Raw genomic sequence first — 230686 nt, 5'->3', positions numbered from 1 at the left:
CGGTCGCTGGCGGGGATGTCGTCGCTGCCGCATTCCCACCGCCGCACGCCGCCGCCTTTGCGTTCGGCGCGCAGTTCCGGCACGTAGACCAGATGCTTGCCCGCCAGGCTGGGGATGCCGTCGGTGCTGGGCGTGCCGGCAATCGTGAAGCGCAAGACGCCGTTGACCGGATTCATCTCCACCTTGGAAAAACCGCTGCTTTCCAGCGACTGCGCGCTGATGCCCAGCTCGTCCAGGCTGGACGGAAATTTCTGCGTGCGCCGATAGTGGTTTTCCACCAAGCGGCGCACGGGATCGGAGACCAGGTCCAGACGGTTGATGTCGGCATGCAGCGGGTTGTCGCTGTTGCTATCGCCAGTGGCGTTGATGCCAATGACGATGCCCACCACGACCAGCGCCAGAATGCCGAACACGGCAAACAGGAACTTGCCCGCGCCGGTGACCGAGGGAGCCCGGGCGACGGCGGCCTGCATGGCGCGCGGGTTCGCATTGCGCGTGACCACGTGCGTGCCCGCCAAGGCGTTGTGCATGGCGCGTTCGCCAAAGATCATCTGCTGCAAATGGTGGAACAGGCCGGGCAGCAGCATGTTCACCGTGTACTTCATGGTATGGCGCCATAGCGAGCGAAGCAGGCCCGGAGCCTGGCCCTTGCGATTGACCACCCGCTGCTTCAAGACACGCTTGCCCGGCGAACCGTTACCCCACGCGTCCATGAAAGCGGGCAGGAACCAGCCGATCAAGCCGGCGGCAAAGGCGATCAAAAAGGGCGGCTTGTTGCCCGTCAGGCCTTCGTAGGTCAGTTGGGCGGCCATGATCAAGACGATCATCCCCACCGCCATGACGATGGCGTCGATGGCGCTTGCGCCCAGCCGGGCCCAGATGCTGGGAAACACCTGCGCATTGTTATGCGCGGACTGGGCAGGGGCCTTGGACGCGGGGGCTTTTGATGGTTTGGTTTTTTGTTTGCCGGGCGCAGGCGCGGCGGGGGCGGGCAAGGGCGCCTGGCAACTGAAGCATTGCGTATTGGAGGCGGGGTTTTGCCAATTGCAGCGGGGGCATTGCATGGAAACGGGAATCCTGGTGATGCCGGGGCCGTACAACCACGACCGGAGCGCGGATGATACTCAAGTCTTGCGCTAGGGAAAACCCGGGTCACCGCGCCCACGAACAACGCGGGACACTCTCGGCCATGAAGCCTGCCCAAGCCCCATCAAGCGCATCCAGTCCGCCAAGCGCCTCCGGCCCATCAAGCCACGTCCGCGACATTGATCCCATATCGCTGCGCTTGTTCTTATCCGCCCTGGAAGAAGGCAGCCTGGCGCGGGCCGCCGCGCGCGAGAACATCGTGCCGTCGGCGGTCAGCAAGCGCATGTCGGAAATGGAGGAAGCGTTTGGCGTGCCGCTGCTGGAGCGCGGCGTCAAGGGCGTGCAGGCCACCCCGGCCGGCAACGCGCTGGCCACGCATGTGCGGCGGCTGTTGCAGGACCTGGAACACATGCACCGCGAGATGGCGGGCTTTGCGACGGGCGTGCGGGGGCGCGTGCGCCTGGCGGTCAGCGTGGCGGCGTTGTCCGGCGACTTGCCCGCGCGGATTCAATCGTTTCGCCGGGCGCACCCCGAGATCGACATCCTGCTGCAGGAAGACACAACGCAAGCCGCCTTTCGCGCCGTGCTGGAAGGGCAGGCGGACGTGGCGGCGGGGTCGGACTTCGGGCATGACGGCTTGCAGGTGTTTCCGTACGGGCATTGCGAGCTGGCCGCCGTGGTGCCAGGCCAGCATGTGCTGGCCCAGCGCGAAACGCTGGACTACGCGCAACTGCTGCCTTTCGAGCAGATCGAACTGAACCGTGACAACGGCATCAGCAGCGTGTTCGAGCAAACCGCACAGGCGATAGGCGTGACGCGGCGCATCAGCGCGCGCGTCAGCGGGCACGAAACGATCTGCACGCTGGTTGCGCGCGGCATGGGCGTTGCGGTGGTGCCGCTGTATCTGAAGGCGCGGCAGGCCCACTTGGATATCCGCTTCATCCCGCTGACGGGGCCGTGGTCCAGCACGCCCTTGTGCATCGCCGTGCGGGACCCGGATGCACTGGCGCCCGCCGCGCGAACCTTGCTGGCGCATCTGGGCGTGCTGCCCTTGGGCTGAAGGCGAGCAGGTCCGGGCCTACCTGCTTAGGGGCTTACCCGGACGTTCCCAAACGAGAATGCCCCGGTGATGAAAGACCGCTACCCGTGATGCGCCGACGCCCGCGATCATGCTTGCATCTTCACCGGCCAACAAGGACATCCCGATGAGCGCAGCACCGCCTTCACCCTTCATGGACAACGCTGAACTGCCGTTGCGCGGCATCAAGGTGCTGGAACTGTCACACATGATCATGGGGCCGGCCGCGGGCTTGTCGCTGGCCGACTTGGGCGCCGACGTCATCAAGGTGGAACCGATAGACGGCGACCGCACGCGCCGGCTGAAAGGTTCGGGCAGCGGCTACTTTCCAGTGTTCAACCGCAATAAGCAAAGCCTGGCGATTGATCTGAAATCGACCCAAGGCCAGCAGTTGGTGCGCCAGTTGGCGCTGCAAACCGACATGGTGGTGGAGAACTTCCGCGACGGCAGCCTGGCGCAGTATGGGCTGGACTATGAATCGCTGTCGGCCGAAAACCCCAGGTTGATCTATGTGTCGCTCAAGGGTTTTTTGTCGGGGCCTTACAAGCACCGGACGGCGCTGGATGAAGTGGTGCAGATGATGGGCGGCCTGGCCTATATCAACGGCGGCGCCGATACGCCGCAGCGCGTGGCCGCGTCGGTCAACGACATCCTGGGCGGCACGTTTGGCGTGGTGGGCGCCTTGGCCGCGCTGCACGATCGCCACGCCACGGGGCGCGGCCGCCACGTGCGGTCCGGCCTGTTCGAAAACAACCTGTTGCTGGTCGCGCAGTTCATCGCGCAATTCCAGTTGACCGGCACCGCGCCCAAGCCCATGGGCGCCGAGCGCAAACCGCCATGGGGCGTGTACGACGTATTCGAAACCGCCGATGGCCGCGTGTTCGTGGCGGTGGTGGGCGACGCGCAATGGCGCAACTTCGCGCAAAAATTCCTGCCGCCCGAATGGGCCGCCGACCCGCGCCTGGCCACGGCGGTCGACCGCGAAGCCGCGCGCTCCTGGCTGGTGCCTGGCGTGGCCGAGATATTGAAATCCTGGAACACGGCCGACCTGTGCGCTGCGCTGGAGGCGGCCAACCTGTCTTACGGCCCGATTCGCCAGCCCCACGACTTGCTGGATGACGCCCATTTGAACGCCGGCGGCGCGTTGCTGAAGACGCGGCTGCCCGACGGCGGCGAGATCTCGGCCGCGGCGCTGCCGCTTGAATTCGACGGCCGCAAGGCCGGCAAGCGCATGGACCCGCCCGACCAAGGCGCCCACACGCACGCCATCTTGCAGGGGCTGGGGCTGGATGCCGCGCGCATCGACGCCCTGCGCGCCGCGGGAGTGATTGCATGACCGGGCCATAGCGCCCGGAACCTCTGTCGAGGCGGCGTCAGACCGCCAAGACATCCATCAAAGAAGGAGACAACATGATCCGCAAACTCGCCGCGCTGGCTGTACTGGCTGTCGCCTGCACCGCCCAGGCCCAGGACTATCCCAGCAAGCCAATCCGCATCATCATCCCGTCCACCCCGGGCGGGGGCACCGACTACATCGGCCGCCTGATGAGCACCAAGCTGCACGAACTGAACGGCTGGACGGTCGTGCCCGAAAACAAGCCCGGCGCGGGCACGGCACTAGGCCTGGCCGAGGCGGCGCGCGCGCCCGCACAGGGCTACGACCTGGTGATCGGCCAATCGGACAACGTCACGCTGATTCCGCTGCTGATGAAAGTGGCCTATGACCCTGTCCAGGACCTGACGCCGGTGGCGCTGGTGGCCACCACCCCGATGGTGCTGCTGGTGTCGGACGCGTCGCCCTACAAGACGCTGCCCGAAGTGATCGAAGCCGCCAAGAAAGCGCCGAACCAGATTTCCTACGGCACCTCGGGAACCGGAGGCGGCGTGCACATCGCCATGGAAATGCTGCAGCACGAAGCCGGCTTCAAGATGCAGCACGTACCCTACAAGGGCTCGGCGCCGGCGCTGGCGGATCTGATGGGCGGGCACTTGCAGTTTGCGGGATCGTCGATCTCGTCGGCGGCGGCATTGATCAAATCGGGCAAGGTGCGCGCGCTGGCGGTGACCTCGCTCAAGCGCAATGCCGCGTTGCCCGACGTGCCCACGGTTGCCGAGCTTGGCTACAAGGATTTCAGCGTGGTGACCTACTACGGTGTGCTGGCGCCCTCCAAGACGCCCAAGGACATCGTCCAGCGGCTGAACGCCGACTTCAACAAACTGCTGGCCAAGAAAGACGTGCGTGATGCGCTGGCCGCGCAAGGCCTGGAAGCGGATCCCGTTTCCAGCGCGCAATTCGCCTCGCTGATCCAGGCGGATATTGGCAAGGCCAAGCAGACGATCAAGAGCGCGGGCATTGCGGTCCAGCAATGATCGTGCAGCAGCATCGGCAGCGGCAGCGACAACGGAGCGCCATATGAACCAGAATTTGAACCAGCATATGAACCAGGAAGTCAGGATTTGCGAAGTGGGTCCGCGCGATGGGCTGCAGATGGCGCGGGGCATGATGCCCACCGCCGACAAATTGCGGTGGATCGGCCAACTGGCGGCGGCGGGCCTGCGTGAAATCGAAGTGGGCAGCTTCGTGTCGCCCCGGCTGGTGCCGCAGATGGCCGATACGGGCAGCGTGCTGCCCGAGGCGCTAGGAATCGACGGGCTGACCGTCTGCGCGCTGGCATGCAACCTGAAAGGCGCCATCGCCGCTTATGAAGCCGGCGCGCACGTCGTGGCGTTTCCCATTTCGGTCAGCGACACGCACAGCCGCGCCAACGTGGGCAAGGGCACGGATGCGCAGGTGGAGATGATGGCGTCCATCGTGGATTGGGTGCGCGCGCAGCCGCGTCCCATGCGGATCGACGCGGCGGTGGCCACGGCGTTTGGCTGCTCGCTGGAAGGCCCCGTGCCCGTTCACCGGGTGGCCGACGTGGCCGCCGCCGTGGCGCGCACGGGCGTCGATGAAATCGCGCTGGCCGACACGGTGGGCTACGCGCACCCCGAGCAAGTGCGCCAGGTCGTGCGCGCCACGCAGGACGCGGTGGGCGCTCGGCTGACCAAGCTGCACCTGCACGACACGATGGGGCTGGGGCTGGCCAATGCGCTGGCGGGGCTGGACGAAGGCATCCGCGCGTTCGACTCCTGCCTGGGCGGGCTGGGCGGTTGCCCGTTCGCGCCGGGGGCGTCCGGCAACATCGTCACGGAAGACCTGGTGTTCATGCTGGAAAGCATGGGCTACCGCACGGGCGTCGATTTACCCCGTCTCTTGTCCGCGCGCGCATTGCTGGCCGACGCCCTGCCGCAGGAAGCGCTGCGCAGCGGCGTGGCGGCAGCAGGCATTCCGAAGACATTTCGGGCCGGTCTGCGGGGGTAACGGGGGGGGTATGGAGGGACGCAGCCGCGCCGCCAGGGGCGTGTCGGCTGCCATCGAGGGTCTGGCGGAAGCGGTGAGATTCGAACTCACGAACGGTTGCCCGTTGCCGGTTTTCAAGACCGGTGCAATCGACCACTCTGCCACGCTTCCGGGTGTTGCTGTGCCGCGGGTCAGGCTGCGGCGTTACGGCGGTTGGGCGATTCGGCCGTCAGGCAAACATTCTGCCAAAACCAAAACGCGAGATGCCGTAAAGGGCGCAATAATAATCTATTTGCTGCAAAGGAGGCACGCGATGCATGCTGTAGAAATCTCCCGCCCCGGCGGCCCTGAGGTTCTGGTCCCCGTAGAACGTCCCACGCCCGAGCCCGGCGCGGGTGAAGTCCTGATCAAAGTCAGCGCCGCGGGCATCAACCGCCCCGACGTGTTCCAGCGCAAGGGCAACTACGCACCGCCGCGCGGCGTGTCCGATCTGCCGGGCCTTGAAGTGGCCGGCGAAATCGTCGGCGGTGACGTGGCTGACAGCGGCTTTGCCATCGGCGACAAGGTCTGCGCCCTGGTTGCGGGCGGCGGTTACGCCGAGTACTGCGTTGCTCCCGTCGCGCAATGCCTGCCCATCCCCAAAGGACTGTCCGACATTGAAGCGGCCGGTTTGCCCGAAACCTATTTCACGGTCTGGAGCAACGTGTTCGATCGCGGTCGCCTGTCCGAAGGCGAGATCCTGCTGGTGCACGGCGGCGCAAGCGGCATCGGCACCACGGCGATCCAACTGGCGCGCGCGATGGGCAACAAGGTCTATGCCACGGTCGGCAGCGACGACCGGGCCCGCGCCGTTGAAGCGTTGGGCGCGGAAAAGGGCATCAACTACAAGACCCAGGATTTCGTGAAGGAAGTCATGGAAGCGACCGACGGGCGCGGCGTGGACGTCATCCTGGACATGGTGGCCGGCGACTACATCGCGCGCGACATGCAATGCCTGGCCGATGACGGCCGCATCGTCATCATTGCCCAGTTGGGCGGTTCGCGTGCCGACGTGGACACTTCCCAGGTCATGCGCCGTCGCCTGACCATCACGGGATCCACCTTGCGTCCCCGTCCGGTCGCCTTCAAGGGCGCCATCGCCCGCGCGCTGCGCGAGCAAGCCTGGCCCTTGCTGGAAAAAGGGGCCATCAAGCCGATCGTGCACGCCACCTTCCCGCTGGCCGAGGCCTCCAAGGCCCACGCCATGATGGAAGGCGGTGAAAACATCGGCAAAATCATCCTGACGATGTAAGAATCGCGCGGCGTTCGGCGTATCGCCGCGCAACAGGATACAATCTCGGGTTTCGCCTGGAATTTTTTCCAGGCAGTCCCGTGCGCGGTTGCATCATCCCCCCGGGGCTCACCCACTCTGACACCTTGCCATGACTTCAGTCGAAAACCGCGCCCGCCTTGTGCTGGGCAACTGGAAGATGCACGGCAACCTGGCCGAGAACGCCGCGTTGCTGACCGAGCTGCGGGCCGCGGACGCCGCGAGCCACTGCGAGATCGGCATCTGTGTTCCGTTTCCCTACCTGGCGCAAGCCGGCTCGGCCCTGACCGGAAGCAGCGTGTCCTGGGGCGCGCAAGACGTCAGCGCGCACGAAAAGGGCGCCTACACGGGTGAAGTGTCCGGCGCCATGCTGAAAGAATTTGGTTGCCGCTGGGCATTGGCCGGCCACTCCGAGCGCCGCGTGCTGCACGGTGAAACCGACGAAATCGTTGCCGCCAAGGCGCAAGCCGCGCTGGCCGCCGGCCTGACCCCGGTGGTCTGCGTGGGCGAATCGCTGGCCGACCGCGAAGCCGGCAACACGTTGGCCGTCATCGAACGCCAGTTGAAGCCTGTGTTGGCACTGGGCGCCGATGCCGTGTCGCGCATGGTGCTGGCCTACGAGCCCGTCTGGGCCATCGGCACCGGCCGCACCGCCAGCCCCGAGCAGGCGCAAGAAGTTCATGCCGCCATCCGCGCCGCCTTGCGCGCGCTGGGCGCGGCGCAAGTACAGGTTTTGTACGGCGGCAGCGTAAAAGCTGCCAACGCCGCCAGTTTGTTCGCCATGACTGATATCGACGGGGCCCTGGTCGGCGGCGCGTCGCTAGTGGCTGAAGAATTTTTGCGTATTGCCGCCATCTAAGTTTCCGTTCCGGAGTCTGTAATGCCCTTGATGCTTAAACTTTTGCTGGCCGTCCAAGTTATATCGGCGCTGGCTATCATCGTTCTGGTCCTGCTGCAGCAGGGCAAGGGCGCCGACATGGGGTCCGCTTTCGGTAGCGGCTCGTCCGGCAGCCTGTTCGGTGCCACCGGCGCCGCCAACTTCCTGTCGCGCGCCACCAAGTGGGCCGCCGTGGTCTTCTTCGCGTCCACCGCCGGCCTGGCCTACGTCAGCCACAAGGGCACCAGCGGCCCCGCCGTTGATTCGGGCGTGATGCAGAACTTCCCGGCCGACCGTTCCGTGCCGCAAGTGCCGGGCGCCGCGCCCGCCGCACCGGCAACCGGTGGTGCTTCGGTCCCGGGCGCTGCATCGGTTCCGGCTGCTCCTGCCGCTCCCGCCGCGCCGGCCAAGCCCGACGCCTCGGTGCCGTCCGCACCGGCTCCCGCCACGACGGAAAAGCCGGCGGAAACTCCCGCCAAGTAAGTTCAGGCATGCTCAAAAAGGCCGGCGCGCAAACGCCGGCTTTTTTTCGCGCGGGCCGGATCGCCTTGCCTTGCAGGTGGGCTTCCGGCGTCAGCAAATTCCGTGCTAGAATGCTCGACTTTCTGGCCTTGCCTACGGGAAAGCCTAGAAAACTGGTGAAAGCCGACGTGGTGAAATTGGTAGACACGCTATCTTGAGGGGGTAGTGGCGAAAGCTGTGCGAGTTCGAGTCTCGCCGTCGGCACCAAGAATTCCTCGCAAAATGTTCGCTTAGGACAAGCCCGCTGAAAACGCAAAGTTTCAGCGGGCTTTTTGCTTTTGGCTTTTTGCTTTTGGCTTTTAACCCAGCGTTTGGCTCAATGAAGATTGCCCCCAAACGCCAGCACCCCCACCACAAACGTTATCCCTCCCACCGCCGCTAACCCATACGCGCGCTTCGCCGCCATCGCGTTGCCACGGCTTATGCCGATGACCAGCGTAATCAGCGACCATAGTCCCGTGAAGGATAGAAGCGCCAGCGTGTACACCCAGTCCGAAAGATCGTAGCCGCCGCCACCGATGGACGGGCTTGCGGAATGCTTGGGCCATAGCAAGGCCACGAGCGTGCCCGCAACCACGGCAAACACGGCGAGCCAGGCCAGGAAAGCGCGGTCTTTCAGCATGGTTTCGATCCTGATGTTTGAGTTAGGGGATGTAATGCACGCCTCTAAATGGGGACAAACGGCTGGTATAAAGACCGTTGTAGTTTCAACGTAGGCGAGCAAATGTCGATTCAATCATTGGTCCGTTGCGGGGCGGCGGTGGCGCTTCTTGCAATGGGTTCGGGGTGTTCTTTAGTTGGACTTGGAGATTCCCGCAGTAGCGAGTGTCAGTGGTACCGCAGCAGTTGCATGCACGAAGGGTCTTACGACCCGGGCGAAGAGGACTACGCGGAAGAGGAAGCGAAACGCCTGAACGAGGAATCGTCCGACCGCTTGCGCCGCAGTTCCGGCGATTGATCCGGCGGTTGATCCTGCGATTGATCCGGCGATGGACCCTGCCATCGGCCGCACCCCTCAGCGCTCCAGATAGTGGTCCCGCAAGACGTCCACGTCTATCTTCAACACATCCGTCAGATAGCGGTCCATGCCGCCATATTCCTGCTTGATGGCTTGCACCGAGGCATCCAGGTAGGCGGGCGACACTTCCAGCAGCGGCATCATCACGTCTTCCGTGACGCCGCGCTCGGAGGATTTGGCGAGGATGTCCTGGAAGAACTGGGCGTTGCAGTGATTCGATTCCAGATAGTTCGACACGATGTCGTCGTGCTTCACGCCTAGCGCCGACAACAGCAGCAGCGACGCGAAGCCGGTGCGGTCCTTGCCGGCGGTGCAGTGGAACAGCAGCGTCTTGCCGGTCATGGCCGTTTTCAGGAAGCCGCCGAACGGCGCTTGGTAGCGCGAGGGAAACTCGCGATAAATCTCCACCATCATCGTGGTGCTGAAGGCTTGCGTGGCCTCGCGCAGGCGCGGCAACAACACGGCCATGGCCATATTGCCGTCCAGCACCGGCGATGCAATCCAGTGAAAGCGTTTGCCGAAGTGCGCTTCGTCCTGGGCTTTTTCAGGTTCTGCGCGAAAGTCGATGACCGCTTCCAAGCCCAATGCGCCAAGCCGGTCCAGATCGGCGGCGCTGGCCCGGCCCGGGTTGCCACTGCGAAAGAGCTTGCCCGTGCGCAAGCGCCGCCCATCAATGCCGGTCAGCCCGCCAAGGTCGCGCGCGTTGTGGACCTTTTCAAGGGGCAGGCGGCGCTGGAGCGCTGCCTGGGTGGCGACGAAGCTATCCGTGTGCGGCATGGCGGTGGGCATGGGTACCTTGAAGGGCAAGAATGAGTCGGATGATCGTATCACCGCCATCGGACTCGCATCACCCGAAGCGCTATCCGCCCAACTTACCCAGCAAGCCGATCAATTGCCGCTTTTCCGCCGCGTCCAACTGGTGGCTGATCCGGGCGTCGTGTGCCTCGACGGCCTGTGTGATGTCGGCCAGCACCTTGCTGCCAGCCGCCGTCATCGTCAATGAATACGCACGCTTGTCGTGCTCGACGTCCAGTTTTTCCACGTACCCCAAGCCTTGCAAGTGGTTCACGATCTGCACCGCGCCAGAGCGGGCGATGCCCAGGATGCGCGCCAGGTCGGTGAGCTTCAAGTTGGCATTGGCCGCGATCAGCGTCAGGGCGGAAAAGCGTTGCGGCGTGATGTCCCACGGCGCAAGAGCGGCCAGGAAGTCTTCGTAGATGACGATCTGCGCGCGCCGGATGGCATAGCCGACCAGGCCGTCCAGCGCGCCGTACTGGATGCCGGGAACGTGGGGCTGAAATTGCTCGCCGCGCGCGGCGGGGCGGCGGGGGCGTTGGGATGCGGCTCGGGACATGGCGCGGGGTGGGGGTTGGGGGCCTGGATGCCGGGGGCCTCAACACTAATGCAGTCGGGGCCGCCGCGCCATGGGGTTACGGGAAATCCCCGGGGTGCGAAGAGTATCGGATTTTTGTTATGTTGCATAACAAATAAAACCAGGAGTAGACATGCAAATCGTCATTGCCGGGGCCGGCATCGGCGGTCTGACGCTTGCGCTGATGTTGCATCGGCGCGGCATCGATTGCCGCGTGTATGAAAGCGCGCAGGAACTCAGGCCCTTGGGCGTCGGAATCAACCTGCTGCCGCACGCCGTCAGTGAACTGGAACAGCTAGGGCTGATGCCCGGCCTGGCCGAGCGCGCTATCGAAACGTCACAACTGCACTACTACAACAAGCTTGGCCAGCCGATCTGGCGCGAGCCGCGCGGGCTGCACGCGGGCTATCCCTTGCCGCAGTTTTCCGTGCATCGCGGAGAATTCCAGATGATGCTGGCGCAAGCCGTGCGCGAACGCCTGGGCCAGGGCGCCATCGTCACGGGCATGGTGCTGGAATCCGCCGAGCAGGACGCAAGCGGCGCCACCGCTGTATTCCGGCGGCGAGCGGACGGGACCACGCATCGCGTGCGCGGTGACATCCTGGTGGGGGCGGATGGCATTCATTCCGCGCTGCGCCGCCAATTGCATCCCGTGGGCGACGAACCGCGCTTTTCCGGGCGCATGTTATGGCGCGCGGTGACCGAGGCCCCGCCGTACCTGGACGGCCGCAGCATGTTCATGGCGGGGCACCAAGACCAGAAGTTCGTCTGCTATCCCATTTCGGAACCCTTGCGCCGCCAAGGGCGTTCGCTGATCAACTGGATCGCGGAACTCTCGGTGCCGGACGCCGAACTGCCCGCCACCGACTGGAACCGCCAGGTCGACAAATCCGTCTTCGCGGACCGCTTTTCCGATTGGCGCTGGGACTGGATCGACATTCCCGCAATCATCGACGGCGCAGAAGCCATCTACGAATTTCCGCTGGTGGACCGTGACCCCCTGCCGCGTTGGACGCGGGGCCGCGTTACGCTTCTGGGTGACGCCGCGCACCCCATGTACCCCATCGGTTCGAATGGTTCGGCCCAGGCCATCCTGGACGCGCGTTGCTTGTCGGACTGGTTGGCGCAAGCGGCCGGCGGCAGCGTACGCACGCTTGATATCGCGTTGCTGGAATATGAGGCCGAACGCCTGCCGCGCACGGCCGGCATCGTATTGCGCAACCGCTTGAATGGCCCCGAGCAGGTCATGCAGATGGCCGAAGAGCGCGCGCCGCAAGGCTTTACGGATATTAACGACGTGATCACGCAAGAAGAGCTGGCGGCGGTATCGCTGCGCTACAAACAACTGGCGGGGTTTGACCCCGCCGCCTTGAAGAAGAGCCGGGAGACAACACCATGAGCCATCCCGAGGCATCGGCCGACGCCCTGGCGCCGCGACTGGAACATGTGACGACGGTCATCGTCGAGGTCGGCCCGCCGCAAGAAGTGGGCGACACCCCGCAGGGCCGTCGCCGCGTCATCCCGATCACGGGCGGCACGGTGGATGGCCCGCGCTTGCGCGGCAAAGTGCTGCCGGGCGGGGCAGATTTTCAGATCATCCGTTCGGCCACGTACACCGACATCCATGCGCGCTATGTCATCGAAACCGCCGACGGCGAACGCATCTATGTTGAAAACACCGGCATACGCACGGGCCACGCGGACGACATTGCCCGCTTGGTGCGCGGTGAGCCCGTGGACCCCGCACGCATTTATTTCCGCAGTTACCCGCGCTTTGAAACCGCATCGCCGGCGTTGGGCTGGATGAACGAAAGCCTTTTCATCGGCACAGGCGCGCGCTATCCCGACCGGGTTGAGCTGCGCTTCTACCGCATTTGCTGAACCCTCGGCATCCGCCGTGGCATGAATATAAAAACGACTCGGAGACAACCATGACCTCAATGCTGCGCCGCCTGTTGGGCGGTTTCGTGCTGTGCCTGCCCATCGCCGCGATGGCGCAATTTCCCAATGGCCCCGTGCGCCTGAACGTGGGCTTTCCGCCAGGTACCGGACCCGACATCGTGGCCCGTACGCTGTCGCAACACATGGGCCCCTTGCTGGGCGAAAGCGTGGTGGTGGAAAACAAGGTGGGCGCGGGCGGGCAGATCGCCGCGCAGACCGTGGCGCGCAGCCCCGCCGATGGCCAAACGATCTTGCTGGGCGAGGTGGGCTCCATCAGCATTTCGCCCGCCACCTACCGCAACCTGAACTACGACCCGCCGCGCGATTTCGCGCCCATCTCCGAAGTGGTGCGCGCCGACTTCGTGCTGGTGGTGCCGGCCGACTCTCCGTACAAGGACCTGGCTGCGTTCGTTGCGGGTGGCAAGAAGGCGTCGGACCGAATCAACTTCGCCACCTTCGGCGCGGGCACGCCGGGCCACTTCGGCGCGGAGCTTTTTGCGCGCGAAGCGGGCATGAAGATCGAAGCCATTCATTACCGCTCAACGGGTGATGCCGTGTCGGGCCTGGTGTCGGGCGCGGTGCAGGCGGCGTTCGTCACCACCGCGTTGGCCGTGCCGCAGGTGCAGGGCGGCAAGATGCGCGCGCTTGCCATTACCGGCGCGCAACGTTCGCCCGCCTTGGCCACGGTGCCCACCTTCGCCGAAGGCGGCTTGCCGGACGTCAATTTCGGGGCGTGGTTCGCCTTGTTCGCGCCCGCCGGTACGCCGGACGCGGTGTTGAACCGTTTGCAGAAAGACAGCGCCGCCGCGCTGCGCCAGCCTGCCGCAGTGCGCACCTTGAGCGAAGCCGGCTTCGTCGTCGTCGGTTCCGACCGGAAGACGTTGCAAACCTTGTTGTCCGCCGAATCCAAGCGCTGGTCCGACGTGGTCAAGGCCACGGGCTTTCGGGCGGATTGATCGGGCGGGGGGGGGCCAAGATGGCGGAATAACTTCAGTCGCCCGCGCGTCGCCTTACAAATGACACAGCGCAACTCGTAGGATGGGTGAAGCGCGCGAAGCTCTGGGGCAAGAACACGGCTGCCCAACGCGCGAAACCCATCAAGCAACGCCGAATTTTTGAAAAGCTTAGCCACCATGCAAGCGCTGCCCGATGGGTTGCGCGCGGTCAGCGTAGTGTTCTTAGGAGCAGTCTCCCGCGCTCCACCCATCCTACGAGGTGATACGTCGGCGTGCGGGTCGCGCCCGAGTATGCCTACCACTTGGTGTACCCGGCAGGCAGCGATGCGGATCCACGGGTCTGTGCGTTGCGGGATTGGATGCTGGAAATGGTGCAGGCGGGGCAGACGGATATTGCGCTGTAGGCGGCACCATTCGCGTCATTGGTTCCATCAATAGAACAGTTTGTTCCGTCCAAAATCGGCCGTTTTGATCCCGGCGCTAGTGCAGCCGTCACGGTCCTGCCGTTAGAATTCCTTCCCATATCACCCCCTATCTACCAGTCGAAAGGTCAAAGTCACATGAGCAACGCTTATCTCGACGCACTGAAAAAGCGCCGTACGCAGTATTCGCTGGGCCGCAACGTGTCGGCCTCCAAGGAAGCCCTGACGACCCTGATCCAAGACGCGATCAAGCACACCCCGTCGTCGTTCAATTCGCAAAGCTCGCGCGCTGTCATTCTGTTTGGCGCCGAAAGCGTGAAGCTCTGGGACCTGACCATTGAAGAAGTGCGCAAGGTGGCGCCGGCTGAAGGGTTCGACAAGACCGAAGCCAAGCTCAAGAGCTTTGCCGCCGGCGTCGGCACCGTGCTGTTCTTCGAAGACCAGGACGTCGTGCGCAGCCTGCAAGAGAAGTTTGCCCTGTACGCCGACAACTTCCCGGTGTGGTCGGAACAGGCGGGCGGCATGGCCCAACTGTCGGTCTGGTCGGCCCTGGCCAACGCCGACGTCGGCGCCAGCCTGCAACACTACAACCCGCTGATCGACGGCGTGGTGGCGCGTGAGTGGAACGTGCCCGCGTCGTGGAAGCTGCGCGCGCAAATGCCTTTCGGCTCGAACGAAAACGGCTTTGGCGACAAGCCCTTCATGGACGACGCCGAGCGTTTCCGCGTGGCAGGCTGATCAGCCTGAATCGGGCGGTGCTAGCCGCCTGAGTGCTCCACTAACGAAAACCCGCACTTCCCCAACTTGGGGAGTGCGGGTTTTTGCATGATGCGCCGTCCGGGCGAGTCAGCCTGACCTCGCGTGCATAATGTTTGCTTGACCCGGACGGTCCGTATGCGCCGGGTTCGCCATACTGCGCGGCAGGCGTCGCGCGCTTCGAGGAGACGCAATATGGATCCGATACTTGCCGGACTGTCGAATTCATTGCCTCAAGCCAAGACGGTTGAGCAATTGACCCGCCCGCTGCTGGACATGTTGGGCAGCGTGACGGGGCTGGAATCCACCTACCTGACCGCCATCGACCTGAAAGCCGATCTGCAACACGTGCGCTTTGCCCGCAATGTGGGCAGCATGCAGATACCCGAAGGCTTGTCGGTGCCGTGGTCGGACACGCTGTGCAAGCGGGCGCTGGAAGAAGGGCGCATGTGCACAAGCGACGTCGCCGCCTGCTGGTCGGATTCCGAAGCCGCGCGCCAGTTGGGCATTCAGACCTACGTGAGCGCGCCGGTACGCACGGATGAAGGCACGCTGCTTGGCACGCTGTGCGCGGCCAGCGCGCAACAACATCAGATCCCGTCGCAGGCCGAGGCCGTGTTGAAACTGTTCTCCAACGTCATCGCCAATTTCCTGGAACGCGAAATCCTGATGGAGCAACTGCAGGCCGCGAATGTCCAGTTGCTGTCCTATGCGCTGACTGATCCCTTGACCGGCCTGCCCAATCGCCGCGCTTTGTACGAAGAGCTGGAACGGCTGGAAAAGCGGGCGCTGCGCGAAGGCGGCAGCGTGCTGGTCGGTGTGATCGACCTGGACGGCTTCAAGGGCATCAACGATACCTACGGCCACCAACAGGGCGATGTGTTCCTGCAAGAGATTTCCCGGCGGCTAGCCAGCACCTTGCGCACGTCCGACATGCTGGGCCGCATGGGCGGCGACGAGTTCGTGCTGATCGGCCCCGGCCCCGCCATCGAACGCGGCAATATCGGCCCGGGCGGCGAGGCGCAACGAGGCGAAGCCGAAGACGCCGCCCGCGCGCTGGAAGAACGCGCCACGGCCGCCACCATCGGCCGCTATCAACTGGGCGATGCGGTGGTGCCGTATGAAGGCGCCAGCGTCGGCGTGGTGGCCGTCGACCCGCGCGGCCTGGACGCCGAAGCCGCGGTCCGTTTGGCGGATGCACGCATGTATGAGATCAAGCGGGCGCGCAAAGGGGCGCGGACGATACATTGAGGGGTTCTTCTCGTCCATGCCTGTGCGCGGGACGCCATCCCCTCTAATTCGTAGGATGGGTGAAGCGCGAGAGACCAGCGACAAGAACGCCGCTGCATCAACGCGCGGAACCCATCATGCAGCGCCGCGGTTCTTTTAGCCTTCAGCCACAACGCAACGTCTGATTGATGGGTTGCGCGCGTTGAGGCGTTTGAATTTTTGCCATGAGTCTTTCGCGCTTCACCCATCCTACGCCGTCAAATTGGTGGAACGCCGTGCCCATCACCGATACCCGCGCTCCACCGCCGACCACTTCAACGTCTTGCGCCACTTGCCGCCTTGCTGGCGCAGTTGCAGGTCAAAGTACCCGTCTGTTTTCTCTGGCAGCACCACCAGGATGTTGCTGGCGTCGGACATGTCGTGGTCGCGTGTGCCGTCGGGGTGCCAGTCGCCGGCGATGGATTTGAAGAACGACATGGGCTGCGCGAACACCACGCGCAGCGTGGGGCCGTCGATGTGGAACAGGTACAGGGCCTCGAAGTTGGCGCCGCCGCCGGAGTAGCCTTCGCTCCACCCGGCGCGCACACCGAAGGCCACGGCGCCGGGGGCGATCTTGTACGCGGCCAGGTCGAAGTGCTTCCATTCGGTGGGCATCGATAGCAGCGGGGCGTTGGCGTCTTCCGTTGCCAGGTCCTGGGGCAGGTCGATGTTGGTATTGCGCCAGTCAGTGGGCGTCTTGACGGGGCCGTCAGTGCGGGCCAGCAGCGTGGGGGCCTTGCCCGGCGTCGTGCCGAACACGCCGAACCAGGCGCCGTTCTTGTCATCGTCGCTGGACAGGTCGGCGCATTCGCCGCCGCCGAATTTGATCAGTCGCGCCGCGCGTTCGGGCGTCGACGCCAGGCACACCATCGCGACAAACGTTCCTGGGCGCTGCCCCCACGGCTTGACACCTGCGACCAGCAGCCGTTTGGGGTCTAGCCCAGGGGCCAGTTGCTGCACCAGGAAGTCGCGCGTGAAGCCGTCGGGCAGGGCTACGCCAAGCCTGTCGGGTTGCGGCGCGCCGCTCATCTGGCTGTCGTACATTCTGCGGGCGTCTTCCGTCTGGATGGCGCCGCGGGCCTTGTCCAGCGAGGGCACGGTGGTGTCCGCCCATGCTGAGGGCACGTGCAGCCCGCAGGCCAACAGGGGGGACAACAGTAGCGAGGCGAGTCGGATGCGCATGGGTAGGGAGCGGTCTTGGTATAGAAAGCGGTAGGGGAAGCCGGCGCAGGATAGCCCGGGTACGCGTTTCAGAGCGTTGAACTCTGTTTCTATTTTGTAAGTGGTTTTCATGCAGAATGGCGCGCTGCGCTTGCGTCACTAGCCGCAAAGCCAAACCGGCAGCCCTTGCAAGAGAGAAGAACACAATGACATTGGCACGCTCCGCACGTTCCCCATATTCCGCAGGTTTCGCGGGTTTCGCAGTAAAGGGCCTGTTCCTGGCCGGCGTGTTCGCGCTGTCCGCGCCGGCGATGGCGATCAATTGCGCCAAGGCTGGCACCGCCGTCGAAAAGCTGATCTGCGCCGACAAGGCGACGGTGGCGGCCGATGCCGGACTCAACCGCGCTTACCAGGCGATCTTGAAGCAGGCGCCGGACGACAACATCCGCGAGATGCTGGTCGCCAGCCAAAAGCGCTGGCTTGAAGCGCGTGACCGCGCGCTGGACCGCCTGCTCACGGACCCGGACGCCGTGCCGGATGACAAGACCGCGGGCGAGATTGCGCGCGAGCTGATCGAGAACCGCAGCGCCCAGTTCAAGGAAGCCGGCAAAGGCTCCGCCACCCCCACCATGATTCGCCGGGCGCTTCAGCAGCAGCAGTTCCAGTCCCAATTCACGGGCGGCGCGTTCGCGGGCTATTGGACGTCTTGCGACGTGCTGCCGCATGATTACGTCGACTACGCCTGCTTCGCGATTCGCCACTACCAGAACAACGATCGCGTGTGCTCGGAGGACGAATCCTGGGCGTCGGGGGCGGTCTACACCAAGCGCTACGTCGCCAACGTGGTTGACGGCAAGCCGCGTGTGATCGCGTCCTGCTCGTTCAGTAGTGCCGACGAGGCCTGCGCCACCGTCGGCGATACGAAGGCGAATTGGAACCGGCAGCCCGAGGCGCCGAAGTATGTGTATGCCGACAAACCGCTGCCGAAGCTGGATGGTGAGATTGACGCGTCGGACGATGCCGAATGGGTGCAGGCCTGCCTGACGGACCCGGCGTATCCGCCAGGGCAATAACCCGGCGGCGGGGGGCGTGCAGGCGCATGCCGTCGATATTCACGCCGATACGCAAAACTTTCTATTTCCAGCGGGCGGCGGCGTCATCGCGTCTTAAAATCCGGCATTGCAGATTTTCGCTGCCGGCATAGGCCCGCGCGGAACCGAACCGAGAGATATCGATGGATAAGCGACAAGACCTGGAACCGGCGGTGATCCAGGAGGGCGCGGCGCAGACCGGCGCGGTGCAGGCCGACGTGGTGGTCGCCACGGGGCCGAACACGCTCGACGCCATCACCATCGATATCGAAGCCGATCCCACCCTGGGCTACGCCTCGATTCAGAACGCGGTTCCCATCGTTCGGACGTTGCGCGTGACGAATCGTTCGTCGCACACCTTCGAGAACATTGAAGTCCGCCTCCGCTGCAACCCCGCTTTTGCCCAACCGGTGACGTTGCGCTTTGACGTGCTGGTGCCCGGAGAAATCCGCCGGATTTCCCCGCTGGACCTGACGCCTGACCACAGCTACGTGGCTGACCTGCAAGAAGCCGTGCGCGCCAGCATCGATGTCGTGGTGCAGTCAGACACGCAGGAAATCGGTCGGGCTTCGCAAACGATCACCGTGTTGGCCTATGACCAATGGGCCGGCACGCGCGCCTTGCCGGAATTGCTGGCCGCGTTTTCCATGCCGAATAATCCGGCCGTGGATGGGCTGATTGGCAAGGCGTCCAAGCTGCTGCGCGCGCAGCATGCCGATCTGCAGATGAACGGCTACCAGTCCAAAAGCCGCGACGTGGTGTGGAAGCAAGTGTCCGCCATCTACAGCACGCTGGCCGCCGAGTCGTTGCATTACGCAGAGCCGCCCGCCTCGTTTGGCGTGGATGGTCAGAAAATTCGCACGCCGGATCGCATCATGGACGCTCGGGTCGCAACGTGTCTGGACCTGGCGATGCTGTTCTCGTCCTGCCTGGAGCAAGCCGGCTTGCGCCCGGTCATCCTGATGAAGGACGGGCACGCCTGGGTGGGAGTGTGGCTGCATCAGGCCTGCTTTGCCGACCCGTTGACGGATGACGTGCAGGCCGTAAGAAAGCGCGTGGACAGCGGCGAGTTCCTGGTCTTTGAAACGACCGGCATCGCGCAACATCCCAACTTTCGGCCGTCGTTGCGGCGCGCGTTGGAGCAGGGCGCGGCGCATTTGCGCGAAGAGAACACCTTTCGCTACGCCATCGACGTGCATCGCGCGCGTGAATTGCAGATCAAGCCCTTGCCGTCGCGTGGGGTGTCGGTTGCGCCGACGGATGCCGATGACGCAGAAATCCCCGCCGCCATCGAACCCACGCCCGACCTGCCGCCGCTGGACCCGGAATTCGTGATCAGCCTGGAGCCCGCCGACGACACACCGGAAGGCCGGCTGGCCAAGTGGAAATCGCGCTTGCTCGACCTGACGCTGCGCAATCGTCTACTGAACTTCAAGCTGACCAAGTCCACCTTGCCGCTCGTCGTGCCGGACCTGGCCCGACTGGAAGACGCCATTGTCGATGGCAGCGAATTCCGCATACGCCCGTTGCCCGCCGCGTTGATGGACGGCAGCGATCCGCGCGTGGCCGAAGTGCATGTGGGCCGGGGCGGCCGCGCGCCGCTGGACGACATGGCGCTGGACGCGTTGGGCAACAAGGAACTGATCGCGCGCGTCACGCAGGAAGCGCTGGACGCCAACCTGCTGACCATCTTTGGCGCGGCGCGTACCGGGCAGGAGGAGGGCGGCGCCAACACGCTGTACCTGGCGATGGGCATGCTGCGCTGGACCGAAAGCCCCGGCGCGGAAAGCGCGCATCTGGCGCCGCTGATCCTGGTGCCGGTGTCGTTGCAACGGCAGTCGGTGCGCAGCGGTTTCCGGCTGGTGCGCCACGACGACGAGACCATCATCAACCCCACGTTGCTGCAGATGCTGCGCAACAACTACGAGCTGCGCATTCCGGGTCTGGACGTCCTGCCCGCCGATGACAAGGGCGTGGACGTGGCGCGCGTGCTGCAGGCGTTCCGGCTGGCCGTGCGGGAAATCGCGGGCTGGGAGGTGCTGGAACAGGTGCATCTGGGGATCTTCTCGTTCACCAAGTACCTGATGTGGAAAGACCTGCAAGACCGCACCGAGCAGTTGAAAGCCAACCGCGTCGTCAGGCATTTGATCGATCACCCGGGGCAGGCGTTTGCAAAAGAACCTTTTGATCAGCGCTTTGATCGCCTGGACGAGAGCTACAAGCCCGAAGACCTGCTGACGCCGCTGCTGTCCGATTCGTCGCAGTTGAAGGCGATCTGCGCGGTGGACGCGGGCCGCGATCTGGTGCTGGAGGGGCCGCCGGGTACGGGCAAGAGCCAAACCATCACGAACCTGATCGCGCATCTGCTGGCGCGCGGCAAGACGGTGTTGTTCGTCTCGGAAAAAATGGCCGCGCTGGAAGTGGTGCATCGCCGTTTGGCCAACATCGGCCTGGGCCCGTTCTGCCTGGAATTGCATTCGTCCAAGGCGCGTAAATCCGAGGTGCTGCAACAGCTTGGAAAGGCGCTGGACCACAGCGGCCAGCGCACAAGCGATGACTGGGCGCGTGAGGCCGAGCGCCTGACCGTGCTGCGCCAGGACTTGAACGGCTTGGTCGATGCGCTGCATCACACGCATGCCAACGGCCTGACGGTGTATGACGCCATCGGCACTTGCATCCAGAACGCGGGCAAGGAGCCGTCGCCGATGTTCTGGGCCGACGCGCAGGCGCATCAAGTCAAAGACCTTGCGCAACTGCGCGAGACCGCGCGCCGCATGTCGACCTTGTCCAAGGAACTTGGCGTGTTGCATGGCCATCCGCTGGCGCATATCGGCATGGCGGAATGGAGCCCCAGTTGGCAAGACGCGTTGTTGGCCGAGGCGCAGGCGCTGGAGCAAGCGGTGGCAGGCTTCCAGGCGCAGGCGGTGGCGGCGGGCGAGGGCGTAGGCGTGCCGGCGCAGGGCTTGAGCCTGGATGCCTATGCGCATCTGGATCAGTTGTTCGACATGCTGCTCGCGGCGCCCCACGTGCCTGCGGGCCTGGCCACGCAAGCGCATGACCCCGCCGCCCGCTTTCAAGTTCAGGCGCTGGCTCGTCACGGCCTGGCGCGCAACGCGCATTGGGCGCAGGTGGGCGCGCAATGGAACGGGCAATTGGCCGAGCTTGATGCCAATACGCTGAAGGCCGAATGGCTGTCCGCATGTTCGGCATGGTGGCCGAAGTCCGTCTTCGCCAAGGGCGGCATCCGCAAGCGGCTGGCGAGGTATCGCACGGACGGCCAGCGGCCGGACGAGGCCGCGATTACGGCCATGCTGGCGCCCTTGGCGCTGGTGAACACCGAAGACCGCGCACTGGCGGTCTTGAAGGCGGATGCGCAGCGCCTGCTGCAAGACAGCTATACGGGTCTGTCCACGGATTGGGAGCAAGTCCAGCGCCATGAGCAATGGGCAGCGCGCTTTGCCGACGCGGTCACGCAGGTGGCGGGCGACCCCATTTCCGCTGCCGACTTGCGCACGCGCTTGCAAGCGCTGGTGGGTGAGAACCGCGCCTATCTGCAACCGGGTTCGCCGCTGGGCAAGTCGTTGTTAGCGTACCGGGATGCGTGGCGCGCCGTACAAGACCGGTTGGCGGAAGTCGATGCGTTGGCAAAACCTACCGAAGCGCTGGCGGGCGCATCGGATGCCAACGGCGCGCTGGAACGCATTCAGGGCGTGCTGGCGGGCTGGCGTCATAACAAGCAGTTCTTGATGCCGTGGTGCGTATGGCGTCAGGCGCGTGAGCAGGCCATTGCGTCGCAACTGCAAGGCCTGGTCGCTTCTCTTGAGCAGGGCCGCGTTCCGTTGGAGCAGATCGAAGCGCATTTTGAATTCAGCTACCGCAACTGGTGGGTGAAGAAGGTCATCGACCATACCCCCGTGTTGCGCGCGTTTTCCAGTGCGGACCACGAGCGCAAGATCCGCGAATTCCGCGATGCCGACGACCGCTTCCAGAAGCTGACGTCCGCCTACATTGCCGCCGTGTTGGCCGGCAAGGTGCCCGATGGCAACGGCGTGCTGGTCAGCCCAGATAGCGAGCTTGGCCTGCTGCGCCGCGAACTGCAAAAGAAGGCGCGCCACGTTCCCGTGCGCCAACTGATGCAGCGCTTGCCGTCGCTGCTGCCCAGGCTCAAGCCTTGCCTGCTGATGTCGCCCTTGTCGGTGGCGCAGTATCTGGACGCCGGCCATTCGCAGTTTGATGTCGTGGTGTTCGACGAAGCCTCGCAGATTCCGGTGTGGGATTCGGTGGGCGCCATTGCGCGCGGCCAGCAAGTGGTGGTGGTGGGCGATACCAAGCAGTTGCCGCCCACGAGCTTCTTCAGCAAGTCCACGCCGGAAGACGATGGCGCGGGGGATGATGGCCAGGTGGAAGACCTGGAGAGCATTCTGGATGAATGCCTGGGCGCCGACATGAACCGCCTGCGTTTGCAGTGGCATTACCGCAGCAAGCACGAAAGCCTGATCACGTTCAGCAACGTCACCTATTACGATTCGCAGCTGATCACCTTCCCGTCGCCCGTCACGGACGACGTGGCCGTGCGCCTGGAGAAAGTCGCGGGTATCTACGACCGGGGTGGCAGCCGCACCAACCGCCGCGAAGCCGAAGCCATCGTGCAAGGCATCGAACAGCACTATCTGGACAAGTCCCGCCGCCGCCAGACCTTGGGCGTGGTGACGTTCAACCAGCCGCAGCAATCCCTGATCGAAACCCTGCTGGACGCCCGCCGCCGCGCCAATGCGGAGCTCGACAAGGCGATCTCGGCGCAATCCCGTGAACCGCTGTTCATCAAGAACCTGGAGAACGTGCAGGGCGACGAGCGTGACGTGATCTATTTCTCGATCACGTTCGGGCCGGACGCCGCCGGAAAGATGACGATGAACTTCGGGCCGCTGAACGGCGAAGGCGGACACCGCCGCCTGAACGTGGCGATCTCCCGCGCGCGCGAAGGCGTGGTGATCTACAGCACGTTGATGCCGGAACAGATCGACCTGTCGCGCGTGCGCGCCCGGGGTGTGCGCGACTTGAAGCACTACCTGGAGTTTGCGCTGAAAGGGCCGCGCGCCTTGGTCGAGCAGTCGCTGCCGACCGGCCGCGAGCCGGACAGCCCGTTTGAAACCCAGGTCATCAAGGTGCTGCGCAATCATGGCTGGGTGGTGCACCCGCAAGTGGGCTGCTCCGGCTACCGCATCGACATGGGCGTGGTGGACCCGCGCGCGCCGGGGCGCTATCTGATGGGCATCGAGTGCGACGGCCGCGCGTATCACTCAGGCGCCACCGCGCGCGATCGCGATCGCTTGCGTCAGGTGGTGCTTGAAGGGCTGGGCTGGCGCTTGCATCGCGTTTGGTCCACCGACTGGTGGATCAACCCTGAACGAGAGGTGGAGAAGATCTTGGCCCGCTTGAATGCGGAGCTGGAACGCATGGTAGAGGACGAGCCCGAGGTGGAGGACGCAGAGGCTGAAGGCGAAGCCGAAGTTGAAGCCGAGGTCGAAAGCGAAGTTGACGCCGAAGCTGCTATTCAAGCGGAAGCCGCAATCGGAGCCGGAGCCGATGCCAGAGCCGATGCCAGAGCCGCTACCGAACCCGAAGGCGCCGTGGAGTTTGTGATCACGACCGAAGAGGGCGATATCGCGTGGGCGTCGGCGCACAGCGCGAAAGTCAGCGCATCCACGGGCGGCATCGCGACCTATCAACTGGCCGACCTGAGCGCTGCCGTGGGTGACCCAGACGCCTTCTACAGCCGCGCCAACAACGCGCAATTGGCGGAACAATTACGCCTGGTCATCGACACGGAAGGCCCCATTGCCGAGACCGTGCTGCACCGTAAAGTCGCCCGCGCCTGGGGCCTGGAACGCACAGGCGTCCGGATCGTTGAACGGTTGCGGACCTTGACCCCGATGGAAGTTAGCCAGACGGATGAAGGCGAGGCCACCTTCTATTGGCCTGCCGGCGTAGCGCCCGAAACCTGGACCGGCTTTCGCGGCGCAAGCGACGACGACGCCACGCGCCGCCGCGTGGACGATGTCTGCATCCAGGAACTGGCGAACGGCGTGCTGCACGTGCTGGCCATGACCGGCAACGCGCCAAAATCGGATGTGATCAAGTCAGTGTGCCGGCTGCTGGGCATGTCGCGTACGTTGGCGGATGCGGAAGCACGCATCGGACACGCGATAGCCGGCCTGGCGCAGCGAGGCGTGGTGCGTGAAGAGATGGGGATGTTGCGGCTGGGGTAGGGTGGTCGTGTGAGGGCGTTACGGCGCAGTGACAGGGTCACGCATAAAAATTCCGTAGCGCTCCTCCGATAATCAATGCCAAGACGATCGTAATAAGTCCTCCGTAGGCCAAGAAAAGGGGAATCTTGATGTCTCCGGGGATTTGCCTTGCATCGACAGGGTGGAACATTGCGTTGTTTTTGCTGATCGGCCACCGCTTGGCATGGGGGAACGCCAACCACACCGCCAATGACGTGCAAATGTTCATCTTTTCATGCAAAGACAACTCGGCGCGAGTTCTGCCTTTTGCCCAAGGGTGTCGCGTAAGCGCGATAGCGTGGTCAAGCTTGCGGTAATAGAAGTGCATGCCTGCGACGACGTAAACGACGAACGCCAAGAAAATAATCGTTCCGGTGACGGCGCTGATGTGTTGGCTGGTAAGTTGTGTCATTGCAAGATTGAGTGCCGGCATCATTGTCGGCGCGCTCATGCATATAGGCGTTTAAGGGCGCTTCCTATCAGTAATGCCAAGACCGAAACGGTCATTCCGCCGTAAGCGAGGAATAGCGGAATTTTTATATCGGAAGGTATGGTGCGAACATCGCTTTCAACAAAAATCTGATGAATATTGTTGAGTGGCCAAAAATTCGCTTTATGAAGGGATAGCCATATCAAGAGCGTCGTGGCAATGGCCAGATTTTCATAGAGCGTTAGCTGGGATCTGGTCTTGCCCTTCGCTATAGGGTGCTTCGTCAATCGGATGGCGTCGTCAAGTTTGAAGTAGTAGAAGTACGCCGCAGAAGAAATATAAACGACGAAGGCCAAGACAAAGACCAGTCCTGCAATGGCGCCGATATGTTGTCCGCTTAGTTCTGTCATTCAAATCAACTCGTATCCGTTTGTACTCAAGTCGGCGCCCAGCGACTTACCAAGAGCGGCCCATTTCATTGCTTTGGACTCCCGAAGAGCCGGCCCACCAACCGCGCCCTCCAGCAAGATTTTGAAACCCTCTGCCCCGCGCTTCGCCTGATCCGTCCATACCACGGACGTAGAATGCCGCTTTTGATCAGTGCCATACGGCTCATAGGAACGAACCATGAAAAAAATAATCCTACTTGCGTCCGCATGCGCCGCGCTGCTACAGGCTTGCGCTCCCGTTTCCTCTCCCAGCGAAGGATCGTCCTCCATGCCCACTTCTACCGCGACGTCGCCCTCCAGCCAACTGAGCTTGCCCGCGTATTACTGGCGTCTGGTCTCCGCTACCGATGCATCCGGCAAGTCGATTCCGACCTTGCAAGCGGGCGTTGAGCATCAGCTGCGCCTGGCCTTCACGAAGGATGCCTTGAATATTCGCGGGGGCTGCAATACGCAGTTTGGCGGTTATCGCTATCAGAATGGCGTGCTGCAAGTGGATAACCTGGCGTCCACGATGAAGGCTTGCGAGCAGAGTTTGATGCAACTGGATGCCGAGATCAACGAGCGCCTGAAAGGCGATCTGCGAGCCACGATGTCGGGCGATACGCATGAGCCCGCGCTGGAGCTCGTGGGCAAGGACGGCACCGTGCTGAAGTTCGTGGGTGAGCCCACGCCCGAGACGCTGTATGGCAGCGCGGGCCAGATCATGTTCCTGGAAGTGGCTGCCAAGAAGGCCGAGTGCAGCCATCCGATGATTCCCAACTACCAATGCCTGATGGTGCGCGAGCGCCGCTACAACGAAGCCGGTGTGCAGCAGCCGACGCAGGATAAATGGCAACCGCTGTATCAGTCCATCGAAGGGTTCGAGCACCAGGAAGGCGTGCGCACCGTGCTGCGCGTGAAGCGTTACGACTGGAAGAACCCGCCCGCTGATGCGCCGTCCAAGGTGTATGTGCTGGATATGGTGGTGGAGCAGGACGCGTCGAAAAAGTAAGCGCAAGGACGCCAATGAAAATGCCGGGCCGTTTTAAGCGGCCCGGCATTTTTTCTTGCGCCGCTGGTCAGTTGCCTGACGGCTTGAGTGTCAGCGTATCTGCCCGTTCGCTATCCACCTTGGCGCGGCTGAACGCCATGGGGAAGTACTCGCCCGTGGCCCAGCCCTTGAGCAGGTCCTGGTAATGCGGGCTGCGCGGGTCAGCCGATTGGCCCGGCACGTTCTGCACACGCGAGTTATCCCAGTTCGCCACATCGATCACCTGGCGATACGACGCCCCGCTGATCTGCCGGAAATCGCTTTTGCGGAACGTCGCGCGATGCACCGTGTCGTTGTCGCCGCCCACCGCATAGCGTGGCGTGCCCCAGGCCTTGGCGGTGTCTGGCGGCAGCAGGCTGGCCAGGCTGTGTTCAAACTGGATGTGATGCAGCTTGCCCCACTGCCACTGCGTGGAATCCGGCCCCAGCTTGGCGCGCAGTTTCTGCACCCCGTCATTCAGGGCTTGCAGCAACAGCGCGTCGCGGCCCCGGTCAGGCGGCGTGCCAAAGGCGGTGTCCGGCACGGCCAGCTTCTCCAGCGTCTTGCGGGTGGACAAGTCGCCGAACGCCGCACGGCCGTTCGCGGGCACGTACAGGTCCGACACCCGCTTGACGACCTCGGGCAGCCAGAAGGCGTAGATCGTGGCGGCACGCGAATCCGTTTCCATCCGGTAGTCCCAGTCCTTCAGCACGTTCAGCGCGTCGTTCACCGCCGGGTCGGCGGAGTTAAGCGACTTGGCGTAGCCGCCCAGCGTGCGCGCAGGTATCGACAGGTTGTCGTATTGCAGGTCCTGCGACTGTTGTACCGACAAGCGGCTGCCATCGGCCAGCACCTCGCGGATGCGCTGGACGCGATAGGGTTCTGCCCAGGTGCGCGCGGACATGTCCTTGTAGGCATAGTCGGCCGGCAGGTTGTATTCGTTGGCGGTGGCAACATAGCCTTCGGGCGGGTTGTACGCGCGGGGCAGGGCGTTGCCCGGCAAGACGCCGCGCCATTCGAAATCTCCGTTGCCCGGTACCGGCAACATGCCCGACCAGTCGTTACGCGGGCGTATCGGCGCGATGCTGCCGCCGAACCAGCCGATGTTGCCGTCCACGTCCGCGTACACCATGTTCTCGCTGGGCGTGTAGTGCTTTTCCATGCCCGCGACGAATTCATTCCAGTTCTGCGCCTGGTTCAAACGCAGGCTGGCCAGGTAGGCCGCGGTGCCCGGATATTCCAGATAGGCCGCGCGCAACGCATACGCCTTGCGCCGCACGGGGTCTTCGTGGATGACCGGGCCGTGGCGCGTGAACTTCAATTGACGCACCGCGGCCGCCTCACCCCGCACGGGAATGGTCTCGTCCATCTGCCGCATCTTTTCCCAGCCGCCTTGATAGCGGTATTCGTTGGGGTTTGCGGGGTTGGTGTCGTAGACGTACAGGTCTTCTTCGTCGCCGAACGCAAAGATCGTCAAGCCGAAGGCGATGCGGTCGTTGTGGCCCATCGATACGCCCGGCAGCGCCGGTTCGCCGGCGCCGATCACGTTCCAGCCCGGAGCGTTCAGGTGCACCATGTAGCGCAAGGACGGCATGGCGATCGACCGGTGCGGGTCGCCCGCCAGTATGGGTTTGCCGGTGTCGGTATGCTGGCCACCGATGGTCCAGTTATTGCTTTCATAGCGGGTGGCCAGCGGGTCGAAATTCGGATCCAGCGCCGCCAGCCTGCCTTCGGACAGCGCGCTGGCAAGCGCTTCACGCTTGTCGGCGGCAAGCGGGCTGCGCGGGAAATCCGCCGCGACGAATTTCTGGCCACCGCGCGCCAGGGTGTAGTTGGCCAGCACCGACTTGTCGATCTGGCGCACATCCAGGCCGGCGGGCACCTGCAACGCCAACGGCGGCTCGAACGTGCTCAAGCCCTGCACGGCGTTCAAGCCCAGGCTGGCGACCTGCTCTGCCATCTTCACTTCCGCAGTCAGGTTGCGCGTCAGCCCGTAGATTCGGATCAGCGAGGTCTCGGGGCGCCAATAGCCAGGCAGCGTGCCGGTCAGCTTGAACTCGGGCGGCAACTGGTCCGGGTTGGCCTTTACCCAATCCACATAGGCGTTGATGCCGGCGGCAAATGAGGTCAGGATGGCCTGGCCTTCGGGGTGATAGCTGGCGAATTCGGCCTGCATGTCGCCCCGGAACAGGAACAGGCGCGCGGCGCGGTCTTGTTCGATGAAGCGCGGGCCAAACTGCTCGGCCATCTTGCCTTCACCTTGCCGGCGCCACAGGTCCAACTGCCACAGGCGGTCGCGCGCGGCAGAGAAACCCTGCGCGAAGAACAGGTCATTCTGGTTTTGCGCATAGATATGCGAGACGCCGTGGCGGTCCCGCACAATCTCCACGGGCTGTGACAGCCCGGCCATGTTGATGGTGTCTTTCTTGCCGGGCGACGCACACCCCGCCGTCAAGGCAATCAGCCCACTCGCCAGCAATGCGGCGATCCTGCGATTAAACAAACGCATGGCTCCTCCTCCAGGGTTCTTGCTTTTTTATGCCTGTGGGCCCCGGGGCCTCCTGCCGCCGGGTCAACCGCGCAAGCTCAGCTAGATCTAAACCAGTTAGCGCGGCAAAGCTGTTTTATTTGTTGAGATTTGGGATGGCTTGTAACCGTGGCATGCGCCGGCCCGCCAGCCGAATCTGATGGATACATGTGTGGGCTGCAAAGCACAGTGCTAGCGGCCCCGGGAATGAGTCCGACATCCGGGGCAACAGGCTGGCAGGGGTCCAAACCGCTACCCATAATGGCCGCATCAAAACAGCCAGGCCGATGTGAGCCCGAGGCAAGGAGACCCGATGCAGCCCGATATGCAGTCCAACTCGCAGCCCAACTTGCAGCCCAACTTTCTGCTCTTCATCACGGATCAGCAGCGCGCGGATCACGTGGGTAGTTACGGCAACGCCCTGCTGCAAACCCCGGCGCTGGATGCCTTGGCCGACCAGGGGTGGTCCGCCGACCGCTTCTATGTCGCGTCCCCGATCTGCATGCCCAATCGCGCCACGTTGATGACGGGGCGCATGCCCTCGGCGCATGGGGTGCGCCACAACGGCATTGCGCTATCCCAGCGCGCAACAACGTTTGTTGAGCGGCTGCGTGACGCCGGTTACGCCACCGCGCTGGTCGGCAAATCGCACTTGCAGAACATGACGGGCATTGGCCCCGCCTGGCCGCCGGTAAGCGGCAAGCTTGCGCGGGGCGAAGCGTGGCGGCCCGAGCCTGGCGACTACGACCAAGAATGGGGACCAATGTGGCGCGATCACCCCGGCCATGATGTGAAGACGCCGTTCTACGGCTTCGACACCGTGCGCCTGGCGCTTGATCACGGCGATCAGGTCGGTGGCCATTACGCACGCTGGCTTGCCCGCGAACACCCGGAAGTACGGCGGCTGTGGGGGCCGGAGCACGCTTTCAGCACGCCCGACTTCGTGCTGACTCAACACCGGCAGGCCTGGCGCACGCGCGTTCCCGAGGAATGCTCCACCACCGCCTACATCGGTGACCAAACCATCGCTCAACTGCGCCGGCACGCTACCGGCCAAGCCCCGTTCTTCATCCAGTGTTCATTTCCTGATCCGCACCATCCCTACACGCCGCCTGGCAAGTACTGGGACCAGTATCGGCCTGACGACGTGAAGCTTCCTGAATCGTTTCACGCCAGCCAGGCCGCCCATCATCACCCACCCCCGCACGTGGCGTGGCTGTATAGGCAGCGTGACCTGAACATGGCGGTCAAGCACACGCCGGCCGTGTTCGCCTGCACCGAACGCGAAGCGCGGGAAGCGATTGCGCTGAACTACGGTTCCATCAGCCATATCGACGCCACCATCGGCCGCGTCATGCAGGCGCTGCGGGACACGGGCCTGGACGAGAACACCGTGGTCATTTTCACGAGCGACCACGGCGACTTCTTTGGCGACCACCAGTTGTTGTTCAAAGGCCCCATCCACTACCAAAGCCTGATCCGCACGCCGTTCATCTGGCGTGATCCGCAAGCCCTGCCAGCTGCCGCGCGCAGCCAGGCGCTGTGCTCCACGGCCGATATTGCCGCCACCGTGCTGGCGCGCGCGGGGGTACCTGCCTACAACGGCATGCAAGGCCAATCCTTGCTGCCGTTGATGTCGGGCGCCACTGAGACGGTGCGCGATGCACTGCTGATCGAAGAGGAGGGCCAGCGCACGATGTTCGGCTTTCCCGGGCGTGCTCGGATGCGAACGCTGCAAACAGCGCGCCACCGCTTGAGCGTGTACGCCGACGCGGATTGGGGCGAACTGTACGACCTGCACGAAGACCCCCACGAACTGCGCAACTTATGGCACGACCCCGCTGCCGAGGCTCGGCGCGGTGAACTGCTGATGGCGCTGTCGCAAACGATGATCCGTCACGCGGAAACCAGCCCGAACCCCACGGCAATTGCGTGACACGCCCGCCCACACAGCGATGGCGGACTCTCGCCACACAGGAGACATCCATGATCAAGTTCTCGTTGTTTTGCACGGCATTGCTGATGGCGGGGGCGTCGGTTGCGGCGCAGGCCGAGTATCCGACGCGCCCCATCCGGCTGATTGTCAATTCCGCACCAGCCGGCCCGGTGGATATCTGCGCACGCGCCATCGCGACATACGCCGGCAAGTTGTTGGGTCAGACAGTCATCGTTGAAAATCGTCCCGGTGCATCGGGACGCATCGGCGCCCAGGCAGTCGCCAAGGCGCCACCCGATGGCTATACCCTGCTCATGACCTTGGACACCTTGCTTACCGTCAATCCCCACGTCTTCAAGGGATTGGGTGACGACGTTATCTCGCATCTGGAACCGCTCAGTGTCGCCGGCAGCTTCGGCCTGGCACTGACCGTGCAACCGGACTTGGGCGTGACGACGGTCGAAGAGTTTCTGCGTTACGCCCGTTCAACGCCCCTTGCCTATTCCTCGGCCGGCTACGGCAGCCCAGGAAACCTGGCCTTCGAGAAGTTGAAACTGGCCACCGGCATTGAGGTCGCTCACGTCCCGTTTGGCGGGAGTCCTGGGGCCATCAATGCCTTGTTGGGGGATCAAATCCAGGTCGGCTTTTTGTCGGCCGCGGCGGTGCAACCGCACATCAAGGCCGGAAAAATGCGGGCGCTGGCGATATCGTCGCGAGAGTTGGATCCCGACCTTCCGGGCGTGCCCGTGATGGCGCAACTGGGGGTGGAATCACTGAAGGACTTTGAAGCGGAGTTTGCCTTTCTCGTCATGGCGCCACGTGGCATGCCCCCCGACGTTGCTGCGAAGTGGGACGATACCTTGGCGCAGGTGTACGCCGCGCCGGCGTTTCAGGCCAGCATTGCCAGCCTGGGCATGCGCGCGCCGTTCGGAAGTAGTGTCGAAGCCAAGAGCTGGGTAAATGCCCAGATTGGAAGTTGGGAAGAGGTCATTGAAAAAGCGGGGATAACGAGCCAGTAATTTCCATGGAACCATCGCTTTGTGCGTACCTTGGCCCATGGGGCCAGATGCCTGGCGTGATCAAGGTCAAAAGAACGTTTGCGACAGCCCGCTTGGAACGCCCGGTTGATGATGGCGGCAGACCGGAAAACTCCACTACCGGCCTTGACCGCCATGCTATCCGTCACGCTCACCATTTACCTTGATTCTGCGATGGCGTCTGCATCGTGGACGTGGCATTGCCGGGACGCACCGTGTCCACATACTTTCTATAGCTGGCGACATATGCCCCACTGTAGATGTCGGGCGTCTCGTCACCTTCCCATTTTTGCTCGACGCCGGCCTCCCGCCAGGCGGTCAGGTCGCGCATGACGTCGTCGTGGGTTTTCGGGACATCGGGCGTTTGCACGGCGGTCGTGGGGGCGACGGCCTGTTGCGCAAAAGTGGGGCCGGAGAGCAGGCCGGCGGCGGCCAGCACCACCGGGACGAACATACGGAACGAAAGGACAGTCTTCATGAACGACTCCTTGATCACGATAGCAATCCCTCTCCCTCATGGCTTCGGACTCATCGTAGGGCCGCATGGGTGCCCATCGCATACCCAAAATTGATTACGCCTGGCGTGGTCGCCCGGGACGGCTACCGGGGCGCATCCCGCGTTTGCGCTATAGCAGGGACGCCAGTCGCACCAATTCTGCCTGGCGGCTGCATTCCATCTTGCTCAGTAACGAGGCAACTTGCTTGCGCACCGTCAGCACGGACGACTGGCGTAGCGTGGCCACTTCTTCCACGCTGTGGCCCGCCGCCAGGCCCGCCAGCACGGCGGCTTCGGCATGGGTGATATCGAACACGGATTCCAGCTTGTCGATGTCGGGCTTGGCGAATGCGCTTTTGCGGCGCAGGCGCACCAGCAGCAAGCGGCCACCCAGCAGGCTTAGCGCATCGGGTGCGGCACTGAGGTCCATCCAGTCAAATTCACCCCAACCCGCGGCCGTGGCCAGCGATCGCGTCTGGCCATCGTGGAAGGTGGCGGCGCAATAAATGTCGAAAAGGCGCTGGCTTTTGGCGTCGACGTGGCGCAGCCTGCCGCCACGCACGAGCCAGCCGCGCGCCTCTTCCACATAGTGTCGAGCCAGTGTCGACATCTTGTTGACCATGGACTCCTGGTTGATCAGCAGCACCGCTTCGTTGACTTCCGAAAAGGCGCTTTCCACTGATTTCCAGCCTATGGTCAAGGCCTTCTGGCGCTGTGCAAGCTGGCTTTGCAACAGGCGGAAGTACCGGGCGAAGTCGCCTGTCTGCAGGCGCGCGCTGGCTTTGGCGTCGATGGTGGAGCGCTGGAAGCCGATGGTCGCATGCAGCACGGAGTTGGATTCGACGATCAGCGAAATGATCTGCGCCATGCGGTGCTTGACCATGAAGTCGGCGTAGAACTCCGTGCGATGCAGTTGGGCGCTGCTGTACATACGGGCGGTGTCCAGCCAGGTGCCGGCGGGCGCCGTGCGCGAGTCATGTTCCAGCACGTCGTGGCGGTAGTAGTGGCCTTGGTAGTCCGCGAAGCAGGCATCGGAAAAGCCGATGGCGGACAGGTTTGATAGCTTGTTGCGCGCGTCGAAGACGATAAGCGTGCCGCTGTCGGCGCCGACCAGATCACGCGCCGTGCGCAGGATGTCTTGCCAGGGCGGGTCGGGGTCGGTCAGATGGTGCACGGCCTCCATTGCGCGGGAGAAGACAATCTGATGCTTGAGCATGGTGTGTCCCCAACGTGGCCGTCGGCCCGAGCGGAAATTATGCCCGCGAATTTGCGATCATTGCGCAACATACATGCGTAATCCTGGCTGCGGAGCAGGATTAATGAACCGCTTGATGCGTGTGCACCGGGACGTTTCCATCAGGACGAGGCGGCTCGCCCGTTGGCAGGATCGCGGCCCGCCATAAATCCAGGAAATGCCGCTTCTTCAGCGCATCCAGATACACCAACAATCCCACGCCCAGCGCCATGGGGCGGATACCCGCGGCCGGAACGACCGAGGCATTGACGGGCCGCATGCCGGATTGCTTGGCCAGCATTTCCTGCCCTCGGGGCGAGAGCAGGTAGTCGAGCAATAGCGCGCCCAGATCGCCGCGTGACGCCTGCTTTGGAATGATGGCGGAGCGCGACAGCATCAGGGTGTAGTCCTGCGGATAGATGATGGCCAGCGGGGCGCCCTGGTCGATGCGGTGCCGGGTGTAGGACTCCAGCAGGTTGTACGCCAGCGTGATCTCACCGCGTTCCAGCTTGTCCAGCGCGTCTTCCGTGGACTCGTGAGTGGTGACGCCATTGCGGCCGAACGCGGCCAGCAAGGCGCCCGCCATGCTGTCCAGGCGCGTGTCCTGCGTAGCGGCCAGATAGCCGATGCCGCTGCCTTGCACGTCGTAGGTCGAAATGCTGTTGGCCAGCGGCCGGTCGGGCGCTTGCAGCAAGGAAAGCAGCGCGCGGCGCGTATGCGGCACGCGCGCGGCGGCGAGCTTTTTCGTGTTGTAGACCATGACGATGGGATCGGTGCCGATGCTGAACACCTCGTCGCGCCAATTCGCCCAGGCGGGCAGAGCGCGCGTTTCCGGCGATACGTGGCGTTGCGCATAGCCGTCGTTGACGAGCTTGGTCTGTAGATCCATGGCGCTGCTGATGATCAGGTCGGGGCCGCGCTTGGCCGTGGCGTCGTCCTGCGCGCGTGCGACCGTGTCCTGGTAGAGCTGCTGCGTGGACAGTTCGGTGTATTCCAGCCGCACGCCGGGGTTCAGCCGGCCGAAGTCTTCCAGCACACCCTTGAACACCTGCACGCTGTTGGACGCATGCAGGATCAGCACGTTCTTGCTGTCCGCGGGCCCAAGCGTCAGGCCGTCGCGGCTGACTTCGGCGGCTGTCGCGTTGCTCACGGTCGCCATGGCCGCCACGGTCGCGACCGACAGAAAGGCGGTGGCGCCAAGCAGCCTGCCCACCCATGCCAGCGCGCTATGCATCACGACGGCTCGCCGGTAAGGTGATGACCGCGTCCAGCCCGCCGCCCACGCGGTTGCTCAAGCTGAGTTTGCCTTGATGGATTTCGACAACGCGCTTGACGATGGACAGACCCAGCCCCGCGCCTGAGGTGCGCGGGTTGGGGCCGCGCGTGAAGCGTTCGAACGCGGCATTGGCCAGCGCGGGCGGGATGCCCGGCCCGGGGTCGGAGACGGTGATGCGCCAGCCGTTATCGTGGGCGTCGAGGGTGATGTCGATGTGGTCGTCGATGTGCCCGTCGTTGGGGCTGGAGATGGGGTTGGAAATTTGGGCGCCGTGTCGCAAGGCGTTGTCGATCAGGTTCTTGAAGGCTTCGCGCAGCATCAGGCTGTCGCCCAGAATGGTTGGCGTTTGGCGGCCAGATTCCTGGCCGGATGCGGCATCGGGCAGGTGCAGCCGCACGTCGGGCTGGGGGGCGGCTTGCGGCACGGTGTCATAGGCGGCTTGGCGCAGCAGTTCGGCCAGGTCGACCGCTTGAAACTGCTTGACGTTGCTGCGGTGGGTGACGCTGGCGTCGCTAAGCAGTTGGTTGACCAGCCGCGATAGTTTCTCGGCATTGCGCAAGACGGCCAGCAGGCTGCGGCGCTGTTCGGCGGGGTCGTCTTCATCCAGCGCCACTTCCATCTGCGCATGCAGCGCGGCCAGCGGCGTGCGCAACTGGTGGGCGGCTTCGGCGATGAACAGGCGCAAGGTGTCGAGGTTGTCGGATAGCCGGGCCATGAAGCCGTCCAGCGAATGCACCAGCGTATCCAGTTCCTGGGGCACGGGCGCGGCGATCGGATGCAGGTCGGACGCGCTGCGCGTGGCCAACTCGTGTTCGATGCGCTGGATAGGCGACAGGGAACGTTGCAGGCCCCAGTAGGCCAGCGCCAGCGCCGCGCCGGTGAAACCGATCAGCGCCAAAGTGCCTTGCCAGAGGATGCTGTCGGCCAGCGCATTGCGGGCTTCACGGGTTTGCGCAACCTGGATCACGGCAGCCTCGGCACTACGCGGCCCGGCAATCTTGCGTTCCATCCAGGCAACCCGCACGGGCTCGCCCTGATACCGGGTGGTGTACAGCTCAGGCGTATCGTCGGCGTCTTGGCGGTCCGGCGCCGCGGGCAGGTCGGCGTAACCGGAAATCAGCGATCCCGCCGTGGTCGCAACGCGATAGAACACGCGATCGCGCGGCGCCTGTTCCAGCAAGGCCAGCGCGGCGTAGGGCATGTCCATCTGCCATTCGCCTTGCACCAGTTGCAGGCTGTCGGCCATGGACAGGACCGACGCGCGCAGCAACTGATCGTAGGTAGTGTCCGCGGTTTGCTGGGCATAGCCGCGCACCAGCAGGTAGAGCGCAGCCAAGCCCACGGCGAACAGCGTCAGCAGCATCGCCAACAGGCGGCGTCGGATGGAAATGCGGCCAAGCTTCACGGGCTAGTCCTGCGGCGTGCCGGACGCGGGATTGTCCGGCGGGGCGGTGGACGTCAGCAGGTAACCGGTGCCGCGCTGCGTTTCGATGCGTAGCGGCGAGCCTTCCAGCTTGCGACGCAGCCGGGCGATGTAGACCTCGATGGCGTTGGGCGCGGCGTCGTCATCGAAGGCGAAGAGCTTGTTGGCAATCTCGGTCTTGCTGACGGCGCGGTTCATGCCGGCCAGCAGAATCTCAAGCAGGCTGTATTCGCGCTTGGGCAGGTCGATGCGCTGTCCGCCCAGCGACACGTGGCGCGCGGCGCTGTCGATGATCAGGTCGCCAAAGCGCAGGACGCCGGCGGCTTGCGCGCTGGGCCGGCGCAGCAAGGCGCGGCAGCGGGCTTCCAGTTCGCGGAAATCAAAGGGCTTGGCCAGATAATCGTCGGCGCCGGTATCCAGCGCGTGGACGCGGTCTTCGATGTCGATGCGGGCCGTCAGCGCCAGTACCGGCGTCTTGCTGCCCCGGTCGCGCAGGCGGTGCAGGATGTCAAAGCCCGACATGCGGGGCAGGCCGATATCCAGGATGACCAGGTCGAAGGTTTCGTATTGCAGCACGCCGTCGGCGCTCAGGCCGTCGTTTTGAAGGTCCACGGCATGGCCGAGACGGCGCAGCCGGCGGACGAGGGCGTCGGCCAGATCCTCGTCGTCTTCGATCACCAGGATGCGCATCGGCTGATTGTAGCTGCGTCCAATCCGGCCATTTTTCCCCGGGGCGGCCGCCTGCGGAAAGGTGCAAAGCGCCGCTTGAGGTTTGAAAAAACGACAGGTTCCAGACAGCTTTTCTTCCTAGTCTTCTGCACCTGCCTCCCTTGCTGGAGGCGGCGCCACACATAACAACGACTAGTCGGAGATACCCCTCATGCTGTTGACCCTGCTTGGCTTTGGCATGGTGATCACGTTCATGACGTTGATCATGACCAAGCGCCTGTCGCCCTTGGTCGCCCTGATCCTTGTCCCCATTATTTTTGCGTTGCTGGGCGGCTTTGGCGCCGGCATCGACAAGATGATGCTGGACGGCATCCGCAAGATTGCGCCCACCGGCGTGATGCTGATGTTCGCCATCCTGTATTTCGGGGTGATGATCGACGCCGGACTGTTCGATCCCATCGTCGGCCGCATCCTGCGCGCCGTGAAGGGTGACCCGCTGAAAATCGTGGTGGGCACGACGGTGCTGGCGCTGGTGATCTCCTTGGATGGCGACGGCTCGACCACCTACATGATCGTGGTGGCCTCGATGCTGCCGCTGTACCGCCGCCTGAAGATGAACGCGCTGTCCATGACCTGCCTGGCGATGCTGGCCAGCGGCGTCATGAACCTGACGCCATGGGGCGGGCCGACCGCGCGTGCCGCCAGCGCCCTGCATGTGGACGCGGGAGACATCTTCATTCCGCTGGTGCCGGTGATGGGCGTGGCTATCGTGGCGCTGCTGATCCTGGCGTTCATGCTGGGCCTGAAAGAGCGCCGCCGCCTGGGCGTGCTGTCGCTGCCGGAGGGCGCGTCGCTGCATGCCGGCTACGACGAGGACGGCCCCAAGAACCTGCCTGAAATCGAAGTCGACCATGACCTGCGCCGCCCCAAGCTGCTGTGGGTGAACGCCGGCCTGACGCTGGCGCTGATGGTCAGCCTGGTGATGGGTGTCCTGCCGCTGCCGGTGCTGTTCATGATCGCGTTCGCGATCGCCCTGATCATCAACTATCCGAACCTGGCCGAACAACGCCGCCGCGTTGCGCAGCACGCGGGTAATGTGCTGTCGGTGGTGTCGCTGATTTTCGCGGCGGGCATCTTCACGGGCATTTTGTCCGGCACGGGCATGGTGGAAGCCATGTCGCGCAGCCTGCTTGCCGTGATTCCGGATGCGATGGGCCCGTACCTGGCGGTCATTACCGCGCTGGTCAGCCTGCCGTTCACGTTCTTCATGTCGAACGACGCTTTCTACTTCGGGGTGTTGCCCATTCTGAGCGAAGCGGCGCAGGGCTATGGCATTTCGGCCGTTGAAATGGCGCGCGCGTCGCTCATCGGGCAACCGGTGCACTTGCTGAGCCCGTTGGTGCCGTCCACCTACCTGCTGGTGGGCCTGGCCGGCGTGGAATTCGGCGACCACCAACGCTATTCGCTGAAGTGGGCCACGCTGGTCTGCATGGTGATGCTGGTAGCCGCCCTGGCGTTTGGCCTGTTCCCGCTTGTGGGCGCGGTCGCTTGATTCGCGGCGCTTGCCGCACATTGATTAAGGAGTGGTCATGGCTTTGCGTATCGCTTATGTCACCAGCGGAATGGGCCACACGGGCACCGCGATCTGCCAGGCGCTGCATCAGGCGGGGCACCGTGTGGTGGCCGGCTGCGGCCCGCGTTCGTCGCGCCGGGATAGCTGGTTGAAGGAACAGAAGTTCCTGGGCTACGACTTCGTCGCGTCGGAGGGCGACGCCACCGACTGGGCATCAACCGAGGCGGCGTTCGCGAAAGTACGCCGCGAGGTCGGCGAGATCGACGTGCTGGTCAACAACGCCGGGTCGATGCTGGACATGCGCTTTCGCCAAATGGGCTATGCCGACTGGGCCGCGGTGCTGCGCAGCAATCTGGACACGCTGTTCAACAGCACCAAGCAGGTGGTCGACAGCATGGCCGACCGGGGCTGGGGGCGCATCATCAACATTGGTTCGGTGGCGGCGGAAAAAGGCCAGATCGGCCAGATCAATTACGCCACGGCCAAGGGCGCGGTGATCGGCTTCACGCGGTCGCTGGCGCAGGAAGTGGCCGCGCGCGGCGTCACGGTGAACCTGGTGTCGCCAGGCTTCATCGCCGACGACACCGTGAAGGCGTTTCCGCCAGCGCTGCTGGATCGCATCATCGAAAGCGTGCCGGTCGGACGCCTGGGCACCGCCCACGACTTGGCCGGGCTGTGCGCCTGGCTAGCCTCCGACGAGGCCGCCTTCGTGACGGGCGCCAACTACGCGATCAACGGCGGCGTGTATATGAGCTGAAGGCGGGGGGCGGGTGTGGGCCTCTCTGCTAGTCGCTGAATCTAGTGCGTCAATGCCAGATGAGCGATGTAGCCAGATCGGCTTTCTCCCGCCGCACGCGCTTTGGCGTCGATCCTTGCAAGGATTCGGCGGGGCAGCGTGATGTTGATGCGTTCGATGGTGTCGTCCATGACGGCCGGATCGATTTCAACGATGGCCCAAACCCAGCCCGCGAATTCCGGATTCGCTTGGTGACCCGCAATGCTGGTGGCAACGGGTACGGGGGTGCCGCTATCCAACGCGGTTTCAATCCACAGCTCGATCGCTTCTTTTGCGTTCTCGATAGCTTCGTCTATGCCTGAGTCGGCGGCGGAAAAGCAGCCCGGCAGATCCGGCACGACGACGCCCCACGCTTGCGTCTCGCTGCCGGGTTCAATGGCGATTGGATATTTCATGAGTTTCCTTGGCAAGCCATGTGCGGACCGATGGTCCAGCGATACCGGGCTACTTCAGGCCGGCTTGCGTCAGCAGTTTCGTAACCAGTCCGATCCCCAAGTCCTTCTTGGGGTGAGGCACGCTGATATGCCCAGCTTTTTGCGGGTGGACGAAAATGTGATGCGAGCCTTTCGCATGTCGGAATACCCAGCCCGCTTGGCGAAGCTGTCTGATGATCTCGCGGCTGTTCATGATGTGTACCATACACACCAAACAATTGGGAAGGGGCCAAATGGGTCGTTTATCGGACCCAGTTACGCGAACCGGCGCTCACGTGGAGCGATCCTGGCCCGGATTGATTCGCGAGCAAGGTCCCTATGCAAAAATGCACCGTTTTGAATTTCAACAGGGAGCGGTTCGATGCAAGCTAAGTGGTTGGCGGTGGCAGGCGCGGCGGCTGTGTTGGCGCTGGCGGGATGCGGCAAGAAAAATGAATACCCCGAGAGTGTTCGCCGCGTGACCTATAGCGCCTGCGTGGAAGGCTTCAAGAAAAGCGCGGGCGCGTTGCCCGATGTCGATGCGCGCTCAGAGGCCTATTGCAATTGCGTGCTGGACGGTTTGCAAAAGTCCGTGCCGCTCAAGGACTACACCGCCTATGACCGCATGTTGATCACCAACGAAAAAGGCGCGGAACGCGATCGGGTCGAAGCCCTGGTCAATGGCGTCGTGAATATGTGCGTGGCAGAGCAGACGCAAAAGTAGTGCTGCTTGCCGGCCGCGTCTAGCGGCCCAGCTTCATCGACACATCCGTATGCGTGCCACGGTCCAGATCCGCGCCCAGGGGCTGATCCCACTCGGGTAGGTTCAGCAGTTCCTTGCTGACTTCGCCCGCTTCGATGCGGCGTGCGATGTCGTCCAGCAACTGCGTACGGGTAGCAAAGCCCTTGCCTTGCAGATCGCGGGCAAAGAGCCGGTACGTCAGGTTGGGTTCTTCGCCCTTCATGACGCCCAGGTCCAGGATGCGGCCTTGCTCATTGCGCATCAGCAAGTGCCCGGGCCGCGCATAGATACGGTAAATGCGCCATGGCGAAGCGATGGCGGCGTGGTCGCGCTGTGGCTCGCGCCTGGGCTCGCCACCCGGGGCAGGGCGCGGCGCTGAGGGCAGCAACTTGACGCAGGCGTTGGCGAATTTGGCGATTGACCTTCGGATCGCGCTCACGCTGGAACCGAGATCCGCGCGTGTGCGAGGAAAGACCGTTGTGTGCTGGGGCGGGCGCGCGCGTAGCGCTTGCGGTGGTGGTGCATGGCCATACTCCTGTATGGCGATACGGCGAGGTGACGCGCGTTCAAGCACCATTGCGCCAGCATACGCGCTTTATCGTTCGGGTATACGCTTATCCAGGCTTCGTTACTCAATAGGGCAACGCCAAGGGATCTTCCCAGACCCTTATTACGCAATGATTTCATTAATAAGCGTTTATTTTTCGCGTAACTGATGCTTGCGTGGTAATTGGAAACGCCAATTGACATTACCCACCCCTGCACCCATAGTGGATATGAAGCTTTTCGAGCATCGTGATTTTCGTCCGGTCTTGCTCCCCTTGGGGCGCTTCATTGTTCGCTGTCCTTTCCTTGATAGGCTCATCTTCGCGGGCAACGCCTGCATTTAAAAAGGAATGAGATTATGGAAACCGGAATCGTAAAGTGGTTTAACGATGCGAAAGGGTTTGGCTTCATCATGCCCGAAGACGGCGGCAAGGATTTATTCGCGCATTTCTCGGAAATTGTTAGCGAAGGACACAAAGTGCTGATGGAAAACCAACGCGTCAGCTACGTCACCGCACAGGGCGCCAAGGGGCCCCACGCCACGCAAATTCGCGCTTTGTAAATAAAGGCCCATTGGGCCTTTAACGTTTGGCCTTTAAATACTGAAGGGGCTTTTATGTTTCACAACAATATGGTTTACAAGGGCTATCGGCTTACCGCCAATGTTTCCCGGATAGCAGTCGGGGGCAGCGGCCGGCCCGCGTTTACCGCAACGGTAGCGGTTGAACTGGCGGCCGACCAAGACAAACTCAACGAGCATCATGCCGTGCCGCTGTTCGAATCAGGCGGATTTGTATCCAGCCCGGGCATGGCAGTGGATGCCGCGATCAATCATGGCCGGCTTGTGGTTGATTCACATGCCAGGCCGTCTTGATATGCCGCGGCATCGCGCTGCGTACCGGCCAGTCAGGGCCGCCCATTTGGGCGGCCTTTTTGTTGGCGCGCGTGGCCGCCTGTAAACTCTGAGCACCTTCATGGGCTCGGGAGATGCTTGATGGCCGGCAGCAGTTTCTTTGCATTGTTCGATGACATCGCGACCATTCTGGATGACGTTTCCGTCATGACCAAAGTCGCGGCCAAGAAGACGGCCGGCGTGCTGGGCGATGACCTGGCGCTGAACGCGCAGCAGGTCAGCGGGGTGCCGGTCAACCGGGAACTGCCCGTGGTGTGGGCGGTGGCCAAGGGGTCGTTCATCAACAAGCTGATCCTGGTGCCGTCGGCGCTACTGATCAGCGCGTTCGCGCCCTGGGCGGTGACGCCGTTGCTGATGCTGGGCGGCGCGTTCCTCTGCTACGAAGGCGTAGAGAAACTGGCGCACAAATTCCTGCCGCATGGCGACTCTGACGAGGGCAACCACGAGGCGCGCGCGCAAGCCCTGCAGGACACAGCGGTGGACATGGTTGCGTTTGAACGCAACAAGATCAAGGGCGCCATTCGGACCGACTTCATCCTGTCGGCCGAAATCATCGTCATCAGCCTCGGGGCGGTGGCGGGCGCGGATTTCACGCGCCAGGTGGCGGTGCTGTCCATCATTGCCATTGCGATGACGGTCGGCGTGTACGGCCTGGTGGCCGGTATCGTCAAGCTGGACGATCTGGGCTTGCACCTGAGCCAGAAGCGCACGCAGGCGGTGGCGTGGCTGGGCCGGGGCATCGTGGGCGCCGCGCCCTATCTGATGAAGACCTTGTCGGTGGTTGGCACCGCCGCGATGTTCATGGTGGGGGGCGCCATTCTTACGCACGGCATTGCGCCGGTGCACGCGGCCGTTGAACACGCCGCGGCCGCGGTGGGCGGCGGGGGCGTGGTGCAGGCGTTGACGTCCACCGTTCTCAACGCCCTGTTCGGCATCGTGGCCGGTGCGGTGGTGCTGGGCGTGGTCAGCGTCGTCAAGCGGCTGTTCAAGAAAAGCTGAAGCTAAGTTCAGTTCTAACAGGACAAGCAACCAAGGCCCCGCGCCTCAAGCGTTGGGGCCTGTGCGGTCAAGCCGCGCTGAAGACAGAAGCGCGCGTCGTCAGGGCGCTTGCGCCGCCACTTCCGGTGCACGTGCCGGAGAACCCATGGCCTGGAACAGCGCGGCCGTTTCCGTCAGCCGGGCATTTGCGTATTCCAATTCACGCAGCCGCGCCGCCACATAGTGTTCTTCCGCCGCGAACTCGGTATAAGGCGCCAGCGCGCCCAGGCGTACGCGGCTGGCCGTGTTGCGGTAGGACTGCTCGGCCGCGCGGCGCGAGGCCTCGGCCGAGGCCAGCGCTTGCCCGTCGGCGTCCAGCCGCGCCAAGGTATCGGCCACGTCCTGGAATGCGGTCAGCACGGTTTGCTTGTATTGCAGCACCGACGCCTCGTAGCGTTCCTTGGCCGCGCGACGCTCGGCCAACAAGGCACCGCCATGGAAAATGGGCTGAGTGAGCGATGCCCCGATGGCCCAGATGGAACCCGCGCCCGATAGGGCCGCCGGCCAACTGAAGCCGCCTTTGCCCATGGAGGCGGACAGCGACAGGCTGGGGAACAACTGCGCGGTGGCCACACCCACATCGGCGGCGGCGGCCTGTACCACCGCGTCGGCCACCAGAATGTCCGGGCGCGAGGCCAACAATTCCGAGGGCACGACCACCGGCACCTTGGCCGGCACCGCCAGCATGCTGAAGGCCAGGTCGTCCGGCGCCTGGTCGGGGCTGCGGCCCAGCAGCACCGCCAGCGCATGGCGCGTGGCCTGCCATTGCGCGCGCAGGCCGGGCAGCGAGGCCTCCAGCGTGGCGGCATCCTGGTCGGCATCCAAGGCGTCGTTCTGCGAGGCCGACCCCAGTTCGTAGCGTCGCTGCGTATCGCGCGCCACCTGGCGCAACAACACCACCTGCTTTTCGGTCAGCGCGACCCGTTCGGCCAGGGAGGCCGACCTGATGGCGCCGGTGACGATATTGCCGGCCAGTGAGCGCCGCGCGGATTCCAGCTGGAAGGCCTGTTGCTCGACTTGCGCCGCTAGCGAGGCATTGGCAAAGCGCGCCGCGCCAAACAGGTCCAGGTCATAGCTGGCCTGGACCTGGCCGGTGAAGACGTTATAGAGCGCCGTGGGCTGGGGCAGGTTGGGCATGGTCAGCGCGCGGTTGCGCGTGGCGCTGGCGCCGGCGTCCACCGACGGCAGCAGCGACGAATTCACCTGCGCGCGCAACTGTTCGCGCGCGCCAGCCAGGTTGCGTTCGGCTGCCGCCAAGTTGGGGCTGTTGGCCAAGCCTTCCTGCACCAGGGCGTTCAACGCATCGGAACCATAGCGCTTCCACCATTCGGGCACGGGCCGCGCACCCTGTTCAAAGCGCTGCGCCACGCCTTGCGCGGCGGCGCCCTGGGCGGGCGTGGGTTCCACACCGTACTGGGCAGGCGAGGCCACGGCGGGCGGCTTGCTGTCCGGCGCGAAGGCGCAAGCGCTCAATGCCAGCAGCAAGGGTAAAGCCAGGGGTAAAGCCAAGGGCCGGGCCAGCGGCCGCGCGCCAGGGAGGGCGGAAGGGATCGTCGGGGTCGGACGAGCGGGGTGGATCGGATGGTTCATCATCAGGCTCCTCGTTCCAGCGTGTCGGCGGCGTTGGCGCCGGGTGGCACGCCTTCGGGTTCGTCGCGTTCGTCGTGACGCACGCGGAACCAGGCCGCATACAGCGCGGGCAGGAAGAACAGCGTCAGCACTGTGGCGCTGGTGATGCCGCCCATCAACGCCGTGGCCATGGGGCCGAAGAAGTTGCTGCGCAAGAGCGGAATCAGCGCCAGCACGGCGGCGGCGGCCGTCAACACAATCGGACGGAAGCGCCGCGCGGTGGCGCCGACAATCGCGTCCACGCGTTTGTGGCCGTTCAGGATGTCCTGCTCGATCTGATCAACCAGAATCACTGAGTTGCGCATGATGATGCCGAACATGGCGATGACGCCCAGCATGGCCACGAAGCCGAAGGGTTTGCCGAACAGCAGCAGCGCCGCCACCACGCCGATCAAGCCCAGTGGCGCGGTCAGCACCACCATCAGCACGCGGGCGAAGCTTTGCAGTTGCACCATCAGCAGCGTCAGCACGGCCACCGCCATCAGCGGCATCTGCGCGTTGATGGACGACTGGCCCTTGGCGCTTTCCTCGACCGGCCCACCGACCTCGATCCGGTAGCCCACCGGCAGGTCGGCGCGGATGGCATCCAGCTTCTTGTTGATGGCACGGGTGACGTCGATGCCTTCCGCGCCGCTCACCACATCCGCCTGCACGGTGATGGTGGGCTGGCGGTCGCGTTCCCAGATCACGCCGTATTCCAGGTCGTAATGCACCTGGCCCAGGCTGCCCAGCGGCACGGGGCCATTGGGCGTGGGCATGGCCAGCGTGGCCAGGCGGGCGGGGTCGACCCGTTCTTCGCGCGGCGCGCGCAGGCTGACGTTGATCAGCTTGTCGCGTTCGCGGTACTGCGTCACGGTATAGCCCGACAGCGTCATGGCCAGGAAGTCCGAGATGTCGCTGGAACTGATGCCCAGTTCGCGCGCCTTCTGCTGGTCAATCTCGAAACGCACGGACCGTTCCGAGGGCTCGTCCCAGTCGAACTGTGTGTTGACCGAGCGGTTGTCGGCGCGGACTTCCGCGGCTACTTTTTCCGCCACCGCGCGCACTTCCGGAACCTTGTCGCCACTGACGCGGAACTGCACTTGGTACCCGACGGGTGGCCCGTTTTCAAGCCGCGACAGCCGGGTGCGGATGGCAGGGAAATGCTCGCGCAACATCGGCGCCAGCCAACTGGCCAGCTTTTCGCGGTCTTCCACGGAATGCGCGGTAATGACCAATTGGCCGAAGTTCGGCGTGGCCAGTTGCTGGTCCAGCGGCAGGTAGAAGCGCGGTGCGCCGGTGCCCACGAAGCTGACCGTGTGGTCGATCTCGGGTCGACCCTCCAGCGCCTTTTCCACGCGCTCGACCTGGCGCAGCGTGGCCGCGAACGACGCGCCTTCTTGCAGGCGCACGTCCACCAGCAGTTCGGTGCGGTCCGAGCTGGGAAAGAACTGTTGCGGCACGAACTTGAAGCCCGCCATCGCGATGACGAAGATCACCACGGTGCCCGCCAGCACCCAGAAGCGGCGGTCCACGCACCACGCGACCCAGCCGCGCAGGCGCTGGTAGAAGCGGGTGTTGTAGATGTCGTGTTCGTGGTCGTGCGGCAGATGCGCTTCGCGCTTGCGTTCAGGCAGCAGCCGGTAACCCAGCAGCGGAATCAGCACCACGGCGGCAAACCACGACGTGATCAGCGCAATGGCCGACACCTGGAAGATTGAACGGGTGTATTCGCCGGTGCTGGACTTGGCCAGCGCAATCGGCAGAAAGCCCGCCACGGTGACCAGCGTGCCGGTCAACATGGGAAACGCGGTGCTGGTGTAGGCAAAGGCGGCGGCGCGCGCGCGGCTCCAGCCTTGCTCCAGCTTTACCGCCATCATTTCCACGGCGATGATGGCATCGTCCACCAGCAGGCCTAGCGCCAGCACCAAGGTACCCAGCGACACCTTGTGCAGGCCGATGCCGAACATGTCCATGAACAGCGCGGTGATGGCCAGCACCACCGGTATCGAAATCACCACCACCATGCCGGTGCGCAAGCCCAAGGACACCAGGCTGACGATCAGCACGATGGCCACGGCCTCGGCCACCGAGCGCAGGAATTCATCCACCGAATCCGACACGGCGTCCGGCATGCTGGACACTTCGGTCAGCGTCAGGCCGGCAGGCAGTTGCGCTTTCAGCTTTTCAAAAGTCGTGTCCAGGGATTCGCCCAGTCGCACCACATCCTGGCCCGGCTGCATGGTGATGCCGATGCCCAACACGGGGGCGCCGCCGAATCGCATTTGTTCGATGGGCGGGTCGTCGTAGCCACGGTGGATGGTTGCGATGTCGCCCAGCCGGATCGACTTGCCGTTCACGCGGATCAGCGTATCCGCCAGCGCGCGGCTGTTGTCGAATTGGCCGGTGGGCCGCACGAAGATGCGGTCGTCGGCGGTGGTCAGGGTGCCGGCGCCGGCCACCGCGTTCTGCGTGTTGATGGCTTGCGCAATCTGTTGGGGTGACACGCCCAAGCGCGTCAGTTGCGTGTTGGAGATTTCGATGTAGACGTGTTCGGCCGGGTCGGCAAAGTAGTCAACCTTGGCCACGCCGGGCACGCGCAGCAGCACGGTGCGCAGGCGGTCGGCGTAGTCATGCAGCTGCGCGGGTGTAAAGCCGTCGCCGTGCAGCGTGTAGATGTTGGTGTAGACGTCGCCGAATTCGTCGTTGAAGAACGGGCCTTGCACGCCTTGCGGCAGCGTGGCCTGGATGTCGCCCACCTTCTTGCGGATCTGGTACCACTGGTCGGCCACCGTGTTGGCGGGCGCCGAGTCTTTCATGGTGTAGAAGATCAGCGATTCGCCGGGCCGCGAATAGCTGCGCAAGAAGTCCGTATTGGCGGTTTCCTGCAGCTTTTTGCCGATGCGGTCGGTTACCTGTTCCTGCACCTGCTGCGCGGTGGCGCCGGGCCACAGGGTCTTGATGACCATCACGCGGAACGTGAAGGGCGGGTCTTCGGACTGGGCCAGCTTGGAATACGACAGCACGCCAAAGAGCGTGACCAGGGTAATCAGGAAAATCACCAGCGGCTGGTGGCGCAATGCCCAGGCCGACAGGTTGAATTTGCCTTCCTTGTGCTCGTGGCCGGGGTCATTGCCAGGTTGGTTGCCAGGTTCGTGGCCAGCTTCCTTGCCAGGTTCTTGGGGGCCGGCGCTCATGATGCGAAGTCCTCGGGGTGCAAGGGCGCCACGGGGCGGACTTTTTCACCGGCGGTCACCGTATGTACCCCTTGCCAAACCACGCGCTCGCCAGCTTGCACGCCGTTGGACAGCGTGACCGTGCGTGCGTCATAGCGCAGCACCTTTACGCGGCGCAGTTCCAGCGTGTCTTCTTGCGGCTTCACGACCCACACGGCGGGTTCCTTGCCGTCATGGAACAGCGCCGTGGCGGGCACGGTGTAGGTAGCTTGGCTTGCGGCGCCGGGGTTGTCGAAGCTGATGTTGGCGGTCATGCCCAGCCGCACATCTGGCGAGGGCGATTCCAGCGTTAGCTTGACGCGGTAGGTGCGGCTTTGCGGGTCGGCGGCGGGCGCGATCTCGCGCAGGACGGCGGTAAAAGTCTGGCCGGGCAGGGGTCCCAAGGTGACGCTGGCGCGCTGCCCCACGGTCAGCCCCGCCAGCACGCTTTCCGGTACGTCGCAGATGGCGTCGATATCGCCGGCCCAGGCCAGTTGGTAGACGGGTGTGCCTGCGGCCACGTTCTGGCCCGTGTCGGCCTGTTCGGCGGTGATCACACCGGCCTGATCGGCTTTTAGCGTGGTGTATTCAAGCTGGTCGGCCGATAACGCGGCTTGCTGCGCGGCCTGGTCGCGTTGCGCCAATGCCGAGGCATAGGCGTTGCGGGTCTGTTCCAACTGGTTCGTCGCGATCAGGTTTTCGCGCGCCTGGGCGCGGTCGCGCTCCAACTGTTGGCGCGCGTACGTCAGTTGATGCTGCGCGGCCGACAATTGGGCCTTGGCGGCCGCGGCGTTCTTGGCGGCGTCGGCGGGGTCCAGCTTGGCCACGACCTGCCCCGGCACCACGCTGTCGCCCAGCCTGACCTTGCGTTCGATGATCTTGCCACCCACGCGGAAAGACAACGGTGTGCTGTAGCGCGCCTGGACTTCGCCCGGCAAGGTCCAGGCGGGCAGGCGCTCGTCGGCCTGGGTGGGCATGGCGACCACGGGGCGTGGGGCGGGCGCGGGCGCTTCCTTGCGGCCGCAGGCGGCTACGGCCAGGGTCAAGGCCAGCACGGCCGGCAGCGCCAGGCGGCGCGTCCAGATTCGGCGATGCGAAAAGGCAGGCGAAGACGCCGTGTCGTCGGCAGGGGCGCGCACCGGCGAATGTGGGCGGGAATCAGGGAAATTCACGAAACACCTCGCGGCGCGAAGATGGAAAAAGAAGAATCAAACTCAATACGGCCTGAATTCTAATGCGGTAATGTATTCAGATACAAGGGTGTATTTGAGATTGCGGCCAGTGCTAAACTCGCGCCATGTCAAAAGTCCGCCTTACCCGTGAGCAAAGCCGAGACCAGACCCGTCAGCGTCTGCTGGACGCTGCGCAATCGGTTTTTCTCAGCAAGGGTTTTGTGGCCGCCAGCGTTGAAGACATCGCCGAACTGGCGGGTTATACGCGCGGGGCCTTCTATTCCAATTTCGGCAGCAAGTCCGAACTTTTCCTGCACTTGCTCAGGCGCGATCACGACAAGGTAATGGCCGACATGCGCGCCATCTTCGAAGCAGGCGAATCGCGCCAGCAAATGGAGGCACGCGTGCTGGAGTACTACAGCACGCACCACCGCGAAAACGATTGCTTCCTGCTCTGGATGGAAGGCAAGCTGCAAGCGGCGCGCGACCCGGATTTTCGCGTGGGCTTCACCGACTGCCTGCGTGAATTGCGCGCGGCCACCACCGAATACGTGCGCCAGTTTTCCGCCCAGGTCGGCACGCCGCTGCCGCTGCCCGCCGAACAGTTGGCGGTGGGCTTGCTGGCCTTGTCGGACGGCATGCAGTTCAGCTATGCGTTCGACCCGCAAGGGGTCAGCCTGGAAATGACCGAAGCCGTGCTGGCGGGATTTTTCCGCCGCGTGGTGTTTGGCGATCCTACACCGGAGAAGGCGGCGGACGGTCCGTTGGACGGCAAGTAAGGCATTGTCATCCACACGCTGGCCGTGATAGTAATACCTGCGGCGCGCTGTCGGACTGAGGGGGGCCGCGCATCGGAAATCTCCACCCTCGGGCGAAAGGAGCTGCTGCATGACTTCAGAAACCCGACCATCCACCATCAATCGACCTGTATTTTTTCCAGCGGCCATCTTCACGCTGCTGCTGGTCGGGTTCGCGATTCTGGCGCCCAAGCAGGCGCAGACCGTGTTCGACGCGGTGCAAGGCTGGATCCTGGGCAACGCCAGTTGGTTCTACATCCTGGTCGTTGCGATCATCTTGCTGGCCGTGGTGTTTCTTGCGGTCAGCCGGTATGGCGACATCAAGCTGGGGCCTGACCACAGCGAACCTGACTACCGTAATTTCACCTGGTTCGCAATGCTGTTTTCCGCGGGCATGGGTATCGGCCTGATGTTCTTCGGCGTGGCCGAACCGGTGATGCACTTCATGTCGCCGCCCGTGGGTGAAGGCGGTACCGCCATCGCGGCGCGCGAGGCCATGAAGATCACCTTCTTCCACTGGGGCCTGCACGCCTGGGCGATCTATGCGGTGGTGGCGCTGGTGCTGGCCTTCTTCAGCTATCGGCATGGCTTGCCGCTGACGTTGCGTTCGGCCTTGTATCCGCTGATCGGCAACCGCATCCACGGGCCGATCGGGCACGCCGTCGACATCTTCGCCATTCTGGGCACGGTGTTGGGCGTGGCGACCTCGCTGGGGCTGGGCGTGGCGCAGATCAACAGCGGGCTGAATCACTTGTTCGGCATACCGGTAGGGGTGACGACGCAGATCATCCTGATCATCATCACCTGCGGATTGGCGACGATATCGGTGGCCAGCGGGCTGGACAAGGGCATTCGCATCCTGTCCGAAACCAACCTGGTGCTGGCCGCGGTGCTGTTGCTGTTCGTGCTGATCGTGGGCCCCACCGTGTTCCTGTTCCAGACCTTTGTTCAGAACACGGGCGCGTACCTGTCCGACATCGTCAACAAGACCTTCAACCTGTACGCCTACGAGCCCACCGACTGGATCGGCGGCTGGACGCTGTTCTATTGGGGCTGGTGGATTGCGTGGTCGCCCTTCGTGGGCATGTTCATCGCGCGCATCTCGCGCGGGCGCACGATCCGCGAGTTCGTCACCGGGGTGCTGCTGGTGCCGGCGGGTTTCACGCTGTTCTGGATGACCGTATTCGGCGACACCGCCATCCACATGATCCTGGTGGACAAGGTGCAGGGCTTGGCGGAAGTCGTGGACGCCGATTCGTCACTGGCCTTGTTCGCCTTTCTTGAGCAATTGCCCTGGAGCGGGGTGCTGTCGGTCATTGCCATCGCGATGGTGGCGGTGTTCTTCGTGACCTCGGCCGACTCGGGGGCGCTGGTGGTTGACTTGCTGGCATCGGGCGGATCAGACCGCACGCCGGTATGGCAACGCATCTTCTGGTCGCTGCTGATGGGCGCGGTGGCCATCGCCCTGTTGCTGGCTGATGGCCTGAAGGCGCTTCAGACCGCCACCATCGCCAGCGCGCTGCCGTTCTCCATCATCTTGCTGCTGTCCCTGTGGGGCTTGTTCAAGGCGCTGAAGCTGGACGCCACCAAGCGCGGCATCCGCTACCAGTCACTGACCTTGTCGCGCCCCGCGCGCGGCGGGCAGTCCTGGGAGCGCCGGCTGCGCAACATGGTGATGATGCCGCGCCGTTCGCACGTGCAACGCTTTATCAGCGACGTGGTGCGGCCTGCCTTGGAAGACGTGGCTGATGAACTGCGCAAGCAGGGCTACGCCGTTGAAGTGCGCGAAAACGAAAGCGACGGCAGCGCCGTGCTTGAGGTGTCCCACGGCGAGCATCTGGACTTTTCGTACGCCGTGCAGCCCGAGGCCTTTGTGCGCCCCAGCCTGACGCCGGAGGAGGCTGCCGACGAAGAAGAACGCAAGTATTTCCGGGCCGAAGTGCACTTGCGCGAAGGCGGGCAGGACTACGACATCATGGGCTGGAGCCGCGATGCCGTCATCGGCGACATCCTGGACCAGTACGAACGCCATCGCCATTACCTGCACATGGTTCGAACCTGAACCCCGGCCTTGCCGGAACCTTGCGCCTGACCCAAAACCGCCAGCATCGCCTGGCGGTTTTTTTTCGCCCGATAGCCGGACGCTATTTCCCACATTGCATCTGCCACTTTGACGAAGCACGCCGAATCATGGATTATCCAAGCTTATCCTTGGATAAATAAAAGAGAGAATCATGAAGGCGAAATCTGGGGCATGGGCGGCAAGCGCCGCCGTGCTGGCGTTGGTGGTGGCAGGTGGGCTGGCCTGGAAGTACAGCCAGGCGTCGCAGCAGGGTGAATGGGCAATGGCGCCTGCCAAGGTGGCCGTGGCGCCCGCGGTGCAGGCGGCTTTTCCAATGGCGTTGAGCGGGATCGGATCCTTGGAGGCAACGCGCCAGGTGCAGCTGCCGGCGGAAGTGGACGGCCGTGTCACGCAGATTCTTTTCACGGCGGGCCAGCAGGTCAAGGCCGGCCAATTGCTGGTGCAGATGAACGATGCGCCCGAGCAGGGCGAACTGGCGCGCCTGCAAGCGCAGGCCCGTAATGCGCGCGCCTTGCTGGAACGCACGCGGCGCCTGTTGCCGCAACAGGCGGCCACGCGTGAACAGTTGGAGCAGGCGCAGGCAGACCATGACCAGGCCGCCGCCGACATCAAGCGGGTGCAGGCGCTGATCGAGCAAAAGCGCGTCAAGGCCCCGTTTGACGGCGTGCTGGGTGTGCGCCGCGTCAACCTGGGCCAGTTCACCCGGGCGGGCGATGCGCTGGTGTCGCTGACGGACGCCTCCACCGTGTACGCCAATATCACCTTGCCCGAACAGGCGCTGGGCGCGGTGCGCGCCGGGCAGCCGGTGACGGTGACGGTGGACGCCCATGCCGGCCGCGAGTTCGCCGGCCAGGTGACAACGGTGGAACCACAGGTGGATGCCGGTTCGCGCACGGTGCGCGTGCAAGCCACCTTGGCGAACGCCGATGGGGCGCTTGCGGCCGGCATGTTCGCGCACGGCCGTATCGGCCTGCCCGACCGCCCCAACGTGATCACCGTGCCCGAAACCGCCGTCAGCTACAGCGCCTATGGCGATTCGGTGTTCGTGCTGGCGCGCGCCAAGTCCGGCCAGGACGGCGCCGCCGCCACGGTGCGGCAAGCCTATGTCAAGACCGCCGAGCGCCTGCGCGGCCGGGTGGTCGTGACCGAGGGCCTGCAAGCGGGCGACCAGGTGGTGACGTCGGGCCAGCTGCGCCTGCATAACGGCGCGGCGGTGGAAGTCATTCCGTCCGACACCGTTGCGCTGGGCGGGTCTGGGCAAGCCCCGGCGCAAACCGTGGCGCAAGCCCCGGCGCAAGCCGATTGACGCGGCGGAGACAAGCATGACTTTCACCGATCTCTTCGTGCGCCGGCCGGTGCTGGCCCTGGTGGTCAGCACGCTGATCCTGCTGCTGGGCATCAAGGCGCTAAGCGGCCTGCCGGTGCGGCAGTATCCGCTGACCGAAAGCACCACCATCACCATCACCACGCAATACCCCGGTGCATCGCCCGAGCTGATGCAGGGCTTTGTCACGCAACCCATCGCGCAATCCGTGGCCACGGTCGAGGGCATTGACTACCTGTCGTCGTCTTCCACCCAGGGCCGCAGCGTCATCACGGTACGGATGAAGCTGAACGCCGATTCCAACAAGGCCATGACCGAGGTCATGGCCAAGGTCAACGAGGTCAAGTACCGGCTGCCGCAAGATGTCTACGACCCGGTGCTGGTCAAGTCCGCGGGCGAGGCGACGGCCGTGGCCTATGTGGGTTTTTCCAGCAGCACGCTGTCATTGGCGGCGTTGACCGATTACCTGTCGCGCGTGGTGCAGCCGCAGTTGTCGTCGATAGACGGCGTGGCCAGCGTGGAACTCTACGGCGGGCAAAAGCTGGCGATGCGTGTATGGCTGGATCCCAACCGCATGGCGGCGCGCGGCATTTCGGCGGGCGAACTGGCCCAGGCGCTGCGCGACAACAACGTGCAGGCGGCGCCCGGCCAGGCCAAGGGCCTGTATGTGGTGTCCAACATCCAGGTCAACACCGACCTGGTGAATGTGGCGGAATTCCGCGATCTGGTCGTCAAGCGCGATGGCGACGCGCTGGTGCGGCTGGGCGATGTGGCCACGGTGGAACTGGGGGCGGCGTCCACCGATTCCAGTGGCCTGATGGACGGCGAACCGGCCGTCTACTTCGGTCTGAACGCCACGCCGGTGGGCAACCCGCTGGTCATCGTCAAGCGCCTGCAAGAACTGGTGCCCAACATCAAGCAGAACCTGCCGCCCGGCACCAGTGTGCAAGTGCCTTTCGAGCTGGCGCGCTTCATCAGCGCGTCCATCGACGGCGTGATGCAAACCTTGCTGGAAGCCATTGCCATCGTGGTGGTGGTGATCTTCCTGTGCCTGGGTTCGTTGCGCGCGGTGCTGATTCCGGTCGTCACCATTCCGCTGTCCATGCTGGGCGGGGCGGCCATCATGGCGCTGTTCGGTTTCAGCGTGAACCTGTTGACGTTGCTGGCGATGGTGCTGGCCATCGGCCTGGTGGTGGACGACGCCATCGTGGTGGTGGAAAACGTGCACCGGCATATCGAAGAGGGCAAGTCGCCCGTGCGGGCGGCGTTGATCGGCGCGCGTGAGGTCGCGGGGCCGGTGATCGCCATGACCATCACGCTGGCCGCGGTGTATGCGCCCATCGGCCTGATGGGCGGGCTGACCGGGTCGCTCTTCAAGGAATTCGCCTTTACGCTGGCGGGCGCGGTGGTGGTGTCGGGCGTCATTGCGCTGACCCTGTCGCCCGTGATGAGTTCGTTTCTGTTGAACAGCCGCGTGTCCGATGGTTGGATGGCGCGCCGCGCCGAGCACTTCTTTGGCCGACTGGGCAACGCCTATGGCAGCGTGCTGGACGTGTCGCTGCGGCATCGCTGGGTGACCGGGTTGATTGCGGTGGCGGTGCTGATCAGCCTGCCGTTCCTGTACAACGCCGCACAGCGCGAGCTGGCGCCGGTGGAAGACCAGTCCACCGTGCTGACCGCGATCAAGTCGCCGCAGCAGGCCAACATTGATTACGTGGAAAAGTTCGGCAAGAAGTGGGACGACGTCATGAAGACCGTGCCCGAGCAGAAGGGGCGCTGGCTGATCAACGGATCGGATGGCGTGTCCAACAGCATCGGCGGGGTCGACTTCGTGGACTGGCAAGACCGCAAGCGCAGCGCCGACGAGATCCAGGCCGACATGCAGTCGCTGGCCAATCAGGTGGAAGGCAGCAACATCTTTGCGTTCCAGTTGCCGTCGTTGCCGGGTTCCACCGGCGGCCTGCCGGTGCAGATGGTGCTGATGAGCGCGGCGGATTATCCGGTGGTCTACGAGGCCATGGAAGGCTTGAAGAAGGCCGCGCGCGAAAGCGGTTTGTTCATGGTGGTGGATAGCGACCTGGACTACAACAACCCGGTGGTGCAGTTGAAGGTGGACCGCGCCAAGGCCAACAGCCTGGGCGTCACCATGAAAGCCATCGGCGACACCTTGGCGGTGCTGGTGGGCGAAAACTACGTCAACCGCTTCGGCATGGACGGGCGTTCGTATGACGTCATTCCGCAGAGCCAGCGCGAACAACGTGTGTCGCCAGAAGCCTTGGCGCAATTCCACGTCAAGAGCGCCAGCGGCGCGCAGGTGCCGCTGGCCAACCTGGTAACGGTGTCCATGGGCGTGGAACCCAATTCGCTGACCCAGTTCAACCAGCTGAACGCCGCCACCTTCCAGGCCATCCCGATGCCCGGCGTCACCATGGGCGACGCGGTGAAGTTCCTGTCGGCACAGGCGCAGCGCTTGCCCGCCGGCTTCAGCTATGACTGGCAATCGGACGCGCGCCAGTTCAGCCAGGAAGGCTCGGCGCTGATGATCACTTTCCTCTTCGCCATCATCGTCATCTATCTGGTGCTGGCCGCGCAGTACGAGAGCTTGCGCGACCCGTTCATCATTCTGGTCAGCGTGCCCATGTCGATTTGCGGTGCCTTGATTCCGCTGGCGCTGGGCATGGCCACCATCAATATCTATACGCAGATCGGCCTGGTGACGTTGATCGGCCTGATCAGCAAGCACGGCATCCTGATGGTGGAGTTCGCCAACGAGATGCAGCTTAGCCACGGGCTGGATCGGCGCGCGGCGATGGAGCAGGCCGCCCGCATCCGGCTGCGTCCCATCTTGATGACGACGGCCGCGATGGTGATGGGGCTGATTCCCCTGCTGTTTGCCACGGGGGCGGGTGCGCACAGCCGCTACAGCCTGGGCCTGGTGATTGTGGTGGGGCTGTTGGTGGGCACGCTGTTCACGCTGTTTGTGCTGCCGACCGTGTACACCGTGTTCGCCCGAGACCATCGGGCCGCCCACGACACGCCGCGAGCGCGTGAACTGTTGGCGGCGCAGGCAGAAGACGCCCGCCCGGCGACCACGCATTAAGGATGCAACCATGACCCATATTCTTCGACCTTATCGCCTGCGCCGCGCGGCGGCCGTATCGCTGGCCGCGCTGGCGCTGGCGGGCTGCGCCGTCGGCCCGGACTACCAAACGCCGCAGGCCGCGCCCGTGGTGCTGGCCAGCCCAGAGCAAGCGCTGTTTTCCGCCGACCAGGTGCAACGGACCTGGTGGAAGCAATTGCAAGACCCCCAGTTGGACCGACTTGTGGACCTGGCGTTAAGCCGCAACCACGATATCCGCATCGCCCAGGCCCGCTTGGCGGAATCCCGCGCGGTGCTGGATGAAAAGGAACTGGACCGCTTGCCCGTGGTGACGCTGGACGGGCGCTACGAGCGCAGCCTGTCGCAAGCCAACGCCGGCGTGGCCGGCCAGCGCAATTTGGCCCAGAGTTACCGGGCGGGCTTTGACGCCACCTGGGAACTCGACCTGTTTGGCCGGCTGCGCTACGCGGCGCAGGGCGCGGCGGCGCGCAGCGAAGCGCAAGCGGCGGACCTGGCCCAGACGCGCATCGTGGTGGCGGCGGAGGTCGCCCGCAATTACTTCGAACTGCGTGGCGCCGAGCAGCGTCTGGCCGTGGCGCAGGCGAATCTGGACAGCCAGCGCGACAGCCTTCGCGTGACGCAGGCCCTGGTCGCGGCGGGCCGGGGTGACGAAGGCGACCTGGCCAGTGCGCGCGCCGAACTGGAAACCGTGCAAGCCAGCGTGCCGGTGCAGGTGACGGCCAAGCGCCTGGCGCGCTACCGGCTGGCGGTGCTGGCGGGGCTGCGGCCGGTGGAGCTGGCTGAGCTGGACGCGGGCACGCCGCTGGCGCCCTTGGCTGCGCGCCTGCCGATTGGCGACGTGGCGGCCTTGCTGTCGCGCCGGCCAGACGTGGCGGCGGCCGAGCGCAACATGGCGGCCGCCAACGCGGACGTGGGCGTAGCCACCGCCGAGCTCTACCCCCGTATCGACCTGGGCGGCTTCCTGGGCTTTGTCGCGTTGCGCGGGGCTGACTTCGGGTCGGCTTCCAGCCGGGCGTTCAGTGTGGCGTCCGGCGTCAACTGGCCTGCCTTGCATCTGCCGACGGCGCTGGCCCGCAAGCGCGCGGCGGTTGCGCGGTCGGAAGGCGTGGTGGCGCGCTACGAGCAGACGGTGTTGCAGGCAGTGGAAGAACTGGAATCGGCGCTGACTGAATTCGGCCAGACGCAGCAACGCCTGGGCAACCTGGCGCAGGCGGCTGCCTATAGCGGCCGCGCGGCCGAGCTTGCGCAACTGCGCTATCGCGAGGGCAGCGCGCCGTATTTGACGGTGCTGGACGCGCAGCGTACGCTTTTGCGCGCCCAGGACGCTGTGGCGGTGGCCGAAACCGAGTCCTATACGCGCCTGGTTGCCCTGTACAAAGCCGTGGGCGGAGGCTGGCAGGCGCCAGGCCAAGCGGAATCGGCAAAGATCATGGCACCATAGGAACCATCTCCCGGAGTATCGATCCCCTCATGTCCGACAGCCTGTCCCACCCCGTCACCTGGATGCCGCATCAGCCGGCGGACCGCGTGCTCATGACCTTGAAGACGCGCGGCCCGCAGTCCACCGCGGTCATCGCGAAGGCCATGGACGTGACGGCCGAGGCCGTGCGCCAGCAGATGACGCGCTTGCATGCGGACGGGCTGGTAGATTCCGAAAGCCACAGCGCGGGGCGTGGCCGGCCTACCCAGATCTGGTTCCTGACCGAGGCCGGCCATGGCCGCTTTCCCGACACGCACGCCGAAATGACGGTGCAGATGATCGGCGCGGTGAGGCAGGTGTTCGGCGACGAGGGGGTGGAAAAGCTGATCCAGGCGCGCGAGGCCGCGATGTTGGACGGCTACCAGAAGGCGATGGCGGGGGCGCAGGATTTGCAGGCCCGGTTGGAGCGCCTGGTGCAGGTGAGGTCAGCCGAAGGGTATATGGCTGAACTGCGTGCTGACGGTGACGGGTTTTTGTTTATCGAGAACCACTGCCCGATTTGCTCGGCGGCCAAGGCCTGTATGGGGTTTTGCCGCAGTGAATTGGAGCTGTTCCGCAAGGTGCTGGGGGCGGGGGTTCGGGTGGAGCGGGAAGAGCATATTCTTAGCGGGGCGCGGCGGTGTGCGTATCGGGTGGGGGTGGGTGGCGGCGCGGATTGATGGGTTGCGCGCGTTGGGGATCGGGGCTGTTGCGTCGAGGGTTGCGCGCTTCACCCATCCTACCGAGGTTGCGGCTAGGCAGGCGTTACCTATGTCTCCGAACAGGCGTTACCTATGTCTCCGAACAGGCGTTACCCATGTCCCTGAACAGGTGTTACCCGTATCCCCGATCATGTGTTGCCTAGGTCCCCGGTTCATGCTGGTCCGTACATCCCATTCGACGTTCGCGTATGACTCTCAAGCAACTTGAAGCGTTTTATTGGGCGGCGACCTGCGCCAGTTTTGCCGTGGCCGCTGAACGCCTGCACCTGTCGGTGTCGTCGCTATCGAAGCGCATCACCGAACTTGAGGACGCGCTGGGCCAGCCGCTGTTTGATCGCAGTGGGCACAAGGCCGCGCTGACCGACGCCGGGCAACGGCTGGTGCCGCAGGCGCGTGAGTTGCTGGCGGCGGCCGACCAGGTGCGCGCGTCCATGGCGGAAACCCCCGGCCTGCGCGGCCGCTGTCGCTTCGGCGTGGGCGAACTGACCGCCTTGACCTGGCTGCCGCGCCTGATCGGCGTGGTGCGCGCGGCGTATCCCGACCTGGTGCTGGAACCGTATGTGGACATCGGCCAGGTGCTGGAGCAGCGGGTGGCTGACGGCGAACTGGACTTCGCGGTCATCGCGGGCAGATCCTCGCGCGCGAACATCGCATCGACCCCGATCGGCGAGGCCCGTTTCGCCTGGGCGGCTGCGCCCGCCGTGTTGGGCGACGAAACCCGCATGACCCCGGCTTTGCTGGCCCGCCTGCCGCTGGTGATGCTGCCGGCCGGTGCTGGCACGACCCGGATCATTGACGATTGGCTGGCGGGGCGCGAGGCGGCGGGCGAACGCCTGTGCTGCAACAACTGGGGCGCCATCGTGGGCCTCTTGATCGAAGGCACGGGGGTCGGGTTGATACCGGAGCACTGGGCGCGCGCGCTGCAAGCCGAGGGCAGCCTGCGCATGCTGCAAGGCGACCCTGAACCCGCCGCCTTGCCCTATGCGTTCCAGCAGCGTCGCGACGACGCCCGCCCGCTGGTAGCCCGCCTGCGCGAGTCGGTAGCGGCGGCCGTGGATTTTTCGGCGCCTTGCCGCTTGCCCTGACCTATGCCTGGCTGACCGCTGCCGCTTGCCCTGATCCCCGCTTGTCCTGCCCCCCTGTTGTCTGGCCGTGGCTGCGGGCGTCCGCAAGGCGGCCGATCCTTGCCCGAGTGCTGGGGCCTACCCCGCGCCCCTCTATACAATCGCCGCGCGCCTGGCGCAGAATCCAACAAGATGCATCGACGGAGATCTTTCATGCGTAAACTTTGCCTCGCCATGGCCATGGCGGGAATGCTGGCTAGCGGCCTGGCGCAAGCCCAGTCCACCCTTCGTATCGGCTTGCAGGACGATCCGGACGTGCTGGACCCGGCGCGCGCGCGCACGTTCGTGGGCCGTATCGTGTTCGCTTCGCTATGCGACAAGCTGGTGGATATCTCGCCCGATCTGAAGTTCGTGCCGCAGTTGGCGCAGTCCTGGGCGGTCGGCCCCGACAATAAAACCCTGACGTTCAAGCTGCGCACCGACGCGGTCTTCCATGACGGCACGCCGGTCAACGCCGCCGCGGTCAAGGCCAACCTGGATCGCGCCCGCACGCTGCCCGACAGCAACCGCAAGAGCGAGCTTGCCACCGTGGCCAGCGTCGACGCGCCCGACGAGCACACCGTTGTGCTGAACCTGTCGCAACCCGACGCCTCGCTGCTGTCGCAGTTGTCGGACCGCGCCGGCATGATGATGTCGCCCGCCAGCTTCGACAAGGATCCGGGCGGCAAGCCGGTGTGTTCGGGCCCGTACCAATTCAAGGAGCGCGTGCAGAACGACCGCATCGTGCTCGAGAAATTTCCCAAGTATTGGGATGCCGCCAACTACCATTTCGACCGTCTGGTCTTCACGCCGATTCCCGACACCACCGTGCGCCTGAACAACTTGCGCGCGGGCGATCTGGACATCATCGAGCGTGTGGCGCCCAGCGACGCCAAGGCCGTGAAGGACGACGGCAACCTGCGCCTGGCGCCCGTGACCGGCCTGGGCTTCCAGTCCATCTCGATCAACCTGGGCAACGGCGCGCGCGCCGACAACCCGCTGGCCAAGGACAAACGCGTGCGTCAGGCGCTGGACCTGGCCATTGACCGCGATGTGCTGAACCAGGTGATCGGCGAAGGCATGTTCCAGCCTGCTTACCAGCCGTTCCCGCCCGCCAGCTTTGCCTACAACACCGCCTTCGAACACAAGGGCCGCGACCCGAAGAAGGCGCAGGCGCTGCTGAAAGAGGCCGGTTTTGACCGCGTGAAGTTCGAGATCACCTTCGGCAACAACACCACCATGCAGCAGGTGTTCGAGCTAGTGCAGGCGATGGGCTCCGAGGCCGGCTTTGACATCACCCTGCGTCCGGTGGAATTTGCGTCGCTGCAATCCTCGCTTGCGCGCGGCGATTTCCAAGTCGGCCAAAGCGGTTGGTCGGGCCGGGTTGATCCCAGCGGCAATATTCACCAGTACCTGAGCTGCAAGGGCAATCTGAATGACGGCAAGTTCTGCGATGCCGGCGTGGACAAGCTGCTGAACGACGCGCGCGCTGAAGCCGACACGGCCAAGCGCCGCGCCCTGTACGACCAGGTGCTGGCCAGCATGCAGGACCAGCGCCCCATCGTCTACCTGTTCTACCTGCCGTGGACGTTCGGCGTGCAGAAGAAGGTAGAGGGCTTCGTGCCGTACCCTGATGGCCTGATCCGCCTGAAGGGCGTAACCGTCGCCAAGAAGTAAGCTGGGCGGCCAACGACGGGATCCGGTTTCGGATCCCGTTTTTTATCGTTGTGGGCGGCGCGCGCCGCCACTACAGGATGCATCATGTTCACGACTCGCCCGGAAATCCTAGGCACCTTCGGTGTGGTGACCTCTACCCATTGGCTGGCCAGCGCGGCCGGCATGTCGCTGCTGGAACGCGGCGGCAATGCGTTCGACGCCTGCGCGGCGTCCGCCTTTGTGCTGCAAGTGGTGGAGCCCCATCTGGTCGGCCCGGCCGGCGAAGTGCCTGCGGTTTTTTATTCAGCTCGCACCGGCAAGCTGGAAGTGCTGTGCGGCCAAGGCACCACGCCCGCCGGCGCTACGCTGGAACGCTACCGCGCCGAAGGGCTGAAGCTGATTCCCGGCAACGGCCTGCTGGCCACGGTGATTCCCGGCGCCTTTGACGCCTGGATGCTGCTGTTGCGCGACCACGGCACGATGCGCGTGCGCGATGTGCTGGAACCCGCCATCTATTACGCCGAGCATGGCCATGCGCTGATGCCGCGCATCTCGAACACCATCGCGGGGCTGAAGGATTTCTTTGAAACCCATTGGCCCAGTACGGCCCAGGTCTATGTGCCGGGCGGCAAGGTCCCCGAAGCCCGCAAGCTGTTCCGCAACCCGGCGCTGGCGCGCACGTGGACGCGGGTGCTGAAAGAAGCCGAAAGCGTGGGCGCGGACCGCGAACGCCAGATCGAGGCCGCCCGCGACGCCTTCTACCGTGGCTTCATCGCTGAAGAGATCGACCGGTTCGCGCGCAACACGGACGTGATGGACGAAAGCGGCACGACGCACCGTGGCGTCATCACGGCCGATGACCTGGCCGGTTGGTCGGCCAGCTACGACACCCCGCTGACCTACGACTACCACGGCTACACCGTGGCCAAGGTGGGCGCCTGGAGCCAGGGCCCGGTGTTCCTGCAAACGCTGGCGCTGTTGAAAGACATGGACCTGGCGGGCGTGGGGCCGAACAGCGTTGAATTCATCCACCGCGTCACCGAGGCCATGAAGCTGGCGTTCGCCGATCGCGAAGCCTATTACGGCGACCCGGCCTTCATCGACGTGCCGTTGGCGCACCTGCTGTCGGACGCCTATAACGCCGAGCGCCGCGCGCTGATCGGCGAGACCGCGTCGCACGACCTGCTGCCTGGCACGGTGCCTGGCTTCGAGGCGCAGGTGGCGCGCGTGATGGACACGCTGCAACGCCTGTCCCCGGTGTCCGCGCCCGGCAGCGCCACCAATGAGCCGACGCTGGCGGATATGCGGGCTTCCGATATGCGGGCTTCCGACGCGCGCGCTTCCGACATGAGCGCTTCCGCCAAGCGCGGCGACACCACGCATGTGGATGTGATTGACCGCTGGGGCAACATGATTTCGGCCACGCCCTCGGGCGGCTGGTTCCAATCGTCGCCCGTCATTCCCGAACTGGGCTTTGGCCTGAATACCCGCGCCCAGATGTTCTGGCTGGAAGAGGGCTTGCCCGGCACGCTGGCGCCGGGCAAGCGTCCGCGCACCACGCTGACGCCGTCCTTGGCGCTGCGCGATGGCAAGCCGTATCTGGCCTTCGGCACGCCGGGTGGTGATCAGCAGGAACAATGGCAGTTGCTGTTCTTCCTGCGCCACGTGCACCATGGGCTCAACCTGCAGGAAGCGATTGACCTGCCGATGTCGCACACCATGCATTTCCCCACATCGTTCTACCCGCGCGACCGCAAGCCGGGCCACCTGGCGGTGGAAGCCAGCTTTGGCGCCGACGTAATCAACGGCCTGCGCCAGCGCGGGCACCAGATCGAAGAGGTGCCGGAATGGTCGGTCGGCCGCCTGACGGCTGCCTCGCGGGATGAAGACGGCCTCTTGCACGCGGCGGCCACGCCGCGCCTGATGCAGGCCTACGCCATCGGCCGCTGACGGTCGCCAAGCCGGGCGCCATGTGCGTGGCGCCCGGGGTTTTCGGCCCTCTCCGGGCTGTTCGGCCGGTAGTGCGCTAGCGCCTTGCGGCGTTTTGCCGGCATGGGCTATCTTTCTCCCATGACCTTATCCGATCAGCGCCCAGGCACCGGAGCGCGCTCCCTGACGGGACAAGAGCCGCTATTCATCGTCCTCAACACAGGATCGGGGCGCGGCGACGCGCAGGTCCTGCAAGACACCATCCGCGGCATCCTCGACGAGGCCGGCCGACGCTATACGCTGATGGCGGTGGACGACCCCAAACACTTGACCGAAACGGCGCAGGACGCCGTCAAGCGCGCCCAGGACGAGCAGGGCGTCGTCATCGCGGCGGGCGGAGACGGCACGCTTAACGCGGTCGCCGCCACCGTGCTGGGCAAGGGCGTGCCATTCGGCATCCTGCCGCAGGGCACGTTCAATTATTTCGGGCGCACCTACGGCATTTCGCAAGACACGGATGTCGCGCTGCGTGGCTTTCTTCAGGGGCACATTGAACCCGTGCGCGTCGGCCAGTTGAACGGCCGGCTATTCCTGGTCAATGCCAGCCTGGGGCTTTACCCCACCTTGCTGGAAGACCGCGAGGCCTACAAGCAGCGCTTCGGCCGCAGCCGGATGGTGGCGCTGTGGTCGGGGCTGGTCACCTTGCTGCGCGCGCCGCGCCAACTGCGGCTGCAACTGGAAGAAGAGGGCGGCGTCCGCGACTTGCGCACGCCGACGCTGGTGGTGGGCAACAACAAGCTGCAACTCGAACACGTCGGCATCGAGTCGGAAGATCTGGAACGCAACCGCCTCGTTGCCATGACGGTCAAGCCGGTCGGCACGCTTGCGCTGTATGGGCTGCTGGTGCGCGGCCTGTTCAGCCGCCTGGGCGAAGCCGAACATGTCATCAGCTTCGGCTTTGAGCGCATGCGGGTGCGGATACGCGGGCGCAACCGCGTGAAGGTGGCGATGGACGGCGAGATTTCCTGGATGAGTACGCCGCTTGAATTCAAGGTGGCCGACGAAAAGCTGCCGCTGGTGGTGCCTGCTGACTCGCAATACCTGGACCGCTCATGACGCGGATCCTGCAATTGTCCGACACCCATTTCGGTACCGAACGCAAACCCGTGGTGGAGGCGGCGCTGGATCTGGCGCGCTCGCTAAAGCCCGATCTGGTGGTGCTTAGCGGTGACATCACGCAGCGCGCACGGCGGGCGCAGTTCGCCGCGGCACGTCGGTTCATCGAGCGCCTGTCGCTGCCCGTGCTGGCCGTGCCGGGCAACCATGACATCCCGCTGTACAACGTATTCGCCCGCGCGCTGAACCCATACGGCAACTACCGGCGCGCGCTGGGCGCGGTGCTGGAGCCCGTGTTCGAAAACCCAGGGCTGCTGGCGGTAGGCGTGAACACCACGCGGCCGCGCCGCCATAAAGACGGCGAGATCTCGGACGCGCAGATCGCCCGGGTCGCGCAACGCCTGCGCCAGGCCCGGCCGGGCCAATTGCGCATCGTGGTCGCGCATCACCCCGTTCGCGCCAAGGTGGAGTCCGACTTGTCCAACTTGCTGAATGGGCGCGAACGCGCGCTGGCGGCGTGGGCGCAGGCGGGCATCGACCTAGTCTTGGGCGGGCACATTCATCTGCCCTATGTGCTGCCGCTGTCGTCGGCGAATGGTCCGGCGGGCTGGATCGTGCAGGCGGGCACGGCGTGCTCGCGCCGGGTTCGCGGCAGCGTGCCCAATTCGGTGAACGTGATCACGCACGAAGGCGAGGGCGGGCAGCAGCTTTGCCATGTCGAACGCTGGGATTACGCGGAAGCCACGCACGTGTTTGCACCCGTCGACAAGACATTGGTGACCCTTACATGACCGAGGTGTATGCGGCGTGGGTTGCGTCCCACGCCATGGAATTGTTTATTGCACTGCCGGTATTGACCGGGGCGGCGGCGCTGTTGGCCGTCCGTGCGTTTGCCGGCGGGTCCGCCGTGACGCGCCGCGTGATGTTCGGGGCAGGGGTGTCCGCCGCGCTGCTGACCTTTCTGGTGCTGGCCGCCGCGGTGCATACCCAAGGGCGGGTGGTGGCTTTCGACGGCGCTCTGGCCGACGCGCTGAGCATGTCGATGGACTCGTCGTTGCTGTGGCTGCTGTCCTGGTTCACGTATCTGGGTGACCGCAACTTTCTGACGGTGCTGGCCGTGGCGATGACGCTCTATCTGCTCTGGACGGGTTGGTGGCGGCTTGCGGCGTTCTGCGCCATCACCACGGGCCTGGGTGGGGCGCTTAACTGGCTGCTCAAGCACACGTTCGAGCGCGTCCGCCCCGAACATGATCACGGATTTGTCGCCGCCACGGGGTGGAGCTTTCCCAGCGGTCACGCCTCGGCGGCAATGGCCGTGTACGGCACGGCCTGCTATCTGGTCTGGCGTTTGGCGCCTGCGTCGTGGCGCCTGCCGTGTGTAGCGGTCGCGGCGGCGCTGATCATGGCGATCGGCCTTAGCCGCATCCTGCTGCAGGTGCATTTCGCCAGCGACGTGACGGCGGGGTTTGCCGTCACCCTGGCATGGCTGGCGGTCTGCGCGGCCGTGGCCGAACGCTATTGCGGTTCACGCCGGGCAGAGCAACAGCTTTAACAGCCGCTGCGGCATGCCGCTAGCCGCAACGGCGGCGGTCTGGCCCGGAAGGCTCGTGTAGCGTCCGCCCGCGCTGGCAATCGCACGATCCAGCCGCTGGGCGCGTTCCGCTGGCGGCGGGGCCAGGTCCACGATCAGCTTGCCCTGGATCGGCGCCGTTACCTCGCCGTCGCTGAACCGCTCCAGCGTGCGATCAATCTCGCGTTCCCGTGGCAAGGCAAGCACGATGGTGTCCGATTCCATCAGCGCTTCTCGCGCCGACGTCGCCAGCGTGGCCGAGCCGCGAAATTGTTCGCAGCGTTCCGGGTCGATGTCATACAGGGTCAACGCGATGTCCGGTTCGGCCTCCAGCAAGCGCCGGGCGGCCAAGGTGCCGGTGTCGCCCATGCCCACGATGCTGATGCGCGGGCTCATGGCTTGGGCACGGACCACGTGCTCACGATATGGGCAAGCGGCTCGTCCGAGCCGTCGCCGGTCAAGATGACTTCGCCTGCCGACAGCCTGCCCACCTTCAGCAGCCGAGCATCCGCATAGATGGCTCCAGCAGGGCTTTTGCGCAGGAAATTGATGGTCAGGCTGGCCGTGACGGCGTGGCTTTGGCCCGTGGCGCCGACCACGGCGGCATACATGGCCAAGTCCGCCAGGCCCATCAGCATCGGGCCGGCGACGATGCCGCCCAGGCGCTGGTGCGCGTCGCGGGCGGGCAGCACCGCGCGGGCGGTGCCTCGGCCGATGTGCAGCACGTCGATGCCCAGCAGGAGAGAGAAGGGGTGCTGGTCGGCCAGCAAAATGTGGAAATCGGCCAGGCTGATCAGGGGCGCGTCGGTGTCGGCGGCCAGTGCGGTTGCGGTCATCGTTGCTCCAGGGCGAGGCAATAATGGTCCAGCAGGGCGTCGGCCTGCTGACCCAGGGATTTCAGACGATGGGTATGCAGCAGCAGCAATAAGCCCATCAGATAGGTGAACAGGTTCATCTGCTCGACCGCCACGGTGTCCGCGTCCCAACCCTTGCTGCGCGCCAGCGCGCCGCCCAGCAGGTCCACGCATTGCCGCAGGCGAGCGTTCAGCTTTTCGTCCATGTCCCGCCCCAGGCCCCTGGGGCCCAGCCCCTGGAACAAATACATGCCCAAGGAAAAATCGGTGCGGCGCTGAGCGTAATAGCCGAAGAAGGCGTGGATGGCCTTGCGGGCGGCGCCGGATGCGGGCCCGGTGCTTGCCGCCTCGTCCAGGTGCGCATGCAGGCGCCCGAGCGATTCGTCCAGCAGTGCGCCGTACAGGGTTTCCTTGCCTGCGAACCAGGGGTAAATGGCGCCGGTGGTGCAGCCGGCTTCCTTGGCAATTGCCCGTATCGTCGTTTTCTCTAGCCCGTCGCGCTCAAACACGCGTTGCGCGGCGCCCAGAATCAACTGGCGCCGTAGCGCATTCAGCCGTTCATTTCTTTCGGTGCGTGCGGTGGGGGCGGCGGACATTTGGGCGGCTGGAAGTCGACGGAATGAGTGCTGATCATATCGACGATTTTTCCAAATAACAATGTTATTAACCGCCGCCGAATCGCCTCAGGAATGACGAGGCGTGCACAGACATTCAGACGGATTCCGGGGGGCAAACCGGCCAGTGCCAAGCGTGAAAGCGGGTTGAAAGAACGCCTCGGGAATGGCCTGAATAATTAGGGGCAGGGCTGAAAGTCGCGTGGATACGTGCTTGCCTGTTTTTGCTCGGGTAAGCCCTAACACCGTTGGCGCGCCGCCCGCGCGATGTTGCAAGATCCCAACAGGGGTGTCGCAAACGTGCACTTTTCTGATGCCGACCATAGCCAGTCCCCCCGATTTTTGATGCAATAGCGTCAACTTCCCTTCGCGGAGTTAGGGGGGCGGCAGGCTGGTTTGCTGGATTGCTGCTCTTGTCACTCAAATCAACGGAGATTTCTTAAATGAAAAAGACTCTGCTCGCTGCCGCCCTGCTCGCCGGTTTTGCCGGTGTCGCCCAGGCAGAAACGTCTGTCACCCTGTACGGTATCATCGACACGGGCCTCGGCTACAACAAGATCAGCGGTGGCACCGATGCCCAAAACGGCAGCCGTTTCGGCATGATCAACGGCGTCCAGAACGGTTCGCGCTGGGGTCTGCGTGGTTCGGAAGACCTGGGTGACGGCCTGCGCGCTGTTTTCCAACTGGAATCGGGCTTTGATTCGGGTAACGGCAAGTCGGCTCAAGGTGGCCGCCTGTTCGGTCGTCAAGCCACCGTCGGTCTGGCCAGCGACAGCTGGGGCCAACTGGACTTCGGTCGCCAAACCAACATCGCGTCGAAGTACTTCGGCTCGATCGACCCGTTCGGCGCTGGCTTCGGTCAAGCTAACATCGGCGTTTCGATGAGCGCTGCCAACACGCAACGCTACGACAACATGGTCATGTATCAGACCCCGTCGTACAGCGGCTTCCAGTTCGGCGTTGGCTACTCGTTCAATGCTGACGACAACAACGGCGACCAAACCGGCTGGCGCACTGCCGACAACACCCGCGCGATCACCACCGGTCTGCGCTACGTCAACGGCCCCCTGAACGTGGCCCTGACGTATGACCAGCTGAACGGCGCCAACAAGATGGTGCTGGGTGATTCCGAAGCTACCCCGCGTATGTACGCCATCGGCGCTTCGTACGACTTCGAAGTTGTGAAGCTGGCTTTGGCCTACGGCCGCACGACCGACGGCTGGTTCGCTGGTCAAGGCGTGAACACGGGCTCCGGCTCGCTGAGCCTCGGCAGCAACATCTTCGCTGACGGCTTCAAGGCCAACTCGTACATGGTCGGCCTGTCCGCCCCGATCGGCGGCGCAAGCAAGCTGTTCGGTTCGTGGCAAATGGTTGACCCCAGCAACGACCGTATCAACGGTGCTGAGACGATGAACGTCTTCTCGCTGGGCTACACCTACGACCTGTCCAAGCGCACCAACCTGTACGCTTACGGTTCGTACGCCAAGAACTACGCCTTCATCGAAGACGTCAAGTCGACCGCTGTCGGCGTCGGTGTCCGTCACCGCTTCTAATCCACTGCAGGGCGCAAGCCCTGTTTGGATTTGACACGCAAGCGAACGAACGGGCTGCGGCTCGTTCGTATGAAGCCACCCTTCGGGGTGGCTTTTTTTCGTGCTTTGGTCTGATTTTTGATGACGCGCAGGAGCTTGTCAGTTGAGTCCTGTATGCTTGCGGCTCTGTTCCAAAAACTGCGATTGTTCCATTTGAGGAATGCAGTCTTTCACCCGTTGTTCAAGCTACAGAGTTCAGCCGGAAGTAACCACGCGAATGCTACAATCCTAAGGTTTGCGCATTTGACGGACGCCTGAATGAACCTGCAACAGTATTTTCCCGTCCTGCTGTTTATCGTAGTGGCCACCCTTATCGGGTTCGCGCTTCTAACGGCCGGCTCCCTCCTTGGCCCGCGGCGTCCCTACGCTGAGAAGCTGTCGCCCTATGAGTGCGGCTTCGAAGCGTTCGAAGACGCCCGCATGAAGTTTGACGTGCGCTACTACCTGGTGGCGATTTTGTTCATTCTTTTCGACCTGGAAATCGCGTTCCTGTTCCCGTGGGCCATCGCCCAAGGCACAGTCGGACTCGTCGGTTTCTGGACGGTCATGGTTTTCCTAGCCGTGTTGACCGTCGGCTTCATCTACGAATGGAAAAAGGGCGCGCTGGACTGGGAATAAACCCCCTCGGGTGGTTCTTTTCACAGCACGCTATCAGAGACGAATATGGCTATAGACGGCATTCTCAAGCAAGGGTTCATCACAACCAGCGCCGACAAGTTCCTTAATTGGGCGAAGACCGGCTCCATGTGGCCCATGACCTTCGGTCTGGCCTGTTGCGCGGTTGAGATGATGCACGCGGGCGCGGCCCGCTATGACCTGGACCAGTTCGGCATCATCTTCCGACCCAGCCCGCGTCAGTCCGATCTGATGATCGTTGCTGGCACGCTGTGCAACAAGATGGCGCCGGCGCTGCGCAAGGTTTACGACCAGATGCCCGAGCCGCGTTGGGTCGTTTCCATGGGCTCCTGTGCCAATGGCGGTGGCTACTACCACTACTCGTATTCGGTGGTTCGTGGCTGCGACCGCATCGTACCGGTAGACGTCTATGTGCCGGGCTGCCCGCCCACGGCCGAGGCGCTGGTCTACGGCTTGCTGCAAATGCAGAACAAGATCCGTCTGACCAACACGATTGCGCGCTGATCTTTCGCCCCGTCCGCGGCAGCCCTTGCCGCCGGCGTTCTCGAAACCAGCGTATCGGTTCACCTAAGCGTACAAGATGATGACCAGGCTCGAAACCCTGAAAAACAATTTGCAGACCACCCTCGGCGCGGACATCGCGCTGACCGAGGCGTTGGGCGAGCTGACGCTCGAAGTGCCCGCGCAGCAGTGGTTCTCCGTCTGCAACAAGCTGCGCACCGAAGCCGGTCTGCGCTTTGAAACCTGTATCGACCTCTGTGGCGTCGACTACCTGACCTGGGGCAACGGCACGCGCCAACTGCCCGAGGAACCCACCGCCAAGGTGCATCGCGCGCGCTTCGCCGTGGTGATTCACCTGCTGTCCATCGAGAACAACTGGCGCCTGCGTGTCCGCACCTGGGCCGCCGACGACGAATTCCCGATCGTGGCGTCGCTGATGGAATGCTGGCCGGCCGTGGGTTGGTTCGAGCGCGAAGCGTTCGACCTGTACGGCATCGTCTTCGAAGGTCACCCCGACCTGCGCCGCATCCTGACCGACTACGGCTTCATCGGTCATCCGTTCCGCAAGGACTTCCCGCTGTCGGGCACCGTCGAAATGCGTTACGACCCCGAACAACGGCGCGTCATTTACCAGCCGGTCACGATCGATCCGCGCGAGATCACCCCGCGCGTGGTCCGCGAAGACTCCTACGGCTTGGGGCGTTAAATCATGGCAGAAATCAAGAACTACACGCTTAACTTCGGTCCTCAGCATCCGGCCGCGCACGGTGTGTTGCGCCTGGTGCTGGAACTGGACGGCGAAGTCATCCAGCGCGCCGACCCGCACATCGGCCTGCTGCATCGCGCCACCGAAAAGCTGGCCGAGCACAAGACCTACATCCAGGCGCTGCCCTACATGGACCGCCTGGACTACGTGTCCATGATGTGCAACGAGCACGCCTACGTCATGGCCATCGAAAAGCTGCTGGGCGTTGAAGCCCCGCTGCGCGCGCAGTACATCCGCGTGATGTTCGACGAAATCACGCGCTTGCTGAACCACCTGATGTCGCTGGGTTCGCACGCACTCGACGTGGGCGCCATGGCCGTGTTCCTGTACGCCTTCCGTGAACGCGAAGACCTGATGGACTGCTACGAAGCGGTCTCGGGCGCGCGCATGCACGCGGCTTACTACCGCCCGGGTGGCGTCTACCGTGATTTGCCGGACACGATGCCGCAGTACGGCGACACCAGCAAATACCGCGGCGACAAAGAAATGCGCATCATGAATGACGCGCGTTCGGGCTCGCTGCTGGACTTCATCGAAGACTTCACCAACCGCTTCCCGGCCTGCGTCGACGAGTACGAAACGCTGCTGACCGACAACCGCATCTGGAAGCAGCGTCTGGTGGGCATCGGCGTGGTCGACCCCGATCGCGCCAAGGCGCTGGGCTTCACCGGCCCGATGCTGCGCGGCTCCGGCGTCGCCTGGGACTTGCGCAAGACGCAACCCTACGAAGTCTATGACCTGCTTGATTTCGACATCCCCGTGGGTGTCAACGGCGACTGCTACGACCGCTACCTGGTCCGCATCGCTGAAATGCGTGAAAGTAACCGCATCATCCGCCAGTGCGTGGAATGGCTGCGCAACAACCCGGGTCCGGTCATGATCGAGAATCACAAGATCGCCCCGCCCAAGCGCACCGCCATGAAGACCAACATGGAAGAGCTGATCCATCACTTCAAGCTCTTCACCGAAGGTTTCCACGTGCCCCCGGGCGAGGCTTATGCCTCGGTGGAGCACCCCAAGGGCGAGTTCGGCATCTATCTGGTGTCGGACGGCGCCAACAAGCCTTACCGCCTGAAGATTCGGGCCCCCGGCTTTGTCCACCTGCAATCGCTGGATGAGATGTCGCGCGGTCACATGATCGCCGACGCCGTCACCATCATTGGTACGCAGGACATCGTTTTCGGCGAGATCGATCGCTGATCCGCCCAGACAGTCACGAGCACGCCCGCATAACCCGGATTCAAACTATGCTGCTTTCCGAACAGGCCTACCAGAAAATCGACCGAGAACTCGCGAAGTTCCCGGCCGACCAGCGGCAGTCCGCCATCATGGCCTCGCTTGCCATCGCGCAAGAAGAGAAGGGCTGGTTGGCTACCGAAACCATTGAAGATGTGGCCAATTACATTGGCGTCCCGCCCATTGCGGTGCAGGAAGTCGCCACGTTCTACAACATGTTCGACGTCAAGCCCGTCGGCAAGAACAAGATCGCCGTCTGCACGAACCTGCCCTGTGCCTTGCGCGATGGCGACCGTGCCGGCGAATACCTCAAGCGCAAGCTGGGTGTCGACTACCGCCAAACCACCGCCGACGGCCAGTTCACGCTGGTTGAAGGCGAATGCATGGGCGCTTGCGGCGATTCCCCCGTGCTGATCGTGAACAACAAGCATATGTGCGTGCGCATGACCGACGAGAAGCTGGACGCGCTGGTCGCGGCCCTCAAGGTGCAAGGAGAGTCGGCATGAACGCGCCCGACCTGTACAAGCAGTTCGCGCAGGGGCTCGACCCCAACCCGCTGAACGACGTGTCCAATTCGATGTGCCTGCACGGCCGCCACATCCAGCCGCAGATCATGGCTGATGTCGACGGCGCCAACTGGCGCCTCGAAGACTACGTCAAGCGCGGCGGCTACGAAGCCCTGAAGAAGATCCTGACCACCGGCATGAAGCCGGAAGACGTGATCGCCGAAGTCAAGGCGTCGGGTCTGCGCGGCCGTGGCGGCGCGGGCTTCCCGACCGGCCTGAAGTGGAGCTTCATGCCGCGCGCGTTCCCCGGCCAGAAGTACCTCGTCTGCAACTCGGACGAAGGCGAGCCCGGCACATTCAAGGACCGCGATATCCTGCGCTTCAATCCGCACATCGTGATTGAAGGCATGGCGATCGCGGCCTACGCCATGGGCATCAGCGTCGGCTACAACTACATCCACGGCGAAATCTTCGAAGTGTATGAACGCTTCGAGGAAGCGCTGGAAGAGGCGCGCGCCGCCGGCTTCCTGGGCGACAAGATCCTGGGGTCGGACTACAGCTTCCAGCTGCACGCGTTCCACGGCTACGGCGCCTACATCTGCGGCGAAGAAACCGCGTTGCTGGAATCGCTGGAAGGCAAGAAGGGCCAACCGCGCTTCAAGCCGCCGTTCCCGGCCAGCTTCGGCCTGTACGGCAAGCCCACCACGATCAACAACACGGAAACGTTCGCGGCCGTGCCGTGGATCATCCGCAACAGCGGCCAGGCTTACCTGGAAGTCGGCAAGCCGAACAACGGCGGCACCAAGCTGTTCTCGATCACCGGCGACGTTGAATGCCCCGGCAACTACGAGATTCCGCTGGGCACCCCGTTCTCGACCCTGCTGGAACTGGCGGGCGGCATGCGCGGCGGCAAGAAACTGAAGGCGGTGATCCCTGGCGGATCCAGCGCCCCGGTGCTGCCGGCCGACATCATCATGGAATGCACGATGGACTATGACTCCATCGCCAAGGCCGGCTCGATGCTCGGTTCTGGCGCGGTGATCGTCATGGACGAAACGCGCTGCATGGTGAAGTCGCTGCTGCGTCTGTCGTACTTCTATTTCGAGGAAAGCTGCGGCCAGTGCACGCCGTGCCGCGAAGGCACCGGCTGGCTCTACCGCATGGTGCATCGCATCGAAAACGGTCACGGCCGTCCGGAAGATCTGGACTTGCTGGACAACGTGGCAGGCAACATCATGGGCCGCACCATCTGCGCCCTGGGTGACGCCGCCGCCATGCCCGTCCGTGGCTTCCTCAAGCATTTTCGCGACGAATTCGCGCACCACATCGAGCATAAGTCTTGTGTGGTCCCGCAATATCTGTAGGTCTCAGGAACAGCAATGGTTGAACTAACCGTCGACGGCAATCAGGTCGAAGTGCCCGAAGGCAGCATGGTCATGCATGCCGCTCAGAAAGTCGGGCTTTACGTGCCGCATTTCTGCTACCACAAGAAACTGTCCATCGCGGCCAACTGCCGGATGTGCCTGGTTGAAGTGGAAAAAGCGCCCAAGGCGCTGCCCGCCTGCGCCACGCCCGTGACCAACGGCATGGTCGTCCACACCTGCTCTGAAAAGGCTCGCGCCGCTCAGAAGTCGGTGATGGAATTCTTGCTCATCAATCACCCCCTCGACTGCCCGATCTGCGATCAGGGCGGCGAATGCCAGTTGCAGGATCTGGCCGTGGGTTACGGTGGCTCTTCCTCGCGTTACCAAGAGGAAAAGCGCGTCGTCTTCCACAAGGATCTGGGCCCGCTGGTTTCCGCCGAGGAAATGAGCCGCTGCATCCACTGCACCCGCTGCGTGCGCTTCGGCCAGGAAATCGCCGGCGTCATGGAATTGGGCATGCTGGGCCGTGGCGAACACTCCGAGATCACGACGTTTGTCGGCCGCTCGATCGAGTCCGAACTGTCGGGCAACATGATCGACATCTGTCCGGTGGGCGCGCTGACCTCCAAGCCCTTCCGCTACAGCGCCCGCACCTGGGAACTGGCTCGCCGCCGCTCGGTCAGCCCGCACGACAGCCTGGGCGCCAACCTGGTGGTCCAGGTCAAGGGCGACCGCGTCATGCGCGTGGTGCCGTTCGAAGACGAAGCCGTCAACGAATGCTGGATCAGCGACCGCGACCGCTTCTCGTACGAAGGCCTGAACAGCGACGACCGCCTGACCGCCCCGATGATCAAGGGCACCGACGGCAAGTGGCAGGAAGCCTCGTGGGCTGACGCACTGCAAGCCGTGGCTCAAGGCCTGTCGCGCGTTCGCGACAGCTTCGGCGCCGGCCAGATCGGCGCGCTGGCGTCGGAATACGCCACCACCGAAGAATATGCGCTGCTGGGCCGCCTGGTCCGCGCGCTGGGTTCCGAGAACATCGACTTCCGCCTGCGCCAGACCGACCCGGCCTTCGACGCCGCGTTGACCGGTGCACCGTGGCTGGGCATGCCCATCGCTGAACTCGACAACCTGGACCGCGTCCTGGTCGTCGGCTCGTTCCTGCGCAAGGATCACCCGCTGATGGCGCAACGCCTGCGTCAAGCCGCCAAGCGCGGCACGCAGATCCTGATGGTCGACAGCGCCGCTGACGATCCTCTGATGCCCATCGCCGCCCGCATCACCGTGGCCCCGTCCGAGCTGCCGCGCGCGCTGGCTGAAGTGGCCGTCGCCCTGGCGCAAGCCAAGGAACAGGCCGTGCCGGCCGAATTCGCCTCGGTCACCCCGGGCGAAAACGCCAAGATCATCGCCGCCAGCCTGGCTTCCGGCGCCAACACCGCCGTGCTGCTGGGCAACCTGGCCGTGGCCAGCGCCCAAGCCTCGACGCTGGCCGCCAACGGCCGCGCCGTGGCGAACCTGGCCGGTGGCAAGTTCGGCTTCCTGACTTCCGGCGGCAACACCGTCGGCGGTTACCTGGCCGGCGCCGTTCCGGGCAAGGGCGGCAAGACCGCCGCCGCCATGCTGGCCGAGCCGCTCAAGGCCTACATCGTGCTGCACGCCGAGCCGCTGCTGGATGCCGACAATGGCCAGCAAGCCATCGCCGCGCTGCGTGGCGCGCAATTCGCCGTGGCCCTGACGCCTTACCGCTCGGCCGCCGCCGAATGGGCCGACGTCATGCTGCCGGTGTCGCCGTTCACCGAAACCTCGGGCACCTTCGTCAACGCGCAAGGCCTGGCCCAGAGCTTCAAGGGCACGGTCACGCCGTTGGGCCAGACCCGTCCGGGCTGGAAGGTCCTGCGTGTATTGGGCAACGTGCTGCATTTGGCCGGCTTTGACGATGAAACGTCGGAATCGGTGCGCGACGCCGCGCTGGCCGGTGGCATCGAAGGCCGCCTGTCCAACGACGTCAAGGCGCCGCTGGGCCTGGGGCAGGCACTGACCGGCCTGGAGCGCGTGGCCGATGTGCCGATCTACCGCACCGACGCCATGGTTCGCCGTTCGGAGCCGCTGCAAGCGTCCCCGGCCTCGAAGAAGCCGGCTGCCGCCATGAACGGCCGCACGCTCACCAGCCTGGGCCTGACGGCCGGGGTCAAGGTGCGCGTGGCGGGTGCGCAAGGCGCCGTCGAACTCGAAACCGTGCAGGATGATGCCGTGGCCGACCGCGCCGTGCGCATTTCCGCAGCCTTTGATAACACCGCAGCCCTGGGTGGCGCATTCGGTCAACTCAGCGTGGAGCGTGCCTGATGGAATGGCTTAATGTTCTTGAGAGCCACGGGCAGGAGCTGCTGGGCCCGACGGTCTGGATGGTCCTCTGGACCCTCATCAAGATTGTGATCATCGCCGTGCCGATCATTCTGTGCGTTGCGTACCTGACGTACTGGGAACGCAAGATGATCGGCGCCATGCACGTGCGCATGGGTCCGAACCGCGTCGGTTTCAAGGGGCTGTTGCAGCCGTTTGCCGACGTGTTCAAGCTGCTGACCAAGGAAGTCGTGGTTCCCAGCCAGGCCAACAAGGTGCTGTTCATCGTGGCCCCCGTGGTCACGCTGATGCCCGCGCTGGCTGCCTGGGCGGTGATTCCCTTCGGTCCTGATGTCGTGCTGGCCAACGTCAACGCTGGTCTGCTTTACATCATGGCCATCACGTCCATCGGCGTGTACGGCGTGATCGTGGCGGGCTGGGCGTCGAACTCCAAGTACGCGTTCCTGGGCGCGCTGCGCGCTTCGGCACAGATGCTGTCCTACGAACTGGCTATCGGCTTCGTGCTCGTCACGGTGCTGCTGGTGTCGGGCAGCCTGAACATGTCCGAGATCGTCAACGTTCAGAACCGCGGCTGGTTTGCCGACAAGGGCCTGACGTTCATGTCCTGGAACTGGCTGCCGCTGTTGCCGCTGTTCGTGATCTACGTCGTGGCTATCGTGGCCGAAACCAACCGCCACCCGTTCGACGTTGTCGAAGGCGAATCGGAAATCGTGGCCGGCCACATGGTCGAGTACTCGGGTATGGCTTTCGCCCTGTTCTTCCTGGGTGAATACGCCAACATGATCCTGCTGTCCTGCATGGCATCGATCATGTTCCTGGGCGGCTGGGCTTCCCCGATCGACATCGCGCCGCTGACCTGGATTCCTGGCTGGATCTGGCTGGGTCTGAAGACGTTCGTTGTGGTCTCGTTGTTTGTGTGGTTCCGCGCTTCGTTCCCGCGCTACCGCTATGACCAGATCATGCGTTTGGGTTGGAAAATCTTCATCCCGCTGACCGGCGTTTGGCTGGTCGTGGTGGCGATCTGGATGCAGACGCCCTGGAACATTTGGCGCTAAGCCGCCAGGCAGAGGCAGGATATGGAAGCGATCAAAGATTTCTTCGGCAGCCTGATGCTGACCGAGTTGCTCAAGGGCATGCGCCTGACGGGCAAGTACTTTTTCAAGCGCAAGGTCACCTTGCGTTATCCGCAGGAAAAGACGCCCACGTCGGCGCGATTCCGCGGCCTGCACGCGTTGCGCCGCTACCCCAACGGGGAAGAGCGTTGCATCGCGTGCAAGCTGTGTGAAGCCGTGTGCCCGGCCTTGGCGATCACCATCGAATCGGACCAACGCGAGGACGGCACCCGCCGCACCACGCGCTACGACATCGATCTGACCAAGTGCATTTTCTGCGGCTTCTGTGAGGAAAGCTGCCCCGTGGACTCGATCGTGGAAACCCATATCCACGAATACCACGGTGAAAAGCGCGGCGACCTGTATTTCACCAAAGACATGCTGCTCGCCGTGGGCGACCGCTACGAAGCCGACATCGCCCGCCGCCGGGCCGACGACGCTCCTTACCGTTGAAGCCCAGGGTCTGATCCATGACTTTTACCACTGTCCTTTTCTACATACTGGCCGCCGTGCTGGTGATCGCGGCGTTCCGCGTGATCACCGCGCGCAGTCCGGTCACCGCGGTATTGCACCTGATCCTGGCATTCTCCAACGCAGCCATGCTGTGGATGCTGCTGGGCGCTGAATTCCTGGCCTTGCTGCTGGTGCTGGTGTACGTGGGCGCCGTGATGGTGCTCTTCCTCTTCGTCGTGATGATGCTGGACATCCGCATGGACACCATGCGCCAGGGCATGAAGACCTACCTGCCGCTTGGCCTGGTGATCGGTCTGGTGCTGGTGCTGGAAATGTCCTTCGTGCTGGGTTCCACCTGGTACGGCTCGGGCCCGCAAGCCCCGGTCGCCGGCGACTACAACAATGCTCGCGCGCTGGGCGAAGTGATGTACACGCAGTACGTCTACGCCATTGAAGTCGGCGCCGCGCTGCTGCTGGTGGGCATGGTCGCCGCAATTGCGCTGACGCTGCGCCGCCGCCGCGACGTGAAGTACAACGACCCGGTTGCCGCCGTGCGCGTCCGCTCGAAGGACCGCTTCCGCATGGTCAACATGCCCGCCCAGAGCGAGCGTGCCCAAGCCAAGCGTGATGCCTCGTCCGGCGCCGCCGCCGCGCCCCAAGGAGAAAAACAATGACGCTGACGCTGGCCCACTATCTGATCCTTGGGGCGATCCTGTTCGCCATCGGGATCTTCGGCATCTTCCTGAACCGCCGCAACCTGATCATTCTCTTGATGTCCATCGAGCTCGTGCTCCTGGCCGTCAACATGAACTTCGTGGCGTTCTCCAGCTGGTTCGGCGACACCGCCGGCCAGGTGTTCGTGTTCTTCATCCTGACCGTGGCCGCCGCTGAAGCGGCAATCGGCCTGGCCATTTTGGTGCTGCTGTTCCGCAACCTGAACACGATCAACGTTGACGAACTCGATCGCCTGAAGGGCTGACGGGGTATTGGAAGAAAATGTCTAGCTCACCCAATCTCTACTTGCTCATCGCGCTGGCACCGCTGGCCGGAGCAATTCTCGCGGGCCTTTTCGGCACCGGCTTCCTGGGCCGTCCCATCGGCCGCCGCGCGTCCCACGTCATCACCATTCTTGGCGTGCTCATCTCGGCCATCGGTTCGGTGGTGGTGTTGGGCGACGTGCTGAACGGCCTGCGCTTTGACGGCGCGGTCTACACCTGGAGCCTGATCGGCCAGACCAAGCTGGAAATCGGCTTCCTGATCGATCCCCTGTCGGCCATGATGATGGTCGTGGTGACGTCCGTGTCGCTGATGGTGCACATCTACACCATCGGCTACATGGCTGACGACCCCGGCTACCAGCGCTTCTTCTCGTACATCTCGCTGTTCACGTTCTCCATGCTGATGCTGGTGATGTCGAACAACATGGTGCAGCTGTTCTTCGGCTGGGAAGCAGTGGGCCTGGTGTCGTACCTGCTGATCGGTTTCTGGTACACCCGCCCGACGGCCATCTTCGCCAACATGAAGGCATTCCTGATCAACCGCGTCGGGGACTTCGGCTTCGTGCTGGGTATCGGCCTGTTGTTCGCGTACGCCGGCACGATGCACTACGGCGAAGTCTTCGCCCAAGCCGACAAGCTGGCCGCGATGACCCTGCCGGGTTCTGACTGGATGCTGCTGACGGTGGCGTGTATCTGCCTGTTCATCGGCGCCATGGGCAAATCGGCCCAGGTTCCGCTGCACGCTTGGCTGCCTGACTCGATGGAAGGCCCGACCCCGATCTCCGCGCTGATCCACGCCGCCACCATGGTGACGGCCGGTATCTTCATGGTTGCGCGCTTCTCGCCGCTGTTCGAACTGTCGGACGTGGCGCTGTCGTTCATCATCGTGATCGGCGCCATCGGCGCGCTGTTCCTGGGCATCCTGGGCATCATCCAGACCGACATCAAGCGCGTTGTTGCGTACTCCACGCTGTCGCAGCTGGGTTACATGACCGTCGCGCTGGGCGCCTCGGCCTACTCGGTGGCCATTTTCCACCTGATGACCCACGCCTTCTTCAAGGCGCTGCTGTTCCTGGGCGCGGGTTCGGTCATCATTGGCATGCACCACGACCAGGACATCCGCAACATGGGCGGCCTGCGCAAGTACATGCCCATCACCTGGATCACTTTCTTGCTGGGCACGCTGGCACTGGTTGGCACGCCGTTCTTCTCGGGTTTCTACTCGAAGGAAAACATCATCGAAGCGGCCGGCCACGCCAACGTCTGGGGCGCAAGCTTCGCGTACTACGCCGTGCTGATCGGTGTGTTCGTGACCTCGCTGTACTCGTTCCGCGTTTACTTCCTGGTCTTCCACGGCAAGGAACGCTTTGACACCAGCGACCACGGTCACGGCCATGGCCACGACGCGCATGGGCATGACGACCACGGTCACGGTCACGATGACCACGGCCACGGCCACGGCCATCATGGCGGCAAGCCGCATGAGTCGCCCTGGGTGGTGACGCTGCCGCTGATCCTGCTGGCGATTCCGTCGGTGCTGGTTGGCGCCTGGGCGGTTGACCCGATGCTGTTCGGCAAGTTCTTCAACGGCGTGATCACGGTGCTGCCGCAGCATCCGGCCATGCACGAACTGCAAGAAGAATGGCACGGCTGGGTTGCCTACGGCCTGCATGCCTTCCAGACCCTGCCGTTCTGGCTGGTCGTGGCTGGTTTCGTCATTGCCTGGTACTGCTACCTGATCAATCCCAAGGTTCCGGCCGCCATCAAGGCCAACCTGTCCGGCGTGAACAAGGTGCTTGAAAACAAGTACTACGTGGACTGGGTCAACGAGCAGATCATCGCTCGCGGCATGCGCGCCCTGGGCCGTGGTCTGTGGCAGACCGGCGACCGCGGCATCATCGATGGCCTGTTGGTCAACGGTAGCGCCCGCGTCGTGGGTTGGGTGGCAGCGGTCAGCCGCCACCTGCAGTCCGGCTTCATCTATCACTACGCGTTCGCGATGATCATCGGCATCATGGCGCTGGTGACTTTCTTTGTGCTGATTCCCCAATGATGGCAAGCGAGATGGCATCCAACACTTTCCCCTGGCTCACGCTTGCGATCTTTGTCCCGATCGTATTCGGCCTGCTGGTGCTGGCGGTGGGTCGTGACGACCGTCCCGGTCTGGCGCGCGGCTTGTCGCTGGCTGGCGCCGTTGCCGGTTTCCTCGTCACGATTCCGCTGTACACCGGTTTTGACAACACCACGGCCGCCATGCAGTTCGTGGAAAAGGCCTCGTGGATCGAAGCCTTCAACGTCAATTACCACCTGGGCATCGACGGCATTTCGCTGTGGTTCGTCCTCCTGACCGCGTTCATCACCGTCATCGTGGTGCTGGCCGGCTGGGAAGTCATCACCAGCCGCGTGGCGCAGTACATGGCCGCCTTCCTGATCCTGTCGGGTCTGATGGTGGGCGTGTTCGCCGCGCTGGACGGCATGCTGTTCTACGTGTTCTTCGAAGCCACGCTGATCCCGATGTACATCATCATCGGGGCGTGGGGCGGCGATAACCGTATCTACGCGGCATTCAAGTTCTTCCTGTACACGCTGATGGGTTCTCTGTTGACCCTGATCGCCTTCATCTACCTGTGGCACGCATCGGGTGGTTCGTTCGACATCCTGACCTGGCACCAGGTCAAGCTGGGCCAGACCGAACAGATCCTGATCTTCGTGGCGCTGTTGGCGGCGTTCGCGGTGAAGGTGCCGATGTGGCCGGTTCACACGTGGTTGCCGGACGTGCACGTGGAAGCGCCCACGGGCGGCTCCATCGTGCTGGCCGCGATCATGCTGAAGCTGGGCGCCTATGGCTTCCTGCGCTTCTCGCTGCCGATCACGCCCGACGCCTCGCACAGCCTGGCCGGCCTGATGATCACGCTGTCGCTGATCGCGGTGATCTACATCGGCCTGGTGGCGATCATCCAGGAAGACATGAAGAAGCTGGTGGCTTACTCGTCGGTTGCCCACATGGGTTTCGTGACGCTGGGCTTTTTCATCTTCAACACGGCCGGCGTCGAAGGCGCCATTGTGCAGATGATTTCCCACGGCTTCGTGTCGGGCGCCATGTTCATGTGTATCGGCGTGCTGTACGACCGCATGCACTCGCGCCAGATCGCCGATTACGGTGGTGTGGTCAACGTGATGCCGCGCTTCGCCACGTTCTTCATCCTGTTCTCGATGGCCAATAGCGGCCTGCCGGCCACCAGCGGTTTCGTCGGCGAGTTCATGGTGATCATGGGCGCGGTCGAGCACAACTTCTGGATCGGCCTGTTGGCGGCTACCGCCCTGATCATGGGGGCTGCGTATTCGCTGTGGATGGTCAAGCGTGTGGTCCTGGGCGACATCGCCAATGACCACGTCCGCGAGCTGACCGATATCAACCGCCGCGAATTTGTGATTCTTGGCGTGATGGCGATCGCCGTGTTGTACATGGGGATCTATCCCAAGCCCTTTACCGACGTCATGCACGTCTCGGTCGAGGCCCTGCTGCAACACGTTGCCGTCTCGAAACTGTAAGACAAGACAATGATGCAATCCCAAATCGATTTCGCCCTGGCGGCGCCGGAAATCCTTCTGCTGGTTTCCGGCCTGGCTATCCTGCTCGTCGACGCGGTCAGCAATCACCCCGAGCGCAAGCCGACGTTTCTGCTGACCCTGCTGGTATTGGGCGCGCTGACCGTCGTGTCGGCCGTGCAATGGATGAACGGCGTTAAGGGCGCGACCTTCCATGGTCTGTACGTCACCGACGAACTGTCGCACCTGCTGAAAATCGCGTCCTACATCGCCGTGGGCGCCACGCTGGTCTACGGCCGTGTCTACGCGCAAGTGCGTGACATGCTCAAGGGCGGCGAGCTCTACGTCCTGACGCTGTTCGCGCTGCTGGGCCAGATGGTCATGATTTCCTCCGGGAACCTGATCTCCATCTACCTGGGCCTGGAACTGATGTCGTTGGCGCTGTACGCGCTGATCGCGCTGCGCCGCGATGACGTCGTCGCCACCGAAGCCGCCATGAAGTACTTCGTGCTGGGCGCGTTGGCCTCGGGCTTCCTGCTGTACGGCATGTCGATGGTCTACGGCGCCACGGGTCACCTTGACCTGGCCGAAGTGTCCAAGGTCATCGCCGCCGGCAAGGCCGAGAAGATGGCGCTGGTGTTCGGCATCGTGTTCCTGGTGTCGGGCCTGGCGTTCAAGCTGGGCGCCGTGCCGTTCCACATGTGGGTGCCGGACGTCTATCAAGGTTCGCCGACCGCCGTCACGCTGATCCTGGGCGGCGCGCCCAAGCTGGCCGCCTTCGCCATCACGCTGCGCCTGCTGGTGGACGGCCTGCATGGCCTGGCCGCCGACTGGCAGCCGATGCTGATGATCCTGGCCGTGCTGTCGCTGGCGATCGGTAACCTGACCGCCATCGCGCAGACCAACTTCAAGCGCATGCTGGCTTACTCGACCATCTCGCACATGGGCTTCGTGCTCCTGGGCCTGATGTCGGGCGCGGTCGAGGGCAAGCCGGAACTGTCGTCGGCCGCCTATGGCGCGTCGCTGTTCTACATGCTGACCTACGTGCTGACCACGCTGGCCAGCTTCGGCATCGTGCTGCTGCTGTCGCGCCAGGGTTTCGAGTGCGAGCACATCGACGACCTGAAGGGCCTGAACCGCCGCAGCCCGTGGCATGCCCTCATCGTGCTGCTGCTGATGTTCTCGCTGGCCGGCATTCCGCCGCTGGTGGGCTTCTACGCCAAGCTGGCCGTGCTGCAAGCGCTGATCAGCGCGGGCCACGTGACGCTGGCCGTGATCGCGGTGCTGTTCTCGCTGATCGGTGCGTTCTATTACCTGCGTGTCGTCAAGGTTGTTTACTTCGACGAGCCGGTGGCCGATGCCGCCCCGATCGTCGCCACCTGCGGCCAACGCGGCCTGCTGTCGATCAACGGCGCCATGATGCTGGTGCTGGGCCTGTTGCCCGGTGGCCTGATGGCGCTGTGCGTACAGGCGATTCGTTCGTCGCTGAGCCTGTAAGCGGAACACAGCCATGAACCAGACGCTGGCGGTATGGCTGTTGATCGCGCTGGCGCTGGTCAGCGCCAACCTGCCGTTCCTGACCGAACGTGTATTCGCCGTCTTGCCCTGGAAGCAGGGTGGGGCGGTGGCGGTCAAGCCGTTCTGGATGCGCCTGGTTGAAGTGCTGGTGTTTTACGCCCTGGTTGGCGCGTTGGGTTTTGCATTCGAATCCACCCTGGGCAACCGCTTTGCCCAGACGTGGGAGTTCTACGCCATTACCCTCAGCCTGTATCTGGTGCTGGCCTATCCCGGCTTCGTCTACCGCTATCTGTTCAAGCGGCACCCGCGGTTGCGGGTCTGACCGCCCGCCAAAGCCACTAACGCCCCGTCTGGGGCGTTTTTCTTTTGGGGATGTGAATTGCGCCACGCTTGTGGCCGCGCCTCATGGCGGCCGTTGTGGTGGCTGGGGGACGTGTCCCTGTTAGCAACTGGCAACTGTTGTTTTTTCATCTTTTAGCGACGGGCACGGCCAGCGTTCAGGCAGCTTTCAGCGTTCAGGATCAAAATCGCAACCGGTAAAAAAATAAGAATCGTTGCTATTCACATTCTGGAGAAGCTGGTTTGAAGCCCCAAGATTCGTATTCGCTGAATACGCTCGCTACCTCGCTTGCCGCGGCCATAGCGGCGCCCGCCCTGTTCATCAGCCCCTATGCCGCCGCGCAGTCCGCGGATTCGGGTGTCACGCAGCTTGCGCCGGTGCGGGTGGAGGGGGAGGGCTCTTCCTACCAGACCACAACGGTGCCGTCGCCCAAGATGACCGCGCCGTTGCTGGACACGCCGCGCACGGTGCAGGTGGTGCCGAAACAGGTGATCCAGGATCAGGCCGCGTCGACCTTGCAGGACGTGCTGCGCAACTCGCCGGGTATTACGTTCGGCGCCGGTGAAGGCGGCCGCCCGGGCGGCGATCTGCCGATCATCCGTGGGCAGAACTCCGCAAGCAGCCTGTTCCTGGACGGTATCCGCGATTCCAGCACGCAGGTGCGCGACACCTTCAACCTGGAGCAGGTGGAAGTGATCAAGGGCCCGGACTCGGTGTATTCCGGCCGGGGCGGCGCGGGCGGCAGTATCAACATGGTCAGTAAGGCGCCCAAGACGACCGACTTCACCGAAGCCACCGCGCAGATCGGCACCGACAACAATTACCGTGGCACCATCGACAGCAACTGGCGCCTGGCCGACAAGGCCGCCTTCCGCCTGAACGTGATGGGCGACAAGGGCGATGTGGCCGGCCGCGACAACGCCGTGGACTTCGAGCGCTGGGGCGTGGCGCCGTCGCTGATGCTGGGCGTGGGCACGCCGACGCGCATCACGCTCAGCTATTACCACTATCAAGACGACAGCATGCCGGACTACTCCATTCCGTATGACCCGAAGACGGGTCAGCCGGTCACGGAGACGATGGGCGTCAGCCGCAAGTCGTTCTACGGCCTGACCGATCGCGATTTCATGAAGACCCGTGACGATGTCGCCACGGTGGACTTCCAGCACGATTTCTCGGACAAGCTGCAACTGCGCAACGTGACCCGCTACGGCCGTGGCACCACGGACTTTGCCGCGACGAACCCGGACGACAGCAAGGGCAACGTGGCCAACGGCCTGGTGTACCGCGCGCTGAAGTCGGGCTACTACGTCACCAAGACCTTCGCCAACCAGACCGACCTGACCGGCGAATTCGACACGGGCAGCTTGAAGCACACCTTCGACCTGGGCTTTGAATACAGCAACATCAAGCAGGACAAGGACGGCTACAAGGAATCGGGCGTTCCCTCGGGCGGCAGCAACTGCGTGACCGCGACGAGCGCCGCGGGCGTCAACACCTACGCCAACCCGGCACTGTGCGCGTCCTTGTGGAACCCGGACCCCGGCACCGACTACCCGGGCACGCTCACCCGCAACAACAACCCCGCGCGCTACAACACGGACACCTTGGCGGTCTACGGGTTTGACACCATCAAGTTCAACGAGCAGTGGCAGGCCAGCCTGGGCGCGCGCTGGGACAACTACCGCACCAGCGGCAGCAACATCGCCGCCGGCCGCAACGACCCAGCAGGCACGCCGTCGTTCTACAGCACCAGCCGCGACGACAACCTGTTCAACTACCAGGTCGGCCTGGCGTACAAGCCCTTGCCCAACGGCACCATCTACGCCACCTACGGCACCTCGTCCACGCCCTCGGCTATTGCGGCCAGTGCCACCAGCGACGCCACGTCGCTGAGCACGTCGTCGCTGGCGCCCGAGAAAAGCCGCACGGTGGAAGTAGGCACCAAATGGCAGGTGTTCGACGATCGCCTGACGCTGTCGGCGGCGGCATTCCACGATATCCGCAAGAACACCAGCGTGGCCGTTTCCGCCACCGAAGTGGCGCAGGTGGGCGAGGCCAAGGTGCGCGGCATTGAACTGGGCTTCTCGGGCAACATCACGCCCAAGTGGAACGTGTTCGGCGGCTACACCTTCATGGACAGCGAAATGACCAAGGGCGCCTACAACAGCGGCGCCGTCGGCCAGGACCTGCCCAACACCCCGCGCAACGCCTTCAGCCTGTGGACCACCTACAAGGTGCTGCCCAAGCTGACGGTGGGCGGCGGCGCGTATTACGTGGACAAGGTCTACGGCAATTCAGACGCCACCCGCAATGCCAACGGCACGCCCAAGGCACGCTGGGTGCCGTCGTACTGGCGTTTCGACGCTATGGCGGCCTACGAATTCAACGAACACTACTCGGCGCAGTTGAACGTGCTGAACCTGTTCGACGAAACGTATTACACCAAGGCCTACGCGGCGCACTATGCGGCGCTGGGTACCGGGCGCGCGGCGTTGTTGACGCTGAAGATGCGCTACTGAGCGGGCGCGGGGAATGAAAATAGCCACCTTGATCGGTGGCTATTTTTTTGCGTGTTGAAACCCCAAGCGAAATCAGCTTTCAAACCAGTTCAGCACGCCGTCCAGCCCGGTGACGTTCAAGGCGAAGCGCGTTTGCTCGCGCACCACGGGCTTGGCGTGATAAGCCACCGGGAAGCCCGCGGCGCCCAACATCAGCAAGTCGTTGGCGCCGTCGCCCATGGCGATGATCTGGTCTCTGGTGGCGCCGTGGGTGCGCGCGAACTCCCGCAGGTAGACGGCCTTGGCCTGCGCGTCCAGGATGTCGCCCAGCACGTGACCGGTCAGCACGCCGTTGTCGATTTCCAGCGTGTTGGCGTGGGCGCTGTCCAGCTTCAGGCGTTCGCGCAGGCGGTCGGTAAAGAAGGTGAAGCCGCCCGATACCAGCAGCACTTTGATGCCGGCTGCCTGCGCCGTGGAGATGAGCCGTTCGGCGCCGGGGTTCAGGCGCAGCTTTTCCACATAGACCTGTTCCAGTGCCTCGGCCGGCACGCCCTTGAGCAGCGCGACGCGGCGGCGCAGGCTTTCAGCGAAGTCCTTGATTTCGCCGCGCATTGCGGCTTCGGTGATTTCGGACACCTTGTCCTTCACACCCACCACGCCCGCGATCTCGTCGATGCACTCGATGTTGATCAGCGTGGAATCCATGTCCATCGCAAGCACTTTGCAGCCAGACAGCTTCAGCCCGGCCGGCACGAACGCCACATCGACACCGTGCTGTTCGGCCCAGGCCACCACTTCGGCGCGGGTCAGGGCGTCGTGCTGAACGTCCAGCAAGCGGGCGGCGGTGTTGCTGATGCGCGCCACGCCCTGGGCCTGGGCCATGGCGGCCAGTTGCTCGGCCTGTTCGATGCGAAGGCCGGGGGATTGGACGACAAGGTGATGGGTGGTCATAAGAAAGTGAGAAGGTCGTGGATTTACTTCAAGGCACGCAGCACGGCGCGAATGGCGTCTGAGCGGGCGGGGATCTGCGCGGCCTTGATCTCAACGCGCAATTTATCCTGTCCGGCCAGTTTGATGTTGCGTTGGCGTTGCACCAGTTCAATGATGCGGGCCGGGTCGACGCTGGTCTTGGGCCCGAACTGGATCAGCGCCTGGGCTTCGCTGGCGTCGATCTTGACGATGCCCAACGGCTGCGCGGCCAGGCGCAGGCGATGCGAGGTCAAGAGCGTTTGCGCGGCTTCGGGCAGCTTGCCGAAGCGGTCGATCAGTTCTTCCTGGATGCGGATCAGGTCGTCTTCGTCGGCGGCGTGCGCCAGGCGCTTGTAGATGCCCAGGCGCGCATGCACGTCGGCGCAGTAGTCGGACGGCAGCAGGGCCGGCGCATGCAGATTGACTTCGCAGGCCAGGTTGAAGGGCGCGTCCAGGTCGGGCTCTTCGCCCGCGCGCAGCGCGCGCACGGCTTCGTTGAGCATCTCGTTGTACATCGAGAAGCCCACTTCCTGGATGTTGCCCGACTGCGAGTCGCCCAGCACTTCGCCGGTGCCGCGGATTTCCAGGTCGTGCATGGCCAGGTAGAAGCCGGACCCCAGTTCCTCCATGGCCTGGATCGCTTCCAGGCGCTTTTTGGCATTGGTGGTGATGGCGTCTTCGCCCGGCGTCAGCAGGTAGGCGTAGGCCTGGTGGTGTGAACGGCCCACGCGGCCGCGCAACTGGTGCAACTGCGCCAGCCCGAAGCGGTCGGCGCGGTGGATCACGATGGTGTTGGCGGTGGGCACGTCGATGCCGGTCTCGATGATGGTGGTACACAGCAGCACGTTGTAGCGCTGCTGGTAGAAGCCCTTCATTACCTGTTCCAGCTCGCGCTCGGGCATCTGCCCGTGCGCGACCGCAATGCGCGCTTCCGGCACCAGTTCTTCCAGGCGGGCGCGGCGGTTGTGGATGGTTTCCACCTCGTTGTGCAGAAAGTAGCACTGGCCGCCGCGCTTGAGTTCGCGCAAGAGCGCTTCGCGCAGCGTGCTGCCGTCTTCGCGGCGTACGAAGGTCTTGATGGCCAGGCGCTTTTGCGGCGCGGTGGCGATGACGGAGAAATCCCGGATGCCTTCCAGCGACATGCCCAGCGTGCGCGGAATGGGGGTGGCCGTCAGCGTCAGCACGTCGACCTCGGCGCGCAGCGCTTTCAGCGCTTCTTTCTGGCGCACGCCAAAGCGGTGTTCCTCGTCGATGATGACCAGTCCCAGGCGTTTGAATTTCACGTCTTTGGACAGGATCTTGTGCGTGCCGATCACGATGTCGACCCGGCCGTCGTTGATGCCCTCGACGGCGGCGGCCACTTCCTTGGCGGAGCGGAAACGCGACAGTTCCACCACGCGCACCGGCCAGTCGGCAAAGCGGTCAGAAAACGTTTGCGCGTGCTGTTCGGCCAGCAGCGTGGTCGGGCAGAGCAGGGCCACCTGCTTGCCGTTGGCCACGGCCAGGAAGGCGGCGCGCAAGGCCACTTCGGTCTTGCCGAAGCCCACGTCGCCGCAGACCAAGCGGTCCATCGGACGGCCGGACGTCATATCGGCGATCACGGCTTCGATGGCGGCGCGCTGGTCGACGGTTTCCTCGAAGCCGAAGCCCTCGGCGAACGCCTGGTAATCGTTCAGCGGCAGGTTGAAAGCGAAGCCTTCGCGCGCCGCGCGCTGCGCATACAGCGCCAGCAGTTCGGCGGCGGTGTCGCGCACTTGCTTGGCGGCCTTGCGGCGGGCCTTGTCCCACTGGCCGGAACCCAGTTGGTGCAGCGGCGCCGCGTCGGGGTCGGCGCCGCTGTAGCGTGCGATCACGTGCAGTTGCGACACCGGCACGTAGAGCGTGCTGCCGTTGGCGTATTCAAGATGGAGGAATTCCATCTCGCCTTCGCCCATGTCCATGTTGACCAGGCCGTGGTAGCGGCCGATGCCGTGCTGCGCGTGGACGACGGGGTCGCCGGCGCGCAGTTCGGACAGGTCGCGCACCATGGCTTCGACGTTGCTGGCGCGTTCCTGGTCGCGCTTGCCACGCCGGCCCGTATTGGCATGGCCGGGGTAGAGGTCGTTTTCGGTCAGGAAGGCCAGGTTGGCCTGGGGCAGGCCGAAGCCCGTGGCCAGCGGCGCGGCTACGATGCCGAAGTTGGCGTCCGACGCCAGGAAGGCTTCGATCGTGTCGGGCTGCGCGTCCGGCGTGACGCCGAATTCGTTCAGCATCTGCACCAGGGTCTCGCGCCGGCCTGCGGAGTCGGCGCATAGCAGTACCCGGGTCTCGCGCGTTTGGACCAAGGCGCGCAGCTTGGCGATGGGGTCGTCGGAACGGCGCGCCACGCTGACGTCGGGCACGGCGCGGAAATCGGGATGCGGGTCGCCGGCGGTCAAGGACAGGCGGCGAAATTCCTTTAACCGCGTGTACAGCGTTTCGTTATCCAGGAACAACGCCGAGGGCGGCAGCACGGGGCGCTCGCGGTCGCTCTTGAGGAAGTTGTAGCGGCTGGAGGTGTCCTGATTGAAGCGCAGGATGGCGTCGTCGATATCGCCGACGGTGACGGTGACCGTGCCCGTGGTCAGGTAATCGAATAGCGTGGCGGTTTCTTCGAAGAACAGCGGCAGGTAGTACTCGACGCCGGCGAACGGAATGCCGTTGCCGATATCTTTATAGGGCAGGGCGCGGGACGGATCGCCTTCGAATATTTCGCGAAAGCGCGCGCGGAAACGGGTGCGCGAGTCTTCGTCCATGGGGAACTCGCGGCCGGGCAGCAACTGGACTTCGCGTACGGGGTACAGGCTGCGCTGGGTGTCTACGTCGAAGCTGCGGATGGTTTCGATTTCGTCGTCGAACAGGTCCAGCCGGTAAGGCACGACCGAACCCATGGGAAACAGGTCGATCAGGCCGCCCCGCAGGCAGAATTCGCCCGGCGCGGTGACCTGGGTCACGTGGTTGTAGTTGGCCAGCGTCAATTGCGCGCGCAGGGCCGCTTCGTTCAGCTTGTCTTTCTGCTTGAACGAAAACGTGTAGGCGGCCAGGAATGACGGCGGCGCCAGGCGGTACAACGCGGTGGTGATGGGCACCGTCAGCACGTCCACCGTCTTCATCATCAGCGAATGCAGCGTGTGCAGGCGCTGGGAAATCAGATCCTGGTGCGGGGAAAAGGCGTCGTAGGGCAGCGTTTCCCAGTCCGGCAACTGGCTGACGCGCAGGTCAGGCGCGAATAGCTGGATCTCTTCGGCCAGCCGCTGGGCCTCCACCGGCTCGGCGGTCAGGATGACCACGGGCGCGGAGGCCTGACGGGCCAAGTCCGCCAGCAGCCAGGCGTCTCCCGAACCGGGCGGCCGGGGCTGCGCATAGCGCGCGCCGGGTTTCAGCGCGGACAAAGTTGAGGCGGTCGCGGGGACGGGCGGCGCGGCGGTGGCGGGGGAAGTGGGGGTGGGCATCAGGCTGGAAGCAGGCATCAAGCGGAAGATTATAAAATCACCGCACCATGTCTGACTCAATCATTGCAATCGTTCCCGCCGCGGGCGTCGGCGTCCGTGCCAGCCAGCCCGGCGCCGAGCCCGTGCCCAAGCAATATCGTCCATTGGCCGGACAGCCCATGCTGCGCCATGCGGTGCGCGCGCTGCTGGCCGATGAGCGCGTGTCGCAGGTGCGGGTGGCGGTGACGCCGGGCGATGGCTGGGTGGACGCGGCGCTGGCGGGCTTGCCGCGCACCGTTTGGCGCGCGTGCGGCGGCGCGACGCGGGCCGATACTGTGGCCGGCGCGCTGGCCGATAGCGGCGTGGCCGACGATACCTGGGTGCTGGTGCACGATGCCGCCCGCCCCGGATTGCCAGAAGGCGCGTTGCGCCGCTTGATCGACGCCTGCCTGGCTGACCCGGTGGGCGGCCTGCTGGCGTTGCCGGTGGCCGATACCGTCAAGGGCGGGCGCGATCGCGTCGAACGCACGTTGGATCGCAATGGGCTGTGGCTGGCGCAGACGCCGCAAATGTTTCGGGCCGGCGTGCTGCGCGATGCGCTGACGGCGGCCTCCGTGAATGGCGTGACCGTTACTGACGAAGCCTCCGCGCTAGAGGCGGCGGGCTACGCGCCATTGCTGGTCCCCGGCGCCTTGCGCAATTTCAAGGTGACGTGGCCGGATGATTTCGAACTGATGGAAAAATGGCTATGAGCATTCCTTTTCGCGTTGGGCAGGGCTTTGACGTGCATGCCTTGGTCGAAGGCCGGCCGCTGATCATCGGCGGTGTCACGATCCCGCACACGCATGGTTTGCTGGGCCATTCCGATGCCGACGTGCTGCTGCACGCCGTTACCGATGCGCTGCTGGGCGCGGCAGGGCTGGGCGACATCGGGCGGCATTTTCCGGATACCGATCCCGCATTCAAGGGTGCGGACAGCCGTGTGCTGTTGCGCGAAGCCATGGCGCGGGTGCGCGCCGCGGGCTGGACGCCGGTCAACATCGACGCGACGCTGCATGCGCAAGCTCCCAAGATTGGCCCGCACGCGCCCGCCATGGTGAAGAACATCGCCGCCGATACCGGGCTGGCCGAGGCCGACGTGAACATCAAGGCCAAGACCAACGAGGGCCTGGGTTACCTGGGTCGGAAAGAGGGGATTGCGGCCACGGTCGTCACGCTGCTGGCCCGGGGGAACGCGTGATCAGGCCTGCCATTTACGTTGGCATACATCTTTAACAAATGCATAAGCGGGTCCATATGATTCGGAATATTCTGCGCGCTATCTAAATCTGATCACATGAGATATTCGGATGCATTTACGTGGCGCAGCCCTGCTTTTCGTCCTTGGTGCAGTGTGCGCTCCGGCGCACGCCGAATTTGAACAACAGCTTGGGCCCCTGGCGGGCACGGTCAGACAGCAGTTGTTGCAGGGTTGGACGGCAGGGGTGCAGGATGGCTGGTTCTCCTTGCAGAACAAGGGCACGCCCGGCAGCGAGCAAACGCTGTACGTGAATGTCGGCCCCGCGCCGGATGCCGGCCGCATCACTGACGTCAATGTCGTCGTCAGTTCACAAAACCCCAAGGCTTCCATCGGCGTTGTGCTGAACAACCGCCCGCGCAAAAGCCTGTGCCTGCTTGAAATTTCGGCGGACAAGAATACGCAGCTCTTCTGTCTGGAAGGCCAGAACCGCCGCGATTTCGGCTCGGTGCCCAATGTGGCCAAGCTGGACGGGTCGGACCGCATCAAAGTGGTTGAAGTGCCGGGCGCCGCGCGCTTCATCGTGAATGGCCAGAAGATCGGCGACGTTGCCGATGTGCCGGCGCTGGGCGGCGACATCGGCATCATGGCGTATGACGTTGGCACGTTCGGCATTGCGGACTTCGCCATCACCACCAATAAGGGCACCCCGCAAGCCGCGACAAATCCGCCGCCTGCCGGACTGCCGCCTCGGGCCGGGCTGCCTCCTCGTGGTGGCGGCGCGGGCGCCAGTCCGCAGAACACGGCACCGCCCGCTGCGCCGCCGCAGTCGGCACCGGCGCAAGGCAGCAATAATTCCGGCTTGCAAGGCGCGGGTCCGTACCCCCGTTTTGGCGGCGACACCGAGCGTATCGTCGCGGTCTACATCGGCCTGATGAAGAGCATTTTCATGCACGAATTCGGCCATGCCCTGATCGGCGAACTGGAATTGCCGTCGACCGGCGCGGAAGAAGACGCCGTGGATATCTACGCGGCGCTGCAGATCGTGGAACCCACGATGTACCCGTCGGGCAACAAGGACGTGGACCGCATGGCCCGCGAAGCCGCCACCTACGCCTCCTTGCAGTGGTACTACAGCGGCAAGCTTTCCGAGGGCAAGGGCCAGGCCCCCTCGGCATGGCAGGACGAGCACACCGGCGACCTGAAGCGCTTTCGCAACATGCTGTGCATCATGTACGGCGGCAACCCCGAAGTGTTTGAATCCGTCGTGCGCCAGACCGGCTTTGAAGACCGCACCAAGGCGCGTTGCACCGACGAATTCAACAAGCAGAATCGCGCCTGGCGCAAGATCCTGGCGCCTCATACCCGCGTGGGAACCTGGACGCCGGATGGCTTGCAGCCCGCCAACGCGCCTGGGGCGCCGGTGAATGTGGTGTTTGAACCGTCCACGCGCAAGATCGGCAACTTGTTCGCCAAGCATCTGTCGGACGCCATCAGCGAGAACATCAAGCTCTTGGGCAAGACGTATGTGCTGCCGCGCCCCGTGAACGTGGTCTTCAAGGACTGCGGCAAGCTGAACGCCTGGTACAGCCCGCGCGAAGGCTCGATCACTATGTGCTATGAGCTGATCGAGAACATCGCCGTGATGATTTCGGACATTGAAATGGGCACGGTGGGCGGCGAAGTGGTCGCCAAGGATGGTTCGGCGCCACCGCCCCGCCAGCAAGCGCCCGCGGGACAAGGTCAAGGTCAAGGCCAAGGGCTGGGACAGGGACAGGGACAAGGGCAGGGTGCCGCCGCGCCGACGGGCGCCTTTGATGAACTGAAGGACAGCGGCGTACCGGCCACCACCTTGCTGTTCACGGCGCCTTATAAAGGCCCGACGCCGATTCAGCATTACCGCGCCAAGGTCATCACGACCAAGGACCTGGTGCCGCTGATCACGAACAACAAGAATATCGTCATCGTCGACACCAGCGGGCTGCGCGATACGCTGCCCATCGCCTATCCGCTGGCCGACGCGGGTTCGGACGGCAGCGTCAAGGACCACCTGCAAGGGGCGCTGGATGACTGGCTGTTGAAAAAGGCGGGCGGCAATCGCGGCGTGCCCATTGTGCTGATGGGCGCCAGCATGAATGATCGATCGTCGTATAACGCGGCCTTGCGCGTCGGCACGCTGGGTTGGGACGCGTACTGGTACCGGGGCGGCATGGAAGCCTGGGTGGCCAATGGGCTGCCGACGGCACCGGTGAAGCCGGCGCAGAATTAAACGTCGTGCCTGGCAAATAAGGCCAAGCGACAAAAAGCCCGCCTGTTTTTACACAGGCGGGCTTTGTCGTTTTCAGCCCGGGCTTTCACACCGGGCTTTCAGAGCGATCCTTCGGACTGGCTTACTTGCCTTGGGCGGCCAGCGCCAGGGCGGCGGCGTTGACGACCGCGGCAATCCGGCCGGCGTCGCGCAGTTGTTCCGTCGACAGGCCGTCGTTCTTCAGGTTTTCATAGTGCGATGCCACGCAGAAATGGCACTTGCCAATGATCGAAGCAACCAGCGCGAACAGTTCGAAGCGCTTTTTCTCGACGCCGCCATGGGTGGCGTAGGCGTTCATGCGCAACTGGGCGGGCAGGCTCTTCAGGTTGGCGTCACCGGTCATTTCCACATAGGGATACCAGGTGTTGTTCATGCCCATCAGCGCGGACGCGGTCAGCGCGGCGTTGGCGTCGCCTTCCGACAGCCCGCTTTTGAAGGCTTCGACCAGCACCGGGCTGCGGGCGGCATACGCGGCCGATAGGGCGGCGCCCACGGCGTCTTCCGGCGCCAGGGTCGAACGGGCAATCACGGCGTCCAGATTCAGGCGGATATCCTTGGCCCAATCCGGGAGCTGTTCCTTAATGGTGGTAAGAAATTCCATAGTTTTTACCTATAATCTAGCGCAATGAAAGCCCAGCGAGGAGCCTGCAAGCAGACTCCGGGCCGGGCTGGAAATTACAGCGTGGCGCCGCCAACCGTACGGTTGCACGGGCACAGTTCGTCGGTTTGCAGACCGTCGAGCAGACGCAGAACTTCTTCCGGGTTACGGCCGACGTTCAGGTTGTTCACCGAAACGTGCTGGATCGTGTTGTCCGGATCAACGATGAACGTGGCGCGCAGGGCAACGCCAGCACCCTTTTCGCGGACGCCCAGTTGGTCGATCAGGGCACCGGTGGTGTCGCCGAATTGGTAGTGGCCCAGCTTGTTCAGGTCCGGATGCTCACGGCGCCATGCCAGCTTGACGAATTCGTTGTCGGTGGAGCCGCCCAGCAGGACGGCGTCGCGGTCTTCGAAATCCTTGGCCAGCTTGTTGAAGCCGACGATTTCGGTCGGGCACACAAACGTGAAGTCTTTCGGGTAGAAGTAGATCACCTTCCACTTGCCGGGGAACGAGCTTTCGGTGATGTCTTCAAACGCCGACACGCCATTTTCTTCGTGCTGGTTGAAGCCGGGCTTGACGCCGGTGACCTTGAAGGGCTCGAGTTTGTCGCCAACAGTTTTCATGTTTACTCCCAGTAGTTGTTGGTGGAGATAAGGCAGTGCCTCAAACCATAAATTCTACGCTATGGATTATCGTTGTCTAATTGATAATTCCTAAACTTGGCTTTGGGCAACTCTATCCGCGCGGTCAGTCCGCCACCCTCGCGCGGCAGCATCCGCAGCGAGCCGCCAACGTGCTTGAGCAGGCGTTCGACAATGGCCAGACCCAGCCCCGCGCCGCTTACGCCGGTGCGAGCCGCCTCGCCGCGCGAGAAGGGCCGCAGCAGGCGGTCGACATCTTCGGGCGCGATGCCCGGGCCACGGTCGCAGACTTCGATCACGATCATGCCGCCTTCGGCTTGCAGCGTCATGACAAGATGGGCCATGCCGTCGCTGGACCGACCATAGCGGCGGGCGTTTTCGATCAAGTTGCTGACCACGCGCTTCAAATCCAGCGCCGTGATCCGGGCGCGCAGCCCGGGTTCCAGCGACGCCTCGAGGTCGCCGCCTAGCGACGCGGTGTGGCTGCGCTCGCGTTCGTACAGTTCAGCCAGCACGGCCGAAATGTCCGTTGCCAATTGCGGCAGCGAGCCCGCCGGCCGCGCGTATTCCATCAGTTGCCCGATGCTGTGGTCGATCTGGCCCAGGTCTTCGTCAATGGCCTGGCGCGCGTCTTCCGACACGCCGCTAAGTTCGATTTCCAGCCGCATGCGCGCAAGCGGGGTCCGCAGGTCGTGTGAGATCCCCGCCAGCATCAGCTCGCGATCGGCCTCGGCTTGCCGCAAGTCCTTGGCCATCCGGTTGAACGAGGCGTTCAAGTCGCGGATTTCCAGCGGACCTTGCTCCGGCAAGGCGGCGGGCGTTTCCCCGCGCGACAGCACCTGGGCCGCGCGCGCGAGCCGCGACAGGGGCCGGTTCACGAACCCCACGCTGACCGCCGCGCCGACAAGGGAAAGCAGCAACGCCGTGGCGCCCCATCCCAGCCATTCGATCCCGCCGGTCAGCCCGATCTGCTCTCGCTCGAACACCAACCAGTACAGGTCTTTTTCAATCTGGAAACTGACCCAGAAACCGGGTACCTGGTTCACCCCCCAGGCGATCTGGGTTTCCGGGCCGAAGCGCGTGCGGATGTGCTGGGCCACCCGTTGCCAGTAGTCGTCGTCGGGAAGGGCTTCGGCAAAGTCGGTGACTTCGCGCGGATAGACCTGAATGCCTTCGTTGGTGGCCAGGTCAAGCAGGAGCTTGCTGCGTTCGCCGTTCTGAGAATAGATCAGCGCCGTGCGCGTGATATTGACGGCCGTGATCACCCGCTGCGCCATTTGATTGGCGCGCGGTCCCAGCTCCATGCTGAAAAATACTTGTAGCCACGCGCCCAGGCTGACCAGCATCAGCGCGGCAAGCAGCAGGAACGTGCGGCCGAACAAGCCGAGCCGCAAACGTGAAGTCAGGTTCCTGAAGGTTCTGCGCAAGCGGGGCACGAGGCTGCGCTCCTGCCCAGGGCGGGCGACTCGGTCAGCTACCACCGTCCGGCACAAACACGTATCCGAGACCCCAAACGGTCTGGATGAACACGGGCTTGGACGGATTGGGTTCGATCAGCTTGCGCAGGCGCGAGATCTGAACGTCAAGGCTGCGATCGAAAGCTTCGTATTCGCGGCCGCGCGCCAGTTCCATGAGCTTGTCGCGGGACAGGGGAATCTTCGGATGGCGCGCAAACACCTTGAGCACCGAGAATTCACCCGTGGTGATGGGCACTTGTTCTCCGTTGCGCGTGAGCGTGCGGGTGGACAAGTTCAGCACGTAGGGGCCGAAGGCGATGGATTCGTTCTCCTGGCTGGGGGCGCCAGGATGCTCCTCGGTGCCGCGGCGGCGCAGGATCGCGTTGATCCGTGCCAGCAGTTCCCGGGGGTTGAACGGTTTGGACAGGTAGTCGTCCGCGCCCATTTCCAGGCCCACGATGCGGTCGATTTCTTCCGCCTTGGCCGTGAGCATGATGATGGGCGTATTGTCGTGGCCACCGCGCAGCCGGCGACAGATGGACAAGCCATCTTCGCCGGGCAGCATCAGATCCAGCACAAGCAAATCAAAGTGCTCGCGTTGCCAGAGTTTGCCCATCTCTTTGGCGTCTTCGGCAACGAAAACGTTGAATCCCTGCTCGGACAAATACCGGCGCAGCAAATCGCGCAAGCGCGGATCATCGTCGACGACGAGGATTTTTCGGGTGGGGGTGGTGTTTTGCGTATTCATGGCCGGAAATGTAACAGTGACAAGAACCAGCGGCTAGTGGGCGTTCACAAGATATTACACATTGCGAACCATGGTTGAAATCCCCCTTACAACCGGGGGCGAAGCCGCCGTATTTCGTACAATCTGCATCTATGGAACTAAACCTGCTGGCTTTGGAAACGTCTTCGTCCCGTTGTGGGGTGGCCCTTTTGCGCGCGGTCGATGGCCGCCTGGAGGTCACGACGCGCGAGCACGAAGGGTCTCAAGAGCACGCGGAACGGCTCTTGCCGATGGCGGGCGAGCTGCTGGCCGAGTCGGGTTTGGCCCCCGGCGCGCTGCACGCCGTGGCGTTTGGGCAGGGTCCGGGCGGCTTTACCGGCTTGCGCGTGGCTTGCGGGGTGGCGCAAGGAATGGGGTTGGGGCTGGGTATTCCCGTGGTGCCCGTGGTGTCCCATCAGGCCGTCGCCGCCCAGGTGTCCCAGGCGACGCCGGCAGACGCCATCATTGTCGCGCTGGATGCCCGCATGAACGAGGTTTATCTTGCCGTCTACCGCCGCCAGGAGGCCGCAGCGCCTGAAGACGCCGGCTGGGACGTGCTGCAAGCCCCCTTGCTGATCGCGGCGGCCGAGGTCGTTGCCTGGACGGCGCACTATCTGAGCCAGTGGTCGGCCCAGGTGGGCCAGCCGCTGCAGCCGCTGCTGGCGGGCGATGCCTGGGATGCCTACGCCGCCGACATGAATCCGCCCGCCGCGTGGCGCCGTGCCCCGGATGCGTTGCGCCCGGAGGCTGCCAGCGTGGCCCGTTTGGCGCGCCAGGGCTGGCTGCGCGGCGAAGCGCTGCCGCCCGAAGCCGCCGCGCCGCTGTATGTACGCGACAAGGTTGCGTTTACCACCGCCGAGCGCATGCGCGGCGAGGGCGGCAACCCCAAGGCTCAGCCCACGCTGGCGCCCCAGGCCCCCCTGGCTCCCGAAACCCCGCAGCCGCTGACGCAAGCCGATCTGGACGAGGTCGTGGCCCTGGAAGCGCAGGTACAGGCGTTTCCCTGGACGCGTGGCAATTTCGCGGACGCGCTGGCCTCGGGCTACGGCGCCTGGGTGCTGCGGCGCGAGGGCAAGGTAGCGGCTTTCTGCATTTTGATGTTCGCGCCCGACGTGGCGCATCTGCTGGTGATCGCCGTGTCCAGGCATCTGCATCGCCAAGGTTTGGGCGGCATCTTGCTGGACTGGTGCGAACAGCAAGCGCGTGAGCGCGGGCTGGAAGGCGTGTTGCTGGAGGTGCGCCCGTCCAATACGTCGGCGGTCAGTTTCTACCAGCACCATGGCTATCTGCAGATTGGCGTGCGTCGGGGTTATTACCCGGCCGAGCAGGGCGCGCGTGAAGATGCGCTGGTGATGCAGAAGCGCTTCGCCGCGGTGACTGAGGTAGCGGCATGAGCCTGCACACCCCCGCAACGGCGCCGCGCGTCAATCCGCTGCAACGGATCTGGCTGCGCGAAATCGGCATGGAGCGCCTGTGGTTAAGGCCGGCGCCTGTCGTCACGGCTCCGCCTGCCGCGATTCCGGTTGCCTCTGCTTCGGCTGATATTGCTTCCGCCGCCACGCCGCAAGCCCCTGTTTCAGCAGCAGTTTTGCCTGCTCAACCGTCTGCGCCGGTGGTTGTGGCGAAAGCGACCGCGCCTGCGGGCGCCGCGGCGGCCGCTGCCGCGCCGGCCGCTGCCGCGCCGGCCGCTGCCGCAGCCGGGGTTGAGCCAACTGCGCAGGTCATCGTTCCCACGGGGCGGGCCACCGGGCGTCCGACCATCCCGGCATCCATCCTGAACCGCAGCGGGCCGCCACCGCGCCCGGTTCCCAAGACGGTAGAAGACGAAGCCGTCGAAGCACCGCGTGTTCCGGTGGCCGAGGCCGTCAAGAACGCCACCCTGGACGAATTGCGCGAGCAGGTCGTCGCATGCACGGCGTGTGGCCTGTGCCAGGGGCGCCGCCACGCGGTCTTTGGTCAGGGGGCAACGCCTACCCGCTGGCTGGTCGTGGGCGAAGCGCCAGGCGAGCAAGAGGACCGTCAGGGCCACCCCTTTGTGGGTCGCTCCGGGCAGTTGCTGGACGCCATGCTGGCCGCCGTGGGCATGAGCCGCGACACCGATGTCTTCATCACCAACGTGATCAAGTGTCGTCCGCCGGGCAACCGCAATCCCAAGCCCGAGGAAATTGCGTCGTGCAGCCCCTATCTGATGCGGCAAATTGCCTTGCTCAAACCCGAACGCATCCTGGTGCTGGGCCGTTTCGCGGCGCAGACGCTACTGGGCACGGATGCCACGATCGGCAGCCTGCGCGGCCGCGTGCATCAGTTGAAGACGGACGACGGCGAGATCCCGCTTATCGTCAGCTATCACCCGGCCTACCTGTTGCGCAGCCCCTCTGAAAAGGCGCGTGCCTGGCAAGACCTGAAGCTGGCGTCCCAAATGGTCTGATACCGGGTCGGTGTCAGGACGAAAAAAAACCGGGGGTTGGTTAACATCCCCCGGTTTTTTCTTTCAGATCAACCGCTTAGTGCGTGGAGTCCAGCGCGCGCCCGTGGCCTTCCTGACCAATCTGATCATGCAGCTCGGGGTCGGCCTGCAAGTTGCGCTTGCTCCAGCGCATGAACACCACCATCAGGACCGCGACGACGGTGCCGAAGATGACGATGATGATGTTGATGGGCAATTGCAGCCACAGCAGCAGCGTGTACATCGCCACCATCAACAGGATGTTGAGCTGTTCGTTGAAATTCTGCACGGCGATGGAATGGCCCGCCGACAGCAGCACGTGGCCGCGATGCTGCAGCAGGGCGTTCATCGGCACCACGAAGAAGCCGGCCAGCCCCCCGGTGAGGAGCAGCAGCAGGTAGACGCTCCAGGGCGAATAGACCAGCGGCATCAGCAGCACGACCAGCCCCATGGCGGCGCCCACCGGCAATACGCTCAGCGCGCGGCGCAACGGGATTCGACCGGCCAGGATGGAACCCACCACCGTGCCCAGCGCGGCCACGCCCATCAGCATCGACGCCTTGTCCAACTGATAGCCCAGGTGGCTGCGGCCCCATTCGATGACGATGAGCTGCAGCGTTGCGCCCGCGCCCCAGAACAGCGTGGTGACAGCCAGCGAGATCTGCCCAAGCTTGTCTTTCCAGAGCACGCGGACGTAGCCCCAGAAGGTGCGCATCAGCCGAACGGGGTTTTTTTGCTGCGGCGGATAGCGCACATGCGTGCGCGGAATCAACAGATTGCAAAGCGCTGCCAGCAGATACACAAAGGCGATCACCAGGATGGCGGCTTCGGCCGGCGTGTGTACCAGGCTGCCGATGAACGAATGGCTGAGCAGTGCGGTGGATACCGAGGACGAGATGAGCAAGCCACCCAGCACCGTGCCCAGGATGATGGAGAAGACGGTCAGGCCCTCGATCCAGCTATTGCCCTTGACCAGCATGTGCGGGGGCAGCATTTCGGTGACGATGCCGTACTTGGCGGGGGAATACGCGGCGGCCCCGATACCCACGACCGCGTAGGCGGCGCACACCAGATAGGTTTGGTATTCGGGGGCGACGCCGATGCTGGCGTACGAGAACATCAGCAGGCAGCCGGCCACTTTCAGGGCGTTCGTGGAGAACATGACGCGGCCCTTGGGGAAGGAGTCCGCCAGGGCGCCGACAAAGGCCGCCAGGACCACGTAGGCCAGCGCGAACGACCATTTCATCATGGGCGCCAACCAGTCGGGGCCGTGCAGCTCCTGTATCAAGGCGATGGCTGCGATGAACAGCGCATTGTCCGCCAATGACGAGAAGGCCTGCGCGGCCATGACCAGATAGAAACCACGTTTCAAGAATGTCCCCGTTCTTTGGCCAGCGCCCGGCCAGTCCGCGTGAAAATTATGTGTCGTGCCAAAAAGTGTCAGGGAGTATAGCCGGTGCCATGCCGCCAGCCATTGAGCGTTTGCCCGCGAGTTGACCGTTGCTGACGTTTGGCCGGGACTGCCTGCGGTATCATACGACCCATATGTGAGCCGGCCCTTCTTGGGCCGGTTTGCAATCTGTGCGGCAGGTCCGTTAACGCCTTTCGTCAACCCACCCCGTCGTCATCGTACTGTGCGTCTTACTCAGCTAAAACTCGCCGGCTTCAAGTCCTTCGTCGATCCCACCGTGATTCCCGTGCCCAGCCAATTGGTAGGCGTGGTGGGTCCGAACGGCTGCGGAAAGTCGAACATCATCGACGCCGTCCGCTGGGTGCTGGGCGAGGCCAAGGCCTCGGAACTGCGCGGCGAGTCCATGCAGGACGTCATTTTCAACGGCTCGGGCAATCGCAAGCCCGCCGCCCGGGCCTCGGTGGAAATGGTGTTCGACAATAGCGAAGGGCGTGCCGCCGGCCAGTGGAGCACCTACGCCGAAATCGCCGTGCGCCGGGTCTTGACCCGGGACGGCACCAGCAGCTATTTCGTCAATAACCAGCAGGTTCGGCGCCGCGACATCCACGACATTTTCCTGGGCACCGGCCTGGGCGCGCGCGGCTACGCCATCATCGGGCAGGGCATGATCAACCGCCTGATCGAGGCGCGCCCTGAAGAACTGCGGGTGTTCCTGGAAGAAGCGGCCGGCGTGTCGCGCTACAAGGAACGCCGCCGCGAGACCGAAAACCGCCTGTCCGACACGCGCGAAAACCTGACCCGTGTCGAAGACATCCTGCGTGAACTCAACAGCCAGCTTGAAAAGCTGGAGGCCCAGGCCGAAGTCGCCACGCGTTACCGCGAGCTTCAGGCCGACGGCGAAAAGAAGCAGCATTCCCTGTGGTTCCTGAAGGAAACCGGGGCGCGCGAAGAGCGCGCCAAGAAGGCCCAGGAAATGGCCCAGGCCCAGAACGAGCTCGAAGCCGCCATTGCCGGCTTGCGGGCGGGCGAAGCCGCGCTGGAATCCCGCCGCCAGGCCCACTATGCGGCCAGCGACGCGGTGCATACCGCGCAGGGCGCGCTGTACGAAGCGAACGCCCAGGTCAGCCGCCTGGAAGCCGAAATCCGCCATGTGGTGGATTCCCGCAACCGCTTGCAGTCACGCCGCGACCAGCTTCAACAGCAGATCGCGGAATGGACCAGCCAGCGCGAGCACTGCACTGAACAAATCGCCCAGGCCGAAGACGACCTGGCCGCCGCCGCCGCCCGCACCGAAGAGGCGCGCGCCGCCGCTGAAGACGCCCAGGCGGGCTTGCCCTCGGTTGAGCAGCGCGTGCGCGAAGCCGCGTCCGGCCGCGACGAGATGCGCGCCGCCCTGGCCCGCGTGGAACAGAACCTGGCGCTGGTCGCCCAGACCCAGCGCGACGCCGATCGCCAGATGCAGGTGCTGGAGCAGCGCCGCGAACGCTTGCAGCAGGAACTGCGTGAGCTGCACGCCCCGGATCCCATCCGCCTGGAACAACTGGCGGGCGACCGCCTGGCGGGCGAGGACCAACTGCAAGAGGCCCAGGAAGAACTGGCCATGCTGGAAGGCCGCGTGCCGGAAGCGGATGCCGAGCGCAGCCGCGCCCAGGCCGCCGCGCAGACCGACGCGCAGAATCTGGCTCGCCTTGAGGCCCGCCTGTCGGCCTTGGTGAAGTTGCAGGAAGATGTACAGAAGCAGGGTGCCCTGGAGCCCTGGCTGGCCAAGCACGAGCTTGCCGGGCTGTCGCGCCTGTGGCAGAAGCTGCATGTGGAGCCGGGTTGGGAAACCGCCCTGGAATCCGCGCTGCGCGAGCGCATGGCCTCGATGGAGGTGCGCAACCTGGATTGGGCGCGCGCCTTCGCCGAAGACGCGCCGCCCGCCCGGCTGGCCTTTTACCAATTGCCTGTCGCGGCGCCCGTGCCGCCCGCGCCCGCCGGTCTTACCTCGTTGGCCAGCCTGCTGCGCATCACGGACCCCGACCTGCGCACGCTGCTCAACGAGTGGCTGGCCGGCGTCTACACCGCTACCGACGTCACGCAAGCCTTGGCCATGCGGGCGACCTTGCCCGCCGGCAGCGCCTGCGTGGTCAAGGCCGGCCATCTGATCGACGCGCACAGCGTCCGCTTTTACGCGCCCGATTCCGAACAGGCCGGCCTGTTGGCCCGCCAGCAGGAAATCGAAAACCTGCAACGCGAGATCAAGGCCCAGCAGTTGATCGCGGACCAAGCGCGCGCGGCAGTCGCCCGCGCCGAAGCGGGCTGGCAGCAGGTCTCGCAAGCCATCGCCCCGGCGCGCACGCGCGTGGCCGAGGTCACGCGCCGCGTACACGACATCCAGTTGGAACATTCGCGGTTGCAGCAGCAGGCGGAGCAATCCGGCGAACGCGCGTCGCGTCTGCGCCAGGACCTGGAAGAAATCAAGGTCCAGGAAGAAGATTTGCGCGCCACCCGCGAAGAAGCCGAAGCCCGCTTCGAGACGCTGGACGAAGAGCTCGCCGAGCACCAGTCGCGTTTTGCCGATGCCGAAATCGATGGCGAAACTCTTGCCGCCCAGGCGGAAGCCGCCCGCACGCGCCTGCGCGAGCTGGAGCGGGCTGCCCAGGAAGCCGAATTCGCCGAGCGCGGCATCCAGGTCCGCATCACCGACCTGCAACGCAATCAGCAGTTGGCCGCCGATCAAAGCCAGCGTGGCGCGGTGGAGCTGGAACAACTGATGGGCGATCTGGTCGAGCTGGACGCCTCTGCCTCGCAGGCCGGTTTGCAGGACGCCCTGGAAGCCCGCGCCGAACGCGAGGAAGCGCTGTCGCGCGCGCGCCAGGAAATGGAAAACCTGGCCGCCTTGCTGCGCGGCGCCGACGAAGACCGCCAGCAGCAGGAACAGACGCTGGAACCGCGCCGCGCGCGCATCATGGAACTGCAGTTGCAGGAACAGGCTGCCCGCTTGGCCGAAGAACAGTTCACCGAACAATTGAACGCGCGCGAAGTCGACCGCGAGGCGCTGGCGCAAGACCTGGCCAATCAGCCCGACGAATGGCGTCGCGCCAGTTGGCTGCAACAGGAAGTGGGGCGGATCTCGCGTCAGATCGAATCGTTGGGTTCCGTCAACCTGGCGGCCTTGGACGAACTGAATACCTCGCGCGAACGCAAGGGCTTCCTGGATTCTCAACACCAGGACTTGATGACCGCCATCGAGACCCTGGAAGACGCCATCCGCAAGATCGACCGCGAAACGCGCGAGTTGCTGCAAGAGACGTTCAACATCGTGAACGGCCACTTCGGCGAACTCTTCCCCAAGCTCTTCGGCGGGGGCGAGGCCAAGCTCAGCATGACCGGCGAAGAAATTCTTGACGCGGGCGTGCAGGTGATGGCCCAGCCGCCCGGCAAGCGCAACAGCACGATCCACCTGCTTTCCGGCGGCGAAAAAGCGCTGACCGCGACCGCGCTGGTGTTCGCGCTGTTCAAGCTGAACCCGGCGCCGTTCTGCCTGCTGGACGAGGTGGACGCGCCGTTGGACGACGCCAATACCGAACGCTATGCGAACCTGGTCGCCAACATGAGCGAACAAACCCAATTCCTTTTCATTTCGCACAACAAGATCGCCATGCAGATGGCCAAGCAACTGATCGGCGTAACCATGCAAGAGCAAGGGGTTTCGCGTATCGTTGCGGTAGACATAGATTCGGCCGTGCAAATGATGGCCTCCGAAGCGGCATAAACCCTCTATTTAGAATGGCGCCGCATCGTGGCGCGGGATGTACACATGAGTGATTTGCAGATCGGGCTGATAGCCCTTGGCGTCTTGCTGATACTGCTGGTGTTGGGATTCAACTGGTGGCAGGACCGGCGCGTCCGGCGCAAGATGCAAAGCCATTTCCCCACGTCTGAACAGGATCCGCTGCTGGGCGCGGGCGCCGCTGCCGGCGCCTCCTCGGCCACGGCGGCTGGCGTCAGCCGCCGCGAACCCGGCATGGGCGGGGACGCCCCGCGCGCGCAACCGGGCCAACCCGCTCCGGTGGACCCGGGCAGCGACGCCGACGACGCCGAAGAACCCGATCCCGCCTGCGAAGTGGTCATTGAAATCAACTTCGCCGAGCCTGTGCGCGGCGCCGACCTGCTTCCCTATATGCAAAGCCTGCGTCACGTGGGCCGCAAGCCGATGCGCGTGTTTGCCGAAACCGACCAGCGGCGCCACCGTGCTCGCGTGCATGCGGGTGAGTCCTACGCATCGATGCAATTAGCCGTATTGCTGGCCAACCGCAGCGGCCCGCTGACCGCCATCGAATGGTCGCAGGCTTGGGCGCGTGCGCAGGACATGGCCGAACGATTCGACGCCACCATCGAAGGGCCGGACCAGCAAGCCGTGCTGGAGCAGGGGGCGCGCCTTGACGACACCTGCGCCGCGCTGGACACCCAAGTGGGTTTGACCTTGTTGCTGGGCACGGCCCAGCCGGCGGCGGAAGTGCTTGCCGTTGCCCGCGACACCGGTTTCCTGGCCGACGGCAACCGTCTTGCCTGGCCCGCTGAAAACGGTGTCACCCGCTTCACCTTGTCGCGCGCCGACGGCGCCGCCTTCGATGCGGGCATGGGGGGCGTGGAACGCCTCTACCTGTTGCTGGACGTGCCCTGCGCACCGGCCGACGCGCGCGCCTTTGGCCGCATGGTGGACGTGGGCCGCGACCTGGCCGCCCGCTTGCGCGCGGAACTGGTGGATGACCAGGGCAAGCCGTTGGCCGAGGGGTCGGAAACCGTTATCGACGAACGCCTGCAAGTGCTGTTCGAACAGCTTGAACAAGCGGGCCTGCCCGCCGGAAGCGAGCGTGCTCAACGGGTGTTTGCGTAAATGAGCGGCGTGTCTGGTGAGGTCAACCCCGCGGAAACCGCGGCACGGCTGCGCGCCGAGCTTGAACAGCACAACGTCCGCTATTACGTCTATGACGAGCCCTCGATTTCGGATGCCGAATACGACGGGCTGATGCGGCAGCTTGAAGCCCTTGAGGCTCAGCACCCTGAACTTGTCACGCCGGAATCGCCCACGCAGCGCGTGGGTGCCGCGCCCGTCTCTGCCTTTGGCAGCGTGCGCCATGCCGTGCCGATGTTGTCGCTGAATAACGCATTCGACGAAGAAGAAGTCGTGGCGTTCGACCGCCGCGTGACGGATACCTTGCGCGGGGCGGGCCTGCTGGGCCCGGCGCAGCAGGCCGATTATTTCTGTGAACTGAAGCTGGACGGGCTGGCGATCAGCCTGCGCTACGAAGACGGCCGGCTGGTTCAGGCGGCCACGCGCGGCGACGGCCAGACCGGTGAAGACGTCACCTCCAACATCCGCACGATCAAGGCGATTCCGTTGCAGCTACAGGGCGCGGCCCCGAAGGTGCTGGAAGTGCGCGGCGAAGTGCTGATGAATCGCGCCGACTTCGAAAAATTGAACGTGGCCCAGGCCAAGCGTGACGAAAAAGTCTTCGTCAATCCGCGCAATGCCGCGGCCGGCAGCCTGCGCCAGCTGGACCCTCGCATCACCGCCAAGCGCCCGCTGCGCTTTTTCGCCTATGGATGGGGCGAGGTGCAGGGCCTGCCCGGCAAGCAAAGCGGCTTGTTCGACGAGGCAACAGCGGGCGTCGGCCAGGCGTCGCAACTGCCTGAAGATTCGCATGGCGCCATGCTGGCCTGGCTGCACTCCTTGGGCCTGCCCGTCAACCTGAAGCACAACCACCGTGCCACGGGCGCCGAAGGCTTGATGGCGTTCTACGCACAGGTGGGTGCTATGCGCGCCAGCTTGCCTTACGACATCGACGGCGTGGTCTACAAGGTGGATTCGCTGCCGGCGCAGAAGGTGCTGGGTTTTGTGGCGCGCGCGCCGCGCTTCGCCCTGGCCCATAAGTTCGCCGCCGAGGAAGCCACCACGACGCTGCTGGATATCGAAGTCCAGGTAGGCCGCACCGGTGCCATCACCCCGGTGGCGCGCTTGAAGCCCGTCTTCGTGGGCGGCGTGACCGTCACCAACGCCACGCTGCATAACGAAGACGAAATTCGCCGCAAAGACGTGCGCAAGGGCGACACGGTCATCGTGCGTCGCGCTGGTGACGTCATTCCGGAAGTGCTGGGCCCCGTGCTTGAAAAGCGCCCCGACGACGCGCAGGAATTCGTTATGCCCACGGCCTGCCCGGTGTGTGGCTCGGCCATTGAGCGGCTTGAAGACGAAACCATTGCGCGCTGCACGGGCGGCCTGTTCTGCGGCGCCCAGCGCAAGCAGACCTTGTGGCACGCGGCCAGCCGCAAGGCGCTGGACATCGAAGGCCTGGGCGAGAAACTGGTGGACCAATTGGTGGACAGCGGCCGGGTCAAAACCTTGGCCGACTTGTACAGCCTGCGCCCGCTGGAGCTCGTAGGCCTGGACCGCATGGGCCAGAAGTCCGCCGACAACCTGGTGGCTGCCATCGACAAGGCGCGCGAACCCGGCCTGAACCGCCTGCTGTTCGCGCTGGGCATCCGTCACGTTGGAGAAACCACCGCGCGTGACGTCGCCCGGCATTTCGGCAGCATCGACGCCATCATGGACGCCGATGAAGACGCGCTGTCGTCCGTGCCGGACGTGGGCCCGGTGGTGGCGGCATCCATCCGCCGCTTCTTCGCCGAGCAGCACAACCGTGACGTGATCGAGCAATTGAAGGCGCAGGGGGTCAACCCCGTGGCCGAAGCCGTGCCGCAAAGCACGACGCTGGCGGGCAAAACCTTTGTGCTGACCGGCACCTTGCCCAACTGGACGCGCGAAGAAGCGTCGATGCACATTCAGGCCGCGGGCGGCAAGGTCAGCGGCTCGGTGTCCAAGAAGACGGCCTATCTGGTGGCGGGTGTTGAGGCGGGCAGCAAGCTCACCAAGGCGCAGGAACTGGGCGTTACCGTGCTGGACGAAGATGCGCTGAAAGAGTTGCTGGGCATGTCGTAGCAAGGCGTGATCAAAAGACGGTAGATCAACGGTAGTAGACCAACGCGCAAATCAAAAAGCTGCACGCCCCAAGGCGTGCAGCTTTTTTTTAGGCTCTAACGCACGATCCGCACGGGCGAAAAAAAACTGCCCGCATCGGCGGGCAGTTTCGGGTCTGACCCAGGCTTACTGGATCTTGGCCTTGTCGCGCAGTTGCTTCTGGTAGTCGGCCAGGGTTTGCTGGCGCAGCATTTCTTCCAGTTGCGGACGCACTTGGTCCAGCGGCGGGAATTCCACCGGGCGGGTGTCGTCAACCTTGATGATGTGCCAGCCGAATTGGGTCTGAATCGGCTTGTCGACCATTTCGCCCTTCTTCAGTTGGGTCACGGCTTGCGCGAACGGCTGGACGTAGTTGGTCGGGGGAGCCCAACCCAGATCGCCACCCTTTTCGGCGCTGCCGGGGTCCTTCGAGTTCTTCTTGGCCAGGTCGTCGAACTTGTTCTTGTTGCTCTTGATCTGGGCCAGCAGGTCATTGGCCGTCTTCTCGTCTTCAACGAGGATGTGGCGGACCTTGTATTCCATCTTGCCGGCTTGTTCCTGCTTGATCTTGTCGTATTCAGCAGTGACCTTGGCGTCCGACACCGGGTGCTTGGCCAGGTAGTCGGCCATCAGGGCGCGAACCAGGATGCCTTGGCGGGCCAGTTCGATTTCGGTTTGAACGTCGGCTTGCTTGGCGATGCCGCTGGATTCGGCGGCTTGCACGAAGATCTGGCGGTTGATCATTTCTTGCTTGACCTGTTCGCGCAGTTGCGGCGAATCGGTCGCGCCCTGGCTGACCAGCAGCTTGACGAATTGATCCAAATTCTTCTGCGGAATGGCCTTGCCGTTAACGGTGGCCACGTTCTGCGCGAAAGCAGGCACGGCGATGACGCAGGCCGCAGCCAGCATGACGATGCGTTTCATGAATATCCTTTTACTTTCTATTTGGGAGCCTGGGCATCTAGCGCAAGCGCATGAATCGGATAGGGGATCAAATCTTGCAAATGATGATACACCAGCCTATGTCGCGCTACGGCGGAGAGCCCCGTGAAGCAAGGCGCTACGATGTGCACGCGATAGTGCCCGGCGCCGTTTTTACTGCCTTCGTGGCCGGCATGCAAATGCGAGTCGTCCAGGATGTCCAGTGTGACGGGGTCCAGGGCGGCCAGGCGCTCCCGGATCAGGGTGATGCGGTCGGTGGTTTCTGACATGGCGGCAATATGAAAGTTCCGGCGCGCGCGCTTGGCGTGCGCGCCGATTATTGGACCGGCTGATACCGTCTGTTGCGGATCAGGGCTTGCTCGGCGGGGTGTCCGAGCTGGCGTTTTCGTCGGTCTGGATGTGCTTGCCCAGCCAGACCGATTGCCCGATCACGAAGACGATCATCAGGCCCATCAGGCCGAAGGCCTTGAAGCTGACCCATTGCGACTCGGTGAAATGACCCGAGAACGCCACGTACAGGTTCAGCGCGCCAGCCACCAGGAAGAATGCTGCCCAGACCAGGTTGAGCTTGTCCCATGCCGCATCGGGCAGTTGAATCTGCTTTTCCATCAGGCGGCGGATCAGGTTGCGGCCGAAAAACAGGCGGGAAATCACCAGCGCGCCGCCGAACAGCCAGTACAGCACCGTGGGCTTCCACTTGATGAACACATCGCTGTGCAGCCAGATGGTGGCGCCGCCGAAGACCAGGATGACGGTCAGGTTCACCCAGTGCATGGCCTCGGTGGGGCGGCCCGTCACCTTCAACCAGACAATCTGCAACACGGCGGCCGCCATGGCGACGGCCGTGGCGGTGAAGATGTCCGTGTACCGATAGGCAATGAAGAACAGGAACAGCGGGAACAGGTCGAACAGAAACTTCTTCATTCAGTCTTCTATGGGTTCAAACGTCATCGACAGGGAATTGATGCAATAGCGCAGCCCGGTGGGCGGCGGGCCGTCGGGGAAGACGTGGCCCAGATGCGAATCGCAGACGTTGCACAGCACTTCGGTGCGGACCATGCCGTGGGTGGTGTCGCGCTCTTCGCGCACCAGTTCGGGATCCAGCGCCTGGAAGTAGCTGGGCCAGCCACAGCCGGCGTCGAATTTGGTGTCGGATGCGAACAGGGCCGTGCCACAGCCCACGCAGCGGTAGATGCCCGGCGTGGTCGTATCCCAGTAACGCCCGGTGAATGCGCGTTCGGTACCTTTTTGACGGGTGACCACGTATTCTTCGGGGGAAAGTTGTGCGCGCCATTCGGCGTCGGATTTGCGTACTTTTTCCATATCAGCTCTTGGAGTCCCGATGCCCGAAATGGTTCGGGCATAATCCCGCCCCATGTTAATCGAGTTTGACCAGGCGGTAGTGACGACGCCCCAGGCGGAAGTGTTGCGCGGGGTGAGCGTAACCCTGGCCGAACGTCGCATCGGTATCGTCGGGCCCAACGGCGCGGGCAAGAGCACGCTGGCGCGCCTGGTCAATGGCCTGGTGGTGCCTTCGGCGGGCAGCGTGCGGGTGGACGGCCTGGATACCCGGCACGACTTGAAAGACGTGCGCCGCCGAGTGGGCTTTGTATTCCAGAACCCGGAAAACCAGATCGTGTTTCCGATCGTGCGCGAAGATCTGGCGTTTGGCCTGAAGCGCCTGGAACCGGACAAGGCGCGGCGCGAATCACGCATCGACAGCCAATTGAACGCGCTGGGCGTGGGCCATCTGGCCGACCGCAGCAGCCACACGCTGTCGGGCGGCGAACGTCAACTGGTGGCGCTGGCGGCGGTGCTGGTCATGGAGCCGGCGCTAATTGTCTTTGACGAACCGACCACGCAATTGGACCTGCGCAACCGCAACCGGGTCCGCCATGCCATAGCCGAGCTGCCTCACGACGCGATTGTCGTCAGCCACGATCTGGAATTACTGGAAGATTTTGACCGCGTGCTGGTGGTGCGCGACGGCACGATCGCTGCCGACGACACCCCCGCCGCGGCACTGCGCTGGTACCGGGAGCACTGCGCATGATCGAACCGCTTTACGTTGCCGGCCGCTCGGCGCTGCACCGCCTGCCCGCCTGGCTGAAGCTTGCCGCGTTGGTGGCGGCGGGGGCGGGGCTGTTCGTGCTGCGCGACCCCCGCTGGCTGGGCGTGGCGTTCGCGGCGGCGGCCCTGCTGGTGTGGTCGACCGGTGTCTCGGCGGCTGCCGTCTGGCGCCAGGTGCGCGGGCTGTTGTGGGTGTTGCTGGCGGTGGGCGTGTTCACGGGCCTGTTCCAAGGCTGGATGGAAGCCTTGGCGGTGGTGCTGCGTGTGGGCGCGATGGTGGGCTTGGCGCTGGCGGTAACGTTGGCGACCCGCACATCGGACCTGATTGCTGTCTGCGAACGCGCCTTGATGCCGCTGGAGCGCATCGGACTGGTTGACGCCGGCAAGGTGGCGCTGGCCCTGGCGCTGGCCTTGCGTTTCGTCCCGGAAATCTGGCGCAACTTTCACGAGATCCGCGAAGCCCAGGCCGCGCGCGGCCTGGGCGCCCACCCGGTGGCATTGATTGTGCCGCTGATCGTGCTGACCTTGAAGCGCGCCCAGGAAGTGGCGGAGGCCATCGATGCGCGTAGTCTCTGAGCTGCCCGCACGCCGTAGCGATTCCACGCCGTATTGATTCCATAAAGGTGAGCCCATGAAATCCCACAACACCGTGCTGATCGCGCTGTTCGCGGCGCTGATCGTCGTCCTGAGCCTGATTCCGCCCATACCCTTGCCGGGCATTCCGGTGCCGATCACCTTGCAGACGCTGGGCGCCATGCTGGCCGGCGCCATGCTGGGCCCGGTGCGTGGGGCGCTGGCTTGCCTGCTCTATCTGGGTTTGGCGGCAATCGGGCTGCCTGTGCTGCCCGGCGGGCGCGGTGGACTGGGCGCGTTCCTTGGGCCGACGGGCGGTTTCCTGGTGGGCATGGTGGTGGGCGCATTGGTGATCGGCTGGCTGGCGCGCATGTTGGCGGCGCGCGCAACCCAGGATTGGGCGAAGCTGGGCGGCTACGTGGTCGCTTGCGTGGTGGGCGGCATCTTGGTCGTGTATGCCGTCGGGGTGCCGTGGCTGGCGTCCGTCACCAAGATGGGTTTGTCCAAGGCGGCGGTGGCGGTGGCGGTGTTCGTGCCGGGTGATCTCATCAAAGCCGTCATTGCAGCGTGGGTGGCGTCACGGGTGGAGCGCGTCTGGCCGATGTTGGGTCGCTAGTCGTCAGCCGTTGGCGGTTAGCGGTTAGGCGTTGGTTCTTGGCCGCCGCTCGGGGGTGACAGCACCGTAACCCGGCGCCCGCGCGCTTTGGGGCATGCTGCGATTTCCAAGGGAATCCCCCAACTGACGCGCCGAAAGTTTTTCTAGTACAAGTTCGCCATTAACGAATGCGTTTGCTGAATCGATGTTTCCGCAGCACATCAGGGATTTACCGTAGTTGCGTGGCGTCATCTGATACTGTTTTAACCCTATAATATTTTTTTCTGTATAACTTTAACTAGGCTCGCTTCGCCTCAATCGAGGCACATAAGAGCCACCACAGGAGACAAAAATATGCGCAAGCACTTCGGCTTGTCCGCGGCGGCTGCCGCTTTCGCCTTGGCCGTGCCGCTCCTGGCGAGCGCGCAGATCAAGGTAGGCGTAACGGTGTCCAGCACCGGTCCGGCCGCCTCGCTGGGTATCCCCGAACGCAACACGGTGGCGCTGCTGCCCAAGGAAGTGGCAGGCCAGAAGATCGAATGGATCGTCCTGGACGACGCTACCGATACCACCCAAGCCGTCAAGAACTCGCGCAAGCTGGCCACCGACGACAAGGTCGATGTGCTGATCGGCACGTCCGTGACGCCGGGCTCGCTGGCCATGGTTGACGTGGCCGCCGAAGCCAAGGTGCCGATGATCAGTGTGGCCGCCAGCGCCAAGATCGTCGAACCCGTGGACGACAAGCGCCGCTGGGTCTTCAAGACCCCGCAGAACGACGCGCTGATGGCCGGCGCCCTGGCCGACGCCATGGCCAAGTCCAAGGTCAAGACGCTGGGCTTCATCGGTTTTGCCGACGCCTACGGCGACGGCTGGCTGGACGTGATGCAAAAGGCCGCCAAGGCCAAGGGCATTGAAATCGTCGCCATCGAAAAATACAGCCGTACCGACACCAGCGTGACGGGCCAGGTGCTCAAGCTGGTCGGCGCAAAGCCGGACGCCATCCTGATCGCCGGCGCCGGCACCCCGTCGGCGCTGCCGCAAAAGGAATTGAAGGCCCGCAACTACGGCGGCACCATCTACCAAACGCACGGCGCCGCCAACAACGACGTGCTGCGCGTCTGCGGCAAGGACTGCAACGGCATGTACCTGCCGGCCGGTCCGCTGCTGGTTGCTGCCCAATTGCCCGATTCGAACCCGGTCAAGAAGTCGGCCCTGGCTTACGTCGAGACCTACGAAAAGGCCAACGGCGCCAACTCCACCAACACGTTCGGCGGCCACATGTGGGATGCCGGCCAATTGGTCGTGGCCGCGGTGCCGGTCGCGCTGAAGACGGGCGCCAAGCCCGGCACGCCGGAATTCCGCGCCGCCATGCGCGACGCGCTGGAAGGCGTGAAGAACCTGGCTGCGTCGCAGGGCGTGTTCAATATGTCGCCCACCGACCACGCCGGCTTCGACGAGCGTTCACGCGTTATCGTCAAGGTCGAAAACGGCAAGTGGGTCTATCAGCCCGACCTGTAATTTCCCCAGGATTGCCCGATCCACGGATGTGCAACGCGAAGGGGGCGCCAGTGGCTGGCGCTTACCTTGCGGCGCCTGAGCAATGCTTCGCACCGGCCTTTCCGGCCGGTGTGTCGTATCAGTGTTCCGGGCGGGGCCGGAACACCAAGAATCAATAAGGTTGTTAGATGGATTCCTCAATTGCGCTGATCCTGCTGCAAGACGGTGTCGTCAACGGCGCTATCTATGCCCTCCTGGGCATGGCTCTAGTGCTGGTTTTCGCCGTCACGCGCGTCATTTTCATTCCCCAGGGTGAGTTCGTGGCGTTCGGCGCCCTGACCCTGGCCATGCTGGTCGACGGCAAAATGCCGGGCACCGCCTACCTGCTGCCGCTGCTGGGCGCCTTGTGCCTGGCGATGGAGCTGGTGCGCGCGCTGCGTACCCGCAACTTCGCCGGCCTGCCCAAGACCTTCCTCATCAGCCTCGTCCTGCCCTTGGCCCTGTTCTGGCTGACCAAGACCTACACCGCGCCCGACAACTCGTTGTGGCTGAACATGCTGCTGACGCTGTTGCTGGTGATCCCGATGGGGCCGATGGTCTATCGCATCGTCTATCAACCCCTGGCCGAAGCCACGGTGCTGGTGCTGCTGATCGTCTCGGTCGCGGTGCACTTCGCGCTGACCGGCCTGGCGCTGGTGTTCTTCGGCGCGGAAGGCTGGCGCACGCCGCCGTTCGTCAGCGGGCAAGTGGACCTGGGCTTCATGACCTGGTCCGCGCAAAGCCTGTTCGTGGTGGCCACTTGCGGGCTGCTCATCACCGCGCTGTGGCTGTTCTTCGGCAAGACGCTGTATGGCCGCGCGCTGCGCGCCACCGCCGTCAACCGTCGCGGTGCACGCCTGGTGGGCATCAGCACCACCATGTCCGGCAGCCTGACGTTCACGTTGGCGACCGCCATCGGCGCCATGTCCGGCATGTTGATCGCGCCCATCACGACCGTGTATTACGACACCGGTTTCCTGATCGGCCTGAAGGGCTTCGTGGGCGCCATCATCGGCGGCCTGGCCAGCTACCCCGTGGCCGCCGCCGGCTCGCTGTTGGTGGGCGTGCTGGAATCGTTCTCGTCCTTCTGGGCCAGCGCCTATAAGGAAGTGATCGTCTTTACCTTGATTATCCCGGTTCTGGTCTGGCGTTCGTTCAGCACCCATCACGTGGACGAAGAGGAATAAACGCCATGAATCGCATTCTGCTTGCTGTATTCATCGTCGTCCTGGCGGGCCTGCCGTTGCTGCCGGTCACGCCCGAATTCTGGGTGACGCAACTCAATTACATCGGCTTGGCCAGCCTGATCGTGCTGGGCCTGGTGCTGCTGACCGGCGTGGGCGGCTTGACGTCGTTCGGCCAGGCCGCGTTCGTGGGCCTGGGCGCCTACACCACGGCTTTCCTGACCACGCAGTACGACGTGTCGCCCTGGCTGGCCCTGCCGGTCGGTCTGGTGCTGACCGCCGCCGTCGCCTACCTGCTGGGCGCGATTACCCTGCGCCTGTCCGGCCACTACCTGCCGTTGGGCACCATTGCATGGGGCCTGTCGCTGTACTTCCTGTTCGGCAATATCGACTGGTTGGGCAAGCACGACGGGATTGCCGGCATTGAACCCATCAGCATCTTCGGCCTGTCCCTGGCCAGCGGCCGCAATATTTATTACCTGATCTGGGTCTTCGTGTTGTTGGCGCTGTGGGCCACGCGCAACCTGCTCAATTCGCGTCCGGGCCGGGCCATCCGCGCCTTGAAGAGCGGTGCGGGCATGGCTGAATCCATGGGCGTGAACACCGCTGCCTACAAGGTTGTGATCTTCGTCTGGGCGGCCTTGCTGGCCTGCATTTCGGGCTGGCTCTACGCGCACATGCAGCGCGCCGTCAGCCCCAGCCCGTTCGGCATCAACTACGGCATCGAATACCTGTTCATGGCGGTGGTGGGCGGCGCGGGCTACGTCTGGGGCGCCTTGCTGGGTTCCGGCGTCATCCTGGTGCTGAAAGACCAGTTGCAGAATTGGCTGCCCAAGCTGCTGGACACCAACGCCAACTTCGAGATGATCGTCTTCGGCGTGCTGCTGATCCTGATGCTGCAATACGCACGCAATGGCCTGTGGCCCATTCTGGCAGGGTGGTGGGGCAGCATTACCGGCGCTGACGGTTCGCGCCGCAACCTTGCGCCGCCTGCTGCCGCGCCGGCTTTGCCGACGCGTGCGCGGCCCCAAGCCGGGCAGGTGGTGTTGGAAGTGGACGCCATCCGCAAGGAATTCGGCGGGCTGGTCGCCGTCAACGACATCACGTTCAAAGTCAGCTCGGGCGAAATCATGGGCCTGATCGGCCCCAATGGAGCCGGCAAGAGCACGACGTTCAACCTGATCAGCGGCGTGTTGCCGGTGACGCGTGGCAAGGTCACGTTCATGGGGCAGCGCATCGACAACCGCTCGGCGCGTGAGATCGCCAAGCTGGGTGTTGGCCGTACGTTCCAACACGTGCAGTTGCTGCCGGGCATGACCGTGCTGGAAAACGTGGCGTTGGGCGCGCACTTGCGTTCCGACGTGGGCGTGCTGGCGGGTGCCTTGCATTCGGATCGCGCCCGTGAAGCGCAACTGCTGCATGAGGCCGCCGAGCAGATCAAGCGCGTGGGCCTGGGCGAATACCTGTACGAACAGGCGGGCAACCTGGCGCTGGGCCAGCAACGCATCCTGGAAATCGCGCGCGCCCTGGCGTCTGATCCGGTGCTGCTGTTGCTGGACGAGCCGGCCGCCGGCCTGCGCTACAAAGAAAAGCAAGACCTGGCTCGCGTGCTGGAGCAACTGCGCGCGGAAGGCATGAGCATCTTGCTGGTCGAACACGATATGGATTTTGTCATGCGCCTGACCAACCACCTGGTGGTGATGGACTTCGGCACCAAGCTGGCCGAAGGCGTGCCCGCCGACGTGCAAAAGAACCCGGCGGTGCTGGAAGCCTATTTGGGCGGCATCGACGACGACCTGCCCGAAGCGGATCAGGCCAAGCCCGTGTCCGCAGGAGGTGTGCAATGAGCGCAACGCAATCGCCCGTGCTGGAAGTCAGCAACCTGTCGGCGCGTTACGGCAAGGTTGGCGCGCTGGTCGGCGCGTCGTTGACCGTGCCGGCCGGCAGCATCGTTACCGTGATCGGCGCCAACGGCGCCGGCAAATCCACCATGCTGAACGCAATGATGGGTTCCTTGCCGCAAACCGGCCATGCAGCCGGCAGCGTGCAATACGCGGGCACCGACGTGTCCGGCTGGCAGGTCGAGCGCCGCGTGGCGGCCGGCATGTCGCTGGTGCCCGAGCGCCGCGAATTGTTCGGCACCATGTCCGTCGAAGACAACCTGCTGCTGGGCGGATTTCGCCGCTACCGCGCCCGCGAGGCCGGCTGGCGCGACACGCTCAATGAAGTGTTCGATCTGTTTCCGCGCCTGCGCGAGCGTCGTGGGCAACAGGCCGGCACCTTGTCGGGTGGCGAACGCCAGATGCTGGCCGTGGGCCGCGCGCTGATGGCCAAGCCCACCTTGCTGATGCTGGACGAACCCAGTCTTGGCCTGGCGCCGCGCATCGTGCGCGAGATCTTCCACATCATTGCGCGCCTGCGCGAAACCGGCGTGGCCATCTTGCTGGTCGAGCAAAACGCCCGCGCTGCGCTGCAAGTGGCGGACTACGGCTATGTGCTGGAAACCGGTGAAGTCATCCTGCATGGCCCGGCGCGCGAACTGGCCGGCGACCCGAAGGTGATCGAAAGCTATCTGGGCTTGGGCAAGGGCGCCGACAAGGACTGAACCAAACCCTGAGCCAACTTTCTGGCTAGTTCGATGGCCAACAAAAATGCCGCGACCCGGATTCGGATCGCGGCATTTTTTCACCCCGCGAGTGTTGCGGGCGAGGCCTATGCTTGCTTGCGGCCGGTGCTTTCCGCGTAGTCCATATACAGCTTGTGCGCGCGGCGTGCGATGGGGCCGTACTCCAGCGCGCGGTCTTCCACGCGGTTCACGTGGACCACCTTGCCGTAGTTGCCGGACGAGAACACTTCGTCCGCGGCTTCGATGTCGGCGCGGGTCAGGCTGCGTTCCTGAACCTCGACGCCATCGGCTTGCAGCAGGGCCAGCACGCGGCGGCGCGTGATGCCGTTCAGGAACGTGCCGTTGTCCACGGGCGTGGAAACCACGCCGTCCTTGGCGATCCACAGGTTGCTGGTGGCGAACTCGGCAATATTGCCCGCGCCGTCCAGCATGATGGCGTTGTCGAAACCCTTCTCGGCGGCTTCGCGGATGGCGCGTTGGCCGTTGGGATACAGGCACGAGGCCTTGGCGTCGGTAGGCGCCATGTTCGGCCACGAACGGGCATAGCTGGAAAAGCAGGCCGAAAAGCCAAGCTCGCCCGGCATCGGCACCTTGAACACGTGCAGCACGAATTGCGTCTTGTCGGCATCCGGCAGCAGGAAGCCGTCGGCGCAATAGAACATCGGCTTGATGTAGAGCTCGGTGCCGGCCGGGAATTTGGCTACGGCTTCCAGGCACAGCTTCTGGATGTCTTCCCAGCCGATCTGCGGCTTCATCAGCATTTTTTCGGCCGAACGCACGACACGCTGGCAGTGCAGGTCCAGGTCGGGCGTAAGGCCACGGAAGGCTCGCGCACCGTCAAAAACCATGCTGGCCATCCAGAAGGCGTGGTCGGCCGGGCCGAGCAATTTGGGGTTTTCAGTGGTCCAGTGACCGTCGTGCCAAAACAGGGCGTCCATGTTGGAATCTTCCTTCGCTTGAATCGGGGGGCGCCGCCTTGGCGCCGAAACGTCAGGATACAGGAGGCGGCCGGTGCTGGCGGCCGGCCGCCTCTGGAAAATCTACTCCTTTTGCAGTGCCGCCTGCACGCGGTCCGCGACGTCCGCGGGCATCCATTGCCGCCAGACAGGGCCGTACTGCTTCAGGAAATAGCGCGCGGCGTCCTCGGGTTCCTTGCCCTCGTTTTCCAGCCAGCCCAGCGTGGCGTCGATGGCGTCATCGGGCACCGTCAGCTTGGTCAGGAATTCGGTGATCTTCGGCGCTTGCTTGGCAAACGCCGCATTGACACCGGTGACCACGGGGTTGGGCTTGAATTCCGTGGCGACGGGGTTGGCGCACTTGGGGTCGGTCATGCAGGTGTAGGCAGCCTGGTCGAAGGCGGGCAGTTCCAGCTTCACCAGGTCCAGCGCGCCGACCAGCGAGGTGGGCGTCCAGTAGTAGAAGACGATGTCGCGCTTGCGCTTGTAGGCTGACACGATGGCGGCCTTCTGCGCGGCGCCGGAGCCCGGTGCGAATAGCGAATAGTCCTTGTCGAGCTTCAGCGCGCGCAGCAGGTTGTCGTTCAGCGTGCCGCAGGCCCAGCCGGCAGGGCAGCCGTAAATGCGGCCACGCCCCGGGTCTTCGGGGTCGATGAACACCTCTTTGAAGCGAGTCAGGTCGGATGCCGACTTCAAGTCGGGATGGCGCTCGGCCGTGTAGCGCGGGATATACCAGCCTTCGCCTGCGTCGTACACATGGCCCACGCCCAGCACTTTGCCGCTGGCCAGCGCCTTCTTCCAGGCGCCCTCGATCTGGCCCGGCCAGACTTCCGGCGTCACGTCCACGTCGCCGCGTTGCAACGCCGCCAGCATCGGCAGCGTTTCGCCGATTTCAACGCTGGTCTTGCAGCCGTAGCCGTGTTCCAGCACATAGCGCTCAATGCCGGCCAGCACCAGGTTGGACTCCCAGTTCAGGCCGCTGAAGCGGACTGGGCGGTCGACTTCGCAAGTGGGGGCGGGGGATGGGGCGGCGGCTGCGTTGGGGGCGATGAACGCCAAGGCCAGCGCGAATGCGCCAAGAACGGGGGCGAGCGGATGCGGGTTGCGCATGGTCAGGCACCTGTGGAGTTGGGTGCGTTTTATTGTACGGGCGGAAGCCGGCGTCCAATGCAAACGGGGCCGCGTGATGCGGCCCCGTCGGGATAGCGCGTCGCGCCTCAGGCGCGGGCGGCGCGGCGCCTGTCGATGAACGCGCCAACTTCGCCCACGATGCCGCGCCGGAACGCCAGCACGCAGATCACGAAGATCAGGCCGATCACGATGGTGACGGATTCACCCAGCCGCAGGAACCATTCCACGCCGGTCAGGCTGGCCATCATCTGGCCGAAGTCGCCCACCTTGTTTTCCAGCAGCACCACGATGAAGGCGCCCAGGATGGGGCCCGTCAAGGTGCCCAGCCCGCCGATCAGCGTCATCAGGATGACCAGCCCGGACATCTGCCAGGTGGCGTCCGACAGGGTGGCCGACACGAACACCAGCGTCTTGGTGGCGCCCGCCAGCCCGGCCAGCGCGGCCGACAGCACGAAGGCCAGCAGCTTGAAGCGATCGACGTCATAGCCCAGCGACACGGCACGCGGCTCGTTCTCGCGCAGCGCTTGCAGCACTTGTCCAAAAGGCGAATGCACCGTGCGCCAGATGATGAAATAGCTGATGACGAAGATGGCCATCACCAGGTAGTACAGGTTGATGTCCTTGGACAGGTCGATCAGCCCGAACAGGGTGCCGCGGGGCACGCTTTGCAGACCGTCTTCGCCGCCCGTGAACTTGGCCTGCAGGAAGAAGAAGAACACCATTTGCGCCAGCGCCAGCGTGATCATGGCGAAGTAGATGCCGCTGCGCCGGATGGCGATCGCGCCCATCGCCAGCCCCAGCAGCGCCGCCACGCCCACGCCGAACAGCAGGCCGATTTCGGTGGGAAAGCCCCAGACCTTCATCGCATGCCCGGCCGCGTAGGCCGCGCTGCCCAGGAAGGCCGCATGCCCGAACGACAGCAGGCCGGTAAACCCCAGCAGCAAGTTGAATGCGCACGCGAACAGCGCGTAGCACATGATCTTCATGACGAAGATCGGGTACACCCCCAGAAAGGGAAGAGCGGCCACCACGACGGCCAGTACCGCATAGCCCAGGAATTGACGATTCATTTTTCTTTTCCGAACAGCCCGGCCGGGCGGATCAACAGAACGATGGCCATGATGATGAACACGACGGTGCTGGAGGCTTCGGGCCAGAACACCTTCGTCAGTCCTTCAATCACGCCCAGGCCCAGACCGGTGACGATGGCGCCCATGATGGACCCCATGCCGCCAATCACGACCACGGCGAACACGACGATGATGAGGTTGGACCCCATCAGCGGGGAAATCTGTAGAACAGGCGCCGCCAGCACGCCGGCAAAGCCCGCCAGCGCCACGCCGAAGCCATAGGTCAGCGTGATCATGCGGGGCACGTTCACGCCGAAGGCCTCGACCAGGCGTGGGTTTTCAGTACCGGCGCGCAACAGGGCGCCCAGGCGGGTGCGTTCGATCACGTACCAGGTCGCCATGCAGACCACCACCGACGCCACCACGACCCAGCCACGGTAGTTCGGCAGGATCATGAAGCCCAGGTTGGTCGCGCCGCGCAGCGCGTCGGGCGTGGGGTAGGGTTGGCCCGACACGCCGTAGAAGCTGCGGAACAGCCCCTCGATCAGCAAGGTCAGCCCGAAGGTCATCAGCAGCCCGTAAAGATGGTCCAGCTTGTACAGGTGCTTGAGCAATAGTTTTTCAATGAGTATGCCGAACAGCCCGACGACCAGCGGGGCCAGAACCAGCATCACCCAGTAGTTCAACCCCAGGTACGACAGCCCCATCCAGGCGACGAACGCACCCAGCATGTAGAGCGCGCCGTGCGCGAAGTTGATGACGTTCAGCAGCCCGAAGATCACGGCAAGCCCGAGCGACAGCATGGCATAGAAGGAACCGTTGACCAGGCCCAGTAATAGCTGGCCAAGCAAGGCCTGTATAGGGATGCCAAAAAGGTCAGTCATCTTTTGAAAATCCTGCGCGTACGGATGGAAGCGAGCAAATTCAAGGTGCGGCCACGGCCAGGGCCAAGCCGCACCTTGGGGTCACATGAGCCGAAAATTACTTCTTGACCAGCTTGCAAGTGGATTCGGACAACTTGGTATAGACCTCGTCGCCGGGCAGCGTCGCCACGACCTTGTAGTAGTCCCACGGCGCCTTGGATTCAGCCGGCGTCTTGACCTGCATCAGGTACATGTCGTGGATCATGCGGCCGTCTTCGCGCACATAGCCGCCTTGTGCGAAGAAGTCGTTGACCTTGTTCGACTTCATCCATTTCATGATGGTGTCGCCGTCGTCCGAGCCCGAGGCCTTGACGCCGTTCAGGTAGAACATGGCCGCGGAGTAGTCACCGGCCTGCAGCATCGACGGCTTGCGGCCGACCTTGCTTTCAAACTTCTTGCTCCAGGCGCGCGAAGCGTCGTTCAGGTCCCAGTACCAGCCCGTGGTCAGGTACATGTTCTGGGTGGTCTTCAGGCCCAGCGCGTGGATGTCGTTGATGAACACGAGCAAGCCGGCCATTTTCATGGTCTGCGTGACGCCGAATTCGTTCGCGGCCTTGACGGAATTGCTGAAGTCGCCGCCCGCGTTGGCCAAGCCAAGGATCTGTGCCTTGGAGGCCTGGGCCTGCAGCAGGAACGAGGAGAAGTCGGCAGTGCCCAGCGGCGCGCGCACTTGGCCCTTGATGTCGCCGCCGGCGTCTTTGACGACCTTCATGGTGTCGCGCTCAAGCGCGTGGCCGAAGGCGTAGTCGGCGGTCAGGAAGAACCAGCTCTTGCCGCCGTCTTTCACCACGGCGGAACCCGTGCCCCGCGCCAGCGCCACGGTGTCGTAGGCATAGTGCACGGTGTAGGGCGAACATTGGGCGTTGGTCAGGTCGGAAGCGCCGGCGCCGATGGCGATGAACGGCTTTTTCTTCTCGGCGGCCACGGCCGCCATGGCCAGGCTGGTGGCCGAGTTCGTGCCGGCGATGATGACATCGACCTTCTGCTGGTCGAACCATTCGCGAGCGCGCGAGGACGCGATGTCCGCCTTGTTCTGGTGGTCGGCGGAGACGACTTCGATCTTCTTGCCGTTGATGGACCCGCCCATCTCGTCGATCGCCATGCGGATCGCGTCCAGACCGGCCTTGCCGTCGATGTCGGAATAGACACCAGACATGTCGGTGATGAAGCCGATGCGGATGACATCGTCGGAGATACCTTGCGCGTGGGCGGTTGCCCCTGCAAATCCCAGGCCCGCCATGGCCAGTGCAGCAGTGATGGTGTGCAGCTTCATGGGATGACTCCTCTTCCCTACGGTGTAGTGTTGCCGGGGTTCCGGCGGATGACAGGTTGTTTTAGACGCCCAGCAATTCGTTGAGCGTGTCCTGTTTTTCTGAAAGTTCGGCGGCTTCGAAATGTTCGACGATCTGCCCGTGCTCCATGACATAGAAGCGATCGGCCAGCGGCGCCGCGAAGCGGAAATTCTGCTCAACCATGACGATGGTGTAGCCACGCTGCTTGAGGGTCGTGATCATGCGGGCCAGCGCCTGCACGATGACGGGCGCGAGGCCTTCCGAGATTTCGTCCAGCAGCAGCAGGTTGGCGCCGGTGCGCAAGATGCGCGCCACCGCCAGCATTTGTTGTTCGCCGCCTGACAAGCGCGTGCCCGGAGAATTCCGGCGCTCTTGCAGGTTGGGGAACATGTCATATATTTCGGCCAGCGACATGCCGCCGCCCAGCGAACCGACCACAGGCGGCAGCAGCAGGTTTTCTTCGCAAGACAGGCTGGCGAAGATGCCGCGTTCTTCGGGGCAATAACCCACGCCCAGGTGTGCAATCTTGTAGGTCGGCAGGTCGATGGCTTCGGTGCCATGGATGCGCACCGAACCCTTGCGGGACCCGGTCAGCCCCAGGATGGCTCGCAGCGTCGTGGTGCGGCCGGCGCCATTGCGCCCCAGCAGCGTGACGACTTCGCCTTGCCCCACGCGCATATCCACGCCGTGCAGGATATGGGATTCCCCGTACCAGGCTTGCAAGCCCGAAATTTCGAGTGCCGGGGTGCTCATGCGTGCGCTCCTTGAAGTTCGCCGTCGGTGGTGCCCATGTAGGCCTGCATCACGGCGGGATGGCGCGAGACTTCTGCGTACGAACCTTCGGCCAGCACCGAGCCGCGCGCCAGCACGGTGATGGTGTTGGCGATGGAGGACACAACGCTCATGTTGTGCTCCACCATCAGGATCGTGCGCCCGGCGCTGACGCGCTTGATCAGTTGCGTGACGCGGTGCACGTCTTCGTGCCCCATGCCCTGCGTGGGCTCGTCAAGCAGCATCAGTTCCGGTTCCATCGCCAGCGTCGTGGCGATTTCCAGCGCGCGCTTGCGGCCGTAAGGCAGGTTCACCGTGGTCTCGTCCGCGAAGGCGCCCAGGTCCACCTGCTCAAGCAGCGCTCGGGCCGGCTCGTTCAAGCTGGCCAGGCGCTTGTCGCTTTGCCAGAAATGGAACGACAGCCCCGTCTTGCGCTGCAGGCCGATGCGCACGTTCTCAAGCACGGTCAGGTGAGGGAACACCGCCGAGATCTGAAACGAACGGATAATGCCGCGCCGCGCGATCTGCGCGGGACGTTCGCCGGTAATGTCGACGCCGTTGAACTTGATGGTTCCCGACGTAGGCGATAAAAACTTGGTAAGCAGGTTGAAGCATGTCGTCTTGCCCGCGCCGTTCGGCCCGATCAAGGCATGAATCTCGCCCCGCTTGATACGCAAATCGACCCCATTGACCGCGACGAATCCGCGGAATTCCTTGGTGAGGCCTTTTGTCTCCAGGATTGTGTCATCCATGTCCGCTGCACCAGCGTTGTATTTATATGGTCTCTGCCTGCCGTCATTGCGACAAGCCCCCGAAGGGCGGAAATCCTAATAATCTCTAGTAGTTTTCCGATGAGTTGCCGGCGAGTATGCGGACGTCCTTATCAAAATTCCATGAGGGTTTTACATAGGTTTTGCAGTGCGGAAAGGGCAATTGTCGGCAGGCCGACAATACGTGCGCCGCAAGGCGGGGAAAACCCTTTTTGACAAGCAATGCGTTGCAGCAAAAGCGCCGTGAGCGCGATCAATGCGCCGTGCACGTAGGATGGGTGAAGCGCGCAGAGCCCTATGCAAGAACCCTGATATATAGCGCGCGAAACCCATCAAGCAGCGGTGGAATATCAATAAAATTCAGCCACGGCACAACGGCCAAGTGATGGGTTTCGCGCGAACGGCGTCACTGTTCTTGGTGCAGGTCGTGGCGCGCTACACCCATCCTACGATTCACCACGGACCCATCACGAGCCCGCCACGATACGAGCACGATTCACCACGGACCCATCACGAATCCGCCACGATTCACCAAAAACCCAACCCACCCCCAGATCAAGCCGCCGTCTTCTGCTTGAATTCGCACAAATCAGAAATCCCGCATTGTGGGCACTTGGGCGTACGTGCCACGCAGATGTAGCGGCCGTGCAAAATCAGCCAGTGATGCGCGTCCTGGATGTATTCGCGGGGTACGAACTTGACGAGCTTGTCTTCAACTTCCAGCACGTTCTTTCCCGGTGCAATACCGGTACGGTTCGACACGCGGAAAATGTGCGTGTCCACCGCCATTGTGGGTTGGCCGAAGGCGGTGTTGAGCACGACGTTGGCTGTCTTGCGGCCCACGCCGGGCAGCGATTCCAGCGCCTCGCGGGTTTGCGGGACTTCGCCGCCATGATGCTCAAGCAAGATCCGACAGGTGGCGATCGTGTTCTTGGCCTTGGTGCGGTACAGCCCGATGGTCTTGATGAAATCGGACAGGCCTTCTTCGCCTAGCGTTAGCAAGGCTTCAGGCGTGCCGTATTGCGGGAAGAACTTGCGCGTGGCGATGTTGACCGATTTGTCGGTGGCTTGCGCCGACAGCAGCACCGCGATCAGCAACTGGAACGGCGTGTCGTATTCCAGTTCAGTGGTGGGGTGCGGATTGGCCGCTTGCAGGCGGGCGAAAATTTCACGGCGTTTGGCTGCGTTCATGACTGCGTGGGATTGCGGCGAGCCCGGGCGCGGGCCAGAGCGGATTCAATGGCGGAGCGCTTGCGGTCTTCGCTTTGCGCGTCGTCGGAAATGGGCGCGCTGGGGGCGGCGGGCGCTTCTGGCGCCATCAAGCGCGCATTGTCGGCCGCCAGGCGTTCAACGCGGGCCAGATGGTTGCGATGGCGCTGGCGGCTGATGGTGGCGTCCTGCGCGGTCCACGCGCGTCCGGCGGGCACCATTTGAATACAGTCCACGGGACAGGGCGCCACGCACAGGTCGCAGCCGGTGCACCAATCGGCAAGCACGGTGTGCATGTGTTTGTTGGCGCCCACGATGGCATCGACGGGACAGGCCTGGATGCACAGCGTACAGCCGATGCAATGCGATTCATCGATGCGGGCGACCAGCAGCGGACCCGGTTCGCCGCGCTCAAGATCCAGCGGCAGGGCAGGGGTTTGCAACAGCGCGGACAGCGCGGCAATGCCCTCATCCCCGCCGGGCGGGCAGCGGTTGATGGGCGCCGAGCCTTCCGCGATGGCCTCGGCATAAGGCCGACAACCGTCATAGCCGCACTTGGTACATTGCGTCTGAGGCAGCAAAGCGTCAACACGGTCCGCAAGCAAACGAGAATTCATTAATCTGCAATAAAAAAACGTACGATGGCTGCAACGCGGCACCGTATAGGTGAAGCGCGGCACCGGTGGGATAGGTGAAGCGTGGCACCCGTGGGATAGGTGAAGCGTGGCACCCGTGGGATAGGTGAAGCGCGGCACCCGTAGGATGGGTGGAGCGCGGCACCACCAAGGCAAGAACCCAATCCCCCAACGCGCGCAACCCATCAAGCAGCGCCGGCACCAAGGCAACACTAGCCCCAGCACCAACACACCCAACAAATAGCCCAACGCGCGCAACCCATCAAACCGCGCAGGCACCGTGGCGACTTCCGCCACAGCACCCACCCCTCTGATGAATTACGCGCGCTTGAGGCCCAAGATCAGGATCAGGGACAGGCTTCGAGCTTGGCTAAGCCTACGCCGACTGCCGGATGAATTCGGCAATTTTAGGACAGATCATTTCGCGCCAGCGGCGGCCCGAGAAAATCCCGTAATGGCCGCAGTTCGGCGCGGTGTAGTGCGACTTGCGCTCGGCCGGAATGTTCTTGCACAGCTTGATGGCCGCGCGCGTCTGGCCCTGGCCCGAAATATCGTCCAGCTCGCCTTCAATGGTGAAGAGAGCCACCTGCTTGATATCCGCCGGTCGCACGGTCTGGCCATCGACTTCCCACGTGCCGCTGGGCAGCGCGAAGTCCTGGAACACCATGCGGATCGTGTCCAGATAGAACTCGGCCGGCATGTCCAGCACGGCGTTGTATTCGTCGTAGAAGCGGCGGTGCGCTTCGGCGTCGCTGTCGTCGCCACGCAGCAGGTCCAGGTAGAACTCGTAATGCGACTTCATGTGGCGGTCCGGGTTCATGGCCATGAACCCGGCGTGCTGCAGAAAGCCCGGATACACCTTGCGGCCGGCGCCCGGATAGCGCGGCGGCACGGGGTGGATCACCTGGCTTTCAAACCACGAATACGGCTTGGTCGTGGCCAGGCGATTCACCTGCGTGGGTGACTGGCGCGGATCGATGGGGCCACCCATCATCACCATGCTGCGCGGCTGGCAGGGGTCGTTGGCGGTCGCCATCAGCGACACGGCGGCCAGCACCGGCACGGTGGGCTGGCAAACCGAAATTACGTGAACGTCAGGACCCAGGTGACGAATGAAATCCTGCACGTAGCGGACGTAGTCGTTCAGGTGGAATGGTCCGGCGGACAGGGGCACCATGCGGGCGTCGACCCAATCCGTTACGTAGACGTCATGAGCGGGCAGCAGGGCGCGCACGGTGTCGCGCAGCAAGGTGGCGTGGTGGCCGGAAAGCGGCGCAACCAGCAGTACCTTCGGGTCATCCTTGTTGGCGCCGCGCACGTCGCGGTGGAAGTGCACCAGGCGGCAGAAGGGTTTGTCCAGCGCAACGGCTTCGGTCACGCGGACCGATTTGCCATTGATGTCGGTGGCGGGCAGATTCCAGGCGGGCTTCTGGTATTCCTTGCCGATACGGGTCATCAACTCATACCCGGCGGCCATTTGGCGGGAAATCGGGGTGTAAGCGAGGGGGCTGTAGGGGCTGGAGAACAGCTGAGAACCGGCATCCGTGAATGCAGCGAACGGAGTCAGGAAGGCGCGCTGCATTTCGTGCAATTGGTACAGCATTTGGGAAATGTCCTTCTGGGTCGTGCGTGTGACCCGATTATTGCGCCGCGGATTAAAGATATATCCAATCAGCCTAAAGAAACTGCCACAACAACCGGGAATATGTTGCTAAAAAGAGACCCGTCATCCCATTACGCACCAGTTTAGGGCGTTTTCAGACCCTGCATAGAGACTAAACGGAGGATTTATGCACTACGCCGGGCGGTGTGGGATCACCAGTAATTTTCCACCGCCAAGTTGCCGGGAATGCCCCGGCGGCCGGGCTTGAAACCGCGTTCGCCGAGCAGCTTGCGGGCGTCTGCCAGCATATCGGGGTTGCCGCACAGCATGACCTTCGCCTGCTCGGGATCCAGCGGCAGCCCGGCCAATTGCTCGAGCCGGCCATCGGCGATCAGGGTAGTCAGGCGTTCTTGCGGTATGCCCGGCAGCGCTTCGCGGGTGGCGATGGGCAGGTACACCAGCTTGTGCGGATCAGCCGCGAACAGCGGTGCCAGGTCCGGCTGCTTGCCCCAGGATTCGATTTCTTCGCGGTAGGCCAATTCCGCCTTGGTGCGCACGCCATGCACCAGGATGATGCGGCGATAGGCGCGCCAGGTTGCGGGGTCGCGCAGGATGGAAAGATAGGCCGACAGCCCCGTGCCGGAGGCCAGCAGCCACAGGTCGCCGCCCGGCGCGAAGCGCTCAAGGGTCAGGAAACCGTAGGGGGCTTTCTCGACGTATAGCGCATCGCCAGGTTGCAACTGCGCCATGCGCGGGCTGAACAGGCCGTCGGGGACGACGATGGAATAGAACTCCAGCCCGGACTCGTGCGGGGCGGAAACCATCGAATACGCGCGCCAGAGCGTGGGCGGGCCGTCGGGATCATCGGCACTTGGCAAACCGACCCGGGCAAACTGGCCCGGCAGGAACGTATACCCGTCGTCGCGCGTCACGCGCAAAGAGAACAGCTTGTCGGGCACCCAGGTATGTACGTGGGTTACGGTCTGGCGCGTGTATTTGGAGTCGTCGGTCATCGGGGCATCGCGCGAGGCCGGCCGCCAAATGGATGCCGGCGCTCGTGGATTATTTTTCCAGGTATTGCAGCTTGTCCTGCTTGCCGTTCCATTCGTCGGCGTCCGGCAGGGGCTTCTTGGCGCGGCTGATGCTGGCGAACTCGGGCGAGAGCTCAGCGTTCAGGGCGATGAAATTCATCTGGTCCTGCGGCACATCTTCTTCGGCGTAGATGGCATTGGCCGGGCATTCCGGGATGCAGACCGCGCAGTCGATGCACTCGTCAGGGTCGATCACGAGGAAATTCGGACCCTCACGAAAACAGTCCACCGGGCACACATCAACGCAATCGGTGTACTTGCACTTAATACAGTTTTCGGTGACAACGTGGGTCATTCAGGAACTCCGGGATCGGCGGCTTTTGTGTCTTGTTGGGCGGATTTTACCCAATGCGCGGCCGATGTGCCGGTAATACCCGTATTGACATCGTGGCCCATGGCCCTGAACCCCGCGCGCTCTATGCTATGGTGTCGCGAAACGATACGCGCAACCATGATAATCACCTCGCTGCTCGACACCGATCTGTATAAATTCAGCATGATGCAGGTGGTACTGCATCAGTTTCCCGCTGCACAGGTCGAGTACCGTTACAAGTGCCGCACCGCTGGGGCCGACCTGCGCCCCTATCTGGATGAAATCCGCGAAGAGGTGCACCAGCTTTGCCAGTTGCGCTTCACCCAGGACGAACTTGATTACCTGGGCGGCTTGCGCTTCATCAAAAGCGACTTCGTCGACTTCCTCGGCTTGTTCCACCTGCCCGAGCGCTGCATCCACATCAGCGAAGGCGATGCGCCCGGTGAGATCTCGATTGAAGTGAAAGGCCCGTGGCTGCACACGATTCTGTTCGAGATCCCGGTGTTGGCCATCGTCAACGAGGTCTACTTCCGCAACACCCGCAAGAACCCCGATTGGGAAGAAGGCCGCCAACGCCTGCAGTCCAAGATGCACCTGGTGCTGGACGACCCCGCGCTGGCCGATTTCCGCGTGGCCGAATACGGCACGCGCCGCCGCTTCTCGAAGGTCTGGCACCAGGAAGTGGTGTCTACCATGAAGGCCCAGATGGGCGAGCACTTCGCCGGCACCAGCAACGTACTGCTGGCCAAGCAGCACGAAGTGCTGCCGTTGGGCACGATGGGCCACGAATACCTGCAAGCCTGCCAGGCGCTGGGCCCGCGCCTGCGCGATTCGCAGGTGTTCGCGTTGGAAGTCTGGGCCAAGGAGTACCGTGGCGACCTGGGCATTGCCCTGTCGGACGTGTATGGCATGGACGCCTTCCTGCGCGACTTCGACATGTATTTCTGCAAGCTGTTCGACGGCGCGCGCCATGATTCCGGCGACCCCTTCGTCTGGGGCGAACGCCTGCTTGAGCACTACCGCAAGAACCGCGTGGATCCGCGCGCCAAGACGCTGGTGTTCTCGGATTCGTTGACGTTCCCGCGCGCCATCGAGCTGGCGCGCCAGTTCGCCGGACGCTGCAAGGTGTCGTTCGGCATCGGCACCAACCTGACCAACGACCTGGGCCACGAGCCGCTGCAGATCGTCATGAAGATGGTCCGCTGCAATGGTCAGCCGGTGGCCAAGGTGTCCGACGCGCCGGAAAAGACGATGTGCGACGATCCCGCCTACCTGGCGTACTTGCGCCAGGTGTTCCAGCTACCCCCCGCCTGAGGGCGGCTCGGGGTACATTGCTGGCTTCCTTGTTTTGATCCAACCCACCACTTGACTCTAGGGGAATATTCATGAGCAGCATCAAGCGCTTCCACGTCGCCAAGCGCCTGTCGGACATGGCCGTGTACAACGGTGTCGCGTATCTGGCAGGCCAAGTGCCGGACGATGCCAAGCTGGACATCACCGGCCAGACCGAGCAAGTGCTCGCCACGATCGACCGCCTGCTGGCCGAAGCCGGCACCGACAAGACCAAGATCCTGATGGCCCAGATCTACGTGGCCAACATCAAGGAATTTGACGGCATGAACAAGGCCTGGGACGCCTGGGTCGCTGACGGCAATTCGCCCCCGCGCGCCACCGTCGAAGCCCGTTTGGCCAATCCCGACTTCAAGGTCGAGATCATCGTGACGGCCGCGATCTAAGCGATCCTCGCTTGCTTGCGAAAAGCCCTTCGGCATGCCGAAGGGCTTTTTCTTGCGCGCTCATCAACGGTGACCCTGGTCTGGCGCGTCGTCAGTTCGCCGTGTCAGCCTCCCGGTGTCAGCCCCCCATCAACACCGTCGCCGCCAACAGCCCGCCCAGTTCCTCGCATCGATCCAGGTCCGCCTGGGGCACCACCTTCTCGGCCCAGATCTGCTCGCCCGTCTGCGCGCCCAGGTTGACGATCAAGGCGGGCGCTACCGCCTTCAGTCGCCAGCCGGTGCAGATCCGCTCAAGCTGCCGCGCCGCGCCCGTGCCGTCGCTGCCGGCGCTGATGGCGCAGGCGTAAGGCAGCCCCTGGATGCGATCCAGCACGGCGTAGTAATTACGGTCGAAAAACTCTTTCATCTCCCCGCTCAGGCTGGCCAGGTTTTCTGGTGCGCAGAACAGATAGCCCTGGCTGGCCAGCAGGGCGTCGGCCTCGACGTCGGCCGCGCGGTGCAGCACGACGCGCAATTCGTCGGCCTGTTCCAGTTGCGCCGCGGCCGCTGACGCGCCCCGGGCGGCGGCTTCGGCCATCTGCCGCGCGGCGCCCGTACGCGAATGCCAGACGATCAGCAGTTGCTTCATGCGTAGCGTTCCAGGGTGTCTTGCCGGTAGTACGCCCGCAGCAGTGCGTGCCATTCGGGCAAGGCTTGTTGCATGGGGGCCGGGTCCACAAAAAAGTGCTCGGAGCTGACGGCGAAGAATTCCGCTTCGTCCGTGGCGGCATACGGGTCCAGCGGCAGTTGGCCGTACCAGGCGTCCGCGTCTTCGCTTTCGGGGTCCACGTCGTGCGGGATGGCGGCTTCGACGGCATCCAGGGCGGCAATGAAGCGGTCCAGGCTGTCGTCCAATACGCGGCGCCACACCTGCGGCTTCAGGTCGGGGTGGGCCGCCAGCGACGGCATGCCGTCCGCCATGCCCGAACGCAGGTCCAGCTTGTGGGCGAATTCATGGATGATCACGTTGAAGCCGCCTTCGGACAACTGCGTGTCTTCCCAGGACAGCACCAGAGGGCCACCTTCCCAGGCTTCACCCGCCGCGTCCTCGATGAATTCGTGGACCACGCCGTCGTCGTCCTGGCGTGTGCGCGGAATGCGAAAGCTGGCGGGGTACACGATGATCTCGTCCCAGCCTTCGTACAGCTCGGGAGACAGGTTCAGGATGGGCAGGCTGGCCTGGGCCGCGATCGACAAACGCATGAAGTCCGAGACCTCAAGGCCCTGCGCGCCGTTGATGGTTTTGCTGGCCAGCAGCCAGGCCGACCGCGCCAGCAATTGCGCGGTTTCGTCGGCGTTCAGCGCCGCCAGGAAAGGATGGGCATCCAGCACCTGCCGCCAGAGTTGCGGCGAGATGCGGGCTTGCATCTCGGCCACTGCCGACGGGCGGGCGCCCCGGCCCTTGAGCCAGCGCAACATAAGCTTTGGTTCCTTCTATATGCCGGATTTGGCGGGGGATTCAGCGTAACCAAACGCTAGTGTAGAGTGTCGGGATATCAACCTACCCACGCACGCCGCCTGTGATGTCCGTCCCGCCTGTTATCGACGCGCCTTCGCCTTTCGACGCTTCCTGGCGGCAGGAGGTTGGCGCGGGTCTGGACGCTGCCGGCGTTGCCTTGATCGACCAGGCCGTTACCTGGGCCATCCCGCGTTTTGAAGGGCAGCACGCCCTGACCGGCGAGCCCTTGGCAAGCCACGGCGCCGGCGTCGTCCGCATCTTGGCGGCCTTGCATACCGACGCCGCTACACGCGCCGCTGCGTTGCTGGCGGCCTTGCCCACTGACCTGATGGCGCCCGCGCCGGCCTTGCGCAACGATCCGATCGCGGCGGCGTTCGGCGCTGAAGTCGCGCGGCTGGTGCAGGGCACCCGCGCCTTGCTGCGCTTGGGCGTGGTCGCCCGGCAGGCCAGCGACGCCGAAGCCGAAACCGGTTCGCAAAAGGAAATGCAGCGCAAGATGCTGCTTGCCATGGCGGCCGACCTGCGCATCGTGCTGATGCGGTTGGCGTCCCGCCTGCGCACCTTGCGCTGGCACGCGGAAAGCAAGGCGCCGTGCTCGACTGACTTCGCCCGCGAAACGCTGGACCTGTATGCGCCGCTGGCCAACCGCCTGGGTATCTGGCAAATCAAATGGGAAATGGAAGACCTGTCTTTCCGCTTCCTGGAGCCCGACCGCTACAAGCAGATCGCCCGTTTGCTGGAAGAAAAGCGGGTCGAGCGCGAGGCGTTTATCGCCGGCGCCATCGACCGCCTGCAAACGGCGCTGACCAAGGCCGGCATCGATGCCGAAGTCAGCGGCCGGCCCAAGCACATCTACAGCATCTGGAACAAAATGCGCGTCAAGCGCCTGGACTTTTCCCAGATGTATGACCTGCGCGCCCTGCGCATCATCGTCGACGATGTGCGCGCCTGCTACACGGCGCTGGGGCTGGTGCACGAAATGTGGACGCCGCTGTCCGACGAGTTCGACGATTACATTTCCCGGCCCAAGCCTAACGGCTACCGTTCGCTGCATACGGTGGTGACGGACGATGACGGCCGCCCGTTCGAAGTGCAGATCCGCACGCGCGAGATGCACCAGTTCGCCGAGTACGGCATGGCGGCGCATTGGCGCTACAAGGAAGCGGGCGCCAAGGGCGGCCAGGTTGCGGCGTCCAGCGAATACGACCGCCAGTTGGCGTGGATGCGGCAGTTGCTGGCCTGGAACAGCGATGTCGAAGGCGGCGGCGAGCCAGGGCAAGATGCCGGCAAACTCGACGCTGGTAAATCCGAATCCGGCAAATCCGACTCCGGCAAGACTGCTTCCGGCAAGCCGCCGTCCAGCAAGAACCGCAACGCGGTCAAGCCGCCGCCGCACACGGATGAACGCATCTATGTGCTGACGCCGCAGGCGCGCGTGATCGAGCTTCCCGCCGGCGCCACGCCGGTGGACTTCGCTTACCACCTGCATACCGACCTGGGGCACCGCTGCCGGGGCGCCCGTGTCGATGGGCAGATGGTGCCGCTGCAAACGCATCTGTCCACGGGGCAGACCGTGGAAATCATCTCGGCCAAGTCGGGCGGGCCGTCGCGTGATTGGCTGAATCCCCAACTGGGGTTCCTGGCCAGCCCGCGCGCGCGCGCCAAGGTGCGGATGTGGTTCAACGCCATTGAATTGCAGCAACGCATCACGCAAGGCCAGGCGCTGGTGGAAAAAGAACTGCAACGCCTGGGCAAGACCGCGATCAACCTTGAGCAGTTGGCGCAGAACCTGGGCTTTGCGCGCGCCGATGACTTATACGTGGCGGCGGCCAAGGAAGAATTCAGCCTGCGCCAGATCGACAGCGTGTTTCAGCAGCCGGCGCCGGCCACTGAACCGCAACCCGCGGCGCTGCGCCATGCCAGCGCCGGCAGCGCCGAGAAAAGCGGCAAGAGCGGTGTGCTGGTGGTGGGCGTGGGGTCTTTGCTGACGCAGTTGGCGCGTTGCTGCCGCCCCGCGCCGCCCGATGCCATCGCCGGCTTTGTCACCCGTGGCCGTGGCGTGTCCATCCACCGTAGCGACTGCCACAGCTATCTGGCGCTGGCCGCGCGCGAGCCCGAACGGGTCATCGACGTGGCGTGGGGGGAAACCTCAGACACCTTCTATCCAGTGGACATCAGCGTGCGCGCGCACGACCGTCCCGGCCTGTTGCGCGACCTGTCCGAAGTGTTTGCGCGTTTGCGCCTGAACGTGGTGGGCGTGAACACGCAAAGCAAGCAGTCGCTGGCCCATATGGTGTTCACGGTGGAAGTGCGCGGGGGCGAATCGCTGACCCGGGCGCTGGATGCCCTGGCCGAAGTGGCGGGCGTGTCCTCGGCATCGCGCCGATAGGGCTTGCTGATTAAACCTTCCCCCTGGGCCGGGCGGCCGCAGGGGGCAAGGTTTGGTGCTCTGGTTTTAGTGGTCCAGATTGTCGTGCGCGCGATCGCGCATGAAGAACGACGCAATCAGGCCCAGCGTCACACCGAACATCACGTAGTAGGCGGGCGCCATCGGCGAGCCGGTGGTCTTGATCAGCCACGTCACGATGAACTGCGCGAAGCCGCCGAAGATCATCACGGCCACGTTATAGGCCAGGGACAGGCCGACGGACCGCACGCGCGCCGGGAACAATTCCGCCATCACCGTGCTGAACACGCCGAAGAAGGCCGACACGAAGAAGCAGACCACGATCTGCACCGTCAGCAGGCGGCCGATCGACGGCGCGTCCGACAGCCAGTAGTACAGCGGGTACAGCACGATCAGATAGCCGATCAGCGAACTGATCACCAATGGACGGCGGCCGATACGGTCGGACCACGCGCCCATGAACGGCGTCATCAGCACCATCAGCGCCGCGCCCGCCATCTGCACCATGAAGGTTTCCTTCATCGGCAGCTTCAAGATCTGCGTGGAATACGTCACCAGGTACGTGAACGTGATGTAGATGGACACCGTGGCGGTCACGACCAGGCCCACGCCAATCATCGTTTCGCGGGTGTGGGTCTTGATCATCTGAACGAGGCTCAGGCGCTTCACTTCACCGCGCGCGGCTGCCTGGCGGTCTTCTTCCTGCATCTGCTTGAAGACTTCGGTTTCGTCGATGTTCCGGCGGATATAGATCGCGATGGGAACAATCACCAGGCCCAGGGCGAACGGCAGGCGCCAGGCCCAGTCGGCAATCTGTTGCTGCGTGAAGAACTCGGTGATCAGCGTGCCGCAGGCCGCGCCGATCAGCAGGGCCAGCATCTGGCCGGCCATCTGCCACGACCCGTAGAAGCCGCGCTTGCCGTTGGGCGCCATTTCAATCAACAGCGCCGTGGACGTGCCGAATTCCCCGCCCGCCGAAAAGCCCTGCAACAGGCGCGCGATCAAGATGAAGATGGGGGCCAGGATGCCGGCTGCGTGGTAGGTGGGGGCCACCGTGATCAGCGCAATGGACACGGCCATCAGCGACGTCACCATCACCATGGCGGCTTTACGGCCCTTCTTGTCGCCGTACAGGCCCAGGATGATGCCGCCCACCGGGCGCATGAAAAAGCCGACGCCGAAGATGGCCGTCGTCATCAGGATGGCATTGAGCTCGCTGCCGGGCAGGTTGGGGTCGGTGGGGAAAAAGAGCTTCGCGATGATCGGCGTCATGAACGCGAACACCAGGAAGTCATACCATTCGAGGGCGTTGCCTATGACTGCGGCCACGATGTTGCGTGTGGGGACTGCTTTGTGCTGCACGGTTTCTCCTTGGGGGGCTGACTTCAATCCGGGCGACATTCTAGGCGCTTAACCCGTGAACGGTGTCAGGCGCCGTCCGAGACATGGGCGCTTCCGGGCTTTACACTTCTGTTTTTCCCAAAAAGAGAAGTGACATGAACGCGCGCACCTGGCTGGAAACGCTGGTCGGTTTCGATACCACCAGCCGCAATTCCAATCTTGCCCTGATCGAAACCGTTCGCGATTGGCTCAAGGGCCAGGGCGTCGATGCATGGCTGTCGCATAACCCCGAGCGCACCAAGGCCAACCTGTTTGCCACGCTACCGGGGCAAGACGGCGGCCAACAGGGCGGCATCGTCCTGTCGGGCCATACCGACGTGGTGCCGGTGGATGGCCAGGACTGGAGCACGGACCCGTTCAAGCTCGTTGAAAAAGACGGGCTTCTCTATGGGCGCGGCGCCTGCGACATGAAGGGCTTCATCGCCGGTTCGCTGGCGCTGGTGCCGGAATTCCTGGCCATGCCGCGCAAGAAGCCGATCCACCTGGCCTTCTCGTACGACGAAGAAGTGGGCTGCGCCGGGGCGCCGTACATGCTGGCCGACCTGCTGGAACGCGGCATCCGCCCCGACGGCTGCGTGGTGGGTGAACCCACCGGCATGCAGGTGGTGGTGGCGCACAAGGGCATCAACCTGTTCCGCTGCAAGGTGCATGGCAAGGCGGCGCACTCGTCGCTGACCCCGCGCGGCTGCAACGCCATTGAATACGCCGCCCGCCTGATCTGCCGCATTCGCGACTTGGCCGACAGCTTCAAGGCCAATGGCCCGTACGACCAGTTCTACGACGTGCCGTTCTCCACGATGACCACCAACCAGATCCGTGGCGGCATTGCGGTCAATACCATCCCCGAGCTCTGCGAATTCACCTATGAATTCCGTAACCTGCCGGGCATGCAACCCGACCAGATCCAGGCAGAAGTCGAAAAATACGTGCGTGATGAGCTGTTGCCGCGCATGAAGGCCGAATTCGACGGCGCCACCATCGAAATCGAAACGGGCGCCGCGGCCCCGGCGTTGGAAGCCTCGGAAGAAGCCGCCATTACCCAGTTGGTGCGCGCGCTGACCGAAGACCGCAGCACCCGCAAGGTGGCTTACGGCACGGAAGCCGGTTTGTTCCAGGGCATCGGCATTCCCACTGTGGTCTGCGGCCCCGGCCATATCGAGCAGGCCCACAAGCCCGATGAATTTGTGGCGATGGATCAAATGGCGTCGTGCGAGACCTTCCTGCGCCGCCTGGGCCAGTCGCTCTAAGTGTTTGTCGAGCCAGGCCGGGGACGGGTTCTCCGGCCCCGGCTTGGCTCGGGTCAGGTAAAATGACGGGTTGCAAACCGGATTTGCGGCCGGCAGTGGCTTGCCGTGATACCGGGGGAGATGCTTGGTGAAACCTTACGACTTTCCGGATGCCAAGGGCCACTTCGGTCCCTATGGCGGTGTTTTCGTGGCGGAAACGCTGATGCACGCGCTCGACGAGCTGCGGGCTGCCTATGACCATTACCGTGTCGATCCCGCCTTCCTGGAAGAGTTCAACTACGAACTCAAGCACTTTGTTGGCCGGCCCAGCCCGGTCTACCACGCCCGCCGCTGGTCGGAAATGCTGGGCGGCGCACAGATCTGGTTCAAGCGCGAAGACCTGAACCACACCGGCGCGCACAAGGTCAACAACTGCATCGGCCAGGCGCTGCTGGCCAAGCGCATGGGCAAGCCCCGCGTCATCGCCGAAACCGGCGCCGGTCAGCACGGCGTGGCCACGGCCACGGTGGCGGCCCGCTACGGCATGGAATGCGTCGTCTACATGGGCAGCGAAGACATCCGCCGCCAGGCGTCCAACGTCTATCGCATGAAGCTGCTGGGCGCCACGGTCGTACCCGTCACGTCCGGTTCGCGCACCCTGAAAGACGCGCTGAACGAAGCCATGCGCGACTGGGTCACCAACATCGAAAACACGTTCTACATCATCGGCACGGTAGCGGGTCCTGACCCCTATCCCCGCATGGTGCGCGACTTCCAAACCGTCATCGGCAACGAATGCCTGACGCAAATGCCCGAAGTCATCGGCCGCCAGCCCGACTATGTCGTGGCGGCGGTGGGCGGCGGTTCCAACGCCATGGGCATCTTCCATCCCTATATTCCCTACGAAAACGTGCGCCTGATCGGCGTCGAAGCCGCGGGCGAGGGCATGGAAAGCGGCAAGCACGCCGCATCGCTGGCGGCTGGCCAAGTGGGCGTGCTGCACGGCAATCGCACCTATGTCATGCAGAACGCCGACGGCCAGGTGCAAGAAACCCATTCCGTCTCGGCAGGCCTGGACTATCCCGGCGTCGGCCCCGAACACGCCTGGCTGAAGGATTCCGGCCGCGCGGAATACGCGGGGATCACCGACGATGAAGCCCTGAAGGCCTTCCACGACTGCTGCCGCATCGAAGGCATCATGCCCGCGCTGGAGTCGTCGCACGCCATCGCTCAAGCCGTGAAGATGGCCACCACGCTGCCGCGTGACGCCGTCATCCTGGTCAATTTGTCGGGCCGCGGCGACAAAGACATGCATACCGTCGCCGAACGTGCCGGTATCGAGCTCTAACAACATGACAACTCGCATTGATCGTATCGCTGCGGCCTTCGCTCGCACCGCCGAATCCGGCCGTGCCGCGGCGCTGATTCCCTACATCGCGGCTGGCGACCCTTCGCCCGCGGCCACGGTGGCCCTGATGCACGCGCTGGTCGAGGCCGGTGCCGACGTCCTCGAACTGGGGGTGCCGTTCTCTGACCCCATGGCCGATGGCCCCGTGATTCAACGCGCGGCCGATCGCGCCATTGCCCAAGGTGTGGGCCTGGCCCGCGTGTTGGAATTGGTGGCCGAATTCCGTCAGCGCGATACCCAAACGCCGGTGGTGTTGATGGGCTATGCCAATCCCATCGAACGCATGGGCCAGTCCGAATTCGCCGCAAACGCCGAACGCGCGGGCGTGGATGGCGTGCTGGTCGTGGACTATCCGCCGGAAGAAGTCATTGAATTCGCGTCGACGCTGGGCGCGCACGGCATTGCCCCCATTTTTCTCTTGGCCCCCACCTCGACCGAGGCGCGCATCAAGGCCGTGGCGCAAGTGGCGCGCGGCTATGTGTATTACGTGTCGCTCAAGGGCGTCACGGGCGCGGGCTCCTTGAATACCGATGACGTCGCTGAGCGCGTGGCGGTCATTCGCCGCCACATGGGCAGCATTCCGGTGGGCGTGGGCTTCGGCATCCGCGACGCCGAAAGCGCCCAGCGCGTGGCGCGCGTGGCCGACGCGGTGGTCATCGGCAGCAAACTGATTGAAACGATGGAGCAGGCGGTGGCGGACGCCCCGGCTGCCCAGCAAACCAACGCCGCAGTCACCGCCGCCAGCGGCTGGCTGCGCACCATCCGGCAAGCGCTGGATCAAGTAAAACGAGACGGCGCGTCGGCCTGAGCGGCCGTGCGCGACCTCTAACGGGATGAAAAATCAATGAGCTGGATCGAAAAACTCCTGCCTCCTCGCATCAATAAAAACAGCGACAGCGGCGCCCGCCGCGTCCCGGAAGGCCTGTGGGTGAAATGCCCGTCGTGCGAATCGGTGCTGTACAGCGAAGACCTGGCCGCCAACCTGCACGTGTGCCCCAAGTGCGATCACCACATGCGTATTGGCGCCCGCGCCCGCATCGATTCGCTGCTGGATATGGAAGGCCGGGTTGAAATTGGCCAGAACACGCGGTCCGTGGATTCGCTGAAGTTCAAGGACACCCGCAAGTATCCCGAGCGCCTGCAAGAGGCCGTCAAGCAAACCGGTGAGTCCGACGCGCTGGTGGTCATGAGCGGTTCCATTCGCGGCGTGCCGGCCACCCTGGCCTGCTTCGAATTCGAGTTCATGGGCGGGTCGATGGGTTCGGTCGTGGGCGAACGTTTCGCGCGTGGCGCCCAGGCTGCCCTGGACAACAAAACGTCGTTCATCTGCGTGGCCGCTTCGGGTGGCGCGCGCATGCAGGAGAGCCTGCTGTCGCTGATGCAGATGGCCAAGACGAATGCCATGCTGACCCGCCTGTCGGCGGCCGGCTTGCCGTTCATCAGCGTGCTGACCGACCCCACCATGGGCGGCGTATCGGCCAGCTTCGCCTTCATGGGCGATGTCGTGATTGCCGAGCCCAAGGCGCTGATCGGCTTTGCCGGCCCGCGCGTGATCGAGCAGACGGTGCGCGAGAAACTGCCCGAAGGCTTCCAGCGTTCGGAGTTCCTGCTGCAAAAGGGCGCGATCGATATGGTGATTGATCGCCGCCAACTGCGCGAGGAAATCGCGCGCTTGCTGGCCTTGCTGACCAATCAGCCGGCGGACGTCGTGACAGCCTGACCCACCGCGCACGGGCCGTTGGCAAGCTTGCCAGCCCCAAGCGCAATAGAAAAAATGCCGTCGTCAGCGTAGCTTGCGACGGCATTTTCATTCAGGGGAGTGTGGGGTTTGTGACGCTGCTTACCGGATCTCGTTTCGATTGTGACTGCGCTTTTCGGAACAGTGTTTTCCAGCACGATTGTGTTGCCTTATTGCGACAAGGCGCAAGCCATCCGGCCCGTATTTTGCTATGTTGCCGGTTAGTCCCAGATATACACGGAGTTAGCTTCATGCTGTCGACCAAAAAGAAACTGCTCACACGCCTTGTCGGTTTGGCATTGGCTGGCGCGGCCACGATGGCCAGCGCCCAATCCTCGGAAGGCACCCAGGGTGGCGTGAGCCTGCATTACGGCATCGGTGACCATTACAAGCGCCTGACGTTGAACTACGAGACCCCGTCGGTCTGGACGTACCATTTTGGCGGCAATTGGGGGCGCCTGGATCTCACGCCCGAGATCGGCGCGTCGTACTGGCAGGCGGATGGCTCGCGTTCGCCGGGCCACGTCTGGCAACTGAACGCGATCCCCATGTTCCGTTGGTGGACGGGCGAGCGTTTCTACCTTGAAGCCGGTATCGGCGCCACCTTGTTCTCCAGCACGCGCTTTGCCGACGAGAACATCAGCACTGCCTTCCAGTTTGGCGACCACGTCGGCTTGGGCTTTTTGGTGACCCCGAACAACCGGATCGGCCTTCGTTACTCGCACTTCTCCAACGCCAGCATCAAGCGGCCCAACCCCGGCCTGGACGTGGTGCAGTTGACCTACACGTATCAGTTCTGACAGTTCTGCTTCCCCGCTGGGCAGAATGTGAAAAACCCTCGTCGCCGAGGGTTTTTTTTCGTCCTGCGTTTGCCGACAGGCTTCGGTCGGCTACGACCGGCAAAAAAAAAGACCGCCCGGTGTTAACGGGCGGTCTCTTGTCGCTTAGCGCCTAGCGCTTCGTGGCTTAGTGGCGCAAGGCGTGGTGGCGCACGGCTTAGTGGCGCGTTTCGACTTGAACCAGGGGTTCGTTCGACACGGCAGCAACCGGCTTGCGCTCACGGCCCAGACGGGTCGGCGTGTGCGCCGCGGCGATGCGCAGCTGGGTTTGGGCGTGGCGGTCCGGATCGGTTTCCACCCACTTCAAACCAGCGGCGTTGACCACTTCGTGCAGGGCTTGCGCCTTGGCCGACGGAGTCGTTGCCGGCATCACGATGGCTTGAGCATCGGACGCTGCGGGGGCAACCGGAGCTGCCGCCGTCACAACGGGTTCTACTGCTGCGGCGGCTTGCACAGGCTGTTCAGCGGGCGCTTGGACCGGCGCGGCAGGTTCCACGGCGACCGGCTGGGTCACTTGAGGAGCTGCTTGCACAGGCTGGGCCACCGGTTCGACGGCGGTTTGCACCGGCTCGGCCTTGGCGGCTTCGGCGGGCGTTTCAGCCGGGCTGGTAACTACCGCAGCCGAGGTTTCGGCCTGGGTTTGTGCGGGGGCTTCAACCTGGGCTTGAGTCGGGACCTGAATCGGGGCCTGGGCCGGCGCTTCAACCTTCACGGTTTCAACCGGTTTGGACTCGACGACTTGGGCTTCCGTCACCTTGGTTTCGACGACCTGCGTCGGTGCTGCCGGGGCAGCGGGGGCGGTTTCCACGCCAGCGACCGGGGCGGATTCCACCGGGGCTGCCGACGCTGCGGGAACCGCGGCGTTGTCGGCTTGGTCGGCGGATTCATCATCCGAACCATCATCCAGTTGCTCGTCGCTACCGGCCAGGCCGGCTTCGTCCTGACTGCGGCGGCCACGACGGCTGCGGCGGCGGCGGCGCTTGCGTTCCGGATCGGCAGCGCCTTCGGCGCCTTCACCCATGGGCATGCCGTCGGCGGTTTGCTCGGCGGGGTCAGCGACTTCGGCCGAGGCGTCGGCGGCGGGCTTGGTGTCGGGCAGGGCGGTCGCTACGGACTGCGCCAGCGCGGCCACCATGCTTTCCTGTTCGCTCATCGGCGCGTCGGACTGGCCTTCTTCGCGGCGGTTGCGGCCACGGCCACGGCGGCGGTTGCGGCCGGCGCCGGCGTCGTCGCCATTGGCTTGGTCAGCCTGATCGGGGCGGTTCGACGCCAGGGCGGCTTGCGCTACCTGGCCGTCACGGTCGCCACGGGCCTCATTGCGGTTGCCGCGGTCGCCACGCTCACCTTCGCCGCGACGGTTGCCGCGAGCGTGATGACGGCCGCCTTCGCTGCCTTCGGCGCCTTCGCCGCGCGATTCGCCACGGCGGTTGTTGCGGTTGCGGTCCGAACCATGGCGTTCGCCACGGCGTTCCTGGCCGTCATGGCCAGTGCGACCCTTGCCACGGCCGGAGGCGTTGCGCTTGGCGCTGTCTTCGGTGGTGGTGGCGGGGGCCGGTTTGGCGGCTTCGGAGCCACCGGTCAGCCATCCAACCAGGCGCTTGAACAAGCCACCCAGGCCACCGGCGGCGGCCGGAGCAGCAGGGGCGGCGACGGGAGCGGCGGGCGTCGAAACCGGGGCGGGCTGCGAGGGCGTAATGCCCTTGACCAGTGCTTCCGGGCGAGCCTTGATTTCGCTTTCGCGCGGCTGCCAGGGAGCATCCGTGGCGGGCGCTTCAACCAGTTCGAAGCTGGTCTTCAGCTCTTCCAGGCGCGGATCGTCGTGGCGCAGGCGCTCAATGTGGTGATGCGGCGTTTCCAGATGCTTGTTCGGGATCAGCATCAGGTTGACCTTCAGGCGGGCTTCCATCTTGGTGATGTCGGCGCGCTTTTCGTTCAGAAGGTAGGTGGCGACATCCACCGGCACCTGGGCATGAACTGCCGCGGTGTTTTCCTTCATGGCCTCTTCTTGCAGCAGGCGCAACACGTGCAGGGCGCTGGATTCGGCATCGCGGATCACGCCGGTGCCGTTGCAACGCGGGCAGGTGATGTGCGAGCCTTCGTTCAGGGCCGGGCGCAGGCGCTGACGCGACAGTTCCATCAGGCCAAAGCGCGAAATCTTGCCCATTTGTACGCGGGCACGGTCGAAATGGAGGGCGTCACGCAGGCGCTGTTCAACGGCGCGCTGGTTCTTGCTGTCTTCCATGTCGATGAAGTCGATGACGATCAGGCCGCCCAAGTCGCGCAAGCGCAACTGGCGGGCCACTTCGTCGGCCGCTTCGGAGTTGGTGCGCAGCGCGGTTTCCTCGATGTCTGCGCCGCGCGTGGAGCGGGCGGAGTTCACGTCGACGGAAACCAGGGCTTCGGTGTGGTCGATCACGATGGCGCCGCCCGAGGGCAGTTGCACCGTGCGCGAATACGCCGTTTCAATCTGGTGTTCGATCTGGAAACGCGAGAACAGCGGGATGTCGTCACGATAGCGTTTGACGCGCTGGACGTTGTCCGGCATCACCACGCTCATGAAGGCGGTGGCCTGGTCGGCGATCTCGTCGGTATCGATCAGGATCTCGCCGATTTCGGGCGAGAAATAATCGCGGATGGCCCGGATGACCAGGCTGGATTCGAGATAGATGAGGATCGGCGCGGAGTTGTCGCGGGCAGCGCCGTCGATGGCGGTCCACAGCTGCATCAGGTAGGACAAGTCCCACTGGAGCTCTTCGACGTTGCGGCCGATGCCGGCGGTGCGAGCAATGATGCTCATACCTTGGGGCAGATCAAGCTGCTCCATGGTGTCGCGCAGTTCCTGGCGGTCTTCACCCTCGACGCGGCGCGAAACACCGCCGCCACGGGGGTTGTTGGGCATCAGGACCAGATAGCGGCCAGCCAGCGAGATGAACGTGGTCAGGGCTGCACCCTTGTTGCCGCGTTCTTCCTTTTCGACCTGAACGATCAGTTCCTGGCCTTCGCGCAGCGCATCCTGGATGCGGGCGCTACGGACATCGACGCCTTCCTTGAAGAAGCTGCGAGCAACTTCCTTGAAGGGCAGAAAGCCGTGACGGTCTTCACCGTAGTTGACGAAGCAAGCTTCCAGGCCGGGTTCGATCCGGGTAATGACACCTTTGTAGATGTTGCCTTTGCGTTGTTCGCGGCCGGCGGTCTCGATGTCGAGGTCGATGAGTTTTTGCCCATCAACGATAGCGACGCGTAATTCTTCCTGATGCGTCGCATTGAACAGCATGCGCTTCATGAGAGGGTTTCTCCGTTGTCATGACGCGCCGATATCGGCGCGTGACCTCGGGTCACTCGGGCTGCGGCTGAAGCGGGCAAGAAATGCGGACCGTACCTGGGCGGCGCCCAGGCGTATCCGCCGCGGGTCAGGCGGGCACGTCGTGCCGTGGGGCACGGGGTTCTGTCAGCAGGAGGGTCAGCTTCACTGAATGTGGTTTGACGGAAAAATTGCTGTGAACGGCAGTTGCGGTCGGATTGGTTGCCTACACGCAGCTGGTGCTTTAAATATGCGACGATTCTTGCAGTGCTTCAGAGCCGCTTGCGGCATGCAACGGACCTGCTGGGACAGCGGGCAAAGTGAATGCCACACCACTATCCGGCAGGGCGCGGTTGCGCCGGCGACCAAGAGACCCAGGGGTTGAATCAGCAGGCAGTACAATGGCGGCCCGCGCGCTCGACGGAGTTGCGTACTTGTTTGCATCTCTACGCCAGGCGGCTAGTTCAGCCCCTTAAGGCTGTCCCGATTATATGTCGCTTTCCGCAATGCGCAAAGAAACTTCCTCCCCCATATCCCCCTCTAAAGCCGCCCCCGCCGTCCGTATGGTGGAGGTCGATGGCGAACACGCCGGCCAGCGTCTGGACAACTTCCTGATGCGCTTGTGCAAGGGCGTTCCAAAAACGCATATCTACAAAGCCATCCGTGGCGGCGAAGTGCGCGTAAACAAGGGACGCATCTCGGTCGACTATCGCATCGTTGAAGGCGACATCGTCCGCATTCCGCCCTTGCGTTTGCCTGATCCGGGCAAGCCCCGCCCCGTGCCCGGCGCGGAATTTCCGATCGTGTTCGAAGACGATGCGCTGCTGGTCGTGGACAAGCCGGCCGGGGTCGCGGTGCACGGCGGCAGCGGCGTGTCGTTCGGGGTGATCGAGCAACTGCGCGCGGCGCGGCCGGACGCCAAGTTTCTTGAACTGGTGCATCGCCTGGACCGGGAAACGTCCGGGCTGCTCATGGTGGCCAAGAAGCGCAGCGCCTTGCTGGCCCTGCACGCCATGCTGCGCGAAGGCAAGGGCGACAAGCATTACCTGGCCCTGGTTGAAGGCGACTGGGTGAACGACCGCCAGCACATCAAGCTGGGCTTGTCCAAATGGACCACCCAGTCCGGTGAGCGCCGCGTCAAGGTGGACCCCGATGGTCAGACCGCGCACACCATCATCACGCTCAAGCAGCGTTACGGCAGTTACAGTCTGGTCGACGCGGAACTGCGCACGGGTCGGACCCATCAAATCCGGGTGCACTTGGCGGCCAGCGGCTTTCCCATCGTGGGCGACGATAAATACGGCCACGATGATGTGCGCGCCGAATTCTCGCGCATGGGCTTTGGCAGGATGTTCCTGCACGCCCACCAACTGACCTTGGCCCATCCGGTAACCGGCGAGCCCATGACGCTTACCGCCGAGCTGCCCCCTGCCTGCCAAAAACTACTGAAACAACTGGAGTCGGTCTGATTATGTCGTCGTATTCGCTGGTCGTTTTTGACTGGGATGGCACCCTGATGGACTCCACGCACAGCATCGTGGCCGCCATTCAGGGCGCGTGCCGCGACCTGGAACTGGCGGTGCCCTCAACGTCCGAGGCAAGCTGGGTGATTGGTCTGTCCCTGGAAAGCGCATTGCGTCGCGCCGTGCCGGAACTGACGCAGGCCATGATGCCGCGCTTCCTGGAACGCTATCGCACGCACTATCTGCTGCGCGATCCCGAGCTGCGCCTGTTTGACGGCATCCCTGAGTTGCTGACCGAACTGGCCGGCCAGAACGTGCGCTTGGCCGTGGCTACCGGCAAAAGCCGGGTGGGCTTGACCCGCGCGCTGGCCGCGACCGGTCTGGGGCCCTTGTTTGACGCCACCCGCACGGCCGATGAAACCTTCAGCAAGCCGCATCCCGCCATGCTGCATGAGCTGATGCAGGAATTGGACGTGGAACCTGACCGCGTGGTGATGGTGGGCGACACCTCGCACGACCTGCAGATGGCGGTCAACGCGGGCGTGCATGGCTTGGGGGTGACGTATGGCGCCCATACCGTGAAGGAACTTGAGGGTTGCGCGCCCCAGGCCGTATTGGATAGCGTGCCGCTCGTGCGCGATTGGCTGTTGCCCCGCGTGTCGGCAAGCGCCTGATTGGTAAATGGTCGCGTTTGGCCAGATACATGGCCAGCCCCGGCCGGGAACGTCTGGCGTCGCGACCAGTCAATCTGAACATGCCCACCCGCTGGCGTGCCGCCGCGGAATATCATGGGGCGGCGCAACGTCTATGCGTTGCGCAGGGTGCTGCCATGGCTGGCCTGCGCCGAACCGGAGACCACGATGTTGATACGCAAGCCCGACGATATTCTTCCGTCCGAAATCACCGACGAGGCGGTCTGGCGCTCGCGCCGCGAATTGATGCTGCGTGCCGGGGTGACGGCAGCAGCCGTGGGCCTGTCCGGCTGGGCCTCCCGCAGCGCCTTCGCGCAGGACGCCGGGGCCTTGCCTGGCAAGTCCAACGCCGCGCTGAGCGTGATGGACAAGCAAACCTCGCTGGCCGACATCACGTCCTACAACAACTACTACGAATTCGGGCTCGACAAGGGCGATCCCGCCGCCCGCGCAGGCAAGTTGCAGACCCGCCCCTGGAGCGTCAGCGTCGAGGGCGAAGTCGGCAAGCCGCGCACATTCACCATTGAAGAACTGCTCAAGCTGGCGCCGATGGAAGATCGCGTCTATCGCCTGCGCTGTGTCGAGGGCTGGTCCATGGTGATCCCGTGGGTGGGGTATTCGGTGTCGGAACTGCTCAAGCAGGTCGAACCCGCGGGCAATGCCAAGTACGTGGAGTTCGTGACCGCGGTGCAGCGCGAGAACATGCCCGGCGTGCGCGCCGGCGTCCTGGACTGGCCGTACGTGGAAGCGTTGCGCATCGATGAGGCCATGAATCCGCTGGCCATGCTGGTATTCGGCCTGTACGGCAAGGTCTTGCCCAACCAGAACGGCGCGCCCCTGCGGCTGGCCGTGCCATGGAAGTATGGCTTCAAGTCGGCCAAGTCCCTGGTGAAGATCCGCTTGGTGGAAAAAATGCCGACATCGTCCTGGGTCAAGGCGGCGCCCCAGGAATACGGCTTTTACGCCAACGTGAACCCCAACGTGCCCCATCCCCGCTGGAGCCAGGCCACCGAGCGCCGCATTGGCGAAGACGGGCTCTTCACGCCCAAGCGCAAAACCCTGATGTTCAACGGCTACGGCGAGCAGGTGGCCTCGCTCTACCAGGGCATGGACCTGAAAGCGAATTACTGACATCGACATGTCCGAGGCCTCTACCCAGCCTGCGGGCGCGCCGCCGCGCAAGGCGCAGCTTTCCGCCAAGACCGTGGGCCGCTTCAAGCCCTTATTGTTCCTGCTGGGCCTGGCGCCGTTCGCGCGCTGGATCTGGCTGGGTCTGGACAATGGCTTGACGGCGAACCCGGTTGAGTTCCTGACCCGCTCGTCCGGCACGTGGACCCTTGTATGCCTGCTGGTCACCCTGGCGATCACGCCCTTGCGCCGCTTGACGGGGCAGCCCGCGCTGGTGCGCGTGCGGCGCATGTGCGGCCTGTTCGCCTTCTTCTACGGCGCCATGCATTTCATGGCATGGGTGTGGTGGGACCGGGGCCTGGATCCCCAAGCCATGTTGCAGGATATAGCCGAACGTCCTTTCATTACGGTGGGGTTCGCCGCCTTCGTGCTGATGACGGCGCTGGCCGCCACGTCCACCCAATGGGCCATGCGCCGGCTCGGCAAGCGCTGGCAGCAGTTGCATCGAGCCATCTATGCCATCGGCCTGCTTGCGGTGCTGCACTTCTGGTGGCACAAGGCCGGCAAGAACGACTTCACCGAGCCTGTCTTGTATGCGGCCGTGCTGGCCTTGCTGCTGGGCTGGCGCATCGTGGCGTGGTGGCGCCGCAAGGGCTAGCGTAGCCAGCGCCATCGGTGGTTCCGGCTACCTGTTACCGCTACAGCATGGCCAGCATGATGGCGGCGGTTTCCGCATCCGGCTGGCCGTCGTGCAGGGCAGGCCGGTAGTGCATCTGAAACGCCGCCAGCGTGTTGATGGTGGCCCGATCCAGCACGCCGTCCTGCGGGCAGGCATACCCTAGGCGCTGCAATTGCTTCTGAAACCAGGCCACATCGGGCATGCCTTGCATTTGCAGGCGTGCCAGGTGCTCGGCTGCTCCGGTCTCGTCGTACCAGCGCCCGATGCCCGCAGTGGCCAGTGCCTTCCAGGGAAACAGCGGCCCAGGATCCACCTTGCGCTGCGGCGCGATGTCGCTATGGCCCACCACGTTTTCGCGGGCGATGCCGTGGCGTTGAATAAGATCGCGCAGCAGAATGGTCAGCGCGCGCACCTGGCGGTCGTTGTAGGCATGCCAGGCGGGCTTGCCGTCAGCCCCTTCGGTCCAGCCCGGGTTGACGATTTCGATGCCGATCGACGTGCTGTTCATGGCGATGTTGCCGTACCAGGAACTGGCGCCGGCATGCCATGCGGCACGATTTTCATCCACCAGGCGGTAGGCGCGGCCAGAGTCTGCAATCAGGTAGTGCGAGCTGACCTTGCCGCGCGACAGCAGCTTGATCGATGTCGGGTCGTCGACGCTGGTGTAGTGCAGGACGATGCTGCGCACGCGGCTCGCCTGGCTGACGGCTGTGATTGAGGTGTCCAGATCCAGCCCGGCCGGTCCGCGCGTGGCGCAGCCGGCCAGCACTGCCGTGGCCAGCAGGGTAGTGATAAGGCGTAGCATCGATCAGCGGGCCAAGTAGAGGAACAGCGTGGGCAGCTTGTCCAGTTGGGGTGCGGGCAGTTTTTTCCAGTCGGCGATGGTATGCGTGACCACCCATTCGTCCGCGGTGGTGACCGAGCGCGCCACGCACAGCTTGGTGTCGCCTTTCAGGCTGGCCAGCAGCGTGGCGAACATGGCGGCGTTGCGATAGGGAGTTTCGATCAGCAACTGGGTCTGATTGTGCTTGGCGGAATGCTGCTCCCAGGCCTTCAGTTGCTTGGCGCGCTCGGCGGCATCCACCGGCGCGTAGCCATGGAAGGCGAAGCGCTGCCCGTCCAGCCCACTGGCCATGAGGCCCAGCAAGATGGACGAGGGGCCGACCCAAGGCCGGACCGGTATTCCCAGGCGATGGGCGGCGTCGACGACCTTGGCGCCCGGGTCAGCGACGGCCGGGCAACCGGCCTCGGAAACCAGGCCGATCTCGGCCCCTTGCTTCACCGGAGCCAGCCAGGCATTGATCTGGCCGGCGTCGATCTTGTCGGTCAGGGTGTGTATGGTGATTTCTTGCAGCGGGCGCGTAGTGCCGATCAGCTTGAGAAAAGCGCGCGCGGTCTTGGCGTTTTCGGCGATGTAGGTGTCCAGTCGACCGGCCAATGCGCGCACGTCGGCCGGCAGCCAGCGCTCGGGCGGGGCGTCGCCCAGGCCGACGGGAATCAGGTGCAGGGCGCCGTTCATGCTGGTGCGCCCGGGGCGTCCAGCGGGTCTAGCCCAAACTGCGCCAGCATGCGCGTCAGCGCGATCAACGGCAGCCCGATAATGGCGGTCGGGTCATCGCTCTGGATGCTTTCCATCAGGGCGATGCCCAGGCTTTCCGCCTTGGCGCTGCCTGCGGTATCGTAAGGTTCTTCGGCGCGCAGGTAGGCGTCGATGGCGGAGTCCGACAACTGGCGGAAGCGGCAGAGCGTAACGATGTCGGCTTTTTCCACCCGTTGGCCGTCCGTGACCGCCAGAGCGCTGTGAAATGCCACGGTTTGCCCTGACAACGTGCGTAATTGCGCTTGGGCGCCGGGAAAATCTCCCGGTTTGCCGATAGGCTGGCCATCAATGGTGGCCACCTGATCCGACCCGATCACGATGCTGCCCGGGTGCTTGGCCGCCACGGCCATGGCCTTGGCAACCGATAACCGCAGGGCCAGCGCTTCAGGCGTTTCCCCGGGGTGTGGCGTTTCGTCTACATCGGGGGAAATAGCGGTAAAGGGCAGGCGCAGGCGTGACAGCAATTCCTTGCGGTAACGCGAGCTGGACGCGAGGATCAGGCTAGGCTTTGAAGGCATTCGGTATTTGACGTGTAAGCGTAAGTCGCAGTATTATCTAACGTTTTGCGGGATTTTTGCAGCCGGAAGTAGAAGGTAAGACGGAAGGCAAAGCAAACGGCTAAGGCAAAAAGCTAAAGCAAAAAGCTAAAGCAAAGTCCCGCGAATGCAAAGGATTGATCATCAAGCGCATCGATGCATTCGCATTTGCCCATAGTGGCAGGGAAGCGCAAGGCACCATACCTCTTGTGCGGTTTACGCGCGCGGTTGAAGGGTTACCTGAACAACCGCTGGGCGATGCCGGGCTTGTGACATGGTCCGTGCGCGGCGAGATTGGTAAGTCGGGGCTGTTGCTTGGCCGGCCGCTTCTGCATGTTCATGTGCAAGCGAATCCGGTGCTGGTGTGCCAGCGGTGCAATGTACCGTTTGTCTATCCGGTCGATAGCGAAGTCCTCTTGCAGCTGGTTAAGTCTGAATCCGATCTTGATGATGGTTTTACCAACGGTGATGTCACCGACGGTTCTGCCGGCAGCGACGACGAAGACGAAGAAGGAAATGGTTTTGTGTCCAACCAACCTGAAAAGGTGGTGGGTTCGCATCACTTTGATCTGCTGGCCCAGATCGAAGATGAGCTCATTCTGAGCGTTCCGTATGTGCCCAAGCATGATGTATGCCCGGGCGCGCAGGCCAACGTCAGCGAAGTTCCTGAAGAACCCGCTGTCAAGCGTCCGTCGCCGTTTGCGGTGCTGGAACAACTGAAGCACAAAGATTGAGATCAACATCGGGCCGCATCGCGTACAATGCGCCCCGTTTCTAGGAGTCATCATGGCCGTTCAACAAAACAAGAAGTCCCCCTCCAAGCGCGGTATGCACCGTTCGCACGATTTTCTGGTTGCTCCGTCGACCGCCATCGAGCCGAACACCGGTGAAACCCACCTGCGTCACCACATCAGCCCCAATGGCTTCTACCGTGGCCGCAAGGTCCTGAAGACCAAGGCCGACGAATAAGGCCCCCGGGCCGAACTCGTACTCGGACCAATTCGGCTGAGCGCTGATACCTGGCACCCGTGATACGCATCGCCATAGACTGTATGGGCGGAGACTTCGGTCTGCCCGTCACGATTCCGGCTGCGATCGAGTTCGCCCGGCAATTTCCGGATACCCGGCTATTGCTGGTCGGGCTTCCCGACGCGATCGAAGCGGCGCTCTCCGAGCACCGCGACGTTGCGCGCGATCGTATGGAAATCGTGGCGGCTTCTGAAGTCGTCACCATGGACGACCCTGTCGAGGTCGCCCTGCGCCGCAAAAAAGACTCCTCCATGCGCCTGGCCGCCCAGTCCGTCAAGGATGGGCGCGCCGACGCCTGCGTTTCCGCGGGCAATACCGGCGCGTGGATGGCCATTTCACGCTACGTGCTCAAGACGCTGGACGGCATTGACCGCCCCGCGATCGCCACGTCCATTCCGAACCAGACGGGCCGCGCCACCACGGTGCTGGACCTGGGCGCGAATGTGGACTGCACAGCCGAGCACCTTCTGCAATTCGCCATCATGGGCGCCGCGCTGTCGCAGGCGGTGGACCATCGTGAGAACCCCACCGTGGGCTTGCTCAACATCGGCGAAGAAGTCATCAAGGGCAACGAAGTCGTCAAGGAGGCCGCCGAGCTTCTGCGCGGCAGCCCCTTGAATTTCTACGGCAACGTGGAAGGCAACGACATCTTCAAGGGCACGGTCGACGTCGTCGTTTGCGACGGCTTTGTCGGCAACGTCGTGCTCAAGTCCGTTGAAGGGCTGGCGAAGATGCTGTCCAGCATCATCCACGAAGAGTTCAAACGCAATATTTTCACGTTGCTGGCCGGGGCTATCGCCAAGCCCGTGCTGAACCGCCTGCGCAACCGCGTCGATAATCGCCGCTACAACGGCGCGGCGTTGTTGGGCCTGCGCGGCGTGGTCATCAAGAGCCACGGTTCCGCGGATGTCTACGCCTACGGTTTTGCATTGCAGCGCGCCCGTGAAGCCGTAGTGAGTAAACTGCTGGAGCGCACCGCTCAGACGGTCGCTCAGATTACCAAGCGCGTTCAGTCGGAAGAGGGCGCCGCAACGCCTCCCGCGAACGTGGCTGGGGACACCGCTTGATGGATACCGCAATGAAATATTCCGCAATCGCGGGCACCGGCAGTTTCTTGCCGGAACGCGTGGTTTCGAATGACGAACTGGCTGCGGAACTGGCGACGCGCGATATCGCCACGTCCGATGAATGGATCGTCGAGCGCACGGGCATCCGTCAGCGCCACCTTGCCGAGCGTGGCGTCACGACCAGCCAGCTTGCCACCGAGGCGTCGCGTCGTGCGCTGGCCGACGCGGGCGTTGAAGCGTCCGACGTGGACCTGATCATCGTCGCGACCTCCACCCCCGATTTCGTATTCCCCAGCACCGCCTGCCTGGTGCAGGCCAATCTGGGCGCCAAGGGTTCTGCCGCGTTCGACGTGCAGGCCGTGTGCAGCGGCTTCGTCTATGCGCTCACCACCGCCGACAGCTTCATTCGCGCGGGCCGCGCCCGTTGCGCGCTGGTGATCGGCGCTGAAGTGTTTTCCCGCATCCTGGACTGGAACGACCGCAGCACTTGCGTGCTGTTCGGCGACGGCGCGGGCGCTGTCGTGCTGAAGGCTTCCGACGAGCCGGGCATCATGGCCGCGCAGTTGCATGCCGACGGCAGCCAGATGAAGATCCTGAGCGCCGCGGGCAACGTGGCCTATGGCGACGTTACTGGCGACCCCTTCCTGCGCATGGATGGTCAGGCCGTCTTCAAGCAGGCCGTCACGGTGCTGGACCGTTCGGCGCGCGACACGTGTGCGGAAGCCGGAATTGAACTCGCGGATGTCGACTGGCTGATTCCGCACCAGGCCAATGTGCGTATCCTGAATTTCCTGGCGCGCAAACTGGCCGTGCCGGTCGAGAAAGTCGTCATCACTGTTGATAGTCACGCCAACACGTCGGCCGCCAGCGTTCCGCTGGCGCTGGATGCCGCGCGCCGCGATGGCCGCGTCAAGCCCGGCCAGCTCATTCTGATGCAAGGCGTGGGTGGCGGATTCACCTGGGGCTCGGTACTGGCCCGCATGTAAGCGCGCGCCCAGGCGGGTGGCGCGACATGCGCCGCCGCCGAACGCGCGCCCGACATTCCAAACAGACACTGAATCAATTCAACCGGTTAATCATGAAAATTGCTTTTGTCTTTCCCGGCCAAGGGTCGCAGGCTGTCGGTATGCTGGATGCCTGGTCGGGCGTCGCTGCCGTCACGGACACCGTGGCGCGCGCCTCCGAGGCCTTGGGCCAGGACCTGGGCGCCCTAATCGCGCAAGGTCCGGCGGACCAGCTCAATCTGACCACGAACACGCAACCCGCCATGTTGACGGCCGGTGTGGCGTTCTATGCTGCCTGGACGGCCGCTGGCGGCCGCAAGCCCGACGTCGTCGCGGGCCACAGCCTGGGTGAATACGCGGCGTTGACCGCGGCAGGTTCGCTGACGCTGGAAGACGCTGTGCGCCTGGTGCGCGTGCGCGCTGACGCCATGCAGGCCGCCGTGCCTGTGGGTACGGGCGCCATGGCTGCCATCCTGGGCCTGGACGACGATGCCGTGCGCGCCGCGTGTGCCGCCGCCGCCCAAGGTGAAGTCGTCGAAGCCGTCAACTTCAATGCGCCTGCGCAGGTTGTGATCGCCGGCCACAAGGCCGCTGTCGAACGCGCCTGCGAACTGGCCAAGGCCGCGGGCGCCAAGCGCGCACTGTTGCTGCCCGTGTCCGCACCGTTCCACTCCAGCCTGCTCAAGCCCGCCGCCGACGTGCTCGCTGGCGCGCTGGCGAACGCGACCGTGTCCGCGCCGCAAATCCAGGTCATCAACAACGTCGACGTGGCCTCGCCCACGGAACCCGGTGCAATCCGGGATGCGCTGGTGCGTCAGGCATGGCATCCTGTGCGCTGGGTTGAAACCCTGCGCGCCATGAAGGCGCAAGGCGTCACGCACGTTATCGAATGCGGTCCCGGCAAAGTGCTGGCCGGCTTGACCAAGCGCATTGATCCCGAACTTACTGGCCTGGCCATTACCGATCCCGCTTCGCTTGAAGCCGCGTTGGCCGTCGTTAACGGAAATTAAAGACATGGACAACTCGATCGAACTGCAAGGCAAGATCGCGCTGGTGACCGGCGCCACGCGCGGCATCGGCCGTGCCATTGCCCAGGAACTGGCTGCGCGCGGCGCGACCGTGGTCGGCACCGCCACCACGGAATCCGGCGCGGCCGCCATCACCGAAGCCCTGGCGCCGTTTGGCGGCCGTGGCGTGGTGCTGAACGTGACGGACGCTGAAGCCTGCGACGCGCTGATCGACGCGCTGGCCAAAGACGGCGGCGGCCCCCACATCCTGGTCAATAATGCGGGCATCACGCGCGATACGCTCGCGATGCGCATGAAAGACGACGATTGGTCCGCCGTGCTGGATACCAACCTGACGTCCGTGTTTCGCCTGTCGCGCGCGGTGATGCGCAGCATGATGAAGGCCCGTTGGGGCCGCATCATCAATGTGACCTCGGTGGTCGGCTCCAGCGGCAACGCGGGCCAGGCCAACTACGCCGCCGCGAAGGCGGGCGTGTCGGGCATGTCACGTGCGCTGGCCCGTGAGTTGGGTAGCCGCAACATCACCGTGAACTGCGTCGCGCCCGGCTTCATCGACACCGACATGACGCGCGCGCTGGCTGAAAGCCAGACCACGGCGCTGCTGCAACAGATTCCGCTGGGCCGTTTGGGCTCGCCTGAAGACATCGCCCATGCGGTGGCCTTTTTGTCCGGGCCGCAAGCGGGTTACATTACCGGCACCACCCTGCACGTAAACGGCGGGATGTACATGCAATAAATCACGAATTGCGCGCCAGGCGGCTCAGGTCGCCGCGCCTTGCCGGGCAACCGGTCTGGGCGCCGCGCAGTTCAACCGGAAACGCCGCATACTGGTATTCCTGTGCCCTCAACGGGCGACAGAACAAGTGCGCGGTGTTATTTTTGTCACGGCCAGGCGTTGCTTTCCTCTACGCTTGGCTATAATTCGCGGGATTTTTCCCAATTGGAGATCTGCATGGAAAGCATCGAACAGCGCGTCAAGAAGATCGTCGCTGAACAACTTGGCGTCAACGAAGCCGAGATCAAGAACGAATCCTCCTTCCTTGACGACCTCGGTGCCGATTCGCTCGACATGGTCGAACTGGTCATGGCGCTCGAAGACGAATTCGAGACCGAGATCCCCGACGAAGAGGCCGAAAAGATCACGACCGTGCAACAAGCGATTGACTACATCAATTCGCACGGTAAGCAGTAAGCTCGATTTATATCCTTCCGGTTGCCCGACTTTCGGGGCCAACCGGGAAACGGGGCGGTTTCAGGAATTTGCCGTGTGGTCCGCGTGCGGGAAGGGCGTTGTAAAGCCCGACCCGCTTTCGCGTGGGCCACACGTGCAGCGCATCCCGAAAACCGCCTTTCTTTTGTCTGTTTGAGGAGTCATCCGTGAAGCGACGTGTCGTCATCACCGGCCTGGGTATCGTTTCTCCCGTTGGAAACGACCTGACCACCGCTTGGGACAATATCGTCAACGGACGTTCTGGCATCAGCCGCATCACCCGTTTCGATCCCTCGGCCATCACCACGCACATTGCTGGCGAAGTCAAAGACTTCGACATCAGCACCTATATCTCGAGCAAAGAAGCCCGCCAGATGGATACCTTCATCCATTACGGCCTGGCCGCCGGGATGCAGGCATGGCGTGACTGCGGCCTGGAAGTCACCGAAGCCAATGCCGAGCGCATTGGCGTGATCGTGGGCTCCGGCATCGGCGGTTTGCCGCGCATCGAAGAAACCCAGGTCGAATACATGGCCAAGGGTCCGCGACGTATTTCGCCGTTCTTCGTGCCGGGTTCGCTGATCAACCTGATCTCCGGTCATTTGTCGATTGCCTATGGCATGAAGGGCCCCAGCTACGCCGTTGTCTCGGCTTGCACGACTGGCCTGCATTGCATCGGCGACGCCGCGCGCCTGATCGAATACGGCGACGCAGACGTCATGGTGGCGGGCGGTGCTGAATCGACCGTGTCGCCGCTGGGCATCGGCGGTTTTGCCGCCATGCGCGCCTTGTCGACCCGCAACGATGATCCTCAGACGGCTTCGCGCCCCTGGGATCGTGACCGCGACGGTTTCGTCCTGGGCGAAGGCGCTGGCGTCCTGGTGCTGGAAGAGTACGAGCACGCCAAGAAGCGCGGCGCGCGCATCTATGGCGAACTGGCCGGTTACGGCATGAGCTCGGACGCGCACCACATCACGGCTCCGGACAAGGACGGCCCGCGCCGAGGCGTCATCAACGCGCTGCGCAATGGCGGCCTGAACGTGGACGACATCCAGTATGTCAACGCGCACGGCACGTCCACCCCCCTGGGCGACAAGAACGAAACCGAGGCGCTGAAGCTGGCGTTCGGCGATCACGCCAAGAAGCTGGTGGTCAATTCGACCAAGTCCATGACCGGGCACTTGCTCGGCGCGGCCGGCGGCATCGAGGCAGTGTTCACGACCTTGGCCGTGTACAACCAGGTTTCGCCGCCTACCATCAACATCTTCAATCAAGATCCTGAATGCGATCTCGACTACTGCGCGAACGAAGCGCGGCAGATGAAGATTGAAGTCGGCCTGTCCAACTCGTTCGGCTTCGGCGGCACCAACGGCTCGATGGCCGTGCGCCGGGTTTGATTTGGAAGGCTCCGACGCAGGGCGCTGGTCGCTGCATATGCCCATCGGGCGGCCGGCCGGCGTCCATGCGCTCTACGGTCTGGCCGTCGTAGTCGCGGCCGGCAGCGCCTTGATGGCGCTGTCCTGGCACGGCATGGCGGCAGAGGCCGCGGTAGTGGCGATTGCGCTGCTGCTGGTGCCGGCCTGGCTGTTACACTCGGCACGGAGCGGACCGTCCCCAGTATCGGCTTTGCGCACGGCGGCCGGGGCGGGGCGCTGGCAGGTTCGCCAGCCGCAAGGCTGGCAAGACGCGCGCTTGTTGGATCACCAGCGCGGCCCTCGCTGGCTTACGCTCATTTTGCAGCCCTTGCCCACCGGGAGTACCGTCTTTACAAATAGCACAATCACCCTCACCGTCTGGCAGCGGACGTTGCACCCCCAGTCTTGGCGGCGCCTTTGCCTGCTGACGGGTACAACGCAGCAGGCTCGCCCGGCGGCACGTAGGCGGGAGACGTCATGAGCGAGCGCGAAGTCGACGCGGAGTTGGTCGCGCGCGTTCAACGGGGCGACAAGAAGGCCTTTGATCTGCTGGTGCTCAAGTACCAGCGCAAGATCCTGCGCCTGCTGGCCCGGATGATCCGCGACCCCTCGGAAATCGAGGATGTAGCCCAGGAAGCGTTCATCAAGGCTTATCGGGCCTTGCCCCAATTCCGGGGCGACAGCGCTTTTTACACCTGGTTGTATCGTATCGCCATCAATACGGCGCGCAATTGGCTGGCCTCGCAAGGCCGGCGTCCCAGCGCGCCCAATGCGATAGAAACGGAAGACGGTGAAACTTTTAACGAAACCGACAACCTAACCGACATAAGCACGCCGGAATCCATGGTTGCCAGCCGCGAAATCGCCGAGACGGTGAACGCGGCCATCGAGGAATTGCCCGAAGAGTTGCGCACCGCAATTGTCCTGCGTGAAATCGAAGGTATGAGTTACGAAGACATCGCCCAAAGCATGGATTGCCCCATTGGTACGGTGCGCTCCCGCATTTTTCGTGCGCGTGAGGCCATCGCGACCAAATTGCGTCCATTGCTTGGCACCGATGCCGAGCGTCGCTGGTAAGGAGTGGCAGTCATGCAAACAGCAGCCAAGTCCGTTGAAATCGCCGAGGCCTCCTGGGAGGAATCGGTTTCCGCCTGGATGGACGGAGAAGATTCCGACGATATTCTTTCCAGTCTGTTGTCCAAGGAAGGACGTCAGACCTGGGACACCTATCATTTGATCGGTGATTCTCTACGCAATGCTGATCTGGCATTGACGCCCAGCGCCGCGTTCCAGTCGCGGCTGGCGCGTGCGCTTGACGCGGAACTGCCTATCGTGGCCGCGCCGCGGCGACGTTCGCCGTTGCGGGTCGGCCTGTCCGGCCTGGCCGTGGCGGCTGCGGTGGCTACGGTCGCCTGGGTGGCGCAGCCTTACCTGACCGGCACGCCGGCCACGGAAGTGCGCGTGCTGGCCGATGCCAGCGGCACGCCCACAGCGGTCTCCGCCGCTGATGACGCCGGCCTGCGCGACTACCTCGAGGCCCATCGCCAGATGGCCGGCCCCAGCGCGGTCCGACAAGTCTCGTTCGACGCCGGAGCCGGACGTTGATGGCGCTGGCGTTACCGACACGTTGGCCGCGCGCAGCCTCCTGGAACGCACATCGCGCCGGATGGTTTGCCGCTACGCTTCTGACCGCTTTTCTGTCTGCCCATGAGCCGGCGCGCGCCGCCGATGCGGCCCCGGCCACGGATGACGTCGTCCAACTGCTGACGCGCATCCAGCAAGCCGCGCGCAAGCAGGACTATGCGGGCGTCTTCATGTATCAGCAGGGCGAAATGATCCAGTCCTCGCGCTTGGTGCACATGTTGGACGGCACCGGCGAGCGCGAGCGCCTCGAGATCCTGGACGGCCAGCCGCGTGAATACCTGCGTCACAACGACGACGTACAGTGCCTGATTCCCGAGCGCAAGACCGTGCTGATCGAACGCCGGCGCGGCGACCGCTTTCCCGGCTTGTTGCTGGGTGATCCGGCCAATCTTGCCGAGCACTACAAAATCCGCACCGAGGCCAAGCTGCACCGGGTGGCGGGCCGCGAATGCCGCCTGATCACGATCGAACCGCTGGACAAGCTGCGCTACGGCTATCGCCTTTGCGCCGACGTTGAAACCAATCTGTTGCTCAAGGCGCAAACGCTGAATGCGGCCCGAGGCGTGGTTGAGCAAGTGTCGTTCACGTCGCTGCGCCTGGGCTCGGAAGTCGATCCGCAACAACTGAGTTCGCGCTGGAGCACGCGCGACTGGAAGGTGCTGGAATCGACCATGACGCCGGTCGACCTGACGGCCCAGGGCTGGCGCATTCCTGCCCCCAAGGGCTTCAAGGTGGTCATGCAGGTGTCGCGGTCGATGGGGCGCGGCGCGGCGGTCAGCCAGATGGTGTTGTCCGACGGCTTGGCGGCCATCTCGGTTTTCATCGAGCCCTATGACAGCGAGCGCGGACATCATCCGCCGCCCGGGGCCGCGCAGCGCGGGGCCATCACGGTGTATGGCACGCGCATTGCTGATTACTGGTTGACGGCCGTGGGCGAGGTGCCCGTGGCAACGCTGGAACAACTTGCGCAAGCGACAGAATACGTGCCGGCCGCTGGGTCCAAGTGATTCAGGCCCGGGCCACAGGCAGCAAGCAGCAACTTCGGAGTAACTTATGAAAGCAATGACGGTGTCGAACGCTTTTTTCCGGCGCTTTCTGGTGGCCGTGGCAGCAGGGGTTTTCATGTCTGCCGCCTATGTGCCCGCTTCTGTCGCGCAAACGCCCTTGGTGGCGTTGCCCGACTTCACGGGGATTGTCGAAAAAGCTGACCCGGCAGTGGTCAACATCCGTACGACGGCCACCGTGCCGGTCCGTGGGCCTGGCCCCGGCGGCGGTAGCGACCCCTACGAACTCTTTCGCTGGTTCTTCGGCCCCGACATTCAACCCCCTGGCGGCGGCGGGCAAGTGCCTGCGCCGCGCCAGCGGCCCCAGCCTGAAGAACGTACCGTGCCGCGCGGCGTGGGATCGGGCTTTTTTGTGTCTGACGACGGCTACATCCTGACCAACAACCACGTGGTGGTTGACGCAACGGATATCTACGTCACCTTGACCGACGGACGTGAGTTCAAAGCCAAGGTCATCGGCACCGACGAACGTACCGACGTGGCGCTGATCAAGATCGAAGCCAAGGACATGGTTCCGCTGGTGATTGGCGACCCCAAGAAGCTGAAGAAGGGCCAATGGGTGCTGGCGATCGGTTCGCCGTTTGGCCTGGATTCCACCGTGACCTCGGGCATTGTCAGCGCGATCGGTCGTGACACCGGTGAATACCTGCCTTTCATCCAGACGGACGTTGCCGTCAACCCGGGTAATTCGGGCGGGCCCTTGATCAACCTGGATGGCGAGGTTGTGGGTATCAACTCCCAGATCATTTCGCGCAGCGGCGGCTTCATGGGTATTTCTCTGGCCATCCCCATCGACGAAGCAATGCGCGTCGTGGACCAATTGCGCACCACCGGCAAGGTGACTCGCGGCCGGGTTGGCGTGCAGATCGGTGAAGTGGGCAAGGACGTGGCCGAAGCCATCGGGCTGCCCAGGGCGGAAGGCGCGCTGGTCAGCAGCGTTGAAGTCGATGGCCCCGCCGAACAAGCGGGCGTGCAGCCGGGCGACGTGATCTTGAAGTTCAACAACGAACCGATCAAGCGCTGGTCCGACCTGCCGCGCATCGTGGGTGAAACCAAGCCTGGCACGCGCGCCGACATGCAAGTGTGGCGCAAGGGCAAGAGCCTGACGTTGGCGGTCAAGGTGGGTGAGATCCCGACCGAAAAGGCGGCTGCGGCCGAAAAGAAAGCGGCGCCCGTGCCGGAGGTGACCAATGCGCTGGGCCTGGGCGTGGTGGATGTGCCGGCCGACGTGCAGAAGAAGCTGCGCATCAAGGGCGGCGTCCAGGTGAAGGCCGCCGAGGGCGCGGCCGGCAAGGCCGGCCTGCAGGAAGGCGACATCGTGTTGGCTTTGAACGACACCGACGTGACGGGTGCCAAGCAATTCGGCGAACTCGTGGCCAAGCTCGACAAGAGCCGCACTGTGGGTCTGCTGGTGCGCCGTGGGGACCAGACCCAATGGGTCGCGGTGCCTGCATCGAAGTAGGGCAGGTTTGCCCCGGTGGGGCGCCTTTTTGCCAGGCTGCGGGCAGCCGGCAGAAAAAATTGCCCAAGACCGGCTAAAATGGCTGGTTGCCGCAAGAGGGGGCGCTTGGCGCCCCCTCGTTTTGCCCGGGTTTTGCCCCGTCAGCGCCCCTCTCGTCAGCCGTGTGTTCTCCGGCGGCGGCGTCTTCCGGCCTGGTGCCGAGTGTTCCGTCCCTTATAATTTCAAGCATGCAGCATATTCGCAACTTCTCCATCATTGCCCACATCGATCATGGCAAATCGACCTTGGCCGATCGCTTGATCCAGCGCTGCGGCGGATTGGCGGATCGCGAAATGTCGGCGCAGGTGCTCGATTCCATGGAAATCGAGCGCGAACGCGGCATCACCATCAAGGCCCAGACCGCTTCCCTGCAATACAAGGCGAATGACGGCAAGGTCTACAACCTGAACCTGATCGACACCCCGGGGCACGTGGACTTCTCGTACGAAGTCAGCCGCTCGCTGTCGGCCTGCGAAGGCGCGCTGCTGGTGGTGGACGCGTCGCAGGGCGTGGAAGCACAGACGGTCGCCAACTGCTACACCGCCATCGAGCTGGGCGTGGAAGTGGTGCCGGTGCTGAACAAGATGGACCTGCCGCAGGCGGATCCCGAAGGCGCGCGCCAGGAAGTGGAAGACGTCATCGGCATCGATGCCTCCGAAGCGGTGCTGGCCAGCGCCAAGACGGGCATGGGCATCGACGAAATCCTGGAAACCATCGTGGCGCGCGTGCCCGCGCCCAAGGGCGACCCCGAGGCGCCGCTGCAAGCCCTGATCATCGACTCGTGGTTCGACAACTACGTGGGCGTGGTCATGCTGGTGCGCATCATCAACGGCGTGCTCAAGCCCAAGGACAAGATCCTGCTGATGGCCTCCGGCGCCACCCACCTGTGCGAGCAGACCGGTGTGTTCACGCCGAAGTCGCAACAGCGTCCGCACCTGTCGGCGGGCGAAGTGGGCTTCATCATCGCCGGCATCAAGCAGTTGGAAGACGCCAAGGTGGGCGATACGGTCACGCTGGCCAACAAGCCCGCGCCGTCCGCGCTGCCCGGCTTCAAGGAAGTGAAGCCGCAGGTGTTCGCCGGCCTGTATCCGGTGGAAAGCTCTGAATACGACCAACTGCGCGATTCGCTCGACAAGCTCAAGCTGAACGACGCCGCGCTGATGTTCGAACCGGAAGTGTCGCAAGCGCTGGGTTTTGGCTTCCGCTGCGGCTTCCTGGGCTTGTTGCATATGGAAATCGTGCAAGAACGCCTGGAGCGCGAATTCGACATGGACATCATCACCACCGCGCCGTCGGTGGTGTATGAAGTCGAGCAGCGCGATGGCTCCGTGATTACCGTGGAAAGCCCGTCGCGCATGCCCGAAGTGGGCAAGATCCAGGACATTCGCGAACCCATCGTGAAAGTCACGCTGTTCATGCCGCAGGACTACGTCGGCCCGGTCATGACCCTGTGCAACAACAAGCGGGGTTCGCAGATCAACATGAGCTATCACGGCCGCCAGGTGCACCTGGTGTACGAGATTCCGCTGGCCGAAATCGTGCTCGACTTCTTCGACAAGCTGAAGTCGGTATCGCGCGGCTACGCCTCGATGGACTACGAATTCCTGGAATACCGCTCGGCCGACGTGGTGCGTGTTGACCTCCTTATCAACAACGACCGTGTCGACGCGCTGGCCGTGATCGTTCACCGCAGCAACGCACGCCATCGCGCCCGTGACGTTGTCACGCGCATGCGTGGGCTGATTCCCCGCCAGATGTTCGACGTGGTCATCCAGGCCGCCATCGGCGCCGAAATCATCGCGCGTGAAAACGTGAAGGCCCTGCGCAAGAACGTGCTGGCCAAGTGCTACGGCGGCGATATCTCGCGCAAGAAGAAGCTGCTTGAAAAGCAGAAGGCCGGCAAGAAGCGCATGAAGCAGGTGGGTAGCGTTGAGATTCCGCAGGAGGCGTTCTTGGCCATCCTGCAAGTGGAAGACAAGTAGAACCAAAAGAAGGCGGTTAGCTGATGAGTTGGAACTTTGCCCTGATCCTGTTTGTTCTGCTGGTCTTGACCGGCATTATCTGGGTGCTTGATCTGGCGGTGCTGCGGCGTGGCCGCGAAGCGCGGGCGCAAGCGGCAATGGCGCAGTACGATGCGGCCCTGGTCGGAGACGCCCAGGAAGCCGAACGCCTGCGCCGCGAAGCCGGCGACATCGCGCGGCGCGTGCCCTGGTGGATCGAATATGCCGTCAGCTTCTTTCCCGTCATTCTGTTCGTGTTCATGCTGCGCTCGTTCGTGGTGGAGCCGTTCCGGATTCCGTCGGGTTCCATGTTGCCGACGCTGCAGTCGGGTGACTTGATCCTGGTGAACAAGTTCAGCTATGGCTTGCGCTTGCCCGTGATCGACAAGAAGGTGATCGACATTGGTGAACCCAAGCGCGGCGATGTGTTCGTGTTCCGCTATCCCGTTGATCCGGACGTGGACTACATCAAGCGTGTGGTGGGCCTGCCCGGCGATGAAATCGCCTACCTGGACAAAAAACTGTACGTCAACGGTGAACTCGTGCCCCATGTGCGCGACGGCGACTACTTCGAACCGGACCGAGTTTCGTATATTGCGCAATATAAAGAGAAGTTGGGCGACGTTGAGCACAAAATACTGCTAGATGAGAACAAGCCGCAGGATTATTCTCCGATGTGGCAATTTCCTCACCGCCAGAACTGCCAATACAGCCGCAATGGGGTACGCTGCAAAGTACCTGAAGGCAGTTATTTCGCCATGGGTGATAATCGGGACAACAGCGCGGACAGCCGGTACTGGGGCTTCGTACCTGAAGCCAATATCGTCGGACGCGCGTTCTTCATCTGGATGAATTTCAGCGATCTCAGCCGCATCGGCCGGTTCAACTGATTATGTCGCTAGCCACGCTAGAAAACCGCCTGGATCACCACTTCGGTGATCCGGCTTTGCTTGAACAGGCACTGACGCATCGCAGTCATGGTGCGCGCCACAACGAGCGCTTGGAATTCCTTGGGGATTCCGTGCTGAACTTCGTCGTGGCGGCCATGCTGTTCGAGCGCTACTCGAAAATTGACGAAGGCGATCTGTCGCGGCTGCGGGCCAATCTGGTCAAGCAGGCCTCGCTGGCGGATATCGCCCAGCGCCTGGAGCTCTCGCAGTATCTGCGCCTGGGCGAAGGCGAATTGAAAAGCGGCGGGTTCCGCCGGCCATCGATTCTTGCCGACACGGTCGAGGCGCTGTTTGGAGCCGTCTTTCTGGACGCGGGCTTTGAGGCCGCGCGCCGCGTGATCGTGCGCCAGTACCTGCCGGTGCTGGCCTCGGTTGACCCCAAAACGCTGGGCAAGGACGCCAAGACCTTGCTGCAGGAATTCCTGCAAGGCCGCAAGTTGGCGCTGCCGCTGTATACGGTGGTGGCCACGCATGGCGCGGCCCACAGCCAGCAGTTCGAAGTCGAGTGCGCCATCCCGGCGCTCGAGATCAAGGTTACGGCGCCCGGCGCCAGCCGCCGCGCCGCCGAGCAATCGGCGGCCAAGCTGGCTTTGGAGGCGGCGCTGGCTATCAGCCCGGCTACCAAGGCTGCCCGCAAGTCGGGCAAGGCGCGCAAAACCGCGCAATTGTCGCTGCCCGTGGCAGTGGCTCAAGAGACTAAATGAGCGATACCCCTTTTCGTACCGGCTTTGTTGCCATTGTTGGCCGCCCCAATGTGGGCAAGTCCACGCTGACCAACGCCCTGATCGGTTCCAAGATCTCCATCGTGTCGCGCAAGGCGCAGACCACGCGCCATCGCATCCATGGCGTGTTGACGCGCGAACACGAGCAGTTCGTCTTCGTTGATACCCCCGGTTTCCAGACGCGCCATGGCGGCGCCATGAACCGCATGATGAACCGCGTCGTAACGCAGGCCCTGGCCGACGTTGACGTGGTGGTGCATGTGGTCGAGGCCGGCAAGTGGTCGGAAGGCGACGCCAAGTTGCTGCCGCTGTTGCCCAACCCGGAACGCACGATTCTGGTCGTCTCGAAGATCGACCAAATGAAGAATCGTGATGATCTCTTCGCCTTCGTTTCCAAGATCGTGGCGCTGCATCCGTTCGGCGCCGTGGTGCCGATTAGCGCCACGAAGAACCAGCAACTGGATCAGTTGCTGGAAGAAATTGCCACGCGCCTGCCCGAAGGCGAGGCGATGTTCGAAGAAGACACCCTGACTGACCGCCCCATGCGCTTCATTGCCGCCGAACTGGTGCGCGAGAAGATCTTCCGCCTGGTCGGCGACGAGCTGCCCTACGGCTGTACCGTCGTCATCGAGCAATGGGAAGAGACCCCCAAGGGCGCCAGCATCAACGCCTGCGTGGTGGTCGAGCGCGACAGCCACAAGCCCATTCTCTTGGGCACGGGCGGCATGCACATGAAGCGTATCGCCACGGAGGCGCGGCAGGACATCGCCAAGCTGCTGGACAAGCCCGTGCACCTTGAGGTCTACATCAAGGTGCGCAAGGGGTGGTCCGACCGCGAGGGTGCGCTCCGCGATCTGGGCTATGAGTAGACGGGCGCCTCGCGTCCAGGATCGCCCGGGCTTTATGCTGCACGCCACCGCGTGGCGTGAGACCTCCCTTATTGTTCAGACTTTTTCCCGCGATCATGGCTGTGTGGCCATGGTCGCCAAGGGCGCCAAGCGCCCTTACTCGGTGCTGCGGCCCGTGTTGTCGGCCTTTCAGCCCTTGTTGCTGTCCTGGACCGGCAATGGCGAAGTCAAGACGCTGACGCGCGCCGAAATCGCGGGCATCCGCCCGTTGACCGGCACCGCACTGATGTCCGCCTGGTACATGAACGAGCTTTTGCTGCGTCTGCTGCCACGTGAGGACGCCCACCCCTTGTTATTCGATGCCTACGACATGGCGTTGCAGCAGTTGTCCAATGGCACGCGCGCCGCGGGCGCGTTGCGCCGCTTTGAATGGACCTTGCTGCGCGAGACCGGCTATGGCGTGGACGAAGCCGCGCCCGATTTCGAAGACACCGCCATCGAACCCGCGCTGCGCCGCGACTTGCGCGAGCGCCTGGCCGAAATTCTTGCCGGCCGCCCCTTGTCCACCCGCCGCGTCCTGATGGACTTGCAGCGCGTCTGAGCGTGCCGCAAGCAGCCTATGACCTTCACGCTGAAACAGGTCGAGACGTTCCGCACCGTGTACGAAACGGAAAGCGTGACGGCCGCGGCCCGGCGGCTGGATGTGTCGCCCGCGACAGTCAGCGCGACCTTGGCCGCGCTGGAAGCCAGCATTGAGTTGCGCTTGTTCGAGCGCGTGCGCCAGCGGATGCAGCGCACGCCCGAGGCCACCTTGCTGTACGAGGAAATTCGCCGCTTGAACGTGGGGCTGGAAAGCCTGGGGCGCAAGATCCGCGCGATACGTGGCGCCGCGCAGCCGCGCCTGCGCATTGGTTGTATCCATGCGTACGGCGGCACCATCGTCAGCGATGCGATCTCGCGGTTTCGCACGCGCTATCCCGACACGCCCCTGTATTTGCAGATTCGGGACTCCAACACCTTGCGTGACATGGTGGTGTCGGGTGAGCTCGACCTGGCGGTGGTGGCCGACGAATCTGAACTGGAAGGGCTGCTCGGCCACCGGCTGGCCAGCTTGCGTGCCGTGGCGGTGTTTCCCGCCGGCCATGCGCTGGCGCGCGTGGAACGCGTGGAATTCGCCCATCTTGCAGACGCCGAGATCATCGCCCTGAATGCGGAGGACGGCTCGCGCAAGCGCCTGGATTCGCTATTGCTGCAGGCGGGGCTAAGCCTGAACGTGGCCATCGAAACCCCGTATTCCAGCACCGTGTGTCAACTGGCGCTGGCGGGGCATGGGGTAGGCATCGCCAACCCGGCCACCGCGGTGGGGATGGAGGCCGCGGGCCTGTGCTACCGCCCGCTGAATGCGCCGGTGCATTTTGAATGCCACATGATCCTGCACGGCAGCCGGCCCCTGTCCGAGGCCGGCAAATTCTGGGCCACCTGCCTGCGCGGCGCGCTGGCCCCGCTGGTGGAGCGCTTCGGCGTCTAGGGCAGCAAGGCTCGTTCAGCCGCGGCGTCCGTCCGAGGTCAGCATCAGCACCACCGACGATTCGGCATCCAATACGCCTGAGCGCCGCAGCCGAGCCACTGCCGCCAGCGCGGCCGCCGAAGACAGCTCGGTGCTGATCCCCCTGCGTTCCAGCCGTTGCTGCGCCTGGGCGGCCGCCGAATCGGATACTTCCACCGGCATGCCACTTGAGCGCGACAAGGCCTCCAGGGACTGTAGCGTGCAGGTGCCGCCGGCAATGGAGTACTGGTCCGTTGCCGCGTCCCACAAGCCGCGCGCGTCCCCGGTGGCTTGAGCTTGCGACAGGCGCGCATAGGGCTCGACGGCGTGCAGGCGGGGCAGGTGTTGGATACGGCCGCTATGCAACAGGTGCTGCCAGCCCAGGAAGATTCCCCAAAGCAGATCGCCGCGCGCGGTGGGCACGATGATGTCGGTGGGCAGGCCGCAGCGGTCCAGGATTTCGGCGGCGATGGGCTTGTAGCCCTCGACGCCGTAAGGGTGTGTGCCGACGGGCGGATTCAAATAATTGGTGCCCGCGAATGCGCCGTGGTTGCGGCATAGGTCTTCCACGTACGGCCAACGGGCCAGGCTGTCTTCGAAGGCGCTGAGCTTGGCGCCGAAGCGTTCCATGGCTTCGCGCTGCAGGGGAGGGCAGTTGCGGGTGATGGCGATATCGGCCTGCAAGCCGGCGGCGGCGCAATAGGCGGCGATCGAGACGCCGGCATTGCCGCTGGAAGCCGCCGCTACGCGGGTGGCGCCGGCCAGCCTTGCCCGCGATACCAATTGGGCCGCCATGCGGTCCTTGTGGCTACCGGTGGGGTTGGCGCCTTCACATTTAAGCCAAAGCTGGCCGATGCCTTCGGCCTGGGCCAGGTCCAGCGCTTCCAGGCAGGGCGTGTCGCCTTCACCCAGCGTGATGGGGGCCAGGATCGGCAAGGGCATGGCGGGGTTGTCGCTGGGCGAGTGGTAGCAGCATTCCAGCGTGGCGGGGTGGCCGACCGCCAGGCAATGGGGGCAGCCTTCGGGATAGTCGCCGGGCGGCCACAGGCTTGCACAGCGAATACAACGCAGGCCGGACAATCTTGGGTTCATCTGCATGGGTCAGTATTTCGACACGAGAGTTTCAAGGGGAAGGGCGGGCGCCACTTGCAGCAGGCAGTCGCCGTCGTCGCTGCGGGCAATGGCGCGCAGGCACACGACCGTGCCTGCTTGGGGGCTGTGCACAGGGCGCATGGGAGTGTCGGGGCGGGCGGGCTCGATCAAGCGGCCAATCTGCTGGCCCGCCGTGACTGACTGCCCCAGTTCAACGCCGGGCACGAACACGCCGGGTTCGCTTGCCCGCAGTGTGGCGGCGGGGGCGTCCAGGTCGTAAAGCTGGATGTTCGGGTTGCTGGGGCTTGGGTGGCCGGGCAGCAGGCCCAGTTCGCCCAGACAACCGAGCAGCCCATCACGGCAGCGCTCGATCAGGGCAGCGTGGGTTTCTCTGCCGCCGCCGATCTCGGCGCTCAGGCGCAATACGCCGTGGCGGCTGGCCGAGGCCGGCATGGAGCCCGCTTCATTGCCGCGAAAGAACACGCAATGCGGCAGGCCGAACGCGCGCGCCAGGGCGGGCAGGCGCTCGTCGTAGGCGTCGTTGCCGTAGCGCGTGATCACGGATGACGGCAGATAGCGCAGGGACGCGCCACCGCTGTGCACGTCGACCATGGCCTGCACGCGCGGCAGCAGACGCGCTTCCAACGCGGCCGCGACGCTTTCGGTGTAGCCGCGCGCCGGGGCGCCCAGGAAGGCGCGGTTCAGGTTGCCGCCATCGGCGGGAGACAACCTTGTACCGGCCAGCGAGGCCTCCGCGTTGACGGCGGGCAGCAGATAGACCGTGCCGCGTTGCAGAACGTGGGGCAGGTGATGCCACAGATCCAGGATGGCCGCCTGGCCTTCCCATTCGTCGCCATGCACGCCGGCAATCAGGGCAACGGCGGGGCCGGGGCCGGCGTCGATCCGCAACACGGGGATGGTGATGCGCCGATAGGCCGATTCGTTGGTCGCGGCGGCGACGGAGAAGTCTTCCCGGCTTAGCTGAACCATGTGGCGCCTCCCGCCGAGGTGTCTGCGGAAGGGCCGCCTGCCGCAGGTTCGCCTGCCGCAGGATTCCCCATGGGCCTTAATCCAGCGTGGCGGCCTTGATGATGTTTTCCCATTTGGGCAGTTCCTTGCGAATTTGGGTTTGTACGTCTTGCGGAGTGCCGCCCAGCGGCGCCTGGGAACGGCTGCGCAGTTCCTTTGCGACATTTTCCGATCGCAGCGCTTGGTTCATCGCGGCATTCAGGCGGTCGATGACGGCAGGCGGCGTACCGGCCGGGGCGATCAGTGCACTCCAGGCGGACTGCTCATAGTTGGGGTAGCCCTGTTCGGCCACCGTCGGCACATCGGGGTTGGACGCGGCGCGGGACGTCGTCGTGACGGCCAGCGCGCGCAGGCGGCCGTCCTTCAAATTTCCGATCAGCGGTGGCAGGTTTTCCATCATGGCGTCCACGTGGCCGCCAAGCAGGTCGGAAAGCTGCGCGGCCGTTGCCTTGTAGGGAATCTGGCGCACGGCCGCGCCGGTCTGGGCGATGAAGAGCTTCACCCCCACCTCGCTGGTCGTGCCCGGGTCCGCCGACGTCATCGTCAGGCGGTCGGGCTGGGCGCGGCTGGCCTCGATGAAACTCTTCAGGTCGCGATAGGGCGAGGCCGCGTTCACCACGATGACGTTCGGGGTTTCGGCCACCAGACCGATCGGCGTCAGGTCACGGTCCAGATCGTAGAGTTGTTGTTTGAACAGAAACCGGTGCAGCACCAGCGTGCCAACGTGGGCATAGCCGATGGTGTAGCCATCGGCCGGGGCACGAACCACTGCCTGGGTGCCGATGCGGCCACCGGCCCCCACGCGGTTTTCCACCACGACGGGTTGACCCAGCTGACGGCTCATCTCCTGGCCGATCAGGCGCGCGGTGATGTCCGCGTTGCCGCCCGCGGCGGCAGGCACGATCAAGGTGATGGCCCTTTCGGGATAAGCGGCGTGCGCGGACGTGGCGCTAAGGCAAAGCAGTAGGGCAGCAAGGCAGGCAGAGCGTTTCATGACGATTCCCCAGGCGTTGAGAGCTGCGCCATTGTGCGGCGGCCGCCCGCGAGATCCGTTTGGTTTACTAAGATGCTTGTTTGGAAAAAGCTAATGGTTGTCGGGCTTTCTGGCGTCGGCCTGCCTTCCCAATGCGTAGCCCACGGCGGCGGCGCCCAGCGCCACGGCCGCGCCCAACAGCGCGATCAGCGCCACGCCATGGCCCAGCATGTCCACCCCCGCCTTGACCCAGCCGCTGGCCGCGTCTCCGCCACGGTAGACCACGGTGTCGATGACGCTCTTGGTTTTGTACTTGTCTTCGGGCGGAACCGCAGTGAACAGCATTTCACGACCCGGCCTGATCAGGGCGTATTCGCCGGCGCGGCGCAGGATCATCGCGGCCGCCAACACGCCAAAGACCGGAAACGCGGCCAGGGCCAGGAACGATACTCCTACGGCCAGCGGCACCGCGGTCAACAGGAAGCGCAGCCCCAGGCGCGCGGCCACGCGGCCCGTAATGAACACTTGCGACAACAGCGCCAGCGTCTGCACGGTGAAGTCCAGCGCGCTGAAGACGCGAATGCGCTGCGCCGTGTCGGGGAACGTATCGGCGACGAGTCGCGCCTGTTCCATGTACAGAAAGGTGTTGAGCGTGGCCAGCAGTACCACCAGCAGCGAAATGCCCAGCAGGTAGCGTGATCGGAAAATTCGCGAAATGCCGGCCAGGACGCTGCCTTCAATGGGGTGCTTGATGTCTTCCAGACTGACGTCCGTGCGCGTGGCCGCGCGCCATCGCAACAGCCATTGTTTGAGCGGCAAGGTTGCCGTGAGCAGCAGCGCGGACAATAGCAACAGGCCCGCCGGGCCAAGCGCGCCGGCCAGCAACGCGCCCAACAGCGGACCGCACAGCCCGCCCGCGCTGGCGCCGGCGGCAATCAAGGCGAACAGGCGCTTGGCTGATTCCATGCGGAACACGTCGGCCATCAGGCTCCAGGCGATGGAAACCACGAACAAATTGAAGACCGACAGCCACACATAGAACGCGCGCGCGGCCCAGATGCTGCCCGGTTGCAGGTACAGCAGGACAGCGAAGCCCGCCATGGTCAGCGCAAATAGACCGTAGACCCAGGTCAGCAGCGTTGAACGCGGCACGCGCGAGGACAAGACGCCAAACAGGGGCACCACGGCCAAGGTGGCGACGAAGGTGGCGGTGAACAGCCATTGCAGTTGGTTCACGCCCGCCTGGATGCCCATGGTTTCGCGGATGGGGCGCAGCATGAAATAGCCGCAGAACAGGAAGAAAAAAAACGCGAAGCCGCAGGCGGCAGGCGCTATTTCTTCTTCGTGTATGCCCAATGCCCGCGCCGCGCGGCCACGCAGGGAGCCAAGGCCGACTGAGGCCATGGCTTATGCCAGCAGGGCGGCGATGCGGTCGCGCAGTGCCGCGTCGGGTTGCGGTCCGAACCCGGCCAATGCGTTGTCCGCCATGTTCGCGGGTTTGGAGGTGGCGGGAATGACGGCGGTGACGGCCGGGTGTCCAATGATGAATTTCAGGAAAATCTGCGCCCAGGAGGTGCAGCCGATGTCGGCAGCCAGACCGGGCAGGGCGCGGCCCTTGACCTGGCGGAACAGCGCGCCGTCCTGGAAGGGGCGGTTGATCAGCACCGCGACGCCGTTGGCCTGGCAAGCCGGCAGCAGGCGCTTTTCGGCGTTGCGCGCGCCCACTGACAGATTGATCTGAAGAAAATCGGGCTTTTCGCGTTCGACCAGTTCAGTCAGTTCGTCGTGGGCATGGTCCAGGTAATGCGTGATGCCGACGTAGCGGATCACGCCTTGCTGCTTCAGGTCGCGCAACAAGCTCAGCTGATTGCGGGTGTCGATCAGGTTGTGGATCTGGATCAGGTCCAGTTTGTCGCGGCCCAGGTACTTCTGTGATTCGCGGATTTGCTCCATGGCGGCGTCGTGGCCGCGCGCGCCGATTTTGGTCGCCAGGAAGTACGGATTGCCCTTGCCGCTTTGGCGCGCCAGCAGCGCTCCCACGACAGCCTCGGCCTGGCCGTAGCTGGGGGCGGTGTCGATCAGGGTACCGCCGGCTTTGGTGAAGGCGTCCAGCACCTGCGCCAAGGGCTGCATGGCTGCTGCGTCATCGGGCGAGGCGTTGAAGGTGTCGGCGGTACCCAGGCCGATGACGGGTATCTGTTCCTTGGTGGACGGAATGGCGCGCTTCAGCATGGCTTGCTTGGCGCTCAGGGCCTGGGCGGCGCCAGCGGGTCCCAGCAGGGCGGCGCAGGCGGCGGTCTGGAGGAAGCGGCGGCGATCGTGCATGGGAACGCTCCAAAGAAAAAGGCCTACATGCGAATGTAGGCCTTCAGTACTGAACTTACGGCGTGCGATTACTCGCGGTTGCCGCCGAAGATGCCCAGCAGCATCAGCAGGTTCGAGAAGACGTTGTAGACGTCCAGGTAGATGGCCAGGGTGGCGGACACGTAGTTGGTTTCACCACCATTGACCACGCGCTGCAGGTCAACCAGCATGAACGCCGAGAACACCAGGATGGCCATGACCGAGATGGTCAGCATCAGTGCGGGCATTTGCAGGAAGATGTTGGCCAGCGCCGCAACCAGGATCACGACCGCGCCGATGAACAGGAATTTCTGCATCCCGGACAAGTCGCGCTTGATGGTGGTGGCCAGCGTGGCCATCGTGCCGAACACGATCGCCGTGCCGCCGAACGCCGTCATGACAAGCTGCGAACCGTTGCTGAAGCCCATCACGAAGCCCAGCAGGCGCGACAACATGATGCCCATGAAGAACGTGAAGGCAAGCAGCAGCACCACGCCCATCGAGTTGTTCTTGTTTTTCTCGATGGCGAACATCATGCCGAACGCGCCCACCAGGAACACGATGGCCGACAGGCCGGGGCTTGCGCCCATGACACGGTTGATGCCGGTGTAGAGGCCGACCGCCGCGCCCAGCACCGTGGGAATCAGCGAGAGGGCCAAGAGCCAGTACGTGTTGCGCAGCACCTGATTGCGCGCGACCTCGCCCGGCGCGCCAGCGACCGAGCCGGAACGGTTAAAAGGGGACGGACGATATTCGTTCATGGAGAACTCCTGTATGCGCCAAAAATAATTGCCTAGAAGGCTTAGAGGGGAAGGATACCTTACAGTTCCCTGAAGAATCCAGTTTTTGGAAGATTTAGACCCGCTGCCGGACGCCCTGTTTACCCAGGGCGGACCTCGTTCAATACCCGGGAAACGATACTCGGTAATTCGGCGTCCATGCGCGTCTGAATCTGCTCGATTGCGTCCGCCAGCGCCCGCCGCATCAATTGTTCGACCTCGGCTTGCAGTCGGGCGGTCAACACCGACGCGTCGGGCAGCGCGGCGGCGGCGTGCGTGGCGTTGGCGTGAACCGCCGGGGCTTCGTCCACATCCCAGTCCTGGCCGCGTCCATCGGCAATGTCGGTCAGCAAGGGGAACGCATCGTCGGCATCGGTGACAGGGGCGTCATCGGCCCGATCGGTCAGTACGGGGGGGCCGGAATCTTCAGGCTCTGCTGGCGCGCGCGGCGCGTAGAGCGTCGGTTCGGCCCGCTGGGTCAGGGTGGGGATGCCGGTATCGTTGGAGCGAGAGGGCATGGGGGCTCCCAAATATCAAAAGATCGCGGCGGGCACGGTGCCCGCCGGGATGGATGGGGCAGGTCAGCCCCCGGGGGGCTGGCGGCTGAGGTCGTGGCTTACCGGGGTGTGGCCCGCATTCTGGTAGATGCGCCAGCGCTGGCGAGCGGCTTGCTTGTCGTCCGGGTCATCCGACACGATTTCAAGCAGGCGCTCGAAGGTGTCGAAGCCGGGCGGGCAATCGTTGTCCAGATTCAGCAGCCACAGCGGGGCGGCATCCGCGCCCGCTTCGGGTTGAGCGGCCTGGGCCGCTTGCTGGGGGTCTCCCGCTGTCAGGACCACCGGCGTTTCGGGCGCCAGCGGGTCGTTGGCCAGCACGTGCGGCACGAACGAGGTGTCGTCAAAGGCCCAGAGCATGCGGTCAAACGCGGCCAGCCGCGAACCGTCTTTACAGTACACCACCAGCCGCTGCCCTGCCAGAACGCGCTTGCGCACGACCTGGCAGGCCATGCGCAAGCGGTCGGGCGCGCCGAAGGCGAAGTCGATCCGCGTCATGCCCGGTTCCGTTGCAGTGGCTTCAAGCCTGGTCCAGCAGATATTGCATCAGCAGGGGCACGGGGCGGCCGGTGGCGCCCTTGTCCTTGCCGCCGCGCCAGGCGGTGCCGGCGATGTCCAGGTGAGCCCACGGGTAGGCCTTGGCGAAGCGCGACAGGAAGCACGCCGCGGTCACCGCGCCGGCCGGGGGGCCGCCGATGTTGGCCAGGTCGGCGAAGTTGGACTTCAGTTGTTCCTGGTAGGCGTCGTCCATCGGCATGCGCCACGCGGTGTCCAGCGACTTGCGGCCAGCCGTGGCCAAGGCCTCGGCCAGCGCGTCGTCTTTCGAGAACAAGCCGCTGTTGACGTGGCCCAGGGCCACGACGCAAGCACCGGTCAGCGTGGCGATGTCGATCACGGCCGACGGCTTGAAGCGTTCGGCGTAGGTCAGGGCATCGCACAGGACCAGGCGGCCCTCGGCGTCGGTGTTCAGGATTTCGATGGTCAGGCCGGCCATGCTGGTGACGACGTCGCCGGGCTTGTTGGCGGTGCCGCTCGGCAGGTTCTCGCACGCGGGGATCAGGCCGACCACGTCCAGCGGCAGCTCAAGTTCGGCCAGGGCGCGGAACGAGCCCAGCACGCTGGCGGCGCCGCACATGTCGTACTTCATTTCGTCCATGGTGGCGGCGGGCTTGAGCGAGATGCCGCCGGCGTCGAAGGTGATGCCCTTGCCGACCAGCACGATCGGGCCCTGGGCGCTCTTCGCGCCTTTCTTGGCGGCCTTGGCGCCGGCGTGGCGCAGCACGATGAAGCGCAGCGCTTCGGCGGAACCGCGCGCGACCGACAGGAAGGAACCCATGCCCAGCGCCTCGACCTGCTTGCGGTCCAGCACTTCAACCTTCAGCGATTTGAATTCGCGGGCCAGGCGCTTGGCGGTGTCGCCCAGGTAGGTGGGCGTGCAGATATTGCCGGGCAGATTGCCCAGCGTGCGCGTCAGTTCCATGCCGTTGGCAATGGCGGCGCCTTCGCGCAGGCCTTTCTGGGCCTGGGCCGCGTCGGCGCGCTCGACCACCTGGACGATCTTCTTGAGCTTGGGGCGGGCGTCGCGGTCGGGTTTGCCGAAGCTGGCGTCGTAGTGATAGGTGGCGGCGCCGGCCGCAATGGCGGCGCTGCGCGCGCGGGCAATGATGGCGATGTCGGCGATGGGGTTGGCGGCCAGCGTGGACACGCCTTCCGTCAGTTGGGCAGCCACGCAGACCGAGGCGAAGGCTTGTTCGGCCGAGGCGTGGACGCGGGCCGAATATTCTTCCTGCTTGCCCAGACCCACCAGCACCACGCGCTGGGCGGTGACGCCGGGCAGCGTGCGCAGCGTCAACGTGGAGCCGGCGCGGCCGCGGAACTCGGTCTTGACCACGGCGCGCACGGCGCCGTTGGAAGCGCGGTCGATGATGTCCGCGGCGGGGCTCAACACGCCATCCGCGTACACCCCGACAGCCAGGGCGGCGGTTTTAACCTGGTGCAGGGAAGCAGTGGTCTGTGTGCTAAATTCCATGAGGGTTTCCCGTGTACGTCTGTGTATGATGCGGTCGATTATCCCGCATATTCTCCCATGTCTCTATTTAAACGCTCTGTCGTCAGCGAGATCACCAGTCACGCTGGCGTTGTCTTTTCCACGTTGCTCGTCGTGTGGCTCAGCGTGCTTCTCGTGCGCCTGCTCGGTGAAGCCGCGGGGGGCAACATCGGAGCCGACGTCGTCGTGGTGCTGGCTGCGCTGTCCACCATCACTGCCTTGCCGACCATTCTGGCCGTGTCCATCTTCATCGCGGTGCTGACGACCGTCACGCGCAATTACCGCGAATCCGAAATGGTGGTGTGGTTTGCCAGCGGCCTGTCGCTGGCCGACTGGCTAAGGCCCGTGCTGCGGGTGGCCATTCCGGTGGCCCTGGCAGTGGCCGGCTTGACGCTGGTGGCCGCGCCTTGGGCCTACCGGCAGATCGGCGAATATCACGAACGGTTCGAGCAGCGTTCCGACCTGTCCAAAGTGACGGCCGGGCAGTTCGCGGAATCGTCTGGCGGCAGCCGCGTGTTCTTCTCGGAAGACCCGGTCAAGCCCACCGACGAATTGGGCAACGTGTTCGCGCGCGAAACCGGGCCTGAATGGTTGAGCGTGCTGACGGCAAGCAGCGCGCACAGCGAAACCCTGCCCAATGGCGACCGTTTTCTGGTGCTGGGCGAAGGCCATCGCTACGACCTCAAGCCGGGTACGCCCGAGATCCGCCTGGTGCACTTCGACAAATACGGGTTGCGCCTGGAAAGCAAGGCGGGCGAAGACCCCATTGGCGAAGCCCGCGCCGCGGCCGAGCGTTCGTCGAAGGCGCGCGCCACCATGCAACTGATTGCCGACAACACTGACAGCAGTTGGTCGCAGGTCATGTGGCGCATTTCCTTGCCGCTGGCCGCGCTCAACCTGGCGCTGCTGGCCATTCCCTTGGGGGCGGTGAACCCGCGCCTGGGGCGTTCGGGCGATTTGCTGATTGCAGGCCTGGTGGGCTTGCTCTACATGAACATGATCAACTTGTCGCGCGCCTGGATATCCAACGGCAAGCTCAGCTTCGGCGTGGGGGTGTGGGCGATTCATGGCGCGGTTGCCTTGTTGACCATGTTCCTGCTGATGCGCCGTCTGCGGGTCAAAGCCCCCAAGAGCGCGACTCCGGCTTAAAGCCGGGCAAGACGCGTACCAGGCAAGACGCAAAGAGGGGCCGGTTTCCGGCCCCTTTGCTTTACGGCAGGTACTCCATCACCGCAGGTATTCCATCACGGCAGGTACTTCATCGTGCCGCGCTTGCCCGCCAGCAGGTCGGCGTTCTTCAGCACCGACTTGCGGATGAATTCCCACAGCACCGTCACGCGCTTGAGCTTGCGCAGGTCTTCATGGCAGTACATCCAGAACGAGCGCGTGATCTCCACTTCCTTTTCCAGCACCGGCTTCAAGCGCGGGTCCTGCGCGGCGATGAAGCAGGGCAGGATCGCCAACGACTGACCTTGCAGCGCCGCATGGTATTGCGCCACCACGCTGGTACTGCGCAAGACCACATTGCTGGCGGGCAGCAGGTCTTCCAGGTAGCGCAGCCGTTCGCTGAACAGCAGTTCATCCACATAGCCGATGAAGGTGTGCTGGGCCAGGTCCGCGCGCGTGGCAATCGGCGGGTGGCGCGCCAGATATCCCGGCGTTCCGTATAGCCGCAAGGTGTAGTCGCACAGCTTGCTGCACACATAGGGGCCGCGCTGCGGGCGTTCGATGGTGATGGCCAGGTCGGCCTCGCGCTTTGACAGGCTGACAAAGCGCGGCACGGGCAGGATGTCTAGCGTGATGTGCGGGTAGCGGCGCTGGAAGTCGGCGGCCAGCGGCGTCAGCACATAGCTGCCGAACCCCTCGGTGGCGCCGATGCGCACGTGCCCCGACAAGGCCTGGCCGATACCCGACAGGTTTTCGCGGGCGGTGTGCACCGTGCTTTCCATCTGCTCGGCGTGTACGAACAGGCGCTGGCCATCGTCCGTCAGCATGAATCCCGCGCTGCGGGACTTTTCAAACAGCAGGGTGTCCAGCTCGGTTTCCAGCGCACGAATGCGGCGCGACACTGTGGTGTGTTCCACCCCCAGCTTGCGTGCGGCGGCGCTGACCCGCTGGGTACGGGCGACTTCCAGGAAGTACCGCAGGCTATCCCAATCCAACACGATTTCGCTCTCCGCAGGCCTTGCGCCGCGAGGGGCGCGGGGCAGTTTTTTGATTGTGCATGAATGCACAAGGAATGTGCATTTCTAGTGTTGCTTGTTGATTTTCACACATCTACACTGGGTCGGCAGGCCTTGGGGAATGCCCCCGGGAGCCGCAGGCCGCAAAGACGGCATATCGCTACGACTCAGCGCATAACACTCAGGAGACAAATCCATGAAATTGCACGCACGCGGGCTGGCCGCAGGCTTGTGTCTGGGCGCTTTATTGGTAAGCCAGGCGCAGGCGGCCGACAAGCCGCCAGTGAAGATCGGCATTCTGACGGATATGTCCGGCACCTATGCCGGGATGGGCGGGCCGGGTTCGGTGGCGGCGGCGCAATTGGCCATCGACGACTGCCTGGCCGCGGAATGCAAGGGCATGAAGATCGAGCTGGTGTCCGCCGACAACCAGAACAAGGCGGATGTGGGCGCCGCGAAAGCGCGCGAATGGTTTGACCGCGATGGCGTGACGGCCATTGCCGACCTGACCAACTCGGCGGTGGCGCTGGCGGTGCAAGGTATCGCGCGCGAGAAAAACAAGGTGGTGATGTTCTCCGGCCCGGCTACCACCGCGCTGACGAACAAGGAATGCTCGCCCGTCGGGTTCCATTGGATGTTCGACACGTATTCGCAGTCCGCGGGCGGCGCCAAGGCGACCGTGCGGGCGGGCGGCAAGTCCTGGTACTTCATCACCGTGGACTATGCGTTTGGGCATTCGCTGGAAGCAGACACGGCCAAGGCAGTGAAGGCGCTGGGCGGCACGGTTGCCGGCAACGTGCGCCATCCCTTGAACGCCCCGGATTTTGCGTCTTACCTGCTGCAGGCGCAAAGCTCAAAGGCGCAGGTCGTGGCGCTGGCCAATGGCGGCCAGGACACCGTCAACGCGGTCAAGCAGGCGCGTGAATTCGGCATCGTGGACGGTGGGCAGCGTTTGGTGTCGCTGTTGATCTTCCTGTCGGATCTGCGTGCGCTGGGCCTGGAAAATGCCCAAGGCCTGTCATACGTGGACGGCTTTTATTGGGACTACGACGATGCATCCCGGCAATGGGCCGCGCGCTTTGAAAAGGCCTTCCGTGGCCTGAAGCCCACGATGACGCAGGCGGGCGTGTATTCCAGCGTGCTGCATTACCTGCGCGCGACCGCCGCCGCCGGCAGTACCGACGGCAAGGTTGTGGCCGACAAGATGCGTGAATTGCCCATCAAGGACCCGATCATGCGCAATGCATCGATCCGCCCCGATGGCCGCGTGATCCACGATATGTACCTGTACGAAGTGAAGAAGCCCGCGGAATCCAAGGGCGGCTGGGACTATTCCAAGCTGGTGGCCACCATTCCGGCGGCCGAAGCCTTCCAGCCCCTGGCCGATTCAAGTTGCCCGCTGGTGAAGAAATAAGCCTGGCGCGCCGGCTTGGGCCCCCGTCCTGCCGGCGCGCTGCAAGATCCAAGAACGCGGATTCCATCCGCATCGACTACGCAGTGTGAGGAGCATGAAATGAGTGAAGTCCCCCGCGTTCCGCTATTGATCGGCGGCAAGCTCGTGCAGTCCAAATCCACCGAATGGCGCGACGTGATCAACCCCGCCACCCAGGAGGTCGTTGCCAAGGTGCCCTTCGCCACGCGCGAAGAGCTGGACCTGGCCGTCTCCAACGCCAAGGAGGCCTTCAAGACCTGGCGCAACAGCGGGCAGGGCACGCGGATGCGCGTCATGCTGAAGTTCCAGGAACTGCTGCGCGCCAACACCGGCAAGCTGGCCGAGATGATTACGCGCGAACATGGCAAGACGCTGCCCGACGCCGAAGGCGAAATCGGGCGCGGCCTGGAAGTGGTTGAGCACGCCTGCTCGATCGCCAATCTGCAACTGGGCGAGTACGCCGAAAACGCCGCGTCCGGCATCGACGTCTACACCCTGATCCAGCCGCTGGGTGTTTGCGCGGGTATCACCGCGTTCAACTTCCCGGTCATGCTGCCTTGCTTCATGTTCCCGATCGCCGTGGCCTGCGGCAACAGCTTCGTGCTCAAGCCGTCTGAACAGGATCCGACCGCGTCGCTGTTCCTGGCCCAATTGGCGCTGGAAGCCGGCCTGCCCCCGGGCGTGCTGAACGTGGTGCATGGCGGCCCCGACACGGCCAACGGCCTGTGCGAACACCCCGACATCAAGGCGGTGTCGTTCATTGGTTCGACCCGCGTGGGCACCGAGATCTACAACCGCGCATCGGCCGCGGGCAAGCGTTGCCAGTCGATGATGGGCGCCAAGAACCATTGCGTGATCCTGCCGGACGCAGATCCCGAAGTGGCGCTGAACCAACTGGTGGGCGCGGCTTTCGGCGCCGCCGGCCAGCGCTGCATGGCCTCGTCGGTGGCCGTGCTGGTGGGCGATGCCCGCAACTGGCTGCCCGATTTCGTCGAGCGCTCCAAGAAGCTCAAGGTCAATTCCGGCACCGACCGCGAAGCCGACCTGGGCCCGCTGGTGTCGCCCAATGCCAAGAAGCGCGTGGAAAGCCTGATCCAGAAGGGCGTGGACGAAGGCGCCAAGCTGCTGCTGGATGGCCGCAACCTGAAGGTATCCGGCTTTGAGCAAGGCAACTTCGTGGGCCCGACGATTTTTGACGGCGTCAACGAAGACATGACCATCTACACCGAAGAAATTTTCGGACCGGTCCTGTGCTGCGTCGGTGTGGAAACGCTGGAAGACGCGGTAGCCTTCATCAACCGCAATCCCAACGGCAACGGTGTTGCGCTGTTCACGCAGGATGGCGGCGCGGCGCGCTACTTCCAGAACAACATCGATGTGGGCCAAGTTGGCATCAACGTGCCGATTCCCGTGCCGGTGGCGTGGTTCAGCTTCACGGGTTCGCGCGGCTCCAAGCTGGGCGACCTGGGTCCCAATGGCAAGCAGGCCGTGCAATTCTGGACGCAGACCAAGACGGTAACCGCCCGCTGGTCGGCTCACGCCAAGACGGTGAATACCACCATCTCGATGCGCTGAAAGGAGGGACGCCTTGCTCCTAAGCTTATATAAATAAGTTATATAGCGAGGCGTCCTTATTACTTATAATTGGCCGATCTATCAGGGGCCAATTCAATGAACCTCCAGCAATTTCGTTTTGTGCGTGAAACCATCCGGCGCGACTTCAACCTGACCGAAGCCGCCCGGATGCTCTATACCTCGCAGCCTGGAGTCTCCAAGGCCATCATCGAATTCGAAGACGAGCTGGGCATCAAGATCTTCGAACGCCATGGCAAGCGCATCAAAGGTCTGACCAAGCCCGGCTTGGCCGTATCGCAAGTGATCGACCGCATCATGCGCGAGGTCGACAACCTGAAAAAAGTCAGCGATGAATTCGCCCGGCGTGACGAGGGTGGCCTGGTCATCGCCTGCACCCACACTCAAGCACGCTACCTGTTGCCCCGCGTGATCCCCGCGTTCCGCAAGCAATTTCCCAAAGTGCATTTGTCGCTGGCCGAAGGCAGCCCGGCGCAATTGGCGGAAATGGTCCTGCATGAGCAGGCCGATCTGGCGCTGGCAACCGAGTCCCTGGCGCTGACGCCGGGCCTTGCCACCTTGCCCGTTTACGCGTGGGAGCACACCGTGGTGGTGCGCCCGGACCATCCGCTGGCTGAATTGACGTCCAGCGCCGCCAAGCGCTTGTCGCTGGCGCAACTGGCGGAACACCCCATCGTGACCTACGACCGCGCGTTCACGGGCCGCAGCACGATCGACGAGGTATTCGCCAACCAGGGCATCCACCCCGACATCGTGCTGGAAGCCATTGACGCCGACGTGATCAAGACCTACGTGGACGTGGGGCTGGGTATCGGCATCATCGCCGGCGTGGCCTATGACCCGCGCCGCGACTCGAACCTGGTGGGCCTGCCGGTGGGGCATCTCTTCGGCACGCACACGACGCGCGTGGGTGTGAAATCGGGTGTGTTCCTGCGCGACTACGTCTACACGTTCCTGGAAATGCTGGCGCCCTCGCTGACGCGGGCGGTCGTGTCCGCGGCAGTGCAGGGCACGCCGAAATAGGCGGAAGTCCTTTTCGCTATCAAACCAGCGCGGCGTCCTCGGACGGCGCGCTTTTTTTTGGGCAACCGCAGCGTGCCGGTAGTGGCGCGACCGGCCGGACAGCCGCGAGTTCCCTGGCTGATAGCAAATCTCGCTATCCCTTTTCACTAGCTCATATAAATAATTAAATAAGAACCGATCTCATTTAAGTTGACTAAAAAATAGGAATCATTATCATTACATCCAGGCTCAACGACCAGTGAGGTTCATCATGACGGCAGGACTCAGTGCAGTAGTGGTTGGGGCAGATCGACTGGGTAATATTCCGGATCTGCTCAAAGGACACAACATTTCGATCACGCATCACATCAGCGGCCGTGATCCCTCGCATCAGAAGAAGACGCTACAACTGCCTTCGGGCACCCAACTGGTTATTTTGCTGACCGACTTCCTCGGCCACAACGTCATGAAGACCTTCCGCAACGCGGCGCAGCGTGGCGGCATCCGGGTCGTGGCTTGTCGCCGTTCGGTATGCAGCATGCAGCAAGCCCTGCAGCAATGCGGCCTGTGCTCGCGTGCAGGCACCGTGCACTGAATTCACTGCTTGTCGCTGGACCATAAAAACTGGGGAGGCCGAAACGGCCTGCGGCCCCCGGGCCGCGAAGAGCAATGAAAAACGCCGTCAGACCAAAGTCTGACGGCGTTTTGCTTTTGGGGTATGGCGTTTCGGCAAGCGCTTGTGCGAGCATGCCGGAAGCAGGGAATCAGTTGGCGGCGCGGGCCGAAGCCATCAAGCTGTTGTCCAGCCGGCGGGCGCCGTTGTAGCGCTTGGTCCAGTAGGCCATGGTCATGCTTTCCACGCGCACGACGCCACCGGCGCTGGGCGAATGCACGAAGCGGTCGTCGCCCAGGTAGATGCCCACGTGTGAATAGCGGCGTCCCATGGTATTGAAGAAGACCAGGTCGCCGGCTTTCAATTCGTTTTTGGCGACCGAGACACCTTGCTGGGCCATTTCGGCGGCATTGCGCGGCAGTTTCAGGCCCAAGGAGCGTTCAGCGGAGTACGAGACCAAGCCGCTGCAATCAAAACCGGTTTCGGGGGTGCTTCCGCCGAAGCGGTAGCGGATGCCCAGGTAGTTCAGGGCTTCGCTGACCATGGCGTTGTCGCCGCCATTCGCCCCGGCGTTGCCGGCATTGCGGCCCTGGCGATCGCGCTTGAACTTTTGCGTTACCAGCATGCCGATAGGGTCATCGGCGGTGGCGACCCATTCCATTTCGTACGGGTCAATCTCGGACGTATGGGCGGTTGACTTTTGCCCGGTGCCTGCACAACCTGCCAGACTCGCAACACATGCCATCAGCGCGAGCGTACGCAGACCGCGCTTTGCCTGGCCAGTGGATGAATAGAATCGCGCGAGTATGGAGTGTCGATGCATTCGCCTGGGATGACCTGCTTTTTCACAGCAAAAACCACGGAATTAGCCGTGGATTGGGCCGAAATGTCAGCAGAATCAACAATTATCTACAACTTCGCGGGCATTCTACCAAACTTTTATTACTAATCAGTGCCAGATCAGTAACGGTTCCGTGCCGCGTGGACGTTTGGAAGAATATTTTTGACTTGTGGCAAGCCTCGTGCAAGGTTTGCCTACCAAAATGACCGAAAGATTCGCAAGAAATCAATCCGCCTTAAGGCGTACGAACAATACCAGGAGACACAAATGCAAAAAACTCGGGATTTCCATTACAGATCATTGCATGACCGGGATGGCTTCTGGCGCGAGGAGGCGGGACGCATCCACTGGGATACGCCTTTTCAGTCTGTCCTGGATTTCTCTCGGCCGCCATTCGCCAAGTGGTTCGTGGGCGGAACGACCAATCTTTGCTACAACGCGGTCGACCGATGGTTGCCGACTCAGGCTGACCACCCCGCGCTGATCTGGGTGTCCACCGAGGTGGAGCAAGAGCGAACGTACACCCGGCAAGACGTGTACGAAGAGGTCAACGCGGCCGCCGCCATGCTCAAGGAGCTGGGCGTGGGGCGGGGCGATCGCGTGTTGCTGTACATGCCGATGGTGCCCGAAGCCGTGTTCACCATGCTGGCCTGCGCTCGGATCGGCGCGGTGCATTCGGTGGTGTTCGGCGGGTTTGCTTCCGTCAACCTGGCCCAGCGCATCGACGACGCCGCGCCCAAGGTCGTGGTGTGCACCGATGGCGGGTCGCGCGGCGGCAAGGTGGTGCCGTACAAGCCCTTGTTGGACAAGGCCTTGGGCCTGGCGAAGTCGCCGCCCGCGTCGGTAGTGGTGTTTGACCGGGGCCTGGCGCCCTTCGAACCCGTGGCCGGACGCGACCTGGATTACGCGACCTTGCGCGCGCGCCACCGTGGCGCCCGGGTGCCGGTGCAATGGTTGGAATCGTCCGAGCCCAGCTACATCCTTTACACGTCCGGCACCACCGGCAAGCCCAAGGGCGTGCAGCGCGACACGGGCGGCTATGCGGTAGCGCTGGCGTCGTCCATGGAATACCTGTTCAACGGCCGCGCGGGCGATACGTTTTTCTGCACCAGCGACATCGGCTGGGTGGTCGGCCATTCCTATATTGTCTACGGCCCCTTGATCGGCGGGCAGGCCACGGTGCTGTATGAAGGCACGCCGGTGCGCCCCGATGGCGCCATCCTGTGGAAACTGGTGGAGCAGTTCGGCGTGAACACCTTGTTTTCCGCGCCCACCGCGGTGCGGGTGCTCAAGCGGCAGGACCCCGCGCTGCTCAAGCGCCATGACCTGTCCAGCCTGCGCGCGGCGTATCTGGCGGGCGAGCCGCTGGACGAGCCGACCGCCACCTGGATTTCGCAAGGGCTGGGCAAACCCATCATCGACAACTACTGGCAGACCGAGTCCGGCTGGCCGATCCTGTCCGCGCAGCCTGGTGTTGAAAACGTGCCGACCCGCTTCGGCAGCCCATCATTTCCTGTCTACGGCTTTGATGCGCGCATCGTCAGCGAGGCCACGGGCGAAGACCTGGGGCCGGACGAAAAAGGCGTGGTGGCAATCGTGCCGCCGCTGCCGCCCGGCGCCATGTCCACGATCTGGGGCGACGACGCGCGTTTCGTGCAGACGTATTTCACGTCGATTCCCGGGCGGCAGGTGTATTCCACGTTTGATTGGGGGCGGGTGGACGCGGACGGTTACTGGTTCATCCTGGGCCGTACCGACGACGTGATCAACGTGGCAGGTCACCGTCTTGGTACGCGAGAAATCGAGGAATCCGTCAACAGCCACAGCGGAATTGCCGAATGCGCGGTGGTGGGCGTGGCGGATGCGTTGAAGGGCCAGGTCGCGATGGCGTTCGCCGTGTTGAAGAATCCCGCCGGGGCCGAGACGCCCGACGGGGCAAAGCAGCTGGAAGGCGATATCATGCGGCTGGTGGAAGATCAGCTGGGAGCGGTGGCAAGACCCGCCAGGATCCGGTTCGTGGGCGCATTGCCCAAGACCCGTTCGGGCAAGGTGTTGCGCCGTGCGATCGTCGCAGTATGCGAAGGCCGCGATCCCGGAGACCTGACGACCATTGAAGACCCATCCGCCCTGGAACAGATCAAGGAGTCGTTGCAATGAATACCAAACCCGTGCTGAGCGCCGAAGACGTCAAGAAGATCCTCGCCGCGGCCGAAGCACACGCCGTGCAGAACAAGTGGGCCGTGACCATCTCGGTGGTCGATGATGGTGGCCACCTGCTTGGCATGCTGCGTCTGGATGACGCGGCCCCCATCTCGGCGCACATTGCGCCCGCCAAGGCCAAGACCGCCGCGCTGGGCCGCCGCGAATCGCGCATCTACGAAGAGATGATCAACAACGGCCGCGTGTCGTTCCTGTCGGCTCCGCTGATCGAAGGCATGCTGGAAGGCGGCGTGCCGGTCACCGTCAACGGCCATGTGGTGGGCGCCGTCGGCGTGTCGGGCGTGAAGTCGACCGAAGACGTGCTGATCGCGCAAGCAGGCATTGCCGCGCTGGGCCTGTGAGCCAGACGCAATTGCCGGAACCGCCCACGGGCGGTTCCACGCCTGAAGTCGGGGCAGGGGGCGCCAGCGCCTTGAACCCCGGCGTGGCTAAACGCGAAGTCTGGGCCTGGGCCATGTACGACTTCGCGAATTCCGGCTACACCACCGTCATCCTCACGGCGGTGTTCAGCACCTATTTTGTTGGCGTGGTCGGCGGGCGAGCCCCATGGGCCACGCTGGCCTGGACGGCGGCGCTGTCGCTGTCCTACCTGCTCATCATGTTGACGATGCCCACGCTGGGCGCGCGCGCCGACGCCAGCGGCAGCAAGCGTCGTCTGCTGTATTCCAGCACCATCGGCTGCGTGGCCGCCACGCTGGTCCTGACGCAAGCCGGCCCCGGCGACGTATGGCTGGCGCTGGCCGCCATCGTGGTGTCCAACTATTGCTACTGCGTGGGAGAGTCCGTGGTGGCGGCGTTCCTGCCCGAACTTGCCCGCCCGGCCGCGCTGGGCCGCGTATCGGGCTGGGGCTGGAGCTTCGGTTATTGCGGCGGCATGCTGACGCTGGGCTTGTCGCTGGTGGTGGTGACATCGGCCGAAGCCCGTGGCATGACAGCGGAACATTTCGTGCCCTGGGTCATCGTGGTGACGTGCTCGGTATTCGCGTTGGCGGCGCTGCCGTCATTCTTTTTGCTGAAAGAGCGTGCGCGGCCGCAGGCGGTCAAGCCGCAAGCGCTGCACATGCTGAAGCGCCTGGCCTATGCCTGGCGCGAAACCGGCCAGCACTTTCCCGAGTTCCGTCGCCTGCTGATGTGCATTGCCTGCTATCAGGCGGGGATCTCGGTCGTCATCACGCTGGCCGCCGTTTACGCATCCGAAGTCATGGGGTTCACCACGCCGCAGATCATGCTGCTGGTGTTCACCGTGAATATCGGCGCTGCCGTAGGGGCGTTCTCGTTCGGTTATGTGCAAGACCGCATCGGCCACAAGCCGGCGCTGGCCATCACCTTGTGCGGCTGGATCGTGATGGTGCTGGTGGCATATTCGGCTGTGACGGCGCCGGTGTTCTGGGTCGCCGCCACGTTGGCGGGGCTATGCATGGGCACGACCCAAAGCGCCGGCCGCGCCATGACCGGCGCGCTGGCGCCTGCCGGCCGCCTGGCCGAGTTCTATTCGCTGTGGACCTTTGCCGTGCAGTTGGCCGCGGTGATTGGGCCGTTGACCTACGGCATCGTCACCTGGGCTACGGATGGCAACCATCGCCTGGCCATCCTGGTGACCGGTGTGTTCTTCGTGGGCGGCCTCATCCTGTTGTCGCGCGTCGATATGAAACGCGGCCTGGCGCGGCGTCCCGCCGTCTGAATCAACGCCTGCGGCAGCCTGCCGTGGTGTTGATCAGGCTGCTATCCTTATGCACTGCCTTCAAGGCATCACGTGTGTTGCGTGATGCCTTGCGTTGATTGCTCGGGCTCCGGCCCGGTTTTTGCGTAAGGTGCCCGTAAGAGCGTGGCGATACGGTGGTGGGTGGATAAGAAATGTCCCTGCGCCGCACGCCCTCACGAAGCTTGCGGTTCGGCGGCCAAGGCAAAACAGCGGCATCAACAACAAAATCACCGTTTGGAGACAAGATCATGTCGAATGCAATTGAGTCCGTCTTGGTAGAAACCCGCGTCTTTCCGCCGCCCGAGCGCGCGGCCCAGGGCGCGGCGATTCCCAGCATGGACGCCTACAACGCGCTGTGTGCCCAAGTGGAAAACGACTTCGACGGCTTCTGGGCCGGCCAGGCCCGCGACAATCTGCAATGGACCAAGCCCTTCACGCAAGTGCTGGATGAATCCGACGCGCCGTTCTACCGCTGGTTCGGCGATGGTGAACTGAACGTGTCGGCCAACTGCCTGGACGTGCACCTGACCAACGGCAACGCCGACAAGACCGCCATCATCTTTGAAGGCGACGACGGCACGGTGAACAAGGTCAGCTACCGCGAACTGCTGGCGCGCGTGTGCCGCTTCGCCAATGGCCTGAAGGACCTGGGCTACAAGAAGGGCGACCGCGCCATCATCTACATGCCCATGTCGATCGAAGCCGTGGTGGCCATGCAGGCTTGCGCGCGCCTGGGCGTGACGCACTCGGTGGTGTTCGGCGGCTTTTCGGCCAAGAGCCTGCAAGAGCGCATCGTGGACGTGGGCGCATCGCTGGTCATCACCGCCGACGAACAAGTGCGCGGCGGCAAGACCATTCCGCTCAAGCCCGCCGTGGAAGACGCCATCGCCATGGGCGGCTGCGAAGCCGTCGGCAAAGTGATCGTGTACCGCCGCACCGGCGGCAAGGTGCAGTGGAACGAAGGCCGCGACCTCTGGATGCACGAGGTCGAAGCCGGCCAGCCCGACACCTGCGAACCCGTGCCGGTCAACGCCGAACACCCGCTCTTCATTCTTTACACGTCCGGTTCCACCGGCAAGCCCAAGGGCGTGCAGCACTCGTCGGCGGGCTACCTGCTGTGGGCGCTGCTGACCGTGAAGTGGACCTTCGACGCCCGCAAGGACGACGTCTACTGGTGCACGGCCGATGTGGGCTGGGTCACTGGCCACACCTACATCACCTACGGCCCGCTGGCCGCCGGATTGACGCAGGTGGTGTTCGAGGGCGTGCCCACGTACCCCAATGCCGGCCGCTTCTGGGACATGATCGCGCGCCACAAGGTCACCACGTTCTACACGGCGCCCACGGCCATCCGTTCGCTGATCAAGGCGTCGGAAACGACGCCGGACGCGCACCCGAAAAATTACGATCTGGACAGCCTGCGCATCATCGGCACGGTGGGCGAGCCCATCAACCCCGAAGCCTGGATGTGGTATCACAAGCATGTCGGCCGCGAACGCTGCCCCATCGTCGACACCTGGTGGCAGACCGAAACCGGCGGCCACATGATTACCCCCTTGCCGGGCGCCACGCCGACCAAGCCGGGCTCGTGCACGCTGCCGCTGCCGGGTATCGCCGCCGCCATCGTTGATGAAACCGGCGGCGACGTCGAAAAAGGCAATGGCGGGTTCCTGGTCATCAAGCGCCCGTGGCCCGCGATGATCCGCAACATCTGGGGCGACCCGGAGCGCTTCAAGAAAAGCTACTTCCCGTCGGAGCTGCGCGGCTATTACCTGGCCGGCGACGGCGCGCAGCGCGATGCGGACGGCTACTTCTGGATCATGGGCCGCATCGACGACGTGCTGAACGTGTCGGGCCACCGCCTGGGCACGATGGAAGTCGAGTCGGCCTTGGTGGCGCACGAACTGGTGGCGGAAGCCGCCGTGGTCGGCCGTCCGGACGACACCACCGGCGAAGCCGTGGTGGCTTTCGTGGTGCTCAAGCAGGCGCGTCCCGAAGGCGAAGCCGCACAAGCCATCGCCAAGCAGTTGCGCGACTGGGTCGCCAAGGAAATCGGCCCCATCGCGAAGCCCAAGGACATCCGCTTTGGCGACAACCTGCCGAAGACCCGTTCGGGCAAGATCATGCGCCGTCTGCTGCGCGTGGTAGCCAAGGGCGAGGAAGTCACGCAGGACGTGTCCACGCTTGAAAATCCCGCCATTCTTGAGCAATTGGCCAAGCCGCTGTAAGTGCGATCGGCCATAAACGGCCGATCGACCACCTGGCGACAGGAGCATAATGTCAGACGCCCGCACCGGTAATCGCCGGTCCGGGCGTCTTTTCATTTTGTGCCCTTGCATTTCTCACCCACACAAGACGGAGCCAACCACGTGAGCCGCAGCAGTTTCGATCGCGCAGGACTTGCCCTGATGTTCAGCACCATCGTGGTCTGGGCGGGTAGCTGGATCGCGATGAAACTGATCGTGCCTTATATCGGCCCCTTCGACTTCGTGGCGCTGCGCTATGTGGTGGGCAGCCTGGTGCTGTTCGCGCTGGCCATCGCGACCCGTCGGCCGCTGGGCATGCCCCCGTGGAAACTGACTCTGTTGATCGGCCTGACCCAGACGGCGGGATTCCAGGGCTTCGTGCAGACGGCGCTGGTGTCGGGCGGCGTGGGCAAGGTCTCGCTGATGGCCTACACCATGCCGTTCTGGGTGGTGCTGTTTGCGTGGTGGCTGCTGGGCGAGCGCCCGTCGGCCAAGCATGGCGTGGGCATCGGCCTGGCGGCAATCGGCCTGGTCTGTTTCGTGGAACCTTGGAACGGCCTGGGCGATATGCGCCCCGTGTTGCTGGGCCTGGGCAGCGGCCTGTGCTGGGGCGTGGGCACGGTGCTGTCCAAGCGCATGTTTGAACGCCACGCGCCCGACGTCATGACGTTTACCGCGTGGCAGATGCTGTTCGGCGGCCTGGTCATGGTGCCGGTGGCGTACCTGGTGCCGCAGATGACGGCGCAATGGGACTGGCCGCTATGGACGGGCATGACCTACATCATCTTGATTGCCACGGCGGCGGGCTGGCTGCTGTGGTTGCAGGTGGTGCGCCGCGTGCCCGCATCGATTGCCGGCCTGTCCAGCCTGGGTGTGCCGGTGGTGGCCATGCTGCTGGCCTGGGCGATTCTGTCCGAGCGCCCCTCGCTGGTCGAACTGGGCGGCATGGCGCTGATCCTGGCTGGCATTTTTGTGGTGAGCCGGGCCGCGCCCGCCGCCCCGGCCTCCCGCAGCACCTGACTCCGCATTTACCTTCCCGATCCTCCTACTCCCCCATCAAGGATTCCCCAATGATCGATCTGCGTAGCGACACCGTCACACGGCCCACGCCCGCCATGTTGCAGGCCATGGTTTCCGCCCCCTTGGGTGACGACGTGATGGGCGACGACCCCACCGTGATTCAGCTTCAAGCGGCCGTGGCCGAGCGCGCCGGCAAGGCGGCGGGGCTGTTCTTTCCGTCGGGCACGCAAAGCAACCTGGCCGCGTTGATGGCCCATTGCGATCGCGGCGATGAATACCTGGTGGGGCAACTGGCGCACACCTACAAGTACGAAGGCGGTGGCGCGGCCGTGCTGGGCAGCATCCAGCCCCAGCCCATCGAACACGCCGAAGACGGCTCGCTGCCGCTGGAGAAGCTGGCGGCGGCGGTCAAGCCCCAGGGTGATCCCCACTTTGCCCGCACCCGTTTGCTGGCCTTGGAAAACACCTTTCACGGCAAGCTGATTCCGGCCGGCTACATCCAGGCCGCCACGGATTGGGCGCGCAAGGAAGGCTTGGCGACCCACCTGGATGGCGCGCGCGTGTTCAACGCGGCGGTGGCCAGTGGCAAGCCGCTGGTCGACATGTGCCAGCCCTTCGATTCGGTATCCATCTGCTTTTCAAAGGGCTTGGGCGCGCCGGTGGGATCGGTGCTGGTAGGCAGCAAGGAACTGATCGCCCGCGCGTACCGCTGGCGCAAGGTGCTGGGCGGCGGATTGCGTCAGTCCGGCGTGCTGGCCGCTGCCTGCCTGTATGCGCTGGAACATCACGTGGCGCGCCTGGCCGACGATCATGAAAACGCCCGAGCGCTGGCCGAAGGCCTGCGGGCGATTCCGGGCGTGAAGGTACTTAGCCAGGATACGAACATGTTGTTCGTGGAGTTCGAGCCGGCGCGATGCGAGTCGTTGACCGAAGCGCTGGGCAAGGAAGGCATCCAGATGCGCGCCGTGTACGGCGGCCCCACGCGCCTGGTTACGCACCTGGACGTGTCGGCCGACGACGTCCAGCGCGTGGTTCAGGCGGTGGCGCGCCACCTGGCCTGAACGGCGCAGGCGGCGTCAGCCATGCCGCGTGCGGCTGTCGGTGGGCGCTTCGTCGCGCTCGTCCATGCCGTAGTCGCGCAGCACCTGCGCCACGCGCAGGCGATAGTTCTGGAACACGCCGCCGCGTCCCGCTTCTTGGGCGCGGCGGTGCGACTCCAGTGAACGCCAGCGCTTGACGGCGTCTTCATCGCGCCAGAAGGACAGCGACAGCAACTTGCCCGGCGTGCTCAGGCTTTGAAAGCGTTCGACGGATATGAAGCCGTCGATGGTCTTGAGTTCGTCGATCAGGCTGGCGGCAATGTCGAGATAGCGGGCGGGGTCGCCGTTGGCGGGTTCAACTTCGAATATCACGGCGATCATGGCGGTGGCTCCTTGGCGGTTTCACGTTGCGCGGCGCGTGTGGAATGCGGCGGCCGGCAGGGTCTGCCGCCAGTATCGGCGGTGGTGGCCGACGATGATTCGATGTGAGGCGAACTATGCCTGCATTGCGCAGTACACCGCGCGGCGCGTCACGCGACACATCACGCCGAGAGGGTCACACGACACATCACGCCGAGCGTCTCGCTGCGCATCAGCTTGCAGCCAACCCTGCGTCTGCCAGCAGCGCCGCGTAGCCCTGGCGCGAATCCGGCCATTGCAACGTAAATCCGCTGGCGCGCAGGCGTGCGTTGCTGAGTTTTTTGCTGCCGACATTCGCAGGCGCGGGCGCCTCGCGCGGCGCGGGGGCGCCGATCATCGCGGCCAGCTCGGTGTACAGCACGTGCAGCGGCAACGGCGTGTCGTCGCAGCCGATGTAGACCGGAGCCACGTCCGGCAACAGCGCCAGATGGAACACCGCCCCGGCGGCGTCGTCGATGTGGATGCGATTGGCCCAGTGCTCGGGCTCGCGCGGCGCGCCCGCCGCGCCGCTACGCAAGCGTTCAATCAATTGCAGCCGGCCCGGCCCGTACAGCCCGGCGAAACGAATCGACGTGGATGAAAATCCACGCGCCGCCAGCGCCGCTTCGGCCTCAAGCAGCACCTGGCCATTGAAGCCCTGCGGCGCGGGCGGCGTGTCTTCGTCAACCCAGCCGCCATGATGTTCGCCATACACCGCGCTGGACGACACGAACACCACGCGCTTGAGTTGCGAGGTGTCCAGCGCATCCAGCACATGCCGCAGCCCGTCAACGAATACGCCCTGGTAGACGGCGGCATCGCGCGCGCCGGGGGCGGGCACGTGGATCAGCCGCGTAACGCCTTCGGGCAGCGCGGGCAGGGTGTCCGCGCGTGTGATGTCGCCTTGCAGCCATTGGATGCCGCTGTCGTCGGCGGGCGGGTGGCGGCGCAGCGCGGTCACCTGGTCGCCACGCGCCAGGAAGCGCCGGGCCACGCGTTGGCCGAGGTCGCCACAGCCGATGAGAAGTACCCGTTCAGTCATGATGCCGCCTTGGTTCGTGAAAAAGGCGCCTCGGAAGGCGCCTTGAGGCAGGGTATCCAACAACCCTGGCCGGGGTTTACATGCCGCTGTAGACGGGCCCTTCGCCGCCTTGCGGGGCCACCCAGACGATGTTCTGGGTAGGGTCTTTAATGTCGCAGGTCTTGCAGTGCACGCAGTTTTGCGCGTTGATCTGCAAGCGGTCTTCGCCGTGATCGTCCTTGATGAACTCGTACACGCCGGCCGGGCAGTAACGCGATTCCGGGCCGCCGTACTTGGCCAGGTTCACCTGCACCGGCACCGACGGGTCCTTCAAGGTCAGGTGGACGGGCTCGTTCTCTTCGTGGTTGGTGTTTGAAATGAACACCGAGCTGAGCTTGTCGAAGGTGAGCTTGCCATCGGGCTTCGGGTAGTCGATGCGCGCGCATTCCGACGCCGGTTGCAGACAGGCGTGGTCGGGCTTGTTGTGGCGCAGGGTCCAGGGCATCTTGCCCTTCAGCAGCAGTTGCTCCACGCCCGTCATCAACGTGGCGATGGTGCGGCCCTTCTTGAACCACTGCTTGAAGTTGCGCGCCTTGTTCAATTCCGCGTGCAGCCACGAACTTTCGAAAGCCTTCGGATACGCGGCCAGTTCGTCCTGGCGGCGGTCGGCCAGCAGGGCGTCAAACGCGGCTTCGGCGGCCATCTTGCCCGACTTGATGGCGGCATGGCTGCCCTTGATGCGGGACGCATTCAGGAAGCCGGCCTCGCAGCCGACCAGCACGCCGCCCGGGAACGTCAGCTTGGGCAAGGACATCAAACCGCCCGCCGTGATGGCGCGCGCGCCGTAGGCAATGCGCTTGCCGCCTTCGAACGTGCCGCGGATGGCGGGGTGCGTCTTGTAGCGTTGGAATTCGTCGAACGGCGACAGCCAGGGGTTGGCGTAATCCAGGCCGACGATCATGCCCACGGCCACCAGGTTGTTGTCCAGGTGGTACAGGAACGAACCGCCGTAGGTGTCGGAATCCAGCGGCCAGCCGGCCGTGTGGATGACGAGACCGGGCTTGGATTGCGCCGGGTCGACTTCCCACATTTCCTTGATGCCGATGCCGTAGGACTGCGGGTTGCGGCCGTCGTCCAGCTTGAAGCGTTCGATCAGTTGACGGCCCAGTTGGCCGCGCGAGCCTTCGCCGAACACGGTGTAACGGGCATGCAGTTCCATGCCGGGCTGGTAGTGGTCGGTGTGGGAACCGTCGCGGGCCACGCCCATGTCGCCGGTGGCCACGCCGCGCACGGCGCCGTTTTCGTCGTACAGCACTTCAACCGCGGCAAAGCCGGGGAAGATGTCCACGCCCAGCGCCTCGGCCTGCTCGCCCATCCATTTGACGACGTCGCCCAGGCGAACGATGTAGTTGCCCTCGTTGTGGAAACAGGGCGGCAGCATCCAATTTGGCGTGGTGCGCGCGCCGGTCTGGGACAGGAACATGAACTTGTCCTGCGTGACCGGCACGGTAAGCGGTGCGCCTTTTTCTTTCCAATCGGGGATAAGTTCGGTCAGCGCCAGCGGGTCCATGACGGCGCCGGACAGGATGTGTGCACCCAGTTCCGCGCCTTTCTCCAGGACGCATACGCCGATTTCCTGATTCTTTTCAGCGGCCAGCTGCTTTAGACGGATTGCGGTGGCCAAGCCGGCGGGTCCACCGCCAACCACGACCACGTCATATTCCATCGACTCGCGTTCAGACATTTGCAAAGCTCCCCGTATGTATTCCATATTTGGCTGGAAGTATTATCGGCGATTGTATTGCAGGCGGAGGCCGTGTACGCCTTCGTATTTCTTTTAGCCTTCAGGAGTAATTGGTGAACCCGGACAATCTGTCTGCGCGGATTCTGGCGGTGGGCGATACCCATCAGGTGGAATTGCCTTTGCGTTGGGGCGACTCAGACGCCTTGAATCATCTGAACAACACGCTGTATTTCCGCCTCATGGAAGAGGCTCGCATGCAGATCCTGTATGACGCGGGCTTCGAGCTGCCCGCTGACAACGGCGCCATCCTGGCCCACGCCTCGTGCGATTTCCTGCGCCCGTTGACGTACCCGGCCACGGTCCGGGTCATCCACAAGGTCACGCGCATCGGCCGTTCCAGCGCCGAATTTGAGCTCTTGCTGGAGAAGGTCGGCGACGACGCCGGCCCCTATGCGCGCGGACGCAACGTGCTAGTCTGGATGGACTACGTGGCCAATACGTCCGCACCGTGGCCGCCCGAAGTGCTGGCGCAGATGGCCACGCAATTTCAGGCGGCCGCTTGAGATTAGGGGCGCGGAATCGCCCGTCATGCCGTTAAAATCAAGCGCAAAATCACAATAGAAATAAAGGGGCGCGCCACCCTCGGCGCCGCGACCCAGAGACATCGGGCAGTGTAGCGATGCCGTCTGGGGCCGACGCCGGCAGCCGCGCTCCAAGGAAAAACAGGGCTCACCCCGATTTTCTTGTTCCCCCATGGGACACACCGCGCAAGCGGCGGGGCGGGCTCTCTTCGGTTAGACCTTAACTAGGAGTTGGAGCGATGGACAAGGTTTTTGCAAGCGCCCAGGAGGCGCTGGCAGGCATCGTCAAGGACGGTCAGATGATCGCCGTGGGCGGTTTCGGCCTTTGCGGTATTCCCGAAGCCCTGATCGCCGCGCTGCGCGATTCAGGCGTGAAGGACCTGACCTGCGTCAGCAACAATGCGGGCGTTGACGGCTTTGGCTTGGGCCAACTGCTGAACACGCGCCAGGTGCGCAAGATGATCGCGTCCTACGTGGGCGAAAACAAGGAATTCGAACGCCAGTACCTGTCGGGCGAACTCGAGCTTGAGTTCACCCCGCAGGGCACGCTGGCCGAGAAGCTGCGTGCCGGCGGCGCGGGCATTCCCGCCTTTTTCACCCGCACCGGCGTGGGCACCATCGTGGCCGACGGCAAGGAAATCCGCGAGTTCGACGGCCAGCAATACGTGATGGAACGTTCGCTGACGCCGGACGTGTCGCTGGTCAAGGCGCACATCGCCGACCGCAGCGGCAACCTAGTGTTCCGCAAGACGGCCCGCAACTTCAACCCGAACGTCGCCATGGCCGGCAAGTTCACGGTGGTTGAAGTCGAAGAAATCGTTGACACCGGCAGCCTGGATCCCGATCAGATCCACCTGCCCGGCATCTATGTGCAACGGATCGTGCTGAACACGACGCCGGAAAAGCGCATCGAACAACGCACCACTCGCCCGGCCTAAGGAGAAGACGACATGGCATGGTCCCGCGATGAAATGGCGGCGCGCGCCGCGCGCGAGCTGCAAGACGGTTTTTATGTGAACCTGGGTATCGGCCTGCCGACCCTGGTGGCCAACCACGTGCCCAAGGGTGTTGAGGTGTGGCTGCAATCCGAGAACGGCCTGCTGGGCATCGGCCCGTTTCCCACCGACGCCGAAGTCGACGCTGACCTGATCAACGCCGGCAAGCAGACGGTGACAACGCTGCCGGGCTCGTCGATCTTCTCGTCCGCCGATTCGTTTGCAATGATCCGCGGCGGCAAAATCAACCTGGCCATCCTGGGCGCGATGCAGGTGTCCGAAAAGGGCGACCTGGCCAACTGGATGATCCCCGGCAAAATGGTCAAGGGCATGGGCGGCGCAATGGACCTGGTGGCCGGCGTTGGCCGCGTCGTGGTCCTGATGGAACACGTGGCCAAGAAGAAGGACGGCACCGAAGACATCAAGCTGCTGCCCGAATGCAACCTGCCGCTGACCGGCGTGGGGGTGGTCGACCTGATCATCACCGACCTGGGTGTGATGGAAGTCACCGAAAATGGCCTGAAACTGCTGGAAACGGCACCGGGCGTGACAGTGGACGAAATCCAGTCCAAAACCCTGGCCAAGCTAGACGTCTCGGCCCTGTAACGACAACGCCCCGCAAGGGGCGTTTTTTTTCATGCGTGCGTGTGCGCTCCTGGCCTACCCCAGCCGCATCCCCACGTGCGGAATCCCGTCCTCGATATATTCCTCGGTCACTTCCACAAACCCGTGCCCGCCGTAGTAAGCCCGCAGCCGGGCCTGCGCCCCCAGATACATCGCACGCCCCGGCCAGCGCCGGCGCACCTCCGCCATTGCATGGCGGATCAACTCATGTCCCAGCCCCTGGCCGCGCGTCCAGGGCGCGCTGATGACCCGGCCGATCTCGATATCGCCGTTCTTGTTCAGCGACGGATCCAGAATGCGGCAATACGCGGCCAACTGATCTCCCTGCCAAGCCATCAAGTGCGAGGTCTGCCCGACCAGATCCTTCCCGTCGAGGTCCTGAAAGACGCAATTCTGCTCAACGACAAACACTTCCGTGCGTAGCTGGAGAATCGCGTAGATCTCGGCAACGGTCAGTTCCTGGTGGGGCTTGCAGATCCAATCGGGCATTGCGGCATTCCAAGGGAAGAAAAAGAGGCGCCGATAGCGTACCTCAAACCGGCCCCGTTTCTTTTCGTCCACCGTTACATAAATTCACGGGTATACCCTGAGTATGAAAAGGAATTTTCTTATTTAAAATTTGTGTGTAAACAGATTTACACAAACACCCGCTAAGACGCACCCCAAAAAGATGAACAAGGCCGTACTGTCGATCGCTGATCGGATCGCCCGGGCTCAGCCCGCGCTGAGCCGGACTCAGCACAAGATGGCCGAGTACGTGCTGGCACATCAGTTCCGCGTGGCCACCATGACCATCGACGAATTCGCCGTGGCGGTCGGGGTGTCGGTGGCAACGGCGAACCGCTTTGCGCGCGCCCTGGACTTGCCGGGCTACCCGCAGTTTCGCGCCGAGCTGGCGCGCGGCTTCGAAGCCGCGCTGGAACCCGTGGAAAAGCTGCGCACCGAATTGGCGCATTCCGCCAGCGCCGTGCAGATCTTTGCCGCCACGCTTGAAGAAGACATCCGCAACGCCCAGCGCAATTTGCAGGCGCTGGACTCGGGCGCCTGTGAACAGGCGGTGCAATCCATCCTGGCGGCCGACCGCGTCTTCATCATCGGCTTCGGCGCCAGCGGTTTCCTGGCCGGCCTGCTGCAGCGCGGCCTGTGCATGCACCTGCGTTCCGTTGAATCGCTGGCCGGGCCGGGCGGCGTGTCGCACGCGGCGCGGCAGATGTCGCGCATGACCGCCAAGGACCTGGTCATTGCCATTGGTTTCCCCCGCTATCTGGCCGACACCGTGACGCTGGCCGCCGCCGCCAAGCAGGCCGGCGTGCCGGTGCTGGTGCTGACCGACAAGCCCACCTCGCCCCTGGCGCCCACGGCCTCTGTCGTGCTGTATGCGTACTCGGCGCGCCAGTTGATCCCCAATTCCGAAACCGCCGCGCTGGGCTTGATCGAAGCCCTGTCCGCCGCGGTGGCCTATCGGGCCGAGAATTCCGTTGCGGCAGCCGCTGGGGTGACCCAGTCCGTGATGCCGTGGCTTATCCATGGAGTAGGTAAACGATGATTCAACCCGTGATTGCCATTCACGGTGGCGCCGGCGCGATGTCCCGCGCGGCCATGTCGCCCGAGAAAGAACAGGAATACCTGGCCGCCCTGGAGTCCATCCTGACGGCCGGCCAGGCCGTGCTGGCCCGTGGCGGCAGCGCCCTGGACGCCGTGACCGAAGCCGTGCGCCTGCTGGAAGACTGCCCCTTGTTCAACGCCGGCCACGGCGCCGTGTTCACCAGCGCGGCCACGCACGAATTGGACGCGTCCATCATGGACGGCGCCACGCTGCGTTCGGGCGCCATCGCCAACGTGAACTGCGTGCGCAACCCGGTGTTCCTGGCGCGCCGTGTCATGGAAAACAGCAAGCACGTGTTCTTCGTGGGCGAGGGCGCCGAAGCCTTCGCCAAGGCGGAAGGCCTGGAAATCGTTGACCCGTCGTACTTCTCGACCGAGGCTCGCCGCGAACAATTGCTGCGTGTGCAGCGCGAAACGCCGGACGCCGCCGTGCTGGACCACGATGGTCAAGCCATGGTTGCGCGCGGCCAGCCCGCGCCGGCCGACCCGCTGGACGCCGACAAGAAGTTCGGCACGGTGGGCGCGGTGGCCGTGGATGCAGAGGGCAATCTGGCCGCTGCCACGTCAACCGGCGGCATCACCAACAAGCAGGTCGGCCGCGTCGGCGATGCGCCCATGATCGGTGCGGGCACTTACGCCAGCAACAAGACTTGCGCCGTATCCACCACGGGTACCGGCGAGATGTTCATCCGCATGGTTGCCGCTTATGACGTCGCGGCCCAGATGGAGTATTGCGGGGCGTCGCTGCAAGAAGCCGCGGACCGCGTCGTAATGGAAAAACTGCCCACCATCGGCGGCAAGGGCGGCCTGGTGGCCGTTGACGCCCAGGGCAATGTGGCCTTGCCGTTCAACACGGAAGGCATGTATCGGGGTTACGCCCGCGTTGGCGAAAAGCCGGTCACTGCTATCTACCGATAAGCGTGGCGGGTTCTGTTTTGATTTTGGGGATTAATAAAGATGGTTGATCGCGCAAACAGCCTGGCGCTGCCGGAAAACCGCGTGGTCCAGGTCGACGACCTGACGGTGCGCTTCGTGGGTTCGGAGCGCACGGTCGAAGCCGTGCGCAACTTGTCGTTCCATGTGGACCGGGGTGAAACCCTGGCCATCGTGGGCGAATCGGGTTCGGGCAAGTCGGTAACGTCCCTGGCTCTCATGCGTCTGGTGGAACATGGCGGTGGCCGCATCGCCCAGGGCCGCATGGCGCTGCGTCGGCGTAACGGCTCGGTGGTCGATCTGGCCGGATCCAGCCAGCGCGTCATGCGCAATGTGCGCGGCGCCGACATGGCCATGATCTTCCAGGAGCCGATGACGTCCTTGAACCCGGTGTTCACCGCCGGTGACCAGATTGCCGAATCGATCCGCCAGCACCAGGGCAAGGACGCCGCCGCCGCGCGCGCCGAAGCGCTGCGCATGCTGGAGCAGGTGCGCATCCCGGAAGCCAAGTCGGTGCTTGACCGCTACCCGCATCAACTGTCGGGCGGCATGCGCCAGCGCGTGATGATCGCCATGGCGCTGGCCTGCAAGCCCGCGCTGCTGATTGCCGACGAACCCACCACCGCGCTGGACGTCACTATTCAGGCGCAGATCCTGCAACTGATCCGTCAGTTGCAGGAAGAAATGCACATGGGCGTGGTGTTCATCACCCACGACATGGGCGTGGTGGCCGAAGTGGCCGACCGTGTGCTGGTGATGTATCGCGGCGACAAGGTCGAGGAAGGCCCGTCGGAACAGGTGTTCGCCGAGCCGCGCCACAGCTACACCAAGGCGCTGCTGTCCGCCGTGCCGAAGCTGGGCGCGATGGAAGGCACCGACTTGCCCGCGCGTTTCCCCTTGCTGCAAGTGGAAGGCCAGGTCCAGCCCGTGGCGGAACCCGGCATCACCAGCACGCAGGAAGTGCCGGCCGCAAAGCGCGAGCCGATTCTTTCCGTGCGCAACCTGGTGACCCGCTTCGACTTGCGCGGCGGTATCCTGAGCCGCGTGCAACGCCGCGTGCATGCGGTGGAGAAGGTCAGCTTCGATCTGTACCCCGGCGAAACGCTGTCGCTGGTGGGGGAATCGGGCTGCGGTAAATCCACTACCGGCCGCTCGCTGCTGCGCCTGGTGGAAAGCCAGGGCGGCGAGATCAAGTTCGGCGGCCGCGACATCGTCAGCCTGAAGAACAACGAATTGCAATCCCTGCGCCGCGACATCCAGTTCGTGTTCCAGGACCCGTTTGCCTCGCTGGACCCGCGTGTGACCGTCGGCTTTTCCATCATGGAACCGCTGCTGGTGCACGGCGTGGCCAAGGGCAAGGAAGCCGAGCGCCGCGTGGCTGAGCTGCTTGAGCGAGTGGGCATGCCGCCTGAAATGGCGCAGCGCTACCCGCACGAATTCTCGGGCGGCCAGCGTCAGCGCATCTGCATCGCGCGCGCGCTGGCCCTGAATCCCAAGGTGGTGATCGCGGACGAATCCGTGTCGGCGCTGGACGTCTCCATCCAGGCGCAGATCGTGAACCTGCTGATCGATCTGCAGCGCGACATGGGCATTTCGTTCCTGTTCATTTCGCACGACATGGCCGTGGTCGAACGCGTCAGCCACCGCGTGGCGGTGATGTACCTGGGCCAGATCGTTGAAATCGGCCCGCGCCGCGCCATTTTCGAGAACCCGCAGCACCCGTACACCAAGAAGCTGATGTCGGCCGTGCCGATCGCCGATCCGGCGCGCCGTCACCTGAAGCGCACCTTGTTGTCCGATGAAATTCCCAGCCCGATCCGCAAGCTCGGCGACGAGCCCGTGGTGCAGCCGCTGGTGCAGGTTGGAACCGATCACTTCGTTGCCCGCCATGCGGTCGGCGGCGCGTATTGATTCCGTTGTCGTACTCGTTTTTCTTCCACCAAACCCCCTAATTCCAATTTGGAACCAGGAGTTGCAATGATGAAAGTTTTGCGCCCCACCAAGCTGATGGCCGCCGCCGCGGTGGCCTTCGGCGTGCTCACTTCGCCGTTGGCGCATGCGTCCAAGGACGTGACGTTTGCCGTCTCCATCGCACTGGAAACGCTTGATCCGTACAACACCAACAGCACCCTGAACCAGGCGGCCGGCAAGGCCTACTACGAAGGCCTGTTCGAATTCGACAAAGACCTGAAGATCCAGAAGGTGCTGGCCACCGACTACAGCGTCAGCGAAGACGGCCTGGTCTACACGTTCAAGCTGCGTCCCGGCGTGAAGTTCCACGACGGCACCGACTTCAACGCCGAAGCGGTCAAGATCAACTTCGATCGTCCGGCCAACCCGGACAACCGCCTGTCGCGCTACATCCAGTTCAGCGTCATCGACAAGACCGAAGTGGTTGACCCGATGACCATCAAGATCACGTTGAAGAAGCCGTTCTCGGCCTTCATCAACGCGCTGGCCCACCCGGCCGCCATGATGATCTCGCCGGCTGCCCTGGCCAAGTACGGCAAGGAAATCGGTTTCCACCCGGTGGGCACCGGCCCGTTCGAATTCGTCGAATGGAAGCCGGCTGAATACCTGAAGGTCAAGAAGTTCGACGGCTACTGGAAGAAGGGCTACCCCAAGGTCGACACGCTGACCTTCCGTACCGTGACCGACAACAACACCCGCGCCGCCGTGGTGCAGACGGGCGAAGCGCAGTTCGCTTTCCCGGTGCCGTTCGAACAAGCCGCCGTGCTGAAGAAGAACGACAAGCTGGATGTGGTCGATCACCAGAACTCGATCATGGCCCGCTACCTGTCGATGAACACGCAGCAAAAGCCGTTCGACAACGTCAAGGTGCGCGAAGCCATCAACTACGCCATCAACAAGGAAGCCCTGGCCAAGGTCGCTTTCTCGGGCTATGCCACCGTCGTCGACGGCGTGGTGCCCAAGGGCGTGGACTTTGCCCACAAGACCGGCCCGTGGCCGTATGACCTGAAGAAGGCCAAGGCCCTGCTGGCCGAAGCCGGCTACCCCAATGGCTTCGAAAGCACGCTGTGGTCCGCCTATAACGACGGCACCTCGGTGAAGGTGGTTCAGTTCCTGCAACAGCAACTGGCGCAAGTCGGCATCAAGGTGCAGGTTGAAGTGCTGGAATCGGGTCAGCGCGTGCAGCGTGTGCAGCAAGTGCAAAAGCCGGAAGACGCCAAGGTTCGCATGTACTACGCCGGCTGGTCGTCCTCGACCGGTGAAGCCGACTGGGGCCTGCGTCCGTTGCTGACCACCGCCGCTTTCCCGCCGGTGCTGAACAACGTGTCGTACTACTCGAACAAGACGGTTGACGCCGGCGTTCAAGAAGCCCTGGCCACGACCGATCGCGCGAAGAAGACGGAAATCTACAAGAACGTTCAGGAAACCATCTGGAAGGACGCCCCGTGGGCCTTCCTGGTGACCCAGAACAACCTGTATGTGAAGTCGAAGAACCTGTCGGGCGTGTACGTGGAACCGGACACCTCGTTCTGGTTCGGCGACATCGACCTGAAGCAGTAAACCTAGCAGTCACTCTCGGGGCCTTCGGGCCCTTGTAAGGCCACATTCGGCGGGGGCGCGGTGTCCCCGCCGATGTTGCAGGAATTTCAATGCTGACCTACATCGTCAAACGTCTTCTGGGCATGATCCCCACGCTGCTGCTGGTAGCCGTGGTCGTGTTCCTGTTTGTGCACATGCTTCCGGGCGACCCGGCGCGACTGGCCGCGGGCCAGGAGGCCGACCAGCAAACCGTTGAGCTGGTGCGCAAGGAACTTGGGCTGGATCTGCCTCTGCCGCAGCAGTTCGTGCGCTACTTCAGCAACATGCTGCAAGGCGACCTGGGTACCTCGCTGCGTACCAAGCGCCCCGTCTCGACCGAAATTTCCGACCGCTTCATGCCCACGCTGTGGCTGACGCTCGCCAGCATGGCGTGGTCAGTGACCTTCGGCATGATCATCGGCATTGTCTCGGCGGTCTGGCGCAATCGCTGGCCCGACCGTCTTGGCATGACACTGGCGGTGTCAGGCATTTCTTTCCCCGCGTTCGCGCTGGGCATGATGCTGATGCAGGTGTTTTCCGTGAATCTGGGTTGGCTGCCGACCGTGGGCGCCTCGACCTGGCAACACTACATCTTGCCGTCCATCACGCTGGGCGCGGCGGTAGCCGCCGTCATGGCGCGCTTTACCCGGGCGTCGTTCGTGGAAGTCATCCAGGAAGACTTCGTGCGCACCGCCCGTGCCAAGGGGCTGACCGAGCGCCGCGTCATCATCAAGCATGCGCTGCGCAACGCGCTGATTCCGGTCGTCACCATGATGGGCCTGCAATTCGGCTTCTTGCTGGGCGGCTCGATCGTGGTGGAAACCGTCTTCAACTGGCCCGGCCTTGGCCGCCTGCTGGTTGACGCCGTGACCCAACGCGACTATCCGGTGATTCAGGGCCTGGTGCTGCTGTTCTCGCTGGAATTCATTTTGATCAACCTGATTGTCGACGTGCTCTATGGCGTCATCAATCCCAGCATCCGTTACAAGTGAGGCGGCCATGAGCAATACGACACCCGCCACGACCATTGCCGCCGTTCCGAAGAACGACGTGCGCACGCCCGCCACCGAGTTCTGGCGCAAATTCAAGAAGCAGAAGCTGGGCGTGGGCGCCGGCATCTTCGTGCTGTTGTTGGTCGTGGTTGCGGCCTTCGCGCCGTGGATCGTGCCCTTCGACGCCGAGAACTTCTTCGACTACGACGCGCTGAACGCCGGCCCGTCGCTGACCCACTGGCTGGGCGTGGATTCGCTGGGCCGCGACATCTTCAGCCGCATCGTCATGGGCGCGCGGATCTCGCTGGCAGCGGGCTTCCTGTCGGTGGCCATGGGTGCCATCGTGGGCACCTTCATGGGCTTGATGGCCGGCTACTACGAAGGCTGGTGGGAACGCATCACAATGCGTATCTCGGACGTGCTGCTGGCATTCCCGGGCATGCTGCTGGCCATCGGCGTGGTGGCCGTGCTGGGTTCCAGCATGATCAACGTGATCGTGGCCGTGGCCGTGTTCAGCGTGCCGGCGTTTGCCCGCCTGGTGCGCGGCAACACGCTGTCGATCAAGCAGATGACCTATGTCGAAGCGGTCAAGAGCGTGGGCGCATCCGACTGGACGATCATCATGCGCCACATCCTGCCCGGCACGATCTCGCCGATCGTGGTGTACGGCACGATGCGTATCGGCACGTCGATCATCACCGCCGCCAGCTTGTCGTTCCTGGGCATGGGCGCATCGCCTCCCACGCCGGAGTGGGGCGCCATGCTGAACGAAGCGCGCGCCGACATGGTCATTGCCCCGCACGTGGCCATCTTCCCCGCGCTGGCGATCTTCCTGACGGTGCTGGCCTTCAACCTGCTGGGCGACGGCTTGCGCGACGCGCTCGATCCGAAGATCGATCGCAAGTGATAAGCACAAGTAAATAGGAAAAGGCCCCGCCGCCGGGCAGCCCCCTCGGGGGGCAGCTAGCCCCGAAGCGGCGCGGCGTGGGGGCTCTACATCTCGCCGTCGCTCCTGAACGAAGGGCGGCGGCGTTTTGCATTAAGGACCTTGGCGAACACCATGGACAAACAAGCGCTGGACCTTCCCCGCATCGGCGTGCTGCCGTCGGGACCGTTGGATTCGATTTGCGACGTCGGTGACGTCACCGTCGGGCACTGCACGTTGGCAGACGGTGCGCAACAGACCGGCGTCACCGTCGTGCGCCCGCATGGCGGCGACTCCTACCTGGATAAGGTGCCCGCCGCCGCGACGGTGCTGAACGGCTTCGGCAAAAGTACCGGCCTGATCCAGGTGCAAGAGCTGGGTGTGCTGGAAACGCCCATCGCGCTGACCAACACCTTTGGCGTGGGCACCGTCGCCAATGCGCAGATCCGACAAGCCATCGCGGCCAACCCCGAGATCGGGCGCGGCATGGCCACCGTGAACCCGCTGGTCTTCGAGTGCAATGACGGTTACTTGAACGACATCCAGGCGCTGGCCGTGCAGGAAGCGCATTACGCCGACGCCTATGCCAGCGCCGCCAAATCGTTTGCGCAAGGGGCAGTAGGCGCGGGGCGCGGCATGTCGTGCTTTTCGTTCAAGGGCGGCATCGGTTCAGCATCCCGCGTGGCGTCCATCCAGCCCGGCTTGCGTTACACCGTCGGCGCGCTGGTGCTGGCCAACTTCGGCCGCCTGCCCAATCTGACCGTGGCGGGCCGCCCGTTCGGCCGTCGGCTGGCGGATCAGTTGGACCGTGGGCTGGCGCAGCAAGGCGAGAATGCCGCGATCGTGCCGGAGAAGGGTTCGATCATCCTGTTGCTGGCCACCGACGCGCCGCTGGATGCGCGTCAACTACGCCGTTTGTCGCTGCGCACGGGCGCGGGCCTGGCGCGCACGGGCTCGGTGTTCGGCCATGGCAGCGGCGACATCGCGCTGGCTTTTTCCACCGCCTACACCGTGCCGCAACTAGCCGAGCAGCCCATGCCGGCCGTGGCGATGCTGCATGAAACCCGTATCGACCCGCTGTTCGAAGCGGCGGCCGAGGCCTGCGAGCAAGCCATCATTGCCGCGCTGTGGCATGCCGATGCCGTTACCGGGCGCGACGGCCATCACCGCGCGGCCATCCGTGAGGCCGTGCCGCAATGGCGTCAATGGCTGTCCGACACCGCATTCTGAATTCCTTGAAGGCTGATTCCATGAAGATCCTGATTTCCACCGATATCGAAGGCGTCGCCGGCGTCTTCCACCCCGAACAGGTCCGCGCCGGCAATGGCGAGTACGAGCGCGCCCGCGCCTGGATGACCGCCGAGGCCAACGCCGCCGTGCAAGGTGCTTTCGCGGGCGGCGCCGACGAGATCCTGGTCAATGACTCGCATGGCGGCTTTCGCAACCTGCTGCCCGACGGTCTGGACGAACGTGCCCGCCTGGTGCTGGGCAAGCCGCGCTACCTGGGCATGATGGGCGGGCTGGAAGAGGGCTGCGACGCCGTCTTCATGATCGGCTACCACTCGCGCTCGCAAGGCCGAGGCATCCTGGCGCACACCATCAACAGCTTCGCGTTCGCGCGTGTGTTCATCAACGGCATGGAGCTGGGTGAAGCGGGCCTGTATGGCGCGCTGGCCGGCGAAATGGGCGTGCCGGTGATTTTGGCGACGGGCGACGACGTGTTCATCTCGGAAACGCGCGACACCTTCCCCGGCGCCGAATGGGTGCAGACCAAAGTGGCCCATGGCCAGGGCAGTGGGGTGACCCTGTCGCCGACGGCATCGCGCCGCGCCATTGCCGCCGCCGCCGAAACCGCCGTGCGCAAGCTGAAGCAAGGCGCCCCCGCTTCCGGCGAGGTGAAATCCGTTCCTTTCCGTATTGCCGCCCCTATAGAATGCCGGTTGCAGACGCAGAGCGCGGCATTGGCCGACCTGTTCTGCATGTGGCCCACGCTGGAACGCGTGGACGGCGTCACCTTGCGATTCACCGTGGATAGCATGCAGTCGGCCGTCCGCACGCTGAACAGTCTGGCCGCCATGTCTTTCATGTTGCGCTAAGGATTCCATCCCCCATGTCTAGCACCGACGCCCGTATCGCCCAATTGCGGCAGGCCATGAGCCGCCGCGGCCTGTCCGCCTATATCGTTCCGTCTTCGGACCCGCACCTGTCCGAGTACCTGCCGGCGCGCTGGCAGGGGCGGCGCTGGCTGTCGGGCTTCACGGGGTCGGTCGGCACGCTGGTCGTCACGGCTGACTTCGCGGGCTTGTGGGTGGACAGCCGCTATTGGGTGCAGGCCGAGGCGCAACTGGCCGGCACCGGCGTGCAACTGATGAAGATCGCGCTGGCGTCCACGCCGGGCCATGTCGACTGGCTGGCCGCCAATACCCGCGCGGGCGACGTCATCGGCGTCGATGGTCAGGTGCTGGGCCTGGGGGCGTTCCGCGCCTTGTCGGCCGCTGCCGCCACGTCCGGCGCCACGCTGGAAATCCGCGCGGACCTGCTGGACGACATCTGGACCGACCGCGCCGGCCTGCCCGACGCGAAGATCTATGAACACGTCGCGCCCGAGGCCTGCGTGGCCCGCGCCGACAAGCTGGCGCAAGTGCGAGACGCCATGCGCGCGCACGGTGCCGACGTGCATTTCATTTGCACGGTGGACGACATTGCGTGGCTGCTGAACCTGCGCGGCGCGGACGTGGATTACAACCCGGTGTTCGTTGGCCATGCGCTGATCGGCCTGGACCACGCCACGCTGTTCGTGGCGGACGGCAAGATCGACGACGCACTGCGCGCCACGCTGGCCGCCGATGGCGTCGAAGTGGCCGCGTATGCGCAGGCCGCGGACGCCCTGGCTTCGCTGGAACTGGACCAAAAGCTGCTGATTGATCCGGCGCGCGTGACCTGCGGTGTGTTTCACGCCATGGACCCGGCGGTGCCGCGCATTGAAGCGATCAACCCGTCCACCTTGCTGAAGTCGCGCAAGACCGATGCCGAATTGGCCCATGTGCGGCAGGCAATGGCGCAGGACGGCGCGGCGCTCTGTGAATTCTTCTCGTGGTTCGAAGGCGCGCAGGGCAAGGAAACGATTACCGAACTGACGATAGATGAGCAGATCACCGCCGCCCGCGCACGCCGCCCGGCCTACGTCTGCCCCAGCTTCGCCACCATCGCCGGTTTCAATGCCAATGGCGCCATGCCGCATTACCGCGCCACGCCGGAATCGCACGCCACTATCGAAGGCGATGGCCTGCTGCTGATCGATTCGGGCGGCCAGTACCTGGGCGGCACCACGGACATCACGCGCGTGGTTGCGGTGGGCACGCCCAGCGCCGACCAGAAAGTGGATTTCACGCTGGTGCTCAAGGGCATGATCGCGCTGTCGCGCGCGTCCTTCCCGCGCGGCACGCCGTCGCCCATGCTGGATGCGATTGCGCGTGCCCCCATCTGGGAAGGCGGTGCGGAATACGGCCATGGCACCGGCCACGGCGTGGGCTACTTCCTGAACGTGCACGAAGGCCCGCAGGTGATTTCCTACCGCGCCATGCCGGGCCCGCACACCGCGATGGAGCCGGGCATGATCACGTCGAACGAACCAGGCATCTACCGCCCGGGCCGCTGGGGCGTGCGCATCGAAAACCTGGTCGCCAACCGCAGTTGGCTGACGTCCGAGCTGGGCGAATTCCTGTGCTTTGAAACCTTGACGTTGTGCCCGATCGACACGCGCTGCATCGAAGTATCGCTGCTGCGCACCGACGAAATCGCATGGCTGAACGACTATCACAAGACGGTCTTCGACCGCCTGTCACCTTTGGTGGAAGGCGAAGCCCTGGCCTGGCTGGAACGCAGCACGGCGCTGTTAAACGCATAGCCACGACCCACGTAGGATGGGTGAAGCGCGGCAGGAACGCCAGAAACAAACAGGCGTGAACCGCGCGCAACCCATCAAGCAACGGGTCGCGCGTCAACGGCCCATTGCAAGAACGTCGCACCGCCCGATGGGTTGCGCGCGGCATGCGGCAATTCACTGGTCCCCAGCCGCGCGCGCTTCACCCATCCTACGAGCCTACGTGGCGTGGGCGCGGCGGTACAGCGCCAGCTTGCCGAGGATGCATCCCAATGCCAGCAGCGCGGCATAGATCGCCAGGGCCGCCACGGCGGCGCCAATGGATTCAGCCGCGCGTATCAGTTGGCTCCAGCTCATCGACTTGATGGCCAGGTAGGCGATGCCGATGCCTGCCGCCTGCGCCAGCCAGAACACAATCGTGCCGTGGACCACAGCCCGCCCCGGCCCCACTGCGCCCAGCTGGCGCGGCAGGATGTTCAGGCAAACCAGCGTGCACAGCACCAGCAGCAGCGCGGGCAGGATCAGGTATCCCAACACAAAAGACGGCCAGTCGGCATTCAGAAACATCATTTGCAGGTAGCCGCCCAAGGCGATCGATACGGTCAATTGCCAGGCCAGCACAGTAAAGCCGGTGTTCCAGGCCGCGTGACGCCGATCGTAGGCGGGCGCGCCCGCAGGCCCCATGCGTTGCACTGTCCAGGCGGCGATGCGCACCGCCAGGAACATGCCAAGGATTTCCAACACGATGGCCACGATGCGGAAGAGCACGCCCATGGCCAGGAACTGCCCGGTCAGGTCGATGCCGAACCGCTCGGTCAGCATGTCGCGTTGCGCCATGATGAACTGCATGCCGACGTTGTGCAGGTAGGCGGTGGCGGCCGAGACCATCAAGGTGTAGATCAACTGCAACGCGATGAAGGTGCCGAACAGCTTGCGCGGTTCGTCCACCGCGGTGGTGTCGTGGCGGCGCAGCCAGCCGTGCATCGTGCCCCACACCGTCAGCCCGACCATGACGGCGGACGCCACGATGTTGGTCAGCAGGGGCATCAGATACTGCGGCTGGCTATACATTTCGCGCATCTGCTCGGACTGGGGCAGGCCCAGCATCGTGGTGCCTTGCAGCAGCGCGGCGTAGACCAGGCGCACGATGACGGCGACAAGCGCCAGGCGCCAGGCAAGCGAGGTGGGGGATCGGGCGGAAGGGATCATCGGCGAGGGGCGAGTGTTGAGAAAAAACAGCAGCTGAAAATTAGGGATCGAACATATCACGGCGCTGTCAGCCCACGTGCAAGCGCCGCGCCGCGGGGACTGTTTGAGTGCTGCCAAATGTTACTCGTCATCGCTAGGGGAAAACCCAAATAACTTCCGCCTCCCGGCTATAATCCAAATTTCCCGCACGCGCCCGCTCGTCCCGGGTGCTCATTACGATGACCAAATACGTATTTGTCACCGGCGGAGTGGTGTCTTCCCTGGGCAAGGGCATCGCCGCTGCGTCGCTCGCCGCCATCCTCGAGTCGCGTGGTTTGCAGGTCACCATGCTGAAGCTCGACCCGTACATCAACGTCGATCCGGGCACGATGAGCCCCTTCCAGCACGGTGAAGTGTTCGTCACCGAAGACGGCGCCGAAACCGATCTGGACCTGGGCCACTACGAGCGCTTCATTTCCGCTCGCATGCACAAGGTGAACAACTTCACCACCGGCCAGATCTACGAATCGGTGCTGCGCAAGGAACGGCGTGGCGACTACCTGGGCAAGACTGTCCAGGTCATTCCGCACATCACCAACGAAATCCAGGACTTCATCGCTCGTGGCGCTGAAGCGGGCTGGAACGGCAACACGGACGTCGCCATCGTCGAAATCGGCGGCACCGTGGGCGACATCGAGTCCCTGCCTTTCCTGGAAGCCGCGCGTCAGATGAGCCTGCGCATGGGCCGCAACAACGCGGCCTTCGTGCATCTGACCCTGGTGCCGTTCATCGCCTCCGCCGGCGAACTGAAAACCAAGCCCACGCAGCATTCGGTCCAGAAGCTGCGCGAAATCGGTATCTATCCGAACGCGCTCTTGTGCCGCGCCGACCGTCCCATTCCGGACGACGAGCGCGCCAAGATCTCGATGTTCTCGAACGTGCCGCTGGACGCCGTCATTTCCGTGTGGGATGCCGACTCCATCTACAAGATTCCCGCCATGCTGCACAAGCAAGGCGTGGACAACATCGTCTGCGAAGCGCTGGGCCTGACCCCGCCGCCGGCCGATCTGTCCATGTGGGACAACCTGGTCGAAGCCCTGGAGCACCCGCAGCACCAGTTGACGATCGGCATGGTCGGCAAGTACGTCGACCTGACCGAATCGTACAAGTCGCTGACGGAAGCCCTGGTCCACGCCGGCATCCACACGCGCTCGAAGATCAACATCGAGTACATCGATTCGGAAGACATCGAAACCCGCGGTACCGACCAACTGAAGCATCTGGACGCCATTCTGGTTCCGGGCGGCTTCGGCAAGCGCGGCACCGAGGGCAAGATCGCCGCCATTCGCTTTGCCCGTGAAAACGGCGTGCCCTACCTGGGCATCTGCCTGGGCATGCAGTTGGCCGTCATCGAGTTCGCGCGCCATGTCGCCGGCCTGGGCGGCGCCAACAGCACGGAATTCGATCCGTCGGCGCCCCACCCGGTGGTGGCATTGATCACCGAATGGATGGACCGCGAAGGCAAGGTCGAAAAGCGCGACAACTCGTCCGACCTGGGCGGCACCATGCGCAAGGGCGCGCAGCGCGTGCCGATCAAGCCGGGCACCCGTGCGCAGACCATCTATGGCGATGAAGTGAACGAGCGTCACCGTCACCGCTACGAGGTCAACAACGTCTACGTGCCGCGCCTGGAAGAGGCCGGCATGGTGATCAGCGCCCGCACGCCGACCGAGAACTTGCCGGAAATGATGGAATTGCCCGATCACCCGTGGTTCGTGGGTGTGCAGTTCCACCCGGAGTTCACGTCCACGCCGCGTGATGGCCACCCGTTGTTCTCCAGCTATATCCGCGCCGCCATCGAGCAGAAGTCTCGTCGCGGTCAGGGGGCGTAATGCGGGTTCGCGGTCTCGAGTTCCGTAAGCGGATCCTCGGGGCCGCGGCCCTGTCCCCCAGCGCCGCACTATGCGGCGGCGCTGCTTTCGGATACAACCAATTAGCATCGGATATGCGTCGCCAGACCGCCTTGGGCGACACTGGCGGCTTTGCCGTATCCGGCGTCCCCCTTTCAACGCCACTGCTCTGAAGGAACCCCATGAGTGCTTACATCATCGCCGAAGTCACGGTGACCAAGCCCGCGCAATACGAGGATTACAAGCGTCTGTCCACGCTCGCCATGCGCGCGTACGATGCCAAGGTCCTGGTGCGAGGCGGCGAGACCAAGCACCTTGAGGGCCGTAAGCCTGGCCGCACCGTCGTGATGGAATTTCCGTCCATGACCGCCGCCCAGGCCTTCTACGACTCCTGGCAGTACCGCCGTGCCCGCAACGCCCGTGAGGGCGCGGCTGTCATGAATATGTTTATCGTTCAGGGAATGTAAAGTCATGAGTGCAATCGTCGATATCATCGGCCGCGAGATTCTGGATTCGCGCGGCAACCCCACCGTGGAATGCGATGTGCTGCTGGAGTCCGGCGCCATGGGCCGTGCGGCCGTGCCGTCCGGCGCCTCCACCGGCGCCCGCGAAGCCATCGAACTGCGTGACGGCGACAAGGGCCGTTATCTGGGCAAGGGCGTGCTGCGCGCCGTTGAAAATCTGAACACCGAGATCTCCGAAGCGCTGATGGGCCTGGACGCCCAGGAACAGACCTTCGTTGATCGCACCTTGATCGAACTGGACGGCACGGAATCCAAGGAACGCCTGGGCGCCAACGCCATCCTGGCCGCCAGCATGGCCGTGGCCCGTGCCGCCGCCGACGAATCCGGCCTGTCGCTGTATCGCTACTTCGGCGGCAGCGGCCCCATGAGCATGCCCGTGCCGATGATGAACGTCATCAACGGCGGCGCGCACGCCAACAACACGCTCGATCTGCAAGAACTGATGATCCTGCCGGTGGGCGCGGGCAGCTTCCGCGAAGCCCTGCGCTGGGGTGCTGAAGTCTTCCACATGCTGAAGAAGCTGATCCACGGCCAGGGCATGTCCACGGCTGTGGGCGACGAGGGCGGTTTCGCCCCCAACGTGCCCAGCCATGAAGCCGCCATCCAACTGATCCTGAAGGCCATCACCGAAGCCGGCTACGAGCCGGGCACGCAGATCGCCCTGGGCCTGGATTGCGCCAGCTCGGAGTTCTACCGCGACGGCAAGTACACGCTGGCCGGCGAAGGCGGCATCTCGCTGTCCTCGCAGGAATTCACCAACCTGCTGGCCACCTGGTGCGACAAGTACCCGATCATCTCCATCGAAGACGGCATGGCCGAAAACGATTGGGACGGCTGGAAGCTCTTGACGGACCAGTTGGGCAAGAAGGTGCAATTGGTGGGCGACGACCTGTTCGTTACCAACACCAAGATCCTGCGTGAAGGCATCCAGAAGGGCGTCGCCAACTCGATCCTGATCAAGATCAACCAGATCGGCACGCTGACCGAAACCTTCGCCGCCATCGAAATGGCCAAGCGCGCCGGCTACACCGCCGTTGTGTCGCACCGCTCGGGCGAAACCGAAGACTCCACCATTGCCGACATCGCCGTGGCAACCAACGCCATGCAGATCAAGACGGGTTCGCTGTCCCGTTCGGATCGTATGGCCAAGTACAACCAGCTCTTGCGCATTGAAGAAGAGCTGGCTGAAGTGGCCTCGTATCCTGGCCTGGAAGCTTTCTACAACCTGCGTTGATGGGAAGCGCGGTGGCAGCGCCTGGCGCCGCCACCGCATCCACGCCACGACTGCTCTGAGGGTTCTCGCGTATGCGCCTGTTGTTCCTGGTGCTGTTCGTGCTGGTCGGCTTGATCCAATATCCGCTGTGGCTGGGTAAGGGAGGCTGGTTCAAGGTCTGGGATCTGCAACGCCAAGTGGCCGAGCAGCGCGAGACCAATGAAGGCCTGCGCGCGCGCAATTCGGCGCTGGAAGCTGAAGTGCGCGATCTTGAAGGGGGCACCGGGGCCATCGAAGAGCGTGCGCGCGGTGAACTGGGCATGATGCGCGAAGGCGAAGTGTTCGTTCATGTTCTGCCGCAGAATGTGCAGCCGCCCGCCGTTGGCGCCTCGGTGGCAACCGGCGGAGCCGCCAAGCCTGCGACGCCCGCGCGCGGCAGCGCGGCGGCCGCCAAACCTCCTGCCAACGCCGCAGGCACCCCCCCACGACACTGACGCCATGTCAGTGGCAGCGGGCGTTGCGGCATGCGCCCGCCACGACCTCCGCAGGGTATCGCCCGCTTCCCGTCCAATCCACGGGGTGCGAGTGCATTTCTATTTCCAATTCAATCTGAATCGGCAGCAAGCCATGCTGGCGGGCCAGGCCCGCATAGCTGGCATCGTTGCGGCCCAGCGTTGCCAATACGGCGCGCACGGGCGCAATCCAGGGCTTGTGCAGATAGGTCAGGCGCAGCGCCAGGGTGTTGGCGTCAAAGATGGTGGGGCCTCCGGGGCGTGGGGGCCTGCGCGCGTGTTGCAGATCCTGGTAATCATTGTCGATAGCGCGCCGGCCAAGCGCCGCGGGCACATCCAGCCCGGCACGGCCATGCTCGCGAAAGGCGCGGGCGTCGGGCCGCAGCACTTCGATGCGCCATGGTGTCAGGCCGGTGGACGCCGTGTGCTGGGCATGCATGCGCGTAAGTTGCCGCCAGGCGCCCGCTTCGCCCTGGGCGCTGGCATGCAGGGGCAGCAAGCCCTGAAGAAAGGCGTCGCGAATTCGGATGGGTTCGCCGTGGGCGGTCGCGCCCGCGCGCGCCGCCTCCATCAGCGCCACGTGCGCCATGTGGCGCACGGCCTGCCAGCGCGCGGCTTCCACGCCCAGCAGGCCCAGCAGTAACACCATGGCGCCAGCCACGGCGAATTCGATGGCGGCGGCGCCCCGCTGACGCGGCGCGACAAAGAAAAAGGCGGTCATGGCTGCGCAGTGTGGCGCGGGCATGACCGCCTGTCGATACGGACAATCCGGCGTGATGGAAACGTCCCGCATGGGGGGGACGCGGCACTATCAGTGGACGGTGGGAGGGGCGTCGTCGGCCGGAGGTTGGTTGGGCGAGAACAGCGTGGCGCAGTCGACGGCGTCGAACTTGTATGGCTTGCCGCAGAAGTCGCAGGACACATCCACCTGGCCGCGCTCGGCCAGGACGCTGTTGACTTCCTCTTCGCCTAGCGAACGCAGCATGCTGGCCACGCGCTCGCGCGTGCAAGGGCAATGCCAGCGCACGGCCACCGGGTCGAATGCCAGCAGGGTGTCTTCCCAGAACAGGCGATGGATCAACGTGTCGATGTCGGCTTCCAGCACTTCGTCGCGCTTGAGCGTGCTGGCCAATGCCACGACGCGATCCCAGGTGTCGGCCGCCGCTTGCTCGGTCAACAGCGGTGCATCGGTACCGCCGTGGAAAGGCAGGCGCTGCACGAGCATGCCCGCGGCATGGTCGGCGTCGGCGGCCAGCCACAAGCGCGTGTCGAGCTGTTCGGATGCCTTCATGTAGTGCTGCAGCGCCTGCGCCACCGTCTCGCCTTCCAGCGGGACGATGCCCTGGTAGGTCTGCTGGCCGGGCAGCTTGCGCTGCGGGTCCAGCACCACGATGAAGCGGCCGTTGCCGCCCGGGTTAAGCAGGCTTTGCATGGTGCCGTCGGCAGGCACTTCGTGGCCTTCGCGCACCTTGACGGTGGCGCGCAGGCTCAAGTCGGAACGGCATTCCACCACCAGCAAGGCGATGGGGCCGTCGCCCTGGATCTGTAGCACCAGCGAGCCATCGAATTTGATGTTGGCGGCAAGCAGGGTGGACGCGGCGACCAGTTCGCCCAGCAGGTGGGTAATGGCGGGCGGATAGTCATGGTTGGCCTGGACGGCCTTCCAGGTCGCGTCCAGGCGCACGGCCTGGATGCGGACGCTGCGGTCTTCGGTAAGGTATTTTTTCAGCTGATCGGTCATGGGGGGAATCTTAGCCGATCAGGCGGCCCAATTCCCGTGTCGCCAGCAGGGCTTCGGGCCGCGCCCGTGGGGCTCAGGCCAAGCGTTTGAGCGCCGTCTTGTAGTGTTGGCCGCGCGCCACGTAATGGGCCGTGTTCTTGTGCAAATTGTCGATTTCTTCTTCCGACAGTTCGCGCACCACTTTGCCGATTCCGATCACCAGCGAGTTGTCTGGAATGATTCGGCCTTCGGGGATGATCGCGCCCGCGCCGATCAGGCAATTCCGGCCGATCACGGCGTTGTTCAGCACGATGGCCTGCATGCCCACCAGCGCGCCTTCGTGGATGGTGCAGCCATGCAGCATGGCTTGATGGCCCACGGTGACGTTCGGGCCGATCGTCATGGGACAGCCGCTGTCCACGTGCAGGACGCTGGATTCCTGGATATTGGTGCCACGGCGGATCAGGATGGCGTCGTTGTCGCCCCGGATCGATACGTGCGACCAGATGCTGACGCCGGCTTCCAACGTGACGTTGCCGATGATGTCGGCGCTGTCGGCGACATAGGCGGCAGGGTCAATGTGGGGAATCAGGTCGTCAAGCTGGTAAATGGGCATTGCCTAGGTCTCCGGTAGCTTTTCTGGATCCGGCGGGGAAGATGGGGCCGATTGCGCCGAGGAGGCCGGCTGGGCGGGTGCCACGTCCGTGGCCCCGGGTTGCTCTGCGGCCGTAGCCAGGGAGGGTGCAGTTGGGGCAGCCGCAGCCGGGGAGGCAGACGCAACCGAGGCAGGCGCAACCGAGGCAGGCGCAACCGAGGCAGGCGCAACCGAGGCAGGCGCGGGCATGGCACGCGCGCGTTCTTCTTCGCGCAGGCGCAGGATGCGGCGTTGGATCTTACCGGTGGTGGTCATCGGCAATTCGTCGACGAACTCGATCTCCTTCGGATATTCGTAGGGCGCCAGGCGCTCACGCACATGTTCCTGCAGGTTTTCGATGACGTCGGCGCGGTCGCGCTGGGCGAACTCGGGCGTCAGCACGACATAGGCCTTGACCAGCGCACCGCGCTCGGCATCCGGCTTGGGCACCACGGCAGCGTTGGCCACGGCTGGATGGCCGATCAGGCAGCTTTCGATTTCTCCTGGGCCGATGCGATAACCGGCCGACTTGAACACGTCGTCGGCGCGGCCGGCATACCAAAGGTAGCCGTCCGCATCAACGGTGGCCAAGTCGCCCGTCAGGCACCAGTCGCCCTTGAATTTGGCCTGGGTGGCGGCTTCATTGCGCCAGTAGCCCAGGAACATCACCGGGTCCGGATAGCCATGGATATCCAGCCGGTTGACTGCGATTTCGCCGGTTTCGCCCGGCGCCACCGCTTGCCCGGCATCGTTCAGCACTGCCACCTGGTGGCCAGGATACGGGCGGCCCATGCTGCCCGCGCGGGCGGGCCAGCGCTTCTGGCTATTGCCCACCACGTAGTTCATTTCGGTCTGGCCGAACATCTCGTTGGGCGTCACGCCCAATGCCGACTGGCACCAGCCAAAAACAGTCTCGCCCACGCTTTCGCCCGCGCTCATGATGGAGCGCAGCGCCAGCTTGTAGTGGTTGCGGGGTTCCGGCACCGCCTTCATCATCATCTTCAGGGCGGTGGGAAAGAGGAAGGTGTTGGTGACCTGGTAGCGCTCCATGAGCTCGAACGCGCGCTCGGGCGAAAAGCGGCCGCGCGTGCCCACGATGGGATGGCCGAAATACAGAGTCGGCAACAACGCGTCCATCATGCCGCCGGTCCAGGCCCAGTCGGCGGGCGACCAGAACACGTCAGCGGGCTTGGGAAACCAGTCTTGCGAGGCCACGAAGCCCGGCAGGTTGCCGATCAGCACGCTATGCGGCAGCAGGGCGCCCTTGGGCGCGCCGGTGGTGCCAGATGTGTACAGCAGGATGGCGGGGTCCGACGAGCGGGTCGCAATAGCCTTGAATTCGTTGGGCTGGCGGGCCAGCAGGCTGCGCCAGGGCAGCACGCGCTCATCCGCGAATCCGATTCCGATGATCTGCTGCAGGTGGGGGCAGTTGTCGCTTACCGCCAGAAGGTTGGCGCTGGAGGCGTGGTCCACGATGGCGACTCGCGTTTCGGAGTCGCGCAGGCGGCTTTCCAGCGCCTCGGGGCCGAACAATGCCGACAAGGGCAGCACAACGCCGCCAACCGTGTAGATGGCCATGTGGGCCACAACCGTTTCCGGCCGTTGCCCCAGCACCACACCGACGCGGTCGCCCCGGCCCACGCCCATCTTCACCAGGCCGTTGGCCAGTTGATTGACGGCTTCGGCCAGGCGGGCATAGGTCCAGACCTCGCGGTTGCCGGATTCGTCTTCGTAGTAGATGGCGATGCGCCGCGCATCCGGACTACTGGATGCCCAGCGGTGGCAGCACGCTTCCGCGATGTTGAACTGGGTGGGAACCAGCCAGCGGAATGATTGGTAGAGCGCCTGATATTGGTCGTTCATGGCCCTATGTTGTAAGCATGTTGCAGCTGCGTGAACGGACCGGCTCGCCCGTTGGCTCAGATGCAAGCATGACCTAGAGGGCCGTGAACTGCAATATCCCCGTTGCGTAATGGGGACGCATTCGGGTTATCACGGGTGTTTGCCTTGGCGGCGCAGGGCAGACGGCAGGGCAGGAAGCGACAGCGAACGCGGGGGGCGGGCAGCGGGGTCGGTCTGCCGTTCGGCCTGGATGGCGGCCCAGTCCAGCAGTTGCAATTGGCCCTCGTGGGTTTCCGCCAGGGCCGACAGGCTTTCCACCCAGTCACCATCATTGCAATACAGAATGCCGTTGACATCGCGCAGTTCGGCCTTGTGGATGTGGCCGCACACGACACCGTCCAGCCCGCGCCGGCGCGCCTCACCCGCCAGTGCCTCTTCAAAATCCGTGATGAAGGACACCGCGTTCTTGACCTTGTGCTTCAGATACTGCGACAGCGACCAGTAGTGCAGGCCCAACCGGTGGCGCAGCCGATTGAAATGGTGGTTGATCCACAAGGCCAGTTGGTAGAGACCGTCGCCCAGATGCGCCAGCCAGCGGCTGTGCTGGATCACGCCGTCGAACTGGTCGCCGTGCAGCACCAGCAGGCGCAATCCCTTGGCCGTGACGTGTACGTCTTCGTCCAGGATTTCAATGTCGCCAAATGCGTAGCCCGCGAATTCACGCGCGAACTCGTCATGGTTGCCGGGGATGAACACCACCCGCGTGCCGTTGCGGGCCTTGCGCAAGATGCGCTGGATGACGTCGTTATGCGCGCGTGGCCAATGCCAGTGCTTGCGCAGTTGCCAGCCGTCCACAATGTCGCCCACCAGATACAGGGTGTCCGAGTCGTTGTGGTCCAGGAAATCGAGCAGGAATTCCGCCTTGCACCCGGCAGTGCCCAGGTGTATGTCGGAAATCCAGAGGGCACGCCAGTGTGCGGGGCGGATCTCGTTCACGGTCGCTTCCATGTGGGCTGTCGTCATGCCTAGGAATGAGACCAGCCGGCCATGACGGCCGTGTGAAGCATTCGTGACGCTGTTGTGACGGTCGGTCGACGCCGCCGTCGCGCTGCGGCGTCTATTACGCCTTCTGGCGTCCAGGCGCGTTGCGCAACCGGGTACCGAGCAGCCGGTCATGCAGGAACTGGCCGTCAGGGTCGAACCAGGACCAGATGAAGATCGTGAAGGGGGCGGCAACGATGAACATGTCCACCGACGGCCAGCCGGTCAGGCTGGCGGCACCCCACACCACGGCCGCGCCGGCCAGCACCAGCGGCCAGACCAAGACGTAGCGCAGGATCAGGCGGGGCATTTTCGGGGTGTTGCCGTCGCGGTCCACCAGTCTGATGTTCCAGGTTTTCATGGGCAGCGTCTGCCCACGGCGGCGCCAGCACAGCACGAAGTAGGCGCCAATGGCGACGAACAACCACGCTTGCCGGGCCGGACGCAGCTCCAGCGCGTTCTTGCTTTGGGTCAGCGTGTCCAGCAGGTAGCCGGCCAGGAACACGACGCCGAACAGCAGCACGGCTTCATACATCATGCAGGCGAATCGGCGCAGCCGATTGGGAGTCTGGTCGAGGTAGGCGTCGGTTGTCATGGGTCGCCATTATCCGACAAAAAAAAACCCGCCGGTAAGGGCGGGTCTATAAAAGGGGCTATGCAGCCCCCAAGGGGAAAATCATTCGGGCCGCAGACTCAGGCCCAGGTGAAGCTTCAGGCGGCGGAGTGCGCGTTCTTGGCGCTCGTCTTGCCAGCCAGGGCCTTCACGCCGTGGGCCAGCTTACGCAGGCCGGCGGCCAATGCCCGCATCGGGTGCGGACGGAACTGTTCTTCAATTGCCTGGAGCATCAGTTGGCGCTCGAGTTCGTCGGTCAGGCGGATGGTGTTGTTCGGGTTGATCACAATAGCCTCCACGGGCTTGCTCAGTTGTTTAGCTACTAGGGATAACCCGAATTATAGGGGTTAACCCTGGGCTTGTGCAAGTGGCAGATGCAAGCTGGTGCAATGTGGCAACACCTTGGTGCTGATAATGCCCCAAATCCGAGCGTCGGGGCACCATAAGCAAAGATACGGGCGCCATGTTGCGGCGCTTTTACAACGTGGTGGCAAGCCCGAAAGAATGGGGAAGCCCGGGCGAGAAACGCCCGGGCCGAGTGCGTTCAGGCGTCGCGGTAGCCGGCGGCAACCAGCTCGAAGCCGAAGAGGCGGCAGTCCAGGGCACCGTTGTACAACGGTACGCGGCGCTTGGGCTTCAAGCGCATCTGGTTGGGCAATGTCATGTCGCTGGTGATGACGTGCAACTGCCAGCCCGCGAAATTGCGTTTCAGGCAGGAGGCCCAGTCGCGCCACAAGTCGGCGTCCTGTTCGGTCAGCATGCGCTCGCCATAGGGCGGGTTGGTGACGATCCAGCCGTGGTCGGCGGGCGCCGTTATCTGGCGGGCGTCGCCGACTTCAAAGCGGATCGAATCGGCCGTCAGCCAGGCGCGCTCGGCGTTGTTCTGAGCGAATTCAATGGCTTGCGGATCCAGGTCGTAGCCCACGAGCGGCGCGTCCAACTGCGGCAGGATGCGCGAACGGGCGTCGTCCTTCAGGTCGCGCCAGCGGTAGGCGTCGTGGTCGCGCAGCCGTTCGAAGCCGAACGGGCGCGAAATGCCGGGAGGCACGCCAAGCGCAATCCAGGCCGCTTCGATCAGGATGGTGCCCGACCCGCAGAACGGGTCCAGCAGTGGCGCGGCGGGGTCCCAGCCGGCCAGGGCCAGCATGCCGGCCGCCAGGTTTTCGCGCAGCGGCGCTTCGCCCTTGTCCAGGCGCCAGCCGCGCTTGAACAGCGATTCGCCCGACGTGTCCAGGTACAGCGTGGCCGTATGGCCGGTCAGGAACAGGTGGACGCGCGCGTCCGGGCGCACCGTGTCGATGCTGGGGCGTTCGCCTTCCAGCTCGCGCAGGCGGTCGCAGATGCCATCCTTGGCGCGCAGGTTGCAGTACTGCAAGCTCTGCACCGGGCTCTTGATGGCCGAAGTGTCCACGCGCAGCGTCTGTTCTGCGCCGAACCAGCGTTCCCAGGGGGTGTCGCGGGCCAGGTCCAGAATATCGTCTTCATGCGAGATTTCGGCGTGCGCCACCTGCACCAGAATGCGGGTGGCCAAGCGCGAGTACAAGTTGGCGCGCTGCACGCCTGCCCAGTCGGCCGTGAACGAGCAACCGGCCCGACCGGCCTGGGCGTCGTCGTAGCCCAGCGCCTGCATTTCGGCCGTCAGGGCTTCTTCCAGGCCTTGCGGGCAGGGGGCGAACACCGTGAACACTTCCGCCTGGCGGGTTTCGCGCGGGCGGCGGCTGCGGGTTTCGACACGCGGGGCGCGGTCTTGATAGTCATCGCGCGGTGCGTCGGCGTAATCGTCGCGCGCTTCGGTGAATTCCGGTTCCGGGGTGTGCTCGGGCGGTTCGGCCTGGAAGTCGGGAGCGGGGCCGTCATCTTCGAACGGGTCGTAGAAGCGGCCTGCCGGCGTGGCTGGCGCAATGTACTGGTCATCGAGGCGCGGCGCGCGTTGTGGCGGACGGCCTGAACGGGCGCTGGGGGCGGCGTCGCGGCGCGAGTCGTCGGAACGCCCACGGGCGGGCTGCCCGCGATCGAACCGGCCACGTTCGGCATTGCCACGATCAGAGCTGCTACGTTCGGAGCCCCCCCGTGCAGATCCCCCGCGTTCGGACGAGACCCGTTCCGCCGAGCCTCGGCCGGCAGCGCCACGACCTTCGCCACGGCTCGGTTGCCCGCGCTCGTACTGGCCGCGCGCGCCAGCGCCCGGTTTGCGGCGCGCCTCTTCTTCCTGGCGGCGTTGGTAGCCTTCAGGATCCTTTTGGCGTTCTACGTTTTCTTTGGTGCGCGAGATCTGCGCGACCAGCCTGGCGCGGGCGCCGGTGCGGGTGCGTTTGGGCGCTTCTTCGGCATGGGCGTCGCGCGCCGTTTTTTTGATCGTCAGCGTCTTGCGCGGGCGGTCCTTGTCATCAGAGGACATACGAATCCTGGCGAATGTGCAAAGGTAGGGGGAATCAGAAGGGTTTGACGACGACCAGCGCCACCACCACCAAGAGCAGCAAGACGGGAACTTCGTTGAACCAGCGATAGAACTTGTGCGAACGGGTGTTTTTGCCCTGTTCGAACTTACGCAGCATCAAGCCACAGGCGTGATGGTAGCCGATGACGAGCAAGACGAAAAAGAGTTTGGCATGCATCCAGCCGTTGCCCGGACCCACGCCGATGCGGTAGCCCAGGTACAGCCACATGCCGAACACAACGGCGACCACGGCCAGAATGGTGGTGAAGCGGTACAGCCGGCGCGCCATGCCCAGCAGGGTTGCCTGGACGGAAGCGTCCGATTGCTGCGCCAGGTTCACGAAAATGCGCGGCAGATAGAACAATCCGGCAAACCAGGAAGCGATAAAAACAATGTGAAAGGTCTTGACCCAAAGCATGCCCATGGCAAGCCTCCGTCGAGGAAAGCCGCATTGTAAGGCCGCCGATGTGGGTGGGATGTAGGATGGGTGAAGCGCGACACGCCCGCCCCAAGGTCGCTGACATCAAACGCGCGTAACCCATCAAACAACGCTGAACGACAAGCCGACCACCGCAATCCCCCCGACGCGCTCCGCCCGGGCAGCGTACGTTCCGTTCCCGTTCCGCATGGGTTGCGCGCGTTCGGCACTTGCGCCATTGCAAGCGGTCACGCGCGCTTCACCCATCCTACGTGTACAAGTCGACGTATTCGTGGACCGGCATGGCTTCCAGCGCTTTTTGATCCAGCGACACCTCAAGGATGCGGCGTTGCTGCTTGGCTGCGAACATGCGGGCCAGATTGGTGCGGAACTTGGCTTCCAGTAAGGGGATGCCATCGGCGCGGCGGCGCTTGTGGCCGATGGGGTATTCGCAGACGATTTCATCCAGCCTGGATCCGTCGTTGAATTCCACCGTCAGCGCGTTGGCGATCGAGCGCTTGTCCGGGTCGTGGTAGTCGCGGGTGTAGGCGGGGTCTTCCACGCAGACGATCTTGTCGCGCAGGATGTCGATGCGCGGATCGCGCGCGACCTCGTCTTCGTAGTCGCCGGCGGTCAAGCGGCCGAACAGCACCGGCACCGCCACCATGTACTGGATGCAGTGGTCGCGGTCGGCGGGGTTGTTCAGCGGGCCCTTCTTGTCGATGATGCGGATGCACGCTTCATGCGTGCGGATCGTGATGGCCTTGATGTCGTCCGCGCTTTTGCCCAGCGCCTTGAGCTTTGCGTGGATGTCCATGGCGCATTCCACGGCGGTCTGCGAATGGAATTCCGCCGGGAACGAAATCTTGAACAGCACGTTCTCCATCACGTAGCTGCCATACGGCCGCTGGAACTTGAACGGCTGTCCCTTGAAGAGCACGTCGTAAAAGCCCCAGGTCTTGGCGCTAAGCACCGACGGGTAGCCCATCTCGCCGGTTTTCGCGATCAGCGCCAGGCGCACGGCGCGGCTGGTGGCGTCGCCCGCGGCCCAGCTTTTGCGGCTGCCGGTGTTCGGCGCGTGGCGATACGTGCGCAGGCTTTGGCCGTCGACCCAGGCCAGTGACACGGCGTTGATGACTTCGTCGCGGTCCAGGCCCAGCATCTGCGCCACCACGGCGGTGGACGCCACCTTGACCAGCACCACGTGGTCCAGGCCGACCTTGTTGAAGGAATTTTCCAGCGCGATGCAACCCTGGATTTCATGCGCCTTGATCATGCCGGTCAGCACGTCACGCATGGTCAGCGGGGGCTTGCCGGCAGCGACAGCCGTGCGCGACAGCCAATCGGCCGTGGCCAGGATGCCGCCGAGATTGTCGGACGGATGGCCCCATTCGGCGGCCAGCCAGGTGTCGTTGAAATCCAGCCAGCGGATCATCGTGCCGATGTTGAACGCGGCCTGGACGGGGTCAAGCTGGAACGGCGTGCCGGGCACCTTGGCGCCGTTGGGCACTACGGTGCCAGGCACGATCGGCCCCAGCAGCTTCTTGCACGCCGGGTATTCCAGCGCTTCCAGGCCGCAGCCCAGCGTGTCGATCAGGCAGTTGCGTGCAGTCTCGTACGCCAGGCTGCTCTTGATCTCGTAGTTGAGAACGTAGTCCGCGATATCGACCAGGACCTGATCGGGATCGGGACGTACGTTTGAGATTGGGGCGGACATTGCGAACCCTCCTTAGCGAAGAAGTGAATACAGGTGGCCATGCCGCGCCTTGTTCTCGTTCTGGTTGCGGGCCGCCTTACTTGCGCTTGTCCAGCGGCACGAACTTCTGATCTTCCGGACCGACGTAGTTGGCGGTGGGGCGGATGATCTTGTTGTCGATGCGCTGCTCAATGATGTGGGCCGACCAGCCTGCCGTGCGCGCGATGACGAACAGCGGGGTGAACATGGCGGTGGGCACGCCCATCATGTGGTAGCTGACGGCCGAGAACCAGTCCAGGTTGGGGAACATCTTCTTGATGTCCCACATGACCGTTTCCAGGCGTTCGGCGATGTCGAACATCTTGGTGCTGCCGGCCTTCTTGGACAGCTTCTTGGCCACGTCCTTGATGACCTTGTTGCGCGGGTCGGACACGGTGTAGACGGGGTGGCCAAAGCCGATGATGACTTCCTTGGCCTCGACGCGGCGGCGGATGTCGGCTTCGGCTTCGTCCGGCGTGTCATAGCGCTTTTGCACGTCGAACGCCACTTCGTTGGCGCCGCCGTGCTTGGGGCCGCGCAGCGCGCCGATGGCGCCGGCAATCGACGAGAACATGTCCGAACCCGTGCCGGCGATGACGCGCGCGGTGAAGGTCGATGCATTGAATTCGTGTTCGGCGTACAGGTTCAAGGAGATGTGCATCGCCTTGACCCATTCGTCGCTGGGCTTTTCGCCGTGCAGCAAGTGCAGGAAGTGGCCGCCGATGCTGTCGTCGTCGGTTTGCACGTCGATCATGTGGCCGTTGTGGCTGTAGTGATACCAGTACAGCAGGGCCGAACCCAGGTTGGCCATCAGGCGGTCGGCGATGTCGCGCGCGCCCGGAGTGTTGTGGTCGTCTTTTTCAGGCAGCACGCAGCCCAGCACCGACACGGCGGTGCGCATCACGTCCATGGGGTGGCTGGATGCCGGCAGCGCTTCCAGCGCCACTTGCAATTGGGCGGGCAGGCCGCGCAGGCTCTTCAGCTTTTGCTTGTACGCGGTCAGTTCGGCCTTGTTGGGCAGCTTGCCGTGGACCAGCAGGTGGGCAATTTCCTCGAACTCGCTGGTGTGGGCGATGTCCAGGATGTCGTAGCCACGGTAGTGCAGGTCGTTGCCGCTGCGGCCGACGGTGCACAGCGCGGTGTTGCCCGCAACCACGCCCGACAGGGCAACGGACTTCTTGGGTTTAAAACCGGCTTTCTCTTCCGGCTTGGCGTCCGGCTTGGCTTCTTGCTTTTTGGGAGCCGTGCTCATGTCTCTACTCCTTCACTTTCGCTGTGGTCGATGCAATGGGGAACTAGCATGGCGCCGCGAGGGTATCGCGGCGCCGGATACCGAAGGCGCGGCGGTTTACGCTTTGCCCTTCTGGAAGAGCGCATCCAGTTTGGATTCGAATTCGTGATAGCCGATGCGGTCGTACAGCTCGTCGCGCGTCTGCATCAGGTCCACCACGTTTTTCTGGTGGCCGTCGCGGCGGATGGCGGTGTAGACGGCCTCGGCGGCCTTGTTCATGGCGCGGAAGGCCGACAGCGGGTACAGCACCATGCCCACGCCTACGCTCTTGAGCTCTTCGACCGTAAATAGCGGCGTCTTGCCGAACTCGGTGATGTTGGCCAGCACCGGCACCTTCACGGCTTTGACAAAACGGTCATAGGTGGGCAAGTCGTAGGCGGCTTCGGCGAAGATGGCGTCGGCGCCGGCTTCCACGCAGGCCAGCGCGCGTTCGATCGCGGCGTCCACGCCGTGCGACGCAATGGCGTCGGTGCGGGCGATCAGGTAGAAGTCGCTGTCGGTGCGCGCATCGGCCGCGGCCTTGACGCGGTCGGCCATTTCTTCGGTAGTGACAATTTCCTTGCCCGGACGATGGCCGCAGCGCTTGGCGCCGACCTGGTCTTCGATGTGGCAGGCGGCCGCGCCGAACTTGATCAGGCTCTTGACGGTGCGGGCGATGTTGAACGCCGACGGGCCGAAGCCGGTATCGATGTCCACCACCAGCGGCACGTCGCACACGTCGGTGATGCGGCGCACGTCAGTCAGCACGTCGTCCATGGTGTTGATGCCCAGATCGGGCAGGCCCAGCGAACCGGCCGCGACACCGCCGCCCGACAGGTAGATGGCGCGGTAGCCGGCGCGCTTGGCCAGCAGCGCGTGGTTGGCGTTGATGGCGCCGATGATCTGCAGCGGGCTTTCTTCGGCAAGGGCGCGGCGGAAGAGGGCGCCGGGCGATTCGGGTCTGGACATGGAGGTCTCCGTTCTTATGGCTAGCCCACGACCTTATCGCGGGTCCGGAATATAAATCTGTCCCCTACGCGACAATCCCGGCGCGGCCGGGCCAAGAGACAGGTGTATGTTTCGGCATGATCGCTACACAGAAGAATTGGGCCCGCATCAACGGGCCCAATCCTGATTCAAGCGCTGCTTACTTCAGCAGGTCCTTGACGCCGTCGCGCTCTTCCAGCAGCTCTTTCAGCGTGAAGTCCAGGCGCTCGCGCGAGAAGGCATCGATTTCCAGGCCTTCGACACGCTTGTATTCGCCGTTTTCGGTCGTGACCGGCACGCCGTAGATGATGCCTTCCGGAATGCCATACGAGCCATCCGACGGAACGCCCATCGTGACCCACTTGCCGTTGCTGCCCAGGACCCAGTCACGGACGTGGTCGATGGCGGCGTTGGCGGCCGAAGCGGCCGAGGACAGGCCACGGGCTTCGATGATGGCGGCGCCGCGCTTGCCGACGGTGGGGATGAACGTGTCGCGGTTCCAGGCGTCATCGTTGATGAGCTTGGTGAGCGACTCGCCGCCGACGGTGGCGAAGCGGAAATCCGGGTACATCGTGGGCGAGTGGTTGCCCCAGACGATCAGGTTTTCGATGTCGGCAACCGGCTTGCCCGACTTGGCCGACAACTGCGACAGGGCGCGGTTGTGGTCCAGGCGCAGCATGGCGGTGAAGTTCTTTGCCGGCAGGTCCGGCGCCGACTTCATGGCGATGTAGGCGTTGGTGTTGGCGGGGTTGCCCACGACCAGGACCTTGACGTTGCGGCTGGCCACGTCGTTCAGGGCCTTGCCTTGCGCCGTGAAGATCTGGGCGTTGACCGACAGCAGGTCCTTGCGTTCCATGCCGGGGCCGCGCGGACGGGCGCCAACCAGCAGGGCCACGTCGGCGTCCTTGAAGGCGGTGCGGGGATCGCTGTGAGCGGTCACTTCCTGCAGCAGCGGGAAGGCGCAGTCATCCAATTCCATGATGACGCCCTTCAGGGCCTTTTGCGCTTTCTCGTCGGGGATTTCCAGCAGTTGCAGGATGACGGGTTGATCTTTACCCAGCATTTCGCCGGAGGCGATGCGGAATAGCAGTGCGTAACCGATTTGGCCGGCGGCGCCGGTGACGGCGACACGCAAGGCAGGCTTGGACATGGACGTTCTCCGTAATGGTTTGGCGAGAAAAAATCTCACCAATCAGTGTAATCGTTGGGGCATCAAAAACAGCGCGCACAAGCAAGCCGGCGCGGGGCCCTGACAGCCGTGAATCCTAGAACGATTTCCAGGGGGCGTCAAACGCTCTTCTATCTTATATAAGACATAAGACGTTGGACAGCGTCTGGCCCGATATGCCACAATAGAGCGTTTATTCGAATGCGTTGCAGCCCGGTCTCTTGTGCCCCCTGACAGCGCATTTTGGATGTGGGTTTGCATCCCGTTTGCATCTTGTTTGCGCCGCCCTCCCATCATCCGGATGAACATGACACTTTCAAGAAGATCCATGGCAGAGCCTCGGCCCGAAACCTCCTTACGCACACGCGCCGCCCGTTCAACGGGCGAGGGGGCCGCTTTCAGTCCGCTCTATCGCCAGATCAAGGATCTGCTCGTTCAAAGTCTTGAGCGCGGCGAATGGAAGCCCGGTGAACTCATCCCCAGCG

207 protein-coding genes, 2 tRNA genes and 1 pseudogene (2 of these 210 cut by a window edge) are annotated in these 230686 nt (G+C 64.0%); 127 read left to right on the top strand and 83 right to left on the bottom strand.

Features of this window, described 5'->3' with window-relative positions; all coding sequences use genetic code 11:
• Window positions 1-827 carry the 5' portion of an RDD family protein gene (locus tag M2361_RS23350; RefSeq protein ID WP_259252034.1) on the bottom strand. 43 nt of this gene lie to the left of the window's left edge, so only the first 827 of its 870 coding nucleotides appear in the window; the start codon lies at window positions 825-827; its stop codon lies off the left edge, out of view.
• On the opposite strand from M2361_RS23350, the gene M2361_RS23345 reads away from it, so the two are divergent.
• From M2361_RS23345 to M2361_RS23325, 5 genes are all read left to right on the top strand, one after another.
• Window positions 811-1140, top strand: coding sequence for a hypothetical protein (locus M2361_RS23345; protein ID WP_259252032.1), 330 nt, complete (start codon window positions 811-813; stop codon window positions 1138-1140). The genes M2361_RS23350 and M2361_RS23345 overlap by 17 nt on opposite strands.
• A 145-nt stretch (window positions 1141-1285) precedes the next feature.
• Window positions 1286-2146 carry a LysR family transcriptional regulator gene (locus M2361_RS23340; protein WP_259252030.1) on the top strand — a complete coding sequence of 287 codons (861 nt, stop codon included), beginning with the start codon at window positions 1286-1288 and terminating at the stop codon, window positions 2144-2146.
• Between the two features lie 145 nt (window positions 2147-2291).
• Window positions 2292-3500 (top strand): CaiB/BaiF CoA-transferase family protein, encoded by a 1209-nt coding sequence (locus M2361_RS23335; RefSeq protein ID WP_259252029.1) that lies wholly within the window; start codon window positions 2292-2294, stop codon window positions 3498-3500.
• Between the two features lie 74 nt (window positions 3501-3574).
• Entirely contained in the window at window positions 3575-4534 is a 960-nt protein-coding gene (locus tag M2361_RS23330) for a tripartite tricarboxylate transporter substrate binding protein (RefSeq protein WP_259252024.1), read from the top strand.
• A 67-nt stretch (window positions 4535-4601) separates the two neighbouring features.
• Window positions 4602-5528: a hydroxymethylglutaryl-CoA lyase gene (locus M2361_RS23325; protein WP_259252655.1), complete on the top strand. Its 927-nt coding sequence runs from the start codon at window positions 4602-4604 to the stop codon at window positions 5526-5528.
• Window positions 5529-5590: 62 nt separating this feature from the next.
• Here M2361_RS23325 and M2361_RS23320 read toward each other — a convergent pair.
• Window positions 5591-5678, bottom strand: a tRNA-Ser gene (locus M2361_RS23320).
• Window positions 5679-5820: 142 nt separating this feature from the next.
• On the opposite strand from M2361_RS23320, the gene M2361_RS23315 reads away from it, so the two are divergent.
• The 4 genes from M2361_RS23315 (at window position 5821) to M2361_RS23300 (ending at window position 8422) form a co-directional block, all read left to right on the top strand.
• Window positions 5821-6798, top strand: coding sequence for an NAD(P)H-quinone oxidoreductase (locus tag M2361_RS23315; protein ID WP_259252023.1), 978 nt, complete (start codon window positions 5821-5823; stop codon window positions 6796-6798).
• Window positions 6799-6928: 130 nt separating this feature from the next.
• A complete protein-coding gene (tpiA, locus tag M2361_RS23310) occupies window positions 6929-7675 on the top strand; it encodes a triose-phosphate isomerase (protein WP_100857443.1) in 747 nt (248 codons plus the stop codon).
• Window positions 7676-7696: 21 nt separating this feature from the next.
• A complete protein-coding gene (secG, locus tag M2361_RS23305; protein ID WP_100857442.1) occupies window positions 7697-8176 on the top strand; it encodes a preprotein translocase subunit SecG in 480 nt (159 codons plus the stop codon).
• 161 nt (window positions 8177-8337) lie between these two features.
• A tRNA-Leu gene (locus tag M2361_RS23300) sits at window positions 8338-8422 on the top strand.
• A 109-nt stretch (window positions 8423-8531) separates the two neighbouring features.
• Here the strand turns inward: M2361_RS23300 and M2361_RS23295 are convergent.
• From M2361_RS23295 to M2361_RS23280, 3 genes are all read right to left on the bottom strand, one after another.
• Entirely contained in the window at window positions 8532-8837 is a 306-nt protein-coding gene (locus tag M2361_RS23295; protein WP_259252019.1) for a hypothetical protein, read from the bottom strand.
• Between the two features lie 393 nt (window positions 8838-9230).
• A complete protein-coding gene (locus M2361_RS23285; RefSeq protein ID WP_259252654.1) occupies window positions 9231-10010 on the bottom strand; it encodes a tyrosine-protein phosphatase in 780 nt (259 codons plus the stop codon).
• Window positions 10011-10092: 82 nt separating this feature from the next.
• Complete coding sequence (locus M2361_RS23280; RefSeq protein ID WP_259252016.1) at window positions 10093-10587, bottom strand: MarR family winged helix-turn-helix transcriptional regulator; 495 nt, start codon at window positions 10585-10587, stop codon at window positions 10093-10095.
• A 151-nt stretch (window positions 10588-10738) separates the two neighbouring features.
• Between M2361_RS23280 and M2361_RS23275 the strand changes: the two genes are divergently transcribed.
• The 5 genes from M2361_RS23275 (at window position 10739) to M2361_RS23255 (ending at window position 15931) form a co-directional block, all read left to right on the top strand.
• Entirely contained in the window at window positions 10739-12004 is a 1266-nt protein-coding gene (locus tag M2361_RS23275; RefSeq protein WP_259252013.1) for a flavin-dependent oxidoreductase, read from the top strand.
• Complete coding sequence (locus tag M2361_RS23270; RefSeq protein ID WP_259252011.1) at window positions 12001-12486, top strand: DUF3237 domain-containing protein; 486 nt, start codon at window positions 12001-12003, stop codon at window positions 12484-12486. Before M2361_RS23275 ends, M2361_RS23270 begins: the two co-directional genes overlap by 4 nt.
• A 50-nt stretch (window positions 12487-12536) precedes the next feature.
• Window positions 12537-13502 carry a tripartite tricarboxylate transporter substrate binding protein gene (locus tag M2361_RS23265; RefSeq protein ID WP_259252009.1) on the top strand — a complete coding sequence of 322 codons (966 nt, stop codon included), beginning with the start codon at window positions 12537-12539 and terminating at the stop codon, window positions 13500-13502.
• Between the two features lie 560 nt (window positions 13503-14062).
• On the top strand, window positions 14063-14662 hold the full coding sequence (locus M2361_RS23260) for a nitroreductase family protein (RefSeq protein ID WP_259252008.1): 600 nt from the start codon (window positions 14063-14065) through the stop codon (window positions 14660-14662).
• 213 nt (window positions 14663-14875) lie between these two features.
• Complete coding sequence (locus tag M2361_RS23255) at window positions 14876-15931, top strand: sensor domain-containing diguanylate cyclase (RefSeq protein WP_259252004.1); 1056 nt, start codon at window positions 14876-14878, stop codon at window positions 15929-15931.
• Window positions 15932-16192: 261 nt separating this feature from the next.
• Here M2361_RS23255 and M2361_RS23250 read toward each other — a convergent pair whose 3' ends face one another.
• The gene (locus M2361_RS23250; RefSeq protein ID WP_259252001.1) at window positions 16193-17131 is read right to left on the bottom strand and encodes a hypothetical protein; all 939 of its coding nucleotides are present in this window, start codon (window positions 17129-17131) and stop codon (window positions 16193-16195) included.
• A gap of 185 nt (window positions 17132-17316) precedes the next feature.
• On the opposite strand from M2361_RS23250, the gene M2361_RS23245 reads away from it, so the two are divergent.
• Together M2361_RS23245 and M2361_RS23240 are read left to right on the top strand one after the other, a co-directional pair.
• The gene (locus tag M2361_RS23245) at window positions 17317-18183 is read left to right on the top strand and encodes a lysozyme inhibitor LprI family protein (protein ID WP_259252000.1); all 867 of its coding nucleotides are present in this window, start codon (window positions 17317-17319) and stop codon (window positions 18181-18183) included.
• Window positions 18184-18344: 161 nt separating this feature from the next.
• Window positions 18345-24470, top strand: a complete 6126-nt coding sequence (locus M2361_RS23240) for a DUF3320 domain-containing protein (protein WP_259251999.1) — start codon at window positions 18345-18347, stop codon at window positions 24468-24470.
• 37 nt (window positions 24471-24507) lie between these two features.
• Here M2361_RS23240 and M2361_RS23235 read toward each other — a convergent pair whose 3' ends face one another.
• Genes M2361_RS23235 through M2361_RS23225 form a run of 3 tightly spaced genes read right to left on the bottom strand, consistent with a single transcriptional unit; the run spans window position 24508 to window position 25637 of the window.
• On the bottom strand, window positions 24508-24939 hold the full coding sequence (locus M2361_RS23235; protein WP_259251998.1) for a hypothetical protein: 432 nt from the start codon (window positions 24937-24939) through the stop codon (window positions 24508-24510).
• Window positions 24936-25328: a hypothetical protein gene (locus tag M2361_RS23230; protein ID WP_259251997.1), complete on the bottom strand. Its 393-nt coding sequence runs from the start codon at window positions 25326-25328 to the stop codon at window positions 24936-24938. Before M2361_RS23230 ends, M2361_RS23235 begins: the two co-directional genes overlap by 4 nt.
• Window positions 25329-25637: a hypothetical protein gene (locus M2361_RS23225; RefSeq protein ID WP_259251994.1), complete on the bottom strand. Its 309-nt coding sequence runs from the start codon at window positions 25635-25637 to the stop codon at window positions 25329-25331.
• On the opposite strand from M2361_RS23225, the gene M2361_RS23220 reads away from it, so the two are divergent.
• The gene (locus M2361_RS23220) at window positions 25636-26358 is read left to right on the top strand and encodes an META and DUF4377 domain-containing protein (protein ID WP_259251992.1); all 723 of its coding nucleotides are present in this window, start codon (window positions 25636-25638) and stop codon (window positions 26356-26358) included. The genes M2361_RS23225 and M2361_RS23220 overlap by 2 nt on opposite strands.
• Before the next feature lie 67 nt (window positions 26359-26425).
• Here M2361_RS23220 and M2361_RS23215 read toward each other — a convergent pair whose 3' ends face one another.
• Window positions 26426-28885: a penicillin acylase family protein gene (locus tag M2361_RS23215; RefSeq protein ID WP_259251991.1), complete on the bottom strand. Its 2460-nt coding sequence runs from the start codon at window positions 28883-28885 to the stop codon at window positions 26426-26428.
• A 331-nt stretch (window positions 28886-29216) separates the two neighbouring features.
• On the opposite strand from M2361_RS23215, the gene M2361_RS23210 reads away from it, so the two are divergent.
• Together M2361_RS23210 and M2361_RS23205 are read left to right on the top strand one after the other, a co-directional pair.
• Entirely contained in the window at window positions 29217-30839 is a 1623-nt protein-coding gene (locus M2361_RS23210; RefSeq protein WP_259251988.1) for a sulfatase, read from the top strand.
• A 50-nt stretch (window positions 30840-30889) separates the two neighbouring features.
• Window positions 30890-31858 carry a tripartite tricarboxylate transporter substrate binding protein gene (locus tag M2361_RS23205; protein ID WP_259251987.1) on the top strand — a complete coding sequence of 323 codons (969 nt, stop codon included), beginning with the start codon at window positions 30890-30892 and terminating at the stop codon, window positions 31856-31858.
• 169 nt (window positions 31859-32027) lie between these two features.
• On the opposite strand, the gene M2361_RS23200 is transcribed toward M2361_RS23205, so the two are convergent.
• From M2361_RS23200 to M2361_RS23180, 5 genes are all read right to left on the bottom strand, one after another.
• Window positions 32028-32354, bottom strand: coding sequence for a DUF4148 domain-containing protein (locus M2361_RS23200; protein ID WP_259251986.1), 327 nt, complete (start codon window positions 32352-32354; stop codon window positions 32028-32030).
• Between the two features lie 148 nt (window positions 32355-32502).
• Complete coding sequence (locus M2361_RS23195) at window positions 32503-33588, bottom strand: LuxR family transcriptional regulator (RefSeq protein ID WP_259251985.1); 1086 nt, start codon at window positions 33586-33588, stop codon at window positions 32503-32505.
• 100 nt (window positions 33589-33688) lie between these two features.
• Window positions 33689-34840, bottom strand: a complete 1152-nt coding sequence (locus M2361_RS23190; RefSeq protein WP_259252653.1) for an ABC transporter substrate-binding protein — start codon at window positions 34838-34840, stop codon at window positions 33689-33691.
• The gene (locus M2361_RS23185; RefSeq protein ID WP_259251984.1) at window positions 34833-36287 is read right to left on the bottom strand and encodes a sensor histidine kinase; all 1455 of its coding nucleotides are present in this window, start codon (window positions 36285-36287) and stop codon (window positions 34833-34835) included. The genes M2361_RS23190 and M2361_RS23185 overlap by 8 nt, the downstream gene beginning before the upstream one ends.
• A gap of 3 nt (window positions 36288-36290) precedes the next feature.
• Window positions 36291-36995, bottom strand: coding sequence for a response regulator transcription factor (locus M2361_RS23180; RefSeq protein WP_259251983.1), 705 nt, complete (start codon window positions 36993-36995; stop codon window positions 36291-36293).
• Between the two features lie 190 nt (window positions 36996-37185).
• Between M2361_RS23180 and M2361_RS23175 the strand changes: the two genes are divergently transcribed.
• Window positions 37186-38526, top strand: a complete 1341-nt coding sequence (locus tag M2361_RS23175; protein ID WP_310508925.1) for a CitMHS family transporter — start codon at window positions 37186-37188, stop codon at window positions 38524-38526.
• 37 nt (window positions 38527-38563) lie between these two features.
• Entirely contained in the window at window positions 38564-39304 is a 741-nt protein-coding gene (locus M2361_RS23170) for an SDR family oxidoreductase (RefSeq protein WP_259251982.1), read from the top strand.
• 41 nt (window positions 39305-39345) lie between these two features.
• On the opposite strand, the gene M2361_RS23165 is transcribed toward M2361_RS23170, so the two are convergent.
• Window positions 39346-39738, bottom strand: a complete 393-nt coding sequence (locus M2361_RS23165) for a type II toxin-antitoxin system HicB family antitoxin (RefSeq protein ID WP_100857414.1) — start codon at window positions 39736-39738, stop codon at window positions 39346-39348.
• Window positions 39739-39787: 49 nt separating this feature from the next.
• Window positions 39788-39970 carry a type II toxin-antitoxin system HicA family toxin gene (locus tag M2361_RS23160; protein WP_100857904.1) on the bottom strand — a complete coding sequence of 61 codons (183 nt, stop codon included), beginning with the start codon at window positions 39968-39970 and terminating at the stop codon, window positions 39788-39790.
• Window positions 39971-40138: 168 nt separating this feature from the next.
• On the opposite strand from M2361_RS23160, the gene M2361_RS23155 reads away from it, so the two are divergent.
• Window positions 40139-40480 carry a hypothetical protein gene (locus tag M2361_RS23155; RefSeq protein WP_259251981.1) on the top strand — a complete coding sequence of 114 codons (342 nt, stop codon included), beginning with the start codon at window positions 40139-40141 and terminating at the stop codon, window positions 40478-40480.
• Window positions 40481-40499: 19 nt separating this feature from the next.
• On the opposite strand, the gene M2361_RS23150 is transcribed toward M2361_RS23155, so the two are convergent.
• Window positions 40500-40937 (bottom strand): hypothetical protein, encoded by a 438-nt coding sequence (locus M2361_RS23150; protein ID WP_259251980.1) that lies wholly within the window; start codon window positions 40935-40937, stop codon window positions 40500-40502.
• Window positions 40938-41402: 465 nt separating this feature from the next.
• On the opposite strand from M2361_RS23150, the gene M2361_RS23145 reads away from it, so the two are divergent.
• From M2361_RS23145 to M2361_RS23135, 3 genes are all read left to right on the top strand, one after another.
• Window positions 41403-41606: a cold-shock protein gene (locus M2361_RS23145; protein ID WP_050448526.1), complete on the top strand. Its 204-nt coding sequence runs from the start codon at window positions 41403-41405 to the stop codon at window positions 41604-41606.
• Window positions 41607-41660: 54 nt separating this feature from the next.
• Window positions 41661-41918, top strand: coding sequence for a hypothetical protein (locus M2361_RS23140; RefSeq protein ID WP_259251979.1), 258 nt, complete (start codon window positions 41661-41663; stop codon window positions 41916-41918).
• 120 nt (window positions 41919-42038) lie between these two features.
• Window positions 42039-42956 carry a DUF808 domain-containing protein gene (locus tag M2361_RS23135; RefSeq protein WP_259251978.1) on the top strand — a complete coding sequence of 306 codons (918 nt, stop codon included), beginning with the start codon at window positions 42039-42041 and terminating at the stop codon, window positions 42954-42956.
• Window positions 42957-43055: 99 nt separating this feature from the next.
• Here M2361_RS23135 and M2361_RS23130 read toward each other — a convergent pair whose 3' ends face one another.
• Genes M2361_RS23130 through M2361_RS23120 form a run of 3 tightly spaced genes read right to left on the bottom strand, consistent with a single transcriptional unit; the run spans window position 43056 to window position 48903 of the window.
• Window positions 43056-44585, bottom strand: coding sequence for an efflux transporter outer membrane subunit (locus tag M2361_RS23130; protein WP_259251977.1), 1530 nt, complete (start codon window positions 44583-44585; stop codon window positions 43056-43058).
• Window positions 44586-44587: 2 nt separating this feature from the next.
• Window positions 44588-47800 (bottom strand): efflux RND transporter permease subunit, encoded by a 3213-nt coding sequence (locus M2361_RS23125; RefSeq protein WP_259251975.1) that lies wholly within the window; start codon window positions 47798-47800, stop codon window positions 44588-44590.
• Window positions 47797-48903 (bottom strand): efflux RND transporter periplasmic adaptor subunit, encoded by a 1107-nt coding sequence (locus M2361_RS23120; protein WP_259252651.1) that lies wholly within the window; start codon window positions 48901-48903, stop codon window positions 47797-47799. Before M2361_RS23120 ends, M2361_RS23125 begins: the two co-directional genes overlap by 4 nt.
• Window positions 48904-49115: 212 nt before the next feature.
• Between M2361_RS23120 and M2361_RS23115 the strand changes: the two genes are divergently transcribed.
• From M2361_RS23115 to M2361_RS23060, 12 genes are all read left to right on the top strand, one after another.
• The gene (locus M2361_RS23115; RefSeq protein ID WP_259251973.1) at window positions 49116-49769 is read left to right on the top strand and encodes a TetR/AcrR family transcriptional regulator; all 654 of its coding nucleotides are present in this window, start codon (window positions 49116-49118) and stop codon (window positions 49767-49769) included.
• Window positions 49770-49878: 109 nt separating this feature from the next.
• Window positions 49879-51849 carry a choline BCCT transporter BetT gene (locus M2361_RS23110; protein WP_259251971.1) on the top strand — a complete coding sequence of 657 codons (1971 nt, stop codon included), beginning with the start codon at window positions 49879-49881 and terminating at the stop codon, window positions 51847-51849.
• Window positions 51850-52021: 172 nt separating this feature from the next.
• Complete coding sequence (locus M2361_RS23105; RefSeq protein ID WP_259251970.1) at window positions 52022-53176, top strand: efflux RND transporter periplasmic adaptor subunit; 1155 nt, start codon at window positions 52022-52024, stop codon at window positions 53174-53176.
• Between the two features lie 16 nt (window positions 53177-53192).
• Window positions 53193-56294: a MexW/MexI family multidrug efflux RND transporter permease subunit gene (locus tag M2361_RS23100; RefSeq protein ID WP_259251968.1), complete on the top strand. Its 3102-nt coding sequence runs from the start codon at window positions 53193-53195 to the stop codon at window positions 56292-56294.
• 10 nt (window positions 56295-56304) lie between these two features.
• Complete coding sequence (locus tag M2361_RS23095; RefSeq protein ID WP_259251967.1) at window positions 56305-57756, top strand: efflux transporter outer membrane subunit; 1452 nt, start codon at window positions 56305-56307, stop codon at window positions 57754-57756.
• Window positions 57757-57785: 29 nt separating this feature from the next.
• Window positions 57786-58454, top strand: coding sequence for a metalloregulator ArsR/SmtB family transcription factor (locus tag M2361_RS23090; RefSeq protein ID WP_259251966.1), 669 nt, complete (start codon window positions 57786-57788; stop codon window positions 58452-58454).
• 230 nt (window positions 58455-58684) lie between these two features.
• Window positions 58685-59581, top strand: coding sequence for a LysR family transcriptional regulator (locus M2361_RS23085; RefSeq protein WP_259251965.1), 897 nt, complete (start codon window positions 58685-58687; stop codon window positions 59579-59581).
• Window positions 59582-59773: 192 nt separating this feature from the next.
• Window positions 59774-61276, top strand: coding sequence for an ABC transporter substrate-binding protein (locus M2361_RS23080; RefSeq protein ID WP_259251964.1), 1503 nt, complete (start codon window positions 59774-59776; stop codon window positions 61274-61276).
• An 84-nt stretch (window positions 61277-61360) separates the two neighbouring features.
• Window positions 61361-63205 (top strand): gamma-glutamyltransferase family protein, encoded by a 1845-nt coding sequence (locus M2361_RS23075; protein ID WP_259251963.1) that lies wholly within the window; start codon window positions 61361-61363, stop codon window positions 63203-63205.
• 120 nt (window positions 63206-63325) lie between these two features.
• Complete coding sequence (locus M2361_RS23070; RefSeq protein WP_259251962.1) at window positions 63326-64300, top strand: diacylglycerol kinase family protein; 975 nt, start codon at window positions 63326-63328, stop codon at window positions 64298-64300.
• Window positions 64297-65091, top strand: coding sequence for a metallophosphoesterase (locus M2361_RS23065; protein ID WP_259251961.1), 795 nt, complete (start codon window positions 64297-64299; stop codon window positions 65089-65091). Before M2361_RS23070 ends, M2361_RS23065 begins: the two co-directional genes overlap by 4 nt.
• Window positions 65088-65852, top strand: coding sequence for a phosphatase PAP2 family protein (locus M2361_RS23060; RefSeq protein WP_259251960.1), 765 nt, complete (start codon window positions 65088-65090; stop codon window positions 65850-65852). Before M2361_RS23065 ends, M2361_RS23060 begins: the two co-directional genes overlap by 4 nt.
• On the opposite strand, the gene M2361_RS23055 is transcribed toward M2361_RS23060, so the two are convergent.
• Genes M2361_RS23055 through M2361_RS23045 form a run of 3 tightly spaced genes read right to left on the bottom strand, consistent with a single transcriptional unit; the run spans window position 65826 to window position 67320 of the window.
• Window positions 65826-66266, bottom strand: coding sequence for an NAD(P)-binding domain-containing protein (locus M2361_RS23055; RefSeq protein WP_259251958.1), 441 nt, complete (start codon window positions 66264-66266; stop codon window positions 65826-65828). The genes M2361_RS23060 and M2361_RS23055 overlap by 27 nt on opposite strands.
• Window positions 66263-66706 carry a PaaI family thioesterase gene (locus tag M2361_RS23050; RefSeq protein WP_100857387.1) on the bottom strand — a complete coding sequence of 148 codons (444 nt, stop codon included), beginning with the start codon at window positions 66704-66706 and terminating at the stop codon, window positions 66263-66265. Before M2361_RS23050 ends, M2361_RS23055 begins: the two co-directional genes overlap by 4 nt.
• Complete coding sequence (locus M2361_RS23045) at window positions 66703-67320, bottom strand: TetR/AcrR family transcriptional regulator (protein WP_259251957.1); 618 nt, start codon at window positions 67318-67320, stop codon at window positions 66703-66705. Before M2361_RS23045 ends, M2361_RS23050 begins: the two co-directional genes overlap by 4 nt.
• Before the next feature lie 461 nt (window positions 67321-67781).
• On the opposite strand from M2361_RS23045, the gene M2361_RS23040 reads away from it, so the two are divergent.
• The 17 genes from M2361_RS23040 (at window position 67782) to M2361_RS22960 (ending at window position 86792) form a co-directional block, all read left to right on the top strand.
• A complete protein-coding gene (locus M2361_RS23040) occupies window positions 67782-68891 on the top strand; it encodes a porin (protein WP_259251956.1) in 1110 nt (369 codons plus the stop codon).
• 297 nt (window positions 68892-69188) lie between these two features.
• Window positions 69189-69548, top strand: coding sequence for an NADH-quinone oxidoreductase subunit A (locus M2361_RS23035; protein WP_006217959.1), 360 nt, complete (start codon window positions 69189-69191; stop codon window positions 69546-69548).
• 45 nt (window positions 69549-69593) lie between these two features.
• Complete coding sequence (locus M2361_RS23030; protein WP_006217960.1) at window positions 69594-70070, top strand: NADH-quinone oxidoreductase subunit B family protein; 477 nt, start codon at window positions 69594-69596, stop codon at window positions 70068-70070.
• Between the two features lie 76 nt (window positions 70071-70146).
• Window positions 70147-70773, top strand: a complete 627-nt coding sequence (locus tag M2361_RS23025) for an NADH-quinone oxidoreductase subunit C (RefSeq protein WP_100857384.1) — start codon at window positions 70147-70149, stop codon at window positions 70771-70773.
• Between the two features lie 3 nt (window positions 70774-70776).
• Entirely contained in the window at window positions 70777-72033 is a 1257-nt protein-coding gene (locus M2361_RS23020; RefSeq protein ID WP_006217962.1) for an NADH-quinone oxidoreductase subunit D, read from the top strand.
• 47 nt (window positions 72034-72080) lie between these two features.
• The gene (gene nuoE, locus M2361_RS23015) at window positions 72081-72575 is read left to right on the top strand and encodes an NADH-quinone oxidoreductase subunit NuoE (RefSeq protein ID WP_006217963.1); all 495 of its coding nucleotides are present in this window, start codon (window positions 72081-72083) and stop codon (window positions 72573-72575) included.
• On the top strand, window positions 72572-73939 hold the full coding sequence (gene nuoF / locus M2361_RS23010; RefSeq protein WP_259251954.1) for an NADH-quinone oxidoreductase subunit NuoF: 1368 nt from the start codon (window positions 72572-72574) through the stop codon (window positions 73937-73939). The genes nuoE and nuoF overlap by 4 nt, the downstream gene beginning before the upstream one ends.
• A gap of 15 nt (window positions 73940-73954) precedes the next feature.
• On the top strand, window positions 73955-76282 hold the full coding sequence (gene nuoG / locus M2361_RS23005; protein WP_100857382.1) for an NADH-quinone oxidoreductase subunit NuoG: 2328 nt from the start codon (window positions 73955-73957) through the stop codon (window positions 76280-76282).
• Window positions 76282-77355, top strand: coding sequence for an NADH-quinone oxidoreductase subunit NuoH (gene nuoH / locus M2361_RS23000; protein ID WP_259251952.1), 1074 nt, complete (start codon window positions 76282-76284; stop codon window positions 77353-77355). The genes nuoG and nuoH overlap by 1 nt, the downstream gene beginning before the upstream one ends.
• Before the next feature lie 21 nt (window positions 77356-77376).
• A complete protein-coding gene (gene nuoI, locus M2361_RS22995; RefSeq protein WP_006217967.1) occupies window positions 77377-77865 on the top strand; it encodes an NADH-quinone oxidoreductase subunit NuoI in 489 nt (162 codons plus the stop codon).
• Window positions 77866-77882: 17 nt separating this feature from the next.
• Window positions 77883-78539: an NADH-quinone oxidoreductase subunit J gene (locus tag M2361_RS22990; protein WP_100857380.1), complete on the top strand. Its 657-nt coding sequence runs from the start codon at window positions 77883-77885 to the stop codon at window positions 78537-78539.
• Window positions 78536-78844 carry an NADH-quinone oxidoreductase subunit NuoK gene (nuoK, locus tag M2361_RS22985; protein WP_006217969.1) on the top strand — a complete coding sequence of 103 codons (309 nt, stop codon included), beginning with the start codon at window positions 78536-78538 and terminating at the stop codon, window positions 78842-78844. The genes M2361_RS22990 and nuoK overlap by 4 nt, the downstream gene beginning before the upstream one ends.
• 17 nt (window positions 78845-78861) lie before the next feature.
• On the top strand, window positions 78862-80916 hold the full coding sequence (gene nuoL / locus M2361_RS22980; RefSeq protein ID WP_259251951.1) for an NADH-quinone oxidoreductase subunit L: 2055 nt from the start codon (window positions 78862-78864) through the stop codon (window positions 80914-80916).
• Window positions 80913-82415, top strand: coding sequence for an NADH-quinone oxidoreductase subunit M (locus M2361_RS22975; RefSeq protein WP_259251950.1), 1503 nt, complete (start codon window positions 80913-80915; stop codon window positions 82413-82415). Before nuoL ends, M2361_RS22975 begins: the two co-directional genes overlap by 4 nt.
• Window positions 82416-82424: 9 nt before the next feature.
• Window positions 82425-83909, top strand: coding sequence for an NADH-quinone oxidoreductase subunit NuoN (gene nuoN / locus M2361_RS22970; protein ID WP_259251949.1), 1485 nt, complete (start codon window positions 82425-82427; stop codon window positions 83907-83909).
• 13 nt (window positions 83910-83922) lie between these two features.
• Window positions 83923-84252, top strand: a complete 330-nt coding sequence (locus M2361_RS22965) for a DUF2818 family protein (protein WP_100857376.1) — start codon at window positions 83923-83925, stop codon at window positions 84250-84252.
• A gap of 260 nt (window positions 84253-84512) precedes the next feature.
• The gene (locus M2361_RS22960) at window positions 84513-86792 is read left to right on the top strand and encodes a TonB-dependent siderophore receptor (RefSeq protein WP_259251948.1); all 2280 of its coding nucleotides are present in this window, start codon (window positions 84513-84515) and stop codon (window positions 86790-86792) included.
• A gap of 72 nt (window positions 86793-86864) precedes the next feature.
• On the opposite strand, the gene serB is transcribed toward M2361_RS22960, so the two are convergent.
• Both serB and mfd read right to left on the bottom strand, forming a co-directional pair.
• On the bottom strand, window positions 86865-87722 hold the full coding sequence (gene serB / locus M2361_RS22955) for a phosphoserine phosphatase SerB (protein WP_259251947.1): 858 nt from the start codon (window positions 87720-87722) through the stop codon (window positions 86865-86867).
• Between the two features lie 23 nt (window positions 87723-87745).
• Window positions 87746-91210: a transcription-repair coupling factor gene (gene mfd / locus M2361_RS22950; RefSeq protein ID WP_259251946.1), complete on the bottom strand. Its 3465-nt coding sequence runs from the start codon at window positions 91208-91210 to the stop codon at window positions 87746-87748.
• Window positions 91211-91257: 47 nt separating this feature from the next.
• Here mfd and ispD point away from each other — a divergent pair, with 47 nt between their 5' ends.
• From ispD to M2361_RS22935, 3 genes are all read left to right on the top strand, one after another.
• Window positions 91258-91941: a 2-C-methyl-D-erythritol 4-phosphate cytidylyltransferase gene (ispD, locus tag M2361_RS22945; protein WP_259251945.1), complete on the top strand. Its 684-nt coding sequence runs from the start codon at window positions 91258-91260 to the stop codon at window positions 91939-91941.
• Complete coding sequence (gene ispF / locus M2361_RS22940) at window positions 91938-92429, top strand: 2-C-methyl-D-erythritol 2,4-cyclodiphosphate synthase (protein WP_259251944.1); 492 nt, start codon at window positions 91938-91940, stop codon at window positions 92427-92429. Before ispD ends, ispF begins: the two co-directional genes overlap by 4 nt.
• 151 nt (window positions 92430-92580) lie before the next feature.
• Entirely contained in the window at window positions 92581-94695 is a 2115-nt protein-coding gene (locus M2361_RS22935; protein WP_259251943.1) for a DUF4344 domain-containing metallopeptidase, read from the top strand.
• A 121-nt stretch (window positions 94696-94816) separates the two neighbouring features.
• Here M2361_RS22935 and M2361_RS22930 read toward each other — a convergent pair whose 3' ends face one another.
• The 4 genes from M2361_RS22930 to ompR form a co-directional block, all read right to left on the bottom strand.
• Complete coding sequence (locus tag M2361_RS22930; RefSeq protein ID WP_006223770.1) at window positions 94817-95335, bottom strand: carboxymuconolactone decarboxylase family protein; 519 nt, start codon at window positions 95333-95335, stop codon at window positions 94817-94819.
• Window positions 95336-95409: 74 nt separating this feature from the next.
• Window positions 95410-95958, bottom strand: coding sequence for a peroxiredoxin (locus M2361_RS22925; protein ID WP_006217982.1), 549 nt, complete (start codon window positions 95956-95958; stop codon window positions 95410-95412).
• 59 nt (window positions 95959-96017) lie between these two features.
• Window positions 96018-97412 carry an ATP-binding protein gene (locus M2361_RS22920; RefSeq protein ID WP_259251942.1) on the bottom strand — a complete coding sequence of 465 codons (1395 nt, stop codon included), beginning with the start codon at window positions 97410-97412 and terminating at the stop codon, window positions 96018-96020.
• Between the two features lie 34 nt (window positions 97413-97446).
• Window positions 97447-98181 carry a two-component system response regulator OmpR gene (ompR, locus tag M2361_RS22915; protein ID WP_003813882.1) on the bottom strand — a complete coding sequence of 245 codons (735 nt, stop codon included), beginning with the start codon at window positions 98179-98181 and terminating at the stop codon, window positions 97447-97449.
• Between the two features lie 131 nt (window positions 98182-98312).
• Between ompR and tsaB the strand changes: the two genes are divergently transcribed.
• Together tsaB and M2361_RS22905 are read left to right on the top strand one after the other, a co-directional pair.
• Entirely contained in the window at window positions 98313-99593 is a 1281-nt protein-coding gene (gene tsaB / locus M2361_RS22910) for a tRNA (adenosine(37)-N6)-threonylcarbamoyltransferase complex dimerization subunit type 1 TsaB (RefSeq protein WP_259251936.1), read from the top strand.
• Window positions 99590-100627, top strand: a complete 1038-nt coding sequence (locus M2361_RS22905; RefSeq protein WP_259251935.1) for a uracil-DNA glycosylase family protein — start codon at window positions 99590-99592, stop codon at window positions 100625-100627. Before tsaB ends, M2361_RS22905 begins: the two co-directional genes overlap by 4 nt.
• Before the next feature lie 76 nt (window positions 100628-100703).
• On the opposite strand, the gene lplT is transcribed toward M2361_RS22905, so the two are convergent.
• Window positions 100704-102017, bottom strand: coding sequence for a lysophospholipid transporter LplT (gene lplT / locus M2361_RS22900; RefSeq protein WP_100857366.1), 1314 nt, complete (start codon window positions 102015-102017; stop codon window positions 100704-100706).
• Between the two features lie 262 nt (window positions 102018-102279).
• Here lplT and smc point away from each other — a divergent pair, with 262 nt between their 5' ends.
• From smc to ligA, 3 genes are read left to right on the top strand one after another with little or no spacing between them, the layout of a single operon-like run.
• On the top strand, window positions 102280-105813 hold the full coding sequence (smc, locus tag M2361_RS22895) for a chromosome segregation protein SMC (protein ID WP_259251934.1): 3534 nt from the start codon (window positions 102280-102282) through the stop codon (window positions 105811-105813).
• Between the two features lie 45 nt (window positions 105814-105858).
• Window positions 105859-106938: a cell division protein ZipA C-terminal FtsZ-binding domain-containing protein gene (locus M2361_RS22890; RefSeq protein ID WP_259251933.1), complete on the top strand. Its 1080-nt coding sequence runs from the start codon at window positions 105859-105861 to the stop codon at window positions 106936-106938.
• Window positions 106939-109041: an NAD-dependent DNA ligase LigA gene (ligA, locus tag M2361_RS22885; protein WP_259251932.1), complete on the top strand. Its 2103-nt coding sequence runs from the start codon at window positions 106939-106941 to the stop codon at window positions 109039-109041.
• Between the two features lie 165 nt (window positions 109042-109206).
• Here the strand turns inward: ligA and M2361_RS22880 are convergent, their stop codons facing one another.
• The 4 genes from M2361_RS22880 to msrB all read right to left on the bottom strand — a co-directional run bounded on the left by M2361_RS22880 (window position 109207) and on the right by msrB (window position 111324).
• A complete protein-coding gene (locus M2361_RS22880) occupies window positions 109207-109983 on the bottom strand; it encodes a peptidylprolyl isomerase (RefSeq protein WP_259251931.1) in 777 nt (258 codons plus the stop codon).
• A 17-nt stretch (window positions 109984-110000) separates the two neighbouring features.
• The gene (locus M2361_RS22875) at window positions 110001-110270 is read right to left on the bottom strand and encodes a BolA family transcriptional regulator (protein ID WP_100857899.1); all 270 of its coding nucleotides are present in this window, start codon (window positions 110268-110270) and stop codon (window positions 110001-110003) included.
• Window positions 110271-110349: 79 nt separating this feature from the next.
• Window positions 110350-110925 (bottom strand): septation protein A, encoded by a 576-nt coding sequence (locus M2361_RS22870; RefSeq protein ID WP_259251929.1) that lies wholly within the window; start codon window positions 110923-110925, stop codon window positions 110350-110352.
• Window positions 110926-111324, bottom strand: a complete 399-nt coding sequence (msrB, locus tag M2361_RS22865) for a peptide-methionine (R)-S-oxide reductase MsrB (protein ID WP_100857360.1) — start codon at window positions 111322-111324, stop codon at window positions 110926-110928.
• Window positions 111325-111376: 52 nt separating this feature from the next.
• On the opposite strand from msrB, the gene M2361_RS22860 reads away from it, so the two are divergent.
• The 7 genes from M2361_RS22860 to M2361_RS22830 all read left to right on the top strand — a co-directional run bounded on the left by M2361_RS22860 (window position 111377) and on the right by M2361_RS22830 (window position 118564).
• Window positions 111377-112054, top strand: a complete 678-nt coding sequence (locus tag M2361_RS22860) for an energy-coupling factor ABC transporter ATP-binding protein (protein ID WP_259251927.1) — start codon at window positions 111377-111379, stop codon at window positions 112052-112054.
• Window positions 112051-112647: an energy-coupling factor transporter transmembrane protein EcfT gene (locus tag M2361_RS22855; RefSeq protein WP_259251926.1), complete on the top strand. Its 597-nt coding sequence runs from the start codon at window positions 112051-112053 to the stop codon at window positions 112645-112647. Before M2361_RS22860 ends, M2361_RS22855 begins: the two co-directional genes overlap by 4 nt.
• 55 nt (window positions 112648-112702) lie before the next feature.
• Window positions 112703-113260, top strand: a complete 558-nt coding sequence (locus M2361_RS22850; RefSeq protein ID WP_259251925.1) for a biotin transporter BioY — start codon at window positions 112703-112705, stop codon at window positions 113258-113260.
• 333 nt (window positions 113261-113593) lie between these two features.
• A complete protein-coding gene (locus tag M2361_RS22845; RefSeq protein WP_100857356.1) occupies window positions 113594-114757 on the top strand; it encodes an ABC transporter substrate-binding protein in 1164 nt (387 codons plus the stop codon).
• Window positions 114758-114924: 167 nt separating this feature from the next.
• The gene (locus M2361_RS22840; protein ID WP_259251924.1) at window positions 114925-115962 is read left to right on the top strand and encodes a branched-chain amino acid ABC transporter permease; all 1038 of its coding nucleotides are present in this window, start codon (window positions 114925-114927) and stop codon (window positions 115960-115962) included.
• A 5-nt stretch (window positions 115963-115967) separates the two neighbouring features.
• Entirely contained in the window at window positions 115968-117806 is a 1839-nt protein-coding gene (locus M2361_RS22835; protein ID WP_259251923.1) for an ABC transporter permease subunit, read from the top strand.
• On the top strand, window positions 117803-118564 hold the full coding sequence (locus M2361_RS22830) for an ABC transporter ATP-binding protein (protein WP_100857353.1): 762 nt from the start codon (window positions 117803-117805) through the stop codon (window positions 118562-118564). Before M2361_RS22835 ends, M2361_RS22830 begins: the two co-directional genes overlap by 4 nt.
• Window positions 118565-118671: 107 nt before the next feature.
• Here the strand turns inward: M2361_RS22830 and M2361_RS22825 are convergent, their stop codons facing one another.
• The 12 genes from M2361_RS22825 to fdxA all read right to left on the bottom strand — a co-directional run bounded on the left by M2361_RS22825 (window position 118672) and on the right by fdxA (window position 130331).
• Window positions 118672-119523 (bottom strand): branched-chain amino acid aminotransferase, encoded by an 852-nt coding sequence (locus M2361_RS22825; RefSeq protein ID WP_259251922.1) that lies wholly within the window; start codon window positions 119521-119523, stop codon window positions 118672-118674.
• A 102-nt stretch (window positions 119524-119625) separates the two neighbouring features.
• Window positions 119626-120651, bottom strand: coding sequence for an ABC transporter substrate-binding protein (locus M2361_RS22820; protein WP_259251921.1), 1026 nt, complete (start codon window positions 120649-120651; stop codon window positions 119626-119628).
• A 107-nt stretch (window positions 120652-120758) separates the two neighbouring features.
• Window positions 120759-121742: a branched-chain amino acid ABC transporter permease gene (locus tag M2361_RS22815; protein ID WP_259251920.1), complete on the bottom strand. Its 984-nt coding sequence runs from the start codon at window positions 121740-121742 to the stop codon at window positions 120759-120761.
• A complete protein-coding gene (locus M2361_RS22810) occupies window positions 121739-122626 on the bottom strand; it encodes a branched-chain amino acid ABC transporter permease (protein ID WP_259251917.1) in 888 nt (295 codons plus the stop codon). The genes M2361_RS22815 and M2361_RS22810 overlap by 4 nt, the downstream gene beginning before the upstream one ends.
• Window positions 122627-122723: 97 nt before the next feature.
• Window positions 122724-123938 carry an ABC transporter substrate-binding protein gene (locus M2361_RS22805; RefSeq protein WP_259251915.1) on the bottom strand — a complete coding sequence of 405 codons (1215 nt, stop codon included), beginning with the start codon at window positions 123936-123938 and terminating at the stop codon, window positions 122724-122726.
• 61 nt (window positions 123939-123999) lie between these two features.
• Window positions 124000-124710 carry an ABC transporter ATP-binding protein gene (locus tag M2361_RS22800; protein ID WP_006223796.1) on the bottom strand — a complete coding sequence of 237 codons (711 nt, stop codon included), beginning with the start codon at window positions 124708-124710 and terminating at the stop codon, window positions 124000-124002.
• The gene (locus tag M2361_RS22795; protein ID WP_100857348.1) at window positions 124707-125480 is read right to left on the bottom strand and encodes an ABC transporter ATP-binding protein; all 774 of its coding nucleotides are present in this window, start codon (window positions 125478-125480) and stop codon (window positions 124707-124709) included. Before M2361_RS22795 ends, M2361_RS22800 begins: the two co-directional genes overlap by 4 nt.
• 573 nt (window positions 125481-126053) lie before the next feature.
• Window positions 126054-126689 (bottom strand): endonuclease III, encoded by a 636-nt coding sequence (nth, locus tag M2361_RS22790; RefSeq protein WP_259251914.1) that lies wholly within the window; start codon window positions 126687-126689, stop codon window positions 126054-126056.
• Window positions 126686-127324 (bottom strand): electron transport complex subunit RsxB, encoded by a 639-nt coding sequence (gene rsxB, locus M2361_RS22785; RefSeq protein WP_259251913.1) that lies wholly within the window; start codon window positions 127322-127324, stop codon window positions 126686-126688. Before rsxB ends, nth begins: the two co-directional genes overlap by 4 nt.
• 394 nt (window positions 127325-127718) lie before the next feature.
• A complete protein-coding gene (locus M2361_RS22780; RefSeq protein ID WP_100857345.1) occupies window positions 127719-128945 on the bottom strand; it encodes a polyhydroxyalkanoate depolymerase in 1227 nt (408 codons plus the stop codon).
• Between the two features lie 212 nt (window positions 128946-129157).
• The gene (locus tag M2361_RS22775; protein ID WP_259251910.1) at window positions 129158-129958 is read right to left on the bottom strand and encodes a ferredoxin--NADP reductase; all 801 of its coding nucleotides are present in this window, start codon (window positions 129956-129958) and stop codon (window positions 129158-129160) included.
• 49 nt (window positions 129959-130007) lie between these two features.
• Window positions 130008-130331 carry a ferredoxin FdxA gene (fdxA, locus tag M2361_RS22770; RefSeq protein ID WP_013392198.1) on the bottom strand — a complete coding sequence of 108 codons (324 nt, stop codon included), beginning with the start codon at window positions 130329-130331 and terminating at the stop codon, window positions 130008-130010.
• A 123-nt stretch (window positions 130332-130454) separates the two neighbouring features.
• Between fdxA and pncB the strand changes: the two genes are divergently transcribed.
• The gene (pncB, locus tag M2361_RS22765; protein ID WP_100857897.1) at window positions 130455-131663 is read left to right on the top strand and encodes a nicotinate phosphoribosyltransferase; all 1209 of its coding nucleotides are present in this window, start codon (window positions 130455-130457) and stop codon (window positions 131661-131663) included.
• A gap of 71 nt (window positions 131664-131734) precedes the next feature.
• The gene (locus M2361_RS22760; protein ID WP_006218017.1) at window positions 131735-132085 is read left to right on the top strand and encodes a RidA family protein; all 351 of its coding nucleotides are present in this window, start codon (window positions 131735-131737) and stop codon (window positions 132083-132085) included.
• A gap of 118 nt (window positions 132086-132203) precedes the next feature.
• Here M2361_RS22760 and M2361_RS22755 read toward each other — a convergent pair whose 3' ends face one another.
• Together M2361_RS22755 and M2361_RS22750 are read right to left on the bottom strand one after the other, a co-directional pair.
• Window positions 132204-132713: an NAD(P)H-dependent oxidoreductase gene (locus tag M2361_RS22755; RefSeq protein ID WP_259251909.1), complete on the bottom strand. Its 510-nt coding sequence runs from the start codon at window positions 132711-132713 to the stop codon at window positions 132204-132206.
• A complete protein-coding gene (locus tag M2361_RS22750) occupies window positions 132710-133543 on the bottom strand; it encodes a zinc-dependent peptidase (protein WP_230693481.1) in 834 nt (277 codons plus the stop codon). The genes M2361_RS22755 and M2361_RS22750 overlap by 4 nt, the downstream gene beginning before the upstream one ends.
• Window positions 133544-133647: 104 nt before the next feature.
• On the opposite strand from M2361_RS22750, the gene M2361_RS22745 reads away from it, so the two are divergent.
• Window positions 133648-135972 (top strand): bifunctional (p)ppGpp synthetase/guanosine-3',5'-bis(diphosphate) 3'-pyrophosphohydrolase, encoded by a 2325-nt coding sequence (locus M2361_RS22745; RefSeq protein WP_259251907.1) that lies wholly within the window; start codon window positions 133648-133650, stop codon window positions 135970-135972.
• Window positions 135973-136038: 66 nt separating this feature from the next.
• Here M2361_RS22745 and M2361_RS22740 read toward each other — a convergent pair whose 3' ends face one another.
• Complete coding sequence (locus M2361_RS22740; RefSeq protein WP_259251906.1) at window positions 136039-137352, bottom strand: MFS transporter; 1314 nt, start codon at window positions 137350-137352, stop codon at window positions 136039-136041.
• Between the two features lie 134 nt (window positions 137353-137486).
• Here M2361_RS22740 and argE point away from each other — a divergent pair, with 134 nt between their 5' ends.
• The 5 genes from argE to M2361_RS22715 all read left to right on the top strand — a co-directional run bounded on the left by argE (window position 137487) and on the right by M2361_RS22715 (window position 142563).
• Entirely contained in the window at window positions 137487-138638 is a 1152-nt protein-coding gene (argE, locus tag M2361_RS22735) for an acetylornithine deacetylase (protein ID WP_259251905.1), read from the top strand.
• A gap of 127 nt (window positions 138639-138765) precedes the next feature.
• Entirely contained in the window at window positions 138766-139965 is a 1200-nt protein-coding gene (gene trpB / locus M2361_RS22730; RefSeq protein ID WP_100857896.1) for a tryptophan synthase subunit beta, read from the top strand.
• 4 nt (window positions 139966-139969) lie between these two features.
• A complete protein-coding gene (trpA, locus tag M2361_RS22725) occupies window positions 139970-140833 on the top strand; it encodes a tryptophan synthase subunit alpha (protein ID WP_259251904.1) in 864 nt (287 codons plus the stop codon).
• Window positions 140834-140869: 36 nt separating this feature from the next.
• A complete protein-coding gene (gene accD / locus M2361_RS22720) occupies window positions 140870-141745 on the top strand; it encodes an acetyl-CoA carboxylase, carboxyltransferase subunit beta (protein ID WP_259251903.1) in 876 nt (291 codons plus the stop codon).
• Window positions 141746-142014: 269 nt separating this feature from the next.
• Window positions 142015-142563: an acyloxyacyl hydrolase gene (locus M2361_RS22715; RefSeq protein ID WP_259251901.1), complete on the top strand. Its 549-nt coding sequence runs from the start codon at window positions 142015-142017 to the stop codon at window positions 142561-142563.
• 196 nt (window positions 142564-142759) lie between these two features.
• Here M2361_RS22715 and M2361_RS22710 read toward each other — a convergent pair whose 3' ends face one another.
• Window positions 142760-145885 (bottom strand): Rne/Rng family ribonuclease, encoded by a 3126-nt coding sequence (locus M2361_RS22710; protein ID WP_259251899.1) that lies wholly within the window; start codon window positions 145883-145885, stop codon window positions 142760-142762.
• Between the two features lie 524 nt (window positions 145886-146409).
• Between M2361_RS22710 and M2361_RS22705 the strand changes: the two genes are divergently transcribed.
• The 4 genes from M2361_RS22705 (at window position 146410) to msrQ (ending at window position 149844) form a co-directional block, all read left to right on the top strand.
• Complete coding sequence (locus tag M2361_RS22705) at window positions 146410-147372, top strand: RluA family pseudouridine synthase (RefSeq protein WP_259251898.1); 963 nt, start codon at window positions 146410-146412, stop codon at window positions 147370-147372.
• Window positions 147373-147374: 2 nt separating this feature from the next.
• A complete protein-coding gene (locus tag M2361_RS22700; RefSeq protein WP_050447624.1) occupies window positions 147375-148040 on the top strand; it encodes an HAD family hydrolase in 666 nt (221 codons plus the stop codon).
• A gap of 186 nt (window positions 148041-148226) precedes the next feature.
• The gene (gene msrP / locus M2361_RS22695) at window positions 148227-149189 is read left to right on the top strand and encodes a protein-methionine-sulfoxide reductase catalytic subunit MsrP (protein WP_259252650.1); all 963 of its coding nucleotides are present in this window, start codon (window positions 148227-148229) and stop codon (window positions 149187-149189) included.
• 7 nt (window positions 149190-149196) lie between these two features.
• On the top strand, window positions 149197-149844 hold the full coding sequence (msrQ, locus tag M2361_RS22690; RefSeq protein ID WP_259251895.1) for a protein-methionine-sulfoxide reductase heme-binding subunit MsrQ: 648 nt from the start codon (window positions 149197-149199) through the stop codon (window positions 149842-149844).
• Window positions 149845-149884: 40 nt separating this feature from the next.
• Here msrQ and M2361_RS22685 read toward each other — a convergent pair whose 3' ends face one another.
• From M2361_RS22685 to M2361_RS22675, 3 genes are read right to left on the bottom strand one after another with little or no spacing between them, the layout of a single operon-like run.
• Window positions 149885-150670: an N-acetylmuramoyl-L-alanine amidase gene (locus tag M2361_RS22685; protein ID WP_259251894.1), complete on the bottom strand. Its 786-nt coding sequence runs from the start codon at window positions 150668-150670 to the stop codon at window positions 149885-149887.
• Between the two features lie 3 nt (window positions 150671-150673).
• Window positions 150674-151384, bottom strand: a complete 711-nt coding sequence (locus M2361_RS22680) for an SAM-dependent methyltransferase (RefSeq protein ID WP_259251893.1) — start codon at window positions 151382-151384, stop codon at window positions 150674-150676.
• Entirely contained in the window at window positions 151381-151983 is a 603-nt protein-coding gene (locus tag M2361_RS22675; RefSeq protein WP_259251892.1) for a Maf-like protein, read from the bottom strand. The genes M2361_RS22680 and M2361_RS22675 overlap by 4 nt, the downstream gene beginning before the upstream one ends.
• A gap of 155 nt (window positions 151984-152138) precedes the next feature.
• On the opposite strand from M2361_RS22675, the gene M2361_RS22670 reads away from it, so the two are divergent.
• From M2361_RS22670 to M2361_RS22585, 18 genes are all read left to right on the top strand, one after another.
• On the top strand, window positions 152139-152735 hold the full coding sequence (locus M2361_RS22670; RefSeq protein ID WP_259251891.1) for a DUF177 domain-containing protein: 597 nt from the start codon (window positions 152139-152141) through the stop codon (window positions 152733-152735).
• A gap of 52 nt (window positions 152736-152787) precedes the next feature.
• Window positions 152788-152970, top strand: a complete 183-nt coding sequence (gene rpmF / locus M2361_RS22665; protein WP_006218037.1) for a 50S ribosomal protein L32 — start codon at window positions 152788-152790, stop codon at window positions 152968-152970.
• 59 nt (window positions 152971-153029) lie between these two features.
• Complete coding sequence (gene plsX, locus M2361_RS22660; protein ID WP_050447630.1) at window positions 153030-154097, top strand: phosphate acyltransferase PlsX; 1068 nt, start codon at window positions 153030-153032, stop codon at window positions 154095-154097.
• On the top strand, window positions 154097-155083 hold the full coding sequence (locus tag M2361_RS22655; RefSeq protein ID WP_259251890.1) for a beta-ketoacyl-ACP synthase III: 987 nt from the start codon (window positions 154097-154099) through the stop codon (window positions 155081-155083). Before plsX ends, M2361_RS22655 begins: the two co-directional genes overlap by 1 nt.
• Window positions 155084-155175: 92 nt before the next feature.
• Window positions 155176-156111, top strand: coding sequence for an ACP S-malonyltransferase (gene fabD, locus M2361_RS22650; RefSeq protein ID WP_259251889.1), 936 nt, complete (start codon window positions 155176-155178; stop codon window positions 156109-156111).
• Window positions 156112-156115: 4 nt separating this feature from the next.
• Window positions 156116-156865: a 3-oxoacyl-ACP reductase FabG gene (gene fabG, locus M2361_RS22645; protein ID WP_127183742.1), complete on the top strand. Its 750-nt coding sequence runs from the start codon at window positions 156116-156118 to the stop codon at window positions 156863-156865.
• Between the two features lie 216 nt (window positions 156866-157081).
• Window positions 157082-157321: an acyl carrier protein gene (acpP, locus tag M2361_RS22640; RefSeq protein ID WP_003813816.1), complete on the top strand. Its 240-nt coding sequence runs from the start codon at window positions 157082-157084 to the stop codon at window positions 157319-157321.
• Between the two features lie 185 nt (window positions 157322-157506).
• Window positions 157507-158736 carry a beta-ketoacyl-ACP synthase II gene (gene fabF / locus M2361_RS22635; RefSeq protein ID WP_259251877.1) on the top strand — a complete coding sequence of 410 codons (1230 nt, stop codon included), beginning with the start codon at window positions 157507-157509 and terminating at the stop codon, window positions 158734-158736.
• A gap of 495 nt (window positions 158737-159231) precedes the next feature.
• Window positions 159232-159831, top strand: a complete 600-nt coding sequence (gene rpoE, locus M2361_RS22630; protein WP_006218045.1) for an RNA polymerase sigma factor RpoE — start codon at window positions 159232-159234, stop codon at window positions 159829-159831.
• Window positions 159832-159843: 12 nt separating this feature from the next.
• A complete protein-coding gene (locus M2361_RS22625) occupies window positions 159844-160359 on the top strand; it encodes a sigma-E factor negative regulatory protein (RefSeq protein WP_259251876.1) in 516 nt (171 codons plus the stop codon).
• Complete coding sequence (locus tag M2361_RS22620; protein ID WP_259251875.1) at window positions 160359-161405, top strand: MucB/RseB C-terminal domain-containing protein; 1047 nt, start codon at window positions 160359-160361, stop codon at window positions 161403-161405. Before M2361_RS22625 ends, M2361_RS22620 begins: the two co-directional genes overlap by 1 nt.
• Window positions 161406-161451: 46 nt before the next feature.
• Window positions 161452-162924, top strand: a complete 1473-nt coding sequence (locus M2361_RS22615) for a Do family serine endopeptidase (RefSeq protein WP_259251874.1) — start codon at window positions 161452-161454, stop codon at window positions 162922-162924.
• A gap of 227 nt (window positions 162925-163151) precedes the next feature.
• A complete protein-coding gene (gene lepA / locus M2361_RS22610; RefSeq protein ID WP_100857321.1) occupies window positions 163152-164945 on the top strand; it encodes a translation elongation factor 4 in 1794 nt (597 codons plus the stop codon).
• A gap of 23 nt (window positions 164946-164968) precedes the next feature.
• Window positions 164969-165853 carry a signal peptidase I gene (gene lepB / locus M2361_RS22605; RefSeq protein ID WP_259251873.1) on the top strand — a complete coding sequence of 295 codons (885 nt, stop codon included), beginning with the start codon at window positions 164969-164971 and terminating at the stop codon, window positions 165851-165853.
• Window positions 165854-165855: 2 nt separating this feature from the next.
• Window positions 165856-166617: a ribonuclease III gene (gene rnc, locus M2361_RS22600; RefSeq protein ID WP_100857319.1), complete on the top strand. Its 762-nt coding sequence runs from the start codon at window positions 165856-165858 to the stop codon at window positions 166615-166617.
• Window positions 166614-167504 (top strand): GTPase Era, encoded by an 891-nt coding sequence (gene era / locus M2361_RS22595; RefSeq protein ID WP_259251872.1) that lies wholly within the window; start codon window positions 166614-166616, stop codon window positions 167502-167504. Before rnc ends, era begins: the two co-directional genes overlap by 4 nt.
• Window positions 167497-168084: a DNA repair protein RecO gene (gene recO / locus M2361_RS22590; RefSeq protein ID WP_259251871.1), complete on the top strand. Its 588-nt coding sequence runs from the start codon at window positions 167497-167499 to the stop codon at window positions 168082-168084. The genes era and recO overlap by 8 nt, the downstream gene beginning before the upstream one ends.
• An 18-nt stretch (window positions 168085-168102) precedes the next feature.
• The gene (locus tag M2361_RS22585) at window positions 168103-169011 is read left to right on the top strand and encodes a LysR family transcriptional regulator (protein WP_259251870.1); all 909 of its coding nucleotides are present in this window, start codon (window positions 168103-168105) and stop codon (window positions 169009-169011) included.
• A 15-nt stretch (window positions 169012-169026) separates the two neighbouring features.
• Here M2361_RS22585 and M2361_RS22580 read toward each other — a convergent pair whose 3' ends face one another.
• The 9 genes from M2361_RS22580 to M2361_RS22540 form a co-directional block, all read right to left on the bottom strand.
• Complete coding sequence (locus tag M2361_RS22580) at window positions 169027-170127, bottom strand: pyridoxal-phosphate dependent enzyme (RefSeq protein WP_259251869.1); 1101 nt, start codon at window positions 170125-170127, stop codon at window positions 169027-169029.
• Window positions 170128-170130: 3 nt separating this feature from the next.
• Complete coding sequence (locus tag M2361_RS22575) at window positions 170131-171111, bottom strand: succinylglutamate desuccinylase/aspartoacylase family protein (RefSeq protein WP_259251868.1); 981 nt, start codon at window positions 171109-171111, stop codon at window positions 170131-170133.
• A gap of 76 nt (window positions 171112-171187) precedes the next feature.
• On the bottom strand, window positions 171188-172144 hold the full coding sequence (locus M2361_RS22570; RefSeq protein WP_259251867.1) for a tripartite tricarboxylate transporter substrate binding protein: 957 nt from the start codon (window positions 172142-172144) through the stop codon (window positions 171188-171190).
• Window positions 172145-172234: 90 nt separating this feature from the next.
• Window positions 172235-173527, bottom strand: coding sequence for an NTP/NDP exchange transporter (locus M2361_RS22565; RefSeq protein ID WP_100857312.1), 1293 nt, complete (start codon window positions 173525-173527; stop codon window positions 172235-172237).
• A 3-nt stretch (window positions 173528-173530) separates the two neighbouring features.
• Window positions 173531-174448, bottom strand: a complete 918-nt coding sequence (locus M2361_RS22560; protein WP_259251866.1) for an aldo/keto reductase — start codon at window positions 174446-174448, stop codon at window positions 173531-173533.
• A gap of 68 nt (window positions 174449-174516) precedes the next feature.
• Window positions 174517-175227: a Bax inhibitor-1/YccA family protein gene (locus M2361_RS22555; RefSeq protein WP_050447648.1), complete on the bottom strand. Its 711-nt coding sequence runs from the start codon at window positions 175225-175227 to the stop codon at window positions 174517-174519.
• Between the two features lie 119 nt (window positions 175228-175346).
• The gene (locus M2361_RS22550) at window positions 175347-175763 is read right to left on the bottom strand and encodes a hypothetical protein (RefSeq protein WP_259251865.1); all 417 of its coding nucleotides are present in this window, start codon (window positions 175761-175763) and stop codon (window positions 175347-175349) included.
• 63 nt (window positions 175764-175826) lie between these two features.
• On the bottom strand, window positions 175827-176297 hold the full coding sequence (locus M2361_RS22545; RefSeq protein WP_259251864.1) for a DNA polymerase III subunit chi: 471 nt from the start codon (window positions 176295-176297) through the stop codon (window positions 175827-175829).
• A gap of 22 nt (window positions 176298-176319) precedes the next feature.
• The gene (locus M2361_RS22540; RefSeq protein ID WP_259251863.1) at window positions 176320-177828 is read right to left on the bottom strand and encodes a leucyl aminopeptidase; all 1509 of its coding nucleotides are present in this window, start codon (window positions 177826-177828) and stop codon (window positions 176320-176322) included.
• A 57-nt stretch (window positions 177829-177885) separates the two neighbouring features.
• Here M2361_RS22540 and lptF point away from each other — a divergent pair, with 57 nt between their 5' ends.
• A complete protein-coding gene (gene lptF / locus M2361_RS22535; protein ID WP_259251862.1) occupies window positions 177886-178995 on the top strand; it encodes an LPS export ABC transporter permease LptF in 1110 nt (369 codons plus the stop codon).
• Window positions 178996-179090: 95 nt separating this feature from the next.
• Here lptF and M2361_RS22530 read toward each other — a convergent pair whose 3' ends face one another.
• Window positions 179091-180011, bottom strand: a complete 921-nt coding sequence (locus M2361_RS22530) for a LysR family transcriptional regulator (RefSeq protein ID WP_100857305.1) — start codon at window positions 180009-180011, stop codon at window positions 179091-179093.
• A 214-nt stretch (window positions 180012-180225) separates the two neighbouring features.
• Between M2361_RS22530 and M2361_RS22525 the strand changes: the two genes are divergently transcribed.
• The 4 genes from M2361_RS22525 (at window position 180226) to M2361_RS22510 (ending at window position 184651) form a co-directional block, all read left to right on the top strand.
• Complete coding sequence (locus tag M2361_RS22525; RefSeq protein ID WP_100857304.1) at window positions 180226-181443, top strand: ABC transporter substrate-binding protein; 1218 nt, start codon at window positions 180226-180228, stop codon at window positions 181441-181443.
• A 99-nt stretch (window positions 181444-181542) separates the two neighbouring features.
• Window positions 181543-183036, top strand: a complete 1494-nt coding sequence (locus tag M2361_RS22520) for a CoA-acylating methylmalonate-semialdehyde dehydrogenase (RefSeq protein ID WP_230693665.1) — start codon at window positions 181543-181545, stop codon at window positions 183034-183036.
• A gap of 96 nt (window positions 183037-183132) precedes the next feature.
• The gene (locus M2361_RS22515) at window positions 183133-184077 is read left to right on the top strand and encodes a CysB family HTH-type transcriptional regulator (protein ID WP_100857303.1); all 945 of its coding nucleotides are present in this window, start codon (window positions 183133-183135) and stop codon (window positions 184075-184077) included.
• A 250-nt stretch (window positions 184078-184327) separates the two neighbouring features.
• The gene (locus M2361_RS22510) at window positions 184328-184651 is read left to right on the top strand and encodes a DUF2325 domain-containing protein (protein WP_039883953.1); all 324 of its coding nucleotides are present in this window, start codon (window positions 184328-184330) and stop codon (window positions 184649-184651) included.
• A 169-nt stretch (window positions 184652-184820) separates the two neighbouring features.
• Here M2361_RS22510 and M2361_RS22505 read toward each other — a convergent pair whose 3' ends face one another.
• Entirely contained in the window at window positions 184821-185492 is a 672-nt protein-coding gene (locus tag M2361_RS22505; RefSeq protein ID WP_259251861.1) for a C40 family peptidase, read from the bottom strand.
• A gap of 246 nt (window positions 185493-185738) precedes the next feature.
• Here M2361_RS22505 and M2361_RS22500 point away from each other — a divergent pair, with 246 nt between their 5' ends.
• From M2361_RS22500 to ltaE, 6 genes are all read left to right on the top strand, one after another.
• On the top strand, window positions 185739-187667 hold the full coding sequence (locus tag M2361_RS22500; RefSeq protein ID WP_259252649.1) for a propionate--CoA ligase: 1929 nt from the start codon (window positions 185739-185741) through the stop codon (window positions 187665-187667).
• On the top strand, window positions 187664-188071 hold the full coding sequence (locus tag M2361_RS22495) for a heme-binding protein (protein WP_006218075.1): 408 nt from the start codon (window positions 187664-187666) through the stop codon (window positions 188069-188071). The genes M2361_RS22500 and M2361_RS22495 overlap by 4 nt, the downstream gene beginning before the upstream one ends.
• Window positions 188068-189411, top strand: coding sequence for an MFS transporter (locus M2361_RS22490; protein ID WP_404976437.1), 1344 nt, complete (start codon window positions 188068-188070; stop codon window positions 189409-189411). Before M2361_RS22495 ends, M2361_RS22490 begins: the two co-directional genes overlap by 4 nt.
• A 269-nt stretch (window positions 189412-189680) precedes the next feature.
• Window positions 189681-191660, top strand: coding sequence for an acetate--CoA ligase (gene acs / locus M2361_RS22485; RefSeq protein ID WP_259251860.1), 1980 nt, complete (start codon window positions 189681-189683; stop codon window positions 191658-191660).
• 141 nt (window positions 191661-191801) lie between these two features.
• Window positions 191802-192698, top strand: a complete 897-nt coding sequence (locus tag M2361_RS22480; protein WP_259251859.1) for a DMT family transporter — start codon at window positions 191802-191804, stop codon at window positions 192696-192698.
• 50 nt (window positions 192699-192748) lie between these two features.
• Window positions 192749-193759 carry a low-specificity L-threonine aldolase gene (gene ltaE, locus M2361_RS22475; protein ID WP_259251858.1) on the top strand — a complete coding sequence of 337 codons (1011 nt, stop codon included), beginning with the start codon at window positions 192749-192751 and terminating at the stop codon, window positions 193757-193759.
• Window positions 193760-193774: 15 nt separating this feature from the next.
• On the opposite strand, the gene M2361_RS22470 is transcribed toward ltaE, so the two are convergent.
• From M2361_RS22470 to M2361_RS22460, 3 genes are all read right to left on the bottom strand, one after another.
• On the bottom strand, window positions 193775-194119 hold the full coding sequence (locus M2361_RS22470) for an antibiotic biosynthesis monooxygenase (protein ID WP_259251857.1): 345 nt from the start codon (window positions 194117-194119) through the stop codon (window positions 193775-193777).
• Between the two features lie 211 nt (window positions 194120-194330).
• Window positions 194331-195179 carry an NAD-dependent epimerase/dehydratase family protein gene (locus tag M2361_RS22465; RefSeq protein WP_259251856.1) on the bottom strand — a complete coding sequence of 283 codons (849 nt, stop codon included), beginning with the start codon at window positions 195177-195179 and terminating at the stop codon, window positions 194331-194333.
• A gap of 76 nt (window positions 195180-195255) precedes the next feature.
• Window positions 195256-196902 (bottom strand): electron transfer flavoprotein-ubiquinone oxidoreductase, encoded by a 1647-nt coding sequence (locus M2361_RS22460; protein ID WP_259251855.1) that lies wholly within the window; start codon window positions 196900-196902, stop codon window positions 195256-195258.
• 113 nt (window positions 196903-197015) lie between these two features.
• On the opposite strand from M2361_RS22460, the gene M2361_RS22455 reads away from it, so the two are divergent.
• From M2361_RS22455 to M2361_RS22445, 3 genes are all read left to right on the top strand, one after another.
• Window positions 197016-197465, top strand: a complete 450-nt coding sequence (locus M2361_RS22455; protein ID WP_167401066.1) for a thioesterase family protein — start codon at window positions 197016-197018, stop codon at window positions 197463-197465.
• A gap of 257 nt (window positions 197466-197722) precedes the next feature.
• Window positions 197723-198421, top strand: a complete 699-nt coding sequence (locus tag M2361_RS22450) for a CoA transferase subunit A (RefSeq protein ID WP_050447666.1) — start codon at window positions 197723-197725, stop codon at window positions 198419-198421.
• A 12-nt stretch (window positions 198422-198433) separates the two neighbouring features.
• Window positions 198434-199084 carry a CoA transferase subunit B gene (locus tag M2361_RS22445; protein WP_050447667.1) on the top strand — a complete coding sequence of 217 codons (651 nt, stop codon included), beginning with the start codon at window positions 198434-198436 and terminating at the stop codon, window positions 199082-199084.
• Window positions 199085-199138: 54 nt separating this feature from the next.
• Here the strand turns inward: M2361_RS22445 and M2361_RS22440 are convergent, their stop codons facing one another.
• Window positions 199139-199591 carry a GNAT family N-acetyltransferase gene (locus M2361_RS22440; protein WP_259251854.1) on the bottom strand — a complete coding sequence of 151 codons (453 nt, stop codon included), beginning with the start codon at window positions 199589-199591 and terminating at the stop codon, window positions 199139-199141.
• A 181-nt stretch (window positions 199592-199772) separates the two neighbouring features.
• On the opposite strand from M2361_RS22440, the gene M2361_RS22435 reads away from it, so the two are divergent.
• The 9 genes from M2361_RS22435 to M2361_RS22395 all read left to right on the top strand — a co-directional run bounded on the left by M2361_RS22435 (window position 199773) and on the right by M2361_RS22395 (window position 211013).
• On the top strand, window positions 199773-200648 hold the full coding sequence (locus tag M2361_RS22435) for a MurR/RpiR family transcriptional regulator (RefSeq protein ID WP_259251853.1): 876 nt from the start codon (window positions 199773-199775) through the stop codon (window positions 200646-200648).
• On the top strand, window positions 200645-201625 hold the full coding sequence (locus M2361_RS22430) for an isoaspartyl peptidase/L-asparaginase family protein (protein WP_100857284.1): 981 nt from the start codon (window positions 200645-200647) through the stop codon (window positions 201623-201625). Before M2361_RS22435 ends, M2361_RS22430 begins: the two co-directional genes overlap by 4 nt.
• Before the next feature lie 39 nt (window positions 201626-201664).
• The gene (locus tag M2361_RS22425) at window positions 201665-203551 is read left to right on the top strand and encodes a dipeptide ABC transporter ATP-binding protein (protein WP_259251852.1); all 1887 of its coding nucleotides are present in this window, start codon (window positions 201665-201667) and stop codon (window positions 203549-203551) included.
• A gap of 66 nt (window positions 203552-203617) precedes the next feature.
• Window positions 203618-205171: a glutathione ABC transporter substrate-binding protein GsiB gene (gsiB, locus tag M2361_RS22420; protein WP_259251851.1), complete on the top strand. Its 1554-nt coding sequence runs from the start codon at window positions 203618-203620 to the stop codon at window positions 205169-205171.
• 89 nt (window positions 205172-205260) lie between these two features.
• Entirely contained in the window at window positions 205261-206181 is a 921-nt protein-coding gene (gene gsiC, locus M2361_RS22415) for a glutathione ABC transporter permease GsiC (RefSeq protein ID WP_100857281.1), read from the top strand.
• Window positions 206182-206188: 7 nt separating this feature from the next.
• Complete coding sequence (gene gsiD, locus M2361_RS22410; RefSeq protein WP_050447674.1) at window positions 206189-207088, top strand: glutathione ABC transporter permease GsiD; 900 nt, start codon at window positions 206189-206191, stop codon at window positions 207086-207088.
• Window positions 207089-207241: 153 nt separating this feature from the next.
• Complete coding sequence (locus M2361_RS22405; protein WP_259251849.1) at window positions 207242-208336, top strand: P1 family peptidase; 1095 nt, start codon at window positions 207242-207244, stop codon at window positions 208334-208336.
• Window positions 208337-208356: 20 nt separating this feature from the next.
• A complete protein-coding gene (locus tag M2361_RS22400; protein ID WP_259251848.1) occupies window positions 208357-209202 on the top strand; it encodes a M55 family metallopeptidase in 846 nt (281 codons plus the stop codon).
• Between the two features lie 14 nt (window positions 209203-209216).
• Complete coding sequence (locus M2361_RS22395; protein ID WP_259251847.1) at window positions 209217-211013, top strand: aminopeptidase P family protein; 1797 nt, start codon at window positions 209217-209219, stop codon at window positions 211011-211013.
• Window positions 211014-211208: 195 nt separating this feature from the next.
• Here M2361_RS22395 and M2361_RS22390 read toward each other — a convergent pair whose 3' ends face one another.
• On the bottom strand, window positions 211209-212198 hold the full coding sequence (locus M2361_RS22390) for a hypothetical protein (RefSeq protein ID WP_259251846.1): 990 nt from the start codon (window positions 212196-212198) through the stop codon (window positions 211209-211211).
• Between the two features lie 218 nt (window positions 212199-212416).
• Here M2361_RS22390 and M2361_RS22385 point away from each other — a divergent pair, with 218 nt between their 5' ends.
• From M2361_RS22385 to ftsB, 4 genes are all read left to right on the top strand, one after another.
• A complete protein-coding gene (locus M2361_RS22385) occupies window positions 212417-214069 on the top strand; it encodes a CTP synthase (RefSeq protein ID WP_259251845.1) in 1653 nt (550 codons plus the stop codon).
• A 200-nt stretch (window positions 214070-214269) separates the two neighbouring features.
• A complete protein-coding gene (locus tag M2361_RS22380) occupies window positions 214270-214554 on the top strand; it encodes a DUF1330 domain-containing protein (protein WP_046802646.1) in 285 nt (94 codons plus the stop codon).
• A 4-nt stretch (window positions 214555-214558) separates the two neighbouring features.
• On the top strand, window positions 214559-215845 hold the full coding sequence (gene eno, locus M2361_RS22375; protein ID WP_050447681.1) for a phosphopyruvate hydratase: 1287 nt from the start codon (window positions 214559-214561) through the stop codon (window positions 215843-215845).
• 71 nt (window positions 215846-215916) lie between these two features.
• Window positions 215917-216318 (top strand): cell division protein FtsB, encoded by a 402-nt coding sequence (gene ftsB / locus M2361_RS22370; protein ID WP_259251844.1) that lies wholly within the window; start codon window positions 215917-215919, stop codon window positions 216316-216318.
• Window positions 216319-216325: 7 nt separating this feature from the next.
• Here the strand turns inward: ftsB and M2361_RS22365 are convergent, their stop codons facing one another.
• From M2361_RS22365 to M2361_RS22305, 13 genes and pseudogenes are all read right to left on the bottom strand, one after another.
• Complete coding sequence (locus tag M2361_RS22365) at window positions 216326-217057, bottom strand: pilus assembly protein (protein WP_259251843.1); 732 nt, start codon at window positions 217055-217057, stop codon at window positions 216326-216328.
• 90 nt (window positions 217058-217147) lie between these two features.
• On the bottom strand, window positions 217148-218077 hold the full coding sequence (hslO, locus tag M2361_RS22360; RefSeq protein WP_100857271.1) for an Hsp33 family molecular chaperone HslO: 930 nt from the start codon (window positions 218075-218077) through the stop codon (window positions 217148-217150).
• A gap of 73 nt (window positions 218078-218150) precedes the next feature.
• On the bottom strand, window positions 218151-218672 hold the full coding sequence (locus M2361_RS22355) for a gamma carbonic anhydrase family protein (protein WP_259251841.1): 522 nt from the start codon (window positions 218670-218672) through the stop codon (window positions 218151-218153).
• 234 nt (window positions 218673-218906) lie between these two features.
• A pseudogene (locus M2361_RS22350) lies at window positions 218907-220553 on the bottom strand (acyl-CoA synthetase); the annotation flags it as partial.
• Between the two features lie 129 nt (window positions 220554-220682).
• Window positions 220683-221555 carry a UDP-2,3-diacylglucosamine diphosphatase gene (locus M2361_RS22345; protein WP_259251840.1) on the bottom strand — a complete coding sequence of 291 codons (873 nt, stop codon included), beginning with the start codon at window positions 221553-221555 and terminating at the stop codon, window positions 220683-220685.
• Between the two features lie 97 nt (window positions 221556-221652).
• Window positions 221653-222168 (bottom strand): RDD family protein, encoded by a 516-nt coding sequence (locus M2361_RS22340; RefSeq protein ID WP_259251838.1) that lies wholly within the window; start codon window positions 222166-222168, stop codon window positions 221653-221655.
• Window positions 222169-222284: 116 nt separating this feature from the next.
• On the bottom strand, window positions 222285-222473 hold the full coding sequence (locus tag M2361_RS22335; protein ID WP_035212795.1) for a hypothetical protein: 189 nt from the start codon (window positions 222471-222473) through the stop codon (window positions 222285-222287).
• Between the two features lie 257 nt (window positions 222474-222730).
• The gene (locus M2361_RS22330) at window positions 222731-224089 is read right to left on the bottom strand and encodes a class I SAM-dependent RNA methyltransferase (RefSeq protein ID WP_310508933.1); all 1359 of its coding nucleotides are present in this window, start codon (window positions 224087-224089) and stop codon (window positions 222731-222733) included.
• Between the two features lie 529 nt (window positions 224090-224618).
• Window positions 224619-225047, bottom strand: coding sequence for a CopD family protein (locus tag M2361_RS22325; RefSeq protein WP_172616216.1), 429 nt, complete (start codon window positions 225045-225047; stop codon window positions 224619-224621).
• A gap of 262 nt (window positions 225048-225309) precedes the next feature.
• Window positions 225310-226758, bottom strand: a complete 1449-nt coding sequence (locus M2361_RS22320; protein WP_259251836.1) for a bifunctional 2-methylcitrate dehydratase/aconitate hydratase — start codon at window positions 226756-226758, stop codon at window positions 225310-225312.
• Between the two features lie 76 nt (window positions 226759-226834).
• Window positions 226835-228028: a 2-methylcitrate synthase gene (gene prpC, locus M2361_RS22315; protein WP_259251835.1), complete on the bottom strand. Its 1194-nt coding sequence runs from the start codon at window positions 228026-228028 to the stop codon at window positions 226835-226837.
• Between the two features lie 96 nt (window positions 228029-228124).
• Window positions 228125-229015 carry a methylisocitrate lyase gene (prpB, locus tag M2361_RS22310; protein ID WP_259251834.1) on the bottom strand — a complete coding sequence of 297 codons (891 nt, stop codon included), beginning with the start codon at window positions 229013-229015 and terminating at the stop codon, window positions 228125-228127.
• Window positions 229016-229193: 178 nt separating this feature from the next.
• A complete protein-coding gene (locus M2361_RS22305) occupies window positions 229194-230183 on the bottom strand; it encodes a malate dehydrogenase (RefSeq protein ID WP_006218122.1) in 990 nt (329 codons plus the stop codon).
• Window positions 230184-230529: 346 nt separating this feature from the next.
• On the opposite strand from M2361_RS22305, the gene M2361_RS22300 reads away from it, so the two are divergent.
• Window positions 230530-230686 carry the 5' portion of a GntR family transcriptional regulator gene (locus M2361_RS22300; RefSeq protein WP_100857264.1) on the top strand. It continues 623 nt past the right edge of the window, so only the first 157 of its 780 coding nucleotides appear in the window; its start codon is at window positions 230530-230532; its stop codon lies beyond the right edge, outside the window.

This window comes from Achromobacter sp. JUb104 (genome assembly GCF_024806975.1).
Classification (GTDB): domain Bacteria; phylum Pseudomonadota; class Gammaproteobacteria; order Burkholderiales; family Burkholderiaceae_B; genus Achromobacter; species Achromobacter spanius.
Note: the sequence above shows the minus strand (reverse complement) of the source record. Positions and strands in the feature narration are given on the sequence as shown.

Coding starts and splice junctions, on each gene's coding strand:
- M2361_RS23345 (WP_259252032.1), top strand. CDS start 811: ATGATCAAGACGATCATCCCCACCGCCATGACGATGGCGTCGATGGCG.
- M2361_RS23335 (WP_259252029.1), top strand. CDS start 2,292: ATGAGCGCAGCACCGCCTTCACCCTTCATGGACAACGCTGAACTGCCG.
- M2361_RS23330 (WP_259252024.1), top strand. CDS start 3,575: ATGATCCGCAAACTCGCCGCGCTGGCTGTACTGGCTGTCGCCTGCACC.
- M2361_RS23325 (WP_259252655.1), top strand. CDS start 4,602: ATGAACCAGGAAGTCAGGATTTGCGAAGTGGGTCCGCGCGATGGGCTG.
- M2361_RS23315 (WP_259252023.1), top strand. CDS start 5,821: ATGCATGCTGTAGAAATCTCCCGCCCCGGCGGCCCTGAGGTTCTGGTC.
- tpiA (WP_100857443.1), top strand. CDS start 6,929: ATGACTTCAGTCGAAAACCGCGCCCGCCTTGTGCTGGGCAACTGGAAG.
- secG (WP_100857442.1), top strand. CDS start 7,697: ATGCCCTTGATGCTTAAACTTTTGCTGGCCGTCCAAGTTATATCGGCG.
- M2361_RS23295 (WP_259252019.1), bottom strand. CDS start 8,837: ATGCTGAAAGACCGCGCTTTCCTGGCCTGGCTCGCCGTGTTTGCCGTG.
- M2361_RS23285 (WP_259252654.1), bottom strand. CDS start 10,010: ATGCCGCACACGGATAGCTTCGTCGCCACCCAGGCAGCGCTCCAGCGC.
- M2361_RS23280 (WP_259252016.1), bottom strand. CDS start 10,587: ATGTCCCGAGCCGCATCCCAACGCCCCCGCCGCCCCGCCGCGCGCGGC.
- M2361_RS23275 (WP_259252013.1), top strand. CDS start 10,739: ATGCAAATCGTCATTGCCGGGGCCGGCATCGGCGGTCTGACGCTTGCG.
- M2361_RS23270 (WP_259252011.1), top strand. CDS start 12,001: ATGAGCCATCCCGAGGCATCGGCCGACGCCCTGGCGCCGCGACTGGAA.
- M2361_RS23265 (WP_259252009.1), top strand. CDS start 12,537: ATGACCTCAATGCTGCGCCGCCTGTTGGGCGGTTTCGTGCTGTGCCTG.
- M2361_RS23260 (WP_259252008.1), top strand. CDS start 14,063: ATGAGCAACGCTTATCTCGACGCACTGAAAAAGCGCCGTACGCAGTAT.
- M2361_RS23255 (WP_259252004.1), top strand. CDS start 14,876: ATGGATCCGATACTTGCCGGACTGTCGAATTCATTGCCTCAAGCCAAG.
- M2361_RS23250 (WP_259252001.1), bottom strand. CDS start 17,131: ATGCGCATCCGACTCGCCTCGCTACTGTTGTCCCCCCTGTTGGCCTGC.
- M2361_RS23245 (WP_259252000.1), top strand. CDS start 17,317: ATGACATTGGCACGCTCCGCACGTTCCCCATATTCCGCAGGTTTCGCG.
- M2361_RS23240 (WP_259251999.1), top strand. CDS start 18,345: ATGGATAAGCGACAAGACCTGGAACCGGCGGTGATCCAGGAGGGCGCG.
- M2361_RS23235 (WP_259251998.1), bottom strand. CDS start 24,939: ATGAGCGCGCCGACAATGATGCCGGCACTCAATCTTGCAATGACACAA.
- M2361_RS23230 (WP_259251997.1), bottom strand. CDS start 25,328: ATGACAGAACTAAGCGGACAACATATCGGCGCCATTGCAGGACTGGTC.
- M2361_RS23220 (WP_259251992.1), top strand. CDS start 25,636: ATGCCCACTTCTACCGCGACGTCGCCCTCCAGCCAACTGAGCTTGCCC.
- M2361_RS23225 (WP_259251994.1), bottom strand. CDS start 25,637: ATGGAGGACGATCCTTCGCTGGGAGAGGAAACGGGAGCGCAAGCCTGT.
- M2361_RS23215 (WP_259251991.1), bottom strand. CDS start 28,885: ATGCGTTTGTTTAATCGCAGGATCGCCGCATTGCTGGCGAGTGGGCTG.
- M2361_RS23210 (WP_259251988.1), top strand. CDS start 29,217: ATGCAGCCCGATATGCAGTCCAACTCGCAGCCCAACTTGCAGCCCAAC.
- M2361_RS23205 (WP_259251987.1), top strand. CDS start 30,890: ATGATCAAGTTCTCGTTGTTTTGCACGGCATTGCTGATGGCGGGGGCG.
- M2361_RS23200 (WP_259251986.1), bottom strand. CDS start 32,354: ATGAAGACTGTCCTTTCGTTCCGTATGTTCGTCCCGGTGGTGCTGGCC.
- M2361_RS23195 (WP_259251985.1), bottom strand. CDS start 33,588: ATGCTCAAGCATCAGATTGTCTTCTCCCGCGCAATGGAGGCCGTGCAC.
- M2361_RS23190 (WP_259252653.1), bottom strand. CDS start 34,840: ATGCATAGCGCGCTGGCATGGGTGGGCAGGCTGCTTGGCGCCACCGCC.
- M2361_RS23180 (WP_259251983.1), bottom strand. CDS start 36,995: ATGCGCATCCTGGTGATCGAAGACGACGAGGATCTGGCCGACGCCCTC.
- M2361_RS23175 (WP_310508925.1), top strand. CDS start 37,186: ATGCTGTTGACCCTGCTTGGCTTTGGCATGGTGATCACGTTCATGACG.
- M2361_RS23170 (WP_259251982.1), top strand. CDS start 38,564: ATGGCTTTGCGTATCGCTTATGTCACCAGCGGAATGGGCCACACGGGC.
- M2361_RS23165 (WP_100857414.1), bottom strand. CDS start 39,738: ATGAAATATCCAATCGCCATTGAACCCGGCAGCGAGACGCAAGCGTGG.
- M2361_RS23160 (WP_100857904.1), bottom strand. CDS start 39,970: ATGAACAGCCGCGAGATCATCAGACAGCTTCGCCAAGCGGGCTGGGTA.
- M2361_RS23155 (WP_259251981.1), top strand. CDS start 40,139: ATGCAAGCTAAGTGGTTGGCGGTGGCAGGCGCGGCGGCTGTGTTGGCG.
- M2361_RS23145 (WP_050448526.1), top strand. CDS start 41,403: ATGGAAACCGGAATCGTAAAGTGGTTTAACGATGCGAAAGGGTTTGGC.
- M2361_RS23140 (WP_259251979.1), top strand. CDS start 41,661: ATGTTTCACAACAATATGGTTTACAAGGGCTATCGGCTTACCGCCAAT.
- M2361_RS23135 (WP_259251978.1), top strand. CDS start 42,039: ATGGCCGGCAGCAGTTTCTTTGCATTGTTCGATGACATCGCGACCATT.
- M2361_RS23130 (WP_259251977.1), bottom strand. CDS start 44,585: ATGAACCATCCGATCCACCCCGCTCGTCCGACCCCGACGATCCCTTCC.
- M2361_RS23125 (WP_259251975.1), bottom strand. CDS start 47,800: ATGAGCGCCGGCCCCCAAGAACCTGGCAAGGAAGCTGGCCACGAACCT.
- M2361_RS23115 (WP_259251973.1), top strand. CDS start 49,116: ATGTCAAAAGTCCGCCTTACCCGTGAGCAAAGCCGAGACCAGACCCGT.
- M2361_RS23110 (WP_259251971.1), top strand. CDS start 49,879: ATGACTTCAGAAACCCGACCATCCACCATCAATCGACCTGTATTTTTT.
- M2361_RS23105 (WP_259251970.1), top strand. CDS start 52,022: ATGAAGGCGAAATCTGGGGCATGGGCGGCAAGCGCCGCCGTGCTGGCG.
- M2361_RS23100 (WP_259251968.1), top strand. CDS start 53,193: ATGACTTTCACCGATCTCTTCGTGCGCCGGCCGGTGCTGGCCCTGGTG.
- M2361_RS23095 (WP_259251967.1), top strand. CDS start 56,305: ATGACCCATATTCTTCGACCTTATCGCCTGCGCCGCGCGGCGGCCGTA.
- M2361_RS23090 (WP_259251966.1), top strand. CDS start 57,786: ATGTCCGACAGCCTGTCCCACCCCGTCACCTGGATGCCGCATCAGCCG.
- M2361_RS23085 (WP_259251965.1), top strand. CDS start 58,685: ATGACTCTCAAGCAACTTGAAGCGTTTTATTGGGCGGCGACCTGCGCC.
- M2361_RS23080 (WP_259251964.1), top strand. CDS start 59,774: ATGCGTAAACTTTGCCTCGCCATGGCCATGGCGGGAATGCTGGCTAGC.
- M2361_RS23075 (WP_259251963.1), top strand. CDS start 61,361: ATGTTCACGACTCGCCCGGAAATCCTAGGCACCTTCGGTGTGGTGACC.
- M2361_RS23070 (WP_259251962.1), top strand. CDS start 63,326: ATGACCTTATCCGATCAGCGCCCAGGCACCGGAGCGCGCTCCCTGACG.
- M2361_RS23065 (WP_259251961.1), top strand. CDS start 64,297: ATGACGCGGATCCTGCAATTGTCCGACACCCATTTCGGTACCGAACGC.
- M2361_RS23060 (WP_259251960.1), top strand. CDS start 65,088: ATGACCGAGGTGTATGCGGCGTGGGTTGCGTCCCACGCCATGGAATTG.
- M2361_RS23055 (WP_259251958.1), bottom strand. CDS start 66,266: ATGAGCCCGCGCATCAGCATCGTGGGCATGGGCGACACCGGCACCTTG.
- M2361_RS23050 (WP_100857387.1), bottom strand. CDS start 66,706: ATGACCGCAACCGCACTGGCCGCCGACACCGACGCGCCCCTGATCAGC.
- M2361_RS23045 (WP_259251957.1), bottom strand. CDS start 67,320: ATGTCCGCCGCCCCCACCGCACGCACCGAAAGAAATGAACGGCTGAAT.
- M2361_RS23040 (WP_259251956.1), top strand. CDS start 67,782: ATGAAAAAGACTCTGCTCGCTGCCGCCCTGCTCGCCGGTTTTGCCGGT.
- M2361_RS23035 (WP_006217959.1), top strand. CDS start 69,189: ATGAACCTGCAACAGTATTTTCCCGTCCTGCTGTTTATCGTAGTGGCC.
- M2361_RS23030 (WP_006217960.1), top strand. CDS start 69,594: ATGGCTATAGACGGCATTCTCAAGCAAGGGTTCATCACAACCAGCGCC.
- M2361_RS23025 (WP_100857384.1), top strand. CDS start 70,147: ATGATGACCAGGCTCGAAACCCTGAAAAACAATTTGCAGACCACCCTC.
- M2361_RS23020 (WP_006217962.1), top strand. CDS start 70,777: ATGGCAGAAATCAAGAACTACACGCTTAACTTCGGTCCTCAGCATCCG.
- nuoE (WP_006217963.1), top strand. CDS start 72,081: ATGCTGCTTTCCGAACAGGCCTACCAGAAAATCGACCGAGAACTCGCG.
- nuoF (WP_259251954.1), top strand. CDS start 72,572: ATGAACGCGCCCGACCTGTACAAGCAGTTCGCGCAGGGGCTCGACCCC.
- nuoG (WP_100857382.1), top strand. CDS start 73,955: ATGGTTGAACTAACCGTCGACGGCAATCAGGTCGAAGTGCCCGAAGGC.
- nuoH (WP_259251952.1), top strand. CDS start 76,282: ATGGAATGGCTTAATGTTCTTGAGAGCCACGGGCAGGAGCTGCTGGGC.
- nuoI (WP_006217967.1), top strand. CDS start 77,377: ATGGAAGCGATCAAAGATTTCTTCGGCAGCCTGATGCTGACCGAGTTG.
- M2361_RS22990 (WP_100857380.1), top strand. CDS start 77,883: ATGACTTTTACCACTGTCCTTTTCTACATACTGGCCGCCGTGCTGGTG.
- nuoK (WP_006217969.1), top strand. CDS start 78,536: ATGACGCTGACGCTGGCCCACTATCTGATCCTTGGGGCGATCCTGTTC.
- nuoL (WP_259251951.1), top strand. CDS start 78,862: ATGTCTAGCTCACCCAATCTCTACTTGCTCATCGCGCTGGCACCGCTG.
- M2361_RS22975 (WP_259251950.1), top strand. CDS start 80,913: ATGATGGCAAGCGAGATGGCATCCAACACTTTCCCCTGGCTCACGCTT.
- nuoN (WP_259251949.1), top strand. CDS start 82,425: ATGATGCAATCCCAAATCGATTTCGCCCTGGCGGCGCCGGAAATCCTT.
- M2361_RS22965 (WP_100857376.1), top strand. CDS start 83,923: ATGAACCAGACGCTGGCGGTATGGCTGTTGATCGCGCTGGCGCTGGTC.
- serB (WP_259251947.1), bottom strand. CDS start 87,722: ATGACCACCCATCACCTTGTCGTCCAATCCCCCGGCCTTCGCATCGAA.
- mfd (WP_259251946.1), bottom strand. CDS start 91,210: ATGCCCACCCCCACTTCCCCCGCCACCGCCGCGCCGCCCGTCCCCGCG.
- ispD (WP_259251945.1), top strand. CDS start 91,258: ATGTCTGACTCAATCATTGCAATCGTTCCCGCCGCGGGCGTCGGCGTC.
- ispF (WP_259251944.1), top strand. CDS start 91,938: ATGAGCATTCCTTTTCGCGTTGGGCAGGGCTTTGACGTGCATGCCTTG.
- M2361_RS22930 (WP_006223770.1), bottom strand. CDS start 95,335: ATGGAATTTCTTACCACCATTAAGGAACAGCTCCCGGATTGGGCCAAG.
- M2361_RS22925 (WP_006217982.1), bottom strand. CDS start 95,958: ATGAAAACTGTTGGCGACAAACTCGAGCCCTTCAAGGTCACCGGCGTC.
- ompR (WP_003813882.1), bottom strand. CDS start 98,181: ATGAATACGCAAAACACCACCCCCACCCGAAAAATCCTCGTCGTCGAC.
- tsaB (WP_259251936.1), top strand. CDS start 98,313: ATGGAACTAAACCTGCTGGCTTTGGAAACGTCTTCGTCCCGTTGTGGG.
- M2361_RS22905 (WP_259251935.1), top strand. CDS start 99,590: ATGAGCCTGCACACCCCCGCAACGGCGCCGCGCGTCAATCCGCTGCAA.
- M2361_RS22890 (WP_259251933.1), top strand. CDS start 105,859: ATGAGTGATTTGCAGATCGGGCTGATAGCCCTTGGCGTCTTGCTGATA.
- ligA (WP_259251932.1), top strand. CDS start 106,939: ATGAGCGGCGTGTCTGGTGAGGTCAACCCCGCGGAAACCGCGGCACGG.
- M2361_RS22880 (WP_259251931.1), bottom strand. CDS start 109,983: ATGAAACGCATCGTCATGCTGGCTGCGGCCTGCGTCATCGCCGTGCCT.
- M2361_RS22875 (WP_100857899.1), bottom strand. CDS start 110,270: ATGTCAGAAACCACCGACCGCATCACCCTGATCCGGGAGCGCCTGGCC.
- M2361_RS22870 (WP_259251929.1), bottom strand. CDS start 110,925: ATGAAGAAGTTTCTGTTCGACCTGTTCCCGCTGTTCCTGTTCTTCATT.
- msrB (WP_100857360.1), bottom strand. CDS start 111,324: ATGGAAAAAGTACGCAAATCCGACGCCGAATGGCGCGCACAACTTTCC.
- M2361_RS22860 (WP_259251927.1), top strand. CDS start 111,377: ATGTTAATCGAGTTTGACCAGGCGGTAGTGACGACGCCCCAGGCGGAA.
- M2361_RS22855 (WP_259251926.1), top strand. CDS start 112,051: ATGATCGAACCGCTTTACGTTGCCGGCCGCTCGGCGCTGCACCGCCTG.
- M2361_RS22850 (WP_259251925.1), top strand. CDS start 112,703: ATGAAATCCCACAACACCGTGCTGATCGCGCTGTTCGCGGCGCTGATC.
- M2361_RS22845 (WP_100857356.1), top strand. CDS start 113,594: ATGCGCAAGCACTTCGGCTTGTCCGCGGCGGCTGCCGCTTTCGCCTTG.
- M2361_RS22840 (WP_259251924.1), top strand. CDS start 114,925: ATGGATTCCTCAATTGCGCTGATCCTGCTGCAAGACGGTGTCGTCAAC.
- M2361_RS22835 (WP_259251923.1), top strand. CDS start 115,968: ATGAATCGCATTCTGCTTGCTGTATTCATCGTCGTCCTGGCGGGCCTG.
- M2361_RS22830 (WP_100857353.1), top strand. CDS start 117,803: ATGAGCGCAACGCAATCGCCCGTGCTGGAAGTCAGCAACCTGTCGGCG.
- M2361_RS22825 (WP_259251922.1), bottom strand. CDS start 119,523: ATGGACGCCCTGTTTTGGCACGACGGTCACTGGACCACTGAAAACCCC.
- M2361_RS22820 (WP_259251921.1), bottom strand. CDS start 120,651: ATGCGCAACCCGCATCCGCTCGCCCCCGTTCTTGGCGCATTCGCGCTG.
- M2361_RS22815 (WP_259251920.1), bottom strand. CDS start 121,742: ATGAATCGTCAATTCCTGGGCTATGCGGTACTGGCCGTCGTGGTGGCC.
- M2361_RS22810 (WP_259251917.1), bottom strand. CDS start 122,626: ATGACTGACCTTTTTGGCATCCCTATACAGGCCTTGCTTGGCCAGCTA.
- M2361_RS22805 (WP_259251915.1), bottom strand. CDS start 123,938: ATGAAGCTGCACACCATCACTGCTGCACTGGCCATGGCGGGCCTGGGA.
- M2361_RS22800 (WP_006223796.1), bottom strand. CDS start 124,710: ATGAGCACCCCGGCACTCGAAATTTCGGGCTTGCAAGCCTGGTACGGG.
- M2361_RS22795 (WP_100857348.1), bottom strand. CDS start 125,480: ATGGATGACACAATCCTGGAGACAAAAGGCCTCACCAAGGAATTCCGC.
- nth (WP_259251914.1), bottom strand. CDS start 126,689: ATGAACGCAGCCAAACGCCGTGAAATTTTCGCCCGCCTGCAAGCGGCC.
- rsxB (WP_259251913.1), bottom strand. CDS start 127,324: ATGAATTCTCGTTTGCTTGCGGACCGTGTTGACGCTTTGCTGCCTCAG.
- M2361_RS22780 (WP_100857345.1), bottom strand. CDS start 128,945: ATGCTGTACCAATTGCACGAAATGCAGCGCGCCTTCCTGACTCCGTTC.
- M2361_RS22775 (WP_259251910.1), bottom strand. CDS start 129,958: ATGACCGACGACTCCAAATACACGCGCCAGACCGTAACCCACGTACAT.
- fdxA (WP_013392198.1), bottom strand. CDS start 130,331: ATGACCCACGTTGTCACCGAAAACTGTATTAAGTGCAAGTACACCGAT.
- pncB (WP_100857897.1), top strand. CDS start 130,455: ATGCTATGGTGTCGCGAAACGATACGCGCAACCATGATAATCACCTCG.
- M2361_RS22760 (WP_006218017.1), top strand. CDS start 131,735: ATGAGCAGCATCAAGCGCTTCCACGTCGCCAAGCGCCTGTCGGACATG.
- M2361_RS22755 (WP_259251909.1), bottom strand. CDS start 132,713: ATGAAGCAACTGCTGATCGTCTGGCATTCGCGTACGGGCGCCGCGCGG.
- M2361_RS22750 (WP_230693481.1), bottom strand. CDS start 133,543: ATGTTGCGCTGGCTCAAGGGCCGGGGCGCCCGCCCGTCGGCAGTGGCC.
- M2361_RS22745 (WP_259251907.1), top strand. CDS start 133,648: ATGTCCGTCCCGCCTGTTATCGACGCGCCTTCGCCTTTCGACGCTTCC.
- argE (WP_259251905.1), top strand. CDS start 137,487: ATGAACGCGCGCACCTGGCTGGAAACGCTGGTCGGTTTCGATACCACC.
- trpA (WP_259251904.1), top strand. CDS start 139,970: ATGACAACTCGCATTGATCGTATCGCTGCGGCCTTCGCTCGCACCGCC.
- accD (WP_259251903.1), top strand. CDS start 140,870: ATGAGCTGGATCGAAAAACTCCTGCCTCCTCGCATCAATAAAAACAGC.
- M2361_RS22715 (WP_259251901.1), top strand. CDS start 142,015: ATGCTGTCGACCAAAAAGAAACTGCTCACACGCCTTGTCGGTTTGGCA.
- M2361_RS22710 (WP_259251899.1), bottom strand. CDS start 145,885: ATGAAGCGCATGCTGTTCAATGCGACGCATCAGGAAGAATTACGCGTC.
- M2361_RS22705 (WP_259251898.1), top strand. CDS start 146,410: ATGCGCAAAGAAACTTCCTCCCCCATATCCCCCTCTAAAGCCGCCCCC.
- M2361_RS22700 (WP_050447624.1), top strand. CDS start 147,375: ATGTCGTCGTATTCGCTGGTCGTTTTTGACTGGGATGGCACCCTGATG.
- msrP (WP_259252650.1), top strand. CDS start 148,227: ATGTTGATACGCAAGCCCGACGATATTCTTCCGTCCGAAATCACCGAC.
- msrQ (WP_259251895.1), top strand. CDS start 149,197: ATGTCCGAGGCCTCTACCCAGCCTGCGGGCGCGCCGCCGCGCAAGGCG.
- M2361_RS22685 (WP_259251894.1), bottom strand. CDS start 150,670: ATGCTACGCCTTATCACTACCCTGCTGGCCACGGCAGTGCTGGCCGGC.
- M2361_RS22680 (WP_259251893.1), bottom strand. CDS start 151,384: ATGAACGGCGCCCTGCACCTGATTCCCGTCGGCCTGGGCGACGCCCCG.
- M2361_RS22675 (WP_259251892.1), bottom strand. CDS start 151,983: ATGCCTTCAAAGCCTAGCCTGATCCTCGCGTCCAGCTCGCGTTACCGC.
- rpmF (WP_006218037.1), top strand. CDS start 152,788: ATGGCCGTTCAACAAAACAAGAAGTCCCCCTCCAAGCGCGGTATGCAC.
- M2361_RS22655 (WP_259251890.1), top strand. CDS start 154,097: ATGGATACCGCAATGAAATATTCCGCAATCGCGGGCACCGGCAGTTTC.
- fabD (WP_259251889.1), top strand. CDS start 155,176: ATGAAAATTGCTTTTGTCTTTCCCGGCCAAGGGTCGCAGGCTGTCGGT.
- fabG (WP_127183742.1), top strand. CDS start 156,116: ATGGACAACTCGATCGAACTGCAAGGCAAGATCGCGCTGGTGACCGGC.
- acpP (WP_003813816.1), top strand. CDS start 157,082: ATGGAAAGCATCGAACAGCGCGTCAAGAAGATCGTCGCTGAACAACTT.
- rpoE (WP_006218045.1), top strand. CDS start 159,232: ATGAGCGAGCGCGAAGTCGACGCGGAGTTGGTCGCGCGCGTTCAACGG.
- M2361_RS22625 (WP_259251876.1), top strand. CDS start 159,844: ATGCAAACAGCAGCCAAGTCCGTTGAAATCGCCGAGGCCTCCTGGGAG.
- M2361_RS22620 (WP_259251875.1), top strand. CDS start 160,359: ATGGCGCTGGCGTTACCGACACGTTGGCCGCGCGCAGCCTCCTGGAAC.
- M2361_RS22615 (WP_259251874.1), top strand. CDS start 161,452: ATGAAAGCAATGACGGTGTCGAACGCTTTTTTCCGGCGCTTTCTGGTG.
- lepA (WP_100857321.1), top strand. CDS start 163,152: ATGCAGCATATTCGCAACTTCTCCATCATTGCCCACATCGATCATGGC.
- lepB (WP_259251873.1), top strand. CDS start 164,969: ATGAGTTGGAACTTTGCCCTGATCCTGTTTGTTCTGCTGGTCTTGACC.
- rnc (WP_100857319.1), top strand. CDS start 165,856: ATGTCGCTAGCCACGCTAGAAAACCGCCTGGATCACCACTTCGGTGAT.
- era (WP_259251872.1), top strand. CDS start 166,614: ATGAGCGATACCCCTTTTCGTACCGGCTTTGTTGCCATTGTTGGCCGC.
- recO (WP_259251871.1), top strand. CDS start 167,497: ATGAGTAGACGGGCGCCTCGCGTCCAGGATCGCCCGGGCTTTATGCTG.
- M2361_RS22585 (WP_259251870.1), top strand. CDS start 168,103: ATGACCTTCACGCTGAAACAGGTCGAGACGTTCCGCACCGTGTACGAA.
- M2361_RS22580 (WP_259251869.1), bottom strand. CDS start 170,127: ATGCAGATGAACCCAAGATTGTCCGGCCTGCGTTGTATTCGCTGTGCA.
- M2361_RS22575 (WP_259251868.1), bottom strand. CDS start 171,111: ATGGTTCAGCTAAGCCGGGAAGACTTCTCCGTCGCCGCCGCGACCAAC.
- M2361_RS22570 (WP_259251867.1), bottom strand. CDS start 172,144: ATGAAACGCTCTGCCTGCCTTGCTGCCCTACTGCTTTGCCTTAGCGCC.
- M2361_RS22565 (WP_100857312.1), bottom strand. CDS start 173,527: ATGGCCTCAGTCGGCCTTGGCTCCCTGCGTGGCCGCGCGGCGCGGGCA.
- M2361_RS22560 (WP_259251866.1), bottom strand. CDS start 174,448: ATGCACGATCGCCGCCGCTTCCTCCAGACCGCCGCCTGCGCCGCCCTG.
- M2361_RS22555 (WP_050447648.1), bottom strand. CDS start 175,227: ATGAACGAATATCGTCCGTCCCCTTTTAACCGTTCCGGCTCGGTCGCT.
- M2361_RS22550 (WP_259251865.1), bottom strand. CDS start 175,763: ATGCCCTCTCGCTCCAACGATACCGGCATCCCCACCCTGACCCAGCGG.
- M2361_RS22545 (WP_259251864.1), bottom strand. CDS start 176,297: ATGACGCGGATCGACTTCGCCTTCGGCGCGCCCGACCGCTTGCGCATG.
- M2361_RS22540 (WP_259251863.1), bottom strand. CDS start 177,828: ATGGAATTTAGCACACAGACCACTGCTTCCCTGCACCAGGTTAAAACC.
- lptF (WP_259251862.1), top strand. CDS start 177,886: ATGTCTCTATTTAAACGCTCTGTCGTCAGCGAGATCACCAGTCACGCT.
- M2361_RS22525 (WP_100857304.1), top strand. CDS start 180,226: ATGAAATTGCACGCACGCGGGCTGGCCGCAGGCTTGTGTCTGGGCGCT.
- M2361_RS22520 (WP_230693665.1), top strand. CDS start 181,543: ATGAGTGAAGTCCCCCGCGTTCCGCTATTGATCGGCGGCAAGCTCGTG.
- M2361_RS22515 (WP_100857303.1), top strand. CDS start 183,133: ATGAACCTCCAGCAATTTCGTTTTGTGCGTGAAACCATCCGGCGCGAC.
- M2361_RS22510 (WP_039883953.1), top strand. CDS start 184,328: ATGACGGCAGGACTCAGTGCAGTAGTGGTTGGGGCAGATCGACTGGGT.
- M2361_RS22505 (WP_259251861.1), bottom strand. CDS start 185,492: ATGCATCGACACTCCATACTCGCGCGATTCTATTCATCCACTGGCCAG.
- M2361_RS22495 (WP_006218075.1), top strand. CDS start 187,664: ATGAATACCAAACCCGTGCTGAGCGCCGAAGACGTCAAGAAGATCCTC.
- acs (WP_259251860.1), top strand. CDS start 189,681: ATGTCGAATGCAATTGAGTCCGTCTTGGTAGAAACCCGCGTCTTTCCG.
- ltaE (WP_259251858.1), top strand. CDS start 192,749: ATGATCGATCTGCGTAGCGACACCGTCACACGGCCCACGCCCGCCATG.
- M2361_RS22470 (WP_259251857.1), bottom strand. CDS start 194,119: ATGATCGCCGTGATATTCGAAGTTGAACCCGCCAACGGCGACCCCGCC.
- M2361_RS22465 (WP_259251856.1), bottom strand. CDS start 195,179: ATGACTGAACGGGTACTTCTCATCGGCTGTGGCGACCTCGGCCAACGC.
- M2361_RS22460 (WP_259251855.1), bottom strand. CDS start 196,902: ATGTCTGAACGCGAGTCGATGGAATATGACGTGGTCGTGGTTGGCGGT.
- M2361_RS22450 (WP_050447666.1), top strand. CDS start 197,723: ATGGACAAGGTTTTTGCAAGCGCCCAGGAGGCGCTGGCAGGCATCGTC.
- M2361_RS22445 (WP_050447667.1), top strand. CDS start 198,434: ATGGCATGGTCCCGCGATGAAATGGCGGCGCGCGCCGCGCGCGAGCTG.
- M2361_RS22440 (WP_259251854.1), bottom strand. CDS start 199,591: ATGCCCGATTGGATCTGCAAGCCCCACCAGGAACTGACCGTTGCCGAG.
- M2361_RS22435 (WP_259251853.1), top strand. CDS start 199,773: ATGAACAAGGCCGTACTGTCGATCGCTGATCGGATCGCCCGGGCTCAG.
- M2361_RS22430 (WP_100857284.1), top strand. CDS start 200,645: ATGATTCAACCCGTGATTGCCATTCACGGTGGCGCCGGCGCGATGTCC.
- M2361_RS22425 (WP_259251852.1), top strand. CDS start 201,665: ATGGTTGATCGCGCAAACAGCCTGGCGCTGCCGGAAAACCGCGTGGTC.
- gsiB (WP_259251851.1), top strand. CDS start 203,618: ATGATGAAAGTTTTGCGCCCCACCAAGCTGATGGCCGCCGCCGCGGTG.
- gsiC (WP_100857281.1), top strand. CDS start 205,261: ATGCTGACCTACATCGTCAAACGTCTTCTGGGCATGATCCCCACGCTG.
- gsiD (WP_050447674.1), top strand. CDS start 206,189: ATGAGCAATACGACACCCGCCACGACCATTGCCGCCGTTCCGAAGAAC.
- M2361_RS22405 (WP_259251849.1), top strand. CDS start 207,242: ATGGACAAACAAGCGCTGGACCTTCCCCGCATCGGCGTGCTGCCGTCG.
- M2361_RS22400 (WP_259251848.1), top strand. CDS start 208,357: ATGAAGATCCTGATTTCCACCGATATCGAAGGCGTCGCCGGCGTCTTC.
- M2361_RS22395 (WP_259251847.1), top strand. CDS start 209,217: ATGTCTAGCACCGACGCCCGTATCGCCCAATTGCGGCAGGCCATGAGC.
- M2361_RS22390 (WP_259251846.1), bottom strand. CDS start 212,198: ATGATCCCTTCCGCCCGATCCCCCACCTCGCTTGCCTGGCGCCTGGCG.
- M2361_RS22385 (WP_259251845.1), top strand. CDS start 212,417: ATGACCAAATACGTATTTGTCACCGGCGGAGTGGTGTCTTCCCTGGGC.
- M2361_RS22380 (WP_046802646.1), top strand. CDS start 214,270: ATGAGTGCTTACATCATCGCCGAAGTCACGGTGACCAAGCCCGCGCAA.
- eno (WP_050447681.1), top strand. CDS start 214,559: ATGAGTGCAATCGTCGATATCATCGGCCGCGAGATTCTGGATTCGCGC.
- ftsB (WP_259251844.1), top strand. CDS start 215,917: ATGCGCCTGTTGTTCCTGGTGCTGTTCGTGCTGGTCGGCTTGATCCAA.
- M2361_RS22365 (WP_259251843.1), bottom strand. CDS start 217,057: ATGACCGCCTTTTTCTTTGTCGCGCCGCGTCAGCGGGGCGCCGCCGCC.
- hslO (WP_100857271.1), bottom strand. CDS start 218,077: ATGACCGATCAGCTGAAAAAATACCTTACCGAAGACCGCAGCGTCCGC.
- M2361_RS22355 (WP_259251841.1), bottom strand. CDS start 218,672: ATGCCCATTTACCAGCTTGACGACCTGATTCCCCACATTGACCCTGCC.
- M2361_RS22345 (WP_259251840.1), bottom strand. CDS start 221,555: ATGACGACAGCCCACATGGAAGCGACCGTGAACGAGATCCGCCCCGCA.
- M2361_RS22340 (WP_259251838.1), bottom strand. CDS start 222,168: ATGACAACCGACGCCTACCTCGACCAGACTCCCAATCGGCTGCGCCGA.
- M2361_RS22325 (WP_172616216.1), bottom strand. CDS start 225,047: ATGGGCATGCTTTGGGTCAAGACCTTTCACATTGTTTTTATCGCTTCC.
- M2361_RS22320 (WP_259251836.1), bottom strand. CDS start 226,758: ATGTCCGCCCCAATCTCAAACGTACGTCCCGATCCCGATCAGGTCCTG.
- prpC (WP_259251835.1), bottom strand. CDS start 228,028: ATGAGCACGGCTCCCAAAAAGCAAGAAGCCAAGCCGGACGCCAAGCCG.
- prpB (WP_259251834.1), bottom strand. CDS start 229,015: ATGTCCAGACCCGAATCGCCCGGCGCCCTCTTCCGCCGCGCCCTTGCC.
- M2361_RS22305 (WP_006218122.1), bottom strand. CDS start 230,183: ATGTCCAAGCCTGCCTTGCGTGTCGCCGTCACCGGCGCCGCCGGCCAA.